Source organism: Leifsonia sp. GW821-FHT13C09 (genome assembly GCF_058806435.1).
The window spans coordinates 400,312-625,364 of the sequence record NZ_JBXAPS010000001.1; the positions used below are offsets into that span (position 1 = coordinate 400,312).

Below are 225,053 nucleotides of genomic sequence, written 5' to 3' on the forward strand. Positions count from 1 at the left end.
GTTCTCGACGGCCTCCGCGCCCGAGTTGACCAGCACGGTCTTCTTGGCGTGGTCGCCGGGCGTGTGCGCGGCGAGTAGCTCGGCCACGCGCACGTACTCCTCGTACGGGGTGATCGTGAAGAGCGTGTGGATGACGTCCTGAAGCTGCTCTGCGGCGGCCGCGACGACCGCGGTCTCGGTGTGACCGATGGTGGTCACGCCGATCCCGGCGCCGAAGTCGACGAACTGGTTGCCGTCGACGTCCACCAGGATGGCGCCGTTCGCGCGGGCGATGTACACGGGGAGCGCCGACGACACGCCCGTGGGCACCACGGCGAGGCGGCGCTGGTGCAGCTCCTGAGACTTCGGGCCGGGGACGGCGGTGACGATGCGGCGTTCTTGCTCCACGGTGAAGGTGGGCGTGCTCAGGGTCTCAGTCATGATGATGGCCAGTTTAGCCGGGGTGCGAGAATCGGACCATGAAGCTCGAGCACCGCTATGCGATCGACCTGCAGTGGACCGGCAACCGGGGGGAGGGGACCAGCTCCTACAAGGCCTACGGGCGGGACCACACCGTGAGCACCGCGGGCAAGCACCCCATCGAGGGCTCCGCCGACCGCGCGTTCTTCGGCGACACGGACCGGTGGAACCCGGAGGAGCTGCTGCTCGCCGCGCTCAGCCAGTGCCACATGCTGAGCTACCTGGCGGAGGCGGCACGCGCCGGCGTCGTCGTGGTCGGCTACACGGACGCCGCCACGGGCGTGATGGAGCAGACGGGCAACGGCGGCGGCCGCTTCACCAGCGCGACGCTCCGGCCGAAGGTGACGATCGCCGACCCGGCGCAGGCCGAGCTCGCGGCCTCCCTGCACGCCCCCGCGTCGGCCAAGTGTTTCATCGCCGCAAGCGTCAACTTCCCCGTCGCCCACGAGCCGGAGCTGCTGACCCTGGCCTGACGGCAGCCTAGAGGCGCTCGGGGCGGAGCGCGCGCTTGACGCGCTCGACGGTGTTCGCGGGCGGCGACTCGTTGTAGGTGCCGGCGAGCTCCTGGCCGGTGAGCTTGTGGATGGCCGCCATGATCTCGTCGGTCGCCTGGCGCCGCGCACGGCCGGACTCCGCCGGTCCGTAGTGGGCGACGTCGATCGGCTCGCCGAAGGCGATGGTGATGCGGCGCACACGCGGGAACTTCGCTCCGACCGGCTGCACCTCGTTCGTGCCGATCAGCCCGACCGGGACGACCTTGGCGCCGGTGGTCAGCGCCAGCCAGCCGATGCCGGTGCGGCCCTTGTAGAGCCGGCCGTCGAGCGAGCGGGTGCCCTCCGGGTACAGCGCGAACGCGGCGCCCGTGTCGATGATGCGGCGGGACTGCTCCAGGGCCTCCTGGGCGGCCTGGCCGGCCCCGCGCTTGACGCCGACCGCGCCGATCGCGGTGAAGAACGACCGCGACACCGCGCCTTTGAACCCGGTGCCCTCGAAGTAGTGCGACTTGGCGAGGAACTGCACGCGGCGCGGGGAGGTCATCGGGATGACCAGCGAGTCGATGAACGACAGATGGTTGCTGGCCAGGATGATCTTGCCGTGCCGCGGCACGTTGCGCGCCCCGATGACGCGCGGCCGGTAGATCAGCCGCAGCAGCGGGGCGACCACGCGACGGCCGATGAAGTAGGTCAGTCCCGGGCGCGGAAGGACCTCGGTCTCCGCGTCGTTCCCCTCGTCGGGTGCTGTCAGACTCACAGAACGAGGGTAATCCCGGTCGTATGCCAGGACCGGCATGCACTCGCCGGAGACTCGTTCACTGCCCGAACGGCCGCAGCGGCGCGCAGCCCCAGCCGCCCGCGTAGATCAGGCACGGCAGCTGGGGGCCGGGGTAGCGCACGCCGCGCGGGTCGCCGAACCAGGAGTCGTACAGCCGCGAGAAGTTGAGGTTGCCGTACGCGGAGCACGCGTCGCCCGGGCCGGTCGGGTGGGCGACCGTCTGCCTGTCGGGCTGGTACGGCGTGTAGTTGTACAGGTTCGCCGTCGCCTGGTTCACGACCCGCACCGTGCTCGCCCCGCACGTCGCGTCCGGGTGGTACTGGATGCGGTTCGCGCCGACCTGGTACCGCCAGTCGGTGGGGTGCGCGGTGTACTCCCGGAACTGCCAGGCCGCTCGGTAGACCTGATTGAAGAAGCCGAAGTAGCGGGTGTCGCAGGCGGCGGTGTCGGGACAGGCGTACCCGGTGGCCTTCCGGTAGCCGGCGGCGCTCGGCGTGGTGAGCAGCGACTGCTCCTTCTGCAGCAGCACGAGCAGCACGCGCGGGCTGATCGTGCACGCCCGCGCGATCCGCACGATGATGCCGCTGGCGCGTTCGTTCTTCTGCGCCGGGATGGCGGCGCAGCGCTCGGCCGAGGCCGGGGTGCGCGGCACGTCCATGCGGAAGTCCGCCAGGCACGGCGAGGCGTCCTTCGGGGTGCAGGGCCGCGCGTCGAGGAAGTGCTGCACCTGGTCGGCCGTCATCGCGTACGGGTTGTAGAAGCTGTCGTCGCTGATGATGTCGCCGGGGTCGAACGCCGGCCCGGGTTTCGTGGCGGTGCCCGCGGCCGTGGCCGCCGAGCCCGCGATCGTCGCCGCTTCCGCGTCCTCCGACGGCGCGCCGCCGATCGCCGGCAGCGCCGCGAGGACCGCCGCGGTCACGAGGACCGCGGCGGCGAGCCGTCGGCGGGGGAGGCGCATGGTCTCCGTCTCCGGGCGGTTCAGCCGAGCCGGCCGAGCGCCTCTTCGATCACGGTGGCGGCGTCGTCGATCAGCTCCTCGCTGATCACGACGGAGGGCAGGAGGCGCAGGACGCTGTCCCAGCTGCCGGCGTCGAGCGGGATGACGCCATTGGCGGTGGCGTGCGCGAGCACGGCCTTCAGCGCTTCCGGGTTGGGCTTCTTCGTGCCAGGCATGACCAGCTCCACGCCGAACATCGCGCCGAGGCCGCGGACCTCGCCGACGACGGGGAAGCGCTCGGCCCAGTCGCCGATGCGCGCCCACAGCGCCTTCTCGACGCGCTTCGCCTCGGCGAGCAGGTCCTCCTGCTCGAACGCCTCGAAGACCGCGAGCGCCGCGGCGGTGGAGACCGGGTTGCCGCCGAAGGTGCCGCCGATGCCGCCGGGCTGGACCGCGTCCATGATCTCGGCACGGCCGGTCACCGCCGCGAGCGGGAAGCCGCCCGCGATCCCCTTGGCGGACGTGATCAGGTCGGGCACGACGCCGTGGTGCTCGATCGAGTACCAGGTGCCGGTGCGGCCGATGCCGGCCTGGATCTCGTCGGCGACGAACACGATGCCGTTCTCGGTGCAGTACTCCGAGAGCCGCTTGAAGTAGCCCGGCGCCGGGATGATGATGCCGCCGTCGCCCTGCACCGGCTCGACGAACAGCGCGGCGAGTTCGGTGGCGCCGATGTGCGTCTCGATGTAGTCGATGGTGCGCTCGGCGGCCTCCTCGCCCGTCATCCCCTCGGGGTCGCGGAACGGATAGCTGATCGGGAGGCTGTAGATCTCGCCGGGGAACGGCCCCATGCCCGCGCGCTCCGGCCAGGGGCGGTAGGTCATCGCCATCGTCAGGTTGGTGCGGCCGTGGAACGCGTGGTCGAGCGTCGCGATGGCGCGGCGGCCCGTGTGCTTGCGCGCGATCTTGACCGCGTTCTCGACGGCCTCCGCGCCGGAGTTGACCAGGATGCTGTGCTTCTCGAAGTCGCCCGGCGTGATCTCGGCGAGCTTCTCGGCGACGCGCACGTAGTTCTCGTAGGGGGTCACCGTGAAGAGCGTGTGGGTCAGCTTGGCGGCCTGCTCGGCGGCGGCCGCGGCGACGCCGGGGTGGGCGTGGCCGATGGTGGTCACGCCGATGCCGCAGCCGAGGTCGATCAGGCGGTTGCCGTCGACGTCCACGAGGATCGCGCCGGAGCCGGACTCCATGTAGATGTTCGCGAGCGTCCCCGCGCCACGGCTGACCGACGCCACGCGGCGCTGCTGCAGCTCCACCGAGCGCGGGCCGGGCAGCTCGGTGACGACGTGGCGGGACTGGGGGACGGAGAAGTCGCGGGTCATGTCCTCCATCGTATGTGCGCTGTTCAGGTGTCCGTTCAGCGGGAACCTAGGTGGATGAGGCAGACTGGCTCCTCGTGCGCAGATCCCTCTCCGTCCTCACAGCCGCCCTCGTCGTCGCAGGCCTCGCCGCCTGCAGCTCCTCGTCGCCCAGCCCGTCGGCGTCGCCGACCGCGACCTCCGCCTCGTGCCAGAACACGAAGTCCGGGAGTGTCTCGGACTCCGTCAAGGTGGCCGGCGACTTCCGTCAGGAGCCGACCGTGACCTTCAGCACACCGCTGAAGGCCACCGACATCCAGCGGACGATCGTCACGAAGGGGTCCGGCAAGGCCACGAAGGCCGGCGAGACGGTGACCGTGGGTCTTGCCGCCTACAACGGCACGACAGGCAAGCCCATCGCCGCCTCCGAGGGCTTCGGCAGCCAGGCGCCGGTCACCGCGACCCTGGACGAGAAGAAGTTCCTGCCCGGGTTCGTTCGCGCGGCCGAGTGCGTGCCGGTCGGCTCGCGCGTCGTGGTGACCTCGACGGCTGAAGAGGCTTTCAGCAACGCGTACTCCGAGCTCAACCTGAAGCAGAACGATCCGGTGGCGCTCCTGGTGGATGTCGTCGCCATCGCACCGACCCCGCCGACCAAGGCCGACGGGAAGCCCGTCGCACCCACCCCCGGCTTCCCGACGGTGAAGCTCAGCAAGACGGGCGAGCCCTCCATCACCATCCCGAAGGCCGACCCGCCCACGGAGACGCGCATCGCCGAACTCAAGAAGGGCTCGGGCGAGACCGTCCTCCCCGGTGACACGGTCACGGTGCAGTACAAGGGCGTGATCTGGCGGAACGGCCAGATGTTCGACTCCAGCTGGAGCCGCGGCCAGACGGCGTCGTTCAAGACGACGGAGGTCGTGAAGGGCTTCCAGAAGGCCCTCGAGGGCCAGACGGTCGGCTCCCAGGTGATCGCGATCGTGCCGCCCGCCGATGGCTACGGTGCCGCAGGAAACCAGGCCATCAAGGGCACCGATACCATGGTGTTCGTGGTCGACATCCTCGGAACAACCCGCTGATGCCCGCGCGCCGCGTCGTCATCCTGGGCTCGACCGGCTCGATCGGCACGCAGGCGCTCGACGTCATCGCCGCGAACCCCGACCGCTTCGACGTGGTCGGGTTGACGGCCGGGCGCAACGCGGACCTGCTCGCCGAGCAGGCGGAGTCGTTCGGGGTGCGCGACACGGCGCTCGGCGCGGACGACGCGGTGCGGCTTCTGCACACGGTGCAGGCCGATGTGGTGCTCAACGGCATCACCGGCTCGGTCGGGCTCGGACCGACGCTGGCGGCGTTGGAGACCGGGGCCATGCTCGCGCTGGCCAACAAGGAGTCGCTGATCGTCGGCGGCGCACTTGTCAAGCGGGCGGCGGCGCCCGGGCAGCTCGTGCCGGTCGACTCCGAGCACTCGGCGATCGCCCAGGCCCTGCGCTCCGGCACGGCCGACGAGGTCCGGCGGCTCGTGCTGACGGCGTCGGGCGGTCCCTTCCGCGGACGGTCCCGCGACTCCCTCCGCGACGTCACGCCGACCGAGGCGCTCGCGCACCCGACCTGGGACATGGGCCTGGTCGTGACCACGAACTCCGCAACCCTGGTTAACAAGGGCCTGGAGATCATCGAGGCGCACCTGCTCTTCGACGTCCCCTACGAGCGCATCGAGGTGACCGTGCACCCGCAGTCCGTCATCCACTCGATGGTGGAGTTCGTGGACGGCTCGACCATCGCTCAGGCCTCGCCGCCCGACATGCGCCTCCCGATCTCGCTCGGCCTCGGCTGGCCCGACCGCGTCCCCGGTGTGGGCGAGCCGCTGGACTGGACACACGCGCACTCCTGGACGTTCGAGCCACTCGACGGCGAGGCGTTCCCCGCTGTGTCGCTCGCCAAGCGCGTCGGCACGGCCGGCTCGACCTACCCGGCCGTCTTCAATGCAGCGAACGAGCAGGCCGTGGCCGCCTTCCACGCAGGCGCGATCGGCTACCTCGACATCGTCGACACCGTCGAGCGCGTCGTCGACCGGCACGAGCCGGCGACCGAACTGACGCTGGAGTCGCTGGCGGAGGCGGAGCGCTGGGCGCGGGCGGCCGCGGACGCTCACCTCGCCGGCCGGTAGCCATGACCGGCCGGTAGCCATCGGACCCGCATAGCTCTCGTGCGGCTCGTTCCAAGCGACCGCCGCTAGCCTGGGCACGTGGATTCCGTGCTGCTGTTCGTCCTCGGCGTCGTCATCATCCTGGTGGGCGTGGCGCTCTCGATCGCGCTCCACGAGATCGGCCACCTGGTGCCCGCGAAGCTGTTCGGCGTCAAGGTGACCCAGTACATGATCGGCTTCGGCCGGACGCTGTTCTCGTTCCGGCGGGGCGAGACGGAGTACGGCGTCAAGGCCATCCCGCTCGGCGGCTACATCTCGATGATCGGGATGTTCCCGCCCGGCAAGGACGGCGGCAGCGGCCGCAACGCGACCACCGGCTTCATGCAGGCGATGGTTCAGGACGCCCGCACCTCCAGCGCCGAGACCGTGGGGGAGGGCGAGGAGCACCGCACCTTCTACCGCCTGCCGGTGTGGAAGCGCATCGTGATCATGTTCGGCGGGCCGTTCATGAACCTGCTGATCGCGGTGGTGCTGTTCGGGGTGCTGCTGATGGGGTTCGGAGCACCGCAGAACTCGCTCACCATCGGGACCGTCAGCCAGTGCGTGCAGCCGACGACGAGCGCCACGCAGACCTGCGGCGCCGACGCGAAGCAGGGGCCCGCAGCCGCGGCCGGCCTCAAGCCCGGCGACACCATCGTCAGCATCGGCGGCCAGAAGATGACCTCGTGGGCGCAGTCCACGGCGATCATCCGACAGTCCGAGAACACGCCGTTGACGGTCGTCCTCCGCCGTGACGGCCAGGAGCGCACGGTGGTGCTCACGCCGATGACGAACACCGTCGCCAAGCTCGACGCGAACGGGCGGGCCGTCAAGGCCGCGGACGGCAGCACGGAGACCGTGAAGGCCGGCTTCGTCGGCATCGGGCCGGTGCAGGAGCTCGTCCCGCAGCCCATCACCTCCGTGCTCCCCGCCGTGGGCGCGCAGACCTCCGCGGTCGTCGGCGTCGTCATCCAGCTGCCGCAGCGCATGGTGGACGTCTGGAACGCCGCGTTCGGCTCCGGCCAGCGCGACCCGAACGGCCCGATCAGCCTGGTCGGCGTCGGCCGCGCGGCGGGGGAGCTGACCGCGCTCGACGGCGTCCCGGTGGTGGACAAGGTGTACACGATGATCGGCATCCTCGCGTCGCTGAACATCGCGCTGTTCGTCTTCAACCTGATCCCGCTGCTGCCGCTCGACGGCGGCCATATCGCGGGCGCTCTCTGGGAGGGCTTCCGCCGCTCGATCGCCAAGCTCTTCAAGCGCCGCGATCCGGGACCGGTCGATATGGCGAAGCTGATGCCGCTGACGATGGCCGTGGTGGTGGTGCTCGGCGGGATGAGCCTCCTGCTGATGTACGCGGACATCGTGAAGCCGGTCAACCTGTTCGGCTGAGCCCGGCACACTCGCCGGCGGCCAAGTCCGTGTTCGGCCGACGCCCAGCCGCTTCCCACTCTGCCGCGTAGGATTGTCGGGTGGCAGCAATCAACCTGGGGATGCCCAAGGTCCCCGAGACCCTCGCACCCCGTCGCAAGTCCCGTCAGATCCGTGTCGGAAAGGTCCTGGTCGGCGGCGACGCCCCGGTCAGCGTCCAGTCGATGACCACGACGCCGACGACGAACATCAACGCGACGCTCCAGCAGATCGCCGAGCTGACGGCCTCCGGCTGCGACATCGTGCGCGTCGCCGTGCCGAGCCGCGACGACGCCGAGGCGCTGCCGATCATCGCCAAGAAGAGCCAGATCCCGGTCATCGCCGACATCCACTTCCAGCCGAACTACGTCTACGCGGCGATCGACGCCGGCTGTGCGGCCGTGCGCGTGAACCCGGGCAACATCCGCAAGTTCGACGACCAGGTCGGCAAGATCGCGGCGTACGCCAAGGCCGCGGGCGTCTCGCTCCGCATCGGCGTCAACGCGGGATCGCTGGAGCCCAGCCTGCTGCAGAAGTACGGCAAGCCGACCGCCGAGGCGCTGGTCGAGAGCGCCGTCTGGGAGGCCAGCCTCTTCGAGGAGCACGACTTCCACGACTTCAAGATCTCGGTCAAGCACAACGACCCGATCGTCATGGTGAAGGCCTACCGCCAGCTCGCCGAGCGGGGCGACTGGCCCCTCCACCTCGGTGTGACGGAGGCCGGCCCGGCGTTCCAGGGCACCATCAAGTCCGCGACGGCGTTCGGCATCCTGCTGTCGGAGGGCATCGGCGACACCATCCGCGTCTCGCTGTCCGCCCCGCCGGCGGAGGAGGTCAAGGTGGGCCTGCAGATCCTCCAGTCGCTGAACCTCCGCGAGCGCAAGCTGGAGATCGTCTCCTGCCCGAGCTGCGGCCGTGCCCAGGTGGACGTCTACACGCTCGCCGACAGCGTCACCGAAGGCCTCCAGGGCATGAGCGTGCCGCTGCGCGTCGCAGTCATGGGCTGCGTCGTCAACGGCCCGGGCGAGGCGCGCGAGGCCGACCTCGGCGTCGCCAGCGGCAACGGGAAGGGCCAGATCTTCGTCAAGGGCGAGGTCATCAAGACAGTGCCGGAGGCCGAGATCGTCGCAACCCTGATCGAGGAGGCGAACCGCATCGCCGCCGAGATGGAGGACGCCCAGGTCGCCTCCGGCGAGCCCACCGTCACCGTCGGCCACTAGCCCGACGGTCCCGGCGCGGCGGGCGCCGCATCACCGCACCACTAACATGGAACGGTGCCTACTCGCCTGACGAACTACTTCCTCCGCACCCTCCGTGAAGACCCCTCCGACGCGGAGGTGACCAGCCACAAGCTCCTCGTGCGCGCGGGCTACATCCGCCGCCAGGCGCCGGGCATCTTCGCCTGGTTGCCGCTGGGACTGCGGGTGAAGGCGCGGATCGAGCAGATCATCCGCGAGGAGATGACGGCCGCGGGCGCCCACGAGGTGCACTTCCCCGCTCTGCTGCCGCGCGAGCCCTACGAGGCCACCGGCCGCTGGGAGGAGTACGGCGACGGCATCTTCCGCCTCAAGGACCGCAAGGACGCCGACTACCTGCTCGCCCCCACGCACGAGGAGGTCTTCACCCTGCTGGTGAAGGACCTCTACTCCTCGTACAAGGACCTGCCGCTGTCGATCTACCAGATCCAGGACAAGTACCGCGACGAGGCCCGTCCCCGCGCCGGCCTGCTGCGCGGCCGCGAGTTCACCATGAAGGACGCCTACTCGTTCGACTACACCGACGAGGGCCTGGACACCAGTTACATGGCGCAGCGCGACGCCTACGAGCGCATCTTCACCCGTCTCGGCCTGGACTACGTGATCGTGCAGGCCGACGCCGGGGCGATGGGCGGCTCGCGCAGCGAGGAGTTCCTGCACCCCACCCCCGTCGGAGAGGACACCTTCGTCCGTTCGGCGGGCGGCTACGCGGCCAATGTCGAGGCGTTCACCACGCTCGCCCCGCCCACCCGCGGCTACGAGAAGCTGACGCCGCAGGAGGTGCTGGACACCCCGAACACCCCGACCATCCAGACGCTGGTCGACGTCGCGAACGAGAAGCACCCGCGTCCGGACGGCCGCGCCTGGACCGCCGCCGACACGCTCAAGAACGTCGTCCTGGCGCTCACGCACCTGGACGGCACCCGCGAGCTCGTCGTCGTCGGCCTGCCCGGCGACCGGGAGGTCGACCTGAAGCGCGCCGAGGTCGCCTTCGCGCCCGCAGAGGTGGACGCCGCGACCGAGGAGGACTTCCGGAAGCACCCGGGACTCGTCAAGGGCTACATCGGCCCCTGGTCGGAAGAGGGCCCCGTGCTCGGCGAGGAGGCCTTGACCGGCATCCGCTACGTCGTCGACCCGCGCGTGGTCGACGGCTCCGGCTGGATCACCGGCGCGAACGTCGAGGGCAAGCACGTCTTCGGCCTGGTCGCCGGCCGTGACTTCGCCTGGGACGGCACCGTCGAGGTCGCCGAGGTCAAGCCCGGCGACGCCGCTCCGGACGGGTCCGGCCCCGTCGAGCTGGCGCGCGGCATGGAGATCGGCCACGTCTTCCAGCTCGGCCGCAAGTACGCCGAGGCGCTGGGCCTGAAGGTCCTGGACGAGAACGGCAAGCTCGTCACCGTGACGATGGGCTCCTACGGCATCGGCGTCACGCGCATCCTGGCGATCATCGCCGAGGAGAACAACGACGAGAAGGGCCTGGTCTGGCCCGCAGCCGTCTCGCCGTTCGACGTGCACGTCGTCGCAGCGGGCCGCGAGGCGGTCGCGTTCGAGGTGGCCGAGCAGGCCGCCGCGGCGCTGGAGGCCGCGGGCCTCGAAGTGCTGCTGGACGATCGGCCCAAGGTCTCGCCCGGGGTGAAGTTCGGCGACGCCGAGCTGATCGGCATCCCGCGCGTCCTGGTCGCCGGCCGCGGGGCCGCCGACGGCGAGGTGGAGCTGTGGGACCGCCGGAACGGCGAGCGGTCCACCCTCCCGCTGGCGGAGGCCATCGCGGCGCTCACCGCCTGAGCGAACTTCACGACGCCGCCTGCCGCTCCGCGCGATTCAGGCGGCGTCGTCGTCTCCGGTGATCTCCGCGTGGATGCGGCGGAGGTCCTCCATCAGCGAGCCGATCAGCACCCAGTGCCGCGGGTTCGGCGTGCTGATGACCAGCGGCGCCGTCAGCACCGGGACGCCCGCCGTCTCGGTGCCGGGCTCCTCGACGGGAGCGTCCGGGTCCCGCGACAGCAGCCGCAGGTCGTGGGCGGAGCGCTCCAGCTCGTCCGCGATCGCGGCGATGGTCGGCTCGTCGGCGAGGCTGTCGTCGTAGTGGTCGTGGAAGGCCCGGGTCATGCCGAGCGCCCGAGTGATCAGCGGCCGCAGGCGCGCGAAGAGCCGCTGGTCGTGCTCCAGGACGGCGCGGTGCCTGGCCTGCCGGGGGTTGAGCGTGAGGCTCTCGTCGGCGGCGGTGAGCGCGGCCTCCGTCTTTTTCTCCATCGGGCGCAGCAGCCGCGCCTCGATGAGGAGCGCGTCCCGCTCGCCGGCCGTCGGCCGGCTGGTGAGGGCGACGGCGAGCCGGTCGAGCGTCGACGCGATCTCGCGGCCGAGATCGAGGACGGCGGTGCGCGCCGGCCCCGTGAGCACCGGCGGGACGATCGCGATGTTGACGATGACGCCGATGGCCGCGCCGATGATGGTCTCCACGATGCGGGCGACCGCGTACTCCGGGTTTGTCGCGCCGAGCGACAGGACGAGCATGACGCTGATCGGGATCTGGTTCGCCGTGCCCGGCGTCAGCTTGAGCGCCCACGAGATGATGAGCGACACGACGATCGCGAGCAGCACGATCCAGGTGTTCGCCCCGAACAGGAGGCCGACCACGTAGGCGATGACGACGCCGAGGATCACCCCGAGCGAGCGCTCGATCGCCCGGCCGACCGACTGGTTCACACTCGGCTGGACGACGAGCAGGGCGGCGATCGTCGCGAACACCGGCAACTCGCCGGGGAAGAGCACCGCGGCGAGGCCCCACGAGATGATCATGGCCGTCGCGGTCTTGGCGACCTGCAGGAACGGGAGCCGGGTGCTGGACCGGATCTTCGCGACCGGGATGTTCAGGGAGAGGGAGATCGGAACCCGGAACTTCGAAGCCACGGACCCAGCGTAGCCGCCGCGAGGCCGTGCCCGACTCAGCCGACGTAACGGCGGTACGCGGCGGCAGCGCGCTCGGCCGCGCGCTCCTGCGCTGCCGTGAGCGGCGCGAACGACTCGATGTCCAGCGCGGCGGCTCCCCGCCGCCAGGTGCCCACCACGCGGCCGCGGGCCACCACGATCGGCTGGAAGACGCCGTTGCCGCCCGGGACGATCCGCTGGAAGTGCGCGTCGTCGAGCACGAGGTCGCGCTGCTGATAGCCGAGCAGGTACTCGTCGAACCCGGGCAGGAGCTGGACGGCCTCGCGCTCCCGGCGTGACTCGGGCAGCCCGGCGGCCCGATCGGCCAGCTCGGCCGTCAGCAGGTACTCGACCCCGTCGACCTCCACCGCGGTGATCGCGTCCCCGAGGACGGCGCGGGCGGTCTTCGCGCCGGCGACGGTGCCTTTGGTCCACCAGACGAAGTCCTTCACCGTCGCCGGTCCGTGGCCGCGGAGGTAGCGGAGCAGGAACTCGCCCCACGCCTCGTCCGGCTCGAGCCTGCGCGACTCCGGCGCCCACTCGTCGAGCAGGACCAGCGCCTGCTGCGTGCGGAGCGTGGGCCCCCAGCAGATCACCCCGGTCTGCGCCAGGTAGTAGATGAGGTGGTAGCCGCGCTGGCCCGCCGTCGCGATGCCGTTCGCCTCCCACAGCTCCATCAGCTCGGCGCGGCCGATGCGGCCTCCTCCGGCCAGGGCCTCGGTGACCAGGTCGCGCGCACGGACGAAGTCGGGCGTGTCGAGCTCGAGCTGCTTGTGCCGGGCAGCGAGGCCCGCGATCATCCGGCCGGTGGTGATCCCGAGCATCCAGCGGAGGTCCTCCGGCGGGACGAAGTGCAGCGTGCCGCGCATCGGCCAGGAACGCACGATGCGGCCGGCGTCCAGGTCGGCCAGAACGTCCGCGCGCGTGGCTCCGGTCGTGCGGACGCCGAGCGCCCACGATCCGGCAGCGAAGTCCTGCGCCTGCACGGCGAGCATCCGCCGGGCGACGGCGGCCGGAGCGGCCTCCCGTTCGCCGTCGATCGCGTGGGCGAGGCGGCGCAACCGCAGCAGGTCGGCGCGGGAGGTCATGGGGCCAGTCTGGAGCTCATGGGGCCAGTCCGGAGGTCATGGGGCCAGTCTGGCCCAGGCGACCGACACGGGGCGCGCGCGGCTCAGGGGAGGAGCCCGTGCTCCTTCAGCTGGTCGCTCAGGCCCGCGCCGTCCGGAGCGTACATCCACGGCGCGCCGGAGGTCTCGCTGTGCTTCTCGGCCTTGGAACGGCCACCGGCCAGCACCGCCTCGCTGTTCGAGAGCTGCCGGATGGCGACGCCCGCCACGTTGCCGGGGTGCTCGGTCGCGAACTCGCGGTAGAGCGCCTCGTCGTGCTGCCCGTCGTCGCCGATGAGCAGCCATTTGAGTCCGGGGAACTCCTCGGCCAGCCGGGCGAGGCTGATCCGCTTGTGCTCCCGGCCCGACCGGAAGAACCGGTCGTGGGTCGGCCCCCAGTCGGTCAGCAGCAGCGGACCTGCGGGCAAGAGGTTGCGCGAGAGGAAGCGTGTAAGGGTCGGCGCGACGTTCCAGGCGCCCGTGGAGAGGTAGATGACCGGGGCGCCGGGGTGCGCCGAGGCGAGCCGTTCCAGCAGCACCGCCATTCCCGGGGTGGGGACGCGGGCGTGCTCGTCGAGCACGAAGGTGTTCCAGGCCGCGAGCAGGGGACGGGGGAGCGCGGTGACCATGACGGTGTCGTCCACGTCGGAGATGATTCCGAAGGTGGCCTTGGGATCGACGATGTAGACCGGCGCCTCGAACACCCGCGCGGACTCCGGCGTCGTGAGCTTCACTGTGTGCCAGCCCGGCTTGAGCTGCACCGGGATGACGGTGTCGATGACGCCGCCGCGGTCCGGCTTGACCACGTGGTGCGCGCCGTCGATCTGCACAGTGACTTCGACGTCGCCGACCGGGACGCTGATGAACGAGCGCCAGCCGCGGATGGACTCCTCGCGCTTGCGGTGCTTCCGCTCGGCACGACTGCCCGGCCGCGGCTCCTTCGCCAGCAGGACCCGGCCGAGGATGCGCACCCAGGTCGGCGAGCCGTAGCCGGTGTAGGGCACGACGGTCGCCAGGAAACCGTGCTTGCGCGCACGGCGGGCACGGAATTCGTGGAAGGCGTCCTCGATGCGCGCCGCGCGGTGCATGATCGGGTCGACACTCGTGCTGCGCTTGGCTGGGGTGGCAGTCATAGAGACACCAGTTTCTCACGGAGTGAAGGTTCGCTCAGAACCAGCCCCCAGATCTGGGGTGAGGATTCTTCGGTGTGTCGGAGGAATTTACCCAGCAAAGGTGAGATTTCCACAATATGATCCGATTAGCGCGACGGGAGGACCGTCGCCGGGCTGGGGACCCGCACGCGTATCGTGGAAGAGAGAAAGAAGGAGCCGCCCTCGTGCCCATCAACGACCTGGTCGCCGCACAGAACACCGCTGGAGCGCCGCTCGTGCGGACGGAGCCGATCCAGGAGCGCAGCGCCGCCCGGATCGACGCCCTCCTCGACGCCGCCGCGGAGGTAGTGGACGAGATCGGATTCGACCGGCTGACGACCGCGATGGTCGCCGAGCGCGCCGGCGCGTCCATCGGCACGGTCTACCGGTACTTCCCGGACCGCATCGTGCTGTTGCAGGCGCTGCGCGACCGGGCGCTGCTGCGCTACCGCCACTCGGTGGTCGCGGCCATCCACGCCGAGAGCCCCGAGCACTGGTGGAACGCGGTGGAGTGCGCGATCGACGCGTTCGTCGCGATGTTCCGCACCGAGCCGGGCTTCCGCATCATCCGCTTCACCGACGCCGAGCGCTCCGGAATGCCCGGCGAGGAGGAGCCGGAGCAGACGGTGTCCTTCGCATCGCAGTTCGCCGCGATCCTGTCCGAGGAGTACGGCCTCCCCGCGGGAGAAGACCTGGCCTTCCGGCTGGAGATCGTCGTGGAGATCATGGACGGCCTGATCAACCGGGCCTTCCGCGACGACCCGATGGGGGACGCGCACTACATCGACGAGGCGCGCGTCGTGGCCCGCGAGTACCTGGAGCGGCGGTACGACCCGAAGAGCTGAGGCTCTTCGGGGAATGTCGGCGGTATGGGACAGGGTTGTCTCATGGTGTCTGGGTTTCGTGCCACAAACCGACTCAATTCATTGCGGATTGTGCAAAACGCTGTTTGGGTAGATTCGATGGCCCCGATATCTGAGACCACCCCGTTCCGTCGACCGAGAGCTGAGGACCGATGATCGAGTTCAGCTCCGTGACGAAACGGTTCCCGGACGGGACCGTCGCCGTCGACGACTTCTCCCTGGTGATCCCGTCCCGCCAGATCACGGTGCTGGTCGGCTCGTCCGGCAGCGGCAAGACGACGATCCTGCGCATGGTCAACCGCATGGTCGACCCGACCAGCGGAACGGTCGCGATCGACGGCGAGGACGTGCAGAGCCTGAAGCCGGTTCACCTGCGCCGGCGGATCGGCTACGTCATGCAGAACTCGGGCCTGCTGCCGCACCGCAAGGTCATCGACAACATCGCCACCGTCCCCCTGCTCACCGGCGTCAAGCGCAAGGCCGCACACGAGCGGGCGCTCGAGCTGATGGACACGGTCGGGCTGGAGCGCTCGCTCGCCGACAAGTACCCCAGCCAGCTCTCGGGAGGACAGCAGCAGCGTGTGGGCGTGGCCCGCGGGCTCGCGGTCGACCCGAACATCCTGCTGATGGACGAGCCGTTCGGCGCCGTCGACCCGATCGTGCGCGACGACCTCCAGAACGAGCTGCTGCGACTGCAGCGCGAACTCGGCAAGACCGTGCTGTTCGTGACGCACGACATCGACGAGGCGTTCCGGCTGGGGGACCAGGTCGTGATCTTCCGCAAGGGCGGCATCGTGGCGCAGAAGGGCACCCCGGCCGAGATCCTCGCGCAGCCGGCCGACGAGTTCGTGGCGTCGTTCGTGGGCGCCGACCGGGGGAAGCGTGCGCTCCACATCGAGAGCACGCCGACCGGCTCCGTGCTGGTCGACAGCGAGGGGCGTACCGCCGGTGTGCTCAGCGCGGACGACTCCGCTTCCGTTGAAGCAAAGGCCGCGACCGTCTCGGTCGCGGGTGCTACGGCGCAGGGTGAGGACCCGACGTGAGCTTCTTGTGGTCGAACTTCGGCCAGGTCTGGAATCTCACGGTCTCCCACGTGTGGTTGAGCGCCATCCCGATCGTCGTCGGCTTCCTGCTATCGCTCCCGATCGGCTGGCTGGCGAACCGCTACCGCGTCAGCCGCCCCGTGCTGCTGACGCTCGGCGGCATCCTGTACGCCATTCCGTCGCTGCCGCTGTTCTTCGCCATGCCGGCGTTGATCGGCACGAAGATCCTCGACCCGGCGAACGTGGTCGTGGCGCTGAGCATCTACGCAGTCGCGCTGATGGTACGCACGACGGCCGACGCGCTCGACTCGGTGCCGGGTGACGTCGTCCAGTCGGCGACGGCGGTCGGCTTCTCGGGCTGGCGGAGGTTCTGGACTGTCGAGTTGCCGCTCGCCGGTCCCGTCCTGCTGGCCGGCCTGCGCGTCGTGTCGGTGTCGACCGTCAGCCTGGTGAGCGTCGGTGCGCTGCTCGGCGTGCCGAACCTCGGCCAGCTGTTCACGGACGGCCTCAACCGGTACTACCCCGAGGAGGTCGCGGTCGGCATCGTCCTGATCATGGTCGTGGCGCTGGTGTTCGACCTGGTGCTCGTGCTGCTGGGCCGGTTGCTGCTGCCGTGGTCGCGGCTCGACAAACGCACCGGGCGGCTGCGGCGCTCCGCGGCGATGAAGGCGGTGACCGGCGCATGACCGATTTCGTGGCGGCCTTCGGCTGGCTGTTCGACCCGGTGAACTGGGCCGGGCCGGGCGGCATCCCCGCACGCACCGGCGAGCACATCCTGTACACGCTGATGACGCTGCTGCTCGCCGGGGTGATCGCCCTGCCGATCGGGTTCGCGATCGGGCACACCGGGCGCTTCCGCGGTCTCGCGGTCGGCCTCTCCGGTGCTCTGCGCGCGCTGCCGACCCTGGGTCTGGTCGTCTACCTCGCGCTCATCATGGCGGACATCTCGATCGTGCCTCCGCTGATCGCGCTCACGATCCTGGCCATCCCGCCGCTGCTCGCGGGGGCGTACTCGGGACTGGAGTCGGTGAACAGCAGCACCGTCGACGCCGCGCGCGCTGTCGGGATGACCGAGTGGCAGATCTTCACCAAGGTGGAGCTGCCGCTGTCGCTGCCGCTCGTGATCGGCGGCATCCGCTCCGGCGCGCTCCAGGTGATCGCGACGTGGACGGTGGCGGCCATCCTGCCGGTCGGCGGTCTCGGGCGGTTCCTGTTCGACGGGCTGTCGGTGCAGAACTACCCCGAGATGCTCGGCGGCTCGATCATCGTCGTGGTGCTCGCGCTCGTCGTCGACGGCTTGTTCGCACTCACCCAGAAGCTGGTCGTCCCGCGCGGCGTCACCGCCGGGAAAGTCCGCGCCGACCGGGCGAAGGACCCGTGGCGCGCGTTCGGCACCACCGTCCCGGGGCGACAGCCCGTCCCCTGATCCTCCCCGTTCCGGGGTTCCCGAATCACAGACCCATCGCACACAGAAGAGAGAGAATCACATGTTCGGATCCAAGAAGGGCCGCATCGCGGCCGGTGTGCTCGCGGCGGGGGCGCTCATCGCCCTCAGCGCGTGCTCGTCCGGCGGCGGCGGCGCGTTCAACACCAGCAGCAGTGGCAGCGGTTCCTCCAGCGACAGCATCACCGTCGGGTCCGCCGCGTTCGGCGAGAACGAGATCCTGATGCAGATCTACGGCCAGGCCCTCGCCGCCAACGGCGTCAAGGTCAGCTACAAGCCGAGCATCGGCCAGCGCGACGTGTACCTCAAGGCGCTGCAGGACGGCTCGATCGACCTGGTCCCGGAGTACTCCGGCAACCTGCTGCAGTTCTACAACAAGACCAGCACCGCCTCCTCGAGCGCCGACGTCTACGCCGCGCTCAACGACGCGCTGCCGAAGGGCTTCGAGGTGCTCGACCAGGCCAAGGCGCAGGACGCCGACGCCTACAACGTCACCAAGGAGTTCTCCGACAAGTACAAGGTCACCAGCCTGGAGGACCTCAAGAAGGTCACCGTGCCGCTGACCGTCGGCGCGAACCCCGAGTTCGGCACCCGGCCCTACGGCATCCCGGGCCTCAAGTCGACCTACGGCGTGACGGCGACGCTCAAGCCGATCAGCGACTCGGGCGGCCCGCTGACCGTCACCGCTCTCAAGAACGGCGACGTGCAACTGGCGGACATCTACACGACCACTCCGGCCATCAAGGACAACGGGTTCGTCGTGCTGAAGGACCCGAAGAACCTGATCGCCGCGCAGAACATCGTGCCGCTGATCAACAGCAAGAAGGCCTCCGACAAGGTCAAGTCGGTGCTCAACAAGGTCTCGGCCGAGCTGACCACGGACGACCTGATCACGATGAACAGCGAGAACCAGGGCGCCAGCAAGACCCAGCCGGACGCCGTGGCGAAGAAGTGGCTGCAGGAGCACCCGATCAAGGGTTAGCCGGCTGACGGGGGAGGGCGGCCTCCCCACGGCTCCGCGTGCGGCGGCTCGGGCGACCGGGCCGCCGCATCCGTTTGCGCGGACTCAGCGGGTGGGGCGGGGCTCCTCCTCCGTGCGGATGAGCGACCAGAACGCCTCGATCGCGTCGGCCATGTCGGCGGCCGGATCGAGCATCCACTGCACCTGCATGCCGTCGGCGACAGCCACCGCCAGGCGCGCGAGCGTGCGCGCGTCGACGCCGTCTCGCACCCGGCCGGCCTCCTGCTCCGAGCGGAGGTACCCCTCCAAGCCTGCGACGATCTGCTGGTAGCGCGACACGAAGTAGTCGTGGCCGGGGTGGTCGGGGTCGGCCGCCTCCGCGGAGATGGTCGCGTAGAGCTGGACGAGTCCCGGCACTTCGGCGTTGTGCCGCACGATGCCGACCAGGCCGTCGAACGCCCCGCTCCAGTCCGCGCCGAACTCACCGCCTGCGGAGTCGACCTCGTCGCGCTTGCGGAGCACCTCCGAGAAGAGCTCCTCCTTCGAGGAGAAGTGGTGCAGGAGCCCGGCCTGACTGAGCCCGACGGACTCGGCGATCTCGCGCAGCGACGCCTTGCGGTAACCCTTCTCGGCGAACACCTCCAGGGCGCGGGCGAGGATCTCCTCGCGTTTGGCGATTCCCTTGGCGTATCCGCGCTTCTCCGGCATGGGTCCAGGCTAGTGGGCGCCGTCTGACGGGCAGCTCAGCGGCGCCGGTCAGCTCGTCAGCACGAGCACCGGCGGCACCACCACGAGCAGCGCCGCGGCGACCACGACCAGGAGCCGCAGCCCCGGCCCGACCGTGCGGTGGCCGGACGTGAGCCGCGCCTCGCGCGCCAGCAGCGCCGACCTCCGCTGCTCGGGCGTGCGCGGGTCCTTCGGTGCGCCGAGCGCGGCGCCCGCCGAGCCCGTCGAGTCCACGATCCGGATGGCGTCCGCCAGCACCGCGTCGCCTGCTGTCCGGCGGGCGGTGTCGTCGGCCAGCATCTCCACCAGCAGCGCCACCGCGTCCTGCGCGCGCGTGGCGATCGGGAACCACGGAAGGGCGCGCTTCCAGGACCGGAACGCGTCGAGCAGAAGGTGGTGCTTCTGGCGCAGGTGCGCGCGTTCGTGGGCGATCACGGCCTCCAACTGCTCGGGGGTGAGCAGCTCGATCATCCCCTCGGACAGCACGGTGACGCTACGCGCGCCGGGGAGGCAGTACGCGGCGGGGGCCGGGTGGTCGATGATCCGGGTCGCCGGCTCGTCGGGCAGTGGCGAGCTGAGCAGCCGTAGCAGTTCCATGTGGCGGTGGCGCTGGCTCCGGCTGCGCACCGAGGTGAGCGCGAGGTTCAGCACCAGGTGCGCCGTCAGCAGCACGGCGGCGCTCAGGAAGAAGGTGTGCAGGAGTGACACGCCGGCGGGAAGCGGTCCGCTGAACAGCGTCGCGGCCGCACCGGAGATCCGGCTGGGGAGGTCGTACCCGAACGGCTGCAGCCCGGCGAGCAGCAGCGAGCCGATCATCGAGATGCCGCCGGCGAGGGCGATCGACTGCCAGAGCGCGAGCGCGAGGCCGGGTGCGGCGGGCGGCCACTTGGCGCGCGCCAGCAGCAGCGGCACCGGCCAGGCGAGGGCGACCGCCAGGACGCCGAGCAGGATGGCGGTCGAGTCGACGACGGGCATCCCGGTCAGCTGCGGGCGTCGAGCAGCCGGCGGAGCATCGCCGCCTCGGACTCGTCGACCGAGCCGACGAAGTAGGCGAGGGCCTCCGTGCGGTCGGTGGAGGTCTCCAGGACTTCGCGCATCAGGTCGGCGACGTGGTTCGCGCGCGTGAGGGTGGCGAAGTACAGGTGGGGGCGCGCGTCGCGGTCGCGGTCGACGAACCCCTTCTGCTCCAGGCGGGACAGCACCGTGAGCACCGTGGTGAGCGCAGGGGTCTTGCCGCCGTCGCGGGTGGCCACTAGCTTGTCGCGCAACTCGTTGGCGGTGATCGGGGCGTCGCCCGACCAGAGGGCGTCCATCACCGCACGTTCGAGTTCTCCGAGATTGGCCACGGATCCAGGGTAGCGCGACAAGGCTGTGAATGTTCTACACTCTGTAGAAGTAGTCTTCTACACGCTGTAGAACAACGACCGGAAAGGTGGGCTGCGTGAACGAGATCCTCGATCCGCTGCTGCTGGCACGCTGGCAGTTCGGACTGACGACGATTTACCACTTCCTGTTCGTTCCGCTCACCATCGGCCTCGTCACGGTCGTCGCGATCTTCCAGACCGCGTGGTACCGCAGCGGAAAGGTCCACTACCTCCAGCTCACGCACTTCTTCGGCAAGCTCTTCCTGATCAATTTCGCGATGGGCGTCGTGACCGGGATCGTGCAGGAGTTCCAGTTCGGCATGAACTGGTCGAACTACTCGCGGTTCGTCGGTGACGTCTTCGGCGCGCCGCTCGCCTTGGAGGGCCTGCTCGCGTTCTTCCTGGAGGCCACCTTCATCGGGCTCTGGATCTTCGGCTGGGACAAGCTGCCGCGCGGCGTCCATCTCGCCTGCATCTGGATCGTGGCCGTCGGCTCCATCCTGTCGGCGTACTTCATCCTCGCCGCCAACGCGTTCATGCAGAACCCGGTCGGCTACACGCTCAACCACGCCCGCGGCCGCGCGGAGCTCACGGACCTGTGGGCGGTGCTGACCAACAAGGTCGCCCTGGCCGCGTTCCCGCACACGATCTTCGGCTGCTTCATGGTCTCCGCCGGCCTCATCATCTCGGTCGCCGCGTGGCATCTCTCGCGGACCCGCAACCTCGAGACGATGCGCCCCGCGCTGAAGTTCGGGCTCTGGATGATGGTCGTCGCCGGCATCGGCAGCGTCGTCAGCGGCGACCAGCTGGGCCTCGCCATGGTCCAGACCCAGCCGATGAAGATGGCCGCGGCCGAAGCGCTCTACAAGACCTCGACCGGCGCCGACGCGTCGTTCTCGATCTTCACCCTCGGCACGCCGGACGGCGTCCACGAGCTGTTCTCGATCCGCATCCCGTACCTGCTGTCGTTCCTCTCGACGCACACGCTCACCGGGACCGTCGAGGGGATCAACGACCTCAACGCGCACTACCAGCAGCTTTTCGGCCCCGGCGACTACACCCCGATCATCTGGGTCACCTACTGGGCGTTCCGCTGGATGATCGGCCTCGGCCTCCTGCACGTCCTGGTCGCCGTCGTCGGCCTGTGGTTCACGCGCAAGGGCCGGACGCCACCGTGGGCGTGGATGTGGAAGGTCGCGATCTGGGCGTTCCCGCTGTCCCTGGCCGCGATGATCGTCGGCTGGATCTTCACCGAGATGGGCAGGCAGCCCTGGCTCGTGTTCAGCCTGATGAAGACGCAGGACGGCGTCTCGCCCGGCACGACAGGACTCGAGGTCCTGATCTCGCTGGTGGCCTTCACCGCGATCTACGGCACGCTCGCCGTGGTCGAGTTCAGGCTCATCAAACGCGCGGCCCAGAACGGACCGGCCCCCGCCGAGGAGCACCTCGACGACGCGGGCAACCACGTCCCCGTCGCCACGGTCTACTAGGAGCAACGACATGGATCTCGCAGTCCTCTGGTTCGGCATCATCGCCTTCTTCTTCATCGGCTACTTCGTGCTCGACGGGTTCGACTTCGGCGTCGGGATGTCGTTGCCGTTCCTCGGCAGGGACGAGACCGACCGCCGGGTGCTCATCAACACCATCGGCCCGGTCTGGGACCTCAACGAGACCTGGCTGATCGTCGGCGGCGCCGCGCTCTTCGCGGCCTTCCCGGAGTGGTACGCGACGCTGTTCAGCGGCTTCTACCTGGCGCTGCTGCTGATCCTGCTGGCGCTGATCGTGCGCGGGGTGTCGTTCGAGTACCGGCACCAGCGCCCGGGTTCGCGGTGGAAGAAGTGGTTCGACGGGATGATCGTCGTCGGCTCGGCCGTGCCGGCGCTGCTCTGGGGCGTCGCCTTCGCGAATGTGGTGCAGGGCGTGGCGCTCGACCACGGCCACAACTACACCGGGACGCTGTTCGACCTCCTGAACGGGTACGCCCTCCTCGGCGGCGTGACAACGCTGCTGCTGTTCTTCACCCACGGCGTCGTCTTCGTGTCGCTCAAGACGGATGGGGAGATCCGGACGCGGGCGCGGAGGCTGGCGACACGGTCGGGGCTGCTCGCGATCGTGGCGGCCGCGGCTTTCCTGGGCTGGACCGTGATCGCGCACTTCTCGGTGGCGCTCCTCGTCCTCGCGGCGCTGGCCGCGGTCGCGCTCATCGCGTCGTGGATCCTCAACCTGCGCGGAGCGGAGGGCTGGTCGTTCGCGTTCATGGCGGTCACGATCGCGCTCGCGGTGGTGTCGCTGTTCGTCGCGCTGTTCCCCGACGTCATGCCGTCGTCGCCGAACCCGCAGAACAGCCTGACGATCGCCAACGCCTCCAGCACGGACACGACGCTGACGATCATGACCTGGGTCGCGGTGATCTTCCTGCCGCTGATCCTGGCGTACCAGGCGTTCACCTACTGGGTGTTCCGCAAGCGGGTGACGCGCGCGAGCATCCCGGGTGAGCCCGCCGGGCCCGTCGACCCCGAACCGGTGGCCGCCTGACGTGCGCCCCCTCGATCCCCGCCTCCTCCGCTACGCGGCCGCGACGCGCGTCACGCTCGCGACCGGCGCGCTCGTCACGGTGCTGCAGACCGCGGCTGTGGTCGCGTTCGCCTGGCTGGTCACCCGGCTCGTCATCCGCGCGATCGCGGGGGCGACGTTCGCGGAGCTGAGCGCGCTCTTCGCCGGGCTCGTGCTCGTCGTCATCGCGCGCGGCGTCCTGCTCTGGCTGGCGGAGGCGGTGTCGTCGCGCGGCGGGGCCCTGGTCGTCGCGCAGCTCCGGGAGCAGCTCGTCGACGCCTTCGGCCACCTCGGGCCGCGGGGACTCGCCGGGCGCAGCGGCGCCGACCTGACGCTCGTCGCCGGCCGGGGGATGGACGCGCTGGACGGCTACTTCGCGAAGTACCTCCCGCAGCTCATCGGCACCGCGGTCGCGATGCCGCTGCTCGTGCTGGTGATCGGCTGGCAGGACCTCACCAGCGGCATCATCCTCGTGCTCACCCTCCCGCTCATCCCGGTGTTCATGGTGCTGGTCGGCTGGGCGACGCAGGCGGCGCAGCAGAAGCAGTGGGCGGCGCTCTCGACGCTGTCGCGCGGTTTCCTCGACGTCGTCGCCGGCCTGCCGACGCTCACGCTGTTCGGGCGGCAGCACCGGCAGGAGGCGCGGATCCGGGCGGTCAGCGAGGAGTACCGGACCCGCACGATGAAGGTCCTGCGGCTGTCGTTCCTCTCGGGATTCGTGCTGGAGCTCGCCGCCAGTCTCTCGGTCGCGCTGATCGCCGTGGCGATCGGACTGCGCCTGCTCAGCGGCTCGCTCGAGCTGTCGGTCGGGCTGTTCGTGCTGCTGCTGGCTCCGGAGGCGTTCCTGCCGTTGCGCAACGTCGGCGCGGCCTACCACGCGGCGACCGAAGGGATGGAGGCCGCGGCGAAGGCGTTCGAGCTCCTGGACGCGGCGCAGGACGTCGTGCCGGAGGCCGTCGTCGGGTCTGCCGCGACGGGGCTGGTGTTCTCCGAGGTCGGCGTGGCCTATGACGGACGCGACGCTGTCAGCCCGTTCTCCGCCGTGGTGCGGCCAGGGACGCTGGCGGTGCTCAGTGCGCCGAGCGGAGCGGGCAAGACCAGCCTGATCGCGGCGGCGCTCGGGTTCGTCGAGCATAGCGGGACGATCGCGGCCGGGGGACGCGCCGACGCCGCGGGACGCCGGGCGGCCATCGCGTGGGCCGGCCAGAAGCCGGGACTCCGCGCGGGCACGATCGCGGAGAACGTCGCACTCGGCGACCCGGCGCCGGATCGGTCGCTCGTTCTCGCGTCGCTGCGGGCGGCTGCTGCGCCGGAACTCGACCCCGACCTCGTGGTCGGGTCCGGCGGCACGGGGCTGTCGGGCGGCCAGGCGCAGCGGGTCTCGGTCGCGCGGGCGCTCTACCGGCTCCGCAGGCGGTCCTGCCCGGTGCTGATCCTGGACGAGCCGACGTCCGCGCTCGACGCCGAGACGGAGCGGGCGCTGCTGGTGTCGCTGCGAGCGGTCGCGGATGAGGGAGCGGCCGTCCTGGTGGTAAGCCACCGGGAGCCGGTCGTGGCCGCCGCCGATGAGGTCCTCGAGCCGGGGGTGCTGTCCGATGTCCGTCACTGAGACCGTCCGGGGCGAGCGGGAGCAGAGCCGCCGGATCCTCCGCCTGGCGCTGCCCCCGGCGCGCCGGCTCTGGACGGCGATCGCCCTCGGCGCGCTGAGCGGCGGAAGCGCCGTCGCGCTTCTCGGCGTCTCGGCGTGGCTGATCACGCGCGCCTCCGAGCAGCCGGCGCTCCTGTACATCTCGGCCGCGGTCGTCGGGGTGCGGGCGTTCGCGCTCGGCCGCGCGTTCTTCCGTTACCTGGAACGGCTCGCCGGCCATGACGCCGCCTTCCGCCGGCTCGGCGACATCCGCGCCGACCTGTTCGCACGGCTGGTGCCGCTCGGCCCCGACGGGGTGGGCGCCGGGAACCGCCGGCTCCGGAAGGTGAGCGGCGGCGAACTGCTCTCCCGGCTGGCTGACGACGTGGACGAGCTGCCCGACTTCGCGCTCCGGGTCGTGCAGCCGCTGGTGTCCGGCGGTGTGGTGGTACTCGCGAGCGCGGCGGCCGCATTCGTGCTCCTCCCCGCAGCCGGGGTCGCACTCCTCCTGACACTGGCTGCGGCCTTCGTCGTCGGCACTCTCGTCAACCGCTGGGCGGCCGGTTCGGCGGAACGCCGGATCGCCCCGCTGCGCGCGGCCCTCGCCTCCGCCCTGCACGACCTGGTGACCGACCTCGACCTCCTGATCGCATTCGACGCGCTGCCCCAGGCACGCGAGCGGGTGAGGCAGGCGAGCGCGCGGCTCACCGCTGCCGTGCGGCGCCGCGCGGCCGGGCTCGGCCTGACGGCGGGCGCGGTGTCCCTGCTCGCGGGCTTCGCGACCGTGCTGGCGCTCGCGACCGGCATTCCCGCGCTGGAGGCTGGGCGCCTGGATGCGCCGACCCTCGCGGTCGTCGCCCTGCTCCCGCTGGCGGTGTTCGAGGTGTTCGGCACCCTCCCGCTGGCGTTCGGCGCCTGGCGGCGGGTGCGGGCGAGCGCCGGGCGGATCGCGGACACCGTACCCACGACCATCCCGGACGGCGTGCCAGTGGACGCGGCCGCCGCGGCATCGCTGACCGTGACGTCGGTGCCCGACGTGACGCTGAACCTCCGCTCGGCGCACTGGCCGGGGCAGGACATCCCTGTCCTCCGGTCCATCGACCTGGTGCTGCGGGCGGGGGACCGCGTGGTGCTGACCGGTCCGACCGGCGCGGGCAAGACGGCACTCGCCCATGTTCTCACCCGGTTCCTCGACCTCGACGGCTGCTACGAGATCGACGGCGTCGACGTGCGCGGCGTGCGGCAGGACGACGTGCGCCGCGTGGTCGGCCTGGCCGAACAGCAGCCCTACCTGTTCGACTCGGACCTGCGCCAGAACCTCCTCTTCGCGCGCGAGACCGCAACCGACGAGGAACTGCTCGTCGTGCTGGACCGGGTCGGCCTGGGGGAGTGGACGCACTCCCGCGGTGGCCTCGACAGCCCGGTCGGCGAGCGCGGCGCGCTCGTCTCGGGAGGCCAGGCCCAGCGGATCGCGCTCGCGCGGGCCCTGCTCGCCGACTTCCCGGTGCTGGTCGTCGACGAGCCGACCGCGAACGTCGACGCTGCGGTCGCGGACCGGATCGTGCGCGACATCCTCACGACGGCCGCGGACGACGGCCGCACGGTGCTGCTGATCTCGCACACGCCCGTCCCCGACGCCCTCGTGACGCGCCGCCTCCACCTGGAGGCCGGCACGCTCGCCGCGTGACGCGCCGCGCTTCCCGCGTTCGCGCGCCGACTCGCAACGCCGGCGATTCGTGCCGAATCGTGGCGGCGGCGCGTCAGCGGAGCAGTCGCGCCAGCGCCCCGAAGCGCGACCGCCACGACGCCGTGCGCGCCGGGTCGTGGCCGAGCGCCGGGCCGTCCACCCATACCGTCACGTCGCGGATCCCGTGCAGCGCGTTGACCGCCCACAGCGCCACTCCGTCGAGCTCCGAGGGCCGGACCGCCTCCTCCTCGACCGGCACGCTCAGTGCGGCGGCGATCCCGCGCACGGTCCGCGCGGCCACGCTGTCCACGCGCGGCAGCGAGAACGGCGGCGCGCACAGCGTGTCCCCGCGCCACCACAGCAGCGCCGTGGTCGTGCCGTCGGACACCCGGCCGTCGTCCAGGATGACGGCCTCCTGAGCGCCCACATCCTGCGCACGCTGCCGGAGGACGTTCAGCCGGTCGATGTCCGGACCCTTCAGGTGCGGCACGCGCCGCGGGTCGGTCGCCGCCGTCGCCACCACCAGGTCGGAGCCGAGCGGCGGCGCTGCGCGGAGGCGGAAGCGGAGCCGCAGAGCGTCCCACACGCGCACCAGCTCGAACCGCGGGAACGAGCGACCGTCGTCGGGCAGCAGCGCCACACCGGCCTCCCAGAACGCGGCCAGCTCGTCCGTGTCGCGGAGACCCTGCTCGCGCGCCGTCTCGGCGAAACGCTCGCGGTGCAGCCCGAGCGCCAGGACGCGCCCTTCCGCGACGAGGAAGGAGTCCGCCGCCAGGAGCTCGGTCTCCGCGACCTCGCAATCGTCGCGGGCGGTGAGCGCGCCGCCGGCCCAGTCGTAGAGGGTCGCCGAGGTGTCCATCCGCCCAGGCTAACGCCCGCCGCGGCGTACACCCCGCCTGGTGCAGACTGGTCCGGTGCTCCCGTCACCCCGAACACATCGCCTGCGCACCCGCGTCGACCCGGCTGACGCCTTCGCCGCGCTGTTCGCGACGGGCGACGCGGTCTGGCTCGACAGCGGCCCCGACGCCGAAACGGGCCGGAGCGTCATCGGATCAGGCGCGCGGCTCGCCACGGCGTCCGTGGCCGAGGGAGCCGTGACGGTCGACGGCCGGAGCTTCGACGGCAGCATCCTGGACGCGCTGCGCGAGGAGCCGGCGGCCACGGACGGCTACCCGCTCGGGTGGATCGGCTGGCTGGGCTACGAGGCCGGTGCCGCCGCGCTCGGTGTGCCGTACACCGCCGGGCCCGGGCTGGACGCCGCGTTCCTCTTCGTCGACCGCCTGGTGGTGTTCGACCATGCGGACGGCTCGGCGACGGTGGTGGATGCGACGCCGGAGGGCGACTGGCTCGGCGAGACGGTGGAGGTGCTCGCCGCGGCGGAGGGAGCTGCCGCACGCTATGCGGCGGCGCATCCGGTGCCGGCGGACGCCACGGCTGCCACCGCACCCACCGCCACCACCCCCACCTGGCGCCACACCGCCTCCGCCTACCTCGCGATGATCGCCGCCTGCCAGGAGGCCATCCGCGCCGGCGATGCCTACCAGCTCTGCCTCACCAACACCGCGACCGCCGCCACCACCGCCGACCCGCTCGCCGTGCACCTGCGCCTGCGCCGCGACAGCCCCGCCCACCACGCCGGCTTCCTCCGGATCGCTGGCGAGTCGCTGGTGAGCTCGTCGCCCGAGCAGTTCCTCCTGGTCACCGCCGACGGCCACGTGCGCACCAAGCCGATCAAGGGCACCCGCCCGCGCGGCGCGACCGTCGCCGAGGATCTCCGCCTGCGCGCCGAGCTGGAGGCCAGCGAGAAGGAGCAGGCCGAGAACGTCATGATCGTGGACCTCATGCGCAACGACCTCGGGCGCGTGTGCGAGGTCGGCAGCGTCGGCGTCCGGCACCTGCTGGAGGTGGAGAGCTACGCCCAGGTGCACCAGCTCGTCAGCACGGTCGAGGGGAGGCTGCGGCCCGGGCTGACCGCCGTGGACGCGCTGGCCGCCGCGTTCCCCGCCGGCTCGATGACCGGAGCGCCCAAGCTGTCCGCGATGCGCATCCTCGCCGGGCTGGAGGACGGTCCGCGCGGTGTCTACTCGGGCTGCTTCGGCTCGCTCGCGGCGGACGGCTCCGCGGATGTCGCGATGGTGATCCGCAGTCTCCGGTTCCGCGACGGCGTCGTCACGATCGGCGCCGGGGGCGGGATCACCGCGCTGTCCGTCCCCACCGAGGAGCTCGAGGAGGTGTCCATCAAGGCTGCCGCCCTCTTCCGCGCCGCGGGCCTTCGACCTCCCGGGAACGGACCGGACCCCTCCAACGTTTAGTAACCTGGAAGCTCGGGCCGCGCGCCCGAACGCCTTCTCGTCGCGACGCCCCTCCGGCCGCGGCGACATCCGAGAGAGAGTCCAGTGGCACACGAGCACGATGCAGCACCCGCACCGGTCCGCGAGGCCGGCGCGCACTACGACTTCACCGAGATCCAGAACGCCTGGCTCCCGGTCTGGGACGAGCTGAAGCCGTTCTCCACGGCCGACCCGGACGACAAGCGTCCGCGCAAGTACGTGCTCGACATGTTCCCGTACCCCTCCGGCGACCTGCACATGGGCCACGCCGAGGCGTACGCGCTGGGCGACGTCATCGCCCGGTACTGGCGCCAGCAGGGCTTCAACGTGCTGCACCCGATCGGCTGGGACTCCTTCGGCCTGCCGGCGGAGAACGCCGCGATCAAGCGCGGACTGGACCCGGCCGGCTGGACCAACGACAACATCGCCCAGCAGAAGGCGTCGATGCGCCGCTACGCGCCCAGCTTCGACTGGGACCGCGTGCTGCAGACCAGCGACCCCGGCTACTACCGCTGGAACCAGTGGCTGTTCCTGAAGCTGCACGAGAAGGGCCTGGCCTACCGCAAGGCCTCCCAGGTCAACTGGTGCCCCTTCGACCAGACCGTGCTGGCGAACGAGCAGGTCGTGAACGGCCGTTGCGAGCGCTGCGACAACCTGGTCACGAAGAAGAAGCTGACCCAGTGGTACTTCCGGATCACCGACTACGCGGACCGGCTGCTGGACGACCTGAACCAGCTGGAGGGCGCCTGGCCGTCCAAGGTGCTGTCGATGCAGCGCAACTGGATCGGCCGCTCCACCGGCGCCGACGTGCAGTTCGCGATCGAGGGCCGCGAGGACCCCGTGACGGTCTACACCACGCGCCCCGACACCCTGTACGGCGTGACGTTCATGGTGGTCGCGCCGGACTCCGACCTAGCCGCCGAGCTGGTCGCCGACGTGCGGCCGGAGGTGCGCGCGCGCTTCGACGAGTACCTGGAGGCCGTCCGCGGCACCACCGAGATGGACCGCCTGAGCACCGACCGCGAGAAGACCGGCGTCTTCCTGGAGCGCCACGCAGTCAACCCGCTGACCGGCGAGCGCATCCCGATCTGGGCCGCCGACTACGTCCTGAGCGACTACGGCCACGGCGCGATCATGGCCGTGCCCGCGCACGACCAGCGCGACCTGGACTTCGCGCGCGCCTTCGACCTGCCGGTGCGGGTCGTGGTCGACACGACCCAGCCGGTGACCGGCGCCATCCCGATCATCCGCACCGACCCGGCGACCGGTGAGCCGATCCTGCCGGAGGACGCTCCGCTGGAGAACCCGGCCGAGACCGGCGTCGCGCTGACCGGGGAGGGGCGCCTGATCAACTCGGGGCCGTTCGACGGGCTGAGCAAGTCGAACGCGATCCGCCGGGTCACCGAGGCGCTGCAGAGCTCCGGACTGGGCGCGCCGGCGAAGAACTTCCGCCTGCGCGACTGGCTGATCTCGCGCCAGCGCTACTGGGGCACGCCCATCCCGATCATCCACTGCGAGCAGTGCGGCGAGGTCCGCGTGCCCGAGTCGGAGCTGCCGGTGCTGCTGCCGCCCGCGGAGGGACTGGACCTGCAGCCGAAGGGCACCAGCCCGCTGGGCGGCGCGACGGACTGGGTCAACGTGGCCTGCCCGAACTGCGGCGGCCCGGCCCAGCGCGACACCGACACGATGGACACCTTCGTGGACAGCTCGTGGTACTTCCTGCGCTTCCTGAACCCGAACGACGCCACGCAGGCCTTCGACCCGCGCGAGGCGGAGAAGTGGGCGCCGGTCGACCAGTACGTGGGCGGTGTGACGCACGCGATCCTGCACCTGCTGTACGCGCGGTTCATCACCAAGGTGCTGTTCGACCTGGGCTCGATCAGCTTCACCGAGCCGTTCACGGCGCTGCTGAACCAGGGCATGGTCCTGATGGACGGCTCCGCGATGAGCAAGTCGCGCGGCAACCTGGTGAAGCTGTCGGAGCAGCTGGACGAGCACGGCGTCGACGCGGTCCGGCTGACCATGTCATTCGCCGGCCCGCCGGAGGACGACATCGACTGGGCGGATGTCTCGCCGTCCGGCAGCGCGAAGTTCCTGGCGCGCGCCTGGCGCGTGGCGCATGACGTCACGAGCGCGCCCGACGTCGTGTGGAAGACGGGCGACCCGGCGCTGCGCCGGGTGACCCACCGTTTCCTGGCCGACGCCCCGGGACTGATCGAGGCGTTCAAGTTCAACGTCGTCGTCGCGCGCCTGATGGAGCTGGTCAACGCTACCCGCAAAGCGATCGACGGCGCCGCCGGCCCGGCCGACGCGGCGGTGCGCGAGGCCGCCGAGGTCACCGCGATGGCGCTGAACCTGTTCGCGCCGTACACCGCGGAGGACATGTGGGCGATCCTGGGCTACGAGCCCTCGGTCGCGCTGGTGCCGTGGCGCAAGCCGGACCCGACGCTGCTGATCGAGGAGTCGGTGACCGCCGTGTTCCAGGTGGACGGCAAGGTGCGCGACCGCGCTGAGGTGTCCCCGAAGATCGCGTCCGACGACCTGGAGGCGCTGGCCCGCGGGTCGGAGGCCGTGGTCCGCTCGATCGGCGACCGCGAGATCGTGAACGTCATCGTGCGGGCGCCGCGACTGGTGAACATCGCGACGCGGGGCTGAATCCCTCCCTTTGCTCGGTTTGCTGCGGCGGTCCTCCACAGGAGGGCCGCCGCGGTTGTTTATCCACTGATCCGGCACTCGCCCGTCAGCGGGCCCGCTGCGTTCGTAGCGTGTGGGGATGCGACATCGGGACGAGGACACGGAGCGCGCGCCATCGCGTCGGCTGAAGGTCGGCATCGGGGCCGCGGCGGTGCTGCTGGTGGCCGCGTTCGTCGTGGCGGCGGTCGTGTCCGGGCTGAGCGGCGGGCGGGAGCTGCCGGTGACGGCGGGGACGGCGGGCGCCTTGTCGGTGACGTCGTCTGGGACGCCGTCCCCGATGCCGGCACCGGGCGATCCGACCGGCGACGAACTCTTCGTCCACGTCTCCGGCGCGGTGAACAAGCCGGGGCTGATCCGGTTGCAGGCCGGTGCGCGGGTCGTGGACGCCGTGGAGGCCGCGGGCGGCTTCGCCGATGGAGCCGACCCGGCCGGGGTGAACCTTGCGCGCCGGGTCCACGACGGCGAGCAGTTGCGGGCGCCGCTGGTCGGCGAGCCTGTGCCGGCGGGTGCGGGCGCCGACGCGGCCGGCGCGGCTCCGGCTGATGGCGCGCTGGTGGACCTCAATACGGCGTCCACCGCACAACTCGAGACCCTCCCGCGGATCGGTCCCGCGATGGCGCAGCGCATCGTCGACTGGCGGACGTCGAACGGCCGGTTCGGAGCGGTGACCGACCTCCTCAAAGTCACCGGCATCGGCCAGAAGCTCTTCGACGGCGTCAAGGACAAGGTGACGGTCTGATGCCCGACCTGCGACTGGCGATACCGGCGGCGGCGCTGTGGGTGTGCTGCGGCGTGGGTGTGGGGGTCGCCGCGGCGATGCCCGCGGTCGCGGCCGTCGCGGGCCTGGGCGCGGTGGCGGCGCTGGCGGTGGCCCTGCTGACCGGCGGGAGGCGAGCACGGACACGGCGCCGCTCTGCTCGCTGGGGCTCACGCGCACGCGTGCCCGGTCGGCCGTGGCCTGGCCTCGCCGTCTCCTTGGCGGCCGTCGCGCTCGGCGCTGCCTGCGTCGCGGCGCTGGCGCCGGGTCGGACCGATGCCGCGCTCGAGGCGGCCTCGGCCCATCACGGCACCGTGGAGGTCGCCCTGCGCGTGGAAAGCGCGCCGAAGCGGGCGGCGCCGGGGTTCGACGGCGCCGAGCGCTGGCGGTTGCGCGGCACGACCGTCGCGTCGGCGGCCCCGCTCGGCGTGGGTGAGCGCGGCTCCGTGGGGGGTGTGGCGCAGCCGGTCCACGCGGGCGTCCCTGTCTCTGTGCTCCTCCAGGGCACCGCGCACTCGGTCCGCGCCTATGCCCTCGGCACCGTCATCGCCGCACACATGAGCGTGCGCCCGAACGATCCGGGGGAGGCCACGACCTTCACCCTCCGGGCCACGGCAGCGCCGGAGGTGCGTGAGCCGCCGTCCTGGTGGCTCGCCTGGCCGTCGCCGGTCCGTGCGGCCTTCGCCGACGCGGCCTCCACCACCCCCGGCGACGGCGGCGCGCTTCTCCCCGGGTTGGCCATCGGGGACGAGACGAACGTGAGCGCCGGGCTCGACGACGCGATGAAGGTGAGCGCTCTCAGTCACCTGACTGCGGTCTCCGGGGCCAACTGCGCGCTGGTGACCGGCCTCGTCTTCCTGCTGGCGCGCCTGGCCGGCCTCGGCCGCCGGGGCCGCATCCTGGTGGCTGGCGCGTCGCTTGCGGCGTTCGTCGTGCTGGTCGGACCGGGCGCCAGCGTGATCCGCGCCGCGACGATGGCCGCCGTCGTGCTCGTCGGGCTCGCGCGCGGCCGTGTCGCCGACGGCCTTCCTGCGCTCGCCCTCGCGGTGGTCGTGCTGCTCGTCCGCGACCCGTGGCTCGCACGCGACTACGGCTTCGCGCTCTCTGTGCTCGCCACCGCCGGGCTCCTGGTCCTCGCCCGGCCTCTCGCGCACAGCCTGGGGCGGTGGTTGCCGCGCGGCGTGGCGATCGCGCTCGCGGTGCCGCTGGCTGCGCAGCTCGCGTGCCAGCCCGTGCTGATCCTGCTGACGCCGACGCTGCCGCTGTTCGGGGTCCTGGCGAACCTGGTGGCCGAGCCGGCGGCTCCCGTCGCGACGGTGCTCGGCTGCGTCGCCTGCCTGGTCCTGACGTGGGCGCCGGCGCTCGGCCAGGTCGTCGTGTGGATCGCCTGGCTGCCCTCGGCGATGATCGCCGCCGTCGCGCGGTTCAGCGCCGGCCTGCCCGGGGCCGCGCTGCCGTGGCCGGACGGGATCGTCGGCGTGGCGCTCTGCGCGCTGACCCTGCTGGCCGTGGGGCTCCTCGCCGCGCGTGCGCGGCTGCCGCGAGCCGTCGTGGCTACGGCTTCGGTCTGCCTGCTGGCCGGCGCGACGGTCTACGCAGGAGCACTCGGCGGTATCGGAGCAGGACGCTCCTGGGGACGCCCACCGGACTGGGTGTACGCCGCCTGCGACGTCGGGCAGGGCGACGCCGTTCTGCTGCGCGACGGCGACCACGTCGGACTCATCGACGTGGGCCGGCATCCCCAGCCGGTGACGGACTGCCTGGACACGCTCGGGATCGCACGGCTCGACTGGGTGCTCCTGACGCACTTCGACATCGATCACGTCGGCGGCGCCGACGGGGTGCTCGGCCGTACCGGGCGCGCGATCGTGGGGCAGGCGGACCGGCCGTCCGATCACGCCCTCGTCGACCGGCTGACGGCGGCGGGGATCTCGGTCGAGCAAGGCCGCGCGGGCATCGAGGGAGCGCTGGGCGCGCTCCGCTGGCGGATCGTCTGGCCGCCGCCGGTCGGCCCGGGGGAGACGGCGCTGAGCGGGAACCCCGGAAGCCTCGTCGTGCACACCGAAGGGACCGGCCTCCGCGGGCTGTTCCTCGGCGACCTCGGCGAGCGGGAGCAGGAGCAGCTCACCGCGACGGGCGTCCTCGGCAGGATCGACGTGGTCAAGGTCGCCCACCACGGGTCGGCCGATCAGAGCGCGGCGCTCTACGACACCATCCGCGCACGGCTCGGCCTGCTGTCCGTCGGGGCGGACAATGGTTACGGGCACCCGACGCGCCGGGCCTTCGAACTTCTCGCCCGCTCCGGCACCGCCACCGCGCGGACGGACCGGTCGGGCCTCCTCCTGGTGTCCGCCGGCGCGGACGGCCCCCGGATCTGGGGAGAGCGCGAGGACTCCGCCGCAGCGGCGGACTCTGCCGGTGGTCCCCTCTATCCTTTATACGGACGAGGAGGAACGTGGCGACACGAAGCAACAGCAGGAGCGGCTCCGGCGGCGCGCGAGGCCGGGCAGGCGGCGCTGCCGCCAAGAGCGCCATCCCGCAGCTCGCCTGGAACCAGGTCCGGCCCGCGCCCGTGGTCCTCGTCTCCGGCACGGAAGGCTTCCTCGCCGACCGGGCCACACGGCTGCTGCGCGACCGCCTCAAGCAGGAGGACCCGAGCCTGGAGGTCAGCGACATCTCGGCGGCGGACTACGCGCCGGGGGAGCTGCTCACGCTCGCGAGCCCCTCCCTGTTCGGCGAGCCGCGGCTCATCCGGGTGGACGCGGTCGAGAAGACCGGCGACGGGTTCCTGTCCGACATGCTCGACTACCTCGCCGCGCCGGCCGAAGGCGCCGTCGTCGTCCTGCGGCACGCCGGCGGGGTGCGCGGCAAGAAGCTGCTCGACGCGATCCGCGCCGGCACGGGCGGCGGCGTCGAGGTCGTCTGCGCCGAGCTCAAGAAGGACACCGAGAAGTACGACTTCGCGCAGGCCGAGTTCGCCGCAGCGGGTCGCAAGATCGCACCCGGTGCGCTCCGGTCGCTGACCTCCGCGTTCGCAGACGACCTCGCCGAGCTCGCCGCCGCGTGCCAGCAGCTCATCTCCGACGCCGCCGAGCAGATCACCGAGGCGACCGTCGACAAGTACTACGGCGGCCGCGTGGAGTCCAACGCGTTCCAGGTCGCCGATCAGGCGATCGCCGGCCGGTACGGCGAGGCCCTGGTGACGATGCGGCACGCGCTGGCGTCGGGCGCCGACCCGGTGCCGATGGTGGCGGCGTTCGCGAGCAAGATCCGCACGATGGCCAAGATCTCGGGCGCGCGCGGCGGCTCCGGGCAGCTCGCCCAGCAGTTCGGGCTCGCGCCGTGGCAGGTCGACCGCGCCCGCCGCGACCTGTCCGGCTGGACGGAGGACGGACTCGGCCGCTGCATCGAGGTCCTCGCGGAGACCGACGCCAACGTGAAGGGCGGCGGCCGGGACCCGGTGTTCGCGCTGGAGCGGATGATCCGCATCGTCAGCGCCCGCGGTCGCGCCTGAGCCGCTGCGCCTGAGCGGTCGCGCCTGAGCGGCCAAGCCAGGGCAGTCGGACGATGGCCAACGCACCTCACATGCAGCGAGCCCCCGCTCCCGTGGATACGGGGCGGGGGCTCGTCGCGGCGCGGGACAGGTCCCGCGAGCGGTCACCGTGTCAGAGCGCGGCGACCTGCTTGGCGATGGCCGACTTGCGGTTCGCCGCCTGGTTCTTGTGGATGACGCCCTTGCTGGCCGCCTTGTCGATCTTCTTGGCGGCGAGACGCAGCGCCGCGGTCGCCTTCTCCTTGTCGCCGGCGACGACAGCCTCGCGGGTGGCGCGGATGGCCGTCTTCAGCTCGCTCTTGACCGCCTTGTTGCGCTCCTGCGCCTTCTTGTTGGTCTTGTTGCGCTTGATCTGCGACTTGATGTTTGCCACGTACGGTTACTTTCGTTCGAAGTGAGTATCGGATGTGCCGCTCAGCGAGAGAGGGCGCCTTGCGGCGTTCGTGCGGGACACCCACACGCAAGCCAACAAACAACTTTACCAGCGGCCGACAGTTCCGCCAAAACGCAGCAAGTCGCGGGCCGGTCCGATGCCCGGTCCCCTCAGGAACGCGCGAACTCCGGCGCGTAGCTGCCGGTCGCGATCTCGTCGGTCAGCGCCGGGCCGTTGGGCTCCCAGCCGAGGTCGATCCGCGCCTTCGAGCCGCGGGCCTGCTGGTCCAGCAGCAGCGCCTCCGCGAGACCCGCGCCCAGCCGGGCCTCGGTCTCGGCGACGGTCTCCGGCACCACGCCCGAGGCTCCCGCGGCGGCCGCGGCGAGTTCGCCGAGCTCCCTCACCGTCGGGTTGGCGCCGCTCGCGCCGATGTACACCGAACCGGCCGTCCCGTGCTCGAGCGCGAGCACGTACAGGGCGGCGAGGTCGTCCACGTGCACGGTCGCCCAGTGCTGCGAGCCGTCGCCGATCAGCCGCAGCGGAGCGCCGTCGCCGGCGTCGCGCGGCGCGTCCACGATCACGCGGGCGAGCCCCGCGCCGTGGCCGTAGACGATCGACGGGACGACGACGGTTCCGCGCGCGCTCTCGGCGCCGAGCACCAGCGCCTCGGTCGCGCCGCGCCACGCGGTGATCGCCGGCGGCGCCGCAGGGGAGTCCTCGGCGATCTCGGCGTTCGAGCCGTAGGTCCACACGCCGCCCGTGTGCACGAAGGGCTTGCCCGACGAGCCGATCCCCTCCAGCACGGCGGGAATGAACACCGGGTCGACGTCCGAGCCGGAGGCCAGATGCACGACGCCGTCGCTCTCGCGCGCCAGCCGGGTCAGGAGCTCCACGTCGGTCGCGTCGCCCACCACGGCGGCCGCGCCGGCGGCCCGCACGGTTTCGGCCTTCGCCTCGTCGCGGACGAGCGCGGTGACGCTGTGGCCTTCTTCGAGGAGGCGGGGGAGGACGGAGGAGCCGATGTAGCCGGTCGCGCCGGTCAGGAGAATGGTCATGACAGGGGACAACGCAGCGCGCACGCGCCCATTCCCGCGAGGCGGTCCACCATGAGCGCGAGCCGGTGGATGATGCCGCGAGGCGGTCGACCCTCAGCACAAGGCGCACGGCCCGGCGCACGAGGCACGGCCACCGCGGCGAGGGGACCCGGTCGCCCCGAAGCGTAGGCTCGACCGCATGACCACTGCCAGCATCGCCATCGTCAACGCCCACGTCGTCCCGGTCGCCGGAGACCCGATCGAGGAGGGCACGGTCATCGTCGAGGACGGGAAGATCACCACCGTCGGCCCGTCGGCGGAGGTCGTCGTTCCGGACGGTGTGCGCGTGGTCGACGCGAGCGGCAAGTGGGTGCTGCCCGGCTTCGTGGAGGCCCACGGACACGTCGGCATCCACGAGGAGGCCAACGGCCCGGCCGGCGACGACACCAACGAGATGACGACGCCGAACACGGCCGCCGTGCGCGCGATCGACGCGGTCAACATCGACGACGAGGGCTTCCGCGACGCGCTCGCCGGCGGCGTGACCGCGATCGTCGTCAAGCCGGGCTCCGGCAACCCGATCGGCGGCCAGACCGTCGCGATCAAGAGCTGGGGCGGCCGCACGATCGACGAGCAGGTGATCAAGGAGGCCGTCAGCGTGAAGTCCGCCCTCGGCGAGAACCCGAAGCGTGTCTACGGCGGCAAGAACCAGACGCCGAGCACGCGCCTGGGAGTCGCCATGATCATCCGTGAGGCGTTCGTGGACGCGCAGAATTACGCCGCCTCCCGCGCCGAGGCCGAGCGCGACGGCAAAGCGTTCGCGCGCGACCTGACCAAGGAGACGCTGACGCGCGTCCTCGACGGCGAGCTGGTCTGGGACCAGCACACGCACCGCCACGACGACATCGCCACGGCCATCCGGCTCGCCGACGAGTTCGGCTACAAGCTCGTGGTCAACCACGGCACCGAAGCGCACAAGATCGCCGACGTCCTCGCCGAACGCGATATCCCGGTGATCTTCGGCCCGATGTTCACCTCGCGGTCCAAGGTCGAGCTGCGCGACCGCGCCATCGCCAACCTCGCGCACATCGCCGCCGCGGGCGTCCGCGTCGCGATCACCACCGACCACCCGGTCGTGCCGATCAACTTCCTCGTGCATCAGGCGTCGCTCGCGGTCAAGGAGGGACTGCCGCGGGAGACCGCGCTGGAGGCGCTGACGGTGAACCCGGCGTCGTTCCTCGGCCTCGACGACCGGATCGGCGCGCTGAAGCCCGGACTGGACGGCGACATCGTGGTCTGGTCGGGCGACCCGCTGGACGTGAACTCCCGCGCCGAGCTCGTCGTGATCGACGGCGCCGAGGTCTACCGCTGGGCGGACGGCGCCGGCCACGTCATCGAGCGAGCCGAGCGCTTCGCCTGACCCGCCCCGCCGAGGACCCGCCGAGCAGCCACCGAGTACGCAGATTGTCCGCGTACTCGGCGGTTTTCACCTGATTTCGGCCGTACTCGGCGGTTCGGGGCCGGGCGGCGGTCGTGGGAGAATGAGCGCACAATGTCACCACGAGCCCTGAAGCCACTCGAGCCCGCCGCGACCGACCCGGCCTCCATCCGCAACTTCTGCATCATCGCGCACATCGACCACGGCAAGTCGACGCTGGCCGACCGGATGCTGCAGATCACCGGTGTGGTCTCCGACCGCGACATGCGCGCGCAGTACCTCGACCGCATGGACATCGAGCGCGAGCGCGGCATCACGATCAAGAGCCAGGCCGTGCGGATGCCGTGGGCCGTCGACGGCGGGACCTTCGCCCTCAACATGATCGACACCCCCGGGCACGTGGACTTCACCTACGAGGTCTCCCGGTCGCTCGCCGCCTGCGAGGGCGCCATCCTGCTCGTGGACGCCGCCCAGGGCATCGAGGCCCAGACCCTCGCGAACCTCTACCTGGCGCTGGAGAACGACCTCACGATCATCCCGGTGCTGAACAAGATCGACCTCCCCGCGGCCGACCCCGAGAAGTACGCGCAGGAGCTCGCCAGCCTGATCGGCGGCCGCCCGGAGGACGTCCTGCGGGTCTCCGGCAAGACCGGGATGGGCGTGGAGGCCCTGCTCGACCGCGTCGTGCAGGAGATCCCCGCGCCCGTCGGCGTCGCCGACGCCCCCGCCCGCGCGATGATCTTCGACTCGGTCTACGACAGCTACCGCGGCGTCGTCACGTACGTGCGAATGGTGGACGGCAAGCTCAGCCCGCGCGAGCGCATCCAGATGATGTCGACCAAGGCGACGCACGAGATCCTGGAGATCGGCGTCTCCTCGCCCGAGCCGACCCCGTCGAAGGGCCTCGGCGTCGGCGAGGTCGGCTACCTGATCACAGGCGTGAAGGACGTCCGCCAGTCCAAGGTCGGCGACACCGTCACCACCGCGGCCAAGCCCGCCACCAACGCGCTCGCGGGCTACACCGAGCCGAAACCGATGGTGTTCTCCGGCCTGTACCCGATCGACGGCAGCGACTACCCGGAGCTCCGCGAGGCCCTGGACAAGCTGAAGCTGTCCGACGCCGCGCTGGTCTACGAGCCGGAGACCTCGGTCGCGCTCGGCTTCGGCTTCCGCTGCGGCTTCCTCGGCCTCCTGCACCTGGAGATCGTCACCGAGCGTCTGGAGCGCGAGTTCGGCCTCGACCTGATCACCACTGCGCCGAGCGTGATCTACGAGGTCACCACCGAGGACAAGAAGGTCGTCACGGTCACCAACCCGAGCGAGTTCCCCGGCGGCAAGATCGACAGGGTGGAGGAACCGGTCGTCAAGGCGGCCATCCTCGCGCCCAAGGACTACGTCGGCGTCATCATGGAGCTCTGCCAGGGCCGCCGCGGCACGCTGCTCGGCATGGAGTACCTCGGCGAGGACCGCGTCGAGATCCGCTACACGATGCCGCTCGGCGAGATCGTCTTCGACTTCTTCGACCAGCTCAAGAGCAAGACGGCCGGCTACGCGTCGCTCGACTACGAGCCGTTCGGCGAGCAGGAGGCCGATCTGGTGAAGGTGGACATCCTCCTCCAGGGCGAGACGGTCGACGCGTTCAGCGCGATCGTCCACCGCGACAAGGCCTACGCCTACGGCACGATGATGGCCGGCCGGCTGCGCGAGCTGATCCCGCGCCAGCAGTTCGAGGTCCCCATCCAGGCCGCGATCGGCGCGCGGATCATCGCGCGCGAGAACATCCGCGCGATGCGCAAGGACGTGCTCGCGAAGTGCTACGGCGGCGACATCACCCGCAAGCGAAAGCTGCTCGAGAAGCAGAAAGAGGGCAAGAAGCGCATGAAGATGGTCGGGCGTGTGGAGGTGCCCCAGGAGGCGTTCATCGCGGCGCTGTCGGGGGACACCGAGAAGAAGGACAAGAAGTAGCCGGGTTCGCACTCCCTCCCCATTTGACGCAGGATAGAAGCCATGCGCCGCACCAGCTTCACCGACCAGCCCGTCACGTACGGGTTCATCGGCGGCACGCAGGCCGCTGACCTGCTCTACTACCCGCCCAAGGGCTACCGACCGCTGGAGCGGAAGGTGCGGCTTGGCAGCGGCGAAGAGCGGTTCGAGACCGCAGCGGCCGCGCTCATGAGCTGGGGCGTGCAGCGCAACAGCGGCATCCGGGTGACCGAGGTGCACGAGGGCACCGGCGTCCAGTACGAGGGCATCGAGTTCGCCGAGGACGGCACGCCGAAGGGGATGCGCGAGCACAAGACGGCCGAGGACGTATTCGCCGACGACGGCACGCCCTTCATCCAGAACGGGATGACCGCCGTGCTCAAGGTGCCGTTCGGGCCGTTCAAGGTGTCGGCGCCGTGCCGGGTCGTCTACGTGGTCGACGAGCCGCACCGGCGCGGGTTCGCCTACGGCACGCTCAAGGGGCACCCGGAGAGCGGCGAGGAGGCCTTCCTGGTCGAGATGCGCGACGACGGGACCGTGTGGTTCGTGCTGCGCGCGTTCTCCCGGCCCTCCAACGCGTTCTACCGGCTCGCCTCGCCCGTGCTGCGCGTCACGCAGAACCGGTTCACCAAGCGGTACCTGCGTTCGCTGCTGCCCGCGCGGGCGGCCTGATGCCCGGCGCCCTCCCGCTCGGGGACCCGGCGCCCGCCGACGGCCTCCTCCCCGCGACCACGGCCGCCGGCGCGGAGGCGCGTGACTTCGGCGTGTACCTGCACGTGCCGTTCTGCCGGGTGCGCTGCGGCTACTGCGACTTCAACACCTACACGGCCACCGAGCTGCGCGGCGTCGCCCAGTCCGACTACGCGGGCCACGCGGTCCGCGAGGTCGGCTTCGCCCGGGAGGCGCTGGAGCGCAGCGGCGTCCCGGCCCGGCCGGTGTCCACGGTGTTCTTCGGCGGCGGCACGCCCACCCTGCTGCCGCCCGACGACCTCGGCGCCATGCTCGGCGCGGTCCGCGACGCCTGGGGGATCGCCGACGGAGCGGAGGTGACCACGGAGGCCAACCCCGACTCGGTCGACGCCGACGACCTGCGGCGGCTGGCCGACGCCGGCTTCACCCGCGTGTCGTTCGGGATGCAGTCCGCCGTCCCGAGCGTCCTCGCGACGCTGGAGCGCACCCACGACCCGGAGCGCGTGCCGCTCGTCGTCCGCTGGGCGAGGGAGGCCGGACTCCAGGTCAGCCTCGACCTCATCTACGGCACGCCCGGCGAGACGCTGGACGACTGGTCGCGATCGCTCGACGCCGCGCTGGCCTGCGAGCCCGATCACGTGTCGGCGTACGCCCTGATCGTGGAGCCCGGCACCAAGCTGGCGCGGCAGATCCACTCGGGCGCGGTGCAGGAGCCCGACGACGACCTGGAGGCCGACATGTACGAGCTCGCCGACGCCCGGCTCGGCGCGGCGGGCTACGGCTGGTACGAGGTCAGCAACTGGGCGACGGACGACGCGCACCGCTCCCGGCACAACCTGGCGTACTGGCTCGGGCACGACTGGTGGGGCGTCGGGCCCGGCGCGCACAGCCACGTCGGCGGCGTGCGCTGGTGGAACGTGAAGCATCCCGCCGCCTACGCCCAGCGGGTGCTGGCGGGGGAGTCGCCCGCCGCCGGCCGCGAGACGCTCGACGCCGAGACGCGCCGGGTGGAGCGCGTGCTGCTGCTCACCCGCATCCGCGAGGGGCTGCGCACCGACGAATTGACCGGCGACGGCCGCCGCGCCGTCGCCGGGCTGATCGCCGACGGCCTGGTGGACGCGAAAGCCGCCCTCGCCGGGTCGGTGGTTCTGACCCTGCGAGGGCGGCTGCTGGCGGACGCCGTCGTGCGACGGCTGCTCGCCGAGGGATAGCGCGACGAGGCGCTAGCTCAGGAACCGGATCGCGATCGGGTACGTGTAGAACTGGCCCTGGTTCGCCTTGATCGCGGCGATGATGCTGAAGACGATGTTCAGCACCCAGACCGCGAGGATGATGATCAGCCCGATGCCGACGATGCTGAGGATCCAGCCGATCACCGTGGCGATGGCCAGCGTGATCTGGAAGTTCAGGGCGGTCGCGGTGTGCGAGCGGATGAACGGGCCGCGGTCCTTCAGCACCAGGTAGCCGACGAGGGCGGGGATGAAGCTGAACAGGATGCCGCCGACGTGGATGAGCGTCGCCCACAGCTTCTCGTCTGCCGGGCTGAGCTGCGGCTGCTGACCTCCGTACGGCTGCTGCGGCGGCTGTTGCGGCGGCGGGGGCGGGGGCGTTGCGGACATGGTCGTGGTCTCCTCCGTGAATGGGAATTGCGGTCTCAGCCTAGGGGGCGGACGGTGTTCCTGAGAAGAAGCCGAAGTCCCTTCTCCGGACTCGCCGTCCGCCCGCGCCGAGGCGGCGCCTTACTTGATGAAGCGGAAGTTCAGCGGGTAGCGGTAGGTCCCGCCACTGTTCACGCGCACGAAGCCGAGGATCGAGAACACCAGGTTGACGATGTACAGCGCCCACGGGATCAGGAGGCTGAACAGCAGGTAGCCGATGCCGAACGTGAAGGAGCCGATGATCACGCCGAGGATCTGCGAGACGACCCAGGCCAGGATCCAGGTGATCTGCCAGTTCAGCGCCTCTTTGGCCTCCTGGTCGGTCAACCGGCCCCGGTCCTTGAACACCAGCCAGATGATGAGGGAGGGGAGGAACCAGAGGATCCCGCCGAGGTGGGCGAACGACGCCCATTGCTTGTCCTGCGCGGGGTCGAGCGGCGCGGCGGCCGTGCCCGCGTACTGCTGCGGCGGCGGGACCGCGCCCGCGGGCTGACCGGTCGGAGTGCCATAGGTCTGCTGCGGAGGGACCGTGGGCTGCTGGGGAGGGACCGCGCCGGCGGGCTGACCGGGAGCGGCGCCGTACGGCTGCTGGCCGTAGGGCTGCTGAGGAGGCTGTTCGCCCGGGCGGTCGGCGGCGGGCTGGTTCGGGTCTGTCATGCGGAGAACCCTTTCGTGGGCGGCTGCGGGGGCTTTCCTGAGCCGGTGCGCACAGGGTACTGCGCCGGAGGCGCGCGGTAAATCATCCGTGTCCGCGTCTTGACCGCCCTCTCACGCCGACGCGTTATGATTAGCACTCAGGATCACCGAGTGCCAGCGCACTCGGTGTCTTCCCGTGCTCGATCCTCGGGTGCCGAAGCGACGACAGGAGGCGGTTCGCATGGTCTCGGAACGCAGTCTGGAAGTGCTCCGCGTCATCGTGCAGGACTACGTCGCCTCGCGTGAGCCGGTCGGCTCCAAGAGCATCGTCGAGCGGCACGCGTTCGGCGTCTCGGCCGCGACGATCCGCAACGACATGGCCCTCCTCGAAGAGGAGGAGCTGATCGCGGCCCCGCACACCTCCTCCGGCCGGGTGCCGACCGACAAGGGCTACCGGCTCTTCGTCGACCACCTCGCGGAGGCACGGCCGCTGTCGGCCGCGCAGCGCACCGCGATCGAGACGTTCCTCGGCCAGTCGGTGGACCTGGACGACGTGCTCTCCCGCACAGTCCGGTTGCTGTCGCAGCTCACCAACCAGGTGGCGCTCGTGCAGTACCCGTCGGTGGCGCGCTCGCGCATCCGGCACATCGAGCTCGTCGCCCTTGGCTCCCGTCGGCTGCTGAGCGTGCTCATCACCGACTCCGGGGCGGTCGAGCAGCGGGTGATCGAGCTGCAGGAGGAGCTGGACGACGCCGAGATCGCCGAGATCCGCGGCGCGATCAACGGTGCCGCGGCCGGGCTCTCGCTCACCGACGCCGCGGTGCGCCTCCGGGAGCTGCCCAGCCACCTGACCGACCGTACGCGGGCGCTCGTCGCTCCGGTCGCGAGCGCCCTGCTCGACCAGATCGCCGCCAACCGGCAGGACAAGCTGGTCATGGCGGGCGCGGCCAACCTGGCACGCACCGAGACCGACTTCCCCGGCTCGATCACCCCGGTGCTGGAGGCGATCGAGGAGCAGGTGGTCCTGCTGCGGCTCTTCGACGAGATGGCGCTCGACCAGCACGGCGTCGCGGTCAGCATCGGCCGCGAGAACGCCGTCACCGGGCTGACTGAGACCTCGGTCATGTCGAGCGGCTACAGTTCCGGTTCCGACCTGGCCCGTGTGGGCCTGCTCGGCCCGCTCCGCATGGACTACTCCGGCAACATGGCCGCGGTTCGCGCCGTGGCACGCTACCTCTCCCGCCTCCTCGGCGACTGAACTCCGACGCAACGAACAGAAGGAACAGCCTTACGTGGCCGACCACTACGAAGTCCTCGGCGTTGACCGCAACGCCACCCCCGACGAGATCAAGAAGGCGTACCGCCGGCTCGCGCGCGAGCTGCACCCGGACGTCAACCCGAGCTCCGAGGCGCAGGAGCGCTTCAAGCTCGTGACCCACGCCTACGACGTGCTCAGCGACCCGCAGCAGCGGCAGCAGTACGACCTCGGCGGCTCGACCGGCTTCGGCGGCGGGGGAGCAGGCGACTTCGCGGGCTTCGGCGACATCTTCGAGACGTTCTTCGGCGGGGGAGGCGGCGCGACCCGCGGCCCGCGCTCCCGGCGCGAGCGCGGCCAGGACGCCCTGTTGCGCGTGGAGGTCGACCTGGAGGAGGTCGTCTTCGGCACGCACCGCGACCTGGACGTCGACACCGCGGTGATCTGCGAGACCTGCAACGGCTCCTGCTGCCAGCCCGGCACCGCCCCGGTCACCTGCGACATCTGCCACGGCACCGGCAGCATCCAGCGCTCGGTGCGCTCGCTGCTCGGGAACGTGATGACCTCCAGCCCGTGCGGCAGCTGCCGCGGCTACGGCACCGTCATCGCCACGCCGTGCGTCACCTGCCAGGGCCAGGGCCGCGTCCGGGCGCGCCGCACCGTGCCGGTCGACATCCCCGCCGGCGTCGACACCGGCCTCCGGTTGCAGATGCCGGGCTCCGGCGAGGCCGGCCCCGCCGGCGGCCCGAACGGCGACCTGTACCTGGAGATCAAGGTCAAGCACCACGAGGTGTTCAGCCGCGATGGCGACGACCTGCTCTGCACGCTGGAGCTCTCGATGGCCGACGCCATCCTCGGCACGACGGCGACCGTGAAGGCGCTGGACGGCGACATCCGCCTGGAGTTGAAGCCCGGCACCCAGAGCGCGGACATCGTCACGGTGAAGGACCGCGGCATCACCCACCTGCGCGGCAGCGGCCGCGGCGACCTGCGGGTGGGCATCCAGGTGGTCACGCCGACGAAGCTCGACCACAAGGAGAAGGAGCTGATCAAGAAGTTCGCCGCGACGCACCACAACCCGGAGCCGTCGCTCGCGCGCTTCCAGCAGGGCCTGTTCGCGAAGCTCCGCGACCGGTTCCTCAACCTCTGACGGGCGGACGATGAGCTCGCTCTACCTGCGTGAGGACCTCACCGACGTCCAGGTGGGCGCCCGGCTCACCCTGACCGGTGCCGAGGCCAAGCACGCCGCCACGGTCAACCGCACCCGCCCGGGCGAGAGCATCCTGATCGGCAACGGCCGCGGCCTGGTCGCGTCGGGCGAGGTGCTGGTCGCGACGAACACCGAGCTGACCATCGACGTCGAGGCGGTGGAACGCGTCCCGCGCGCGGAGCCGGCGATCACCCTCGTGCAGGCGCTCGCGAAGGGCGACCGCGACGAACTCGCCGTCCAGGCCGCGACCGAGCTCGGGGTGGACGCGGTGATCCCGTGGTCGGCCTCCCGCTCGGTGTCGCGCTGGGAGGGCCCCAAGGTCGCGAAAGGCCGCGACCGCTGGGCGGCGATCGTGCGCGAGGCCAGCAAGCAGTCGATCCGGGCGTGGACGCCGGAGGTCGGCGAGCTGGCGACGACCAAGCAGGTGGCGGCGCTGGCGGAGACCCACCGGGTGCTGGTGCTGGAGCCGGGGTCGACGTCAGCGCTCACGGCGGTGCGGCCGGACGGGCGACCACTGGCGCTCGTGGTCGGACCGGAGGGCGGGATCGCGCCGCAGGAGCTGGACGCGTTCCTGGCTGCGGGGGCGGAGGTCGTGCGGCTGGGGGATACGGTGCTGCGGACGTCGACGGCGGGGCCGGCGGCGCTGGCGGTGCTGAATGCGGCGCTGGGGCGGTGGTAGGGGGCGCCAGGCTGGCGGTCGCGGGCCCGAGGCTTCACCCGCATCTAGAGGTAATTCGCAGCGCCCACGAAGACATAGAAGCCAACCGCTAGAACACACACGATAAGGATCGGGCCGTACACCAGCCACACGATCGCCAGCGCGAACCGCGGGTATGGGGCGCCCCGCGTGCGCGAACTCGCGGCCGCGAGAACGGAAATGAGCAGCAACGGGAGCCACACCCCCGCACTGAATAGAGGAGCCCCGATCACTTCGAGCTCGGCGTAGGGGTTGTGATAGCTCGACTCCCTCGCGCGCCGCTGACTCTCGGTCCCGAAGTAGACGGACGTCCAGAACACCAGGGTGCCGGACGCCCAGAACGCCACGGCCAGCCAGAACAGGACGACGGGCAACACCCGCGATGCGGGACGCGCAGGAGGTTCGTCCAGGACGGTCGCGGTGTGTTGCTGTCCGGTCTCTTGGGTTTGGTCATCCAGCCTAGGGACCGGCGCGTGAGGGTCGGGCATTACCGGGTCACCGGTCGGGGTAGGGGGTGATCGTGGGGCTGTTGGTTGGATCGTACGGGTTCTGTTCGAGTGGGTCGAAGGCACGGTAGCCGGTAGGGCCGGAGAAGTCGTTCAGGGTGGGGTCGGTGGAGCACTCGGTGTAGAAGCTGAGGACGAACTGGCGGTCGCTCGCGGTGGCGCCGGCTGCGAGGCTCCCGTCGGCGCGGTCGGCGCGGTTCACAGCACGTTTCCGACCGTCGGGGTGGGTCATCGGGGTGATGACATTGCTGACGATGTAGCCCTGGCCTTCCCAGTATTCGCCCATCATCTTCACGAACTCCAGCGGGTCGCCGAGCGGTGGATGGTAGAGGTCGATGTCGAGGCGTTCGCGCCTGCTTGAGTCGCTTGCTCCCGCGGAGCAGCCTTGTCCGATGAACTCGTCGGTCTCCGGGTTCCAAGGAATATCCGCGGCATTTGACCATCCGTCAGCGATGCCGGAAGCGGCAATCCCGGCTGTGACAGCGGCGATGAGTTCACCACGGAGCTGTTGACCCGTCTTCTGCGGCCCGGGGTCGGCGGGGGTGGTCATGGCGCAACCTCCAAGGGTGAGCATGAGAGCGAGAGCGGAAGACGCAAGGGTGGCGGCGGTACGAGAGCTGTTCAACGGGGTCAGTATCTGTCTCGGCGACGCGTTCTGGCGGTCTCATCTCGGAGATCTACGGCGTCGGTTGTGGTGGTGGTGAGGCCGCCGCTGATCTGGTCGCGTTGCCCGGTGGTGGTGGCGGCGATGTTCAGCAGGGACTGCGTCCGCGGATCGAAATAGCCGTGGCCTTCGGAAGGCAAAGTGTTGAGGAACCCGCCGTGAGTGGTCCTGCCCCTCTCGCCGATGGCGTTGTGCCCGTCTACCGGTTCGAGATCCTTGCCGTCGCCGTCCGAAGGGAAGGACTCGGCGCCGCCGATCGCCCGGCCCATCGGTTCCACGACCTCGGGGTTGGGTTCGGCGCGGCCGCCTGCGTGCGCGCCGAACGGCGCGAGTTGGTCCGGTGTCGCGGCCGTCGTGTAGATGTGATCGGCGCGTAGCTTCGACAGCGATGACACGACCGAGGTGTCGATCCCGGCGGAGGCGACCATCACGAACGCGTCAATGCGGAAGTCGGTGAGCGTGAGCGCGATCGACGCCATCGTTGTGCCGTAGGAGTGTGCAGTGACGGTGATCGGTGCAGGGCCCGGACCGAACGTGGCACGGGTGGCGGCGTTTCCGTCGAGTTCGGCCGCGAACCGGGGTGCGCCCTTCTTCGCCGAGTCGCTGGAGATCACCCCATCCACATCAGGATTGTCGTACTCCAGGTACGCGACCACACCCGGGTGACGAACGTCGAGCTCCTGTTGGGCCCTCCAGAGATTCTTGGCTGCGTCCGACCACCCGTCGAGCGAGTCTTTCGCCCCCGACTTCATCCCGCTCGCGCACCAGGTGGTGTTGTCACAGGTGTCGAGGTCGCCGTAGCCGACCGCGACCCGGGGCGGAGCCATGAACACGTTGAAGGCCACCAACTGAACCGGAACCCCCTTGGCAGGTGAGGTGAGCGCCTGCCCCATTTTCCCCAGCGCGGCCTTCTGATCGTCCGTCAGCTTCGGGTTCTTCATCGCCTTCGCGAAGCTGATCCGGTTCGCGATATCCCGGTCCTTGTACGGCAGCCCCGGAAGGTTGCCGAAGAGCCCGGGCGCGGTCTTCAGCAGTGTGCTGCGGGTCTCCGGCGCCAGCCGGCTCCACCAGCCCGCGACCTCCTCCGGGTCCGGCGGGTGCTCCCAGAACTGCCGCAACAGGGGCGGGTTCTGCCCGAGCAGGACCTTCAACTCGTCCGGAGTGAGCGTACGCAGCACGGTCATGTTCCCCATCGCGACCGTGGGCTCGGACGCCTGGATCCGGCCGAGCTTGTCCACACCGGACGTGAACGCGGTCAACTGAGAGGCGGTGGAGGCGGGCAGGGCACCCCGCGCAGCCGCCTCCAGCCGGCGGATGAAGTCCGCCTCCGCCCACTCGTGATCCTCTTTGGCCCGCCGTCCCAGCGCACGGGCGTCCTCCAGCCGCTGCTGGGCGTCCCCCAGGCGGCGCCCGGCCCGGAGCAGGTCTTTGCGCACCGACTCCGCACGCTGACGGGCGGCGTACAGCTCCGCATCCGCCGAGAAGCCGGCACCGGCTGCACGCGACGCCAGCGCGGCCACTCCTTCCAGCAGTGCGGCGTGGTCACCCGTCAGCGCCCCGACCGCCGCCTCCGCGACGGCGATGTCGTGCTGCGCCTCCTCCGCCTCCCGCAACGCGCGATCGGCGTCGTACTGGGTGGCGGAAAGCGCCTCCGCCCACGACTGCGCCGCATCGCCTGCCTCACCGTGCCGGGTCGACGCGGTCTGCGCGGCGTCCCGGACCACGCGCAACCGTTCCCGGAACGCCTCCGCCGCCAGGCCCGACCAGTACCGATCCGCGACCGAAGCCAGCGCCTCGTTCGCGGCGTTGCCGAGCTCTCGGTGGTGTTCCGCCTGCGCGCGGAGTGTGGCCATCCACGCAGCCACCGCGTCCACGTTCCCCGGCGTCGGGTCGGAGTCGAACGTCAGCGGCGACCAGTCCTGATACCTAGAACGCACGGAGGCTCCCGCCGAACATCTGCGCGCTCTCCGCGTCGCGGCGCGTGTAGCCGTCGGCCGTCGAACGCAGCACCGTCACCAGTGCCTCCTCGCTCTGCGCGAGGGCCGACCGCCCTGCCGACCAATAGCGCTCGAACCCCGCGAACGCCCAGTCCATCCGGGACGAGCCGAGGTCGCCGGCGTCGAAGCTCGCGTCGCGCACCTTCGCGCCCGTCGCCGACAGTGCCGAGGCTGCCGCCCGCAGACGATCCGTGTCGACCGAGACCTTCATGTTCATCACGCCCCCTTCGTTTGCTCACAGAGGCATATCACATGGAGTACAGGCACCCGACATGTCACCGGGGACCAGGGGTGTTGCAGAGAACCTGCCGAGCACCGCCCTCATCGCGAGGCGCTGACGAATAGGATGGACACCATGGAGACAGGGGAGCGCTCGATCTTCTCGCGCATCATCGCGGGGGAGATCCCGGCCGACGTCGTGTACGACAGCGAACGCATCATCGCGTTCCGCGACATCGCGCCCAAGGCGCCGGTGCACCTGCTGGTCGTGCCGAAGACCGAGCAGTACCGCGACGTCGTGGAACTGGCCGCCGGTGACCCTGCGCTCCTCGCGGAACTGGTGGCGACCTCCAAGAAGCTCGCCGACGAGCACGCGGACGGCGACTTCCGCCTGATCTTCAACACCGGCGCCGGCGCGGGACAGACCGTGTTCCACGTCCACGCCCACATACTGGGCTCGCCCGACGGCGGGCTCGAGGAAGGAAGCCTTGGCAGCGAGTGACGCGACGACCCCGGATGGAGCCACCACCCCTGACGGGCAGGCGAACCCGGGAGGTTCGGCCGAGGCGCGCCTGAGCGTCGACGGGATCCAGATGGTGCGGCTGCTCGGCCCACAGGACCGCCTGCTCACGACGCTGGAGCGGCAGTACCCCCTGGTCGACGTGCACGTGCGCGGCAACGAGATCAGCCTGACCGGCGATCCGGCGCAGGTGGCCGCGGCCCGCGCGCTGCTGGAGGAACTGCTTCAGATGGTCCGAAACGGCCAGGACCTCGGGCCGGCCGAGGTCGCCAGCTCCGCGCGGATGATGCGCAGCGACCTGAACCTCAGCCCCTCCGACGTGCTGAGCCAGGCGATCCTCACCGCGCGCGGCAAGAGCATCCGGCCGAAGACGCTGGGCCAGAGCCAGTACGTCGACGCGATCGACCACAACACCATCGTGTTCGGCATCGGCCCCGCCGGAACCGGCAAGACCTACCTGGCGATGGCGAAGGCCGTCCAGTCGCTGCAGCGCAAGGAGGTCAGCCGGATCATCCTCACCCGTCCGGCGGTGGAGGCCGGCGAACGGCTGGGCTACCTGCCCGGCACCCTCACCGACAAGATCGACCCGTACCTGCGCCCGCTGTACGACGCGCTCAACGAGATGCTCGACCCGGAGCTCGTGCCCAAGCTGCTCGCCGCGGGCACCATCGAGGTCGCACCGCTGGCGTACATGCGCGGCCGCACGCTGAACGACTCGTTCATCATCCTGGACGAGGCGCAGAACACCACGCCGGAGCAGATGAAGATGTTCCTCACCCGGCTCGGCTTCAACTCCAAGATGGTCGTCACCGGCGACATCACGCAGATCGACCTCCCGAACGCCGCGAGCGGCCTGCGGCTGGTGACGCGCGTGCTGAACGACATCGACGACATCCACTTCGCACGGCTGACCAGCGACGACGTCGTGCGGCACAGCCTGGTCGGCCGGATCGTCGACGCCTACACCGAGTACGACGCCCGGCAGCAGGCGCGACAGTACGAGCGCGAGGAGGCCCGCGAGTTCGCGAACCGCGCCGAACGCCGCTCCGGCATGCCGCGCGACCACCTCCCGAAACGACAGGGCCCGACACGATGAGCATCGAGATCAACAACGAGTCCGGCATCGAGGTGGACGAGTCCGCCCTGCAGCGCCTGGCCGGCTACGCGCTCGACATCATGCACGTGCACCCGGACGCCGAGCTCGCGATCGTCCTGGTGGACGAAGCGGCGATGGAGCAGCTGCACGTGCAGTGGATGGACGAGCCGGGCCCCACCGACGTCCTCAGCTTCCCGATGGACGAGCTGCGCCCCGGCACCGAGGAGGAGCCGGCCCCGGCCGGGCTGCTCGGCGACGTCGTGCTCTGCCCGCAGGTCGCCCAGGTGCAGGCGGAGACCGCCGGCCACACCCTGATGGAGGAGCTGCTGCTGCTGACCACGCACGGCATCCTGCACCTGCTGGGCTTCGACCACGCCGAGCCGGCCGAGGAGCGGGAGATGTTCGGGATCCAGCGCGACATCCTCGTGGGCTTCGCCCGCTACGACCGGCAGCGCTAGGCGCCGGATGCTCCCAACCTTGTTCTTCGTCGTCGCGTTCCTCCTGGTGGCGTTCGGCGGGCTCATGGCGGCCGTGGACTCGGCGCTGGCCGTGCAGTCGCGCGGCGACATCGCCGACCTCGCCGAGACCTCCCGGGCCAAGAAGTCGCTGGCGGCGATCGCGGAGGACCCCGGCGCCTACTTCAACGCGATCAACTTCAGCCGCATCATCGCGGAGACCACCGCCGCGGTGCTCGTGACCCTCGCGTTCGAGCAGATCTTCGAGGAGTGGTGGCTCTCGCTGATCCTCTCGGCGGCGATCATGACCGGCGTCTCGTTCGTGCTGGTCGGCGCCAGCCCGCGCAGCGTGGGCCGCGCCAACTCGCGCATCCTGCTGCAGCTCACCGCGCCGGTCGTGCACGGCATCCGCGTCGTGCTCGGCCCGATCCCGGGCGGACTGGTCGCGCTCGGCAACCGGGTCACCCCGTCCCGTGCCCGTTCGGCGCCGGTGACGAGCGAGGAGCAGCTGCTCAGCATCGTCGACGAGGCGACCGAGTTCGACGTGCTGGAGGAGGACGACCGGGAGCTCATTCACTCGATCTTCGAGTTCAGCGACACCGTGGTCCGCGAGGTGATGGTGCCCCGCACCGACATGATCACCATCGACAGCTCGGCCGGCCTCGGCACGGCCATGGGGATGTTCTTCTCCACCGGCGTCTCCCGGATGCCGGTGATCGACGGCGACCCGGACGAGGTGGCCGGCATCCTCTACTTGAAGGACGTCGCCAAGCTCAGCTACGAGAGCGCGCTCGGCGCCGACACGCTCACGATGGGCGAGCTCGCCCGGCCTGCGCTGTTCGTACCCGAGTCGCAGAAGGCCGACGCGCTGCTGCGCCAGATGCAGCTGGAGTCCAACCACCTGGCAATGGTGGTGGACGAGTACGGCGGGATCGCCGGCCTGGTCACCCTGGAGGACCTCATCGAGGAGCTGATCGGCGACATCTCCGACGAGTACGACCACGAGGTCGAGTTGGTGCAGCAGCTCGGCGGCGGCCGGCTCCGGGTCGCCACCCGGCTCCCGATCGACGACCTCGGCGAGCTGTTCGACCTCGAGATCGAGGACGAGGACGTCGACAGCGTCGGCGGCCTGGTCGCCAAGGCGCTCGGGCGTCTGCCGGAGGTCGGCTCCACGGTCGCCGTGCACGGCCTGCGCTTCACCGTCGACCGGATCGACGGCCGCCACAAGCATGTGAGCACGGTGCTGGTCGAGCGCGACACCGCGCTGCTGCCGGAGCCGCACGAGGAGGCGGTGGCGGACAAACCGCAGAAGACGCACAAGCAACCCAAATCCGACCGCCAGCACAAGGAGGCCCGCGCGTGAGCGAGTACCACGCCGGATTCGTCTCGTTCGTCGGCCGCCCCAACGTGGGCAAGTCGACCCTCACCAACGCCCTCGTCGGCGAGAAGGTGGCGATCACCAGCTCCAAGCCGCAGACCACGCGCCGCGCCATCCGCGGCATCGTGCACCAGCGCGACGGCCAGCTCATCCTCGTCGACACCCCCGGCATCCACCGGCCGCGCACCCTTCTCGGCGAACGGCTGAACACGCTCGTGCAGTCCACCCTCGGCGACGTCGACGTGATCGGCTTCTGCGTGCCGGCGGACGAGAAGATCGGCCCGGGAGACCGGTTCATCAACGACCAGCTCGACGACTACCCGAACGCCAAGAAGGTCGCGATCGTCACCAAGATCGACGCCGCGGGCAAGACCCAGGTCGCGCAGCAGCTGCTGGCGGTGTCCGCGCTGCGCGAGTGGGAGGCGATCATCCCGATCTCCGCGACCAGCCGCATCCAGCTCGAGACGCTCACGTCCGAGCTGATGAAGCTGCTGCCGGAGTCGCCCGGCCCGCTCTACCCGGAGGACGCGATCACCGATGAGGGCGTGGAGGACCGGATCGCGGAGTACATCCGGGAGGCGGTGCTGGAGGGCGTAGAAGACGAACTGCCGCACTCGCTCGCGGTGACGATCGACGACATCGTGGAGCGCGACGACAAGGACCTGGTCGAGGTCTACGCCAACCTGTTCGTGGAGCGCGACAGCCAGAAGGCGATCGTGATCGGCAAGGGCGGCGCCCGCATCCGCGACGTCGGCGCGGAGGCCAGGAAACCGATCGAGGAGCTCTTGGGGAAGAAGGTCTTCCTGTCGCTGCGGGTGAAGGTGGCGAAGGACTGGCAGCGCGACCCGAAGCAGTTGGGGCGGCTGGGTTTCTAGGAGGCCGTTCTCCGGTCGTCCCGCCGTACATCCCCAGGATGATTCCGCCCCGCGGATGCGTCCGCGCGCCCCGCGGCCCTCTAACGTAGAGATATGCCAGATCGCGCCCGCGTCCTGAGCGCACTCGCGCCGCACCGTTGGGTGCTGGAGCCCGCGCTGGCCGTCGTGCTGTTCGGAGTGTGGCTGGTCATCGGCCTCCCGTTCGATCTCGCCGGCGCCCTGTCCGTGCTGCTGTACTGCGCGGCCATCGCGCTGTCGCGGGTGCTGCCGGTGGTGGCGCTGGAGATCGCCTGGCTCGCGGTCATCGCCGAGCTGAGCGAGTCGGCCTCCCTGCCGTTGCCGCACCGCCTCATCTCCGCCGTCGCCGTCGCGATCGCGCTGTTCGGCATCGCGTCGCACGGCGGGAGGGTGGTGCGCTGGTTCGGGTTCGGTTCCGCCATCCTCTGGGCGCCGGCGATGGCGTACCTCTTCACCGTGCGCGGCGACCTCAAGTTCCCGCAGTTCGGGCCGGTGATCGGCGGCTACTACACGAGCCAGGGCGTCGGCCTGCTGATGATGAGCCTGCTGCTGGCCGTCGTGTTCGTCAGTGCGTGGCTGCTCGGCTTCCTCGTCGCTCGGCAGCGGGCGACCGCGACGTCCGAGCCCGTGCCGTCGCTGCTGGTCTGGCTGGCATCGCCCGGCGGCGGTCCGGCGCCGGAGGGCGACGCGGGTGACAGCCCCCGACTCGTGCGGCGGCTGACCCGGCCCCAGCTCACCTTCGACATCGCGGGCGCGGTCGCGTACGTCTTCTTCTGCCTGGTCACGGACTTCACCTCCAGCCTGGTGCCCGACGCGATCGGGCGGTCGACCTTCCTGGTCCTGATCGTGTTCGCGGTCGCCGTGGCGCTGCGCCGGATGTCGCCCGCCGTGTCGCTCGCCATCGCGTGGCTCGCCGCCGTGGTGCAGATGACGACCGGCCACAACATCCTGGTCAGCGACATCGCCGTGCTGGTCGTGCTGTACGCGACGGCGCTCTACGGCGACAAGGTCGTCCGCTACGCCGGACTGATCTCGGCCGGAGTGGGCGCGCTGGTCGCCTCGCTCTACCTGACGCTGACGTCCGCGCTGGCGCAGGGCTACTTCGACCTGCTGTCGTCCCAGCTCACCGGAATGGCGCTCCAGTTCGCCTTCCTCTTCGTCGTGAGCGCGACCGTGCTCGGCCTGTCCTGGGTGCTCGGCCTCCTGGCCCGCACCTGGCGGAACGCCCGGGCCTCCCGGCACGCGCAGATCGCGGCGGAACTCGAGCGCAACCGCGCCGAGGAGGTCGTGGTCGTCGAGCAGGAGCGCACCCGCATCGCCCGCGACATGCACGACGTGGTCGCGCATTCGCTCGCGGTCGTCATCGCCCAGGCCGATGGCGCCCGCTACGCCCGGCACGCCGACCCGGGCGCGGTGGACACGGCGCTGGAGACCATCGCGGCGACCGCCCGCTCCGCGCTCGTCGACGTGCGGGTGCTGCTGGCCGAGCTGCGCCAGAGCCAGCCGGAAGGACCGCAGCCGTCGCTCGCCGACGTCGACCAGACGGTCGAGCAGGTGCGCGCGGCGGGCCTCCCGGTCGTCATGGAGCGCCGCGGCGAGCTCGACGGGCTCGGCTCAGCGCAGCAGATCGCCGCGTACCGCATCGTGCAGGAGGCGCTCACCAACGCCCTCCGGCACGGGGACACCACCCGCCCGGTCTCCGTCGTGCTCGCCCAGGCGGGCGGCGCCGACTCGGGTCCAGGCATCGTCATCACCGTGAGGAACAGCATGAAGACACCGACCCCGGAACCCTTGGCCGCCGGCGGCCTCCCGCGCATCGGGCACGGCCTGCCCGGGATGCGCGAGCGCGCGACCCTGGCGGGCGGCTCGCTGTCCGCGGGCCCCGCCGACGACGGCTTCGTGGTTACGGCGTTCCTGCCGGTGGTCTCCGGGGTGCGCGCGTGAGCGCCCCGATCGCGGTAGCGCTCGTCGACGACCAGGCGCTGTTCCGCGCGGGCATCCGTATGCTGATCGGCTCGCAGCCGGACCTGGAGTTCGTGGGCGAGGCGTCGGACGGACGGGAGGGCGTCGCCCTCGTGCGGGAGAAGCGCCCCGACGTCGTGCTCATGGACATCCGGATGCCGGTCATGGACGGCATCGCCGCCACCGCGCGGATCACGGAGGAGGCGGAGCGGGAGGGCCGCGCGCCGGCCCGCATCATCGTCCTCACCACCTTCGACCTGGACGAGGCCGCGGCGCGCGCGATCCGCAGCGGCGCGAGCGGCTTCGTCTTGAAGGACGCGGAGCCCGAGTTCCTGCTCGCCGCCATCCGCACGGTCCACGCCGGCAGCGCGGTCATCGCGGCCGGGGCGACCCGGGAGCTGTTCGAGTACTTCTCCGACAGCCGGCAGGCCACGCAGACGCCGCCGGAGTTCGCCTCGCTCACCAGCCGCGAACGGGAGATCTTCGTGCTCGCCTCGCGCGGGCTCAGCAACTCCGAGATCGCGGGGACGGAGTTCCTCAGCGAGGCAACGGTGAAGACGCACATCAGCCGCATCCTGGCCAAGCTCGGCCTGCGCGACCGGGTGCAGATGGTGGTCTACGCGTTCGAGCACGGGCTGACCGGGGGAGCCGCCGAGCGGGCGGAGTGAGTCGGGCAGATGAGCGGGCGGGCGATTTCACCCGCAGATCATCCTCTGGGCTGATCCTCTGTGGATCCCCAGCCCGATCCGCCGGCGCCTGCCGCTTCCTAGGTTGGAGGCATGGACACTCCCGACACGATGGTGGCGCGCGTCGACGGCGCGACGAAGACCTATGGAACCGGCCCGAACCGGGTCACCGCCCTCGACGACGTGACCGTCGGCATCCCCGCCGGACGGTTCACCGCCATCATGGGCCCGAGCGGGTCCGGCAAGTCGACGCTCATGCACGTGATGGCCGGCCTGGACTCCGTGACCGGCGGGCGCGTCTTCCTCGGTGACACCGAGATCAGCAGCATGGGCGACGCCGAGCTGACCGTGCTGCGCCGCCGCCGCGTCGGTTTCGTCTTCCAGTCGTTCAACCTCGTCCCGACTCTGGATGTGCGCGCGAACATCCTGCTGCCCTTCGAGATCGACGGGCGCCGTCCGACGCTGCCGGAACGCGAGTGGATCGACGGCCTGATCGAGCTGCTCGGCCTGACCGACCGGCTGACCCACCGCCCGCACGAGCTCTCGGGCGGCCAGCAGCAGCGCGTCGCGATCGTGCGCGCCCTGGCGACGCGCCCCGACCTCGTGTTCGCGGACGAGCCCACCGGCAACCTGGACTCCCGCACCGGTCGGGAGGTCCTCGGCGTGCTCCAGGATGCCTCCCGCAGCTACGGCCAGAGCATCGCGATGGTCACGCACGACCCCGTGGCCGCGAGCTACGCCGACCGTATCGTGTTCCTCGCCGACGGCCGGGTCGTCGCCGAGCGCGAGCGGTCGAGCGCGGAGGACATCTCCGCGTACATGCTCGGGATGGAGGCGCGCGCGTGATCCGCGCCTTTCGGGCGAACGCGCGCGACCACCGCGCCAGCGTCCTCGTCTCCGCCCTCAGCTCCGCGTTCGGCGTCGCGCTGCTGGCCTGCACCAATGTCCTCGGCGCCTACATCGGGGCGTCGCCGATGGGAGCCCACGGCTCGGCCCGGTTCGCCCTCGCGCTCGTCGCCGGCATCTTCTTCGTGATCGCCGTGTTCGTCGGCGCCATCGTCACCACGAACACGTTCGCGACCGTCATCGCCGGCCGCACCCGCACCATCGCCCTGATGCGCCTGCTCGGCTCCAGCTCGAAGGCGCAGCGCCGCGCGGTCGCGGGGGAGGGCCTCGCCGTCGGCCTGATCGGCGCGCTCACCGGCGGCGTCGTCGCCGTGGTGCTCGCGCTGGCCGCCGTTCGCGTGTTGATCTGGTGGGAGGTCCTCCCGAACGTGCTCTATCCGGTCGTCACGCCGTCGCTGCTCGCGCCTCCGGTTGTCGTCGTCCTCACCACCTGGGCAGCGTCATGGATCGGCAGCCGGCGGGTGCTGACCGTTGCCCCGGTGGAGGCGCTGGGCGCGGCGCAGGAGCGGCCGTCCGCGGCCGTGCGGAGCCGGGGGCGCATCGTGGCCGCGGCGCTGCTCATCCTGCCGGGCGCCGCGCTGCTGGGATTCGGCCTGCTGCTCGGGCTCGGCGCGTTCGTGAAGTCGGGGAACACCGGGCTCGTCGAGTTCGGCCGCTTCGGGGTGCTGATCGCGATGCTGGGCGGACTGCTCTCGTTCACCGGCGTGATCGTCGCGGCCCCGCTCTTCCTCCCCGCGGTGCTGCGCGGCGTCGGCCTGCTGTTCGGCGCGAGCGCGGCCGGGAGGCTCGCGGCGGCCAACGCCGTTCGGAACCCGGAGCGCAGCTCGCGCACCGCGATCGGCCTCGTCATCGGCGTCACGCTGATCACGATGTTCGTCGTCGCCACCCAGACCTGGCTCACGATCATCCGCGGCGCGGCCGCGAAGGACCCCGAACTCTACCAAGGCGCTGAGAGTGTGCTCACAGTCACCATGCTCGTTTTCAGCGGGCTGGTCGGCTTCTCCGCGGTGATCGCGGCGGTGGGCGTCGTCAACAGCCTGTCGCTGAGCGTGCTGCAGCGCCGGCGGGAGCTCGGCCTGCTCCGGGCGCTCGGCCTGAGCGCCGCGCAGGTGCGCCGGATGATCCTGGCCGAGAGCGCGCAGCTCACCGTCGCCGCCGTGCTCTCCGGGCTGGTCCTGGGCACGCTCTACGGCTGGATCGGCGCGCAGACTCTGCTCGGGCAGCTCCCGGGCGGCGGCCTCGTCCCGCCCGCGATCCCGTGGTTGTTCATCGGGCTGATCGTCGCGGCTGCTGCGGTGCTCACCGTCGGGGCCTCGGTCGCGCCGACCCGCCGGGCCACCCGCGTCGCGCCCGTGGAGGCCCTCGCCGTCGAGTAGCGAGACTCCAGGTTTCCTGGACGCTCATCAAGCCTCAGCTATCCGCAGGCTGGGTGTCCGATACTGGTTCACTGGCGCACCGGCGACCCGTGCCCATCAACCGTGCCGGAGCGCCTCCTGCACTTTCGAGAGGATCCACCCCTGAACTGGCTCATGACCCTGAGGATCGACAAGCCGCCGTTCCTCATCACGATCGACCTCATCATCCTGGTCCTGGCGGTGTACCTGCTCGTGCGTCCCACCTCGAAGCGCGCGCTGGCGGGGGCGCTCGCGGCTGCCGGCGGTGCGCTGATCGGCTGGTTGCTGGTGTGGCTGACGGACGACGTCTACAACCTCTTCGGTGTCGGCCTCACCCCGGTGACGACGATGTGGGTCGCCATCGGCTGCGCCGGCGTGGGGCTGGCGATCGCCAACTTCGCCCGGTCGCGCTGGTGGCGGAAGGTGATCGCGGGGATCGGCATCCCGATCTTCCTGCTGGCGGCCTTCGCCGGCGTGAACTTCGACTTCGGCGCCTTCCGCAACCTCAACGACGCCGTCGGGGTGGTGCCGTACAAGGCGCTGAACCTGCACCACGAGCGAGGCGAGGTCATCACGGGCACCGCGTGGTCGGCCTCCACCGCACAGACCGACCCGCCGGTGAAGGGCCAGATCGGGACGGTCAAGATCCCGGGGACGCTGTCGAGCTTCCCGGCGCGCGACGCCGTCGTCTACCTGCCGCCGGTGGCCCTCGGACCGAACCCGCCCGCGCTCCCGGTGCTCTACGCGCTCTCGGGCCAGCCCGGCGCTCCGGCCGACATGTTCACGGCGGGACGGATCGGGACCTACCTCGACGCCTACGCGGCCAAGCACAACGGCTACGCGCCGATCGTCGTCGCTCCGGACCAGCTCGGCGGCCCCGGCCGCAACCCGATGTGCATCGACTCCCGGGCCTTCGGCGACTCGGCCACGTACCTGCTCAAGGATGTGCGTAACTGGATCACCTCCCACCTGCGGGTGAGCAGCGACCCGGCCGCGTGGGGCGTGTTCGGCTACTCGCAGGGCGCCACCTGCGCCGCCCAGTTCGCCGCGAGCCGGCCGGAGCTGTTCGGCTCGGCGCTGTCCTCCTCGAGCGAACTCGGCCCGACGCTCGGCAACGTGCCGCTCACGATCGCCACCGGTTTCGGGGGGTCGCGCAACGCCTTTGAGGACGCCCAACTCGGGCCTACGATGAAGGCGCACGCCCCTTACAAGAACACGCTGATGGTCTTCGGCGCGGGTCAGAACGACGCCAAGTACACTGCTTTCGCGAAGACGCTGCACTCCGATGCGGTCTCCGCCGGGATCCGCAGCGAACTTCTGCTCTCGCCCGGGACGGCACACGATTGGAACACGGTGCGCTACACGCTGACGAACGGCTTCCCCGCGGTGGCCGCTCACATGGGGCTGGCCCCGTGACCGATGCCGTGACCACGGGGGACGGCGCGCCGGCGGAGGGCGGCGCACCGGGGGACGGCGCTACTCCGGCGCAGGACGGAACGCGGGTCGGGGAGGGCGCGGCCGTGCAGACGCAGGAGCCTCCCGCCCGGCCGCCTGCTCCTCCCGCTCGGGCGTCCGGCTTCGGCGGCGCGGTGCGCCGGCTCGGCCGGCTGATCGCCACCCACCCCTTCACCGCGGGGCTGACGGCGCTGATCCTCGTGCTCGCACTGGTCACCGGTCCGATCCACGGTCCGCACCGCCCGCTGCGCGTCTGGCTCGGTGTCGGGCCGGACCAGCTGATGGACGGGCACTGGTGGGCGCCGGTCACCGCCGTGCTGTTCACGAACAACCTCGCCGAGCTGATCGTGGTGCTCGCGCTCACCGTGCTGCTGGTCGGCGTCTCCGAGCGGCTGATGGGCGCGTGGCGCACGGCGCTCGCGTTCTTCGCGACGTCCGTCGTCGGCATCCTCGCGGGCGTCGGTATCGAACTGATCGGCTCGCAGACAGGGGAGATGTGGGCGCGCAACGTCCACCACCTCGTCATCCTCGATGTGCTCACCGGCATCGCCGGCACGATCATGACGGCGAGCGCGTTCGCCGGAGCGTTCTGGCGCCGGCGCATCCGCGTCATCACGCTGCTCATCGCGATCATGTACCTGCTGTACTCGGGCGACCCGTCCGACCTGTACCGGCTGCTGGCGGTGCTCGCCGGCCTCGGGCTCGGCGTCCTGCTCCGGCCGCACGAGCGCCTGCTCGGCTGGCGACGCTCCTCGCATCACGAGGTCCGGGTGCTGCTCGCCTCCGCGGTGACGATCAGCGCGCTCGGCCCGGTCATCGGCCTGCTGACCCAGTCGCGGTTCGGGATGCTGTCGCCGATCGGCCTGCTGTTCTCCAACGACGTGCCGACCACGGGCAGCGTGCTGGAACGCTGCCAGGCGTTCGCGGTCACCCGGGACTGCGTCCACGACCTCACCCTGGAGCGGATCAACGGCCTCGGACCGGTCCTCATCTCCGTGCTGCCGCTGCTGACGCTGCTGGTCGCCGCGTACGGCCTGCTGCGCGGCCGCCGCTTCGCGGTCTGGCTGGCCGTCTCGGTCAACGCGCTGCTCGCCGTGCTCTCCGGGCTGTACTTCGGCATCCTCCCGTTCGCCGACCCGCGGCCGACCGTGTCGCCGCGCTACTGGGAGGTCACCTTCAGCCTGGCGCTGTCGGCGCTCGTGCCCCTCACGATGGCGATCCTGCTGGTGGCGTACCGCCGGCACTTCACGGTGCTCGCCACCGCCAGGTCGGTGCGCCGCTACCTGATCACCGTCGCGCTGACCGGCCTCGGCCTGATCGGGCTGTACGTTCTGGTCGGCTGGCTGCAGAAGGACACCGGCTTCACCCGGCCGATCGACATCACCGACCTCCTCAACGACGTGCTGGAGCGCTTCATCCCGGTGAGCTTCCTCCGGCGCGAGCCGCTGCAATACCTGCCCACCACACCGCTGGCGACCGTGGTCTACCACAACATCGGCACGGTGTTCTGGCTGGTCGTGATCCTCGCGGCCGTGCCGTTCATGGTCGGGCGCGGAGCGTGGCGCCGCTCGGCCGGCGACGCCGGACGCATCCGCTCCCTGCTGGAACGGGGCGGCGGCGACGCCATCTCGTTCATGGCGACCTGGCCGGGTAACAGCTACTGGTTCGACTCCGCGACGGGCGGAGCCGTCGCCTATCGCGTCGTCGGGCGCGTGGCGCTCACCACCGGCGCGCCGTTCGGCGCGGACGAGTCGGTGCACGACGGCATCATCGAGCGCTTCTCGCGGTTCTGCGACGACAGCGGCTGGATCCCGGTCTTCTACAGCGTCGACGCCCAGTACCAGCCGGTCTTCGACAGGATGGGCTGGTCGACCATGACGGTCGCCGAGGAGACGGTCATCCGGCCCCAGCAGTGGGCGACCACCGGCAAGAAATGGCAGGACGTCCGCACCTCGATCAACCGCGCCCAGCGCGCGGGCATCCGCGCCGAGTGGACCACCTTCGGCGCGCTGCCGCTGAGCGCGGCGGTGCAGCTCTCGGACATCTCCGAGCAGTGGGTCGCGGAGAAGGACCTCCCCGAGATGGGCTTCACGCTCGGCGGCCTGGACGAACTGCGCGACCCGGCCGTGCGACTCATGCTCGCGGTGGACGAGTCCGGTCGCATCGAGGGCGTGACCTCCTGGCTGCCGAGCTACCGCGACGGCCACGTGGTCGGCTGGACGCTGGACTTCATGCGCCGCCGCCCCGGGAGCATCAACGGCGTCATGGAGTTCCTGATCGCCGAGGCCGCCACCCGCATGAAGGCGGACGGCGTCGAGTTCATGAGCCTCTCGGCCGCTCCGCTCGCGCACACGGCCGGCACCCCGGACGAGGAGAAGAGCGGGATGGACCGCGTCCTCGGCTACCTCAGCACCTCGCTGGAACCGGTGTACGGCTTCCGCTCGCTGCTCAAGTTCAAGCAGAAGTTCCAGCCGGAGCTGCACCCGCTGATCATGGCCTACCCGGATCCGGTCGCCCTCCCGGCGATCGGCGTGGGCCTCGTGCGCGCGTACCTGCCCGACCTGTCCATGCGGCAGGCGGCGGCGCTCGCGGTGGGACGCGGCTGATGATGCGCCGTGGTACCGTTGATTCTGTGTACGGTCTGCTCCTTCTTAGCTGCCGCGACGAGTCCTAGTTCCGGGCCTCCCTCGTCGCGGAGTTCGTCGTCGGCTCTCCACACCACACCGCGAGGAGAAAACAGACCATGAAGAACACCCAGGCGCCGAGCGCCATGCCGATCCACAAGTACCGGCCGTTCCACGAGCAGATCGCCGTCGATCTGCCCGACCGGACCTGGCCGTCGAAGCGCATCACCCAGGCGCCGCGCTGGTGCGCCGTCGACCTGCGCGACGGCAACCAGGCCCTGATCGACCCGATGAGCCCCGAGCGCAAGCGCATCATGTTCGACCTGCTGGTCCGGCTGGGCTACAAGGAGATCGAGGTCGGCTTCCCGTCGGCCAGCCAGACCGACTTCGACTTCGTCCGCAGTCTGATCGAGGAGGGCGCCATCCCCGATGACGTCACCATCCAGGTCCTGACCCAGTCGCGCGAGCACCTGATCAAGCGCACCTACGAGTCGCTGGTCGGCGCCAAGCAGGCGATCGTGCACCTCTACAACTCCACCAGCATCCTGCAGCGCGAGGTCGTGTTCCGGACCGACCAGCAGGGCATCGTCGACATCGCCCTGGCCGGCGCCCGACTGTGCAAGCAGTTCGAGTCGCTGGTACCCGGCACCGAGATCTACTACGAGTACTCGCCGGAGTCGTACACCGGCACGGAGCTGGAGTTCGCCGCCGACATCTGCAACCAGGTGCTGGAGGTCTTCGAGCCGACCCCCGAGCGCAAGGTCATCATCAACCTGCCGGCCACCGTCGAGATGGCCACGCCGAACGTCTACGCCGACTCGATCGAGTGGATGTCGCGCCACCTGAACCACCGCGAGAACGTCATCCTGTCGCTGCACCCGCACAACGACCGCGGCACCGCCGTCGCCGCGGCGGAGCTGGGCTACATGGCCGGCGCCGACCGCATCGAGGGCTGCCTGTTCGGCAACGGCGAGCGCACCGGCAACGTCGACCTGGTGACGCTGGGCGTCAACCTGTTCACGCAGGGCATCGACCCGCAGATCGACTTCAGCGACATCGACCAGATCAAGCGCACAGTGGAGCACTGCAACCAGCTGCCGGTCGGCGAGCGCAGCCCGTGGGGCGGCGACCTGGTGTTCACCGCGTTCAGCGGCTCGCACCAGGACGCGATCAAAAAGGGCTTCGAGGCCATGGCCGCGCGGGCCGAGCGCGAAGGCGTCTCGGTCGACGACCTGGTCTGGGCCGTCCCCTACCTGCCGGTCGACCCGAAGGACCTGGGCCGCAGCTACGAGGCGGTCATCCGGGTGAACTCGCAGTCCGGCAAGGGCGGCGTCGCCTACCTGCTGAAGACCGACCACGCGCTCGACCTGCCGCGGAAGCTGCAGATCGAGTTCTCCGGCGTCGTCCAGGCCAAGACCGACGCGGAGGGCGGCGAGGTCACCAGCGCCCAGATCTGGGACATCTTCCAGGACGAGTACCTGCCGGCCCCCGCGACGGACCCGGACGCCAAGTGGGGACGCTTCGAGCTGGGCAGCACGAGCACGACGAACGAGACCGGCGACCACGTCACCCTCACGGTGGCACTGCGCGACGGCGACACGGTCGCGAAGGCCACGGGGGAGGGCAACGGCCCGATCGCCGCGTTCTTCGACATCCTGAACGCGCGCGGCATCAACGTCCACCTGTACGACTATTCGCAGCACACGCTGTCGGCGAGCGAGTCGGCGCAGGCCGCGGCCTACGTGGAGGTGGACGTCGACGGCGTGCGCCTCTGGGGCGTCGGCATCGACGGCGACACCACGACCGCGTCGTTCAAGGCCGTCGTGTCGGCCGTGAATCGCGCCGTGCGCGCGTCGGCCGGCAACGCCGCCGAGAAGGGCGAGCTGGTCGGGGCCTGACCCGCGGCTCCCACGCACCCTCACCCGTAACTCCGGAGATCCCGCCCCACCGGGCCGCGATCTCCGGAGTTACGGCGTTTCCGGCGGCGTGTCGCCCGGAGTCTCCAGAGTTACGGCGCGTCGTGCGGCCGGTCGATCCGGTACCGCGGAATCGCCCCGGTGTCGGTCCGCTCGATCGTCCGCTCGTCGCTCGGCCGTCTGCCGAAGCCGAACGCCATCCAGCGGGGCGCGCGGAGGCGGCCCAGTTCGCGCTGTTCCGGCAGGCTCCAGCCGAAGCGGACGGCGAGGAGGCGGATGACGAGGGTCGCGATAACGCACACCAGCACGGCGATCGTGAACGGCACCTTCAGGTCGACCAGGATGACGAGCACGATCGTGCCTGCTCCCGCGGCGACCGCGTAGAGCGACCCCACGTGCATCAGCGCGATGGGCAGGTTCAGCAGCACGTCGCGCAGGATCGACCCGCCGACCGCCGACACGACGCCCACGAACACCGCGGGCACCTCCGGAAGGCCGAGCGCCAGCGCCTTCGTGGCCCCGATCGCGCCGAACAGCCCGATCGTGAGCGCGTCCAGGAACGTGATGATCGGGTCCAGCCTCCGGAACAGCCGCACCAGCAGCATCCCGAGCAGCGCCGCGACGACCGTCGCCGGCAGGTACCAGTTCGATTGCAGCGCCACCGGCGTCACGTTGAGCAGCAGGTCGCGCAGCAGGCCGCCGCCGAGCCCCGTCGCCACACCGATGATCGCGATGCCCAGCAGATCGAGTCGGCGGTCGCGGAACCCGGAGGCGAACATCGCGCCCTGCAGGCTGCCGACGCCGACGGCGACCAGGTCGCCCCAGAGGGGGATCGAGAACACCGCGGATGTCACCAGTCACTTGTATCACGCGGGATACTGGAGTCGTGCCTGTCTACCGTGATGAAGCCGTCGTGCTGCGCACCCACAAGCTGGGCGAAGCCGATCGCATCGTCACCATGCTCAGCCGGCAGCACGGCAAGATCCGTGCGGTGGCGAAGGGCGTGCGGCGGACGGCCTCCAAGTTCGGCTCGCGGCTGGAGCCGTTCATGGTGGCCGACGTCCAGCTCTACGAGGGACGCAGCCTCGACGTCGTGACGCAGGCCGAGACCATCGGCGCCTACGGTGCGCTGATCGCGGACGACTACGCCAGCTACACCGCCGCCAACGCGATGGTGGAGGCCGCCGACCGGCTCACGGACGCCGAGGCCTCCCTGCAGCAGTACCTCCTCCTCGTCGGCGCCCTCCGCTCGCTGTCCCGGCACGAGCACGGCCCGCAGCTCACCCTCGACTCCTACCTGCTGCGCGCGCTGTCGCTGGCGGGCTGGGCGCCGAGCTTCCTGGACTGCTCGCGCTGCGGCGCACCTGGCCCGCACGACCACGTCGTCGTCCAGCTCGGCGGCGTGGTGTGCGACGACTGCGCGCCGCAGGGTGCCCCGCGGATCGACGCCGCGACCATCGCGCTGCTCGGCGCGCTGCTCACCGGCGACTGGGCGACGGCGGACGCCTCCGACGACTCCACCCGCTCGAAGGCGAACGGCCTCGTCGCCGCGTACACCCAGTGGCATCTGGAGCGCGGCCTGCGCTCCCTGCAGCACGTCCAGCACGATCAGAAGGCGAGCGGATGACGCCCAAGCCGTACACGCACAAGGACGCGGTCGCGTACCGCCCCGTCGACTGGACGGGCGTGTACCCGCCCGTATTCCCGGCGAAGGCGGTGCCGGAGCACGTCGCGATCGTGATGGACGGCAACGGCCGCTGGGCGAACCGGCAGGGTCTCACCCGCATCGAGGGCCACCGGGCCGGGGAGGCCTCCCTGCTCGACGTCGTGGCCGGCGCGATCCAGGTCGGGGTGAAGCACCTCAGTGTGTACGCGTTCTCCACCGAGAACTGGAAGCGCTCGCCCGACGAGGTCCGCTTCCTGATGGGCTTCAACCGCGAGGTGCTGCACCGCAGGCGCGACCAGCTCAACGAATGGGGCGTGCGGGTCCGCTGGGCCGGCCGCACGCCGCGGCTCTGGTCGTCGGTCATCAAGGAGCTGCAGTTCGCCGAGCGACTGACGGCGGGCAACGACGTCCTGACGCTGACCATGTGCGTCAACTACGGCGGCCGCACCGAGATCGCGGACGCCGTGCGGTCGATCGCCGCGGAGGTCGCCGCGGGCCGGCTGAAGCCGTCAGCGGTGGGGGAGAAGACCATCCAGCGCCACCTGTACATCCCGGACATGCCCGACGTCGACCTGTTCGTGCGCAGCTCGGGCGAGCAGCGGACCAGCAACTTCCTGCTCTGGCAGAGCGCGTACGCGGAGATGGTGTTCCTTGACACTCTGTGGCCCGACTTCTCGCGCACCGACCTGTGGAACGCCATCGACATCTTCGCGCGCCGCAACCGCCGGTTCGGGGGAGCGGTGGACACGCCGGACGACGTGGCGCTGTGAGCGCCGGAATAACTGCAGCAGTGCAGCGTTGCCCTGAGGCGTGAGCGAACCCATCAAGATCGACATCTGGTCCGACATCGCGTGCCCGTGGTGCTACATCGGCAAGCGCAAGTTCGAGAACGGCAGTGCGACGTTCGCCGGCGCAGGCGAGGGCCGCGCGGTGGAGGTCGAGTACCACTCGTTCGAGCTGTCGCCCGACACCCCGGTCGACTTCGACGGCAGTGAGGTGGACTTCCTCGCCGGGCACAAGGGCATCCCTGCGGAGCAGGTGCACCAGATGCTCGACCGCGTGACCGGGATCGCCGCCTCGGTCGGCCTCGACTACGACTTCGACGCCCTGCAGCACACCAACACCGTGAAGGCGCACGAGCTCCTGCACTTCGCCAAGGCGCAGGGCAAGCAGCCGGAGCTGGCGGAACGGCTCTTCCAGGCCTACTTCATCGAGGGCGGCCACGTCGGCCGCGCCGAGTCGCTCGCGGACCTCGCCGCGTCGGTCGGGCTCGACCGCGACGCCGCGCTGGCGGCGATGGAGTCCGGCGAATATCTGGACGCGGTGCGCGACGACCAGCGCACGGCGGCCGAGTACGGCATCAACGGCGTCCCGTTCTTCGTCGTCGAAGGCAAGTACGGCGTCTCGGGCGCGCAGGACGCGGCGACGTTCGCGCAGGTTCTGGAGCAGGTCTGGACCGAGCGCGCGGCGGAGCCGGCGGAGGCGAACGCGTGAGCGCCGCCGACGGCGGCACGCCCGTCGCGCCCGCGCCCGCCGCGCCGCGCCCGCTCCTGACGCCGCTCGGCGACCCCGCTGCCGCCGCCTGCGACGGCGACACCTGCGCCCTCCCCGCCTAACCAACTGGCAGAACACGCCGTCTCGGACGTGCCCGAGACGGCGTGTTCTGTCAGGGCGATGCCAGGGCCGAGCGGATTCTGCGAAGAGCTTCATGTGCGCCTCGGGCGACCTGCGCGTTGTTGAGTCGGACGATGCGCCAGCCCAGGCGCTCGATCTCCCAGAGCCTGTCCATGTCCAGCCGATACTGATCGCGGTCTGTTCGGTGGTGGTCGCCGTCGTATTCGATCGCCACACGGCAATGCGGATACGCGAGGTCCAGGTGATATGTCCGGTTCGGCCCCGCGATCACGTAGTTCACCGCGGGCTCCGGCAGGCCGTTCTGTACGATCGCCAGCCGCAGCCGCGTCTCCATCGGAGAATCCGTGCGCGCTCTGACAAGATCGACAGCGCTCCGAAGCGTTCGGATCCCGGGTCGTCCGTCCGATCGGGCGACCGCGGCGCGGAGTTCCAACGGATCGGTGAGTGGCTTTTTCCGGCGAACGAGCGCGTCGCCGACCACGACGAGTTCATCGAGGCTGAGGCCACGGCCGAGTTGACACCAGACCTCGGCTGGATGTGGGACCGGCAGTCCTCGGACCATTCGCGAATGCGGCGCCGCGACGAGCTGGTGTCCGCGAACACCACGCATTCGCGGGGCACGGGCCGGCATTATGACCGCGACATCGATCAGCGGGTCTTCTTCGATGGTGACGGGAAGCGGGAGCTCCAGCAGAAGTGCGGCAGTTCCGTGGCTGAAGATGGCGCCAGGTGCCATCACCTGTCGGTAGGCACGGCATCGTTCGACGAGCCCAGTCGGCGAATCCGTTGCGGCGATCCGCACACCACGAAACGGCGCCGTGAGGTCGGACCTTCGGAGCCTGGGCTGAGACACTCCCGCCTGGCGCGCGGCGCGCACGCTGAACGCGTCTGACCGGAGGATCGGCGGAAGTTCTCGTGCCTGCTGCATCCGCTCACCCTCGCAGGGCCGCCAGCCCGCTCAAGAGTTATCCACAGGCCTGGGCAACGAGTTGGCAGAACACGCCGCGAGCAGCACGCCCGAGACGGCGTGTTCTGCCAGGCGGATCCGCTATTCCGGGTCGGTGATGTCGGCGAGCGTCGCGTCGAAGCCCGCGAGCAGTGCGTCCGCGTCCACGAAGAGCGAGTAGCCGTGCTCGCCGGCGCCCATCGAGACCGTGCGGCCGGCCACGGTCGCGTCGGCGATGACGGGCCACGCGGTGGTGCTGCCGAACGGTGTGATCGTCCCGCGCTCGTAGCCGGTAGCGGCGAACGCCACCGAGGCGTCCGGGAGCTGCAGCTTGTTGACGTGCAGGACGGCGCGCAGCTTCGGCCAGGAGATCTTGCGGCCTCCCGGGACCAGGGCGAACACGAAGGTGTCGTCGCTGCGCTTCACCACGAGCGACTTGACGATGTCGCCCGGCTCGATCCCGAGCAGCGACGCGGCCTCCTCGAGGCTGCGGGCGGCGGGCCGCTCGACGATCCGCACGGGGATACCGCGGGCCCGGGCATCCTCCTCCACACGTCGGCGGCCACCGCCGGTTTCCACAGTTTCGCTGCTCTCGGCCATGTATCAGCACGCTTTCTGGGAGAATCGATGCAGATGTCTACTACCGCAACCCTAGCTCCCCGCACGGAGACGAGCCCGAAGCTGGCCATCGGCCCGCTCGCCCTCGACGTGCCGGTCGTCCTCGCACCCATGGCGGGGATCACGAACACCGCCTTCCGCCGGCTGTGCCGAGAGTTCGGCGCCGGGCTCTACGTGAGCGAGATGATCACCTCCCGCGCGCTGGTCGAGCGCACCCCCGAGTCGCTGCGCCTCATCACCCACCACGAGTCGGAGACACCGCGCAGCATCCAGCTCTACGGCGTCGACCCCAAGACGGTCCGCGAGGCGGTCACGATGCTCGTCGCGGAGGACCGCGCCGACCACATCGACCTCAACTTCGGCTGCCCCGTGCCCAAGGTCACCCGCAAGGGCGGCGGGGCCGCGCTGCCGTGGAAGCTGAACCACTTCTGCGAGATCGTGGAGGGCGCGGTCGCGGCGGCGGGCGACATCCCGCTGACCGTCAAGATGCGCAAGGGCATCGACGGCGACCACCTCACCTACCTGGAGGCCGGCAAGGCCGCCGAGGGCGCCGGCGCCGCCTCGATCGCGCTGCACGCCCGCACGGCCGCCGAGTTCTACTCCGGAAACGCCGACTGGTCGGCCATCGCGAAGCTCAAGGAGACGATCACCGGCACGCCGGTGCTCGGCAACGGCGACATCTGGTCCGCCGCCGACGCGATCCGCATGGTGGAGGAGACCGGCTGCGACGGCGTCGTGGTCGGCCGCGGCTGCCTCGGCCGGCCGTGGTTGTTCGGCGACCTGGCGGCGGCCTTCCGCGCCCGCGCGGGCGAGATCAGCGCCGAGGAGGCGGCGCTCGCGCAGGCTCACCCGACGCTCGGCCAGGTGGCGGCGACGTTCCGCCGGCACGCCGAGCTTCTGGTCGAGTTCTTCGAGAGCGAGGAGCGCGGCTGCCGCGACATTCGCAAGCACGTCGCCTGGTACTTCAAGGGCTACCCGGTCGGCGGCGACCTGCGCGCGAGCCTCGCGACCGTCGACACACTCGCGCACCTGGACGACCTGCTCGCCACCCTCGACTGGAGCCAGGAGTACCCGGGCGAGGCGGCGGAAGGCCAGCGCGGGCGCGCCGGCTCGCCGAAGCGCCCCGCACTGCCCGAAGGCTGGCTCGACAGCCGCGAGCTGGCCGGCAGCGCCCGCGCGGAGGTCGCCGAGGCGGAGGTGCACAACAGTGGCGGATAGCGCGACGACGCTGGTCGACAGCGTCCCGGGTGACGACTACACGGAGCGCGACCGGGAGCGCTGGCTCCCCGAGCAGCACTCCAGCCGCCGCAGCGACTTCGCCCGGGACCGGGCGCGCCTGCTGCACTCCAGCGCACTCCGCCGGCTCGCCGCCAAGACCCAGGTGCTCAGCCCCACGGCCGGCCTCGACTTCGCGCGCAACCGGCTGACCCACTCCCTGGAGGTCGCCCAGGTCGGCCGCGAGCTCGCGGCGAGCCTCGGGCTCGACCCCGACATCGTCGACACCGCGTGCCTGGCGCACGACATCGGCCACCCGCCGTTCGGCCACAACGGTGAACGCGCTCTCAACGCCTGGGCCGAGGACATCGGCGGCTTCGAGGGCAACGCGCAGACGCTACGGCTGCTCACCCGCCTGGAACCGAAGGTCTTCGGCCGCGACGGCCGCCCCTACGGCCTCAACCTCACCCGGGCCAGCCTCGATGCGAGCTGCAAGTACCCGTGGCCGGAGACCAGTTCGGTGCCCGATCCGAGCGGTCGGGCCAAGTTCGGCTTCTACGCCGACGACCACGCCGTGTTCGAGTGGATGCGGGAGGGCTCGCCCGAGCGCCAGCGCTGCATCGAGGCGCAGGTCATGGACCTCTCCGACGACATCGCTTATTCGGTGCACGACTTCGAGGACGCGGTGGTCAACGGCTACATCGACGTGGCGGCGCTCGGCAGCCGCGTCGACCACGACGACCTGGTCCGCTCGATGTACGAGTGGGTGGGCGGCGAGTTCAGCCACGACGAGCTGATCGCGGCGTTCGACCGCCTCGACAGCCTGGAGATCTGGCTCGACCGCTGGGACGGCTCCCGGCGGGCGCAGGCACATCTGAAGAACCTCACCAGCCAGCTCATCGGTCGCTTCGCGCACGCCGCGGTGCACGAGACGAAGCACCGCGCCGGCGGTGTGGAGCTGCGGCGGTTCGGCGCCGATGTCGTGGTGCCGGCCGCCATCCGGGCGGAGATCGCCGTGCTGAAGGGCATCGTCGCGACCTTCGTGATGTCCCGCAACACGCGCCAGCCGATCTACGCGCAGCAGCGGCAGGTGCTGATGGCGCTGGCCGACGTGCTGCTCTCGCGCGGACCGGAGGAGCTAGACCCGGGATTCCAGGAGGATTGGCGCCTCGCGGACAGCGACGCCGCGCGCAAGCGCGTGGTGGTCGACCAGGTCGCGAGCTTGACGGACCAGTCCGCGCTGAGCTGGTTCGAGCGCCTCGTGCAGCACTGATCCGGCGCGCCGGGCGCGGGCTTGAATCGGCAGCCCGTGTGCAGAATGCTTGAGGGACGGCGAAGGAGGACACGCATGAGCAGCCCACAGCCCCCGGCGGACGGGGACCGGCCCACGGAGGCCGAGCCCGGCGCAGCGGAGCCGTCGACCGCAGCGAAGCCGTCGCGCGCGCCCGCGAAGCGCACGCCGTCCCCGCGCAAGCGCGCGCCGAAGAGCGCCCCGATCTCGCCGGCCGGCGAGGCGCCGGAGATCCTCGACGCGATGCTCGGCAAGGCCGCGACCGAGGACACAGTCGAAGCCACCGCTCCCGCCAAGCCGGCCACCCCGCGCCGCCGCCCGGCCGCGTCGCGCAGCAAGGCGACGCCGGCCCCGGACACCTCCACCTCGCCGGTGGAGCCTCCCGTGGAGGCCGTGGCCGAGCCTCCCGAGACGGAACCCGCGACCGTGGTCCTGCCGACAGCGGACGACTTCTACCGCGCGCCGACCGCGGAGACCGAGATCCTGAACCCGCGCCCGGCATCGTCCGCAGCGCCGACCGCGTCCGCGCCGGACACCACGGACTCTGAGACCACCGAGATTCTTCCCGCGTCGCCCGCCGCCGAGCCGGTGCCGGTCGGCGCGGTCGCCGAAGACCTCCTGGCCGGCACCGCGGCGGAGGCCACGGCCACCGCTGCCACCCCCGCGCCCGGCGCTCCGGTCGACGAGGAGGCCCCGCCGGCTCCCGCCGCCGGACCGCACGCCCCGCGCCCCGGTCGCAGCATGAACGAGCTCGCCGAACGCCTGGACGACTCGCGGTTCTTCTCGTCGCTGTTCGACTTCACCTTCACCAGCTACGTGACCCGCCGGCTCGCCGGGCCCGTCTACGTGGTCGGGCTCGTGCTGATCGGCCTCGGGATCGTCGTGGGCTTCTCCAACAGCCTCGGCATCGCGATCGCGACCCGGTCGCCGGCCGGCGCGTTCGTGTTCCTGCTGGGCGTCCTGGTGACGCTCGTGGCCGCCATCCTGAGCGTCCTCCTGCTGCGGGTGACCATCGAGGTCTTCTGCGCGATCATCGAGATCGCCCAGAACACGCGGCGGAGGCGGCCGCCGCGCGACTGAGCCGTGTGAAGTCCGCGGGGGTCGGTCGCGCTCACTAGAATCGAGTGCATGGCAGGCCGGATTCGACAGAGCGACATCGAAGAGGTCAAGGCCCGCACCAACATCGCCGACATCATCGGCGACTACGTCAGCCTGAAGCCGGGCGGCGTGGGGTCGCTCAAGGGCCTGTGCCCGTTCCACGACGAGAAGAGCCCGAGCTTCAACGTCCGGCCGGGCGTCGGCCGTTACCACTGCTTCGGCTGCGGCGAGGGCGGCGACGTCTACGCGTTCCTGGTGAAGCTCGACCATGTCTCCTTCACCGAGGCGGTCGAGCGGCTGGCCGGCCGGATCGGCTACCAGCTCCACTACGAGGAGGGCGGGGGAGGCCCGAGCGAGTCGAGCGGCAACCGCGCCCGGCTGCTGGCCGCCAACAACGCCGCCGAGGAGTTCTTCCGCGAGCGGCTGGCGGCGGCCGACGCCGACCCCGGCCGACGGTTCCTGGGCGAGCGCGGCTTCGACGCGGCCGCCGCAACGCACTTCGGCGTCGGCTTCGCCCCGAAGAGCTGGGACGAGCTCACCAAGCACCTGCGCGGCAAAGGCTTCACCCCCGACGAACTGCTGGCGGCGGGCCTCGTCTCGCAGCGCGACCGCGGCGTCTACGACCGGTTCCGAGGCCGCCTGGTCTGGCCGATCCGCGACGTGACCGGGCAGACCATCGGCTTCGGCGCCCGGCGGCTGCTGGAGGACGACAACGGCCCGAAGTACCTGAACACCCCCGAGACCGCGGTCTACAAGAAGGCGCAGGTGCTCTACGGCCTGGATCTCGCGAAGCGGGACATCTCCCGCAACGACCAGGTCGTCGTGGTGGAGGGCTACACGGACGTGATGGCCTGCCACCTCGCCGGGATCACGACCGCCGTGGCCACCTGCGGGACGGCGTTCGGCGTCGACCACATCAAGGTCATCCGCCGGATCATGGGCGACGACAACAGCAGCGGCTCGGTGATCTTCACCTTCGACCCGGACGCTGCGGGTCAGAAGGCGGCTGCGCGGGCGTTCGGGGAGGAGCAGCGCTTCTCCGCCCAGACCTACGTGGCCGTCGGCCCGGACGGGCTCGACCCGTGCGACCTGCGGCTCTCCGGCGGCGACGACGCGGTGCGCCGGATGATCGACGCCCGCAAGCCGATGTTCGAGTTCATGATCCGCCAGGTGGTCGAGCGCTTCGACCTCGACACCGTTGAGGGCCGCACCGCCGCCCTGCGTGCCGGGGCGCCGATCGTGGCGACCATCCGCGACCCCGCGTCGCAGAACGGCTATACGCGCGAGCTCGCGCGGCTGACCGGCGCCGACCTGCAGGACGCACTGCGCGCGGTGCGCTCCGCCCAACGCAGTACCGGTGGAGAACAGCGGAGCACTCGTGGCGATCAGCGCGGCGGGCGCGGCGACGACAACGCCCGGCAGGGCGGCCGACGCGATGGCGCTCCGCAGCAGTATCAGCAGCCGACCCCGGACGCCCCCGCCCCGATCCGCGAGCTCGACCCGACCGACCCCACCCAACGCACCGAGCGGGAGAGCCTCATGGTGCTGCTCCAGTTCCCGGACGAGGTCGGCGCCGAGCGCGCCGCCCGCGTCGTGCAGGTGCCGTTCGTGAACCCGACGCACGCCGTCGTCCGTGACGCCATCGCCAGCCAGCTGCCGTCCATCGCCGACCCCGGCTGGGTGGACCGCATCCTCGCCGAGGTGCCGCAGGCCTACGCCCCGACCGTGAACGCCCTCGCCGTCGCCGCGCTGCCGCAGACCGGCTCCGACGTCGGCCGCTACGCCCGGTCCATCCTGGATGGTCTCATCGACCGCGATCTGCTCCGGGAGAAGGCCGAGCTGACCTCCCGGCTGGCCCGCACCGACCCGCAGAACGCGGACCTCCGGCGGTCGCTGCAGGTGGCGCTGGCGTCGATCGATCGCGAACGGATGCGGCTGCGCGGCGAATAGCGCGGCACAATAGATCATGAACACGCTCCGGCGACGGAATCCGTAGCAGTGTGCGCAAATGCGCGCGGAATTGTTGCGCCGATGTAAAGATTGCGCCGCGATCCGCGACAAGGTGCGCACTCCGCGCGGCATTCGTGCTAGGACTGTGGCTACGCGATTCGGCGACGAAGCGCTCGCGTGCGCTCCGCCGGATCAGTGACCCCACCAAGGAAGAGGTAATCGGATATGAGATCCGTAAAGATCGGCGGACGGCGCCTGCTCGCCGTGTCGGCCGCATTCGCGGCCGCGGCGCTGGTGCTCGCGGGCTGCTCGGGGAGCAACAACGGCTCCGGTGGCGGCGGCGGCACGCTGACCATCGGCACGACCGACAAGATCACGTCGATCGACCCGGCCGGCTCCTACGACAACGGCTCGTTCGCCGTGATGAACCAGGTGTACCCGTTCCTGCTGAACTCGCCCTACGGCAGCCCGGACGTCAAGCCGGACATCGCCGCCAGCGCGACCTTCACGTCGCCGACCGAGTACACCGTGAAGCTGAAGCCGAACCTGAAGTTCGCGAACGGTCACTCGCTGACCTCCGAGGACGTCAAGTTCACCTTCGACCGCCAGCTCAAGATCAACGACCCCAACGGTCCCGCGTCGCTGCTCGGCAACCTGGACAGCGTCAGCACCCCGGACAAGACGACCGCGGTCTTCAAGCTCAAGGTGCCGAACGACCAGACCTTCGCGCAGGTGCTCTCCAGCCCCGCCGGCCCGATCGTCGACCACCAGGTCTTCTCGGCCGACAAGGTCACCCCGGACAACACCATCGTCAAGGGTCACCCGTTCGCCGGCCAGTACGACATCACGAGCTACGACTTCAACAACCTGATCGCGTACAAGGCGAACCCGAACTACCAGGGCCTGCTCGGCAAGCCGGCCACGGACAAGGTCAACGTCAAGTACTACGCGGAGTCGTCGAACCTGAAGCTCGACATCCAGAAGGGCGCGATCGACGTCGCGTTCCGCAGCCTGTCGGCGACCGATGTCCAGAGCCTCGGCACGGACAAGAACGTCAAGGTCGTCAAGGGACCGGGTGGTGAGATCCGCTACATCGTCTGGAACTTCAACACCCAGCCGTACGGTGCGACCACGCCGCAGGCCGACGCCAAGAAGGCCCTCGCCGTGCGCCAGGCCGCTGCCGACCTCGTCGACCGCGCGACCATCGCCAAGCAGGTCTACAAGGACACCTACACCCCGCTGTACTCGTACGTCCCGCAGGGCCTGACCGGCGCGACCACCGTGCTGAAGGACCTCTACGGCGACGGCAACGGCGGTCCGAGCCTCGACAAGGCGAAGGCTGCGCTCCAGGCCGCAGGCGTGACCACCCCGATCGCGCTCAACCTGCAGTACAACCCGGACCACTACGGCCCGTCCTCCGGCGACGAGTACGCGCTCGTGAAGGAGCAGCTCGAGAACGGCGGCCTGTTCAAGGTCAACCTGCAGTCGACCGAGTGGGTCCAGTACTCCAAGGACCGCGTCAAGGACCTGTACCCGGCCTACCAGCTCGGCTGGTTCCCGGACTACTCCGACGCGGACAACTACCTGTCGCCGTTCTTCGCCAAGGACAACTTCCTCGCGAACCACTACGACAACCCCGAGGTCCAGCAGCTGATCACCCAGCAGCTGGGCACGACCGACAAGGCCGCGCGCACCCAGCTGATCGAGCAGATCCAGGCCAAGGTGGGCGCCGACCTGTCCACCCTGCCCCTGCTGCAGGGTGCGCAGGTCGCCGTGGTGGGCAAGAACGTCAACGGCGCCGACAAGACGCTCGACCCGTCGTTCAAGTTCCGCTACGCAGCCCTCTCGAAGGGCTAGGCCGCACCTTCAGGCCGAACGGGGGGGGGGGGGGGGGGGGGGGGGGGGGGGGGGGGAGAGGGAGCCCCCCCCCCCCCCCCCCCCCCCCCCCCCCCCCCCCACCCACGAACCACCCACGATTGGCTCCCATGACAGCGACGGTCAGCGGACCCGCGGCGCCCACCGCGCCCGGTCCCGAACGAACCACAGCGCGTCGGCGACCTGGAGGCGGCCTCGTCCGCTACATCGTCATCCGCGCGCTCCTCATCATCCCGACGATCTTCATCCTCGTCACAGTCGTCTTCTTCCTGATGCGGTCCACGGGCGACCCCATCACGGCGGCACTCGGCGGCAAGCTCCCTCCCGCACAGCTCCAGGAGCGCATCCACCAAGCCGGTTACGACCGGCCCCTGATCGTGCAGTACTTCGACTACCTGGGGCACCTGCTCCGCGGCGACTTCGGCACGACCTTCACCGACAACCAGCCCGTGACGCAGGTGCTGCTCCACTACGGCGCCGCGACTCTGGAGCTCGCGTTCTACGCGCTCATCGTGGCGTTCATCGTCGGCATCCCGCTCGGCCTGATCGCCGCGTACTTCCGTGACAAGTCCGGCGACGCGTCGCTGCGCATCTTCGCGATCCTCTGCTACGCCACCCCGGTGTTCTTCGTCGGCATGGTGCTGAAGCTCGTGTTCTCGATCTGGCTGAACGTGCTCCCCGTCGCGGGCCGCGCCTCGACCAGCTCCGAGATCGAGATGCAGACCCTCCCGAACACGACCGGCATCTACCTGATCGACGCGTTCCGGACCGGGGACCCTGCGGTGGTCGGCGACGTGCTGCTGCACGCGGTGCTGCCCGGCCTCACGCTCGGCCTCCTCACCGCCGGCATCTTCCTGCGGCTCGTGCGGACCAACGTCATCGGCACCCTCTCCACCGACTACGTGGACGCGGCACGTTCGCGCGGCGTCAGCGAGAGCCGGCTCGTCCGCAAGCACGCCTACCGTCCTGCGCTCATCCCCATCATCACGGTCATCGGCCTGCAGATCGCCCTCCTCCTCGGGGGCGCGATCCTGACCGAGACGACCTTCGAGTGGAAGGGGCTGGGCTTCCAGCTCGAGCACTATCTGCAGTCGCGCGACTTCGTCGCCGTGCAGGGCATGGTCGTCCTGCTGGCCGTCATCGTCGCGGTCACGAACTTCATCGTCGACATCATCGCGGCGCTCATCGACCCGAGAGTGAGGTACTGACATGGCCTCGCAGAAGCGCACCATCTGGAGCCGGCTCCCCGTCGTCCACCAGCTCCGCCAGTCCGTCGGACTGCAGCGCGGGATGCTCGTGACGGGACTCGTGCTGACGGCCCTCTTCATCCTGGTCGCCATCTTCGCCCCGGCGATCGCGCCGTACGGCTTCGCGCAGCTCAAGGACGCGCACGGCCAGTTCGGCTCGCAGATGCCGCCGAGCGCCGCGCACATCTGGGGGACCACCGTCGGCGGCTACGACGTGTTCTCGCGCGTGATCTGGGGCGCGCAGACGGCGATCCTGGTCATCATCGTCGCCGTCATCCTGTCGATCTTCGCCGGCGTCGTCCTCGGGCTGGTGTCCGGGTACTTCGGCGGCTGGGTCGACCGGGTGGTCGTGGTGATCGCCGACGCGGTCTACGCGTTCCCGTCGCTGCTGCTGGCGATCGTGATGGCGATCGTCATCTCGGGCGGGCAGTCCAGCCTGTGGGGCGGTATCCTCGCCGCCGCGATCTCGATCACGGTGGTCTACATCCCGCAGTACTTCCGGGTGATCCGCTCGGAGGTCGTCCGGATCAAGGCGGAGGCCTACGTCGAGTCGGCGAAGGTGATCGGGGCCAGCAACGGCCGGATCATGTTCCGTCACGTGCTGCGCAACTCCACCCGCACGCTGCCGCTGATCTTCACGCTGAACTCCTCCGAGGCGATCCTGACGCTCGCGGCGCTGGGCTTCCTCGGGTTCGGCATCGAGCCGACCGCGGCGGCCGAGTGGGGCTACGACCTCAACAAGGCGCTGTCCGACGTCACCAGCGGCATCTGGTGGACCTCCATCTATCCGGGTCTGGCGATCGTGCTCGTCGTGCTCGGCATCACGCTCGTGGGCGAGAGCCTCAACGACCTCGCCGACCCGCGCCTGCGCGGCCGGCGCCGCGCCGCCGAGGCGTCGGGGCTGGTCGCCGAGACGTCGGTGGTCCCCGGCGGTCCGCTGGAGGCGGGCCCCGGCGGCATCGACGGCCTAGAGGGCGGAGAGTCGTTCGACGAGCACGGAATCGAGGTCAAGCCATGAGCGATGTCGTCACCATCGACAACCTGTCCGTGACGTTCTCCACCGACGCCGGCGCCGTGAAAGCGGTCGACGATGTCACCCTGCGGGTGTCGCCCGGGGAGGTCCTCGCGATCGTGGGGGAGTCCGGTTCGGGCAAGACCGTCACCGCCAAGACCATCCTCGGCCTTCTGCCGGAGACTGCGACCGCCTCGGGCGCCGTGGTGCTGCGCAGCAAGGACGGCGCCACCGAGGCGGATGTCATCTCGCTGAACAAGAAGGAGCTCAGGGAGGTGCGCGGCACCGACGTGGCGATGGTCTTCCAGGAGCCGTCCACCGCGCTGAACCCCGTCTACCAGGTGGGTTGGCAGATCGCCGAGGGCCTGCGCGCCCACAACAAGCTGTCCAAGAAGGAGGCGCAGCAGCAGGCCGTCGACATCCTGCGCCGGGTCGGCATCCCGGAGCCGGAGAAGCGGGTCAAGTACTACCCGCACCAGTTCTCCGGCGGTCAGAAGCAGCGCATCGTCATCGCGATGGCGCTGGTCCTGAACCCGGGGCTGATCGTCGCAGACGAGCCGACCACCGCGCTCGACGTGACCGTGCAGGCCGAGATCCTGGACCTGCTGCGGCGCTGCCGCGACGAGTTCGGCGCGGCGATCGTGCTGATCACGCACAACATGGGCGTGGTCGCCGACCTGGCCGACCGGGTCGCGGTCATGTACCAGGGCAAGGTCGTGGAAGAGGCCGACGCGCGCACGCTGTTCGCGGCGCCGCAGGCCGAGTACACGCGCAAGCTCCTGGGCTCCGTGCCGCGCATCGGCCAGGGCCTCATCGCCACGCAGGACCGGGCGATCGCCCGCGCCGAGCGTCCGGAAGAGGCTCCGGTGGTCGCCGCGCGCGACCTGCGCATCCAGTACCCCGGCCGCCTCGGCCGTCCCGGGTTCGTGGCGGTCGACGGCGTGAGCTTCGACATCCGTCCGGGCGAGGTGCTCGGCCTGGTGGGCGAGTCCGGCTCCGGCAAGACCACGATCGGCCGTGCCATCGCCGGTCTCGGCAAGGTCACCGACGGCTCGCTGAAGGTGCTCGGGATCGAGATGAACGGGGTCAAGGAGCGGCAGTTCCGCAAGGTGCGCAGCGACATCGGCTTCGTGTTCCAGGACCCGGCGTCGAGCTTCAACCCGCTGCTGACGATCGCGGACTGCGTGGCCGAGCCGCTCGTGGTGCACGGCCGGGCGTCCTCGCCCGCCGCCGCACGCGGACGGGTGGACGAGCTGCTGGAGGCCGTCCAGCTTCCGCGCAGCTACGGCGACCGGTTCCCGCACGAGCTCTCGGGCGGCCAGCGGCAGCGGGCGAGCCTCGCGCGCGCCCTCGCCCTCGAGCCGACGCTGCTGATCGCCGACGAGCCGACCTCCGCGCTCGACGTCTCGGTGCAGGCGCGTGTGCTGGAGCTGTTCGCCGACCTGCAGCGGGAGTTCGGGTTCGCCGCGCTGTTCATCAGCCACGACCTCGCCGTCGTCGACCTGCTCGCCGACCGGATCGCGGTGCTGCACCGCGGCAAGCTGGTCGAGGAGGGCACGGGCGCCGAGGTGCTCGGCAACCCGCGCGAGGCGTACACGCAGCGGCTGCTGGCCTCCCTGCCGGTGCCGGATCCGGTGGAACAGGCCGACCGGCGGGAGGCGCTGCGCGCTCTCCAGGCCGACAGCGCCTAGGGTCGATCATGTGAGTTCCGAACCTGCCATCCTCGTCAGCGACCTGTCCGTCGAATATCCCGCCAGGGGCGTCAGCCCCTCGTGCGTCGCCCTCCGCGGGGTGAGCTTCCAGCTGGAGGCCGGACAATCGCTCGGGGTCCTGGGCGAGACGGGTTCGGGAAAGAGCACAATGGCCGCGGTGCTCGCCGGGCGGGGGCTTCCCCTCCGCTCCGGCGAGCCCGGCCCGCGGATCAGCGGCGGCGAAGCGACGGTGCTCGGGCACTCGCTCCGGCACGCCCGCAAGCGGGACCTGGCCGAGGTGACCTTCCACGTCGGCTATCTGCCGCAGGAGGCCGCCGCGTCGCTGGAGCCGTCCCTCTCGGTGCAGGACAACGTCACGCTGCCGATCTTCGAGCGCGACGAGGACTACAACCGCCGGGCGGCGGGGGAGCGGGCCGCGCTCATGCTGGACACGGTGCACCTGCCGCTCAGCGTGCTCGGGAAGTATCCGTATCAGCTCAGCGCCGGGCAGCGTCAGCGCGTGGCGCTCGCCAGGGCGCTGGTGCTCGGCCCGCAGGTGCTGATCGTCGACGAGCCGACCGCCGGCATCGACGCCACGGTCCGTGATGCGGTCATCGACCTCCTCGCCCGGCTCCGTTCCCACGAGGGCTTCACGGCCGTTATCGTCAGCCACGACCTGTCCGTGCTGCGCCGCGCGACCGACAACTCGCTGGTGCTGCAGGGCGGCCGACCCGTCGCCTACGGGCCTATCGAGCAGGTGCTGGCAGACCCGTCGCACCCCTTCGTGCGCGGGCTCGCGGACGCGCTGAAGCCGCCGCAGCGCCGGCGCGAGCGCCGACCGCAGATCGCGGCGAACTGACCGGGCGACCCGACAGGAGGAATCATGACCGAGCCCACCCCGCAGCATCGCGCCGTCCTCGCTCCGGGCGGGGTCCCTCTCGCCCCCGGTGAGCGCCCCGAGCCGGGTCCCGTCGCCGTGCTCCCCACCGCCGAGCCGTCCTTCGTCGCCGCCGTGGAGGCCGCGGGCGGCACCGTCGAGCCGCTCTCCGACCGCACCCGCGGCGTGGTCTGGCTGTCCAACAAGGACGCGGCGGCCTTCCCGCCGATCCTGGAGGCGCACCCCGGCATCGGCTGGGTGCAGCTCCCGTTCGCGGGCGTCGACGCGTTCTCCGGCATCATCGCGTCCGAGGACCGCCCCGGCCTGATCTGGACGAGCGCGAAGGGCGCGTACGCGCAGCCGGTCGCCGAGCACGCGCTGGCGCTGACGCTCGCGCTGCTGCGCGTGCTCCCGAAGCGGGTCAGGGCGACCTCGTGGTCGACCGTCGAGGAGGGCCGCTCGCTCTACAACCGCAATGTCGTGATCGTCGGCGCCGGCGGGATCGCTCTGGAGCTGATGGTGCTGCTCGCGCCGTTCGGCGTCCGCGTGACGATCGTTCGCCGTTCCCCGGAGTCCGTCCCCGGCGCGGAGCGCACCGTCGGCTCCGACCGGCTGCTGGAGGTCCTCCCGGACGCGGACGTGGTGGTCATCGCCGCGGCGCTCACCGGCGGGACCCGCCACCTGTTCGGCGACGCGGAGTTCGCCGCGATGAAGAACACCGCCTACCTGGTCAACATCGCGCGCGGCGGACTGGTCGACACCGACGCCCTGCTGCGCGCCCTCCGCGGCGGTGAGATCGCCGGAGCGGGCATCGACGTGACCGATCCGGAGCCGTTGCCGGACGGCCACCCGCTGTGGTCGGAGGACGCCTGCCTGATCACGCCGCACCAGGCCGACACCTCCGAGATGGTGGCTCCGCTGCTCGCCGAGCGGGTCCGCGCGAACGTCCGCGCGTTCCTCGGCGACGGCGAGTTCGTGGGCCGTGTGGACCCGGTTGCGGGGTACTGACACCCGACGCGCGCGGGATGCGGCTCCGATTTCACTCGATGCTCGAAGTCTTGCTAGAGTAGCTTCGCTGATCAAGCATTCCTCGATAGCTCAATTGGCAGAGCAGCCGGCTGTTAACCGGCAGGTTCTTGGTTCGAGTCCAAGTCGGGGAGCGGAAAGACACAGGCGAAGGCCCGGAGGTGAAAGCCTCCGGGCCTTCGTCGTTGTGCTGTCGTTCACCTGGTGCACTCACATGCTCCGAATGGAATACACCCCAACGCGCTCCCGAATGGCTACTATGCGGCCATGAAACACCGCAAGCGCGAGCGCGACCCCGAGGAGCCGGACGACTCGGTCGCGGAGTACGAGAACGACGACGCCGAACGGCGGGCGTCGCTGGAGCGCGAGGCCGGCCTGACCAGCTTCGGCGGGCCAGCCTTCGGGCCGCTGTTCGGGAAGAGCGAGGGCGACGACGGGGAGATCTTCGACGCCGAGCACAATCCGTGATCGTTCGCTGCGTACTCCCGGGGGAGTAGCCGGAAGACTCCCCTCGGGGCAGGGCACGGCCGTCGTGCGCTCGTTAGCATGAAGAGATGCCCTGGAACCCGTCCGCCGACTCCCGCACCAGCGGGCACGGCTGGGGTGAGGGCCGGGCCTGGGGCGACGGCCGGCCCGGGCCGGACGGCCGCTGGCCGGGGCGGCGACCGCGCGGGACGATCTGGTTCCCGGTGGTCCTGTCGGTCCTGCTGCAGTTCCCGGGAGTTCTCATCGCCGCGCACACGGCGGCGAGCGACCCGCTGACCCTCGCCGCGGTCCTCGTCGCGTTCGCGGCGTCGTTCCTGCTGCTGCTCGCGCGGAGGTATCCCGGGCCGGTGCTGGTGGCGATCGCCGTGCTCTGCACCCCGGCCATCGCCCTCACGATGGGGCCGCCGCTGGCGGCCGTGCCGCTCGCGTTCGCCGTCGTCGGCGCGGTCGTGCGATCGGCTCGGGTGTGGGCCTGGTGGACGGTGGCGGGCGTCGCCGTCGTCGGTCCGCTCGGCGCCTACCTGCTGGTGGGGAGGCCGGAGGCCGTGATCCGGCCCCTCGCCATCGCGCTGGTGCTCACGCTGCTGGTCGGCGTCGGCGAGGCCATCCGCGGCCGGCGGGAGCGGTACCGGGAGGTGTCCAGGCAGATCGCCGCGCGCCGGGAGTCCGCCGCGGAGGCCGAACGGCTGCGCATCGCGCGCGAGCTGCACGACGTGCTGGCGCATTCGCTGTCCCAGATCAGCGTGCAGGCCGGGGTGGGCCTCCACCTGTTCGACAGCCGCCCCGACAAGGCGCGGGAGAGCCTGGAGGCGATCAAGTCGGTGAGCAGCCAGGCGCTGGAGGAGGTGCGCGGCGTGCTCGGCTTCCTGCGCGCCGAAGGCTATCCGGCCGCGCGCGCGCCGGAGCCGGACCTGGCGCGGATCCCTGTCCTGGCCGAGACCTACCGGCGCGCCGGGCTCGACGTGCGCTACGACGACGCGCTCACGACGGCGCCGTCCGCCGCCTCCCAGCTGGCGCTCTACCGGATCGTGCAGGAGTCGCTGACCAACATCGGCCGGCACGCGCAGGCGCGGACGGTCGACATCCGGCTCGCGGAGGACGGCGACGAGTACGTGCTCACCATCGCGGACGACGGCAGGGGACTTCCGGAGGGGGAGACCGACGGCAAGGGCATGATCGGGATGCGGGAGCGCGCGGAACTGCTCGGCGGCCGGTTCCAGACGCGCCGGACGGAGGGCGGCGGCCTGACGATCGAGGCGCGGATCCCGCTGCGGAAGGCGGAGGACGCATGATCCGGGTCCTGCTGGCGGACGACCAGCATCTCGTCCGCGCGGGCTTCCGCGCGCTGCTGGAGGCCGAAGCCGACCTGGAGGTGGTCGGCGAGGCGGCGACCGGCCGGGAGGCGGTCGACCTCGCCCGGAACACGCATCCCGATGTCGTGCTCATGGACATCCGGATGCCCGACGGGGACGGCCTGTGGGCGACCGGGGAGCTCACGGCCGACCCGGCGCTCGCGGGCACCCGCATCGTGATGGTGACCACGTTCGAGCTGGACGACTACGTCGCCCAGGCGATCCTGGCGGGTGCGAGCGGCTTCCTGGTCAAGGACACCGAGCCGGTCGAGCTGCTGCGCGCCGTGCGGGTGGTGGCGGCGGGGGACGCGCTGCTCTCGCCCGGTGCGACGCGGCGGCTGATCGAGCGCGTGGCCGGCGGCCTGCGGCCTGCGCCGGACGCGGAGGCGCTGCGCGACCTGACCGAGCGCGAGCGGGAGGTGCTGGCGCTGGTCGGGCACGGGCTCACCAACACCGAGATCGGGGAGCGGCTCTTCCTCAGCCCGCTGACCGCGAAGACGCACGTCTCGCGGATCATGACCAAGCTCGCGGCGCGCGACCGGGTGCACCTGGTCGTGGTCGCCTACGAGACGGGGCTCGTGCAGCCCGGGCTGCGCTGAGGGCACTGCCCTGTGCTCCTGGGGGAGTCCTGCGACCCTGCTCCCGGGGGAGTAGCGGAACTGTCTCCCGGTGGCGGATTCGCCGGCCGGCCCGCGCGGCGAGGCTGATGGTGGTTCCGCGAAAGCCGCGGACAGCTCACCGATTGGATGCACCATGTTCAGTTCGCTCGCAGCCGCCGCACCCTGCGCCGTCGTCGCTTGGGGTGGCGGCCCCTGGTTCGGCTGGTGGTGGTTCCTGATCCCGCTGTTCTGGATCGGGATCTTCTTCCTCATCTTCGGCGTCTTCGGTCGTCGCTGGCGCCGCGCCGCGGCCGCGCGCGGGGGCTATGGCTGGGGCCCGAACGGCCCGCACGGAGGCACCCGTGCCGCCGAGCAGACGCTCGCCGAGCGCTACGCCAACGGGGACATCGACGAGAAGGAGTACCGCGCCCGCTTGGAGGTGCTGCGCGCCAACCGCGGCGACGGCGCCTGACACCCGCGGTCCTCGCGTCGCGCGGCCCGGATATGATCGTCCGGGCCGCGCCCGCAGGAGGCGCCCGTTCCACCCCCCCCGGACCTTCGACCGGCGGCGCAACCGGCCGAACCACCCGGCCCGGAAGGACCAGCATGACCCCGCTCGCCACCACCCTCGCGGCCGCGTTCCTCGCGGCCGCCCTCGTGTTCGCGGTGCTCTGGCTCCTCGAGCGGAGCCGCCGGCACCGCGCCCAGAACGCACGCGAGGAGCGCGAGTGGGACCGCATCGACCGCGAGCTGGAGCTCGCCGAGCAAGCCGCACGGTTCCGCATCATCGGCGAGCTCGGCGACGTCGCGATCGGGGCGGTCTCCCGGCTCGTCTCCCAGGCGGAGGGGATGCGGTACGCGGCCGGCGCGGAGCCGGAGGCGGCCTCCCGGTCCGCCGCCGCGATCGAGACCTCCGCCCGCGACGCGCTGGCCGACCTCCGCCGCCTGCAGAACGCCGTCGCGGACGGAAGCCGCGAGGTCCTGCCGGCGCCCGGACTCCATTCCGCCCGCGACCTGTTCCGGGTGATGCGCGAGGCGGGCTTGGAGGTGACGTTCACCGAGACGGGCGACGGTTACGAGCTGCGCCAGGGCGCAGAGCTCGTGGTGTTCCGCATCCTGCAGACCGCTCTCGGCAACGCCCTCGACCACGGCGGCCCGGGGACCACCGCCGCCGTGGCGATGACCTGGACGCCCGACGGCCTCCACGTCACGGTCGACGACGACGGCATCCGCGCCGCCGCACGCCGCCGCGGGCTCGACCGCGCGGGTGTGGACGAGGCGACCGCGTACAGCGCGGATGACGACCTGCGTGCGGTGACGGCGTTCGTGGAGGGCGCCGACCTCAACGAACTGCGCGAGCGCACGGCGCTGTTCGGCGGCGTGCTGGAGGCGAAGCCGGTGCCGGGGGTCGGGTTCTCCGTGTCGGTCGCGTTCCCCGCGCTGCGGCACCACAACGGCGTGCACGGCGTGCCGCTGCGCTGAACCGGCCGCTCAGTCCGGCCGCTCAGTCCTCCAGGTGGTCGCGTCCCGGCAGCCAGCTCAGCCCTGGCACGCCCCACGAGTTCTTGCGCTGGGCCTTCAGCGCGGCCTTCCCGTACGGGTGGGCGAGCCGGTCGACGTAGAGCACGCCGTCCAGGTGGTCGTACTCGTGCTGGAAGATGCGCGCGAGCCACCCGTCGGCGCGGACCGTGAAGGGCTCGCCCTCCAGGTCCGTGGCCTCCAGGATGACGCTCTCGGCACGCCGCAGCGGGAACCGCTCGCCCGGGAAGGACAGGCAGCCCTCCGACTCGGTGTCCTCGTCCGGCTCGCCCACTGCGAGCGGACTGAGCCACAGCACCGGGTTGATCGCGACGCCGCGGTGCAGCACGTCGTCGTCGTCGGTCCAGCCGTAGACGAACAGCCGCAACGGCACTCCGACCTGCGGGCCGGCGAGGCCGACGCCGGGTGCCTGGTCCATCGTCTCGAACATGTCGGCGACGAGCGTGCGGAGGTCGTCGTCGACCTCCGTCACCTCCGCCGCGCGAGTGTGCAGGACGGGGTCTCCGGTGATCCGGATGGGAAGGACGGCCATTCGGCAAGACTATCGGGATCATGTTGGGTAGGGTCGTGGCGTGGCTACGGAACTGATGGACGCGCTCGCGCTGGCGTATCAGCCCAGCCAGCTCCTGGGCATCCCGGTCGCGCTGGTCGGTGCGGTGTTCCTGTCGATCGGCGCCCAGCTGCAGCACCACGGCGTGGCCAAGGTGGAGGCGCAGACCCAGGACGCGAAGGCCGGGCTCAGCGTCCGGCAGCTCGGACTGCTGCTCGCGCGGCCCTCCTGGGTGATCGGCACGCTGCTGCTCGGACTCGCGATCGTGTTCCAGCTCGTCAGCCTGAAGCTCTCGCCGCTCATCCTCGTGCAGCCGCTCGGCGTGGTCGGGCTCGTGATCACCAGCGTCCTCAACGCTCGGGTGAGCGGCGTGAAGCTCAACCGGCAGTCCGTCGTCGCCATCACGCTGTGCGTCGCCGGCGTCGGCGCGTTCGTCATCATCGCGGCGATCTTCGCGCGCGACGAACCGGTGACCACCAGGGCGCTCGTCGTCATCCTGATCATTCTCGCGGTCGTGCTCATCGTGTTCGCGGTGCTGTTCTGGTTCCTGCGGCACCGGTTCAAGGCGATCATCTACATCGTCGGCGCCGGTGTCCTCTACGGTTTCGTCGCCACGCTCGCCAAGGTGGTCATCGGCCGCATCTCCAGCCAGGAGTGGGACTGGCTGCTGGTGCTGTGCATCGTCGCACTGCTCGCGGCGGCCGGGCTCGGGGCGTACTTCGTGCAGAACGCTTACTCGTCCGGGCCTCCGGACCTGGTCATCGCCGGCCTGACCGTCATCGACCCGCTCGTCGCGGTGACCATCGGCATCGTCGTCCTCGACGAGGCGGCGGGGGCGCCGTGGTGGGCGATGGTCGGGTTCGCGATCACCGGCGCGGTGGCGATCTACGGCGTGTTCCAGCTCGCCAAGCACCACCCGCAGACCAACGGCGAAGCGCCACTCACCGAGCGGCTTGCGGACCCCGTACGGGAATCCGGCCTAGACTAGGGCGATGAATCGCCGGGCCGACCCGTCCGGCGCTCTCAGACCGTCGCCGGGCGAACCGACCCGGCCGAAGACCGTGAGGGACTCACCACGTGCCTGATACGAGCGGAACGAACGACATCCCGCCCGCCCCGGCCGCGCACAGGCCGATGACCATTCTCATGGGCTGCGACACCTTCCCGCCGGACGTCAACGGCGCCGCCCGGTTCGCTGAGCGCCTGGCCGCGGGCCTGGTCGAGCGCGGCCACGACCTGCACATCGTGGCGCCGTCCGCGAGCCGTCGGCACGGCACCTGGATCGAGGAGCACGAGGGCCAGACGATGACGGCCCACCGCCTGCGCAGCTGGCGCTGGTACCCGCACGACTGGCTCCGGTTCGCGCTGCCGTGGATGAGCAAGGCCAACGCCCGCCGCGTGCTCGACGAGGTCAAGCCGGACGTCGTCCACATCCAGTCGCACATCGTCGTGGGCCGCGGCCTGGCGTATGAGGCGGAGAAGCGCGGCATCCGCGTGATCGCCACCAACCACGTGATGCCCGAGAACATGATCGAGTTCACGCTGCTGCCGAAGTTCCTGCAGAAGACGTTCATCTCGATCGCCTGGCGGGACGCGCGCAAGAGCTTCGACCGCGCCGAGGCCGTCACGACGCCGACCCGCAAGGCCGCCCAGTTCCTGGAGCGCGCGACGGGTCTGCGCGGCGTGCACGCCATCTCCTGCGGCATCGACGCGCACAACTACACGCCCGACTTCACGCCGCGCACCGGCAACCGCATCCTCTTCGTCGGCCGCGTGACCGGCGAGAAGCAGATCGACGTGCTGCTCAACGCGATCAAGCTGCTGCCGGAGTCGCTGGACGCCCAGCTGGATATCGTCGGCGGCGGCGACCAGTTCCGGAACCTGCAGTCCCTCGCCGAGAGCCTGGGCATCGCGAACCGGGTGAAGTTCCTCGGTTACGTGACCGACGAGGAGCTGCGCCAGGCGTACACCCGCGCGACCGTGTTCGCGATGCCGTCGATCGCCGAGCTGCAGTCCATCGCGACGATGGAGGCGATGGCCTCGGCACTCCCGGTGGTCGCCGCCGACGCGATGGCACTGCCGCACCTGGTGCACGACGGCGAGAACGGCCACCTGTTCCGCCCCGGCGACGCGCAGGACCTCGCGGACAAGCTGGAGAGCGTCCTCACCCTGCCGCAGGATGAGCTCGACGTCCTCAAGAACGCGTCGCTGCGCATCGTGGCGACGCACGACATCCAGACCACGATCAGCACCTTCGAGAGCCTGTATCGTGGAGAGCCGGTGGCCGACCCGGTGACGGCAGCGGCCCCCAGCGTGCCCACCCCGGAGTAGACCCGGGACGCACGGGGCGGTAGCTCAGCTGGTTAGAGCATCGGACTCATAATCCGCCGGTCACGGGTTCAAGTCCCGTCCGCCCTACCGAACGCCCGCCCAATAGGAGGCTGGGCTGCGACACGCCTCCGATCTCCTGCGGAATGGCCTTCCACAGGAGATTCGGGCCAAAGCTCCTGCTGGCGCGGTAGCCCCGCACGAGCGCTCAGCACCTCCGGTCCGCTCGCGCAAGGCCCTACCGGTCCTGCGTGCCGCGCGTACCATACCCGGGCATGAACACCATCGGATGGATCGTGCTGATCGTCGTCATCGTGGTCGTCGTCGTGGGGATCGTCATCGTCGTCTCCACCGTGGGACGGCGGCGCAAGCTGGAGGCCGACCGGCAGCGGGCGACCGAGCTGCGGGAGCAGGCCTCCCGCGACGAGTTGGCTGCGCGCGACCGGGAGGCGAAGTCCGCCCGGGCCGCCGCCGACGCCAAGCAGGCCGAGGTCGAAGCCGAGCGGCTGCGTCGGGAGGCCGACGAGCGCGAACGCGCCGCCGCTGCCGCCCGGGAGGAGCAGCAGGCCAAGCTGAGCCGGGCCGACGAGGTCGACCCGGACGTGAAGGTCGACCGGCACGGCAACCGCGTGGTCGAAGACGGTTCGGTGGACGACGCTCGCCGCGGGGACGTCCCGCCGCCGCGTTCGGCCAGCGAATCCACCACGGCCGCGCCGGCGCCCGCGCATGACGCGCCGCGCATCGACGGCATCACCGGCCAGGAGCGCCGCCCGGAGGACCGGCCCTAACCGCAGGACTTCGCGCCGTCCGGCCGGTCGCTCTGCGCCAATTGAAGAGCGGCCGGCCGCCGAGCGTCAGTCGCTGAGCGACGGCAGCCGCGTCTCCCGCAGCCACGCGTCGAAGAACTCGTCCAGCGGCTCGTCGGAGTACTGCGCCGCGAACGCCTCGAAGTCCGACGTCGTGGCCGTCCCGAAGCGCCGCTCCTCCGACCAGCCGCGCAGCAGCTCGAAGAACGTCTCGTCGCCCAGCCTCCGTCGCAGCGCGTGCAGCAGGCACGCGCCGCGCTTGTAGACCCGGTCGTCGAACATGCTGTCGACACCGGGGTCAGCCAGGACCAGGTCCTTGGGCTTGAGCCGCAGGCCGGCGTGGTGCGTGCGCGCGAGAGTGTTCGCGGAGGCGCCTCCCGAGTACTCCGACCAGATCCACTCGGCGTAGCACGCGAAGCCCTCGTTCAGCCAGATGTCGGCCCAGCCGGCGACGCCGACACTGTTGCCGAACCACTGGTGCGCGAGCTCATGGGCGATCAGGCGCTCGGACCCGCCGCGCCCGTCGACGTGCGACGAGCCGAAGGTCGCCATGCCCTGCGACTCGAGCGGGATCTCCAGAGTGTCCTCGGTGACCACGACCGTGTAGGACGGGAAGGGATACGGGCCGAAGCGCTCCTGGAAGCACTCGATCATCCTCCCGACCGGCGCGAAGTCCGCCAGCACGCGGCGGGCGAGCGCGGGCGGATAGGCGATCACCCATTCGACTCCATCGGTGCGGCGGGGCTCCAGCACGTACCGGCCGATCTGCACCGCGGCCAGATAGGTCGCCGTCGGGTCGGGACAGTCGAACGTCCAGGTGCCGCGGCCTCCGCTGACGGTGTGGTCGACGAGCTCGCCGGTCGCGAGCACCGTGTAGGCCTGCTCGGTCGTGACCGTGATCCGGTACGCTGCCTTGTCGGAAGGCCGGTCGTTGCATGGGAACCAGGTCGGCGCGCCCGAGGGCTGCGAGGCGACGATCACGCCGTCGCTCAGCTCCTCCCAGCCGAGGGTGCCCCAGCGCGTCCGGCGCGGAACGGGGCAGCCGTCGTACGCAACCTCGACCGTGAACTCGGCGCCCGCCGGGATCGGCGTGGCCGGCTTCACGCGCACATGCGTCGGAGACTGCGTGAACCGGGTGCGCTTGTCGCCGTCGAGCTTGACCCGCTTGGCGCGCAGGTGCACCAGGTCGAGCGAGATCGCCGGGAGGGTCACGTTGGCACGGCCGCGGATCACGGCCGTCCCGTCGAGCCGGTTCGTGGCGACCTTGTACGACAGGTCCAGGTCGTAGGAGAGCACGGCGAAGTCGTCGGTGCCGGAGCGCGGGAGGTAGGCGTGGGACGCGGCGGGGACGGCGTCGCCGGCCGGGTCTGCGGGGGAGGGAGCCGTGGTCATCGCACCGCACGGTACTCGCGTACCACCACGTCCCGCCACGGGCCGATCGGGTTCCCGCTCCACCGGCTGCGGTCGGGCACCGTCTCGCCGCGCATCACCAAGGAGGCCGGCCCGACCGTCGCGTTGGCGCCGATCGCGGCCGCGGGCAGGATGACGCTGTGCGGCCCGAGGGTACCGCCGCGCTCGATGATCACACGGTCCATGCTCATGATTCGATCATGGAACAGGTGCGTCTGCACGACGCAGCCCCGGTTGACCGTGGACGCGTCGCCCAGCTCCACCAGGTCGGCCTCCGGGAGCCAGTAGCTGTCGATCCAGACGCCGCGTCCGATGCGAGCGCCGAGGCTGCGCAGCCACCAGACCAGAGCCGGCGTGCCGGCGGCGGCCCAGGCGAACCAGGGTGCCGCTACCATCTCGGTGAAGGTGTCCGACACTTCGCTGCGCCAGATGAACGACGACCAGAGCGGGTGCTCACCCGGCTTCAGCCTCCCGAGCAGCGCCCATTTCGCCGCGGTGCTGACGGCGGCGGAGACCGCGCCGGCGACCAACAGCACCGGACCGCTCAGCACGATCGCCCAGCCGGTGCCCAGGCTCTCGGAGAGCGCCGCGAGGACCAGCAGCACGGCGAGCCCGATCGCGCAGGTCACGAAGACCGGGACGATGCGCAGCAGCTCCCAGGCGGCGCGGGCGACCCGAAGCGCAGCCGGCGGCTCGAAGGTGCGGGAGAGGTCGGCGTCCTGTGCGCGCCGCCGGAGCTTCACCGGCGGCGACCCCAGCCACGACGACCCCGCCTTCGCCTTGCGCGGGGCGACCGAGAGTACGGCGACCAGCCCGTCGCGCGGAACGCGGTTGCCGCCGCCGGCCATGCCGGAGTTGCCGAGGAACGCACGGGCGCCGATCTCCGCCTCCGCGACGCGCACGTAGCCGCCGCCGAGCTCGTAGGAGGCGACCAGCGTGTCGTCGGCCAGGAACGCGCCGTCGCGGATCCTGGTCATGGCGGGCAGCAGCAGGACGGTCGACGCCTCCACGTCGCGCCCGACGCGCGCGCCGAGCATCCGCAGCCACACCGGCGTGAACAGGCTCGCGTAGAGCGGGAAGAGCAGCGTCCTGGCCATGTCGAGCAGGCGCTCGGTGGACCACACCTGCCAGCCGACCCGGCTGCGGACGGGAAAGACGCCCTCCGGCAGCCCCAGCCCGAGCAGGCGTACGAGGACGACGACCACGCCGGCGAGCACGACGCCCGCAGCCAGGGTGGCCGGGACGAGAGCGGCGGCAGCGCCGGGGATCGCTCCGGCGATCGTGGTCGCGCCGCGCGTGAACGCGGCCACGATGAGACCGCCGACGCCGAGGGCGACGACCGGGACCAGCGACACGACGAGGGAGGAGGCCGCGTAGGCGACCACCCATCGCGTGCGACGCCGCGGCCGCTCGGCCGGCCACCACTCCCGCGCCTTGCCGACGCGGACGGCGGGGGAGCCCGCCCAGTTCTGCCCGGCGGGCACGCGGCCGAACACGGCGGAGCCCGGGGCCACGGTCGCGTCGCGGCCGATCTTCGCGCCCGGCATCAGTGAGCTGCGGGCGCCGACCGAGCTGCCGGCGCCGATGCGGATCTCGCCGATGCGCACCAGGTCGCCATCGATCCAGTAGCCGGCGAGGTCGACCTCCGGCTCGATGGAGGCTCCCGCTCCGATCCGCAGCATCCCGGTCACCGGGGGCAGCGTGTGGAGGTCGACGCCGCGGTCGATCGTCGCGCCGAGCGCCCGCGCGTAATAGCTGATCCACGGCGCTCCGGCGAGGCTGGCCGCGCCGATCTGGTGGGCGACCTGCTCGGCGAGCCAGAGGCGCAGGTGCACGCCGCCGCCACGCGGATAGTCGCCGGCCTTCACACCGAGCAGCAGCAGCCGGGCCGCGACCACGGCGATGGCCATCCGGCCCCATGGCGTCACGAACACGATCAGGCCGACGATCAGCCAGACCACGTTCACCTCGGGCAGGAACCCGAAGCCGCCGAACGCCCGCAGGAGGGCGGCAGCGGTCAGCAGGTAGAGCAGCCAGCGGATGCCGTTGAGGATGAACAGCGGGACGCCGAGCACCGTCTGGAGCACCTGCATGCGGCGCGGCGTCGGCGGGACCACGTGCGTCGAGGCGGCGGAGGCCGACGGCGAGCTCTCCGCGAGGGCGGAGGCGAGCGAGCCGAAGCGCGGGTGCGCGTAGATGTCGGCGACCGTGATGTCGGGGTGCCGCCTGCGCACGAGCGAGACGAGCTGCGCGGCTGCGAGCGAGCCGCCGCCGAGGTCGAAGAAGTTGTCGTCCAACCCGCTCACCGGCGGGCCGAGGACGCTGCGCCAGTCTGCGGCGAGCAGCTCGGAGACCGGGTCGAGGTCCGGCGCGTCCTCGTCGACCTCCTCCAGCGGCCAGGGGAGGGCTGCGCGGTCCACTTTCCCGGACGTGCGGACCGGGAGGTCGTCCACCACCGCCAGCAGCGGCACCAGGGCCGCGGGCAGTTCGGCGCGCAACTCCTCAAGCGCCGCCCGGCGGTCGAACGACGCACGCTCCGGGACGGCGAGGTAGCCGACCAGCACATCGTTGCCCGCGGCGCTCTTCCGCACCGCGGCGGCGGCTCCGGACACGCCGGGGAGTTGCTGGAGGGCGGCCTCCACCTCGCCGAGCTCGATGCGCCGGCCGCCCACCTTGACCTGGTCGTCGGCGCGGCCGAGGTAGAACAGTCCGGCCGGGTCGAAGCGCACCAGGTCGCCGCTGCGGTAGGCGCGCTGCCAGCCGAGCGAGGGGAGTGGGCCGTACTTCTCGGCGTCCTTCGCGGGGTCCAGGTAGCGGGCGAGGCCGACGCCGCCGATGATGAGCTCGCCGGTCTCGCCGTTCCCGACCGGGGCCCCGTCCGGGCCGACCACCGCGAGGTCCCAGCCGTCGAGGGGGAGGCCGATCCGCACCGGCTCGCCGGCCGTGAGCAGGCTCGCGCAGGCGACGACGGTCGCCTCGGTCGGGCCGTAGGTGTTCCAGACCTCTCGGCCCTCCACGGCCAGCCGGTTGACCAGCTCAGGCGGGCACGACTCGCCGCCGAAGATCAGCAGCCGCACGGTGTCGAGCGCGTCCGTCGGCCAGAGCGCGGCGAGCGTCGGCACGGTGGAGACGACGGTGATCCGCCGCGCCGCCAGCCACGGGCCCAGGTCCATGCCGGTGCGCACGAGCGACCGGGGGGCCGGCACCAGGCACGCTCCGTGCCCCCAGGCGAGCCACATCTCCTCGCAGGAGGCGTCGAACGCGACCGAGAGCCCGGCGAGCACGCGGTCGCCCGGGCCGATCGGGTCGTCCTGCAGGAACAGCCGGGACTCGGCGTCCACGAGCGCCGCGGCGGAGCGGTGCCGCACAGCCACGCCCTTCGGGGTGCCGGTCGAGCCGGAGGTGAAGATGATCCAGGCGTCGTCCTCAGGCGCCGGCGGGTCGACCACCGGGAGGCCCGACGTGCTCGGGTGCGGCTCCAGACCCTGCACCACGAGCGGCACGGCCGCGGCGGCCACGGCGTCCACTGCGACGGCGTCCCGTGCGACGGCCTCCGCGTCCCCGCCCTCGGCGGGAGTGGCGAGATACCCGTCGTCGGTGATGACTCCGCGCACCTCCGCCTCGCCGAAGACCAGGTCGGCGCGCTCCTGCGGGTCGTCGGCGTCCACCGGCACGTAGGCGGCCCCGGCCGCGAGCACGCCGAGGATCGCGAGATAGAGATCCCGGCTGCCTGAGGTCATCCGCACGCCGACGCGGTCGCCGCGGCGCACCCCGGCCTCGCGCAGCCGCGCCGCCGTGGCGAGGACGCGCGCGAGCAGTTCGCGGTAGCTGAGCGCTCCGCGGGCGTCCTCGATCGCCGAGGCCTGAGGGTTGGCGGCGGCGGACTCCCGCAGGATGTCGATCAGCGTCCGTGGGGCGGGAGCGCGATCCAGCGCCGAGAGGATCGCGGGCTCGGCGGCGGTGTCAGTCACGGCGGCAACCGTAGGAGCAGCCGGTTACCGGCCGGTGAACGTCAGCCCTCGCCGAGCGCATGCAGCAGCTGCGCCTTGTTCATCCGGGAGTAGCCCTGGATGCCCTGGGCCTTCGCCCTATCGCGCAGGTCGCGGAAGGTCGGGATGCCCATGCCCGGCGCGGCGGCCGCCGCACGAGCCCGCTCGCGGGCCGCCTCTGCCTTCTCCTCGGCGGCCTTCGCCGCTTCCTCCGCTGTCTTGCGGGCGCGCTGGGCGGCCTTCTTCGCGTCCCTCACGGCCTGCTCCAGCGCGGCGGCGAGGTCGTCGGCCTCTTTGCGGGTCTTCTTGTCGAGCTTCTTCACCAGCCGCTGCGCTTCGTCGACAGCGGCCCTCGCGGCGACCAGGGCCTTCTCGGCGTCCTTCTCCGCCTTCTTGTTCGCCACTTGCTCCTCCTTCGTCCCGTCCGGCACGTGCAGCCAACCATACGACCGGAGGGGTGCCCTGCGCGCTAGTCGGATCCGGCTTCGCCGAGGGTGCGCGACAGGGCGTCCAGAATGGGCCGCTGCCCTTTCGCGAGCTTCGTGTGCGCCACCGCGATCGGATGCCAGCCGGCGTCGTCGACCTCGGGGAAGGTGCGGAGCACGCCGGAGCGCGGCGGCCACTCCAGCTCGAACTCGTTGCTGGCCAACTCGATCGGACCGAAGTCGGCCTCCGCCGCGAACACCACGAAGGTCTTGCCTGAGGCCCGGAACTCGCCGAGCGGGACGTAGACGGCGTCGGGGGAGGGCGTCCCCATCTCCTCGGCGAACTCCCGCCGGGCCGCGGCGAGCTCGTCGACGTCGTCCTCCTCGACCAGACCCTTGGGCAGCGTCCACGCGCCCTCGTCCTTGCGCGCCCAGAACGGGCCGCCCATGTGTGCGATCCAGACCTCGCGCCCTGCCGTCCCTCGACGGTGCAGCAGGATCGCCGCGCTGCGCGCCGCCATCAGGCGGACCTCTGCTCGAGCAGGGCCTTCAGCTCCTCGACCTGGCTGGACAGCTCGCGGATCTGCCCGCGGGTGGCCGCGCGCATGTCGATCTCGGTCTGGGCGACGCGCTCGACGATCCACGAGGCCAGCGTCGCCGTCACGATGCCGAGGGTGGCGATGCCGCCGATCATCAGGCCGACGGCGACCAGCTTGCCCACCTCGGTGACCGGCACGTAGTCGCCGTAGCCGACGGTCGAGATGGTCTCGAACGCCCACCAGACCGCCTGGGGGAAAGTCTGGATGTGCGCGTTCGGCATCCCGCGCTCGGCGTCCAGCGCCGCCAGCGCGGCCGTGAAGATGAGCAGGCTGCCCGCGCCGGCGACGTACACGAGAACCCGCCCACGGAACGCCGCGCCGGCGCTGCGCTGCAGGATGGCGAGGATGGTCACCAGCCGCAGCAGTCGCAGCGGCCGCAGCATCGGCAGCACGACGATGGCCAGATCGAACAGGTGCGTGTAGAACCAGCGCCAGCGCTGCGGCGCGAGGATCAGGCAGACGAAGTAGTCGAGCAGGAAGACGGCCCAGGTGATCCAGATCACGGTCTCCGCGACGACGAGCTGCGGCCCGTGGAGGTCTCCGATGACCTCCCAGGCGTAGGCGACGAGGAACACCGCGGCGGCCGCGGTGAGGGGCCACTCGGTGAGGTGGCGCCAGCGTTGGAGTGTCATGTCCACACAGTAGGACCCTCTGCGAGAACCGTCACGCGGCGTCACCGGCTTCGGCGGTGGAGCTAACGTGGAGACGTGAACTCCGGCGACGCATGGGTGGAAGGTCCGAACGGCGAGCGGTTCTGGGGCCGCTTCGGCGCCGCGGGCCTGCTCGTCCACGACCTGCGGCGCGGAGTGCTGCTCCAGCACCGCGCCGATTGGAGCCACTTCGGCGGCACCTGGGGCCTCCCGGGAGGTGCCAGGCACGAGGGCGAGACCGCCGTGGAGGGCGCGCTGCGGGAGGCCGCGGAGGAGGCGGCTGTGCCCGCCGACGCCGTGCACGTGCTCTTCGAGAGCGTGCTCGACCTGGGTTTCTGGTCGTACACCACCGTCGTCGCCCAGGCGGTGCGCGCGTTCGAGCCGCACATGGCCGACATCGAGAGCATCGAGTTGCGCTGGGTCTCGGTGGCCGAGGTCGCGGCGCTTCCCCTGCATCCCGGGTTCGGCGCGGCGTGGCCCGAGCTGCGGTCGCGGCTGGCGGCGCTCGCGGGCTGAGCGGGCTCGAGCCCGGGCCTCAGGAAGCGATGCGCGGCCAGAGCAGCGCGGGCGCCACGTCGTCGCAGCCGTCCGGCAGTCCCTTGTACGGTCCGGCCCCGGGGTACGGCACCTGCCCGGGGTAGCCGGGCGCGCCCGGGTAGCCGGGGTTCCCGCGGTAGGGGTGCTCCTCGTCCACGAACAGCCGGTCGCCGTGCACGGTGCCGAGGTAGGAGCCGCCGGGGGTCACCGCGACGTCGTCCGACCAGGGGAACCAGCCGATCCAGTCGCCCTCGGAGTTGAACAGCCAGCGCGACTGCGGATCGGTCCGGTACGCGATCCACACTCCCTGGGAGTCGTGCAGGTACTCTGTCATCATCGCTCGCCTTTCGGGTCGGCATCGCTTAAAGTGACGTTTCCTCACTATAGCGACCCTTTCCGCTCTTCGCATGCTGTGTCGCCCGTCGCATGCAGAATTGTGGGGTGCAGCTCCTCCTCGACCGCGTCGCCCCCGGTCGCGTCGTGGTGCTCCGTCCGGGTGACCGCGCCGGGCGCACCGAGCTCGCGGAGGACGACCTGCCGGAGTTCGTCCGAAGCGAGGAGGCGGCGTCCCGTCCCCGCTGGGTCTGGGACGACACCCGCAGCTGGTACCCGCGGCTGCTGCAATCCGGCGTCCGCGTCGCACGGTGCGTGGACCTGCGGCTCAGCCATGCCATCCTGCGAGCCTCCACCCTCAGCGCGGGCTCCGCGCTGGCTGCGGCTCCGTTCGGCCCGTGGGACGCCGCCCGGGCGGTGGATGACGAGCCGGAGCCCGCGGCCGACGCCGCGACGCTCTTCGACCTCGACCGCCCTGCGGAGACCGTACGCCCGTCCATCGAGGCGGAGTACGCCGCGCAGCAGGAGGCCGTCGCCGGCAGCGCCGAGCCCGGCCGGCTCCGGCTGCTGCTCGCCGCCGAGTCCGCCGGCGCACTGATCGCCGCCGAGATGCAGCATGCCGGCCTGCCGTACAGCGTGGAGCGGCACGACGAGCTGCTGCGCGCCGTCCTCGGCCCGCGTCCGCCCTACGGCCGGCCGGAGGCGCTGGAGCGCCTGGCCGCGGAGATCCGTGCCGCCCTGGAGGCGCCGGACCTGAACCCGGACAGCCCGCCGGAGCTGCTCAAGGCACTCCAGCGAGCGGGCCTGATGGTGACCTCGACGCGCTCGTGGGAGCTGCGCGAGCTCGACCACCCCGCGATCCCGGCCGTCCTGGCGTACAAGAAGCTCGCCCGGCTGCACGCGGCCAACGGCTGGAGCTGGCTCGACGCCTGGGTGCGCGACGGACGGTTCCGGCCGGACTACATCCCCGGCGGCGTCGTCACCGGTCGCTGGGCCACCCGCGGCGGCGGCGCCCTCCAACTCCCCAAGGAGGTGCGCAGCGCGGTCGTCGCCGATCCGGGCTGGAAGCTCGTGGTCGCCGACGCCGCCCAGCTCGAGCCGCGCATCCTCACCGGCCTGGCCCGCGACACCGCGATGGCCGAGGCCGGCCGCGGCCGCGACCTGTACGCGGGCATCGTGGCGAGCGGTGCGGTGGAGGAGCGCGCTCAGGCCAAGGTCGCCATGCTCGGAGCCATGTACGGCGCGACGACGGGCGATAGCGGCCGGCTGATGCCGAGGCTGGCGCGCGCCTACCCCCGGGCCGTGCGGCACGTGGAGGAGGCGGCGCGCGCAGGGGAGCGCGGCGACATCGTGACCTCCCGGCTCGGCCGCAGCTCGCCGCGGCCCGGCGGGAGCTGGCAAGCCACCCAGTCGGCGGCCTCCGGAGCGGACTCCACGCCCGCCGAGGAGCGCCGTGCGCGCAGCCAGGCCCGCGACTGGGGACGCTTCACGCGCAACTTCGTCGTGCAGGCGAGCGCCGCCGAGTGGGCGCTGTGCTGGATGGCGGAACTGCGCAACCGGCTCGCACAGCTCACCCCGGAAGGCGGCGGACTCACCGATGGCCCGCACCTGGTCTACTTCCTGCACGACGAGGTCATCGTCCATACACCGGCCGAGTCGGCGGAAGCCGTCGCCGACGAGGTGCGGGCGTCGGCCGCGGCGGCCGGGCGGTTGCTCTTCGGCGCGTTCCCGGTCGACTTCCCGGTCACCGCCGCGGTGGTCGACAGCTATGGCGAGGCCAAGTGATCCGGAGCACCTGTGTGCGCGGGGAATGGCCGTGCGGGGAATGGGCGCGCGGGGAATTGGGGAGTGTCGCGCTTGGTTGCACCCACCGACCTGACAGAGGATGGAGACCATGACCGACACCGCAGCCCCCGCCGATCCCGACGCCGTCCTCGACCGCTACCACGCCCGCCGCGCGCAAGCCGTCACGGCCCCGCAGGGCAACCTGGCGCTCGTGAACACGCAGTGGATCACCGGTGAGCCGGATTCGGAGCAGCCGGTCTGGGGCGTGCCGGGCCTCTGGTCGCCGCTACCCGCGGGCCAGTCGGGCCTGAAGGTCACCGCCGCCGCTACCGACAACGTCTTCGTCGACGAAGTGCTGGTCGACGGTTCCGCGATCGTGCGCGGCAAGGACGACCCGAACCCGGGCGCCGTGCGGTTCAGCGACACTGTCACCGGCTTCGTCATCGCCAACGAGCAGGGCGAGTACGCGCTACGGGTCTGGGACGCCCAGTCGGAGGACATCCAGAAGTTCGGCTCGATCGACGCCTTCCCGTTCAACCCCGAGTGGATCATCACGGCGACCTTCACGCCGATCGAAGGCGGTAAGACGGTCGGCTTCGAGCACCTCAAGGACGACGGCGCGACCCGGGACATGGTCATCCCGGGCGAGATCACGTTCACGAAGGACGGCGTCGACTACAACCTCGCCGCCTTCAAGGCCGGGCGCGCGCTGCAGCTCGTCTTCTCCGACACCACGAACGGCGAGAGCACCTACTCGGTCGGCCGGTTCCTGTTCGTCGTCCCGAACGACGACGGCACCGTGACGCTCGACTTCAACCTCGCCGTGCTGCCGCCGTGCGCGTTCAGCTACAACTTCAACTGCCCGCTGCCGCCCGCGCAGAACCGCTTCGCGGTCCCCATCGAGGCCGGCGAGAAGAACGTCCTCGACAAGGACGGCAACCTCCTGCACTGACCGCCCAGGTCAGTCGACGGCGGCCGCGGGCTTGCGGCCGCGGCGCGGGCGCTCGGGCGAGCGGCGCTGCACGAGCGCCCCGGGGTGCGCGGCGAGGGCCTTGGCGACTTCGTCCAGCCACTCGATCGCGGCACGGGCGCCCAGTTCAGCCGCGCGGTTGGCGGCCAGTACGGCGCGCGAGTCCGCGTCGTGGGTGAGCTCCCGGATGCGCTCGGCGAACGCCGCGCGGTAGTCGGCGACGACCGCGGCCGCGTCGGCGCCCTCGAGCGACGCCGCCACCAGCACCTGGTCCTGCATCTCGTCCCAGTCGGGGCGGGCGTCCCGCGGGCCGGAGGTGAGCCAGGAGGTCGCCTCCTCCATTCCGGCCTCCGTGAGCCGGTACAGCGGCAGGCCGTCGTCGGTCTCGCCCGCCGACTCGATCAGGCCCTGCTCGGTCATCCGGTCGAGCGTGGAGTACACCTGCCCGGCGTTGAGCTGGCGGCGGTTGGCCGCGCGCAGGAGGAACTCGTTCTGGAGCTGGGAGCCGTAGGCGGGACCCTGGGTCAGCACCGCGAGGAAACCATACTGAACCGACATACTCGGTATGCTATTCCGCTTGCCGGTAGCGCGGCACGCATGAATCGCCGAATCACAATCTTGTAACTCGGGCGCGTTGTCCGGCATAATCGCCGTAGTCAACTTCATAGGAGTCATGGCACTCGTTCGCGGTCGTAGGGGAAGACGTACCGACGAAGGAGGAAACCATGACGGCTCACGCAGCCCGAGGAGTGCTCTACGTGCACTCCTCTCCCAGCGCGCTCTGCCCTCACATCGAGTGGGCGGCGGGACGCGCACTCGGTCGCGCCGTCAACTTCACCTGGGAGACGCAGCCGGTGCTGAAGGGCGCCCAGCGCACCGAGTTCTTCTGGGACGGCCCCCAGGGCACCGGAGCGCGCCTGGCGACGGCACTGCGCGGCTGGGAGCACCTACGTTACGAGGTGACGGAGGACGCCGGCCTCGGGACCGACGGCGGACGTTGGATGCACACGCCCGACCTGGGCATCTTCTTCGTGCAGACCGACACCGCGGGCAACACGGTCGTGCCGGAGGACCGCATCCGCTACGCGATGGAGGTCGCCGGTTCCAACCCGCTCGAACTGCACCGCGAGCTGCGCCTTGCGCTCGGCCAGGCCTGGGACGACGAGCTGGAGCCGTTCCGCCGCGCCCACGACGACACCTCGGTCATCTGGCTGCACAAGGTCGGCTGAGCCGACACACCTACCCAAACGTGACTAGTCGCGGAAATCGACGATGCGATTCCCGCGACTACTCACGTTTCGCGTGGTCAGACCGAGCGGATCGCGACGACGGCGTTGTGGCCGCCGAAGCCGAACGAGTTGCTGATCGCCAGCTGCGGGCCGTCGCCGAGCGGCTGGGGCTCGCCGGAGACCTTCAGCGGGATGGCCGGGTCCATCTCGGTGATGTTGATCGTCGGCGGGGCGACGCGGTCGCGTAGCGCGAAGATCGTGAAGACGGCCTCGAGCGCGCCGGTGCCGCCGAGCAGGTGGCCGGTCGACGCCTTCGTGGCCGACACCGGGATGTCGTGCACCCGCTCGCCGAACACCTCGCGCAGCGCGACGTACTCGGACGGGTCGCCGACCGGGGTGCTGGTGGCGTGGGCGTTGATGTGGGTGACCTCGTCGGGCGAGGCGCCGGCCTGCTCAAGCGCGAGCCGGACGGCACGGCTGGCGCCGCGGCCCTCGGGGTCGTTGGCCGTGATGTGGTACGAGTCGGCCGTCACCCCGCCGCCGACGATCTCCGCGTAGATCCGGGCGCCGCGGGCGAGCGCGTGCTCCTCGGTCTCCAGCACCAGGCTGGCAGCGCCTTCGCCCATGACGAAGCCGTCGCGGTCGACGCTGTACGGGCGGGAGGCGGTCGCGGGGTCGTCGTTGCGGCGCGAGAGCGCCTGCATCGACGCGAACGAGGCCACCGTGATCGGGTGGATGGCGGACTCGGTGCCGCCGGCGATGACGACGTCGGCGAGACCGGCCTGCAGGTGCTCGTAGGCGTTGACGAGCGACTCGGTGCTCGACGCGCAGGCGGAGGCGACGGTGCGCGCGAAGGCGCGGGCCTCGAAGTGCATGGACACCGCGGCAGACGCGGCGTTGGGCATCAGCATCGGGACCGTCATCGGCAGGACGCGGCGCGGGCCACGCTCGCGCAGCGTGTCCCACGCGTCGAGGAGGGTCCACACGCCGCCGATGCCGGTGGCGAAGTCGACGCCCAGGCGCTCGGGCGCGACCTCCGGGGAACCGGCGTCGGCCCAGGCCTCCATCGCCGAGACCAGCGCGAACTGGCTGGACGGGTCGAGGCGTTTGGCGGTCGGCCGGTCGAGGATGGTGTCGGGCCGCACGAGCGCCTCGGCGGCGAACGTGACGGGCAGCTCCAGCTCGGCCACCCAGTCGTGGGTGAGGCTTCGCGCTCCGGACGTGCCGGCCAGCAGTGCGGTCCAGCTCTCGGGGGCGGTGCCACCGAGCGGGGAGGATGCGCCCACGCCGGTGACGACGATCTTCTTGGTCATAACGGCAACTCCGTGTAGTCGGAACAACGGTGCAGCGCGCAGAGCGCTGTTACCTGCGCGGGCGGCACCTCGGGGGAGGGCCGCCCGCGCGGAGGAAGTGTGTTCTTGCGGTGCTCAGGCGTCCTGCGCCTTGACGATGAACTCGACGGCGTCACCGACGGTCTTCAGGTTCTTGACCTCTTCGTCCGGGATCTTCACGTCGAACTTGTCCTCGGCGTTGACCACGATGGTCATCATCGAGATCGAGTCGATGTCGAGGTCGTCGGTGAACGACTTGTCCAGCTCAACCGTGTCGGTCGCGATGCCGGTCTCGTCGTTGATGAGCTCGGCCAGGCCGGCAAGAACTTCTTCGGTGGACAATGCCATGGTGTTTTCTCCTTGAGGGGGTGTCGTTTTGACCGTTGATCAGTCTAGGGCAGGCCCTAGGGGAGCACGACGACCTGCGCGCCGAAGACCAGACCGGCGCCGAAGCCGATCTGGAGCGCGAGACCGCCGGACAGTTCGGGGTGCTCCTGCAGGAGCCGGTGCGTGGCGAGCGGGATCGAGGCGGCAGAGGTGTTGCCCGTCGTCTCGATGTCGCGGGCGATCGCGACCGTCTCCGGCAGCTTGAGCTGCTTGGCGAACTCGTCCACGATCCGCATGTTCGCCTGGTGCGGGATGAAGGCGGCGAGCTGGTCGGGCGTGACGCCGGCGGCGTCGAGCGCCTGCTTGGCGACCTTCGCCATCTCCCAGACCGCCCAGCGGAAGACGGTCTGGCCGTCCTGGCGCAGGGTCGGCCAGGGGGCCTCGCCGTCGCGGAACTCGGTGAGCGTGTTGCCCATCCCGACCGCTCCGGCCTTGGAGCCGTCCGAGCCCCACACCGTCTTGGCGATGCCCGGGTACTCGCTCGGGCCGATGACCACGGCGCCCGCGCCGTCGCCCAGCAAGAAGGAGATGGTGCGGTCGGTCGGGTCGACGACGTCGGACAGCTTCTCGGCGCCGACGACGAGCGCGTAGTGCGCCTGGCCGGTGCGGATGAGCGCGTCGGCCTGGGCGACCGCGTAGGCGTAACCGGCGCACGCGGCGTTCATGTCGTACGCCGCGGCCGGGTTCGCGCCGACGTTGTCCGCCAGCACGGCGGCCAGCGACGGGGTCTGCTGCGGGTTGGAGATCGTCGCGACGATCACCGCGTCGATGAGTTTCGGGTCGACGCCCGACTTCGCGATGGCCTCCTTCGACGCCTCGGTGGCGAGGTCCACCGCGCCGACGTCGTGGCTGGCCCGGGTGCGGGTGATGATCCCGGTGCGCTGGCGGATCCACTCGTCGGAGGAGTCGATCGGGCCGACCAGCTCGTCGTTCGGGACCACGAGGTCGCCGCGCGCCGCGCCGATCGAGAGGATGCGGGTGTACTGCGGGCCGTGGGACTGCTGCAGGGTGGGGTGGGTCATGGCTGCGGTCCTCCTAGGCGGCCTGGTCGATGAGGTCGAACGCGGCGGGCAGATCGTCGGGGGTCTTCACCGCGACGGCGGGGATGCCCTTCAGGCCGCGCTTGGCGAGGCCGACGAGCGCACCGGCGGGGGCGACCTCGATGATGCCGGTGATGCCGGCCTCCTGGAAGGCGGCCATGTCGAGGTCCCAGCGCACCGGCGAGGAGACCTGGCCGACGAGCAGCCGCAGGAACTCGGCGCCGTCGGTGACCTCGGAGCCGTCCTTGTTGGTCCAGAGCCGCAGCGTCGGGTCGTTCGTGGTGAGCGTCGCGGCGAACGCCTCCAGCGTCGGGACGGCGGACGCCATGTAGCGGGTATGGAACGCGCCGGCGACCTGCAGCGGGATGACGCGGGCGCGGGCCGGCGGCTCCTCGGCGAGCTTCGCGAGCGCGTCGAGGTCGCCGGCGACGACGATCTGGCCGCCGCCGTTGTAGTTGGCGGGGAAGAGGCCGAGCGCGTCCAGCTTCGCGAGCAGCTCGTCCTCGTCGGCGCCGATGACGGCGCTCATGCCGGTGCGCGCCTCGGCGGCGGCGCGGGCCATCGCGGCGCCGCGCTCCCGGACGAACGCCACGGCGTCGGTCTCGGACAGCACGCCGGCGCCGGCCGCGGCGGTCAGCTCGCCCACCGAGTGCCCGGCGATGCCGCCGATCTTGTCGCGGCGCCCGTCGGCGAACAGCGCCGACAGCGTCAGGAGGCCGGCCGACACGATGAGCGGCTGGGCCACCGCGGTGTCGCGGATGGTGTCCGCGTCGCTCACCGTGCCGTGCGCGACGAGGTCGATGCCGACCGCGTCGGAGATGCGGGTGAGCTGGTCACGGAACGTCGGTTCGGTGAGCCACGGGTCGAGGAAGCCGGGGGTCTGGGAACCCTGCCCCGGGCACGCGATGACGATCACGGGTTCAAGTCTGCCAATCTTCCGCCGAGCGGATGTGTCGGATATGGATGAACTATGAGCCGAAGCTTTGTGGATGTCTACAGACGCGGGAGGTCAGTGCCGCCGCGGCGCGTCCGGCTCGTTGATCGAGCCCACGATCAGCGCGGCCTGCAGGATGAGCGCCTCGCGAGCGCCGGTGGCGTCCCAGCCGATCACCTCGGACACGCGCTTGAGCCGGTAGCGCACCGTGTTGGGGTGCACGAACAGCTCACGCGCCGTGGCCTCCAGCGATCTGCCGTTGTCCAGGTAGCACCACAGCGTGGTGAGGAGCTCGGTGGAGTACGCCTGCAAAGGCCGGTAGATGCGGCTGATCAGCGTGGCCCGCGCCAGCCCGTCGCCCGCGAGCGCCCGCTCGGGCAGCAGATCGTCGGCGTGCACCGGGCGCGGGCAGTTGCGCCACGCCTTGGCGACGGCGAAGCCGGCCAGCGCCGCCTTCGCGCTCTTGGACGCGTCCACCAGGCTCGCCACCTCATGGCCGAGCACCAGGTGGCCCGGGCCGAAGCCGGGCTCGAGCTGCTGCGCGATCTCCAGGAAGCTGACCGCCGGTGCGGCCCCGATGGCCTCCTCGTTCGCCGCGTCGGCCGGCAGTGCGCGGCCGATGACGAGCACCAGCCGGCTGCCCTGCACGCCGATCAGCACGTCCGCGGACATGTGCCGCGCGGTGCGGCGCAGCTGATCGACGTCGAGCATCTTCGGGGCGGTGCCCACCAGGACGCTCACCTCGCCGTGGCCGTGCCAGCCGAGCGCGGCGATCCGGCTGGGCAGCTCGTCGTCGTACTCGCCGGTGAGGATGCTGTCGACCACCAGGGCCTCCAGCCGCGCGTCCCAGAGCCCGCGGGCTTCGGCGGCGCGCGCGTACACGTCGGCCGCCGCGAACGCGATCTCGCGCGAGTACAGGAGGATGGCCTCCTTGAGCGCCTCGTTGCCGCCGCTCTTCACGCGCTCCTCGACCACCTCCACGGTGATCTTGATGAGCTGGAGCGTCTGCTGCAGGCTGACGCTCCGGAGCAGCTCACGCGGAGCCGCCCCGAAGACGTCGGCCGCGATCCACGGCGTCGAACGCGGGTCGTCGAACCACGAGATGAAGGACGAGATGCCCGCCTGGGCGACCAGCCCGACGGCGCTGCGGCGGCCGGGAGGCATATCCCGGTACCAGGGGAGCGTGTCCTCCAGCCGCTTCAGCGTGGTCGTGGCGAGCTCGCCCGAGATCTTGCGCAGCCACGCAAGCGTCTCGGACTTCGTCCGCTCCGGTGTCGTCGGCACGGGCCCGCGGTCTAGGACTCGCCGCCCGCGGTGCCGGTGGTGCCGGCGTTCACGTCGTGCAGCAGGTACTTCTCGATCGCCCAGGCGGGTGCGTTCGGGTCCACCTTGCCCTGGGCCGCAAGCAGCTCCAGGGTGCGGACCACGATCGACGGGCCGTCGATCTTGAAGAACCGGCGCGCGGCGGCGCGGGTGTCCGAGAAGCCGAAGTCGTCGGCGCCGAGGGTGGCGTACTCGCCGGGTACGAACTGACGGATCTGGTCCGGCACCGCGTGCATGTAGTCGGTCGCGGCGACGAACGGTCCCTCCGCGCCCTGCAGCTTGCGGGTGACGTACGGCACCTGCTTCTCCTGCTGCGGGTAGAGGAAGTTGTGCTCCTCCGCGGCCAGGCCGTCGCGGCGCAGCTCGCCCCACGAGGTGACGCTCCAGACGTCGGCGGAGACGCCCCAGTCCTGCGCGAGCAGGTGCTGGGCCTCCAGCGCCCATGGCACCGAGACGCCGGACGCGAGGAGCTGCGCCTTCGGGCCGGCCTCAGCACCCTCGCGGAGCTTGTAGATGCCACGGACGATGCCGTCCACGTCCACGCCCTCCGGCTCGGCCGGCTGCACGATCGGCTCGTTGTAGACCGTCAGGTAGTACATGACGTTCGGATTCGGGTGCGACTCGCCGTACATCCGCTCCAGGCCCGAGCGGACGATGTGCCCGATCTCGTAGCCGTAGGCGGGGTCGTACGCGACGACGGCCGGGTTGGTCGACGCGAGCAGCAGCGAGTGGCCGTCCGCGTGCTGCAGGCCCTCTCCGGTCAGCGTGGTGCGGCCGGCGGTCGCGCCGATCATGAAGCCGCGCGCCATCTGGTCGCCCGCCGCCCACATGGCGTCGCCGGTGCGCTGGAAGCCGAACATCGAGTAGAAGACGTAGACCGGGATGAGCGGCTCGCCCTGCGTCGAGTACGACGTGCCCACGTTGGTGAACGCCGCGAGGGCGCCCGCCTCGTTGATGCCGACGTGGATGATCTGGCCCTGCGGGCTCTCCTTGTAGGCCAGGAGGAGTTCGCGGTCGACCGAGGTGTAGTGCTGGCCGTTCGGGTTGTAGATCTTCGCGTTCGGGAAGAACGCGTCCATGCCGAAGGTCCGCGCCTCGTCCGGGATGATCGGGACGATGCGGTGGCCGAAGTCCTTCGCGCGCAGCAGGTCCTTCAGCAGCCGGACGAACGCCATGGTGGTGGCGATCTCCTGCGTGCCGGAGCCCTTCTTGGCGATGGCGTAGGCCGAGTCGTCCGGCAGGTTCAGCGGCGTGTACTTGACGCGGCGCTCCGGGACGTAGCCGCCGAGCGCGCGCCGGCGCTCGTGCAGGTACTGAATCGCCTCGTCGTCCGGCCCCGGGTTGTAGTACGGCGGCAGGTACGGGTTCTCCTCGAGCTGCGCGTCCGAGATCGGGATGCGCATGGCGTCGCGGAACGTCTTGAGGTTGTCCAGCGTCATCTTCTTCATCTGGTGGGTCGCGTTGCGGCCCTCGAAGGACGGACCCAGGCCGTAGCCCTTGATGGTCTTGGCGATGATGACGGTGGGCTGGCCCTTGTGCTCGACCGCAGCCTTGAAGGCCGCGTAGACCTTGCGGTAGTCGTGGCCGCCGCGCTTGAGGCCCCAGACCTCGTCGTCGGTGTAATCCTTGACCAGCTCCAGGGTGCGCGGGTCGCGGCCGAAGAAGTTCTCGCGCACGTAGGCGCCGTTCTCGGTCTTGTAGGTCTGGTAGTCGCCGTCCGGGGTCTGGTTCATGAGGTTGACCAGCGCGCCGTCGGTGTCGCGGGCGAGCAGGTCGTCCCACTCGCGGCCCCAGATCACCTTGATGACGTTCCAGCCGGCGCCGCGGAAGTAGCTCTCCAGCTCCTGGATGATCTTGCCGTTGCCGCGGACCGGGCCGTCGAGACGCTGCAGGTTCGCGTTGATGACGAAGGTCAGGTTGTCGAGCTTCTCGTTCGCCGCGACCTGGAGCTGGCCGCGCGACTCGACCTCGTCCATCTCGCCGTCGCCGAGGAACGCCCAGACGTGCTGGTCGGAGGCGTCCTTGATGCCGCGGTTGGTGAGGTACTTGTTGAGCTGCGCCTGGTAGATCGCGTTGATCGGGCCGAGACCCATCGACACGGTCGGGAACTGCCAGAAGTCGGGCATGAGCCGCGGGTGCGGATACGACGACAGGCCGCCGCCCGCGTGCGACTTCTCCTGGCGGAAGCCGTCGAGCTGGTCGGCGCTCAGCCGGCCCTCGAGGAAGGCGCGGGCGTAGGTGCCGGGGGAGGCGTGGCCCTGGACGAAGATCTGGTCGCCGCCGCCCGGGTGGTCCTGGCCGCGGAAGAAGTGGTTGAAGCCGACCTCGTACAGGGCGGCGCTCGACGCGTAGGTCGAGATGTGGCCGCCGACGGCGATGCCGGGGCGCTGCGCGCGGTGCACGAGGATCGCCGCGTTCCAGCGGATCCAGGCGCGGTAGCGGCGCTCGATCTCCTCGTCGCCGGGGAAGTCCGGCTCGTTCTCGGGGGAGATGGTGTTGATGTAGTCGGTGGTCGGCACCATCGGCACGCCGAGGTGCAGTTCCTTCGAGCGCTTCAGCAGGCTGAGCATGATCTCGCGAGCGCGCTCATGGCCGTGTGCCGCAACCAGTGCGTCGAGGGACTCACGCCATTCGGCGGTCTCCTCGGGGTCCGAGTCGATGTTATTCACCGAGTACGGGTCCTGGTCGTTTACAGTCACCCTCGACCTCTTTCTTGTGTCGGATGGATCGTGGAAGGCGCGCATCCGCTTGTCGGGTCACGACAACTCCGCGGGCACCATCGTTCAGCCTAGCCGCAACTCAGGGCCGCTGGTGACCGCCCGGAGGTTGGCGCATCCCGCCACCGGGTCTATGCTGTGTCCTCGTGCGCCGGCCGGGTGGAATCGTCCCCGGGGCGCGTGAAAGGACACGTCACATGGCTCTGGAGAACGACACCCAGGCTCCCGACTTCGAACTGCTCGACCAGCACGGCCGCTCGGTCCGGCTCAGCGACTTCCGCGGCGACAGGGCCGTCGCGCTCGTCTTCTTCCCGCTGGCGTTCTCCGGCACCTGCACCGGTGAGCTGTGCGCGCTGCGCGACAACCTGGCGATGTTCCAGGACCACCGGGTGGAGCTGCTGGCGATCTCGGTGGACTCCAAGTACACGCTGCGCGCCTGGGCCGAGCAGGAGGGCTACGACTTCAGTCTGCTGGCCGACTTCTGGCCGCACGGCGAGATCGCCAAGGAGTACGGCGTCTTCCTGCAGGAGAAGGGCTTCGCGAACCGTGCGACGTTCCTGATCGACGAGGCCGGCATCATCCGCGCGTCGTTCATCACCGCGCCGGGGGAGGCCCGCTCGATCGAGGCGTACAAAGCCGCGCTGGAGCTGCTGCCTGCTCACGTGTGAGCTTCCGGCCGCTAGGCTGGGGCGTCGAGGGCCTTTAGCTCAGCTGGTAGAGCGCCACGTTTACACCGTGGATGTCGTCGGTTCGATCCCGGCAGGGCCCACACAAATAGACTCCCCACATGCCTGAGGGCCCGTACCGCTGGTTCGTCGTCGCCGAGCTCGTGCTCGCGGCCGTGACCTTCGTCGCGTTGCTCTTCGTCGTCGCGCCCTACGGCGGCCGCCACGGTCGCCCGGGCTGGGGCCCGACTGTCCCTGCCCGCGTCGGCTGGGTCGTCATGGAGGCGCCCGCGAGCCTCGTGTTCCTCGCCTTCTACCTGCTCGGCGCGCACCGCGCGGACCTCGTTCCGCTGCTCTTCCTGCTGCTCTGGCAGGTGCACTACGTCCAGCGCGCCTTCGTCTACCCGCTGCTCATGCGCTCCGGCTCCCGGATGCCGGTCGTCGTGATGCTGCTGGCCATCCTCTTCAACCTGCTCAACGCGTGGGTCAACGCGCGCTGGATCTCGGAGTACGGCGACTACCCGGTGTCCTGGCTGGGCGATCCGCGATTCTGGATCGGGGCGGTCCTGTTCGCGGCCGGGTACGCGCTCAACGTCGGCTCCGACCGCATCCTGCGGCGCCTGCGCCGCGGCGGCGCCGGCTATCGCATCCCGTACGGCGGCGGCTTCCGCTTCGTCTCCAGCCCCAACTACCTCGGCGAGATGGTGGAGTGGACCGGCTGGGCCGTCGCCACCTGGTCCCTCGCGGGCCTCGCGTTCGCGCTCTACACGGTCGCCAACCTCTCGCCGCGGGCGATGGCGAACCACCGCTGGTACCGGGAGACCTTCCCCGACTACCCGGAGGACCGCCGGGCCCTGGTGCCGTTCGTGCTGTGACGCCTGCGCCGTGACACCTCCGCTGTCGGAGGGCCGCCGTACCGTTGGCGTGTGAAAGCGAGGGTGACGTGACCGAGAACGTCGCGCAATGGTGGGCGCGCCGGCAGTGGTCGAAAGGCGTCCCCGTCCCGTACGCCGTCGGCACCTACCGCGCCGACTGGCAGCGCTACCCGACCGTGGTACGGCAGTTCCATCCGGAGCTCAACGCCGGGATCGTTCTCAGCCAGATCCCGCCCGCGGCCGACGTGTACGTCCAGTGGGAGTGCGACGCCGGCCACCGTTTCATCGCGACGCCGGAGGAGCAGCGCTCCCGCCCGGGCGGCACCCGGCGGCGCTCGGCCTGGTGCCCGTGGTGCAGCGAGGAGGCGGTCCCGCGCCGCGTCCGGAGCCCTGAGCCCGACGCCGGGCTGCACGTCTGCGGGCACGCGCGCGACCTGCGCCGCATCGAGAACGACCCGGACGACGACCGCTGCTACCTCTGCAGGCGGCTCGACCGGACCTCGATGACGCGGGAGGAGCTGATCGCGCTGGCGGCGCCGGGCTCGCGCGTGGCCCTCTCGCACGAGAACGGCACCGCCACGCGCTACTCCTGGCAGTGCTCCAAGGGGCATCCCGTCTACTCCGCCACGGTCGAGCGCATCCTCGGCGGCCGCCGCTGCCCGGTCTGCCGGAACGCGCGCCGCGGGGCCGACCGCGTGCCCGTCGGGGAGGCCTTCGTCAGCGAGCTGGCGCCGCGCCCGGCGTCCGCGGCTGAGCCCGAGCTGAAACGCCGGCTCGCGGCCCGGCTGACCCTCGACTTGACGAAGAACGCCGTGCGGGTGGCGCGGCCCTTCTACAACCAGCTCGAGGTCTGGCCGGACATCGTGGTGCCGGAGCTGCGCGTCGCCATCGAGTACGACACCATCGGCAGGCACGGGCTGGAGCATGTCGGCCCGAGGGAGGCCTCCGACCGCCGCAAGGACCGCCTGCTGCGCGCCGCCGGCTGGGAGGTCGTTCGCGTGCGCTGCTCGCCGCTCCAGCCGATCGGGCCCCACGACATCGTCGCGTCGGGGGTGACCGACGCGGTGGTTGAGCGCATCCTCGCGGAGCTGGGCGCGATCCGCGGCGAGCTGTTCGTCGCCGCCTACCTCGCCTGACCGTCGCCGAACGCCGCCGCGGCCCTCCCGCCCAGCCGGCGCACTCACTAGCCTGAGCGTGAGCGCGCACCGTGCGCGCGCACGAAGGAGACCCTACGATGCCGTCGATCCTCAACCCGTACCTCAACTTCCGCACGCAGGCCCGCGAGGCGATGGACTTCTACCGGTCCGTCTTCGGCGGCACCCTCCAGCAGAGCACGTTCGCCGAGTTCGGGATGAGCCAGGACCCGGACGACGCGAACCTGATCATGCACTCGCAGCTCACCACCGACGCGGGCTTCACCCTCATGGCCGCCGATGTGCCCTCCCACATGGAGCTCAAGCAGGGCTCGCAGATCTCGGTGTCGCTGAGCGGCGACGACGAAGCCGAGCTCACCGGCTACTACGACAGGCTGGTGGACGGCGGCACGGTCGTCGAGCCGCTGTCGAAGGCGCCGTGGGGCGACAGCTTCGGGATGCTGGTCGACCGGTTCGGCGTGCAGTGGCTGGTCAACATCGCCGGCTCCGCGCCGACGGCGTGAACCGGGCGCGGCGGGTCCGATGAGCCAGCAGCCGGGGAGCGGCCCGGTGATCGTGGGCGTGCATCCGCGCCAGGCCGCCGCCGTGACGCTGGAGGCCGCCCGCCTCGCGGTCGCTCTGGGCCGCGAGCTGGTCTGCGCCTACGTCACCGAGGACAGTTACCTCACCGAGTGGGACCGCGCGGAGCTGCGCGACGAGGCCTCGCTCCATCCCGGCGACGTGGCGGCCGACGACGAACGGGTCGCGCTCGAATTGGCGGCGGCCATCGAGTCCGTCCTGGGCGACGTCGCGGGCGCGGCGACACCCGAGTGGCGGCTGCGCATCCTCGCGGGCGACGCCGCCAAGGCGCTCGGCCGGCTCGCCGGCGAGCTCGACGCCCGGCTCGTCGTGGTCGGCACGCGCGGACGGGGCGTCGAGCACGCCCTGGAGGAGTGGCTCGGCGGGGCCGTCGCCGCGCACCTCGCGCACGAGGGGTCCCGGCCGGTGCTCGTCGTCCCCGTGCACGGCGCGACAGGCGACGTGCTCGCGCCTCCCCGCTGAGCTCGCGGGCGGACGCCGCACAGAGCCGCGACGGGTCAGGCTGCGAGCGCGTTCAGCCAGGGCAGCGGGTCGACGGGGGACCCGCCGCCCGGCCGCACCTCGAAGTGGAGGTGCGCACCGGTCGAGACCCCGGTGCTGCCGACGGACCCGATCACGTCGCCCGCGCCGACGCGCTGGCCCGCGCGCACCGCGACCGAGCCTTCCGCGAGGTGGCAGTAGACGGTCGTCACGGTCTGGCCCCGCACGATGTGGTCGGTGACGAGATGGACGCCGCAGCCGCCACGATCCACGGTCTCCACCCGGCTCACGACGCCGGCCGCGACCGTGCGGACGGGCACGCCGGCGCGCGCGGCGAAGTCGACCCCCGGGTGCTCGGTGGACGCCCCCTCGGCTGGGGCGTCTCGGTGGCCGAAGCCGTCGGAGACGACGACGTCGCCCTGAATCGGCCAGACGAGCGTCGGGGCGACGTGGACGGCCGGGGCCTCTCGCGAGGCCCCGAACGAGTCCGAGCCGGCGAGCGCCGGCACCGCCAGGCGCTGCGCGGGCGCGTCCGCGTCGGCTCCGGTGACCGCCGTCGCGGGCGACGCTCCGCCGATGAGGGAGGAGGTGGCGGCCAGGCCGAGCGCCAAGCCGCCGGAGATCAGGGTATGGGACAGCGGTCGGGTCGGGAACAGAGGACACCTCTTTCGTCGGGGCGGGAGTGCGGGGAACGGCTCGGGTATTCCGTACCTCCAGTGTGACATATCACGATGAGTGACACCTGAGAGTCGCTCCTGGCCCATTCCCGGGGGAGGGAGTCCGGCGTTATGGTGCTCGCGGGTCGAGCCGGTCGATCCGGGAGGGGAAGACGTCATGTGCCGTTGGCTCGCATACTCGGGGGAGGCGCTCACACCCGCCGTCCTGATCCTGGACGCGCAACACTCGCTGGTCGCGCAGTCGCTGAACTCACCGCTCGGCGCCGAGACCGTGAACGGGGACGGTTTCGGCTTCGGCTGGTACCCGGAGGGCTCCGTCGCGGGGAGCAAGCCCGCGCTGTTCCACTCCACCGAGCCCGCCTGGAACGACGAGAATCTCCGCGAGCTGACCAACTCGATCGCCAGCCCGCTGTTCTTCGGGCATGTGCGCGCGGCGGGGGGACCGCCGATCCAGCAGACGAACTGCCACCCGTTCCGCTACGAGAACTGGATGTTCATGCACAACGGCTTCCTCGACGGCTTCACGGCGATGAAGCGCGACCTGACCTATTCCGTCGACCCGTCGCTCTACCCGCTGATCCACGGCACGACCGACTCCGAGGTCATGTTCTACCTGGCCCTGACCCTCGGGCTCCGGGACGACCCGATCGGCGCCATGACGAAGACCGTCCAGCGGATCGAGGAGGTGGGGGAGTCGAAGGGCATCCGCTTCCCGATGCAGGGCACGATCGCGCTGTCCGACGGCGCGACCATCTGGGCCTTCCGCTACTCCACCTCGGGTCGAAGCCGGAGCCTGTACCACTCGGTCGCCATCCCGGAGCTTCGCGAGATGTACCCGGACGCCGCGCGCCTCGAGCTGTTCGGGGACAAGGCGAAGGTCGTGGTGTCCGAACCGCTCAACGACATCCCCGGCGCGTTCGTGGAGGTCGGGGAGTCGACGGTCGCGATCCTCAACGACGACGGTTACCACCACGAGCCGTTCATGCAGCACGCCGACGCTTGAGCACGCCGCCACCTGAGCACGACGACGCCTGAGCACGACGGAAGGCGAGGACGACCACGGTCGTCCCCGCCTTCGTCTGCTCCCGATCAGGCCCGGCGTCGCCGCAGGATGCGGAACCCGATCGCGCCTCCGCCGAGGGCGATGAGGATCGCGCCCAACCAGACCGCCGTCTCCACGTCCAGTCCGGTCGAGGCGAGGCCGCCGAGCGCCGCCCGAGCCGTCGACGGCGGCGAGGAGACTCGTCCGGACCCGGCCTTACCCTCTGCGACGGCCGTGTTGGTCACGGTCGCCGCCCGGCGGTCGGCGTCGGTGATCGTGTACGTCGCCGTGCATTCGATCGACGCGCCAGGGGCGAGCGACGCCGCCCCGTCCGCGCAGTCGATGCCCGGGAAGCCGCCCGTGCCGGTGAAGTCGCCCTCCGCGATCGAGACGCCGGTGACCGTCACGTTCCCGGTGTTGGTCACCGTGAAGCGGTAGTCGATCGTCGAGGTGTTCACGGTGGCGCTCTTCACCAGGCCGAGCGCGGGTGCGCTGTCGTGGGGCAGCGCGACGGTGGACGGCGCGCTCTCCACCGGCTCGCCTCCGGCCGGCGGGACGCCGCTCGCCGTCGCCGTGTTGCTGATGCCGCCGGCGTCGGCGTCGGCCTGGGTGACCGTGTAGGTCGCCGTGCAGGTGAGCTGCGCGCCCGGGTCGAGCGCGGCAGGCGCGTCCGGGCAGTCCGGCACCGGCGCCGGGCCGCTGCCCGTGAAGCCGGAGTCGGCCACCTGGATGTCGTCCAGGGTCACGTTGCCGGTGTTGGTCACCACGAAGCTGTACGTGATCACCGCCCCGGTCACGAACGACGCTGCGTCCGATGGCGTCGCCGACTTGACGATCGAGAGCGCCGGCTGGGCCGGAGCGTCGACGCGGCTCCCGGCCGGCCCGAAGGTCATCGGGACGCCCGGAGCCGACGGGATCGAGCCCTGCACGGTCGCGGTGTTGTCGAGGGTCCCGGCATCCACGTCCGCCTGGGTCGTGGTGTAGGTCGCCGTGCAGGTCACGGTGCTCCCGGGCGCGAGGACGATCGGCGCGGCGGGGCACTGCACGACCGGCGCGATGCCGGTGCCGGTGAAGGTCCCCTCGATCACCTCGACCTCGGACATGGTCACGTTGCCGGTGTTGGTCACCACGAAGCTGTAGGTCACCGTCTCACCCGCCCGGGTCACCGTGGCCGGGTCGGCGGTCTTCGTGATGGTCAGGTCCGGCGACGCGGTGGCGCTGAAGGTCGTGGACGACGGCTGGGAGTCCACCGCCGCGCCACCGGCGATCGGCGTGCCGCTCGCGGTCGCCGTGTTGGTCACGGTTCCGGTGTCGACGTCGGCCTGGGTCGGCGTGTACGACGCCGTGCAGGTCACCGCCGCGCCCGGGGCGAGCGAAGCCGCTCCGGCCGGGCAGCTCGGCGCCGGCGTGCCGCCGGTGCCGGTGAAGTCGCCTTCGCCCACGGCGACGCCGGTCAGCGTCACGTTCCCGGTGTTGGTCACCAGGTAGGAGTAGGTGACCGGCTGGCCCGCCGCGGTGATCGTGGTCGGGTCGACGGTCTTCTCCATCGTCAGCGCGGGCGCCGGGTCGGCCGTGATGTCGACCTGCGACGGGGGAGCGGTGATCGTCGCTCCGGCCGGCGTCTGGAGCGTCGCCACGGCGCTGTTGGTGACCCCGCCTTTGTCCATGTCGGCCTGCGTGATGACGTAGTCGGCCGTACAGGTCACCGACTCGCCGGGCGCCAGCGAGGTGACGCCGGCGGGGCACACCGGGTCCAGCACGGCGTACCCGCTGAACCGGGCTTCGACGACCTGGGGGGTCTGCAGCGTGACGTTCCCGGTGTTGGTGATCACGAACGAGTAGGTGACCGTCTGGCCCGCGGCCGTCACGGTGCGGATGGAGGCCGTCTTCTGCAGGGTCACCCCCGGGTCGGCCGCGATCGGCACCACGTTCTGCGCGTCATTGGAGGTGACGGACGCCCCGCTGCCTGTCGTGCCCGTGGCCGTGGCGTCGTTGTCGATGCCGCCGGCGTTCGCGTCCGCCAGGGTGACGGTGTAGGTAGCCGTGCAGGTCACGGTCGCGCCGGGCGCCAGCGACGCCGCGCCAGCTGGGCAGTTCGGCGACGGAGCCGGTCCGGAGCCGGAGAACGAGCCCTCGGCGATCCCGATGCCGTTGACCGTCGTGTCGCCGGTGTTGGTCACCGCGAACGAGTAGGTGATCGTGTCGCCCGCGGCGGTAGCGTGCAGCGGGCTCGCGGTCTTCACCAGGGTGAGAGCCGGGTTCTCGGCGACCGCGACGGTCGCCGTGGACGGCGCGCTGGTCACCGGGGCGCCCGCCGAGGCCGGCGGGGTGCCGGTCGCGGTGGCGGTGTTGCTGAGCTGGGACTGGTCGGCGTCCGTCTGCGTCAGCGTATAGCTCGCGGTGCAGACCACCCGGGCTCCGGGGAGCATCGTCGCGGCTTCCGCGGGGCAGCTGACGACCGGGGCCCCGCCGCTGCCCGAGAACGCGGTCTCGTCGACCGTGACGTCCTTCAGGGTCACGTTGCCGCTGTTGGTCACGGCGAACCGGTAGCTCACGACGTCACCGGCGGCCGCGACCGTCGCAGGCGTTGCGGTCTTCTCGACGGTGATGGCCGGCGCCGGGTTGCCCGGGGCGCTGATGGTGTCGGGCGCCGAGCTCACGGCCGTGCCGGTCGGCGGGGTGCCGTGCGCGGTCGCAGTGTTGGTCACGTCGCCCTGGTCGATGTCGGCCTGGGTCAGCGTGTACGTCGCCGTGCAGGTCACCTGTCCGCCCGGCGGGATCGGCGCGTCAGCCGGACAGACCGGGTTGACCGCGCCGCCCGTGCCGGTGAAGCCCTGCTCGTCGATGCCGACGTTCGTGAGCGTGACGTTCCCGGTGTTGGTCGCGACGAAGGAGTAGGTCAGTTCCTGGCCGACGACGAACGACGCGGCGTCGTCCGGCGAGGCCGACTTCTCGAGCGTGATCGCGGGAGCGGCCGCCGAGGTCACCGTCGCCGAAGAGCCGGGGGAGTTCACCGTGCCGCTCTCGGGGTCGGTCGCGGTGGCGTGCGCGGTGTTCGTCACCGAGCCGCTGTCCACGTCCGCCTGCGTCACCGTGTAGGTCGCCGTGCAGACCGTGGAGGCGCCGGGTGCGAGCGAGGTCACCGGGCAGACCGGCGCCGGTCCGGTCCCGCTGCCCGAGAACGAGCTCTCCACGATCGCAAGGGCGTGGACGTCCACGTTGCCTGTGTTGGTCACGCTGTAGTCGTAGGTCACGGTGGTCCCGGCCACCGCCGCGGTCGCCGGCGAGACGGTCTTGCTGAGCGTCAGGGCGGCGTTCGCCGCCTCGAGCGTGGTCCGGGTGGCGGAGGTGTTGGAGCGGATCACGGTCGTGCTGCCCAGAGCGTTGCCCTGCGCCGTCGCGGTGTTCGTGAACGCGCCGGAGGCGACGTCCGCGGCCGTGATCGTGTAGAGCGAGTTCGCGGTGCACCGCGTGCTGTCCCCGGGGGCGAGCGTGGTGGCCGGGCAGGTCACCGCACCGACGGCGGGATCGTTCACAACGAGGTTCTCGACCGTGAGCTGCCCGGTGTTCGTCACGGTGAAGGAGTACGGGATCGTGTCGCCGGCGTCGCGGACACCGTTCCCGTTGACATCGTTCACGGGGCCGGCCTCTTTCTGGAGCAGAAGGTTCCCGTTCAGTGCGGAGTTGGTGATGGTGCAGTTCACCAGGTCGCCTATCGCGAGCGCGACATCCGCGGAGGGGCCCGCCGCCCCCGACGGCAGAGCGGGATCGGCGGAGCCGTTCCTGGTGCAGGACCAGGACTGGGCGTACGAGCCGATCGGAGACGTGCCGGTCGCAGTCTCCGCGAGCGTGAACGGGGAGGTGGTGGCGGCGCCGATCGTCTCGACCTCACCGGTGGTGGCGGTGGTCGCCGTTCCGGTGTTCGCGCTGGCGAGCTGGATGCCGCCCGGTGCGGTGACGCTGAGTCCGAACGAGTCGGACGGGCTCACCCGGCTCGCGACGTTCTTGGACAGGACGACCTTCGACAGCAGGATGCCGAAGGCGATGCCCTGACGCCGGTTCGTGTTCAGGTCGATCGAGGCGCCGAACGCGGTGTCGGCCGCGAGTATCGCCGTGCCGGTCCGGGTGACGTTCTCGTTGCTGGAGCAGGTCACCGTGTTCGTGCCGACCCCGGTGAGCCCCGCCTCGCAGGCATTGCCCAGCGGCGCGATCTGCCGCAGCGGTGCAGTGGCAGTGAACCGCAGCGATTCGTTGATATCGGTGGACTCGGCGTCCGCCATGACGAGCGAGAACGCGTTGACGGGGTTGCCGTCGGCGTCCGTGACGCTGACGCCGGCCACCGTCACGACGGAGGTCCCGCCCGAAGCGCCCGACTGGTAGAGCGCGGGCATGCCCGCGACACCACGGTAGCTGCCGTTGTTGCGGCCGAGGTAGGCGCTCGCGTACGTCGGGAACGCAGCGGGGACCACCGCACGACCGACCAATGTGATGGTGTACTCGAGCGTGTAGCCGCCCGGCAGCGCGACCTTCATCTGCTGGCCGCCGGGGGTTTCGGCCGCGGCCGGGTCGTAGCTGCTCTGGTCGAGCCAGCACAGCGTGCGCGCGTAGGTGCCGGTTCCGGCGTCGGCATAGGAGCACTGCTGGTCGGTCGGGGCGGCTGCCGCGACCTGCGTCGCGACGATGACCCCGGCAACGGCCAGGAGCGCGCTCACGAGCGCAGCCACCACCTTCGAACGTCTGCGTGTGAAGAACTGCATCGATACCCTCCGAGGCCCTGAAATGTCCGTCGAAAAGTACCGGGCCGCCTGCGACGCGCTGGAGCCTCGGCCCCGTCGTTCCGGCGCGGTAGGCGCACCCTTCCGTCTAGCGGAAGCCAGCTTTAACGACGGTCTTCACCCTGTCCTCATGCACCCATATGGGTATATGATTCGCGCATGGCACGGGCAGCGACGACCTCGGACGTCTTCAACGCGATCGCGGAGCCGCGCCGCCGCGACATCCTGATGCTGCTGCGCTCCGGCGAGCGGCCGGTGAACGAGGTGGCGACCGCGCTCGGGATGCCGCAGCCCGGCGCGTCCAAGCACCTGCGTGTGCTCAAGGAGGTCGGCCTCGTGCAGGACCGGCGAGCGGGCAAGCAGCGCGTCTACGGCCTCGACGCGAGCGGCCTGCGGACGATCCACGAGTGGACCGGCGGCTTCGAACGGTTCTGGAACGAGAGCTTCGACCGACTCGACGCGTACGTGCAGGAGCTCAAGGCGCAGAAGCCGACGACATCGACGCCGACGACACAGACGGCGACGACCCAGCGAGAGGGGGAGTAGCAGTGCGGGAACCGGAAGCAGCGGAGTCGTCGACGGCCGACCGCGAGATCGTCGTGTCGCGGCTGATCGACGCGCGGCCCGAGCTCGTGTTCGAGGCGTTCACAACGGTCAGGCACCTCTCGCGCTGGTGGGGCCCGGAGGGGTTCAGCACGACCACCCGGTCTTTCGACTTCCGCGTGGGAGGGGAGTGGGTCTTCACCATGCGCGGGCCGGACGGCACGGCGCATTCCGAGTGGATCACCTGGACGGCCATCGTCCCGCCCGAGCGCATCGAGCTGCTCCACGGCGAGCGCCGCGACGATCCCGACACCTTCGCGTCGGTGCTGACCTTCACCGCGGAGGGCGCCGCAACGCGTGTCGAGCTGCGGACGGTGTTCCCGACCGTGGAACTGCGGGACCAGGCGCTCGAACGCTCCCACGCCGCCGAGGGCGGCAGGCAGACGCTGGCCAAGCTGGCCGGCTACGTCGAGCCCACCATGAGGAATGAGAAGGGGAACTGATGGCAGGGAAGGCGTTCTTCAGCGTCTCGATGTCGCTGGACGGGTTCATGGCCCCGGACTCCCCGGACGAGCTGATGGGGAAGCAGTGGATGGAGTTGCAGCACTGGGTCTTCCCGACCCGGTTCTTCCGCCAGAACCTCGGCCTCGGCCCGGGCGGCGAGGAGGGCCTGGACGACGACGTCGCCCGCCGCACCTTCGAGCGCACCGGAGCCAGCGTGATGGGCAAGCGGATGTTCGAGGCCGGCGAGCACGCCTGGCCGGAGGACGCGCCGTTCCACACCGACGTGTTCGTCGTCACGCACGAGCGCCGCGACCCGTGGGCGCGTCTCGGCGGGACGACGTTCCACTTCGTGGACGACCTCCAGGTCGCGCTCGACCGGGCGCGTCAAGCTGCAGGGGAGCGCGACGTCCGGATCGCCGGCGGCGGCGCGACGATCGTGGAGTACCTGAACGCCGGGCTGGTCGACGAGTTCTCGATCGCCCTCTCGCCCGTGCTGTTCGGGAAGGGCATCCGGCTGTTCGAGTCCGTGGACGTCTCCCGGATCCGGCTGGAACAGCTCGGCTCGGAGGCGTCGTCCCGGGCGACGCACCTCACGTACCGGGTGCACGAGCGATGACCGGCCGCGCGAGCCCGGCCAAGGCGGCGGTCGGCGACAAGCCGGTGTTCGCCTACATCGCGAGCCTCCCCGACGCCCAGCGGGCGATCGCGGAGGCCGTGGACGCCCTGGCGGCGCGGACACTGCCCGGTCTGACCCGCTCCATCAAGTGGGGGATGTCGTACTACGGCGTCGGCGACGGCTGGTGCTTCTGCTGCGGCGCCTTCGACGACCACGTGAAGCTGATGTTCGTGAATGGGGTGACCCTCGAGCCGGTGCCGCCGGTGACGCCCGTCGCGATGGGCAAGGCCACCCGCGGGGTCGAGCTGTCGACGCTCGCGGACCTGGACGAACGGCAGGTCGCCGACTGGATGCGACAGATCACGTCGCGGCCCGGGGTCGGCGGCCGGCGCGGGTGAGCGGTCCGCCGGCCGTACGGGCCAGGGGATGGGCGACCCGGTGAAACTTCGGCCGCGCCGCCGCCGCGGTCCGGCACGGGGGAGGGGAGCGCAACGGACGCGCCGCTAGCGTGGCGAGCGCCGTGCCCTCTCCAGAGAAAGGACCGACATGGCCAACGACGCTTTCGCCGGAGCCGTGGACTACCTCGTGTTCGCGTTCCCCGACCAGGCCTCCGTCAGCGCGGGGCTCGCCGCCGTGCTTCAGCGGGTCGACGAGGGGGTCATCGAGGTGCTCGACCTCGAGTTGATCCGCGTCGACGACACCGGAGCTCCGGTGCGGCGCCCGCTCGACCAGTTCCCTGGCCGCGACGCACTCGACGGCTTCGTGGGAGCGTACTCGGGCATCCTCGACGCGGAGGACGTCCAGCGGGTCGCCGAAGCCCTGGACCCCGGCGCGTTCGCCATCGCGCTCGTCTACGAGGACCGCTCCCTCGCGTCCGCAGCCGACGCCTGGATCGCGGCGGGCGGCATGGAACTGTTCGCCGGCGGAGTCGACATCATCGACCTCGCCGACGCCGTCGAAACGAAAGGAACGGACCGATGAGCCTTCTCCGCACCGCCGCGCGCGCCTCCGTCGCCACGCGCGTGATCGGTAGCACCCACCGACGCCAGCAGCGCTGGGCGGCGCAGGACTCCGAGGCCGGAGCGCAGCCCGCGGCTCCGGCTACCGGGACGACGGCCACTGGGACGACGGCCGCTGGGACCACGGCCATCGACCCGGCACCCGCGGGCTCGGGCCCGTCGGTGCTGGACCAGCTCACGCAACTCGGTGAGTTGCGCGCTGCCGGCGTTCTCACCGACGCGGAGTTCGAGACGCAGAAGGCGAAAATCCTGGGCGGGTAGTCACCGCACCTGCTCGCGCAAGAACCGTCCGATCCGCTCGGTCGCGTCGGCTGCCTCCGCTGTGCCGAGCATGAGCTGGTACACGTGCGGCAGCCCCTCGCCGATCTCCAGGCGGACGTCGACACCGGCGGCCGTCGCCGCGCGCGTGAGGCGTTCGGCGTCGCTGAACAGCAGGTCGGCTGTCCCCACCTGCACGAGCATCGGAGGCAGCCCTGAGAGCGTCGCATACAGGGGCGAAGCGAGCGGCGTTCTCGGGTCGGCTCCGGCGAGGTAGTCGGAGGCCAGCTGGCGCAGCAGCTCGGGAGTGGAGATCGGATCCTGATCGATTCGGTCCGTCATCGACGGCCCGGAGCTCGTCAGGTCGACGGTCGGAGACATCAGCACCACAGCGGCAGGGAGGGCTCCTCCCGCGTCGCGGGTGGCGACGAGCAGGGAGACGGTGAGGCCACCGCCTGCGGAGTCGCCGGCTACGGCGATCGAGTCGGCGGCCGTTCCCTGTTCCTCGCGAAGCCACCGCCAGACGGCGAGGACGTCGTCGATCGCCGCCGGGAACGGGTGCTCCGGCGCCAGCCGGTACTCCGGAAAGAGCACCCGCATCCGGCCGGCCCGTCCCAGTCGAGCGGCCAATTCCCCGTCGCTGGCCAGCGAACCCAACCGGAAGCCCCCGCCGTGCAGGAACAGGAGGACCCGGCCCGGGTCGGACCCGGGAGGGTCCAGCCAATGCGCCTTCACCCCGGCGGCCACGACCTCGGTCACACGGACATCGTCGGGAATCGGATGCACGGGACCGGCCGGCGCGAATCCCGCTCGTTCCTCCGCCACCGTCTCAGGCGGTCGGCCGGCTGCAGCGCTCTGGCGCTGGTGGAGCGACGCGATCAGCTCATCCATGGCGGGACTCGGCATGGTGCCACCTCCTCGGCCGCGTCAGCGTCAGTCCGGGACGACTTCGCTGAGCCGACCGGTATGGACATCGAAGACGAACCCCCTGACAGGGATATCGGAGGAGATCCACGGATGGGTCTTCACCTTGGCGACCTGCTCTTTGGTGTTCTGCTCCACGTCGGTGAAGCTGTAGAAGCGGGCCGGCGCGATCGGCGTCGCTCCGGTCTCGGTTCGCAGCCGCGCCTCGAGTTCCTGGTCGCCGAACTTCGACATTCCGCAGTCGTTGTGATTGATGATCATGATCTCCCGAGTCCCGAGCAGCCGGGTGGAGACGATGAGGGACCGGACCGAGTCGTCGTCGATCACGGTGCCCACGTTTCTGATCAGGTCGACGTCGGCGTCGGCCAGGCCGAGCATCCTCACGATGCCGCTCAGCCGGGGATCGGCGCAGGTGACGATCGCGATCTTCGGCGCCGGCGGCGCCCCGTTGCTCGCATCGTATTCGTCGGCGTTCGCTGCGATGGCGCTGAGCGCCTCATCGATGATGGTCATGGCTAGTCCTTAGGTTGTCGTAGTGGAAGACGTGGCCCCTAGACGGAGGTCTGTGGCGGGGCGGAACCGTCCTATCCGAAGGTGAAGCAGTACGCCTCCACTCCGGGTCGGTCGAACTCGATCTCGAAGAGCCGGTCGCGTATGGCACCCTGCTGTCGGACCAGCTGGTAGGTGTCCTGCCGGTCGAGGGTGCCGCGGCCGTGGTCATCGACGTCGGTGCCGCTCGCTCCCACCGGCGATCTGCCGTCGAGGAAGACACGGAAGCGGCTCGGCTGGGAACCGGCGGCGCCTCCCATCACCAGGTTCACGTCCCTGGCGTGGAATGCGAACGCGATCCGACCACCGGGTCGGCTGGACACCGCTGCGTACGGGGTCTGCACCCATTCGCCGTGCAGATCCCAGTGGTTCGGTGAAAGGTCGGTGTGGATCGCGTACTCCGTTGCGCGGTCATAGGCGGCGGCGTCCTCGGAGGCGAAGCCGCTGCTCTGCCGATAGCCCAGGTATGTCTCGGGGGAGCGCAAGGTGGACCAGTCCGCGGCCACCTCCAAACCGTACGCCTGGGGCTGCGCGAGACCGGGGTCCACGTCGGACGCGCCGCCGGACGTCAGCAGCACCTGGATCGCCATCTCGGTCATCTCGTAGTCGCCTTCGCCGAAGTGGTGGTAGCGGACGCGCCCGGTCGCGTCGGCGAGGTAGACGGCCGGCCAGTAGTTGTTGGCGAAGTCGCCCCACACTCCGTAGTCGTCGTCGAAGGCGACGGGGTACTCCACCCCGAGCGACCGGACGCGTGCCTCGACATTGGCGTGGTCGTGCTCGAACCCGAACTCCGGCGTGTGGACCCCGACGATGGTCAGCCCCTGTGCCGCGTACTTCGCATGCCACGCACGGAGGTACGGCAGGGTCCGAAGCCAGTTGACGCAGGTGTAGGTCCAGAAGCTCACGAGGACCACCCGGCCGCGCAGCGCCTGCGGTGTGAGCGGCTGGGAGTTCAGCCACCCGGTGGCCCGGTCGAAGGGGGAGAGGCGCCCTTCGTCGGGAAGTGCCTCCGCAGTGTCGGAGAGCCGGTGGGCGACCGACCAGAAGCGCCGGTCGCGCGCGTCAGTCGACATCGGCTCCCTCCCTCGCGCGCCCGTTCCCCGCGGCCTCCTTCGCCATGCGGTCGGCGTCGATGACGGCCTGAGCGAACGCCTCCGGCGCCTCCTGGGGGAGGGCGTGGCCGATGCCGCCGGTCAGGGTGCGGTGCTCGTACGGCCCGGTGTACCGGTCGCGGTAAGCGGCGGGGTCGGGATGCGCTGCGCCGTTGCTGTCACCTTCGAGCGTGATCGTCGGCACGCCGATGGTCGGGCGCGCGGCAAGCAGCCGTTCGACATCGTCGAAGCGCGGTTCGCCCTCGGCGAGACCCAGTCGCCAGCGATAGTTGTGGATCACGATGCGGACATGGTCGGGATTCTCCAGCGCTGCGGCGCTGCGCAGAAACTCCTCCTCGCTGAACTCCCACTTCGGCGAGGCGGTCCGCCAGATCAGGCGGGCGAAGTCGGTGCGGTTCGCGTCGTATCCGAGCTCTCCCCGCCGAGTCGCGAAATAGAACTGATACCACCAGGCCAGCTCCGCCGCGGGAGGCAACGGCTGCGCGTTGGCCGCTTGGCTGCTGAGCAGGTAGCCGCTGACGGCGACGTGGGCGCGACAGCGCTCGGGCCACAGTGCTGCGAGCACGTTGGCTGTCCGCGCACCCCAGTCGAACCCGGCGACGACCGCGTCGGCCACGCCGAGGGCGTCGAGCAGAGCGAGGGCGTCCGCGGCCAAAGCGGCCGGCTGCCCGTTCCGCGGGGTCTCCTCCGACAGGAACCGGGTCGTTCCGTATCCGCGCAGGTGCGGGATGAGCACTCGGTAGCCCTGATCAGCCAGAATGGCCGCCGGCTCGCTGAAGCTTTCGATCGAATACGGCCAGCCATGCAGCAGCAGCACGACGGGGCCGTCGGACGGTCCGCGCTCGGCGAGGCCGATGCTCAGCACGCCGGCCTCCACCTGCGCGGTCGCCTCGAGTGGCGTGGTCACCGGAGTGGGCGGAACGTCGCACGAACCTCCTGCGAGAACAGCTCGGGCTGCTCCCAGGCGGCGAAGTGCGTCCCGCGATCGAGGCGGTTGAAGTGGATCAGGTTGGGATACGCCAGTTCGGCCCAGCTCCGTGGCGCCGCGTAGATCTCATCCGGGAAGACGCTGACTCCCGTCGGGAGCTGCACCCCCTTGGGCTGAAAGAACGCGAGCTTGCTCTCCCAGTACAACCGCGCCGAGGACACCGCGGTATTGGTGAACCAGTAGAGGTCGATGTTGTCCAGGATGTCGTCCCTGGTGAGCCCCTCCGACCCGCCCAGGAAGACCCGCGCGATCAGGTCGTAGCTGGCGGCGTCGTGATCGAGCATCCAGGCCGCCAGCCCGACCGGCGAGTCCGCCAGCGCGTACAGCGTCTGCGGCCGGCCTGCCATCTCCTGCGCGTAACCGAGACCGTGCGCGTAGAAGTAGGCGAGCTGGTCCCACGCGCCGCGCTCTTCCGCCGTGAGTTCGGCGGGCGGCTCCTCGTGCGCGTCCAGCGCGGCCTGGATGCCGTCCGGAACTGTGGCCGGCATATTCGTGTGAATGCCGATGAGCCCGGGAGGCTGGAGCAGCGCCATCTGCTCGGTGACGGCATTGCCCCAGTCGCCGCCTTGCGCGACGTAGCGGTCGTAGCCGAGACGGGTCATGAGCTCGCCCCAGGCTTTCGCGATCCGGATCGGGTCCCAGCCGGGCTTGTCCGGCTTTCCCGAGAACCCGTGCCCCGGGAGCGACGGAATGACGAGGTCGAACGCGTCCGAGGCGTCGGCGCCGTAGGCGGTCGGATCGGTCAGCGGGCCGATGATCTTCAGCTGCTCGATGATCGAGCCCGGCCAGCCGTGGGTGACGATCATCGGGAGAGCGTTCTCGTGGGGCGATTTCACGTGGATGAAGTGGATGTCCACCCCGTCGATCTCGGTGATGAACTGGGGGAGGGCGTTCAGGCGGGCTTCGACGTTGCGCCAGTCGTGATGCTCGAGCCAGTACTGCGCGAGCGCCTGCATCACCTCCAGCCGCACGCCTTGGGAGGTGTCGTCGACGGTCTCCTTCTCGGGGAATCGCGTGTTCCGGATCCGCCGCTCGAGGTCGTCGATGTCGTCTTGCGGGATCTCGACGGTGAAGGGTCGGATTGCGGTGTCGGGGCGTGGTTCAGTGACGGTCACAATGTTCGCTTTCGAACGAGGGGTTGCTGTCGGGGATGTGTGCGCGCTGGGCGTGAGGGTTCGATCCGGATGGTGGCGATTCAGCGACCGCTGAGCGGTTGCCGACCTCCATCGATCTCGAATGTCGCTCCCGTGAGGGGGAGGGGGAGCGGCGGCAGCGCACCAGGAAGGTCCTGATAGGAGGGAAACGACGGGCTATCGGGATCTCGTCAGGAGGGGATTCGTCGCTCTCCGCGGATTATCGACCCTCGATGCGTGTTGCGGCTAGACGGTGTGCTGCCGAACTGACGAGTTTGCCTGTCGTGTTCGGTGGACAGTGTCGAAACACGAGCTGCGTTCACACTTCGCACTTGACTGGAACGCAGAAGCACATTAGTGGCATCATCTTTTGTGCCTCCTCTTGAAGTCGGTTGGAGCGGCCTTGCGTCGGACATGGATTGGATCGACATGGACTTCAAAGACTTTTTTCGACTTCGCGAAAGTCGTCGCGAATTGGAGGCGCTCCGTCTCGAAATTGAACGGTCGTCCGTAGCGCAGGTTGCAGAAGCCCTCCGGCCTGAACTGACGCGCGCGCTGGCTGAGCTACGGCTGTTTCATGACGACGACGACGCATGGAATAGGGCAGCAGATGCCGTGCGAACTCCCCAAACCGCTGAATTGCGCCACGATTATTTGGCCGCGCTGCCATCCTTACTCAAGCTCTTCGGCTACGAGCCGCCGCCGAAGGCAGCTGTCGTCGTATCCGAAACGACGCGTCTCATCGCGGGGGACCATGACAGCGACCAGATACTCCGCGACCTCACTGAGGCTCGCATCGCCTTGGGCGAACTTCTGCGCAAGGGCGAACGTATTCCGCAAGATCCGCCGTGGAAGCTCGCGTATCGCGCGACCGAGGTGAATGCCTTCCTAGATCTCGGAGTTCAGGTTGGCGCCGCAACGGTCACGGCCGGGATTGGGTTCGCTTTAGGGTCAGCCGTTGGCGCTGCCGCCACGGCTGGGATTGCCCCCGCCGCGACCTTCATCGTTGTCGGAGGCATTCGACGCTTCAAGAATGCGCGAAAAATCCACCGCGCGTCGGAAGCGCTTGCCGCACAACAGGAAACGCTCGATACCACCTCCTTTCCTACTGCAGCCCACGTCGTCACTCAATATCTGAAGGAACTGGTTCGACTGTCCGGCGCGATAGCCGCCGACGACCGTGCAACGGTGGACTGGAACGCAATGCGCGGCAACCTGGAGGCGATCCAGAACATCTGTGGCCGTTTCGTATCCGGCGATCAACACGCTAGTTCTCTCGCAAATCAAGCAATCCTGAAGGGCAATCGTCGCCCCAGGGAGTTGAGGGACTGGTTTGGCAGGGTGCTGAAGCTAATAAACAAGGCGAGCGCGGAATTTGCCCTCTACGAGAGGTTTACACCGGAGACACGCAATGAACTGGAGGCCATAACTTCCGAAATGGCCGCACGGCTTGCGAGTGGGGAGTTTGGCAATCTGGAGTGAGACTCGCCGCGACGTTGCATCCTGAGGTGGGGGAGAACGGCCTTCGGTGAACCCTCCGACTCACATGTCAACGAAATATATCACTGAGGTGGCGACCGGTTTCTGGACGACGATGCCCCGCTTGGCCGAAGACTCCGGGAGTACCAGTCGAAGTGGGGGCAAGTGAATCACGAAGCGCTTGCACAGGTGAAAGCCGATCTAAGCCAAGCCCGAGACGAACTTCGGCTCGGGGCGGAAGCTCGGGGGTTCGAACTGACATAATGTGCATTATCAGCGATGTGTATCGTGACCAGAAACCATGTCGCAAGCCGAAGTTGTCCCGCCAGCGCGCACCTGGTGCGGGATGGGCGCGGCGGTGTAATACTCCGCCGTATGGAGGATCCCGTTTCAGGCGGCGCCCGCGTTACGACCGGAGTGAGCGCACGGGCCTCGGTTCAGCACTCCGGCGGCTGGTCTTGGGAGCAGCGCTGGCTGCTGGTGACAAAGTACTTGGCGCGTCTCCGAGAGATCTACGACGGTGCTCCGATCGAGTCGAACACTGACCTCTGGGCGCTCATCAATAGCCTGCTAATCGATACGTACCACCTGGGCGAGACCTTCTCCGAGCAACTCTCCTTGCATGAGCAGGTTCGGTCGACGGTGGCCAACAGCCTCGATCTTCAACTCTGTCGCGACTACGCCAACACCTGGAAACACTTCAAGCGAGACGGGAACGCGCGCGTCGCGTACGTCTGGGAGGATGGCGATTCCGAGACTGGTGGTCACTATGTGACGATCGCGTATCGTCTCCAGAGGGAGCCACTGGCCAACCACACGACCGTCGACGGACGCGTTGGCTCGGTCTGCGTGGGATACATGGCGAGCGTTCATGAGGTCCAACGAGATAGCCGAGCCAACTGGTCTGACACAGCCTTACCTCGACCGGTTGATGAGCCCGGCGCAGACTGAGTGATCCTACGGCCCCGTTGACAATGGGGCTCGTCCACCCCCCGCAGGCCGCGTTGGACTAGCGTGGGTCATGAGCCCATCCAAGGACGGATGAACTAGACCATCCGGACCGTGAACCGCGTCGTCTTCTTCGTCGGCGCGCTGCTCGCCGGACATCTCGCGACCCTCCTCGGCTACCGCCTCATCCTCGCGATCGGCGCCCTCGTCTTTCTCGCGGCGCTCGTCCCCGTCTTCTCACCCCTGTTCGTCGCGCGCCACGGCGACCGGCTGTAGCGTGACCCCCATGAGCTCCTCCGGAACCGACTTCAGCGATCTGCGTGCGCTCTTCATCAACACCACCCTCACCCGCTCCCCCGGCCGCAGCCACACTCAGTCGCTGATCGATGTGAGCGCGTCGATCATGGCCGCCCAGGGGGTGCAGGTCGACCAGTTCCGTGCCGTCGACCACCCGATCGCCACCGGCGTCTATCCCGACATGCGCGATTACGGCTGGGAGGTGGACGCGTGGCCCGAGCTCTTCTCCCGGGTGCTCGCCGCCGACATCCTCGTGATCGCAGGCCCCATCTGGCTCGGCGACAACAGCAGCGAGACGAAGAAGATCATCGAACGGTTGTACGCGCACTCGGGCGAGCTCAACGACAAAGGCCAGTGGCTCTACTACGGCCGCACCGGCGGCTGCCTCATCACCGGCAACGAGGACGGCATCAAGCACTGCGCGTCCAACGTCCTCTACAGCTTGCAGCACATCGGCTACGCGATCCCCCCGCAGGCCGACGCCGGCTGGATCGGCGAGGCGGGACCCGGCCCGAGCTACGGCGACGACCTCGGCGACGGCCGGCGCGTGGGCTTCGACAACGACTTCACCAACCGCAACACGACCTTCCTCACCTGGAACCTGCTGCACCTGGCCCGGCTGCTGAAGGACGCGGGAGGGTTCCCCGACTACGGCAACCAGCGCCGCGAGTGGGACGCCGGGACGCGCTTCGACTTCCGCAACCCGGAGTACCGGTCATAACGAGCACCGGTCATGACGGCAGCGTGAACGCGAACCGGTCCTCGGCCGAATACCTGTACTCGGCGTCGCACCGGAACCCGCGCAGCCACTGCACGCCGTCCACGACGCGCAGATAGAAGCCCTTCGGGAACTCCACGTCGTCGCTGAGCGGCGCGCTCGCGACTTTGATCGCGCCCGCGGGCGAGCGTCCCGCCGACAGCACCGAGTCGGGCGCGTTCGGCTGCGACCGCAGCGCCATCCGGAGGTACGGCCCGGTGTCGGCCGGGCACAGCGACAGGCCGTGCTGGACTGCCGCGGCGAAAACCTCCGGCAGGGTCCCTCCGTCGACCAGGCCGAGTTCGCGGACGTCGCGCTCGACGACAGTCAGCTCCACCGGTTCCCGCGCGTCGAACGCTTCGTGATCGAGCAGCGTCTCAGCGTACGCGTTCAGGAGGACGCCATGCGATTCCAGCGTCGTCCGCAGCTGCGCCCGGCTGGATCCGCCAACGATCAGACGCAGGGGCTTTTCGGCTCGTTCCATCACTGCAGACTATCCACTCGCCTCAGCGCCGGCGGCCGCAAAGCAGCTGTACATTTTAGATGTTTATGCGTGCGCAGCAGACGGAACGTTCTGTATGGTCAGACTAGTCGCCAAAGCGGCGACTATTCATCTGGTGGGAGATATCGATGACGATCGTTCTCGAGCGAATGGACGAGATTACCGAGTTGCGTATCGACGAGGTCGAACCGGCGCAGGCGAACGTGAAGTACGCGCAGTTGCGCGTCGATGAGATCGAAGCGCCGCAGGCGAACGTCAAGTACGCCCAACTCTGAAATCCGTCAGGAGGGAGCAGCACGCGCTGCTCCCTCCTGGCCTGATCGACCGATATCGAGGACTACTGTGCTGAATCTCTTCTCCCCGGCGTTCACTACCGATGTCTGGGCCTGTCGCGCCGCCGAGCTGACTGGTGATCGCCCGTTCAGCGAGGCCGACGTGCGCGACTCGCTCTTGGCATACACCACGCGCCCCGATGAGATCCGCGCCCTGAACCGCCACACCGAAGCAGTCTCAGCCATCAACGGGACGCGCACAGCGTCCCCGCGAACGGACCTGTTAGTGCATCCGAAGGACGCATCGCTCGCTGAATACGCCGAACGCGCAGATCAGCTGGTCGGTGAGGATGAATGGAGCGTGGCGTACTTCGGCCTGTATGCAGCGAGTACCGCCATGTGGGACACGGCGAAGACATTCGCCGACGAGCTGGCGCGCTCGCTCGGGTACCGTCCAGGAGGTCGTGTCGACATCGACTGCTTCGTCGGTCGGTACTCCTCGACGCACACCGGCGTACACGTTGACCACGCACACAACTTCGCGTTCACGCTCCGGGACGGCAAGACGATGTTCACGTGGCCCGGCGACCGCAACGATCTACTCGGGCTGAAATCTCCCGATTACGACGAGCACAAGACTTCCGGGATCGCTCTCGCGAACAAACGCGACAGAATCGCTTACTTTCCGCAGGACCACTTCCATGTCGCCGAGAGCAAGGATGACGTGTCGATCAACGTCAACGTCACGTTCTGGGAAGCGGGCAACGACTCGAGACCGAACGCTGACTACCTTCGCGGGCTGTTGCCGACACCGACGCGGACCCGACACGATGTTCGGTCGTCCGGACCGGTGGCGCTGGGCGCCGATGACGACATCCTTATCAATACGGTGCGGTCCCTCCTCGACGATGGAGCCCTCCGTCGGCGGATGGCGATTGCACAGCTTGTCTCCGACACCAGTTCACGGCTCTGTGTCGGCCGTCCACCGATCGATGTCGACGAGGTCGCCGAGCTCGCATCGTTGACCCCGGTGAGCACAATGCAATGGATTCCGCTCCACGGTCTCGAGGAAGTGCTCGTGGCTGCGAACGGACATGTCGCGGCCTTTCCTTACTCCCGTGACCTCGACACGTTCCTCACCCGGCTCGCTGCGGGCGAAACGATCGATATCGCCGGGTTGCGCGATCGCGACGAGTCGGCAGTCTCGAGTCAGCTCCGGCGCGTGGTCGTCGCCCTCACGAGGTGGGGTGCGCTCTGAGACCACGGGCGACGGTCGCTGCCTGGCTCGGTGCGTGCGCTGCCCTGTTCCTGGGCAGTTTCGGAGACGAAGCAGCACAGATCGCATTCGCACTCCGGCTTGCCGACGGCGGGTACACGGCACCTGCCCAGGTGTCGGCACTCCTCGCAGCGGGACTTCTTGGTGGCATATTCGCCGCCGCAATAGCGCCGCGCGCCCTCAACCGGTTCGGTGCGCGCCGACTCATCGTTGTGGTGTTCGTCGCCGAGGCAGTGCTGATCGCGTGTGCGTCATTCGCCTCCACATTCCCATGGTTTGTGGCTATCGCCGCCGTCCTGGGCTGTCTGGGGTCGCTCTTGTGGTCTGCAGTGTTGGTTGCGCTTCCGGCACTAGCACTGAGCCAGTCCGGCATCGCACGCGCCAACAGAGTGGTGCAGACCGTCCGAAACCTCGGATATGTCGTCGGGCCCCTTCTTGGTAGCGCCTTATTCGCTTGGTCGTCCGGACCTCAAGGGCTCCTCTGCCTGGCCGCCATCATGTTGCTCGCGGCGATCGGAGTGGCCGTGACCCTTCCGTCCTTGGTGGCGTCCGCCATCGGCACAGAGAGGGAGCACGAGAAGAAGAGAAGCGCCGACGTCATCGGCCTGCTTCGCACTCCGGGAGTTCTTCGTGCGATCGCTCCCCTGGTGATCACCGTGCTGGTGACGTCCGCACTCAACGTGCTCCTGATCGTTCGAATCCGGGCCGACCTGGGGCTCAGTGCCGCTACCTACGGAGTCGTCGTCGCAGCTTTGAGTGCCGGGCTCGTGATCGGACCGCTCCTTTTCGCCAAACCCATGGGAAGGCTCGGTGATGCAGCGGGAGCTTCCATCGGAGCAGCCATCATCGGGGCGGGAATCGTCGTGGTCGGTGCTGCGGACATCGCATGGGAGCTGGCCGCGGCGGCAACAGTCATCGGTGTCGCCAACGGCGTCCAGAACACGCTCATGTCGGGATTCATCATCAACCGCGTCGACGCAGCAAGGCGAACGCGTCAGATGCCGGCCTACATCCTGATTCTGCAGTGCGCAGTTTTGGCGGGATTCGTCTGCGCAGCCTTCATCCACGTCGACGCGGCCGCTCCTGCCCTGATCGCCGTCGGTGCGGTTGCAGTGGCAGTCGGCTCGGTCGGTGCGCTCGTGAACGTCACGAACAAACAAAAACCCATCGAGGAGGGTGCATCTCTGTGAGCGAGACGACTGTCGGAACAAGCCGATTCGAAGAAGACAAGCCGTTGTTGGAGGCGATCCAGCTCCAGCCACCCCTCGACAAGATCGTCAGGTCCGGACTGGCGAAGCTTCGTGTCAGCCAGTATTACTTCGACGAGCCGCTCTTCGATGAGTACGAGTCGACTACCGTACGTGCGACCTGGGATTTCGCCGCTGCGGAAAGCATCGTAGAAGACGGCCACTCGGTGCTCGACCTCGGCTGCGGCGACGGCCGACTTCTGCTGCACCTCGCCCACCAGCGTGCCCTCAGCCCGAGCGTTGGCGTCGACATCGCGCGAGTGGCGATTGATCGCTTCGACGCTGAGATCCGCACGAGCAGGTTCAGAAATGTGGAGGCACGTCTCGGCGATATCTTCGCGCTCCCCGAGGATCTCGCCACGCGCTCGTTCGATGTGGTTACGTTTGGAGACGCTACGGTGAACTTCGTACTCGATGAGAACAAGCTTGAAGACTTGCTCGTCGTGGCGCACGACCGCCTCAGAGACGACACATCGCGTGTGATGATCGCCGTGTTCGCGGACGGCACACCGCAACAACTCGCATTCATGGACAAGCGTTGCACTGTCGTCCCCTTCCGTCCTTCTTCCGGCCGTTCCGCCTTGATCTGGTGGGCCTACAAATACGATGCCGACCGGCTGATCATGCATCGCTCGGTCTACGCCCAATACGGCTGGGACTCCGACGGAGACATCGAAGGCGTTGTTTGCGATCTGCGCGACCGCATGTGGACACCATCCGCGATCGAGCCGGTTGCAGCGCGTGCCGGCCTGAGCATCGAAAGGATCCTCGATTCGAGCGTCCAGGACGGTGCCGCCCTGGGAATGGGCACGGCCATCATGGTCCTCCGCCGCGCGTCGGGGTCAGACCACTGATGCTCGGCCGCGAGCTCTGTTCGACCGCGCCGTAGGGCCTCCGGGTCACCGGCCATCGAACGACCGCTCCGAGCTGTGCACTCGCGTCACGATGACGCACCACAGGGGCTCTCCCTCACATGACCACCCTCGACGCCCGCGCCGCCGACACCACGAGCCGGTGCCCGCGCTGCCACGGCCGCACCGCCTACCCGTCCATCGTCACCGTCGACCGGAGGCCGCGATTCGCGCTGGTGTGCGCGTTGTGCGGCACGGCTCGCGAATTCCGCGGCCGATCGTAGGATGAGGCGGTGAGAGACCGCCGACCGCCCGCGAATGCCGACGGCCTGTCGCGCCGCGGCTGGCTCATCCTCGTCGGCGCGACCGCCGCCGTCGCGGTCGCGCTCCTCTCCGTCGCGGCCATCGCAAACGGTCTGCCCGCCGTTCACCCGCGAACCGACAGGACAGCAGCGGCCCCGTCCGCTTCCACGCACACGCTGGATCCGGCTCCCACACCGCTCGGGCTGCCTCCGCGCCCCACCCCCACGGCGCCGGTCGCGACCGTCCCCGAGCAACCGGTCGGCAGCATCCCAACGGGCGCGTGCCTGCAGGTCTTCCCGTCGCCGCGGGCGAACGCCTATCCCGTCGTCGACTGTGCGTCGCAGCACATCGCACAGGTGCTCGCGAAGGGCGTCCTCCCGCAGGCCGCCGACGCGGCGTTCCCCGGCGTGCAGGCCCTGAACGCCCAGGTCGGCGACCTCTGCACCGCACCCGGCCTCTTGGACTGGAACTGGGTCGCGGTCTGGAACGAGGATGTGCAGGTGGAGCTGCGCTACCCGGACACCGAGGCGCAGTGGACATCAGGCGACCGCGGCTACGAATGCTTCGTCGACACCTACTCGCGCCACGAGCTCACCGGCAACGCACTCGCTACCCACTAAAGGCCACGAAGGGCCCCGGTCGATCGGCGCCGGCGTGAAGCAGGCGACGATCGACCAGGGCCGGACGGCGCTCGCTACGGGGTCGCGTTGAGCGCCGCCGTGACGTTGATGTCGCGTGCCGTCGCAGGCGCACCCTCGACGGGCGATCCGGTCTTCGCGAGCAGATCGGCCAACCGGTCGACCGTCGGCTCTGAGCCGAACTTCTCGCGCAGCACAGCGAAGGCGCCGGCGACCTGAGGCGCGGCGAACGACGTTCCCATCGCGTAGAAGGTGCCGAAGCTCTTGTACGGGACCAGCACGCCGTCCCGGTTCAGTGCGTCGCCGGTACCGACCGGCGCGAAGAGGCGCGTGCTCGCGGCGTAGTTGGAGTAGCCGGCGCGCACGTGCTCGTGAAGCGTCTGGGTCGCGCCGACCGTGATCACGTTCTTACCGCAGTTCCAGGCGCCCACCGAGTCGAGCCCGGCGTTCCCGGCAGACATGATGACCGCGATGCCCTTGTCCTTGAGTCGGCCCGCCGCAGCATCGACGGACTGTCCGATAGCGCTGCACTTTCCGTCGGCGCCGATGGACTCCCCCGAGACCGACAGCGTCACCGCCGCGACCTTTCCGCGGTAGATCTGCTCGGATTCGATCTTGTCGATCCAATTGAGGGCGTTCGCGACCGACTCCCCCTGCCAGCCCATGGAGTCGTTCGCGCCGGTCGTCGTGCCGCCGCCGACCTTCACCTGGACCACCTTCGCGCCTACAGCAGCACCGGCCGAGGACACCTGAAGGGAGTTCCCATCCGAATCAAGCTCGTACCGCACGCCCGGCTGACCGACCACGGCACCCGCCGTCGCCGTGCCATGAAGGTCGTGGCACAGATCTCCCGACGAGCCCACGCACCGCGACGACGGAGCAGAGCTCTTCGGAAGCGTGCTGAACAGCGTGGGCCCCTTGTACAGGTACGGCGTGTTGATCACATTCGTGGTCTCACACAGACTCGACCACCCGTTCGGGTCGGCCTCGAACCCGAAGCAGTACTCCCCCGCGACCTTCGACTTGCCGTTGGCGTCCTGCATGAGCGGGTTGCCGCCGGTGAACGCCCCGTCGACGTCGAAGACGATCTGACCCGAGCCGTTGAAGGTGCCGCCGGCTGCGTCCACGTAGGATCCGGATCTGTCGGCGCCCAGATTCATGGCGATGTTGGACTTGTCCCACGACTTGTCCTCGGGTGCCGCGACGGCCGATACGCCGGCGGTACCCAGGGCCGCCGGGACGACGACCGCCGCCCCGAAGAGCACTCTGGCGATGGATTTACTCATGTGGTGGTTCCTTACTGACACATGTGGAATTCACATGTACACCACTAACATAGCGGACGTCCGCGCCGTGCCCTCCCGCGAGGGCGGGGACACCTCGGCACGGGCGTCAGGCCCCCACGTACTCCGCCAGGTGCTGCCCGGTCAGCGTCGAGCGCGCGGCGACCAGGTCCGCCGGCGTGCCCTCGAACACAATGCGGCCGCCGTCGTGACCGGCGCCGGGGCCGAGGTCCACGATCCAGTCGGCGTGGGCCATCACGGCCTGGTGGTGCTCGATCACGATGACCGACTTGCCGGAGTCGACCAGCCGGTCCAGGAGGGCGAGGAGCTGCTCGACGTCGGCCAGGTGCAGACCGGTGGTCGGCTCGTCCAGCACGTAGACGCCGCCCTCCTCGGCCATGTGCACTGCGAGTTTCAGCCGCTGGCGCTCGCCGCCGGACAGTGTCGTCAGCGGCTGGCCGATGGTCAGGTAGCCGAGGCCGACGTCGGCCAGGCGCCGCAGGATGGCGTGTGCAGCAGGGAGGCGCGACTCGCCGCTCGCGAAGAACGACTCGGCGTCCTCCACCGACAGCGCCAGCACCTCGCTGATGTCGAGACCGCCGAAGCGGTACTCCAGCACCGACGCGTCGAAGCGCTTGCCCTCGCAGACCTCGCACACCGTCGACACGCCGGCCATCACGCCGAGGTCGGTGTAGATCACGCCGGCGCCGTTGCAGTTCGGGCAAGCGCCCTCGGAGTTCGCGCTGAACAGCGCGGGCTTGACCCCGTTAGCCTTCGCGAACGCCTTGCGGATCGGCTCCAGCAGGCCGGTGTAGGTGGCCGGGTTGCTGCGCCGCGACCCGCGGATGGCGGTCTGGTCGACGGACACCACGTCCTCGCGGGGCGACACCGAACCGTGGATGAGCGAGCTCTTCCCCGAGCCGGCCACGCCGGTGACCACGACCAGCACGCCGAGCGGGAGGTCAACGTCCACGTCCTGGAGGTTGTGCGACGTCGCGCCGCGCACCTCCAGAACGCCGGACGGCCTGCGCACTGCCTTTTTCAGCGTGGCGCGGTCGTCCAGGTGTCGCCCGGTGAGCGTGCCGCTCGCCCGCAGCCCCGCGATCGTCCCCTCGTAGACGATCTCTCCCCCGGCCGTGCCCGCGCGCGGGCCGAGGTCGACCACGTGGTCCGCGATGACGATCATCTCCGGCTTGTGCTCGACCACGAGGACGGTGTTCCCCTTGTCACGGAGCTTGAGAAGCAGCTCGTTCATCCGGCGCATGTCGTGCGGGTGCAGGCCGACCGACGGCTCGTCGAAGACGTACGTGATGTCGGTGAGCGACGACCCGAGGTGCCGGATCATCTTGGTGCGCTGCGCCTCGCCGCCGGAGAGCGTGCCGGACGGGCGGTCGAGCGACAGATAACCGAGGCCGATGTCGACGAATGAGTCGAGGGTGCCCTGAAGGTTCGCCAGCAGCGGCGCAACCGACGGCTCGTCCAGCTCCCGCACCCACTGCGCGAGGTCGGTGAGCTGCATCGCGCAGACATCGGCGATGCTCACGCCGCGGATGAGCGACGACCGCGCGCCCTCGTTGAGCCGCGTCCCGCCGCACTCCGGGCACGGAGCGAACGTGACGGCACGCTCCACGAACGCGCGGATGTGCGGCTGCATCGCGTCGACGTCCTTCGACAGCATCGACTTCTGGACCCGTGGCACCAGGCCCTCGTAGGTGAGATTGATGCCGTTGATCTTGACCTTCACCGGCTCTTTGTAGAGGAAGTCGTGCAGCTCGGTCTCCGAGAAGTCCCGGATCGGCTTGGCCGCGTCGAAGAAGCCGGACTCGCTGAACATCCGCACCGACCAGCCGTCGGCCGTGTAGCCGGGCACCGTGATCGCTCCCCCGGACAGCGACTTCGACTCGTCGTACAGCTGGGTCAGGTCGATCTCGGAGGCGGTCCCCATGCCCTCGCAGCGCGGGCACATCCCGCCGGTCTGCTCGAAGCTGCGCTTCACCGTGCCCTTGCCCTCGATCGCGATCGAGCCCGCGCCGCGCACTGTCGGGATGTTGAACGAGAAGGCCTGCGGCGAGCCGATGTGCGGCTGCCCGAGGCGGCTGAACAGGATGCGCAGCAGGGCGTTGGCGTCGGTGACCGTGCCGACGGTCGACCGGGCGTTCGCGCCCATCCGCTCCTGGTCGACGAGGATCGCCGTCGTCAGTCCCTCGAGCACGTCGACGTCCGGCCGCGCGAGCGACGGCATGAACCCCTGCACGAACGCGCTGTAGGTCTCGTTGATGAGGCGCTGCGACTCGGCGGCGATGGTCCCGAAGACGAGCGAGCTCTTGCCCGAGCCCGACACCCCGGTGACCACCGTCAGCCGGCGCTTCGGCAGGTCCACGCTGACGTCCTTGAGGTTGTTCTCACGCGCGCCGCGGACCCGGATGACATCGTGGGCGTCCGCCCGCTCCGGTCCGTCCGCACGGGTGGCCGCCCCGGTGTTCGCGTTGGTCGCCGTGGTCATCGCTGCACTCCGTCCGTTCGGTGTCGTCTCCGATCTAACCAGGTGCCGGAGACCAGCTGCCCTCCCCCGCGGCTCCAGCGGCGCGAGAATGGGTCTGATATGCACAGCAGGTTTTCAGTATTCTGCGCGTAAGCGGCCACCCGACACCGTGGCCGACCGACTGAAGGGTGCGTGCGATGTCCTCCACCGATCCTCTCGACTCCGCCGTCCACGACCTCTCGCTGGACGCATCGGAGATGACCCGTTCGGCCATCAACGGCATCCGGGCCGTGCTCGGAGTCAGCGGCGCCGTCGCGGTGATCCTCGGCGTCGTCCTGCTGTTCTGGCCTGCCAAGACGATCGCCGTGCTGGCGATCTTCCTCGGCATCTACTTCCTCATCGCCGGCATCATGCGGCTCGGCGTCGGGATCTTCGCCCGCGGCATCGGCGGCGGCATCCGCACCCTGAACATCATCCTCGGCGTGCTGCTGGTCTTCCTCGCGATCGTGACGCTGAAGAACGTCTCCACCGCGGCGACCGTCCTGGTGATCTTCGCCCTCGCGTTCATCGGGGTCGGCTGGATCATCGAGGGCGTCATGGCGCTGGTGGAGGCCGGGCGCGCCCGCTCCGCCGGGTGGGCGATCGCCTACGGCATCCTGAGCATCATCGCTGGACTCGTGGTGCTCTTCCTGCCGGCGTCGTCGGCCGTATTCCTGATCCTGTTCGCCGCGATCGCGCTGATCGTGCTCGGCATCATCGGGATCGTCCGGGCGTTCACGTTCGGCCGGGAGGTGCTGAAGGCCACCGCGGCGCCCGCAGCGCCCGCCACGGCCTAGCCGACCGAGACCCGCTACCGGCGGGGCTTCACCGGCAGGTGCCGGTCCCACCAGTCCAGGATGATCTCGAAGCGCTCGCGACGGTGACGCGGGCGGCCGCTGCGGCTCAGCTCGTGGTCCTCCCCCGGGAAGACCACGAGTTCGGCCTCGACCCCGCCGCGCTTCAGCGCCGCGTAGTACCGCTCCGCCTGCCCGAGCGGGCAGCGCAGGTCGCTGGACGAGTGCAGCACGAGGGTGGGCGTGCGAACGCGGTCGACCACGGCCTGCGGGCTCTGCGACGCGATCCCGGACGGATCGGTGCCCGTGTACTCGTCGCTGAAGAAGCTGCCGATGTCGCTCGTGCCGATGAAGGCAGCCGGGTCCAGGTAGCCGCGCTCCACGATCGCCGCGGCGAAGCGGTGGTCGTGCGCGATCGTCCACGCGGTCAGGTAGCCGCCGTAGGAGCCGCCCATCACGCCGACGCGCTCGGCGTCGAGGCCGGGGGTCTCGGCGATCGCACCGTCCAGGAAATCCAGGACGTCCGCGAGGTCGACGGTGCCCATCCGCTGCCGGATGACGCGGCCGTGCTCCTGCCCGTAGCCTGCCGATCCGCGCGGGTTGCACATCACCACGGCGTAGCCGGCCGCGGCGTAGACCTGCGCCTCGTCGAACAGCGCCGCGGTGTAGGCGGCGAACGGGCCGCCGTGGATGTTCAGGAGCACGGGATGGGGCCTGGCGCCCTCCGGCGCCACCACCCAGCCGTGGATCGGGTAGCCGTCGCGGCCCGTCACCGTGAGTTCGCGGGGCGCGATCACGCCGGCCGCGCGCAAAGCGTGGGAGAAGTCGGTAAGCCGTCGGAGGCCGCCGTCGTCGATCACGGCGACATCACCGGCGGTGCCGGCATCCGAGACGCTCGCCACGATGGTCCCGCCCGCCGCGCCCACGCCGGTGACGACGGTGCGGTCGTCGGTGAGCCGGTGCGCTGCGCCGTCGGCGTGGACCTCGGTCAGGGTAAGGACGCCGCGCCGGCGGTCGCAGACCAGCACACTGTCGTCGCGGAAGGCGACGATGTCCGACTCGGTGAAGTCGACCGACTCGGGGTCGGTCAGGCGGCGCGGAGCGGCCCCGGGATGGTCGATCACGTACAGGGCCGTGTTCTTCGCCACGAAGTCACGGCCGCTGGGTCCCACGTCCTGCGCGCTGACGTAGAGCGCCCCGTTCAGCCCGTAGGCGAGGGCGACGACCGAGAAGTCGCCGTGCTCCCCCGTCACGTCGGAGGGCTCCCGGCCGCCGTCCACCGGCACCAGGAACACGTTCGAGCGGAGGTCGTCGTCCCGGCTCTCGTGCCGGGCGGAGACGAACGCGAGCGTCGACCCGTCCGGCGAGAACGCGATGGTCGAGTCGTCCCAGTCCCCGCTGGTCAGCGCGCGCGGCGTCGCGACGGACGGCGCCGGGCGGGTCGAGCCGTCGGCCTCCGGGATCGGCGACACCGGCGGCTCCGCCCAGACGTCCGGCGCCGCCACCAGGTAGACGTGCGAGCGCCGGTCGGTGATGTAGCCGAGTCCATTGGACTGATATTTCAAAGTGTCGATCCGTCGGGCCCGCTCCCCGTTCGGCTCGATGCCCTCCACCGTGCCGTAGCGTCCCTGCTCCGGGTCGCGGCTGACGAAGGCCAGCAAACGCCCGTCCGGAGACCAGGCGAACTCGGTCACGCCCAGCTTGCGGTCGGTGACGACGACCGGCTCGCCGCCGGCGGCGTCCACCACCATCAGCTGGGAGGGCGACTTCGGGCCGCCGCGCAGGAACGCGATCAGGCGGCCGTCCGGCGAGAACTTCGGGGCGCTGTCACGGAAGCCGCGCGTAAGCCGTCGCGGCGCCGCGTGCCCGGACAGCGGGATGTTCCAGAGCTGGCCGACCGTCGCGTCGGCGGCGAGCGAGGGATGCGTGACCGAGACGACCGCCCGGCCACCCGCGGGGTGGACGGTCGGACGGGAGACCCCGGTCAGGAGCTCCAGGTCGGCGGGCCTCATTCGCTGATCGGCTCGAAGCTGGAGACGTCGCCGACGAGGCGGGTGTGGTCTTCGGGGATCGGGTCGACGACCGCCGACGCGACCTCGGCGGCGAACTCGCCGACGTTGTACAGGCGGCCGGCGGCCTCCTTGCGGGCGTCGATCGCGCCCGGGTTCAGGCGGTTGAGCAGCGTCGCGGTGATGGTCCCCTCGATCATGTCGCCGGAGACCACGACGAACTCGATGCCCTGCGCGTCCAGTTCCGGGAGCAGGTTCCGCAGCGCGTCCTCGCCCGCGCGCTTGCTCAGCGCGACGGCCTCGTACTCCGGCATCGTCGGGGTGGAGCGGATGAAGTGCGCCTGGTGGCTCGTGACGAACACCACGCGCGAGCCCGGGCCCATCAGCGGGAGCGCCGACGTCAGGACGTTCACCTGCGCGTCGCGGTTCAGCTGCATGGCGTAGTCCTCTGCCATCCCGGACTCCATCCCGCCGGAGGCGTTCAGGACCAGGATGTCCAGGCCGCCCCACTCGGCGTCGACGGCCGCGAACAGCGCGGCCACCGACGCGGGGTCGGTCAGGTCGGCGCCCACGGTGATCGCGGTGCCGCCCTGCGCGCGGATCGCGTCGGCCAGCTTGAGGGCGCGCGCCTCCTTGTTGCGGTAGTTGATCGCGACCGCGGCGCCGGCGTCGGCCAGGTACTGCACGGTGTCGGCGCCGATGCCGCGCGACGAACCGGTGACGAGGGCGCGTTTGCCGGTGAGGCTGCCCGGCTCGAGCGGGCTGGCGGACGCGGAAGCGTTGGACACGGGTACTCCTAGAGCGTTGGACGAAACGGCTTTCTGAGACTACCAAGTGCGTTCCATCCGGTGGGCCGCGGGAATGCTAGCGTTCTAGCAAGTACATAGTGATGTGTAGAGAGGGGCGGCTCATGGACATCACCTCCTTCGCCTGGATCGCCTGGCTCGTCCTCATCCTCGTGTTCGTGATCATCGAGATGCTGACGCTCGACTTCGTCTTCCTGATGATCGCGATCGGCAGCCTGGGCGGCCTGATCGCCGGGCTGTTCGGGGCGCCGTGGTGGCTGCAGCTCATCATCGCGGCCGCGCTCTCGGTGGTCCTGGTGTTCTTCATCCGGCCGCCGCTGCTGCACCGGCTCAAGCGCGGCGGCGACCCCACCAAGAGCAACGTGGACGCTCTGATCGGGATGAACGGCGTCGTCGTCTCCACCGTCTCGCGCACCGCGGGACTGGTCAAGCTGTCCGTCGGGGAGACCTGGACCGCGCGGCTCTCGCCCGCCCAGTCCGGTCCCGCGGAACTGGTGCCGGGCGAGCACGTCATCGTCCTGAGCATCGAGGGCGCGACGGCCGTCGTCGCCCCGTCACCGGTGTCGGCGGGAGCCGGCGACCTCACCGAGAGGAGCCTCACGTGACCGACGTCACCCAGCTCGTCGTGACCATCGTCGTCTCGATCATCGTCCTGGTGATCGCGATCTTCGTGCTGGTCACGCTGTTCCGCTCGATCCGGATCATCCCGCAGGCACGGGCCGGCGTGGTCGAACGGCTGGGCCGGTACCACAAGACGCTCACCCCCGGCCTCAACGTCGTCGTGCCCTTCATCGACAAGGTGCGGCCGCTCATCGACCTCCGCGAGCAGGTGGTCTCCTTCCCGCCGCAGCCGGTCATCACCGAGGACAACCTCGTCGTCTCGATCGACACGGTCGTGTACTTCCAGGTCACCGACGCCCGCGCCGCGACCTACGAGATCGCCAATTACCTCGGTGCCGTCGAGCAGCTCACCACGACCACCCTGCGCAACGTGGTCGGCGGCCTGAACCTCGAGGCCGCCCTGACCAGCCGAGACAACATCAACGGCCAGCTGCGCCTGGTGCTCGACGAGGCCACCGGCAAGTGGGGCATCCGGGTGTCCCGCGTCGAGCTCAAGGCGATCGAGCCGCCGGTGTCCATCCAGGACTCGATGGAGAAGCAGATGCGCGCCGAGCGCGACCGTCGCGCGCTGATCCTGACGGCCGAGGGTACGAAGCAGTCCGAGATCCTCAACGCGGAGGGTCTGCGGCAGGCCGCGATCCTCAAGGCGGAGGGCGACGCGAAGGCCGCCGTGCTCCGCGCCGAGGGCGAGGCGAAGGCCATCACCACGGTCTTCGGCGCCATCCACGAGGGGAACCCGGACAACCTGCTGCTGGCGTACCAGTACCTGCAGACGCTGCCGAAGCTCGCCGAAGGCAGCGCGAACAAGCTCTGGGTCATCCCGAGCGAGCTCACGGAGGCGTTGAAGGGCATCGGCCAGGCGTTCGGCCCGAAGGGCGCGCCCGCGGCCGGGCTCGACGCGGTCCCGGCCGGCACGCAGCCGGCGCCGACGGTGGAGGCCGCGGCCGCCGCTCCCGCGACCGGCCCGGCTGCCCCGCCCGCTCCCTCTGCTTGACATCCTGGGCGTGACGTTCCTCGACGGACCGCGGGCGCGCATCATCGCGCACCGCGGCCTGGCGCTGGACGCGCCGGAGAACACGCTGCTCGCCTTCCTGAAGGCGCTGAGCGCGGGCGCGACGCACCTCGAGACGGACGTCCACGCCTCGGCCGACGGCGAGGCGGTGATCAGCCACGACTCCGACCTGACCCGGGTGGCCGGCCGCGACCTGCGCGTCGAGCAGCTGACCCTCGCGGAACTGCGGCGCATCCCGCTCGGTGCTGGTCAGTCGTTCTGCTCGCTGGCGGAGGCGCTGGACGCCTTCCCCGACGCCCGGTTCAACATCGACATCAAGGACGAGCGGGCCGCGGCGCCGGCAGCCGCCGCGATCGTCAGAACGCGCGCGACCGACCGGGTCCTCCTCACGAGCTTCTCCGCCGCGCGCAGGAGGGCCGCCGCCTCCGCCCTTCCGGAGGTCGCGGTCTCCCCGTCGGTCGGCGATTTCCTGCCGGCGCTGGTCGGCGCGAAGCTGGGGATCCGTCCGCTGACCCGGCGCGCCCTGAGCGGCTTCGCCGCGGTGCAGATACCGCAGCGGCGAGGTCCCCTGCGTCTGGTCACCACGCGGACGGTCCGGGCGATCCAGGCCGCCGGCGCAGAGGTGCACGTTTGGACCATCGACGACGTCGCCGACATGATCCGGCTGCTCGACCTGGGAGTCGACGGTATCGTCACCAACCGCTGCGACCTCCTGAAAAGCCTGGTCGACGCGCGAAACTGAGCCTCCGCTCCTCTTCCGTCACTGTGAGCCCACTGAGAGAAGGGGACTGCCGGAAAGAGAATCCCCAGCTTGCTGGTTTATAACTGTGAGGATTCGCGCGAAGAGGAGACCACACGATGGCAGATCGCAGTTTGCGCGGAATGAGACTTGGCGCCCAGAGCTTACAAAGCGAAGAAGGCGTCGTCTACTCTCCGCGTTCCCGTTACACCTACCTGTGCCCCGATTGCGGCAAGGAGACCGAAATGGTCTTCTCCGCCGAGGCCGAGGCTCCCAGTGCCTGGGAGTGCAAGCACTGCGGCCACGAGGCCCACTTGCTGGTCGACGACAAGCCCGTCGAGATCGACCACTCGGACGTCAAGACGCCGCGCAGCCACTGGGACATGCTCCTGGAGCGTCGCACCCGCGCCGAGCTCGAAGAGCTCCTCGAGGAGCGACTCCAGTACCTGCGCGCACGCCGCGGGACCGAGCACAAGCACACCGCCTGACGCCCGGCACCCCGTACAGCCGCTCTCACCGTTCCGGTGGGAGCGGCTTTCTCATGTCCGACGTCGGCAGCCTCCGGCAGAGCGACGCCGCCAGGAGGCCGAAGAGACCGAGGCCCGCGACCAGGAACTCGATGCCGCGGCTGAGCAGGGTCGACGGCGTGGTCGTGGTGCCGAGCGGGACGTTCGCGACCATGTGACCGGGAGCGAACGGGGCGATCTCGGTGATCGTCCTCCCGTCCGGTGCGATGATCTGGCTGCTGCCGACCGTCGAGATGTTGACCAGTGCGCGGCCGGACTCGATCGCGCGCAACCGGGCGATCGCGAGCTGCTGCTGATTCTCGTCGGTCTGGCCGAAGTCGGCGTTGTTGGTCTGGGCGAGGATGACCTGCGCGCCGTCGTTCATCATGTCGCTCAGGAGCTGGTCGTCCACGATGTCGAAGCAGATCGAGATGCCCGCCCGGACGCCGTGCACATCGAACACGTTGTCGCGGGTCCCCGGCGTGTAGTCGCGGCCGATGAGGTCGATCAGCTCAGGGGCGAACGGCCGCCAGAACGATCGGTCCGGCACGTACTCGCCGAACGGCACGGGGTGCTTCTTGTCGTAGTAGTCAACCGCGCCCTTCCCTGCCTCCCACTGCAGCGACGTGTTGAAGTACTTGCCGTCGCGGTAGGTGATCGTCCCGACGATCATCGGAGCGCCGAACCGCCGAGCCTGCTCGTCGAGAGCTGCGGCGCTCGCGGGATCGCGGGTCGGATCGGGCTGCGCCGCGCCCTCCGGCCAGACCACCATGTCGACGGCGTTCTTCCCGGTCACCTCCGCGTCGGGGATGGCGTTGGACGCGGAGATCTGGGAGTCCAGCACCGAGTACTCCGTCGCCCGCTTGTCGAAGTAGCCGGCAGGGCCGTTGCCCTGCACGGCAGCGATCCGGGTCGTGCCGTGGGTGGTCGCCGGCCAGGACGGGACGGCCAGCACCAGGGCGATCGCACCGAGGGCGACGGCGCCGCGCACGAACGCGCGCACGTCCACCGCGAAGAAGAGCTCGATCAGGAGCGCGACCAGCCAGACCATGACGAAGCTCAGGCCGGAGATGCCGAGCCAGGCGACGAGCGGCGCGTACGGGCTCAGCGACTGCGACTCGGCGACCCGGCCCCAGGAGAAGCCGCCGTACGGCCAGGTGCCGGTCACATACTCCCGCAGCACCCAGAGCCCGGCGACGATCACGGGGACCAGCCCCAGGCGCCCGGCGATGCCCGGCCAGGCCTTCGGAACCCAGCGGTAAGCGAGGGTGATCAGCACCCCACCGGCTCCCCAGAACAGCGCTTCGAGGGTGGAGAGCGCGATCCATGGCACTGGCCCCAGGTAGAGCGAGGTCCACGACACGTGCAGCAGATAGAACGCCTCGCCGGCCAGCCAGCCGACCGCGAACGCGGAGCCCGCGGTCCGGCCGCGCTGCGCGAACAGCACCATCCCGATCCCGACGAACGTCAGCGGCCAGACGTTGTAGCCGGGAAAGCCGGCCGCGAGGACCGGGCCTGCGCCGAGGGCGAGGAGGAGGGCGCCCCACAGCGGCAGTGGAGCGGGCGGCAGGGCCGCACGGCGCTGGCGGCGGGCGCGCGGCGTTCGGGTCACGAAGGGAGAGCCTAAAGCATCGCGCTCGGCGCCTCTCACAGCGACGTTCTCAGGCACGGCTGTCCCCTCAGGCGACGGCGGAATAGGCGACGATGCCGCGCCGGATCGACTCCAGCGCCTGCCGCGCCGTCCGCCCGACGTTGCCCTGCGCGACCAGCGAGAGCTGGTCGAGCAGGTCGATCGTCTGCTTCGCCCAGCGCACGAAGTCGCCCGCGGCCATGTCGGCCTCGCGCAGCACGACGTCCAGCGTCGCGCCGCGTGCCCACTGGTGCATCGCCAGCGCCAGCGCCGTCGAGACGGGCTCGCTGCCGGGCAAGCGGTTGTCCCGCTCCAGGTCGTCCAGCCGGGCCCACAGGTCGGTGGTGCGCTCCAGCGCCGGGCGGAAGGCGCCGCGCGGGAGATTGCGATCGTGCGCGAGGCCGTCGTCGCGGCGCGGCTCGAAGACGAGCGCGCACGCCATGGCGGCGAGGCTCGCAGCGTCGAGCTCCTTCCAGTACCCGCGGCGCAGACACTCGGCGACGAGGAGGTCGCGCTCGCCGTAGATGCGCTTCAGGGTGCGGCCGTGGACGGTCAGGGCGGTCTCGCCGTCCTCCTCCGTCAGGTAGCCGAGCTCCAGCAGCACGTCGGACACCCGGTCGAAGACCTTCGCGACCGCACCAGTGCGGGACTGGATCTGGGCGCTCAGCCGGTCGGTGTCGCGCTTGAGCTTCCACCAGCGCTCCGCCCAGCGGGCGTGCTGCTCCCGGTCCGGGCAGCGGTGGCACGGGTGCTCCTTCATCCGCTTCCGCAGCGCGGCGAACTGGCGCTGCCGGCGCTCGCGCTCGGCCTTCGAGGCGTTCTCGATGCGCTGGCCCTTCTTCTCCAGGTCGCTGAGCTCGCGGCGGATGCGGGAGTACTCGCGGAAGTCGCCGAGGTGGCACTCCATCGCCTTCTCGTAGCCGGCGAGCGACTCCTCCTGCTGCCGCACCTTCCTGGCGAGGTCGACCACCGCGCGGTCCGCCTGGAACTGCGCGAACGACGACTCGAGGATCTCGCGGGTGCGCGCCCGGCCGAACTGGTCGATGAGGTTGACGGCCATGTTGTAGGTGGGCCGGAAGCTGGAGTTGAGCGGATAGCTGCGCCGGGAGGCCAGCGAGGCGACCGACTGCGGGTCGAGGCCGTCCTCCCACTGGATGACGGAGTGGCCCTCGACGTCGATGCCGCGGCGACCGGCGCGCCCGGTGAGCTGGGTGTACTCCCCCGGAGTGATCGGCACGCGCGCCTCGCCGTTGAACTTCTCCAGCTTCTCCAGCACGACGGTGCGGGCGGGCATGTTGATGCCGAGCGCCAGCGTCTCGGTCGCGAAGACGACCTTGACCAGCTTGCGGCGGAAGAGCTCCTCCACGACCTCCTTGAAGGCCGGCAGCATCCCGGCGTGGTGCGCCGCGACGCCGCGCTCCAGGCCCTCCAGCCACTCCCAGTAGCCCAGCACCGCGAGGTCCTCGTCCAGCAGGGTGCGGCAGCGCTCCTCGACGATGGCGCGGATCTCGTCGCGCTCGCGCTGCTCGGTGAGCCGCACGCCCTCGCGAAGTGTCTGGCGGACGGCGGCGTCGCAGCCGTTGCGGCTGAAGATGAAGAAGATCGCCGGGAGCAGGTTGTGCTCGTTCAGCATCCGGACGAGGTCCGCGCGGTTCATCCGGAAGGTGTCCGGCCTGCCGCCGCGCGAGTGGTACCGCCCGACGTCCCGCGCCTGCCGGCCCGCGAGCACCCGGCCGCCGTAGCGCGCCATCTGCACGAGCTCCGGGTTCACCCGGTTGGTGGCCGCCAGCCCGGACGAGTCGAACAGGTCGATCAGCTTGGTGCGCATCAGGATGTGCTGCTCCAGCGGCACCGGGCGTTCCTCGGAGACGACCACGTCGGTGTCGCCGCGCACGGCCTGCAGCCAGTCGCCGAACTCCTCGGCGTTGGACACCGTGGCGCTGAGCGAGACCATCCGCACGGCCTGCGGCAGGTGGATGATGACCTCCTCCCACACGGCCCCGCGGAACCGGTCGGCGAGGTAGTGCACCTCGTCCATCACGACGTACGCGAGGTCGCCGAGCAGGTCGGAGTCCGCGTACAGCATGTTGCGGAGCACCTCGGTGGTCATCACCACGATGCGGGCGTGCGAGTTGATGTTGGTGTCGCCGGTCAGCAGTCCCACCGACTCGGGCCCGTACGCCTCGACGAACTCCTGGAACTTCTGGTTGCTCAGGGCCTTCATCGGGGTGGTGTAGAACACCTTCGAATTCGCCTCGCGCATGGCGAGGAACACCGCGAACTCGGCGACGATCGTCTTGCCCGCCCCGGTCGGCGCGGCGACCAGGACGCTGCGCCCGTTCTCCAGGGCGGCGCACGCCTCGCGCTGGAACGGGTCGAGGTCGAAGCGCAGTCCGGCCCGGAAGGTCTCCAGCAGAGGCTGCTGCGCCCGCTGCCGCGAGGCGGCGAAGCGTTCGGCCGGGGAGAGCTGCTGCTGGTCGGTCACGCGACCAGCCTATGCCGCGAGCTCGGCCTCCAGCCGCATCGCGGCCTTGGCCGCGCGGCGGTCGTGCAGCCAGGCGACGCCGTACGCGCCGAAGTAGAGGACCACCATCGGCACCGCGAGCAGGAACATCGAGAGCACGTCGGCCGCCGGCGTCGCAATGGCGGTGAAGAGGGCGATCAAGATGATCGCCCACCGCCAGGACCGGATGATCGACGCGGCGCTCAGCACGCCGACGAAGTTGAGCAGCACCAGGAACACCGGCAGCACGAAAGCGACGCCGACCGCCAGGACGAGCTTGGTCACGAAGTCGATGTATGTCTTCGCGTCGATGATCGCCGCGTCCTGCTCCGGTGCGAAGCTGGTCAGGAGGCTGACCATGTGCGGCACGAGCATCCAGCCGGCCACGCCGCCCGCGATGAACAGCGGCACCGCGGTGAAGAAGAAGCCGAAGGCGTACTTGAGCTCTTTGCGGGTGAGCGCCGGCACGAAGAACGCCCAGATCTGCCACAGCCAGACCGGGCTGGAGATGATGATGCCGATGGTGATCGCCATCTGCATCTTCAGGTCGAAGGCGCCGGTGATGCTTCCGTAGTTGAGCAGCGCCTCGCGGCCCTGCTGCTTCGCGATCTGCGTGATCGGGGCGCGTAGCGCGTCCATCACGGGTCCGGCGAGGATCCAGCCCGCGACCGCGCCGACCAGGAGACCCAGCGCAGCGCGGAACAGACGTTTACGAAGCTCGACGAAATGCTCGGCCAGCGACATCCGGCCTTCGCGGTTCTTGCCTCGCTTGGTGGAGGCCACGCGGCTACTGCTTCGGCTTGGACTCGGTCGAGTCGGTGCTGGGCGCCGCGGGAGCCGCAGGAGCCGCGGCGGAGGGCGCAGGGGTGCTCGGAGCGGCGGCCGACGCGTCGGCGCCCGGGTTCGCGGCGGTGTTCGCGTCGCCGTCCTTGCCGTCCTTCTTCATCTCGTCGACCTCGCCCTTGAAGATCCGCATGGACTGGCCGACGCTCTTCGCGAGCGCAGGGAGCTTGGGAGCACCGAACAGAAGGAGGATGACCGCGAGAATGATGAGCAGGTGCCATCCGGTGAGGCCGCCGAGCATGATTACGTCCTTCTGTTCAAGTACGAGTAGCGGAACGGATCCGCATTGACGAGTATTTTACCGCGCCGGACTCGCCGGTCTCTGCGAGCTTGCCGTGCGACCTGACGGTCGGCCACGGCCTGCTCGCGTTCGGCGCGGAGCACGTCAGCGTCGGCGAAGACCGCGCTGTGAAACTCAGCGTACCGCATGTCACCCGAGCGTTGGCTGAGGATGTCCGCTTTCGCGATGAGCGCGCTCGCCTCACGCCCGGCCGCCATCGCTTTGCGGAACAGCCACCAGGCGAAGAACGCCAGCATGCCGAGCAGCCCGAGCACGAGCACGACCCAGATCACGACCCACGACCACCACGGCATGCAGGGAGCCTAACGGTAGCGGTCCGCGCCCGCACGGGCCCAGTCCGCGACGATCCGGCGTGCCTCGGGAGGATCGAGGACGGTGAGCACCCCGGCGAGGCCGGCGACCAGGCGCTTGAGGCCGTGGAAGTGGGCCACGCGCACGCTCGTCCGGATCACGCCGTCGTGCTCCTCGCGTGCGGCGCCCTCCGGGATGTAGTCCTCGATGAGCGGGATCGCGGACGCGGACACCTCGACGGTGACGAGCTGGTCCTCCGGCGTGCCTTCGAAGAGCGTCTCCGGCAGCTTGAGATCGCCCGGCCGGTAGGTGATCGGCTCCGCGGTGGCCACGAGGCCGTCGATGCGGTCGAGGCGGAAGGTGCGGATCGCGGTGCGCAGGTGGTCCCAGCCGCGCAGGTACCAGTCCTGGTCGACGGACTCGACGCGCAGCGGGTCGACCCTCCGGCGCTCCCGCTCCCCGCGGGAGTTGAGGTAGTCGAACTCGAGCTGCGTCCCGGCGATGACGGCGTCCCGGATGGTCGCGAGGGCCTCGTCGGACTCCGACCGGGCGACCGCGACCTGGCTGGGCGCGGCCGACGCGCCGCGGGCCAGCTTCGCCATCAGCGAGCCGATCACGTCGCGGTCGGCGTTCTCCGGCAGCGCCGTCAGGTACTGGAGGCCGGCGATGAGCGCCGCGGCCTCCCGCGCCGAGAACCGCGGCGAGTCGTCGATCGCCACCTGGTGGGTCAGGACGATGCGGTCGTTCTCCTCGAAGTCGTCCCAGGAGATGTCGAACAGGTCGCCGGGCTGGTAGGCGTTCGTCTCGCCCGGGACGCCGGAGACGGCGATCAGCCGCACGGCGTCGCGCATGCTCTCCTCGTCCACCCCGAAGTGCTCGGCCGCCTCGGCGACGGTCACCCGGTCGCGGTCCATGAGGTACGGGACCAGCGCGAGCAGGAAAGCCAGCTTGTCCTGCGCCTGCATCGGGCGCCTGCGCTCAGCCACGGCCGTGCTCCTCCCCCGCGCCCCCGGCCCCCATGCCCACAGCGCCCTCGTGCGCCTCGGCGACCGTCACCAGCCGCTCGACGACCTTGTCGCGCAGCTCCTGCGGCGAAAGCACCAGCACCTCCGGGCCGAAGGCCGCGAGCTGGTCGGCGAGGATGTTGATGTCCGAGAAATTGACCGTGAGGCGGAAGGCCGCGCCGTCGTGCGCAGCAGGCACGGCGTCGCCGTAGCGCTTGCGCAGCCGGGTCGCTGCGTCGGTGCCAGCGGTCACCTCGATCTCGGCGACGTTCTCCGCCCAGATCCGCTCCAGGTCCTCCAGGGCGCGCTCGGCGAAGTCGTCGCCCTCTGGCGTGAAGGTGCGGTTCGTGACCTTGACCGGCCCGACCATGCGCGAGAGCAGGAACGTGCGCGAGCCGCCGGCCTCCTGGTCGATGCCCTGCAGGTGCCAGCGGCCCTGGTGCTGCACGAGCGCGAGCGGCGCGACCGTGCGCACGCGCGACGCGCTCTCGCCCGGCTTGAGATAGGGGAACTGGACGATCGCGTTCCGCTCCAGCGCCTGGCTGAGCGGCTCGAAGGCGCTCTCGCGGGCGCGCAGGCGCGGCGCGTAGCCGACCACCGGCTCGTCGGCCTCCACGCCGAGCGAGCGCAGCTTCATCAGCGCGCGACGCGACTCCCCCGACAGCGAGCCCTCCCGCCACACCGTGGCGGCGAGCCCGAGCAGCGTGATCTCCTCCGGGGAGAACACCACGTCGGCCGGGAGGTCGTAGGCGCCCTTCGGGATGCGGTAGCGCAGCAGCTGGTTGTTGCCAGCGGCATCCGGCGACTCCACCGTTTCCAGGGGGACGCCGAGCTCTCGGATGTCGTCCTTGTCGCGCTCGAACTGGCGCTCCAGGCTGCTGTTGTCGCCGTGCGCCTCGTAGCGCTGGCGGTAGCCCTGGACGGTCGAGAGGATCTCGTTCTTCGTCAGGCCGTTCTCGGTCGCGAGCAGCGCCAGCACGAGGCTGAAAAGACGCTCCTCGACCGGGACGCGCGCGGGCGAAGACGAGGATCGGGGCACCCGACCATCCTAGTCGGGACTCAGCGGATACCGAGGATGTCGACCACCCAGGCGGAGGCCGGCACATTGCCGTTCGCCGGCGCCTCGATGACGAGCTGCGAGCCGACCTTCTGGCCGACCAGCGGCTTCAGGACCTCCTGCGGGAGCGCCTGGTTGAGCGCGCTCTGGCCGGTGCTCATCGAGACGATGTCGGGCGACTTGCTCTGCCAGCTGCTCATCACGACGTTCTTCTGGTCCCAGCCGACCGCCGTGTAGTGCAGGACGACCTGCGAGGTGGCCTTGACCTCCTCGCCGTCGCCCTCCTTGAGGACCTCGCTGCGGACCGTCTTGGGAGCGCCGCCCGAGGACGGGATCGTGATGCCCGGCTGGCCGGTCGGAGCGAGCACCACGGTCGGGAAGCCGGACACCGAGGGACGGACCTCGCCGTTGGCCGCCGGGAGATAGGCGTGGACGATGTCGGCGACGAGGATGGTCGTGTTGCCGGAGCCGGCGCCGCCGGCGTCCTTCGGCGAGATCGCGACGGCGACCCGCGAGCCGACCGGCGCGCAGAGCAGGCCGTTGCTGATCGCGGCGTTGGAGTTGCCGATCGTGATCGGCGTGGTGTCGCTGCCGTAGCTGCTCTTCTCGCCCACCTGGCCGGACTGGCCGTCGAGCAGGGTGTACTGGATCTCCACCATCTGGCCGTTGATGACCGGGGCGCCGGTGCCCGTGGTGATGATGGTGCGCTCGGAGGTCGTGGTGTCGACCGGCTTCGGGAAGGAGATCGTGGGCTCCTTGCCGATCGGGCCCGTGGCCGTCACCAGATCCGACGCCTGCCCGCTCTTCAGGGCGGAGCCGCAGTCGGCGTTCGGGTTGGACGAACATCCGGTCAGCGCCGCGGCGGCGATGCCGAGGGCGAGGAGGGCGACGGACGATCTTCCGAGTGCGGTAGCTCTGCGCACGGGTCCTCTTTCGATGCGAGCGGTGGGGGTGTCGGGTCGGGCGGCGCGCCTCGCGACCTCCACCATGCTAGTCGACGTGCGGGTCGCGCTCGTCACCGGGCGCGTCGGCGCCTGCCGGGCCCTCCGCGCCGCCCTCGCGGGCCAGCGTCGCGCTCGCCTCGGCCTCCCGCATCCGCTTGCGCAGGCTCTTCGGGCTGGACTGGCGCTCGCCCAGGGCGCCGGGCGTCCATGCCTCCACGTCGGCATCGTCGTAGTCGCTCTTCGAGGGCCGGCGCTTGAGCTCCGGAAGGACGGTGTCCGGCGCCAGCCGGCGCGCGGTGATCAGGAAGCCGGTGTGCGCGATCATCCGGTGGTCCGGCCGCACGGCGAGGCCCTCCACGTGCCAGCCGCGGACCATCGTCTCGCTGGACTGCGGGTGCGTGTAGTCGCCGGTCGCCCGGATCGCCTCGGCGACGCGCGAGAGCTGCGTGACGGTCGCGACGTAGCAGAGCACGACACCGCCGGGCTTGAGCGCTGCGGTGACGGCGTCCAGGGTCTCCCACGGCGCGAGCATGTCGAGCACGACGCGGTCGACGCTCGCGGGCTCGACGGCGGCGGTCAGCTCCTCCTGGAGGTCGCCGACGGTGACGGTCCAGTTCGACGGGTCGGCGCCGAGGAACGTCGCGGCGTTGGCACGCGCCACGTCGGCGAACTCCTCGCGGCGCTCGAACGACAGCAGCCGGCCCTCCGGCCCGATCGCGCGGAGCAGCCACAGCGACAGGGCGCCGGAGCCGACGCCGGCCTCCACGACCGTCGCGCCGGGGAAGATGTCGGCCAGCGCGAGGATCTGCGCGGCGTCCTTCGGGTAGATGATCGCCGCGCCGCGAGGCATCGACATCACGAAGTCGTTGAGCAGCGGGCGCAGCGCCAGGTGCTCGACGCCGGCGTTGTTGACGACGACGGAGCCGTCCGGCAGGCCGATGATCGCGTCGTGCGCGAGCACTCCGCGGTGGCTGTGGAAGAGCTTGCCCGGCTCCAGGGTGATCGTGTTCATCCGGCCCTTGGGCCCGGTCAGCTGGACGCGGTCGCCCACCCTGAACGGGCCGGAGTTCCTGCGGCCTTCGCCCGACGTGTTCTCGGCGGTCATCGGGGGTCCTCCTGATCGGTAGCGGCGGCGCGCCGCCCGGCGGCGACGGCCGCGATGTCCTCGGCCGTGCGGCCCTCCAGCGTCGCCCACAGTGTGTGCTCGTCCGACTCCGGCAGCGGGACGATGTGCGGCACGCCGATCGTCGCCGCGCCGGAGGCCACGGCCGAGGACAGCCCGACCAGCGAGTCCTCGATGGCCACTGTCTCGCCGGGTGCGACGCCCAGCAGCTCGGCGGCGCGCAGGTACGGGGCCGGGTGCGGCTTGGGGTCGGTGACCTCGTCGCCGCTCACGATGACGTCGAAGGCGTCGAACGGGATCGCCGCGACGATCTGCTCGGCCATGCTGCGGACCGACATGGTGACCAGCGCGGTGCGCACGCCCCGGTCGCGCAGCGACCGGAGCAGCTCGCGCGCGCCGGGACGCCACGGCACGCCCTGGTCGGCCAGCCGCTGCCGCACGCGCTCGGTCAGCCAGTGCACGATCTCGTCGGGATGCATCGCGACGCCGCGCGAGCGCAGGATCTCGGCCGAGTTCCACAGCCCCAGGCCCACCAGCAGCAGCCCGTCGTCGTGCGTCCAGGTACCCCCGAACGAGCCGACGAGCTCCTGCTCGGAGGCCATCCAGTACGGCTCGGTGTCGACGAGGGTGCCGTCCATGTCCCAGAAGACAGCGGCCGGCAGCGGGTGCGTGGTCAGATCGGTCACGACCGGCAAGTCTATCGTGGCGGGCTCGGGGCCTATCCTGGTGGGAACGGCGGCCGACCGGCTCGCCGACGAGAGGACGAGTAGGCCACGTGACTGACGCGAAGAACATCCTCGGCGGGCGCATCCTGGTGGTGGCCTTCGAAGGATGGAACGACGCAGGCGAAGCCGCCAGCGGCGCCGTCAAGACGCTCAAGGAGCAGCTCGACGTCGTCCCGATCGCCGAGGTGGACCCCGAACTCTACTTCGACTTCCAGTTCAACCGTCCGGTCGTCACCGACGACGACGGCCGCCGCCGCCTGGTCTGGCCGTCCGCGGTCGTGATGGGCCCCGCCCGGCCCGGGCGCGTCGGCGACGCGCTCGCCGGCGACGCCGAGCTCGACGTGACCGGGGACAACTCCGGCAACATCTTCCTGCTGCTCGGCACCGAGCCCTCGCGGAGCTGGCGCAGCTTCACCGCCGAGATCATGGACGCCGCGCTCGCGGAGGACATCGGCGTGATCGTCTTCCTCGGCGCGATGCTGGCCGACGTCCCGCACACCCGGCCGATCTCGGTCTTCGCCACCAGCGAGTCGGCCGCCGTCCGCGCCGAGCTCGGGATCGAGCGCTCCACCTACGAGGGGCCCGTCGGCATCCTCAGCGCGCTCGCCGAGGGCGCGGAGGACGTCGGCATCCCGACCATCTCGATCTGGGCCTCCGTGCCGCACTACGTGCACAACGCGCCGAGCCCCAAGGCGGTGCTCGCGCTCATCGACAAGCTCGAGGAACTGGTCGACGTGACCATCCCGCGCGGATCGCTGGTCGAGGAGGCCGCCGCCTGGGAGGCCGGGATCGACGCCCTCGCCTCCGACGACGAGGAGATGGCCGCCTACATCCAGCAGCTCGAGCAGGCACGCGACACCGTGGACTCGCCCGAGGCGAGCGGAGAGGCGATCGCCCAGGAGTTCGAGCGGTACCTCCGCCGCCGCGGCGACGGGCGGGACGGACGCGACGGCCGCGACGGCAAAGCGGGCGACGACCCGCGCCGGGGCTGAATAGCGCGGGACTTCACCCGCGCGCCCGGGTGCCCGGGCGCGTCTGCCCGGTCAGGCCTCCAGCACGCCCGTCCCCAGCAGCACCATCAGCAGGCCGCCCAGCGCGATCCGGTAGATCACGAACGGCAGGAAGCTGCGCCGTGAGATGTAGCCCATGAAGAAGGCGATCACGACGAGCCCGACCACGAACGAGACGACCGTCGCGGCGGCCGTCTCGACCGGGCCGAAGAGCTCCGGGGTGCACGTGCCCGCGGCCTCGAGCGCCGCCGAGCACGGCTCCTTGAACGCCTTATAGAGCTGGTAGAGGCCGCTGCCGAAGACCGCGGGAATCGCGAGCAGGAACGAGTAGCGGGCGGCGGCGCGGCGCTGGTAGCCCATGAACAGCCCGGCCGTGATGGTGCCGCCCGAGCGCGAGACGCCGGGGATCAGGGCGAGCGCCTGGGCGAAACCGAAGATGATCCCATGCCCCCAGGTGAGCTCGCGCAGCCGCCGGGTCTTCGCCCCCACCCGGTCGGCGATCCCAAGCAGGACGCCGAAGACGATCAGCGTCGTGGCGACGATCCAGAGCGACCGGAAGGTGGTCTCGATCGCGTCCTGGAAAAGCAGCCCGAGGACGACGATCGGCACGCTGCCGACGATCACCAGCCAGCCCATCCGGGCATCGGGGTCGTTCCGCGTGATGCGGCCGAGCAGCGCCTGGAACCATCGGGTGACGATGCGGGCGATGTCGCGCCAGAAGTACAGCAGCACCGCCGCCTCGGTGCCGAGCTGGATGATCGCGGTGAAGCGGGCGCCGGGGTCTGCTCCGGTTCCCAGCAGCGTCCCGACGATGCGGATGTGGGCGCTGGAGGAGATCGGCAGGAACTCGGTGAGTCCCTGGACGACACCCAGGATGAGGGCGTTGAGGAATTCCACGAAGGCTCTTTCAGTAGCTGCGCAGGAGGTCGCGCAGGACGGACCTCCCGAACCCTAGTGCCTCCAACGGCACCCGCTCGTCGACCCCGTGGAACATCCCGGGGAAGTCGAGATCGCTCGGCAGCCGCAGCGGAGCGAAGCCGTACCCGGTGATCCCGAGCCGGCTGAGCGCCTTGTTGTCGGTGCCTCCGGAGAGCAGGTACGGCAGTACCGGAGCGCCCGGGTCGTGCCGTTCCAGCGTGCCGGTGATGGCGTCGACCAGCTCGCCTCCGAACTCCGCCTCGAGGCCGATGTCGCGGTGCATGACCTGGATCTCCACGTCGTCGCCGATCAGCTCGCGCACCTCCGCGAGCACCCGGTCCTCGTCGCCCGGCAGCGTGCGGATGTCGATGAGCGCCTCCGCCGTGTCCGGGATGACGTTGTGCTTGTAGCCGGCCTCCAGCAGCGTCGGGTTGCTGGTCGCCCGCAACGTCGCCAGGATGAAGCCCGCAGCCGTCCCCGTGCGGAGCACCACCTCGTCGGGGCCGACCCGCTCGGGATCGACGTCGAGCAGCCGGCCGAGCTCCGCGATCAGCCGGGTCGTGGTGTCGGTAAGCTGGATCGGCCACTCGCGGCGGCCGATCGCGACGACCGCCTCCGCGAGCTTCGTGATCGCGTTGTCCTTGATGAGCCGGGAACCGTGGGCGGCGCGGCCGCGGGCGATCAGCTTGATCCAGACCAGGGACTTCTCCCCCGTCTGCAGCAGGTACGCGCGCCGGCCGCCGAGGTCGATGGAGTAGCCGCCGACCTCGCTGATCGCCTCCGTGGCGCCGGCGAAGAGCTGCGGCTGGGTGTCCACCAGGAAGTGCGAGCCGCGCCGGCCGCCGTCCTCCTCGTCGGCGAAGAACGCGAGCACCAGGTCGCGCTCGGGCTGTTCCCCCGCGCCGAGGATGTCGCCGACAGCGGTCAGGATCATCGCATCCATGTTCTTCATGTCGACCGCGCCGCGGCCCCAGAGCAGGCCGTCCTTGACCACGCCGCCGAACGGATCCACCGACCAGTTGCGCGGGTCGGCGGGGACGACGTCCAGGTGGCCGTGCACGACGAGGGCGGGCTTGGCGCTGTTGCGACCCTCCACCCGGGCGACGACGCTCGCCCGGCCCGGGTCGGACTCGAAGACCTGCGGGGCGAGCCCCAGCGCGCTCAGCCGTGCCTCAACGTACTCGGCCGCCTCGGTCTCGCCGTTGGACCGGCCCTCGCCGAAGTTCGTGGTGTCGAAACGGATGAGGTCGCGCGCGATGATGGCGGTCTCGTCCAGCTCGGTCTCGTCAGGCCCGGTGTCGGTGGAGTCGGTCATCCCCCCACGCTACCGGGCGGGCCGCCCCGCCACGCCCGGGGTGTGCGACGATGTCAGAGCGGGGGTCGGTTTCGTGCTAGTGTCTTTCTTCGGCAGCCGGAAGCTTCGGCGGCCGGAAACACCCGTCCGGGTGGCGGAAATGGCAGACGCGCTAGCTTGAGGTGCTAGTGCCCGTATAGGGCGTGGGGGTTCAAGTCCCCCCTCGGACACCGGCAAGGCCCCGATCGAGAGATCGGGGCCTTCGTGTTTCCCCCGGAGTCCTTCTTCTTTTCCTCTGGCCCTTCTACTGTGGCGTGCATGGCGAACCCGAAGCGCTCTCAGCAGAGCCTGCTCACGGTCCTCCTCGCGCTCGGCGCGAACATCGTCGTCGCGCTCGCGAAGACCGTCGCGGCGGTGATCACCGGGTCCGCGTCGATGGTCGCGGAGGCGGCGCACTCCTGGGCGGACTCCGGAAACGAGGTCTTCCTGCTCCAGGCCGAGCGCCGCGCGCGCCGCCCGCAGGACGACCTCCACCCGACCGGCTACGGCCGAGAGGCCTATGTGTGGTCGTTGTTCGCGGCGGTGGGACTGTTCACGGCGGGCGCGGTCGTCTCGATCCTGCACGGCTTCTCCCAGCTCGGCACCGGAGAGCCGGACACCGACTACCTGATCAACTACATCGTGCTCGCCGTCGCCTTCGTGTTCGAGGGCTTCTCCTTCGTGCAGTCCTTCGGCCAGGCCAGGTCGACGGCGGTCGAACGCGAAACCGGCACGCTGGAGCACATCCTCAGCACCTCCAATCCGACGCTGCGGGCGGTCGTCGCGGAGGACGCGGCCGCGCTGATCGGGCTGGTCATCGCGTTCCTCGGCGTGCTCCTCCATGAGCTCACCGGGAACGCCGTGTACGACGCGGTCGGCTCCATCCTCGTCGGCGTCCTGCTCGCGGTCGTGGCGGTCGTGCTGATCGATCGCAACCGGCGCTTCCTTCTCGGGGAGCCGGCGCCGGACCGGGTGAACCAGGCGGCGCTCGTGTCGCTTCTGCAGCATCCGCAGGTCGAGCGGGTCACCTACCTCCACCTGGAGTACGTCGGGCCGGAGCGCGTCTTCCTCGTCGCGGCCGTCGACCTCATCGGCGACGACCCGGAATCCGACGTCGCGGACGATCTGTACGACGTCGAGCAGGACATCGAACGCAACGAGCACGTCGCGGAAGCGGTGCTCACCCTGTCGCGGCGGGGTGCGCCCGCCCTGCTGCCTCGCGACGCGCACGCCCTCGAACAGCGATAGCGGCCACATCCCGACCGCATTCAGCGGCACACTGGGGGCATGGCCAGCACGGGATCCCGCACCCTCCAACTCCTGTCGCTCCTGCAGACGCACCGGTACTGGCCGGGCCAGGAGCTCGCCGACCGGCTGGAGGTGTCTCCGCGAACGCTCCGCCGCGACGTGGAGCGGCTGCGCGACCTCGGCTATCCGGTCGACGCCATGCGCGGGTCGCCGGCGGCTACCAGCTGGCCCCCGGAGCGTCGCTGCCGCCGCTCGTGGTCGACGACGAGGAGGCCGTGGCGCTCGCGGTGGGCCTGCGCACCGCCGCGCAGAGCGGCGTCGCCGGGGTCGCCGACGCGTCCGTCCGGGCGCTCGCGAAGGTCGTGCAGGTGATGCCGCCACGGCTGCGCCGCCGGGTGGACGCCCTGCGCGTCGCGACGCTCGCCTCCGAGCTGGCGCCCGGTCCGGTGGTGGACGCCGAACTCCTGACCGTAGTGGCGCAGTCCTGCCGGGATGAGGAGCGACTGGTGTTCTCCTATGTGCGCCGCGACGGGGCCGCCTCCGAGCGCACCGTGGAGCCGCACCGGCTGGTCTCGGTCGGACGGCGCTGGTATCTCGTGGCGTACGACCTTGGCCGGTTCGACTGGCGGAGCTTCCGGCTGGACCGGATGACCGGGGCCCGGCCGACCGGGGCGCGCTTCCGGCCGCGGACGCTGCCCGCCGCCGACGCCGCCGAGTACGTGCGCGCATCGCTCGCCGGGGCCGTGGAGTCCCTGGTCGTGGACGCGGTGATCGCGGCTCCGCTCGCCGAGGTTGAGCGGGCGATCGGGCGCTGGGTGGAGGCCGAGCCGGAGGCCCCGGCGGAGGACGGCACGGCCCGCACCCGGGTGCGGATCACGGCGGACTCCGCCGAGTGGGCGCTGTTCGGCCTCGCCGCGGTCGCCGCGCCCTTCACGATCGACGGGCCCGCAGAGGTGCGGGAGCTGGCCGCCGTCTGGGGCGACCGTTTCGCGGCGGCCGGTAGACTCGTCACCCGATGAGCACCCCCCAGCCCGCCTCGAATCCCCCCGCCCCGACGCACGCCGACATCAAGCGCTGGCGGCAGTACCTGGCCGACGAGCGCGCCGAGGCCGCCGTCTACCGCGACCTCGCCGGACGCCGGGAGGGCGAGGAGCGGGAGATCCTGCTCGCGCTCGCCGAGGCCGAGCGCCGCCACGAGCAGCACTGGCTCGACCTCCTCGGCGACCAGGTCGGCCGCCCGCTGCGCGGCGACATCCGCACCCGGATGCTCGGCTTCCTGGCGCGCCGGTTCGGCTCGGTCTTCGTGCTCGCGCTGGCGCAGCGGGCGGAGGCACGGTCCCCGTACGCGGACGACGCGGACGCCACACCCCAGATGGCGGCGGACGAGCAGGTGCACGAGGAAGTCGTGCGCGCGCTCGCCGCCCGCGGCCGGCAGCGGCTCTCCGGCACGTTCCGCGCGGCCGTGTTCGGCGCCAACGACGGCCTGGTCAGCAACCTGGCGCTCGTGCTCGGCGTCGCGGCGAGCGGGGTGCCGAGCCACGTCGTGCTGCTCACCGGCATCTCCGGCCTCCTCGCCGGCGCACTGTCGATGGGCGCCGGCGAGTACGTCTCGGTTCGGTCGCAGCGCGAGCTGCTGGAGGCCTCCAGCCCGAACCCGGCCACCAGTTCCGCGCTCTCCCACCTGGATGTGGACGCGAACGAGCTGACCCTCGTCTACCGGGCCCGCGGTATGGACCAGACGGAGGCGCAGGCGCACGCCCATGAGGTGCTGACGACGCTCGGCGCCTACACATCGCCGGTGGCGGTGCCGGGTGCCGTGGAGGACGAGCACGAGGCCGTCGGCAACGGCTGGAGCGCCGCCGTGTCGAGCTTCTGCTTCTTCGCCTCCGGTGCGCTCATCCCGATCCTGCCGTTCCTGTTCGGGCTGACCGGCACGGCGGCGATCGTGGTCGCCGCCGTGCTCGTCGGCCTCGTGCTGCTGGGGACGGGCGCGATCGTCGGACTGCTGTCGGGCGCTTCTCCGCTCAAGCGGGCGCTGCGGCAGCTCGCGATCGGGTACGGGGCCGCGGCCGCGACGTACCTGCTGGGGCTGCTGTTCGGGGCGACGGTCGGCTGACGCCCTCGGTGGTGCGGCTCAGCGCCGCCTGCGGTCTCCCCCGTCGACGCCGTACACCAGCGCGCCGGCCAGCGGGATGAGCAGGAACCACAGCCAGCTGTAGGCGTAGCCCCACGCCATCCCGGTCAGGAAGAACAGGATGACGGCGACGAACGGCATGACCGAGACCACGAGCACCCCCCAGCGGGTGATCGGCCGGCCGTGCTCACCGGGCGCGGGCGGGTAGCCCCACGGGCTCGGGCCGGGCTGCGACGCCTGCCACGCGGCGGCCGCCGGTCCGGGCGGAGCGGAGTCCGGGCCCCCGGCGCCGTCCAGATGCAGCACTCCCGGCAGGTCGGTGAACAGCGGCTGCAGGTCGCCGCGGGTGACGGCGGACCGCGCGGACGCGATGCGCGACTGCAACTCGGCCTCGCTCAGCCTCCCCTGCGCGGCGTGCGACTGCAGCGCGGCGACGGCGCGCTCCCGTTCGTCGTTGCTGAGGCGCAGCGACGCGTTCGACGGATCCCCGAAGTCTGTCATGCGGTCAGTATGGCAGTACGACCGTATCCCTGGTGCGCTCCGTCGGTGCGCAGGTTTACACTTGCATTCGAACATACGTTCGATCGAGAGGAACCCGCGCTCATGACCGACATCGACGAGGCGGTGGCCGTGTGGACCACCGAGGACGGCATCCCGACCCGCCTGGTCTGGCGCTCCACGCGCTACCGGGTGAGCGACACCCCGACGGTGTGGGCGGAGATCTGCCCGTGGTGGAAGCCCTTCGGCGAGCACCGCTACGGGGTCGGGGCACTCCCGAGGGAGATCGGCGGCTGGCGGTTCCAGGCGACAAGCGACGGCGGGGTGGCCCACGTGTTCGACGTGCGGCACGACGCCGACGACCGGAGCTGGCGGCTGGTGCGGATCTTCGACTGACGGGCGACCGCATCCAGCCCTCGCCCGGGGAGCCTCCGCCACCCGGCCCCGCCCATCCCCTACCCTCTCTCAACGTGACGAACGACGACCGCTACGGATCCGATGTGCTGGCCACCGACTGGAGGAACACCGGACGGAAGGCCGTGCCGACCGTGGAGGCCGTGCGGGACCTGGTGGTCGAGGAGGCCGGCACCGGGTTCTGCGGCGCGATCGTGCGGCTGGAGGCGCAGACCGTCGAGCTGGAGGACTACTTCGGGGCGAAGCGCGTGTTCCCGCTGGGGGCGGCCTTCCTCATCGACGGGGAGCCCGTGAAGCTCGTCGTGCCGGGCCGCGCGCCTGCCGGCCGGGGGCGCACCGCCTCCGGCTCTTTCGCGGTCGGCGAGCAGAAGGCGCGCGTCGCCCGCGCCAGCCGCATCTTCGTGGAGGGCCGCCACGACGCCGAACTGGTGGAGCGCGTCTGGGGTGACGACCTCCGGGTGGAGGGCGTCGTCGTGGAGTACCTGGAGGGCGTCGACGACCTGGACGCGATCGTGCGCGAGTTCGCCCCCGACCGCGGCCGGCGTATCGGTGTGCTGGTCGACCACCTGGTGCCGGGCTCCAAGGAGAGCCGGATCGCCGAACAGGTCGCGCGCGGGCCGTACGGCGCGCACGTCCTCGTGGTCGGCCACCCCTACATCGACATCTGGCAGGCCGTGAAGCCGGCGCGGGTCGGGCTGGAGGCGTGGCCGTCGATCCCACGCTCCATCGAGTGGAAGCACGGCATCTGCGCCGCGCTCGGCCTCCCCCACGACACCCAGGCCGACATCGCCCGGGCGTGGAAGCGGATCCTCGGCCAGGTGCGAACCTACGCCGACCTGGAACCCGCCCTCCTCGGCCGCGTAGAGCAACTCATCGACTTCGTAACAGAACCCCTCCCCCGCGCGTAGCGCAGGAGATTCCGCCGCGACACGCGCCTGAACTCCTGCGGAACGACGCCCGGCAGGAGTTCCGGGCCGTTTCTCCTGTTGGCGCATCGGCGTATTTTCGACCCAGAATCCATTTGCGGTATTCGAACATGTGTTCGAAAATAGACGTATGTCCCTGGCAGTCGCACGCACCTTCCCCGACCCGGTCGCCGACCGGGCGCAGGTGCACGAGCTGCAGTCGCGCATCCGGCAGATGCAGGCGACCAAGCTGGACGCGCGGCGGCTGGAGACGCATCCCGCGCTGGCCGCGCTACTGCCCGGCGGCGCGCTCAAGGCCGGCGCCGCCTACACGGTGCACGGCTCCACCACGCTCCTGATGGCGATGCTCGCTGGGCCGAGCGCCGCGGGCGCCTGGTGCGGCGTGGTCGGGATGCCCGACTTCGGGGCGGAGGCCGCCGGCCGGTTCGGCATCGACCTGGAGCGGCTCGTGCTGGTGCCGCATCCCGGGCCGCAGTGGCTGACCGTCACCGCCGCGATGGCGGACGTGCTCGGCGTGATCGCCGTCGCGCCCCCGGAACGGCCGAAGAGCGGCGACGTCGCGCGACTGACCGCGCGGCTGCGGCAGCGGGAGGCCACGCTCGTCGTCGCCGGCGACTGGCCGCAGGCGGAGGCGGCGCTCTCCGTCGTCCGCAGCGGCTGGGACGGCCTGGGCGCCGGCGCCGGCTACCTCTCCTCCCGGCGGGTGACCGTGGAGGCCGCACCCCGCGGCGGGGCCGGCCCGCGGCGCCGCGCCGAGCTCTGGCTGCCGGCAGTCGACGAGACGTTCCGCGCCTCCGCCCCCACGCGCCTGGAGGCGGTGAGCTAGATGCGCCAGGTCACCCGCGCGATCGTGCTCTGGTGCCCCGACTGGCCGGTCATCGCCGCCCGGCAGCGCCTCGAGCTGCCCGCAGACGTGCCGCTGGCGCTGGTCGAGAAGGGGATGGTGTTCGCCTGCTCCGCGCACGCCCGCGCCGACGGCGTCACCCGCGGGCTCCGGGTCAGGGAGGCGCAGTCGCGCTGCCCGCAGCTGGAGATCGTCCTCTACGACCCGGTGCTGGACGCGCGCGCCTTCGAACCGGTGCTGACCGCGATCGAGGAGATCACCCCGGGCGTCCAGGCGGTGCGGCCGGGCACCTGCGTCCTGCGTGCGCGGGGGCCGGCGCGCTACTACGGCGGCGAGGAGGCAGCGGCGGCTGAGCTGCTGCGCTGCCTGGCAGGGCTGGAGGACGTGACCGGGCTCGCGCTCGACGACGTGCGGATCGGGATCGCCGACGGGCCGTTCGCCGCCGAGCAGGCGGCGCGCTCCACCGGGCCCGCGTCGCGCGTCCGCATCGTCCCGCCCGGCGGCTCCCCCGCCTTCCTCGCCCCGCTGCCGGTCGCCCAGCTCGGCCTCACCGAGCTCACCCCGCTGCTGCGCCGGCTGGGCCTGCGCACCCTCGGCGACCTGGCCCGGCTCGACCGGCTGGACGTCCGGGAGCGGTTCGGGGAGCGCGGCGAGCACGCCCACGACCTGGCCAGCGGGATGGACGGCGCCGCCGTGGTGCCGCGCACCCCGCCGAAGGTGCTCGACCGGGCGATCGAGTTCGAGCCTCCCCTCGACCGGGTCGACCAGGTGACCTTCGCGTTCCGCGGTACGGCCGAGCAGTTCGTGGCCGGGCTCACCAAGGCCGGGCTGGTGTGCACGTCGCTGCGCATCGAGGTGACCGACGAGCGCGGGAGGGTGAGCGAACGGAGCTGGCAGCACCCCCGGCTGTTCTCGGCCTCCGACGTGGTCGACCGGGTGCGCTGGCAGCTGCAGGGCGCCGGCTCCATCGACTCCGGGCTGGCCTCCCCGATCGCGAAGGTCGCCGTGGCGCCGGAGGCCGTCGACGACATCGGCCACCACGAGGACGGCCTGTGGGGCGGCGGCGCGGACGAGCGCATCCACCACGGCCTCACCCGCGTGCAGGGGATGCTCGGCCACGACGCCGTCGTCACCGCGACGATCGGCGGCGGCCGGGCGCTGTCCGACCGGCAGGTGCTCGTGCCGTGGGGCGACCGGCCGGTGGGCGTCGCCCGCTCGGACCGGCCCTGGCCGGGCTCGCTGCCGGCGCCCGCGCCCTCCACGGTGTTCGAGGTGCCGCGGCCGGTGGCGGTGCTGAACGCGGCCGGCGAGCCGGTGGAGGTCACCGACCGCGGCGACGTCACCGCGCCGATCGCGTCGTTCTCCCCCACCGGCGCCGCCCGGGACGCCCGGCCGGTCGACTCCTGGGCCGGCCCGTGGCCGGTGCGCGAGCGCTGGTGGGACGCGACGCTCGCGCGCGCCATGCACCGCTTCCAGCTGGTCGACGCCGACGGCACCGCCTGGCTGCTCGCCCTCACCGGCACCACCTGGTTCGCCGAGGCCCGCTATGACTAGCGCGCGCGTCCACCTGGCAGGACATGCCGCGTGGCCCGACCTCCAGACGGCGTGTTCTGCCACGTGGATGCGGGGAGGGGCGCGCGATGGGGTGGAATAATCCGCCGATCCCGTGGGCCGAGTTCGAGCGGCGGCTGAGCGGGCGGCGCACGAGCGAGCAGGAGCAGCCGGAGCGGCCGTCCTCCCGCAAGCGGCAGAAGTACGTCGCGCAGCCGATGCCCGAAGAGCCGGACGAAGGGCACGTCCGCTACGCCGAGCTGCACGCGCACAGCACCTTCAGCTTCCTCGACGGCGCCAGCGCGCCCGAGGAGCTGCTGGAGGAGGCCACCCGGCTGCGCCTGCACGGCCTCGCCCTCACCGACCACGACGGCCTGTACGGCGTGGTCCGCCTCGCCGAGGCCGCCGAGGCGTACGAGCGCGTCAAGACCGTGTTCGGCGCCGAACTGTCGCTTTCGCTCAGCCGGCCGCAGAACGGCGAGGCCGACCCGGAGGGCAGCCACCTCGTCCTGCTCGCCCGGCAGCAGTCCGGCTACCACCGGCTCGCCGCCGCCATCACCGCCGGCCAGCTCGCCGGTGAGGAGAAGGGCCGCCCGGTGTACGACCTCCCGACCCTCGCCGAGCAGTCCGGCGGCGAGTGGATGGTACTCACCGGCTGCCGCAAGGGCGACGTGCGCCTCGCGCTGGCCGAGCACGGCGAGCGGGCAGCCGAGCGGGAGGTCGCCCGCCTCGCCGAGCTGTTCGGCCACGACAACGTGCTGGTGGAGTTGATCGACCAGGGCGGCCCGCGCGACAGCACCGACAACGACGTGCTGGCCAGGATCGCCGGCCGGCTCGGCCTCCCGGTCGTCGCCACCAACAACGTCCACTACGCCACGCCCGCCCAGTACCCGCTCGCGACGGCGGTCTCGGCGGTGCGCGCCCGCCGCAGCCTGGACGAGATGGACGGCTGGCTGCCCGCCTCCGCCGCCGCCCACCTGCGCAGCGGCCGGGAGATGGCCGCCCGGTTCGCCCGCTACCCCGGCGCGGTCGAGCGCACCGCCGACATCGCCGACGACCTGGCGTTCCGGCTGCGCAGCGCCCGGCCGAAGCTCCCCCAGCAGGAGGTCCCGGAGGGCCACACCCCGATGAGCTGGCTGCGCGAGCTGACCTGGCGCGGCGCCGCCGAGCGCTACCCCGACCTCGACAGCAACCCGGCAAAGCGGGAGCGCATCGAGCGCGAGCTGGACGTGATCGAGGCGAAGGACTTCCCCGGCTACTTCCTCATCGTCCACGACATCGTGCGGTTCGCCCGCAGCCGCGGCATCCTCTGCCAGGGCCGCGGCTCGGCGGCGAACTCGGCGGTGGTCTACCTGCTCGGGATCACGGCGGTGGACTCGATCAAGTACGACCTGCCGTTCGAGCGCTTCCTCTCCTCCATGCGCGAGGAGGAGCCGGACATCGACGTCGACTTCGACTCCGACCGGCGCGAGGAGGTCATCCAGTACGTCTACGCGAAGTACGGCCGGCACAACGCCGCCCAGGTCGCCAACGTCATCACCTACCGGCCCAAGAACGCCGTGCGAGACATGGCGAAGGCGCTCGGCCACTCCACTGGGCAACAGGACGCCTGGAGCAAGCAGATCGACTCGTGGAGCAAGGTCACCACCACCGACGAGCACGACATCCCGGAGGCTGTCGTCGATCTCGCCCAGCAGGTGCTGAAGTTCCCGCGGCACCTCGGCATCCACTCCGGCGGGATGGTGCTCACCGACCGGCCCGTCGGCGAGGTCTGCCCGATCGAGCACGCCCGCATGGAGGGCCGCACCGTGCTGCAGTGGGACAAGGACGACTGCGCCTGGATGGGCCTGGTCAAGTTCGACCTGCTCGGGCTCGGGATGCTCTCCGCACTCGACTACTCGATGCGCACCATCGAGGCGTCGCTCGGCGAGTCGTGGACGCTGGACAGCATCCCGAAGGAGGAGCAGGGCGTCTACGACATGCTCTGCCGCGCCGACTCGATCGGGGTGTTCCAGGTGGAGAGCCGCGCCCAGATCGGCACGCTGCCACGCCTGCAGCCGCGCAGCTTCTACGACCTCGTGATCGAGATCGCGCTGATCCGGCCCGGGCCCATCCAGGGCGGCGCCGTGCACCCGTACATCCGCCGCAAGCTCGGCAAGGAACCGGTCACCTACCTGCACCCCGCGCTGGTGCCGGTGCTGGAGCGGACGATGGGCGTCCCGCTGTTCCAGGAGCAGCTCATGCAGATGGCCGTCGCCGTTGGCGACTGCACCGCGGAGGACGCCGACCTGCTGCGCCGGGCGATGGGCTCCAAGCGCGGCATCGAGAAGATCGGCGCGCTGCGGGCGAAGCTCTACGAGGGGATGGCGCACAACGGGATCGTCGGGGCCGACGCCGACGCCATCTACGAGAAGATCGAAGCGTTCGCCAACTTCGGTTTCGCCGAGAGCCACGCGATCAGCTTCGCGCTGCTGGTGTACGTCAGCTCGTGGATGAAGCTGCACTACCCCGGCGCGTTCCTCGCGGCGCTGCTGCGCGCGCAGCCGATGGGGTTCTACTCGCCGCGCACGCTCACGGCCGACGCCCGGCGGCACGGCGTGGTGGTGCGCCGGCCGGACATCCAGCTCTCCGGGGTGTTCCCGCTCCTGGAGGCCATCGACCCGACGCGGCAGGGGCCGACCGGCACCGACCCGTGCCTGGAGCACGACCAGCCTCCGGTCGGCAGCTTCGATCGCAGCGTGCCGCTCGACTTCGCCGCCCACCGCCGCGACGCCGGGCACGCCGTCCGGCTGGGCCTGGCGGGCGTGACCTCCATCGGCGAGACGCTCGCGGGGAAGATCGTGGCCGAGCGGGAGGCCTCGGGGCCGTACCGCGATCTGAGCGACCTCTCCCGCCGGGTCGGGCTGACGGTGACGCAGCTGGAGGCGCTCGCCGCGGCCGGCGCCTTCGAGGGGTTCGGGCTGTCCCCGCGCCAGGCGATCTGGGAGGCCGGGAACGCCGCCCAGGAGCGCCCGGAGTACCTGGCGGGCACCGCGATCACGGTGCAGCCGCCACTGCTGCCGATGCTCTCCCCGGCCGAGCAGCTCGCGAGCGACCTGTGGGCCACCGGGATCTCCACCGACGACCACCCGATCCGGTTTCTGCGGCCGGCCCTGGCGGCACGCGGCGTGCGCGCGGCCGACACCCTGGCGGCGGCGGAGTCCGGGCGCCGCATTGAGGTGGGCGGCGTGGTCACCCACCGGCAGCGGCCGGCGACGGCCGCGGGGGTGACCTTCCTCAACCTGGAGGATGAGACGGGCCTGGTGAACGTCATCTGCCCGGTCGGGGTGTGGAACCGCTACCGCCGGGTGGCCAGGCAGGCGCCCGCGATGATCGTGCGCGGCATCCTGGAGCGCAGCGAGGAGGGCGTGGTCAACGTGCTCGCCGACCGCCTCGAACCCCTCGACACCGCCATCCGCACCACCTCCCGCGACTTCCGCTGACCCCCACGCATCCACCCGCACACCGCCGAGTACGCGAATAATCATGCGAAAACCGCCGAGTACGCGGACTATTCGCGTACTCGGCGGTTTGCGGCGGAGGGAGGAGCGGGTCAGGCCTGGTTGAGGACGGCCTGCAGCTCGAGGGTGATGGTGACGTCGTCGCCGAGCAGCATGCCGCCGGTCTCGAGCGCCGCGTTGTAGGTGAGGCCGAAGTCCTCGCGGTTGATCTTGGTCTTGGCGGTCGCGCCGGCCTTGTAGTTGCCGTACGGGTCCTGGCCGAAGCCGCCGAAGTCGAACTCGAACGTGACCGGCTTGGTCACGCCCTTGATCGTGAGGTCGCCGTCGACGAGGAACTCGCCGTCCTCGTGGCGCACGCCGGTGGAGACGAAGTCGATGGTCGGGAACTCCTCGGCGAGGAAGAAGTCGCCGGTGCGCAGGTGCGCGTCGCGGTCGGCGTTCTTGGTGTTGATGGAGGCCACGTGGGCCTTCGCGGAGACGGTCGACTCCAGAGGGTTCTCGGCGGTGACGAACGACGCGTCGAAGTTCTCGAACACGCCCTTCACCTTGCTGATCATGAGGTGACGGATGCTGAAGCCGACCTCGCTGTGGGTGGGGTCGATGGTCCAGGTGCCGGCCTTGTATCCGGGGATGTCGATGCTCATTCGGTTCTCCTTGAGTCGGTTGGGATGCGATCGGACGCTGTCAGGTGCATGCAACCGCATAGATCACGAGCCTATTCCGGATCCGGCCAAAAAAGTTGACACGACACCAATGTTCATCCCCTCGACCGATTCGCGTCAACATTTCAGTGCATACCATTTTCTCTGGTTTTACTCATCCGTATCGAAAGCAGGAGGAACCCAACCCATGACCACCACGCTCACACGCAGGGCCATCGTCGGCGCGGCCGCCTGGTCCGCTCCGGCGATCGCGCTCGCCACGGCCTCCCCAGCCCACGCGGCTTCCGCCGTCGGCGTCATCGCCTTCATCGACCCGGAGGATCTGATCGGCAGCGGCTACACCGCGAACCTCGTCGTCCAGCTCACCGTCCCGCCGGGCGAACGGCTCCCGGACACCCTCAGCGTCCGCTACGGCACCGCTGGCATCGTCGACGGCCCCACCCTCGTGCCCACCGGAGGCACGAACCGGGTGACCATCCCGGTGACCGGGAGGGACGCCAACGGGACGACCGTCATCACCGTCGCCTCCCCCGGCTACATCCCCGCCACGACGATCCTCCGGGTGACGTTCGACGACGGTCGGTTCTTCATGGCCCGCAATGCCCCGTTCGGCGTCAGGAGCTCCGCCAACACCCTGAACCCGACCACGTCCTCCGGCATCCGCAGCACCGGCGCGAACGGCGTGATCGTCGATTCCTGGAGCGGCGAGTGGCTGTACCGCTCCACGCTGGCCTCGAACACCTTCACGCCCGCCGGCACGCTCTTCAGCGGCCACTTCGACGATCCGGGGCCGATCAGCGGCAGCATCGAGTGGAAGCTGACGGTCCAGACGACGGGAGAGGACCGCCTCGCCTGGCAGCAGCGGAACGGCTTCCCGTTCTCCGGTCTGCCCATCGGCGGCACGTATCAGGAGGGCACGACCCGGGCCGGCGGCGGACTCGGCTTGATGAACGTCGTCCCCGCCGTCCGCACGAAGCTGACGAGCGCGTCGAGCCCCGGAGGAACGGCGTACTTCGTCTGGTCGTTCCCGCGGTTCCCGAAGTATACGGCCCAGTGGAGCATCGCCTACTAGGGGTCCGCAAGAAACCGGTCAGCCGTGCACGGCGAGCGACCGCCGCAGCACCAGCAGTGCTCTGGCGTCCGCATCCACCTGCGTCGTCGGGATGCGCCCGTCGTGCACGGCGGCCACCACCGCGTCGATGAGGGCGTCCGGGTCCTCGGCGCCCTGGATCATCAACACCATCGTGTTGCCCGCCGCGATCGCTGCCACCGCGTTCGCGCCCGCGTCCTGGTACTGGGGCAGCCCGGTGTCCTGCAGCATCCGCAGGTCGTCGGTGACGCTCACGCCGTGGAAGCCGAGCTCGTCGGTCAGGATGCGATGCCAGGTCGGCGACAGGGAGGCGGGCGCGGCGTCCACCCCGCTGTACGCGAGGTGTCCGAACATCACCACCTCGGCGCCCGCGGCGACGCCGGCCCGGAACGTCGGCGCGTCCTGAGCGGCCCAGCGGGCATGGTCGACCGCGGCGGTCGGGACGGTGTGGTGCGAGTCGGCGTCCGTCTCGCCGTGGCCCGGGAAGTGCTTGAGGGTGCTCAGCACGGCGCCGCGCTCCCCCGCGACGGACGCGCCGACGCGGGCGGCGGCGGACGCGGGATCGGTCCCGAGGATCCGGTCGGCGATGAACGACCGCGGGTCGGCCGTCACGTCCGCGATGGTTCCGAAGTTGAGGTTCACGCCGGCCTGCTTCAGCAGCGCCGCGCGCTGCGCGAACGCCTGCTGGGTCGCCGCGGGCGGCATCGACCGCAGGGTCCGCGCACCGGGCTGGCGGTCCCACGGCAACCGGGTGACATCGCCGCCCTCCTCGTCGATCCCGATCAGCGGAGGAAGCCCGGGGTCGGAGGCGCGGGTCGCCGCGGTCTCCGCCGCGAGCGCCGACGGCGTCGCCGGGATGTTGTCCGGCATCAGGATGACGCCGCCCAGCCCGTAGCGGTCGACGAACGCGCGCAGCGCCGCAGGATCGGTTCCCGGCGCGTGCAGCATGAACAGGCTCGCCACCTTCTGGCGGAGCGTCAGGTTCTGCAGCCGCTCGTCCGCGTAGCCCTGAACCGGGTCCGCGGCGGGAGCAGCGGTCCGCGCAGTCGCCGACGGACTCGGTGCGGCCTGTCGAGGGTGCGCCGAACCGCTGGCCGCGCACCCGCCCAGCGTCGTCGCGAGCACCAGGAGGGCGGCGGCCGTCGTCCATCGGGCGCGGCGCATCCCCCGATGGTAGCCCTCGCCCCCTTGGCGGTCCCTCCGAGCGCCTGACATCCCCTCGGAGCGTCCGGCGGTCCCTCCGAGCGCCGTCGCCGTTCCGGGCCCCGCCGCCCTACGATGGCGGGATGGCGTCCAAGCCGATCTCGCTGCTGCTCGCCAGCCACCCGGGCCCGACCGCGGTGGTGACCGTCGTGGCGGCCGGTCTCGGGATCGGCCTCGGCTACCCACCCGGCCGGCTCGTCGTCCTGGCGCTCGCGATCCTGTTCGGCCAGCTCTCCATCGGCTGGTCCAACGACTGGCTGGACGCGGCCCGCGACCGGGAGGTCGCGCGCGCGGACAAGCCGGCGGCCCGCGGCGACGTGCCCCCCGCTCTCGTGCGCGCGTCCGCGTTCGTCGCGCTCGGCCTCGCACTGGCGGTCACGGCGTTGCTCGGCCTCGGCGCGCTGATCGCGCACGCCGTCGCCATCGCCGGCGGCTGGGCGTACAACCTCGGGCTCAAGTCGACCGCCGCCTCCTTCGTCCCGTTCGCCGTGAGCTTCGGGCTCCTCCCGGCGATCGCGACGCTCGGCCAGGAGCGCCCGGCGTGGCCGGCGCCGTGGGTCCTCGCCGCGGGCGCGCTGCTCGGCGTCGCCGCGCACGTCACCAACGTGCTGCCCGACCTCGCCGACGACGCCCGCACCGGGATCCGCGGGCTCCCGCACCGCCTCGGCGCGCGTGCCAGCGGCCTCCTCGCCTTCGGCTGTCTCGCCGTCGCGACCGTACTGATCACGTTCGGGCCCGGCCTCCCGGTGCGCCCGCTGCTCGCCGTCGGCCTGGTGATCGGGCTGGCGGCGGTGGCCGCGGGCGTCGTGCTGCTGCTGCGGCGCAGCCCGACCCGCCTGCTCATGCAGCTCATCATGACCTGCGCCCTCGTGGATGTCGCGATGCTGGCCCTGGGCGGCCAGTCCATCGTCGCGGGGTGACGGAGCCTACTCGACAGCGGTCGCGATCGGCTCGGCCGCCGGCTCGTGGTTGCGGATGCCGATGGCGGACACCACCCCGCCCACGATGAGGAGGCCGGCGGTGGCGAGCATCGCCCGGTGCATCCCGTTCACGTCCAGCTTCTGGCCGACCACGATGCCGGCCATCGCCACGGTGAGGAGTCCGGCGATGCGGGCGACGGCGTTGTTCACCGCGGAGCCGATCCCCGCCTGGCCCGGGTGGATGGAGCCCAGGATCGCGCTGGTCAGCGGCGCGACGGTCATCGAGAGGCCGACGCCGAAGAGCAGGACGGCGGGCAGCAGCTCGAGCCAGTAGCTCACGGCCGACCCGATCATCAGCAGCCACAGGAAGCCGACCGACGCGACGATCGGACCGACCGCCATGAAGAACCGGGGACCGTACTTGCCGGCCAGCCCACCGAAGAAGCTCGACAGCAGCAGCATGCACAGCGTGGAGGGGATGAACACGAAGCCTGCGACGAACGCCGAGAACCCGGCGACCTGCTGCAGGAACAGCGTCACCATGAGCGGTCCGAACGACAGGGCGCCGTAGACGAACGCCGTGGCGAGGTTGCCCACCCAGAAGTTGTGCACCGAGAACAGGCCGAGCGGCAGCATCGGCTGCTTCACGCGCGTCTCGGCGAAGAAGAAGCCGGCCAGCGAGAGGACGCCGACCACGAACGGGATCCAGACCCGCGGACTCCCCCAGCCGTAGGCGCCCTGCTCGATGAGCGCGAACACCGTGCCGGCCAGACCCACCGACCCGAGCACAGCGCCCAGGATGTCGACGCGGCCGCCCGTTCCTTTGTCGGTGGAGCCGAGCGTCCACATGAGGACGAGCGTCACTGCGATGGGGATCACGTTGATGACGAAGACCCAGCGCCAGGACAGCGCGTCCACGAAGAAGCCGCCGACCACCGGGCCCGCGATCATGGCGATGCCGGTCCACGCCGTCCAGCGTCCGATCGCCTTGGCCTGGGCCGGGCCCTCGAACCGGGAGATGATGATCGCCAGCGACGACGGCACCAGCAGCGCCCCCGCCACGCCCTGGAGGGCGCGCGACAGCACCAGGAACACCCCGCTCGGCGCGAACGCGCACAGCAGCGACGTGATCGCGAACCCGATCAGCCCGACGTACAGGATGCGCTTGCGCCCGAACACGTCCGAGAGCGACCCGGCGATCAGGATGAGCGAGCCGAGCGTCACGAGGTACGCGTCCACCACCCACTGCTGCAGCGGCAGTCCGCCGCCGAGCTCCCGGTCGATCGCGGGCAGCGCCACGTTGATGACGGCGCCGTCGAGGAACGCCACGAAGCTGGCCAGGATCGCGATCAGGAGGACGCGCAGCTGCAGGGACGTCATCTTCTCGGTGGCCATGTGCTCATTCAACGTCCGGGCGTGCGCATCGCGCAAGCACGCGCGTCGGGCGTACCGTTTCCCCCGTGTCAGAGCTGTCGCACTCCGAGCGGTCCTCCGGTCGGCGTCGCCTCACCCCGACGACCATCATGCGGGCCGGGTGGATCGGGGTGCTCGTGATCACCGCGGTCTTCCACGCAGTGCGGGGCGCGCCCGTGGACTCCGCTCTCTACGCCGCGGGGGCCGTCGTGCTCATGCTCGACGCGCTGGGCTGGCTCCGCATCCCGCTCCGGATGCCCGCCGACCGCGACACCGTCTCGCGCCGCGTCATCGCCGGGACGCTGATCGCGGTCGCCGCCCTGGCCCTCGGCTTCACGCCGCTCTACGGCTCGGCGGACGCGGCCATCGTCGTCGGGCTCGGCGTGCTGCTGCTGCCCGTGGCGTGGGCCGAGCGGTCTCGCTCGGACCCGGGGCCGCCCGGCGCGGCGGTGCGCCGGGCGGCGATCCTGTGGTCGATCGTCCTGGTCGCCGGCTGCCTGTGGGAGATCGGCGTGTTCTTCCTCGGCCGCGACCTGACGGGCAGCGAGAACGCCTACCCGGCGCTCTCCGACCTGCTCGACCCGGTGCTGGCCTGGCCGCCCGCGCGGGCGCTGCTGGTCGCCTGCTGGCTGCTCGGCGGGTACGCGCTGCTGCGCCGCGGGAGGTCGTCATGAGGTGGGTCACCATCGGCGGCTTCGTGCTGTGCGGCCTCCTGATCGTGGCGCTCGCCGTCCAGTCCCGGCGCCGTCCCGACCGGATCGCACCGCTCGGCAGCCTCCTCGACCGCGTCATGGCCGACCGCGCGGCGCGGGTCACCATCCTGCTGTTCTGGTGGTGGATCGGCTGGCACTTCCTCGTCACGCCGCCGACGGTGTGACTAGTCGTTCCCCTTGGTGCAGGTCTGCTGAGCGGCCGTCTGGCCCGTGACGGTCGAGGGCAGCTCGACCGCTCCGGACGTGTTCGTCGGCGCGGGCGTCCCTCCTGTCGGGCCGTTCGAGGTCGTCGGGCTGTTCGTGCCGTTCTGGCCGGTCGGGGCCGGGGCCGCCGTCGTGGACGCGCTCGGCGAGGGGGTCGGGGTCGCCGTCGCGTTCGGGTCCTCCGCCGCACGTCCGGTGGTGCCGGTGAGGGTCACCGGCTGATCGTTCACCAGCGCGGTGTTCACCGCCGCGGAGGCCTCCTCGTCCGGGATCACCCGGTTGACGTCGTCCGGGTCCGTCACCGCGGGGTACTGCAGGAAGACCATGTTCTGCAGCCCGGTGTCCTTGAGTGCGAGCGCGATCTCCACCAGCGTCGTCGGGTCCGTGAGGGTGTCCGACGGCGTGACGTTCTGGACGGCGGCCTTGGCGAGCGCGTAGAGCTGGACCGGGTTGCCGAGCACTCCCCCGCTGACGATCTTGCGCGCCAGCGCGGACAGGAACACCTGCTGGTTGGAGATCCGGCCGAGGTCGCTGCCGTCTCCGACGCCGTGCCGGCTGCGCAGGAAGGAGAGCGCCTCGTCCCCGACGAGCGTGTTCTGCCCCGCCGGGAGGTCGAGCGGCGGGTTGGTGTAGGCGTCCTTCACCTTCGAGGCCAGGCACACCGTCACACCGCCGACCGCCGTGGACATCGCGCTCACACCGTTGAAGTTGATGACGGCGGCGAACGGGATCGTCGCACCGGTGAGCTTCTCGACCGTGAGCACGACGCAAGCGAGGCCACCGCGAGAGAGGGCCGTGTTGAACATCGCGGACGACGACCCGCTCACCGTCCCGGTGCCGTCCGGCGCCGGGCAGGTCGGGATGCGCACCATGAGGTCGCGCGGGAAGCTGACCACCATCATGCTCTTGTGGTCCTGCGCGATGTGCAGCAGCATCGTGACGTCGTTGTTGCCCGCGCCCGAGCTGGCGTCCTGCTCGGCCGTCGAGTTGTAGACGCCGCCGAGGCCGGAGCGGCTGTCCGTCCCGGCCAGCAGCAGGTTGACGCCGCCCGGGATGGCCCCCACGTTCGGGATGCCCTGCGGAATGGCCGAGTGCCCCGGCAGCGCGACCAGGGTGACGCCGTGCTTCACCGACCGGGCGACGTCCCACACCGCGAACGCGGCCAGCGAGAAGCCGCTGACGACGACGACCGCGACGGCGGCGGCGAGCAGCGTGAGGACGGAGGAGAGCAGCGTGCGCCGGGGCAGCCTCCCGTGCCGCACCGGCGCGGGCCCGCTGGCACGCTGCTGACGGCGTGGCAGGTCGGTCATGCGGATCCCCCGGGCGGTTCGTCGAACGTGAACTGGCTGAATACTAAGCGATCCGCGCTTTCGGGTGGGGGCCGCCTCGCCGCCCGCGAGGGGCGGGTGAAACCCCAGACGACTTCCCGGCCGCGCCCCGCGAGGGTGCTGCCGCCCGCACCGAAGAATCCCGGATTTCCGCGCCGGAGCGGCCGAGAACCGCGGTGCTACCGTCACGTCCCTGACGACGGCGAGGCCGTCTCCGACCCTGAGGGAGAACAATGACGCAGGAAGCCGCCGCGCCCGAGAAGCGCGGCCTGTCCAGAAGGACCAAGGCGGTGATCGGCCTCGGCGCCGTCGTCGCGATCGCGGCCGGAGTCACCGCCGCCGCCTTCACCGATTTCGCGAACCTCAACCTCGGGGCGAACGGGATCGGCGCCGACCAGTACAACATCCAGGTGGTCGACACCGACCCCGTCACCGGCGCGCAGATCCCGGGGTCGTGGCAGGAGGCGAACACCCCGGCGGGCGCCCCGATCGAGATCGTCGGAGCGAACACGATCTTCCCGGGCAGCGCGCCGATCTCGGTCGACATCCCCGTCCGGAACGCGTCCGCCACGCTGAACTCGACGCTGACGCTGGGGCTCGCGCAGCTCCCGGACAGCGGAGCGGACGTCACCGACCCGAACTATCTGTCCAGCCTGCGGTTCGACGTCTCGATGCCGGCCACGTCGCTCGGCGCCGCGCCGATCAGCGTCACCGACCAGACCTACGCGCAGCTCAGCTCGCTGACGCTCAACGAGCTCGCGGCCGGCGAGGTGTCCGACGTGACGATCTCGGTGCGGCTGCTCACGCAGGCGGAGTCCGGGGCCTCGTTCACCGACAACAGCCTGAACGGCTCGAAGGCGTTCATCCAGGCGCAGTTCAACGGTACGTCGATCTGATCCGATGAGCTCGAGCCCCTTGCGCACGCGCCCACGGTGGCGTCGGCCCGCACTGTCCGCCGCGGGAGTCTGCGTCGCTTCGGCGATCGCCTTCACCGCCGCCAGCACAGTGAACTGGTCCGACGTCGTCGTGGCGCTGGACGGCAGCGAGAACACCTTCGACCTGCAGGTCGCGGGCAGCGATGTGCCCGGCTGGCAGCCAGCCCCCGCCGAATGGCAGCAGGGCCGTCCCGACCCGGTCGTCGTCGCGCTACCGGCCACGGTCCTGGAGCCGGGCACCTCCGTCCAGGCCCGCGTCGCCGTGCGCAACAACAGCCCGAGACTGGCCGGATCGATCAGCGTCCACCTGATCGATCCGGCCGCCCCGAACCCCCTGTTCCCCGAGCTGCGCTTCACCATCTCCGAAGGAGGCCACGTGTACGCGGCCGCAGTACCGCCCACCGGCGCGGCGGACATTCCGCTCACCGGATCCACCGCCCCCGGCGCGGACCGGGTGCTGGACGTCGAGGTCGCCCTGCCGGCCGGCGTGCCGGCGTCGGTGAACGGAACGACGACCCCGATCCAGCTCATGTTCACGGGGGTGAGCCTGTGAGCGCGCGCCGGGCCAACCGCTCGGGAAGCAACGCCCGGCGCGGCGCGCTGGCCGCGACCGGCCTGCTCGGCCTCAGCGTCGTCCTCGGCGTCTCCGCCGTCGGCACCACCTCCGCCGCGTTCACCGACCGGTCGGCGCCGGGGCTCGGGACGGACGGCGCCGTCGGCGGCAGCTACAACATCGCCTTCCTCGACGCGGGAGGAGCGGTCCAGGAGGGCGATCCCACCCCCTTCGCGCTCGACAGCTCCGGGAGCGGCGCGATCACCTTCGACGCCCCGGCGAAGGTCGACATGCAGGTCGTCACCACGACCCCGGCGACCGGCCCCGTGCGGGTCACGCTGTACAACGCGTTCCCGGGCACGCGGCCGAGCGACCCGGGGAGCACCGGGCCCGGCGCCGACCCGTACGACTACGCGCTCTACACGATCACGGTGGACGGGAACGCCGTCGTGAGCGGGTCCACCGCGGTCGCCATCGATGCCTCTCCACCGGTCATCACCGGCTGGACGCCGTCGGCGCCGAAGACCATCGAGGTGCAGGTCACCCTGCCGCACGCGCTCGGCAACCCCTATGTCTTCAACCGCACCCTCGTGCTCGGCGTCCGGTTCGACGGGAGCACGTCGTGATAAGGCCCATCATCATCGCCGCTGTCCTGCTGCTCGCGCTCGCCGGAGTCCAACCGGCCGCCGCCGCCGGGCCGGCCCAGCTCGTCACTCTGCAGATGCCGGGGCCCGGCCACCAGACGACGTGGTCGGCCACCGTGCAGAACCCGGCGTCCTCCGCCTCGACGGTCTACCTCGACGTGCTGGACGTCTCCGGCGCCGCGGCGACGATCGACGACGCGCTCCAGGTGAGCGTGCGGGTCGACGGAGCCACCGTCATCCCGCAGACTCCGCTGCGCCGGCTGATCGGCGGCGCCCCGGTGCGGCTCGGCGCCGTCGCCGGCGGCGGCGCGAAGGCGGTGTCCGGCGACGTGGTCCTCTCGGCGGCAGCCGGGAACGAGTACCAGGGCCGGAGCGCCCAGCTCACCATCCGGCTCAGCTCGCTGGCGTCCGAACCGGCGCCGCCACCGCTCGCCGACACCGGGCTGACGGTGATCGGCGTCGGCGTCCCCCTCGCGCTCATCGGCGCGGGCGTCCTGCTCCGTCTCCGACGACGAAAGCCGAGTGAACAGCTATGAACAGACGCGTACTGAAGCGGACCGGCCGGCGCGTAGGCGCGGCGCTCGCCCTCGTGGCCGTCGCCGTCGTACCGCTGGCGGCGGTGCCGGCCACCACCGCCGCCTACACGGACACGGCCCGGGCGGAGACCTCCCCGACCCAGACGCCGCTGCTTACGCGGTCGACGCGGCTGGTCCCGACGGACACCTACCTGGCCAACACCGCGACCGCGCTGCAGGACGACGGGACGTTGTGGGTCTGGGGCTTCCGTGGCAACGGGCTGGCCGGAAACGGCACGCCGACGGTCCCGTCGAACGCGCCGCCGACGCCGGTCATCCTCCCCAACGACGGATACACCGGCCCGAACCACCGCTACATCGCGAAGGTCGCCGGCACGAGCCTCGACAACTACTACCCCACCGACATCAACTACACCGGGCTGGCGGCGCTGTCCGACGACGGACGGGTCTACACCTGGGGCGGCAGCAGCTCGAACAACGTGATGGGACGACCGAGCACGCCGATCCCGTATACGCAGCCGGGAGCGGTCTCGATCCCCGGAACGGTGGTCGACCTCCGCTCGTCGTCCGGCGTCTTCATGGCGCTGACCGGCACCGGCGACCTCTACACCTGGGGCTACGCCCAGGCGCGCGGGATCACCGGCCAGGGCACACCGACCGCGTCGTCCCCGACGCCGTCGCTGATCATGTCCGGCGTGCACAGCATCGGCGCGGGGATGTGGAACGGCTGGGCCATCCGCGGGAACTTCGACGCCAACGACCAGACCACGGGCGTGTTCTGGTGGGGCTGGGCGAACGCTGGGTCGTCCTTCGCGTCCGACCCGTCCGGTGACAATCTCGGCACGAACCGGAACGCCCCGTTCCGGTCGACGTTCCTGTCGCCGTTCGCGCAATCCGGGTGCGACAGCGTGGGCGTCGTCATGGGCTCGGCCGCCGACACGTGCACGATCACCTCGCTCACCGGCCACTACTACGGCAACCAGCTCGTCTTCGACGGCGGCCACCTGGTGACCTGGGGCGACGCGACCAACTACGGCACCGGCCGCGCCTACGTCTCCGGCGTCGTCAGCGCCACGCCGATCGCGCTGACGCTGCCGAACGACGATCCTGTGAAGGCCGTCGCGCCCAGCCAGGACTACGTCGAAGTGCTCGGCGAGTCCGGCCAGGTCTATGTCTACGGCCGCTACTCGTTCGGCCGGGGGCCGGACCCCGCCCTCGGTACGCCGTCGACGACGAACCAGATCACTCCCGTCCAGCTCGCCCCGCTCGGCAGCAGCGTGACCGCCGTCGGCGCGTTCGGCTACTCCGGGACCGCGCTCAACGCGGACGGCTCGTTCGTGAACTGGGGCGGCAGCACAGGGGGCGGCAACAACAACACGTACTCCTCGATCATCAACGCGTGGGCGGGCAACACCGTCCCGACGAATGCGGTCCAGGGCCTGACGACGATGATTCCGCCGGGGTCGTGATGAAGCACCGGAAGACACCAAGCAGGCGGATCGCCCTCGCCACCGTCGCCGGCGGCACGATCGTGCTCGCGGCCGCGCTCTTCACGGTCGGCCAGACCGTGAGCGCGTTCACCGACCGGGCCGGACTGAACGTCGGGCCGCACGGCGTCGGGGGCGCGACCTTCGACATCGTCTCCGTCCTCCCGGATGGGAACATCGCCCAAGCGCAGCCCGGGCAGGGCGTCGCGGTCCCCATCGCCGGCGACGACAGCTTCGTGCCCGGCCGCTCGGTGACGGTCGAGCTCGGCGTCGCCAACAACTCCCCGCAGCTCGCCGCCGCCCTGACCGTGGCGGTCAAACCGTCGGACGCGGCCGGCACCGGCCAGGTCGGCGCCAGCCCCAACATCACGCCGTTCCTGCGCGTCACCGTCGTCGACACGACGACCGGGTCCCTCCTGGTCGGCGGCAGCGCGACGGACCCCAGCCAGGGCGCCACGGTCGCGTCGGCGACCGGTGTGATCGGGCGCCTGGCGGCTCGCGGGGCGCCGGCGCTCTCGGACGGCGCCGCCTGGGTGGCCGGCAGCGCCGGCAGCCGGCACGACCTCAGCATCACCCTGTTCTACGTGGACACCCCGGAGACCGCCGCCTACAACGGTGGCCGGAGCGCATTGGAGGTGGAGTTCGATGGCAGCTCGACGCCGTGAGAGACCGCGCCGTTCGGCGTGGCAGTGGCTCGGCTCGGCCCTGCTCACGTTCTCGGCGGCGCTCGGGGTGGTCGCGATCGTGACCGTCGCCGTCTGCGCCGTGTTCGGCCTGCGCCCCGTCGTTGTGATCTCCGGCTCGATGGAGCCAAAACTCCCGGTCGGGTCGCTGATCTTCTACCGCGCCATGCCCGCGTCGGAGGCGGTGAAGGGAGACATCGTCACGGTCCCCCGTCAGGACGGCGGCACCGGCCTGATCACCCACCGGGTCACAGAAGCCACCACGAAGGGCAGCGTGACGACGCTGCGCCTGAAGGGTGACGCCAACGCGACGGAGGACCCGCTGCCGTACGTGGTCTCCTCCGTGGGCAGCTTCGTCGGGGTCATCCCTGTCGCCGGCACCATCGCGCTCGCCGCCCGCACGCCGCTCGGAATCGCGGCGGTGGCGACCTACGTGGCGGCGCTCGTCGCGGTGATCGTGTTCGCGCGGCGCCGGCCGAAGGCCGCCTCGCGGCACGCGGGCGCCCGCCGGGAGGCGCCACCGGTCGCGGCGGAGTGAGCATCGGCGGAGCCGATCCGGAGAGCGCACCGGCCATCCACCTCGCACGGATCCGCGCGGGAAGGCTTGGCACCACCGCCCCGGGACGGCCTACGATAGCCGTGTCGTACACACGGCCGAAGTGCGTCGGGCCCGAACCGTGCTCAGTTCACCTGTCGCCTTCAGCCGCGCGGGGAAGTGGGTGACCGACATGGTGCTGGAGCTGGCCGAGCGGTTCACGGTGGATGGCAGGAGCTACAGCCTCTACGAGGGCGACCGCTGGCTGCTGTTCCGGGAGCGCACCGGGTCGGCTGAATGCGTCGGCACCATCACGAAGTCCGGCCTCGGGTTCATCGTCAACGCGTGGACGAAACGCGAGCCGATGGTCATCGTGCTGCTGCTCGAGGAGGCCGTCCTGCACCTGGTCGAGGTCGACGCGCCGGCCAGGGCGGTCTCCGAACAAGCGCCCCTGCCTCCCCCAACGGAGGTCGAGGCCGCCGACGCGACCCGGACCCGCGCCTGAGGCGGGACGGCGATCGCGTCGGCCGAGGCCCGCGTCGCACCGGGGGGATGTGCGGCGTGGGTCTCCCGTCAGCCCGGACCGCCAAACGCTGCGCGCGGACGCGTCGGCCGCTACGCTGGCGATCAGTCGACACCCGGGGGGACGATGTCACAACGGCTCACGGCGGCGGCGCTCGCCGGCGCACTCCTGCTCGCGGTGTCAGGAACGGTGTCAGGATGTGCGCAGGCCGCTCACACGCCGCTGCTGGTGCACACGGCCGGCCATCCCCCGACGCCGTCCGCCGCCGCATCGTTCGCGGCGACCCCCACGCCCACCCCGGTCACGACGGCCGCCGCGTGCGTCGGCTGGGGCTTCTGGGAGCGCGACTACTACAGCGAGGCTCAGCAGCCGGTCGATTGCGGCCCGATCCAGTACGCCACCGGAACAGTCGAAGTGAACAGCAAGGGAGTGCCGGTGGCGTACGTGGTCGCACCCGGCGACATCTGGGAGTTCATCGCCAAGCGGTTCGATGTGGGCACGGCATACCTGACCGCGATCAACGCTGTCCGCCGCGACGATGTGACAGCGGTCTACGTCGGCGACACCATCAACCTCGACCCCGCGACGATCACGAGCGTCGGCAACCAGAACGGCGTCGTCTATCACCACCTGGACCGGCTCCCGGATCCGCACGTGCCGCAACGATGAGTCACGCGTACAGCCAGCGGTCCGCTCGCGAGGACGAGTCCTCGCTCGGAGCGCACCTGACCGGGGACGGACGCCCGAGCCCAAAAAAGAACCCCGGTGGTTCGCGGATACCGCGCCCTACCGGGGTTTTCGGTGGATCTGAGGGGACTCGAACCCCTGACCCCCTGCATGCCATGCAGGTGCGCTACCAGCTGCGCCACAGACCCGTATTGAATTTATTCCGCGTTCACCGGGCTCCCCCGGGCAACTCATTCAGCGTACTACACGCGGGCGGCGCAACGTAAATCGGCCGCGCAGCCCGGGCGTGTGCGCCCGGTCGCTACTCCGCGGTGTGGACGGGCAGCTCGAGCGGGAGGACCGGGCAGTCCTTCCAGAGGCGTTCGAGGGCGTAGTACATGCGGTCCTCCTCGTGGAAGACGTGCACCACCAGGTCGCCGAAGTCGAGGAGGATCCAGCGGCCCTCCGCCTTGCCCTCGCGGCGGAGCGTGCGGACACCCGCGTCGTTCAGGCGGTCCTCCACCTCCGAGGCGATCGCGATCACGTTGCGCTCGACCGAGCCGGACACCAGGAGGAACGCGTCCGTCAGGGGCAGGGGACCGGAGACGTCGAGCGCCACCAGGTCGATGCCGCCCTTCGAGTCGGCGGCGGCTGCCGCGAGCTGGAGGATTTCCCGGGCGTGCGGGGATGCGGTCACAGAGAGTCCTTCGGAAGAGAGCGGGTCGAGAAGAGGGGCGCGCGGGTCATCAGAACACGTGCAGCACGTACGCCGCGATCAGCAGGCCGATCACGCCGACGGCGAGCACGCCCGCGGTCACCATGAGCACCACCGGCAGCGCGTTGCCGCGCTTCTTCGGCGGGGCGATCACGCCGCGCGTCGACGTGTGCGTACTGATCGCGCGGGATGCGCGCACCGGCGCGACCTCGGAGGTGTTGAACTCGTTCTCCTCGCTGTCCAGCAGCCGGTCGATGTCGGAGGAGTCGATGCGGTCGTGGGCCCCGGTCGCCCCGAGCGTGCGCGGGAGGTCGATCGAGCCGGTGACCAGGATCTCGCCGGTGCTCGTCAGCGGCCCGGTCGCGTCCACCTGCGGCAGCGACGGGAGGATGAGCGCGTTCGTGGTGGTCGCCGCCGTCGAGTGGCCCACGTTGCGGGAGGTGATCGGCTCGGAGCCGTCCTCCAACTCTGCCGCGGTCGACCAGTGACCGGTGGGCGGCGTGAATGGGCGGCGCTCCTGGCCAGAGGTGTCCTCCTCGCCCTCGGCAGCGGCGGGCGCAGCGGCCGGCGCCGGAGTGGCGGGAGCCGGCGCGCCGAACGCCGTGAAGACGGAGGTCGGCGAGGAGGTCACCCCGGTGTCGGCCTGCGGCGCCGCGGCGACAGGAGCGGGCGCCCCCTCGTCGGTGAAGGCGACGGGGACGATCGGCTCGGCGATGGCCGGCGAGTGGTTCGCCTGCTGGTTCGCCGCCTGCGCCTGCAGCATCGCCCGCAGCTCGCGACGGGTGAGCGTGCGCTCGCCGGTCGGGTCGGAGTCCTCGTCCGGCGCGGCGGACGAAGCGGGCGTGGTGGTCTGCGGGGAGGTCGCGCGGACGGGGGCCGACGCGGCGCCAGGCAGCACGGACATCGGCTGCGTCACCGGCTCCGGCTTGGACGTGTCCGGCGCCTGGCGGAACAGGTCGAACGACGTGGCGTCGGCACTGGAGTCGGCGGCCGGGCGCTTCGGAGCACTGAACAGGAGGTTGTCGAAGCTTCCACCCGAGGAGACGCCGGGCTCGGCGAACGCGGATGCGGGGATGGCGGGAGCCTGCTCCTCGTCCGAGGGACGGGCGCTCGGGGCGCCGGGCGTCGACGACGTCTTGGGGATCTCCCCCGCCGGGGTCGACTCGGAGGTGCCCGCCCGGCGCGCCGCTTGACGGGCCGCCGTACGCTCACTCTCTCTGGCCTGTCGCCGTGTCTGCGGCGGCTGGCTCGCTTCCGCTGGCTGTTCAGGCCATGACGTCATTCCACGCTCCGATACAAGTGATGTTTGGAGATGTACTGGACCACCCCGTCGGGGACGAGGTACCAGACGGGGAATCCCCTGCTCACCCGGCTCCGGCAGTCGGTGGACGAGATCGCCAGGGCCGGAACTTCCAACAAGCTTACGTCCTGTTTCGGCAATCCAGAAATATTGAGGTCGTGTCCCGGGCGACTCACAGCAACGAAGTGCGCGAGCTTCCAGAGCTCGTCGATGTCGCGCCAGCTCAGGATCTGCGCGATGGCGTCGGCGCCGGTGATGAAGAAGAGTTCCGCGTCCGGTCGCTCCTCGCGCAGGTCGCGGAGGGTGTCGATCGTGTACGTGGGCCCGACGCGGTCGACGTCGACCCGGCTGACCGTGAACCGCGGATTGGAGGCCGTGGCGATCACCGTCATCAGATAGCGGTGCTCGGCGGACGTCACCTCGCCCTTCTGCCACGGCCGGCCGGTGGGCACGAAGACGACCTCGTCCAGGTCGAACGACTGCGCGACCTCGCTCGCGGCGACCAGGTGGCCGTGATGGATCGGGTCGAACGTGCCGCCCATCACGCCGATGCGTGGACGGCTCTTCTCGGTGAGCTGCATGTGCCGGGGCGGCTCGGCGGGAGCCTCAGTGCCCCTGGGTCGGGTGGCCGGTGCCGTGGTGGGTGGCGCCCGGGGCGCCGGCGTGCGACGCGGCGTCGGCGGCCGAGCGGTGGCTGTGGCGGTTGGCCACGTCGCGGAAGCTGAACATGACACCGAGCAGGCAGAGGAAGGTGACGATCGCGATCGTGCCGTACGCCCAGGTGGGCATGGGCAGCTCGACGTGGGTCTCCGCCGCGGCCGCGGCGATGATGGTCGTCAACTGGGACATCGGTGGTGTTCCTTTCGGGGCGTTGCGGCGCGAGGCCGTTCCTCAGTCTAGCGGTCGCTCACCGGCGGATCTGGCCGGACCCGCGGACGATCCACTTGGTGCTGGTCAGCTCGGGCAGCCCCATCGGACCGCGGGCGTGCAGCTTCTGCGTCGAGATCCCGACCTCCGCGCCGAAGCCGAACTCCCCGCCGTCGGTGAAGCGGGTAGAGGCGTTGACCATGACGACGGCCGAGTCCACCTCAGCGAGGAAGCGCTCGGCGTTGCCGAGGTCGTTGGTGACGATCGCCTCGGTGTGCTGCGTGGAGTAGCGGCGGATGTGCGCGATCGCCGCGTCCAGGTCGTCGACGACCCGCACCGAGATGTCGAGGCTCATGTGCTCGGTCGCGTAGTCCTCGTCGGTGACGGGAACCCCGCCCGGCGCGTACGGCAGGGCGGTCTCGTCGGCGTGGATCGTGACGCCGGCCTCCGCGAGCGACGCGAGCACGGCGGGCAGCAGGCGCTCCGCGGCGTTCCGGTGCACGAGCAGGGTCTCGACGGCGTTGCAGACGCTGGGGCGCTGGACCTTGGCGTTGCGAACGATGTCGACCGCCCAGTCCTCGCGCGCGCTCTCATCCAGCACGATGTGGACGACGCCGGCGCCGGTCTCGATCACCGGGACGCTCGACTGCGTGACGACGGCCTGGATGAGGTCGGCGCTCCCCCGCGGGATCAGCACGTCGACCAGGCCGCGGGCGCGCATCAGCTCGTTCGCCCCGTCGCGGCCGAACTCGTCGATGGTCTGCGCGGCGTCGGCCGGGAGCCCGGCGCTCGCGAGGGCGTCGCGGACGACCTCCACCAGAACGGCGTTGGTGTTGAGGGCCGCGGTGCCGCCGCGCAGGACGACCGCGTTGCCGCTCTTGATGGCGAGCGACGCGATGTCGATGGTGACGTTCGGGCGCGCCTCGTAGATCGCACCGACGACGCCGAACGGCACCCGGGTCTCGGCGATCTTCACGCCGTTCGGGAGGTCGCTGCCGCGCACCACCTGACCGACCGGGTCGGTGAGGCCGACGACCTCCAGCACCGCGTCCGCGAGTCTCTCCAGCCGGGACGGGGTCAGGGTCAGCCGGTCGAGCAGGCCCGCGGAGAGCCCGTTCTCACGCCCGTTGGCGAGGTCGAGCTCGTTGGCGGCGAGGATGCTCCGCTCCGCCGCGAGCACGCCCTCCGCGATCGCGCGCAGCGCGGCGTTCTTCTGCTCGGTCGTCGCGGTCGCCAGCGGCAGCGACGCGGCCTTCGCGGCGGCGAGACGATCGGCCAGGCTCCGATCGGCAGACGAGGTGGGGGCGGCGACGGTCGAGGACATGCGTCAAGTCTAAGCCGTTGCGGCCTGCGCGGCCTCGGCGTCGTCCGCGCTCGGGGACGGGGCGAACCACGTCCCGACGGCCTCGCCGCGCAGCGCCTCGGCGACGAGCGTCGTCGCGGTGAGGATGACGGCGGTCCCGCGCTCAGCGGCCTGGCGGGCGGCCGACACCTTGGTCAGCGCTCCCCCGGTGCCGACGCCGGACAGCCCGGTCGAGCCGATCTCCACGCCGGCGAGCTCATCGCCCCAGCCGACGTACCCGATGCGCTCGGCGCCGGGCTCCTGCGGAGGCTTGGTGTAGAGCGCGTCGACGTCCGAAAGCAGCACGAGGAGGTCGGCCTCCACCAGCAGCGCCACCAGCGCGGCGAGCCGGTCGTTGTCACCGAACCGGATCTCGTGGGTGGCGACGGTGTCGTTCTCGTTGACGATGGGCAGGATGCGCAGGTCGAGCAGCCGCTCCATCGCGCGCTTGGCGTTGCTGCGGTGGGTCGGGTTCTCCAGGTCGCCCGCGGTCAGCAGCACCTGGCCGGCGACGATCTCGTAGCGGTCCAGGCTGTCCTGATAGCGGTAGATCAGCACGTTCTGGCCGACCGCGGCGGCGGCCTGCTGGGTGGCCAGGTCGGTGGGACGGCCGTCGAGCGCGAGATACGGGATGCCGGTGGCGATCGCGCCGGACGACACCAGGATGACCTGCGAGCCGCGGCCGTGAGCCTCGGCGAGGGCATCGACGAGCGGGCCGATCTGCCCCGCGTTCTCGCCGCTGATCGACGAGGAGCCGACCTTGACGACGATCCGCCGGGCGGTGGGGACCTGGGCGCGCTCGTCGATCGTCATTCCCTGCCCGTCTCCTCGCTCGACACGCCGGAGTCCTGGCCGTCGTAGTCGTCGTAGTCGTCGTCCTGCCAGAGGCCGGCCTCCTTCTCGCGGAGGAGCTCGGCGCGGGCCTCGGCCTTGCCGTCCATCCGGTCGAAGTAGTCCTCGCGGCGCTGCGCGCGGGTGGGACGCGCACTCTGGTCGATGCGCGCGTCCGTGCCGCGCGGCGCCGTGATCAGCTCGGCGGTGGAGGTCAGCGTGGGCTCCCAGTCGAACACCACGCCGTTGTCGCGGCCGATGACGACCGTCGAGCCCGCGACGGCGCCCGCGGTGAACAGGCGATCCTCGACGCCGAGCTTGGCGAGCCGGTCGGCGAGGTAGCCGACGGCCTCGTCGTTGGCGAAGTCGGTCTGGGCGACCCAGCGCTCGGGCTTCGCGCCCAGGATCCGGTAGACCGGGCCGTCCGAGCCGCCTTCTACCTTGACGGTGAAACCGGCGTCGTCCACGGCCTTGGGCCGGATGACGATGCGCGGCCGGATCTCCGCCTCGGCGGCCTCCGCCTTCCGTGCCTCCTCGACCAGCTCGGCCAGCGCGAACGACAGCGCGCGCAGGCCCTCGTGGCTGACCGTGGAGATCTCGAACACGCGGTAACCGCGCGCCTCCAGGTCGGGACGGACGAAGTCCGCCAGCTCGCGGGCGTCCGGGACATCGATCTTGTTGAGCGCGATGAGCTGCGGGCGCTCCAGCAGCGGGATCTGGCCGTCCGGAACGGGATAGGCCGCCAGCTCGCCGAGGATGACCTCCAGGTCGCTCAGCGGGTCGCGACCGGGCTCCAGCGTGGCGCAGTCGAGCACGTGCAGCAGCGCGGAGCAGCGTTCGACGTGGCGCAGGAACTCGAGGCCCAGCCCGCGTCCCTCGCTCGCGCCCTCGATGAGGCCGGGGACGTCGGCGACGGTGTAGCGGACATCGCCCGCCTGCACGACGCCGAGATTGGGGTGCAGCGTGGTGAACGGGTAGTCCGCGATCTTCGGCTTGGCCGCCGACAGGGCGGCGATCAGGCTCGACTTGCCGGCGGACGGGTAACCGACGAGCGCGACGTCGGCGACGGTCTTCAGCTCGAGGAGGACGTCGCCCTCCCAGCCGGGCGTGCCGAGCAGCGCGAACCCGGGTGCCTTGCGCTTCTGGGTGGCGAGGGCGGCGTTGCCGAGCCCGCCGAGACCACCGGCGGCCGCGACGAACCGCATGCCGGGCTCTGTCAGGTCGACGAGCTCCTCGCCGTCGGCCGACTTGACCACGGTGCCGACCGGGACTGGGAGTTCTAGCACTTCGCCGGTGTGGCCGCTCCGGTGGTCGCCCATCCCGAAGCCGCCGTTCTCGCTGGCGCGGTGCGGGTGGCGGTGGTAGCCGAGCAGCGTGGTGACCTGCGGGTCGGCGACGAGCACGATGTCACCGCCGTTGCCGCCGTTTCCGCCGTCGGGGCCGGCGAGCGGCTTGAACTTCTCGCGACGGACCGAGACACACCCGTTTCCGCCGTTGCCCGCGCGCAGATGCAGTGTCACGCGGTCCACGAACGTGGCCATCAGGGTGCTCCTCGGTTGTGTGTGAAACGACGGATGGGCGGGCCGAAGCCCGCCCATCCGTGAAGTGCAGTCGTGGGTGAGGCTCAGGCCTCGACGGCCACGATGTTGACGACCTTGCGGCCGCCCTTGGTGCCGAACTCGACAGAGCCCGCCGCGAGGGCGAACAACGTGTCGTCGCCACCGCGGCCGACGTTGGCGCCCGGGTGGAAGTGCGTGCCGCGCTGGCGGACCAGGATCTCGCCGGCGTTGACGGTCTGGCCGCCGAAGCGCTTCACGCCGAGGCGCTGCGCGTTCGAGTCACGACCGTTGCGAGTGGAGCTCGCGCCCTTTTTGTGTGCCATGTCTTCTTCTCCTCGAGAGGTTCTGTCGGCTACTTGATGCCGGTGATCTTGACGCGCGTGAGCTCCTGGCGGTGGCCCTGGCGCTTCTTGTAGCCGGTCTTGTTCTTGAACTTCTGGATGACGATCTTCGGGCCGCGCAGGTCGCCGAGGACCTCGGCGGTCACCTTCACCTTGGCGAGCGACTTCGCGTCGGAGGTGATCTTGTCACCGTCGACGAGCAGGACAGCGGCCAGCTCGACGTTGCCGTCCTTGTCGGCCTTGATGCGGTCCATCGTCACGATGGTGCCGACCTCGACCTTCTCCTGCCGGCCACCGGCGCGCACAACTGCGTAAACCACTTTCACGTACCTTTTCGTCGGGGATCAGCTCCCGGCGACGCCGTGGACCTGTCCTGCTCTTGTTTGTTCAGGGAGTTACTGGTGAGCTCGCGCCCGCCGATGGCGGCGGGTGGCTCTCAGAAAACCGTGCGGGTGAACCGGCAACCGGCACACACCAACGGTCAACTTTACCCGACGCCGCACGACCCGTCAATTCAGCGAGGGAGCCTCGGGACCGACCGGCACCCTGGACGGGACCGGTTCCTACAATCATTGTATGACGGTCCTGATCGATCCCCCGGCATGGCCCGCCCACGGCATGTTGTGGTCGCATCTGGTCAGCGACGCGTCGCTGGACGAGTTGCACGCCTTCGCGGCCGCGGCGGACATCCCCGAGCGCGCGTTCGACCTCGACCACTACGACGTGCCGGAGCGCCGCTACGAGGATCTCGTCGCGGCGGGCGCGAGGGCGGTCAGCGGCAAGGAGCTGGTGAACCGGTTGATCGCCAGCGGCCTGCGCGTGCGGGCGCGCGACCGCGCGCGCCGCCACTGAGCGAGTCGATGACGGCGCACGGGACGAGGTTCAGTCCTCGCGCTGGTCGCCGGCGATCTGGTCGCCGGCGATCTGGCCGCCGGTGATGACGGCCGTGCTCGCGCGGCGGCCGCGGCTGCGGCCCTGACCGGGCGCCTTCGGCTGCGGGAGCGAGTCCAGCACGGAGTCGAGCAGCAGCTCGGTCTCGACGGCGGTCGCGACCGGAGCGTGGGTCACGGGAGTGGACGGCTCCGGCAGGTCGATCACCGGGAAGTCCAGGTGCGGGTGCTCCTCGGCGGCCGGAGCAGCCTCCGGCGCCGCGGCGGGCTCGGCCGGGGACTCCGCTGCCGGGCTCTCGGCCGGACGCTGCTCGTCGCGGGGGCCCTTGCCCTTGCGGCGGCGCTTCTTGGGCGCGGTGTCGGCGGCGGGCGTCTCGGGAGCCCGCGCGGCCTCTGCGGCGGGTGCGGCCTCCCCCTCGTGGTGCGGGTGGATGGTCGAGGCGGCGATCTGGGCGAGCGCGTTCTTGGCGTCGTCGGTGAGCGCGTGGGTGCCGTTGGTGTGCGGCACGCTCGACTGCTGCTGTCCGCCGCCGTTGCCCGCGTTCCCGCCGCGTCCGCGGCGGCGCTCGCTCTGCGGCTGCTGCTGCGGCTGACGGTGCTTCACGACCGGGTCGTGGTGCACGATCACGCCGCGGCCGGCGCAGACCTCGCAGGCCTCGCTGAAGGTCTCCAGCAGGCCCAGACCGAGCTTCTTGCGGGTCATCTGGACGAGACCGAGCGAGGTGACCTCCGCCACCTGGTGCTTGGTCCGGTCGCGGCTGAGGCATTCGATCAGGCGGCGCAGCACCAGGTCGCGGTTGGACTCCAGCACCATGTCGATGAAGTCCACGACGATGATGCCGCCGATGTCGCGCAGCCGGAGCTGGCGGACGATCTCCTCCGCGGCCTCCAGGTTGTTCTTGGTGACGGTCTCCTCGAGGTTGCCGCCGGAGCCGACGAATTTGCCGGTGTTGACGTCGACCACGGTCATGGCCTCGGTGCGGTCGATGACCAGTGAGCCGCCGGAGGGCAGCCAGACCTTGCGCTCCAGCGCCTTCTCGATCTGCTCGGTGATGCGGTACTCGTCGAACGCGTCGCGGTCGCCGGTGTAGGCCTCCACGCGGTCGATCAGGTCGGGCGCCACCTGGCGCAGGTAGCTCTCGATCGTCTGGCGCGCGTCGTCGCCGGCGATGACCAGCTTCTGGAAGTCCTCGTTGAAGACGTCGCGGATGATCTTGATCAGGAGGTCCGGCTCGCTGTGCAGGAGCGCGGGCGCCTGCTGGGTCTCGACCTGGCGGCTGATGTCCGCCCACTGCGCGGTGAGGCGGGTGACATCGAGGGTGAGCTGCTCCTCCGTGGCGCCCTCGGCGGCCGTGCGCACGATGACGCCGGCGTTCTCCGGGAGGACCTCCTTGAGGATCTTCTTGAGCCGTGAGCGCTCGGTGTCGGGCAGCTTGCGGCTGATCCCGTTCATGGAGCCGTTCGGCACGTAGACGAGGTAGCGGCCGGGCAGCGAGATCTGGCTGGTCAGGCGCGCGCCCTTGTGGCCGACCGGGTCCTTGGTGACCTGGACGAGCACGCGGTCGCCGGCCTTGAGGGCCAGCTCGATGCGGCGCGGCTGGTTGCCGGTCTCGACGGCGTCCCAATCGACCTCGCCGGAGTAGAGCACGGCGTTGCGGCCGCGGCCGATGTCGACGAAGGCGGCCTCCATGCTCGGCAGCACGTTCTGCACGCGGCCGAGGTAGACGTTGCCGATGAGCGACGCCTCCTGCGATCGGGCGACGTAGTGCTCGACCAGGACCTTGTCCTCGAGGACGCCGATCTGGATGCGGCCGCCCTTCGAGCGGACGACCATCTGCCGGTCGACGGACTCGCGGCGCGCCAGGAACTCCGCCTCGGTGATGACCGGGCGGCGGCGGCCGGCGTCGCGCCCGTCGCGGCGGCGCTGCTTCTTGGCCTCCAGGCGGGTGGAGCCCTTCACCTTCTGCGGCTCGGTGATCAGCTCCGGCTCACGCGGCGTGCGGACCCTGACGACGGTGTTCGCCGGGTCGTTCGCCTCGGGGCGGCCGTTCTCGCCCGCGCGGCGGCGCGAGCGCCGGCGCACGGTGCCGGACGGCTCCTCGTCCGGGAGCGGGGGCAGCGGAACGATGTCCGGGGCCTGGAACAGCAGCGTGGTCGGCGGGAGGCCGGGGATGACGGCGCCGGCCGCCTCCTGCTCGTCGCCGTGGCGCTCGGGCAGCGCGGGCGGCTCGTGGCCGTCCGCGGCGATCGTCGCGACGTCGACCACGGACTCCGCGGTCGCGGCGGTCTCGTCGGTGACGGCGACCGTCACGTCGGTCGCGGCGTCCGCGGCGCCCTCCTGGACGTCCGCCTGCTCCGCGACGACCTCCTGCTCGGCGATCTCGCGCTCGCCGGCGAACACCGGCGTCTCCGCGGTCCCGGCGGGACGGGTCACACGCCTGCTGCCGAAGATGCCCCGGCGCCTGCGCCCTCCCGTTCCCTGCTCGTTGCTGTTCGTGCTGTCGATATTCTCGTTTTCCACCATCGCTGGTGCACTCCTCGACCGGTGGCGGCAACCCGCTCGCCGGGTACTCTCCGTCGGAGGCGCCGCTCGGCGCCTGCCGTAATCCTGGCTCGGACTGCCGGTGCTCGTGGCACCTGCGTCCGGCTCTCCCTTGTCTTGTGCCGGCCTGCGCGGCCGGCTGTTCATTCGGGCGCACCTGGCGCCCTGAAGCCTTCTGTTCGTGTCGGCCGGCATCCTGCCGGGACGACTTATCCAATGATTATCGCATGTCGGGGGCCGAGGACGGGCGCGACCCGCGTTCACAGAAGGGGCGCGCCGCGTCGTGCCATAATCCGACTGTGCCTGCCTCGAAGACCGCGACCGCCGACCAGACGACCGATCCCGCTCCAACGGGGTACCGCCGCCCGACCGCCCTCGCGATCTTCCTGATCGTCGCAGGCGTCATCGGCTTCTGGGCCGCGTTCATGCTGACCGTCGACAAGTTCCACCTGCTCGCCGACGCGCACGCCCAGCTCTCCTGCAACTTCAGCGTCCTCGTGGGGTGCAGCAAGAACCTCAACTCGTGGCAGGGCTCGCTGCTCGGCTTCCCGAACCCGCTGCTCGGCCTCGCGGGCTGGACGGCGACCATCGCGGTCGGGGTCGGCCTGTTCGCCGCCGGGCGCTTCGCGCGCTGGTACTGGATCGCGTTCAACGTCGGCGTCGTGCTCGCCCTGGTGCTGGTGATCTTCCTCATCACCCAGTCGCTGACCGTGCTGAACGTGCTCTGCCCCTGGTGCATGGTCACCTGGACCGTCACCATCCCGACGTTCTGGGCGGTGACGCTCTACAACCTCAAGGAGGGGCACATCCCTGTGCCCGAGCGCGCGCGCCGGTTCTTCGGCACGCTCTACGGCTGGGTGCCGCTGATCACGATCGTCAGCTACGCGATCGTCGCCGTCCTGGCGCAGATCCAGCTGGACTGGATCCACCGCGCGTTCGTCTGAACCGCGGCCCGAACGTGAGAACGGCTCCCGACCATCCGGTCGGGAGCCGTTCTCATTCGCCAGGAGCTCGTCGGGTCGGGGCTCAGTCGAACCAGAGCGCGAGCTCGCGCTGCGCCGACTCGGGCGAGTCGGAGCCGTGCACCAGGTTCTGCTGCACCTTGAGGCCCCAGTCCCGCGCCAGGTCGCCGCGGATCGTGCCGGGCAGCGCGGAGGTCGGGTCGGTCGCGCCGGCGAGGGAGCGGAAGCCCTCGATCACGCGGTTGCCCGCGACGCGCAGGGCGACGACGGGACCGGACTCCATGAACTCCACGAGGGGCTCGTAGAACGGCTTGCCCTCGTGCTCGGCGTAGTGCTTCGCCAGCAGGTCGCGGTCGGCCTGCAGCATGCGGATGTCGACGAGGGAGTAGCCCTTCGCCTCGATGCGGCGCAGGATCTCGCCCGTGAGGTTGCGGGCGACTCCGTCGGGCTTGACGAGGACGAGGGTCTCTTCGACGGCGGTGGTCATCTGATCTCCGTTCGGTTGTTCCGGTCGGTGTTGTTCCGGTCGATGCGGGAGGCGACGATCATGCAGTAGGTCCACATGGCCGTGAAGATCGCCCCCACGATGAAGAAGGCGGGCTGAAGGAAGCCGGCGGCGACGACGAGCACCTGGACGATCCAGCCCAGGACGACGCCCGCGCGATTGCGCATGAGCCCGATGGCGGCGATCATCAGCACGACCACCAGCGCTCCCCCGCCGAGGGCCGCCCATGCCGGTAGCGCCTTCAGCCCGAAGAGCACGAGGGCGCCCAGGAAGACGACGATCAGCTCGAAGCCCAGCACGATCGAGCCGAGGCTCTCGCGCAGGGAGCGCTGCCGGCGGGCGCGCGGCTGCTTGGCGTCGCTCACGCGGTCGCGTCCTTCCAGCCGTGCTCGTCGGCGTACGCCATCGCGGCGCCGACCAGGACGATCGAGCCCGTGACGACGACGGCTCGGCGCGGCTCCTCGCCGGCCCACTCGCGGGCCGCCTCCAGCGCGTCGAGCGCGTCGGTGTAGACGATCGCCGCCTCATCGCCGGCCTCCTCGCGCACGATGTCGCCGAGGTCCTCGGCGGCCAGGGCGCGGTCGGACGCGGGCTCGGTCACGAAGAACTGCGTCGCGATGGGGGTGAGAGCGCGGATGACGCCGCGGGCGTCCTTGTCGCCCAGGCTGCCGACCACGAAGGTGAGCTCGTCGAAGTCGAAGTACCTGCGCAGGGCGTCGGCGAGCGTCGCGGCGCCGGCCGGGTTGTGCGCGGCGTCCACCAGGACGGTCGGCTCCACGCCGACGAGCTGGAGGCGGCCCGGCGAGGTCGCGGTGGCGAAGCCCTCCTCGACCAGGTCGGACTTCAGCGGCTGGGTGCCACGGCCGAGGAAGGTCTCGACCGCCGCGACAGCGACGGCGGCGTTCTGCGCCTGGTGGTCGCCGTAGAGCGGGAGGAAGACGTCCTCGTACGTGGCGGCGCGGCCCCTGACCGTGACGAGCTGGCCGCCCACGGCGACCTGGGTGCTCACCACGTCGAACGCCTGCGGCTGGGCCGCGAGCGTCGACTCGGTGAGCCGGGCGGCCTCCTCGAGCTCGGCCATGGCCTCCGGAGCCTGGGCGGAGGTCACGACATCGGCTGACGGCTTGATGATGCCCGACTTGGTGCGCGCGATCTCCCGGACGGTGCCGCCGAGCTGCTTGGTGTGGTCCAGAGAGATGGGGGTGAAGACCGCCACCTGGCCGTCGCCGACGTTGGTGGAGTCCCACTCGCCGCCCATGCCGACCTCGATCACGGCGACGTCGACCGGGGCGTCCGCGAAGGCGGCGAACGCCAGCGCGGTCAGCGCCTCGAAGAAGGTCAACGGGGCCTTGCCCTGCTCCTCCAGCTCGGCGTCGACGATCTCCAGGTAGGGGCGGACGTCCTCCCAGTTGCTCACCAGGGCCTCGTCGGAGATCGGCTCGCCGTCGATCATGATGCGCTCGTTGAAGCGCACCAGGTGCGGGCTGGTCAGCAGGCCCGTCCGCAGCCCGTAGGCGCGCAGGATGCTCTCGGCGATCCGGCTGGTCGAGGTCTTCCCGTTCGTCCCGGTGATGTGGATGATCGGGTACGCCCGCTGCGGGTCGCCGAGCAGCTCGACGGCGCGGCGGGTCGCGTCGAGGCGGCGCTCGGGGGCGCCCTCGCCGACGCGGGCCAGGAGGGCCTGGTAGACCGCCTCTGCGTCCTCGCGCAGTTCGTCGTCGTCGGTCATCGGGTGGCCTCCACCTTCGTCACGCCGACCGTGAACCGGCCCGCGTTCGCATACAGTCCTGCGGCGAAGTCCTTGCTGAACTGGTCGCGCGTGTCGGCGGGACGCTCGGCCGCCGAGACGAACTCGAACTCCAGCGCAAGGGTCTCGGCCGCGATGTCCACGGCCTCCCCGGCCAGGGCAATGGCCGCCACGTCGTCGTCGTGCTCGAACGCGACGCTGAGCTCGATCCGGTCGCTCACGTCGAGCCCGGCCGCCTTGCGGGTGTCCTGCACGGCGCGGATGACGTCGCGGGCCAGGCCCTCCGCCTCCAGCTCCGGCGTCGTGGCCGTGTCGAGCAGGACGAAGCCGCCGCCGGGCAGCAGGGCCAGCGCCGAGGTCGCCTCGTCGTCGGCCTGAGCGGTCTCCAGGACCAGCTCGTACTCGCCCTCGACCAGCTCCACGCCGCCCACGGTGACGACTCCGTCGTGCTCGGACCAGTCGCCCGCGCGCGCGGCCTGGATGACCTGCTGCACCTGCTTGCCGAGCCGGGGACCCGCGGCACGGGCGTTCACGGTCAGCTTGCTGGTGATCCCGTAGGCCTCGGCGCTGTCGTCGGCGAGTTCGACCAGCTCGACGGCCTTGACGTTGAGCTCGTCGCGCAGGATGCCCTCGAACGGACGCAGGGCGTCGGCGTAGGCCGCGACCACGGTCAGCGACGCGAGCGGCAGGCGCACCCGGCGACCCGACTGCTTGCGCAGCGAGAGCGCCGTCGAGCTGATCGCACGGATGCGGTCCATCGCGTCCACCAGCGCGTCGTCGGCCGGGAACTCCGCCGCCTCCGGCCAGTCGGTGAGGTGCACGCTGCGGCCTCCGGTGAGGTCCTTCCAGATCCGCTCGCTGACCAGCGGGAGCAGCGGCGCGGCGACCCGGGTCAGGGTCTCCAGCACCGTGTAGAGGGTGTCGAACGCCTCGGCTCCGGAGCCGTCCTCCGCGACGCCGGTCCAGAACCGGTCGCGCGAACGGCGCACGTACCAGTTGGTGAGCACGTCGGCGAAGTCGCGCAGCTTGGCCGCGGCCAGCGTCGAGTCGAGGCTCTCCAGGTCGGCGGTCACGGCCTCCACCAGGTCGCGCGTCTTGGCGAGCAGATAGCGGTCGAGCACGTCGGTGGACGCCGTCGACCGCTTCGCGTCGTAGCCGGTCGCGTTGGCGTAGAGCGAGAAGAAGTACCACGTGCTCCAGAGCGGCAGCAGCACCTGGCGGACGCCCTCGCGGATGCCCTCCTCGGTGACGATGAGGTTGCCGCCGCGCAGCACCGGGCTCGACATCAGGAACCAGCGCATCGCGTCGGAGCCGTCACGGTCGAAGACCTCGTTGACGTCCGGGTAGTTGCGCAGCGACTTCGACATCTTCTGGCCGTCGCTGCCGAGCACGATTCCGTGCGAGATCACGTTCTTGAACGCGGCGCGGTCGAACAGCGCGGTGCCGAGCGTGTGCAGCAGGTAGAACCAGCCGCGGGTCTGCCCGATGTACTCCACGATGAAGTCGGCCGGGTTGTGGCTGTCGAACCAGTCGTGGTTCTCGAACGGGTAGTGCACCTGGGCGAACGGCATCGAGCCGGAGTCGAACCAGACGTCGAGCACGTCGGGGATGCGGCGCATGGTCGACGTCCCGGTCGGGTCGTCCGGGTTCGGCCGGGTCAGCTCGTCGATGAACGGGCGGTGGAGGTCCGGCTCGCCCGCGGCGTTCACCGGCAGCCTCCCGAAGTCGCGCTCCAGCTCCTCGAGCGAGCCGTACACGTCGACGCGCGGGAAGTTCGGGTCGTCGCTCTTCCAGACCGGGATCGGCGATCCGAAGTAGCGGTTCCGGGAGACCGACCAGTCGCGGGCGCCGGCCAACCACTTGCCGAACTGGCCGTCCTTGACGTTCTCGGGCACCCAGTTGACACCCTGGTTCAGCTCGACCATCCGGTCGCGGAAGTCGGTGACGCGGACGAACCAGCTCGACACCGCCTTGTAGATCAGCGGATTGCGGCAGCGCCAGCAGTGCGGGTACGAGTGCTCGTAGCTCGCCTGGCGCAGCAGCCGGCCGTCCTCGCGCAGCAGGGTGGTGAGCGGCTTGTTCGCCTCGAAGACCTGGAGGCCGGCGACGTCCTGCACCTCGGCGAGGAAGCGCGCGCCGTCGTCCACCGAGATGATCACCGGGATGCCTGCGGCCTCGCAGACGCGCTGGTCGTCCTCGCCGTAGGCCGGGGCCTGGTGCACGATTCCGGTGCCGTCCTCGGTGGTGACGTAGTCGTCGACGAGGATCTGCCAGGCGTTCTGCGTGCCGTACTTCTCGGTGTCGGCGTAGTAGTCCCAGAGCCTGTCGTAGGTGACGCCGGCCAGCTCGCTGCCGCGGACGGTCCGGCTGACCGCGTCGCGCGCGGCCTCCGGAGAGCCGTAGCCCAGGTCCTTCGCGTAGTTGCCGACCAGGTCGACGGCCAGCAGGTACTCGCCGCTCAGCGACTCCTCATGGAGGGCGGCGCTGTGCCGCCCGCCGTCGCGCCCGTGCACATCGGCGGCGCCGTTCGGACCGGCGGGGACGACCGCGTACTCGATGTCGGGGCCGACCACCAGCGCGAGGTTGGTCGGCAGCGTCCACGGCGTGGTCGTCCAGGCCAGGGCGCGCACACCGGTGAGGCCCAGCGCCTCCGCCTTCGCGCCCGTCAGCGGGAAGGTGACGGTGACGGTCTGGTCCTGGCGCATCTTGTAGACGTCGTCGTCCATGCGCAGCTCGTGGTTGGACAGCGGGGTCTGGTCGCGCCAGCAGTACGGCAGGACGCGGTGGCCCTCGTAGGCGAGACCCCTCTCGTGCAGCTGCTTGAACGCCCAGATCACGGACTCCATGTAGGAGGTGTCAAGCGTCTTGTAGTCGTTGTCGAAGTCGACCCAGCGCGCCTGGCGGGTGACGTACTCCCGCCACTCGCGGGTGTAGCGCAGCACCGAGTCCTTGGCTGCCTGGTTGAAGGCGGCGAGGCCCATCTCCTCGATCTGGCTCTTGTCGGTGATCCCGAGCTGCCGCTCGGCCTCCAGCTCGGCGGGCAGCCCGTGGGTGTCCCAGCCGAACCGGCGCTCGACCTTCTTGCCGCGCATGGTCTGGAAGCGCGGGAAGACGTCCTTGGCGTAGCCGGTGAGCAGGTGGCCGTAGTGCGGGAGGCCGTTGGCGAACGGCGGCCCGTCGTAGAAGACCCACTCGGGCGCGCCCTCGCGGTTCTCCACGGAGGCGCGGAAGGTGCCGTCCTCGGCCCAGAAGGCGAGGACGTCGGTCTCGATCTCCGGGAACACCGGGGACGGCGTGACGTCCTGGGGCTCGCGGCCGGCCTCGGGCGCTCCATCCGGTGCGGACTTGGGGTACGGCATCTCTCTCCTGGCAGTCGTGATCTGCACGAGGACGCCGGACGCTCGCACGTCCGTCGCGGTACCACCCCGCTTGCCCCATCCGCCTGCGGCGCCGGATGAAGCCTCTCGTTCTGCGGCTGTGACGGGCCTGCCCCGTTCGGTTCTAGTGAGCGGGCGAGAGCCCGCCGTTCTTCCGAAGACTCACCGGTGATGGCCGGGTCGACGTCGTTCGCACCATTCTATCGGGTGATCGGCGCTATTCGGACCGGAACGCGGCGGCATAGCCGGCGCAGACCGGCTCGACCGCCGCGCGGACCAGCGGCGCCAGCGGGCCGCGCCGCACCCCCGCACGCGCCCAGACGCCCGCGGCAGCCACCCCCGCGCCCACCACCGCGGTGGCGGCGGACCGCGGGAGCAGCCCGTCCGGGTCATCGCCGGCCCGGCGGGCGATCGCCGCAGCGACCAGCCGGACGACCGAGAGGAACCGCGGCAGGGCGGAGGCCTGGAGTTCGTCGTCGGTGCCCATCAGCTCGACCTGGGTCACCGCGAGCGGCAGCCGGTCGGGGCCGAAGCCCTCGGCGAGCCGGACCACGGCCCCCAGGACCGCGGTCATCGGCTCCACGTCGTCGTCGGCCTCGGCCAGCATGGCGGGGAACGCCGCGAGCGACTCGTCCACCTCCAGCCAGAGCAGATCGCTCTTGGCGGGGAAGTAGTTGAAGAACGTGGCCCGGCTGACACCCGCACGCCGGGCGATGTCGTCCACCGTCGTGCCCGCGTAGGTCTGCTCCAGGAACAGCTCGCCCGCAGCTTCCGCGAGCATGCCGCGCGACGACGCCCGCGGGCGGCCGGCCCGCGCGTCGGAGTGCGGCGCCTGGTTGGGCTGTGCCGGCTGCTTGGAATGGCGCAGTGCCACGATGCGTTTTCTCCTCACGCCTAATATTGGACCCGGTTCAAATACCCTCGTCAGAAGGACACCAGTGACCTCCACCCCCACGCTCGCGGTCAGCGAGACCGATCGCCCGGGCATAACCCCGGGCACCGCTCGCCGCGTCGCCATCGCATCGTTCGTCGGGACCTCCCTCGAATCGTACGACTTCTACCTCTACGCGTACTTCGCCGCCTTCTTCGTCGGCCCGCTGTTCTTCACGCCGCTCGGCGCGTTCGGCGGCGTCCTCGCCGGCTTCCTGGCCATCGCGGCCGGCTTCGTCATCCGCCCGGTCGGCGCCGTGGTCTTCGGCCACCTGGGCGACCGGATCGGCCGCCGCCCCGTGCTGCTCATGACGATCCTCCTGATGGGGATCAGCACCGGCCTCGTCGGCCTGCTGCCCACCTACGCCGCGGCCGGCTGGTTCGGCGGCGTGGCGCTCGTGATCCTGCGCCTGGTGCAGGGCCTGTCGCTCGGCGGCGAGTGGGGAGGCTCCATCCTGCTGGCGACCGAGTACGCCAACCCGAAGCGCCGCGGTTTCTACGCCGCGCTCCCCCAGCTCGGCTCGCCGGTCGGCTCGATCCTCAGCGCCGTCGTGTTCATCGTCCTGACGCTGACCATGTCTCCGGCCGAGATCGCGGCGTGGGGCTGGCGCATCCCGTTCCTCACGGCCTTCCCGCTCCTGCTGGTGTCGCTCTACCTCCGCTGGTCGATCGACGAGACCCCGGTGTTCCGCAAGCTCGTGGAGACCGGCCGCCGCGACCGTTTCCCGGTCCTGGACGTCTTCACCAAGGCCCCGACCGCGTTCGTGATCGCGATCGGCGCGGCCGTCCTCGGCATCGGCTCGTACTCGCTGATGAACACCTACATGGTCGACTACGGCACCAGCGTGCTGGGCTTCAAGTTCCAAGACCTGCTCGTCGCGACCACGATCGGCGGCCTCCTGCAGCTGGTCACGATCCCGCTGTTCGGGCTGTGGGCGGCGAAGATCGGCTCGGCCCGTGTCGTCGCCGTCGGCGCGATCGGGACCCTGGTCGTCGCGTTCCCGATGTACTTCCTGCTGCAGAGCGCGTCGTTCGGCGTGCTCGTCGCCAGCATGATCATCGGCGGCATCCTGCCGACGCTGGCCTGGGCCGGCCTCGGCGGGCTCATGTCGGACCTGTTCCCGAGCCCGATCCGCTACAGCGCGCTCTCGGTGGCGTACAGCGTGGCGGCGCTGCTGACGTCGTTCGTGCCGGCAGTGACGCTTGTGTTCGGGCACGCGGTGCACAACGCGTGGTGGCACCCGGGCGTGGTGCTGGCGGTCATGTCGGTGATCACGCTGGTTGCGGCGTGGGCGGCGGCGCGGCGGCGGCCGGTGCTGGATGAGGATGTGGACGCGGCCGTGGACGCCGAGGCGGTCGCACAGGCCTGACGCGGCGGCGGTCGCGGCTCTCCGGTACGCTTTAACGCGTTACCCACACTCAGGCACCCCGCTGACACGGTGCCGCACATATCGAATCGGAGAGCCATGACCGCCGCGAACCCCGTGCCCGACAAGCCAGCACTCGAAGGCCTGGAGGCCGTCTGGGGCGGTCGCTGGCAGCAGGACGGCACCTTCGAATTCGATCGGGACGGTGCCATCGCCGCCGGGCGTGCCGCGATCTACTCCATCGACACCCCGCCGCCCACGGCCTCCGGCTCGCTGCACATCGGGCACGTGTTCAGCTACACGCACACCGACATCGTCGCCCGCTTCCAGCGCATGCGCGGCAAGCGCGTCTTCTACCCGATGGGCTGGGACGACAACGGGCTGCCCACGGAGCGGCGCGTGCAGAACTACTACGGCGTGCGTTGCGACCCGTCGCTCCCCTACGAGGCGGACTTCGTCCCGCCGTTCGAGGGCGGCGACAACAAGAGCTCCAAAGCGGCCGACCAGAAGCCGATCTCCCGCCGCAACTTCATCGAGCTGTGCGAGCGGCTGACCGTGGAGGACGAGAAGCAGTTCGAGGCGCTCTGGCGCACGCTCGGGCTCTCCGTCGACTGGTCGCAGACCTACCGGACCATCGGCCGGGAGGCGCTGCACACCTCGCAGCTCGCCTTCATCCGCAACGTCGCCCGTGGCGAGGCCTACCAGGCGCTCGCGCCGACGCTGTGGGACATCACCTTCCGGACCGCCGTCGCGCAGGCCGAGCTGGAGGACCGCGAGCAGCCGAGCGCGTACCACCGCGTCGGCTTCCACGGCGCCGACGGCCCCGTCTACATCGAGACCACCCGCCCCGAGCTCCTGCCGGCGTGCGTGGCGCTCGTGGCGCACCCGGACGACGAGCGCTACCAGCCGCTCTTCGGAACGACCGTGCGCACACCGGTCTTCGGCGTCGACGTGCCCGTGGTCGCCCACCACCTCGCCCAGCCCGACAAGGGCACCGGCATCGCCATGATCTGCACCTTCGGCGACATCACCGACGTGACCTGGTGGCGCGAGCTCGACCTCCCGAACCGGGCGATCATCGGCTTCGACGGCCGCATCCAGACCGAGCCGCCCGCCGCGATCGAGAGCGCGGAGGGCCGCGAGGCGTACGCGCAGCTCGCCGGCAAGACCGTGTTCTCGGCCAAGCAGGCCGTCGTGGAGCTGCTGCGCGCCTCCGGCGACCTGGTCGGCGAGCCGAAGCCCATCCAGCACCCGGTCAAGTTCTTCGAGAAGGGCGACAAGCCGCTCGAGATCGTCTCCACGCGCCAGTGGTACGTCAAGAACGGCGCCCGCGACGAGAAGCTGCGCGAGCGGCTCATCGAGCTCGGCCGGAGCCTCGACTGGCACCCCGACTTCATGCGCGTGCGCTACGAGAACTGGGTGAACGGCCTCACCGGCGACTGGCTCATCTCGCGCCAGCGCTTCTTCGGCGTCCCGATCCCGGTCTGGTACCCGCTCGACGGCGTGGGCAACCCGCTGTTCGACCAGCCGATCCTGCCGGACGAGCACAACCTCCCGGTCGACCCGTCCTCCGACCCGGCGCCCGGCTTCCAGGAGTCGCAGCGCGGCCAGGCCGGCGGCTTCATCGGCGAGCACGACGTGATGGACACCTGGATGACCTCCTCGCTCACCCCGCAGCTCGCGGGCGGCTGGGTGGACGACCCCGAGCTGTTCCGGGCGGTGTACCCGTTCGACCTGCGCCCGCAGGGCCAGGACATCATCCGCACCTGGCTGTTCTCGACCATGCTGCGCTCGCAGCTCGAGCACGGTGTCGCGCCGTGGTCCAACGCCGCGATCTCCGGCTTCATCGTGGACCCCGACCGCAAGAAGATGTCGAAGTCCAAGGGCAACGTTGTCACGCCCGCCGACATCCTGGAGCGGCACGGCTCGGACGCCGTGCGCTACTGGGCGGCGTCGTCGCGGCTCGGCACCGACGCGTCGTTCGACCCGCAGAACCCGACCCAGATCAAGATCGGCCGGCGCCTGGCGATCAAGCTGCTCAACGCGGCGAAGTTCATCCACGGCTTCGACGCCCCGGAGTCGCTGGACCTCGCCCAGGTGACCTCACCGCTCGACCGGAGCATGCTTCAGCAGCTCGCCGACGTCGTGACCGACGCCACCGCCGCGCTGGAGGGCTACGACCACGCCCGCGCGCTGGAGACGGCCGAGACGTTCTTCTGGACGTTCTGCGACGACTACCTGGAGCTGGTCAAGGAGCGCGCCTATGGCGAGCACAACGCCGGCCAGATCTCCGCGGTGGTCGCCCTCCGCACGGCGCTGTCGGCGTTCCTGCGCCTCTTCGCGCCGGTGCTGCCGTTCGCGTCCGAGGAGGCGTGGAGCTGGTCGGAGACCGGGTCCGTCCACGTCGCCGCCTGGCCGGAGGCCGCGGACATCGCGGCCGCGGACTGGGACGACGCCCGCTCCGTCCTCACCGTGGTCGGCCGTGCCCTGACCGGCATCCGCGGCGCCAAGACCGCAGCCAAGGCCTCCCAGCGGACCCCGGTCGACTCCGCCGTCATCGGCGCCCCGGCAGACGAGCTGGCCGCCATCGAGTCGGCCTCCGCCGACCTCGCTTCGGTGGGCAGAATCGCGGAACTGCGTTTCGTAGCCGCCGACACGCTCGAAGTGACCGATATCCTCCTTGCGCAGACGCTGAGCGAGGAGGAACGATGACGGCTGACGTCCGGCGCGTGGAGGACAACGAGTTCTTCACCTGGCTCGACCTCTACGCCGGCTACGGCGAGTTCTACGAGACCCCTGTGACGGATGAGAAAGCCCTCCTCGTGTGGAGCTGGATCACCGACCCGGACAACAGCCTCGAGGCGTACTTCGCGCTCGACGCGGAGGGCACCCCGATCGGGCTCGCGCACGTGCGCGAGTTCGCCCGGCCGCTGGACGGCAGCACCGGTCTCTACCTGGACGACCTGTTCGTCCTCCCGGACGCGCGCGGCGAAGGGGCTGGCACCGCCCTGCTCGAGAAGCTGCGCACGCTGGCCCAGGAGCGCGGCCTGTCCGTCGTCCGCTGGATCACCGCGAAGGACAACCAGACGGCCCGCCGCCTCTACGATCGGGTGGCCGAGAAGACGAAGTGGGTCACCTACGACCTCGTTCCGTGAACGGGTCCGCGATAAGGTCGATACGACTCCCGGACTCCTGAGCCGGGGAGCAAGGACGGAGGGGCTGATGTCGACGGTAGTTCGGCCGGTCAAGGATGGCGACTTCTTCGCCTGGTTGGACCTGTACGCGAAGTACGCGGAGTTCTACGACACCGAGCTGACCGACCAGAGGGCGCTCGTCCTGTGGTCCTGGCTCACCGACCCCGACCACGAGGAGGAGGGCTTCGTCGCCGTCGACGGCGACCGGATCCTCGGTCTCGCCAACGTCCGTGAGTTCGCCCGGCCTCTCGAAGGCGACCGCGGGCTCTTCCTCGACGACCTGTACGTCTCAGAGGAGGAGCGCAGCAAGGGCGTCGGCCACCAACTCATCGCCGCCATCCGCGCCCTCGCCGAGGAGCGCCGACTGGGCGTCGTGCAGTGGATCACCGCGAACGACAACGCCGACGCCCAGCGCGTCTACGACTCCGTCGCGAACAAGACCGCCTGGGTCACGTACGAGATCGACCTCGCCGCCGCCCAGAACGCCGAGACCGCCTGATGCAGCTCGGAACCCGCTGGGCCGTCGGCGAGACCCCGCCCTCGAACCTCCCGGAGGTCGTGACGTACGCCGTCTCCACCGTCGAGGAGGAGCTGACGGCGACCGACATCGAAACCACAGGCTGGCGCTGGACGCTGACCTGGCTGGAGGGCAACCCGGTCGTCGAGCTCGACGACGGCACGATCGTCCGCTACAACGCGCACGAGGACTCGGCCACGATCACCCAGGTGGTCGAGACCGAACCTTCGGACTACGACGAGGCATAGCGGGCCGGCGCGTCAGCGCGGCAGTTGCGGCAGCGTGCGCGCCGCGCGGTCACGGGTCTGCTCGACGGTGGCGACGAGCTCGGCGTGACGATCCTGTCGGGCGGGCTGGCGCATTCCCCACGCGGTGAGGGCGCGACCGAGCCGGAGTGCTGCGCGGTGGCTGAGCGGCCGGTGCACGGGCACGGCGATGGCGGTCATGATGCGGTTCCTTCCGGGATGTTCTGAAGTTCTGGCGACGGACTGTCCTCTGTCTGGCCGTAGCGGCCGGCGCTGAGCAGGAGGCGCGTCGCGATCAGCGCGAGCACGACCACGATCGCGCCGCCGATCAGGAACGGCAGGCGGAGGTCGATGCGGGCGACGAACCCGCCGAGCACCGTGGCGATGGGTGTGAGGCCCCAGCCGATGGTGCGGACGATCCCCATCGCCCGGCCGAGGATGGCGCCGGGCACGATCGCCTGGCGCAGCGCGCCCCACGGGACGTTCCACACCGCGACGCCGAACGCGCCGAGGGCGTAGGCGAGGATGCCGGCCACGACGTTGCCGGTGAGCCCGACACCGAGGATTCCGGCGCCGCTGACCAGCATCGCCGTGTACATCACCCGGCCGCGGCCGAAGCGGGTCACGAACTCGCTGGCGCAGAGCGCGCCGACGAGCGCGCCCGCGCCGATCACCGCGGTGACGACGCCGACGAGGGACGGCGGCAGCGCGTAGGTCTGCAGGAGCAGCAGCACGACGCTCCCCTGTGCGAATGCGAGCGCGGAGGCGCTGATCGAGGTGAGCACGATCATCTTCCGGAGGAATCGATCGTCCCAGAGGAAGCGGACGACAGCGCCGAGCCGCGGACGCGATGCGGCCTCCTCGCCGTCGGCGCCGAGCAGGTGCGCCCGCGCCGCCGCCACCGGGATGGTCAGGACGAGCAGCACGGAGATCAGGAAGCCGGCGCCGGTCAGCCAGAGCGGCAGCGCGATCGCGGCCGCGAACAGGAAGCCGGCGATGGGAGTCGCGATGAAGTTCTGCACGACGATCTCGGCCGACTGCATCCGTCCGTTCGCGCGGTCGAGCTGACCGCGGGACACCAGGCTCGGTGTGACCGTGGTGGTGGCGTTGTCGAACACCGTCTCGCCGAGGCCGAAGGCCAGGACGCAGGCGTACAGGCTCCAGATGGTCAGCGCGTCCGTTGCGATGAGGAGGGCCACCAGGGCGGCCACCGCGAAGCGCAGGCCGTTGGCGACGGCCATCGCGACCCGCCGGTCCACGCGGTCGAGCAGCATCCCGGCGGGGATGCCGAACAGCAGCCACGGCAGGAAGGTGACCGCGGTGAGGCCGGCGATCAGCGCCGGGTCGCGCGTCAGCGTCGTGGCGATCAGCGGGACCGCGGTGCGCCCGACGCCGTCGGCGAGGTTGCTCGCGATGGCGGCGGACCACAGCCGGCCGAAGCCCGCGCCGAGGCCGGTAACCGCCTCGGCCGTCGCCGGCGCCGGCGCTCTCACGGCCGCTCCTCCGCCCGCTGCTCCTGCTCCACGAGCGGGAACGCGTTGAACTGCGCCTGGATGCGCTTGCGGTCGTCCGTCGGCTCGGTCTTCCACTTCTCCTTGAGGCGGTTGAGCAGCTTGTAGTACTCGGTGGCGAGCTCGGCCAGCTGGTCGCGGGTGACCTCCAGGTGCGAGGTCGAGAGGGCAGAGGCCTCCACCCACTCCGGCCCGAAGGTGTCGAGCCCACGGCGGAGGTAGGCGTTGAGCCGCCGCTCGTTGTTCTGCTGCCAGCTCAGCGAGATCTGCTCGGTGACCTCGCGGCCGGCCGGCGTTTCCAGCGTCTCGGGGCCGCCGATGGTGACGCCACCCGGCGCCATCTTCCACCAGCGCTCCCGGCCGCTGCCGCGCTCGGTGTCTTCCACGATGATGTCGTGCTTGGCGAGCTGGCGCAGGTGGTAGCTCGTAGCGCCGCTGGACTCCCCCAGCCGCTCGGCCAGCATTGAGGCGGTGGCGGGCCCGAAGTCGGACAGCTCGTTCATGATCTCGACGCGCAACGGGTGCGCGAGCGCCCGCAGGGCCGGCATGCCGAGGGACTCGAAGTGCGGGACGTACTCGTCGGCGCCGTTCTCGGCGGCAGCGGGACTGGTCTCATCGGACATGACACCAGAATAGCCTTGCAAAGACTTCTTTGCAAGCACTCTTTTGCAATTATCTCTTTGCAGCGAAACCTTTGCGACGGGTGCGCCTGCCTCTAGGCTGAGGGCATGGCCGACTCTCCGAACCCCTTCCTCACGCCCAGCCCGCTCCCTTATCAGCTCCCGCCGTTCGCCGAGATCCGGGACGAGCACTACCGTCCCGCCTTCGAGCACGGCTTCGCCGAGCAGCTCGCCGAGGTCGAGGCGATCGCGTCCTCCCCCGAGGAGCCGACCTTCGAGAACACCATGCTGGCGCTGGAGCGCTCCGGGCAAGTGCTGCAGCGGGTCGCCGAGGTGTTCTTCAACAAGAGTTCGTCCGACAGCAGCGACTTCACCAACGCACTGGAGGAGGAGATCGCACCCCTGCTCTCCGCCCACCAGGACGCCATCCGGCTGAACCCCGCGCTGTACGCGCGCCTCCAGACACTGCACGAGCGCCGCCACGACCTCGGGCTCACCCCGGAAGGCGTCTATCTGATCGAGCGTTACTTCACCGAGTTCACCCTCGCCGGCGCCGGGCTCGACGACGAGCAGAAGGAGCGGCTGCGTGACTACAACCAGCGGCTATCCACACTGACCACGCGCTTCGAGAAGAACCTGCTCGCCGACACCAACGATCTCGCCGTCGTGTTCGACTCCGCCGAGGAGCTGGACGGGCTGGGCGAAGGCGAGCTCTCCGCGGCGGCGGAGGCCGCCCGGGAGCGCGGGCTGGACGGCAAGTACGTCGTCACCCTGGTGCTGCCGACCGGCCACCCGTGGCTCGCGAACCTCACCGACCGCGGCTCGCGCGACCGGATCATGGCGGCCTCCCGGGCCCGCGGCATCCGCGGCGGCGAGCACGACAACCGCGAGCTGGTCCTGGAGATCACGCGCTTGCGCGCCGAGCGCGCCCGCCTTCTCGGCTTCGACACGCACGCCGCCTTCGTCACGGCGGACGAGACGGCGCGGACTCCGCAGGCCGTCGCCGACATGCTCGGCCGGCTCGCTCCCCCGTCCGCCCGCAACGCGCGCGCCGAGCAGGCCGACCTCCAGCGGCAGGCCGTCTCCACCGGGCAGCTCGGGGAGGGCGAAACCGTCCAGAGCTGGGACTGGGCGAAGCTCACCGACGCCGTGCGTCAGGCGAAGTACGACGTCGACTTCGCGGCGATGCGCCCGTATTTCGAAGCGGAGCGCGTGCTGCGCGACGGCGTGTTCTACGCGGCGACGAGGCTGTACGGCATCACCTTCGAGGAGCGCCCGGACCTGGTCGCCTACCACCCGGACGCGCGGGTCTTCGAGGTGCGCAACGAGGACGGCTCCGGCCTCGGTCTGTACCTGCTCGACCTCTACACGCGCGACTCCAAGCGCGGTGGAGCCTGGATGAACCCGCTCATCTCGCAGTCCGAGCTGCTGGGCTACCCGACGGTCGTCGTCAACAACCTCAACGTCCCGAAGCCTGCTGCCGGCGAGCCGACCCTGCTCACCTACGACGAGACCAACACGCTGTTCCACGAGTTCGGGCACGCCCTGCACGGCCTGTTCGCGCGTGTCACGTATCCGAAGTTCGCGGGCACCAACGTCTTCCGCGACTTCGTCGAGTTCCCGAGCCAGGTGAACGAGATGTGGATGCTGTGGCCGGAGATCGTCTCGAACTACGCGGTGCACCACGAGACCGGCGAGCGGATGCCGCAGGAGCTGATCGACAAACTGCACGCGTCCGAGTCGTTCAACGAGGGCTTCGCGACGAGCGAGTACCTGGCCGCGGCGCTGCTCGATCAGGCCTGGCACGCGATCACGGCCGACGACACCGTGGCCGATGTCGCCGCGTTCGAGGCCGCGGCTCTGGCGGCGGTCGGTCTCGACAACCCGGCCGTGCCGCCGCGGTACGCGAGCACGTACTTCGCCCACACCTTCTCCGGCGGCTACGACGCGGGCTACTACTCCTACATCTGGAGCGAGGTCCTCGACGCCGACACTGTGGAGTGGTTCACGGAGAACGGCGGCCTGACCCGGGAGAACGGCGACCGGTTCCGTACCCGCCTGCTCGGTGTCGGTGGGTCGAAGGACCCGCTGGAGGCCTATCGCGACTTCCGCGGCCGCGACGCGGTCATCGAGCCTCTGCTCAAGCGCCGCGGGCTCGACGGCTGAGCCCTAGCCCCCTTCCCGCGCGAAGCTCTACCCTGAGCGCATCCGCGCGGGAAGGGGCGCCATGACCAGCACCGAGCCGGAGCTCGCCGCACCGTCCGTCCGCCAGCTCGTCATGCTCGCCATCCCAGCCGTCGTCATCGGTGTCGTCAGCGCCCTGACGCTGTGGGTGGTGGACGAAGTCGCCGCCGTGATCGACGCCGGCATCTGGACCTCCCTGCCGAAAGCGCTCGGCGTCGACCCGTCGTCGGGGTGGTGGACCCTTCTTATCCTCACGGTGACGGGCTTCGCGGTCGGCCTGACGGTGTGGCTGGTACCCGGGCACGCCGGTCCCGACTCCGCGACGACCGAGCTGGTCGCCGCGCCGCTGAAGATCGGCGTAGTGCCGTCGCTCGCCTTGGCGGCGGTGCTCGGTCTGGCGGGCGGCGTGAGCCTGGGCCCGGAGAACCCGATCATCGCGATCAACGTCAGCATCCTGGTGACGCTGGTCGGGAGGCTCTGGAAGGCCGTGCCCGCGCGGCTGGTGATGCTGATGGCGGCCTCCGGCACGATCGGAGCCCTGTTCGGCACGCCGGTGGCGGCCGCGCTGGTTTTCACCGGGATCGTCGCCTCGGTGAAGGGCGGCGGCGCGCTGTGGGACAAGCTGTTCCTGCCGCTGGTCGCGGCAGCGGCAGGCTCACTGACGATGACGCTGCTGGCGCACCCGCACTTCGGCATCCCGATGCCGGCGTACACCCAGGTGACCGGCTGGGATGTGCTCGCGGCCCTGGTCATCGGCGCGGTCTCCACCGCGCTCGGCCTGATCGGCGCGGTGCTGTTCCCGCTGATCCACCGGGGGTTCCACGCGCTGCGGCATCCGCTGCTCATCACGCTCGCGGGCGGTGTCGTGCTCGGCCTGCTCGGCGCTCTCGGCGGCCCGATCACGCTGTTCAAGGGTCTCGAGCAGATGGGGACGCTCGTCGTGAACCGCGCCGACTACTCCGTCGGCCAGCTCGTCCTGATCATCCTCGTCAAGCTGGCGGCGCTGCTGGTCGCGGCCAGCGCCAGCTTCCGCGGCGGTCGCGTGTTCCCGGCCGTGTTCATCGGCGCGGCCCTCGGCACGCTCGCGAGCGCCCTCGTGCCGGCCATTCCGCTCCCGGTCGCTGTGGCCGCCGGCGTGCTCGGGATCACGCTCGCGGTCACCCGCGACGGCTGGATCGCAATCTTCGTCGGCGTCGCCGTCACACAGAACCTGCTGGTGCTGCCCATCCTGTCGCTGGCCGTGCTGCCGGCGTGGCTGATGGTGACGCGGGCGCCCGAGTTCCTGATCAAGCCGTCGGCTACGGTTACGCCGACTTCTCCTCGCGCCGCGGGCGGTGCGGGACGATAGTCGGCGCGGCGTTCTCGAGCACGGCCTCCTTGGTGACCACGACCCGGGCGACCTCGGAGCTGGACGGCACCTCGAACATGATCGGGCCGAGCACCTCCTCCATGATCGCGCGGAGACCGCGGGCGCCGGTCTTGCGGAGCACCGCGAGGTCGGCGATGGCCTCCAAGGCGGAGTGCTCGAACTCGAGCTGCACGCCGTCGAGCTCGAACATGCGCTGATACTGCCGCACGAGCGCGTTCTTCGGCACGGTCAGGATCTGCATGAGCGCGTCCTGGTCGAGCGGCGTCACCGTCGTCACGACCGGGAGACGGCCGATGAACTCAGGGATGAGGCCGAACTTGTGCAGGTCCTCCGGGAGCACCTCGCTGAAGAGGTTGATGTCGTCGCCCTTGGAGTGCAGCGGGGCGCCGAAGCCGATGCCCTTCTTGCCCGCACGCGACGAGATGATGTCCTCCAGCCCGGCGAACGCGCCGGCCACGATGAACAGCACGTTCGTCGTGTCGATCTGGATGAACTCCTGGTGCGGGTGCTTGCGGCCGCCCTGCGGCGGCACGGAGGCGACGGTGCCCTCCAGGATCTTCAGCAACGCCTGCTGCACACCCTCGCCGGAGACGTCGCGCGTGATAGACGGGTTCTCTGCCTTGCGGGCGATCTTGTCGACCTCGTCGATGTAGATGATGCCGGTCTCGGCGCGCTTGACGTCGTAGTCGGCGGCCTGGATGAGCTTGAGCAGGATGTTCTCGACGTCTTCGCCGACGTAGCCGGCCTCCGTCAGCGCGGTGGCGTCGGCGACCGCGAACGGGACGTTGAGGCGCCGCGCGAGCGTCTGGGCCAGGTAGGTCTTGCCGCAGCCGGTCGGGCCGATCAGCAGGATGTTCGACTTGGCGATCTCGACGTCGTCCATGGCGTCGGCGGAGGTGAGGGTCTGCTTGGCCCGCACCCGCTTGTAGTGGTTGTAGACGGCGACGGCCAGGGCGCGCTTCGCCTGCTCCTGGCCGATGACGTACTCCTCGAGGAAGCCGAAGATCTCCTTCGGTTTCGGGAGGTCGAACTCGCCCGACGTCTCCTCGCCCGCCTCCGCGAGCCGCTCCTCGATGATCTCGTTGCAGAGTTCGACGCACTCGTCGCAGATGTACACGCCAGGACCGGCGATCAGCTGCTGCACCTGCTTCTGGCTCTTGCCACAGAAGGAACACTTGAGCAGATCGGCGCTCTCCCCGATGCGTGCCATCCGTCTCCCCCTCCTTCTTCGGGTCTCTCCGTCGAGCCTAACCCGAGACGGCGACATTGGCGCGCACCGGACACGATTCGACACGCTGGGCCTTTATGCCCCTAGCAGACACCGCATGCACCCGAGGCAACCGCGATTCGGCGCGAATGTCGTCTCTAGCGCTCCCTTACGCGACATTCGTGCCGAATGCGCGAATCGCGATTCGTGACGAATCGCGACATTCGCGGCGGCAAACGCGACATTCGTGCCGAATGCGGCGCGAAGTGCACACACGCTCGTGGGTACGCGGAACGCCCCCGTCCGGTGCGGACGGGGGCGTTCGGCGACGGGAGCTACTTGACGAGCGCCGGCAGCGTCTTGCGGCTGGTCAGCACCTGGTCGATGAGGCCGTACTCGAGGGCCTCCTCGGCCGAGAGGATCTTGTCGCGGTCGATGTCCTTGTTGACCTGAGCGACAGAGCGGTTGGAGTGCTTGGCGAGCGTCTCCTCCAGCCAGGTGCGCATGCGCATGATCTCGTTGGCCTGGATCTCGATGTCGGACGCCTGCCCCTGCCCGGCCTCGCCGACGGCGGGCTGGTGGATGAGGATGCGCGCGTTCGGCAGCGCCAGGCGCTTGCCCGGGGTGCCGGCCGCAGTGAGCACGGCAGCGGCGGATGCCGCCTGGCCGAGCACCACGGTCTGGATCTGCGGGCGGATGTACTGCATCGTGTCGTAGATCGCCGTCATGGCCGTGAACGAGCCGCCGGGCGAGTTGATGTACATGACGATGTCGCGGTCCGGGTCCTGGCTCTCGAGCACGAGGAGCTGGGCCATGATGTCGTCCGCCGACGCGTCGTCGACCTGCACGCCGAGGAAGATGATGCGGTCCTCGAAGAGCTTCGCGTACGGGTCCTGGCGCTTGTAGCCGTAGGCCGTGCGCTCCTCGAACGACGGCAGGATGTAGCGGGAACCGGGCGCCTGCAGGCCGCCGAAGGCCGACCCGCCGAGCATGGGGGTGTTCATAGTGATGTCCTTATCCTTCCGGCGTCTGCTACTTGGCGTCCTGGTCGGTTCCGCCGCCGCCGGAGACGTCCAGTGCGGACTCCCGGATGTGGTCGACGAAACCGTAGTCGAGGGCCTCCTGGGCGCTGAACCAGCGGTCGCGGTCGCCGTCGGCGTTGATCTGCTCGACCGACTTGCCCGTCGCGGACGCTGTGATCTCGGCCAGACGCTTCTTCATGTCGAGGATCAGCTGGGCCTGCGTCTGGATGTCGCTGGCGGTGCCGCCGAAGCCGCCGTGCGGCTGGTGCAGCAGGACACGCGCGTTCGGCGTGATGTACCGCTTGCCCTTGGTGCCGGCCGTCAGCAGGAGCTGACCCATCGAGGCGGCCATGCCGATGCCGACCGTGACGATGTCGTTCGGGACGAACTGCATGGTGTCGTAGATCGCCATGCCCGCGGTGATCGAGCCGCCGGGCGAGTTGATGTAGAGGTAGATGTCCCGCTTGGGGTCTTCTGCGGCGAGGAGCAGCAGCTTCGCGGCGATCTCGTTGGCGTTCTCGTCGCGCACCTCGGAACCGAGCCAGATGATCCGGTCCTTCAGCAGTCTGTCGAAAACATTGGGCTGGATACCCATGTCGGCCATGTTCGCTCCGTTTCCTTTGTCGCTTGGCATCGAATCTATCGGAGCGCGGAACGGTTTTCGGCGCTGTTCGCCGTGGGCAGAGCGGGTGTCGCGGGGTTTGCGGACCCGGCGGGTCAGTCGTCGTCGAGCGCGGCGGCGTAGGCCTCCACTGCGCGGCGGTACCGCGGCAGATGCGGGGCGAGCGCGCGCAGCGCCTCCCGGAGCGCGTCGGCCGGGAAGCCGTCGTCGAACAGGGCCAACGCGGCGAAGGCGCGGGCGGCGTCGGCGAGCGGATGCTCCGGCTCCGCGTCGAGGAGGTCGCGCAGCAGTGCCAGCGCCTCGCCCGGCCGGCCGAGGTTGCGGAGCGTACTCGCGAGCTGGACGATCGCCTGCCCGCGCTCCGGCTCCGCGAGACCGTTCGCGAGCGCCGCCCGGTAGAACGGCTCCGCCTCGGCCTCCCGCCCGGCGAAGTCGCGGGCGCCGCCTGCTTCGAACAGCGCGACCGGGTCGTCGGAGGGCCGCTCGGCGACGAGCGCGTCGATCGCCGCGACGGTGCCGTCCTCCCCCCGCTCGTCGGCCGTCGCCCACACCGCGTCCACCCGCTGCCGCCAGTCGTCCATCACGGCCTCCTCCTCGACGTCGCCCAGGCTAGCAACGGCCTGGCAGAACACGCCGCGTCGACAGGTCGCGAGACGGCGTGTTCTGCCACGTGGATGCCCGGGAACGGGCGAAGGCCGGGTCCGTTGGGACCCGGCCTTCGTGGGAGATGGTGTTACTCCGCCTTCTTCTTGGCGGCGCGCTTCTTCGGCTTCTCCTCGGCGGCCGGCTCCTCGGCCGGGGCCTCGGCAGCGGCGTCGTCCGCGGCGGGCTCGTCCGCCTCGTCCGCGGCGTCCTCGTCCTCGGGGAGGGCGACGAATTCGGTGAGGTCGACCTTCTTGCCGTTGGTGTCGACGACCTCGGTCTTGCCGAGGATGATCGCGAGCGCCTTGTTGCGGGCGACCTCTCCGACCATCGACGGGATCTGGCCGTTCTCGCTGAGGATCTTGACGAACTCGTTCGGGTCCATGCCGTACTGGGCGGCGCCCTGCACGAGGTACTGGGTGAGCTCGTCCTGGCTGACCTTGACGTTCTCCTGCTGCGCGACCTCGTCGAGGAGGATCTGCGTGCGGAAGGTCTTCTCGCTCGACTCGGTGACCTCGGCGCGGTGCACGTCGTCCTCGAGACGGTTCTCCTGCTCCAGGTGGCGGTGCACCTCGTCCTCGACCAGCGCGGCCGGGACGGGGATCTCGACCAGCTCGAGGAGCTTGTCGACCAGCTGGTCGCGCGCCGCGGTGCCCTGACCGAACGCCTTGGCACGCTCGACCTGGCTGCGGAGGCTGGTGCGGAGCTCGCCGATGGTGTCGAACTCGCTGGCGATCTGCGCGAAGTCGTCGTCGGCCTCCGGGAGCTCGCGCTCCTTGACGGCGTTGAGGGTGACGGTGATCTGCGCGTTCTCGCCCTCGTGGTCGCCGCCCATGAGCGGGGCCTCGAAGGTGGTGGTCTCGCCGGCGGTGAGGGTGTCGAGCGCCTCGTCGATGCCGTCGATGAGCTCACCGGAGCCGATCTCGTACGAGATGTTCGCGGCGGTGTCGACCTCCTCGCCGCCGATGACGGCGACCAGGTCGATCTGCGCGAAGTCGCCGGACTTGGCCGGACGGTCCACCGTGACGAGCGTGCCGAAGCGGCTGCGCAGGCGGTCCAGCTCCTCCTCGACGTCGTCGACGGACACCTCGGCGGCGTCGACGGTGAGGGTGATGTCGCTGAAGTCGGGCAGGGTGACCTCGGGGCGGGTGTCGACCTCGATGGTGAGCAGAAGGTCACCCGAGAAGTCGCTTTCGCTGGGCCACTCGGTGATGTCCGCCTCCGGACGGCCGAGCGGACGCACGTCGTTCTCCTCGACCGCCTGGCGGTAGAAGGAGTCGAGCCCCTCGTTGACCGCGTGCTCCAGGACGGCGGCCTTGCCGACCCGCTGGTCGATGATGGGCGGCGGCACCTTGCCCTTGCGGAAGCCGGGGATGTTCACCTGCTCGGCGATGTGCTCGTAGGCGTGCTTGATGGACGGCTGCAGTTCCTCCGGCGTCACCGAGATGATGAGCTTGGTGCGCGTGGGGCTGAGCTTCTCGACCGTGGTCTTCACGATGTCTGGGTTCTCCTGAATGTTCGAACGATGGTCTACTCGCAAGGAACGAGGTCCTCGTCGGGGCGACAGGATTCGAACCTGCGACCTCCCGCTCCCAAAGCGGGCGCTCTAGCCAAGCTGAGCTACGCCCCGGCTTCAAGCGGTGCGAAAGACCGTGCGCAAGTCTACTGCACGCGGGCATCCCCCCGCGTGTACTACGATGGTCGTCGGCCGTCCGCAGAGGACGGCCTTCGGGGATGTAGCTCAATGGTAGAGCCTCAGTCTTCCAAACTGATTACGCGGGTTCGATTCCCGTCATCCCCTCCGTTTACCGCATATCTCGCGGATCTCTCTCTTGCCCACCCTGCTATTAAAGTCCGCTCGTGCCCGACGCCCCGATCATCGCGCGGACAACCCGACGGCATGCGGCGTCGAATTGTCGCGCCGAGACCCGCAGGAGGGCGTGGCGCTACGTCGACGACACGAATGTGATCCACTCGTCAGTAATGTCGACTTGTGATGTGGTCGCAGATCGTCGCCTGGATGGTCGGACTTGCCTTGCAACTCGTTGGTGTCTTCATCGCTCTCGTTGGTGTCGCGTCCAACCATCGCGATTACAAGGCCCCGAACGAACCATGGGTATTCGATTGGGTCTTCAAGGTCGGGCGTTGGATCGGACGCTATGCGTTGGCATCCTGGCGATGGGTCGGGAATCTCTTCCGCAGTAACAAGTCCGTTTTGGGCGCCGTCAACGTTCAAGCATCAGCCGCGGGTTCGATCCTGGCCATTGCTGACACGACCGTAACAGCGCAGGTCGCATACGGCCCTCTCGGCGACAAGCTGTCACTCTCAGAGAAGGTCAACACGCTGGACGACCGTTCGCGCCAGAATCGGGAAATGCTCAATCGACTGGAGACCGGTGCACTCCAAGATCGTAAGCGTCTCGACGAGTTGGAGGGCGATCTGAAGGAACGGGCCGAGGAATTGCGAAACCACACTGACGCATCGCTGCGCGAGTACGCCACACGCGGCGTGAAGGCTTCGGCGTGGGGTCTCACACTGACCGCCATCGGAATGGTCGTGAGTGCCTTCAGCCAGCCGCCTTGGAGCCACTGACCGACCTCACCGCTGCAAATACGCCAGCACCGCCAGCACCCGCCGGTGGTCATCCCCCGAGTCCTCCAGCCCCAGCTTCTGGAAGATCGACGTCACGTTCTTCTCCACCGCGCCGACACCGATGACCAGCCGGGCGCCGATCGCCGCGTTCGTGCGGCCTTCCGCCATCAGCGTCAGCACGTCGCGCTCGCGCGGCGTCAGCGCGGCCAACGGGTCCGTGCGCCGCACCAGCAGCTCGCGGACCACCTCCGGGTCGAGCACCGTGCCGCCCGCCGCGACGCGCGTGACCGCGTCGCGCAGCTCGTCCAGTGATGCGATGCGGTCTTTGAGCAGGTAGCCGGTGCCGCCGCGGCCGCTCGCCAGTAGCTCCTGGGCGTAGGTGCCCTCCACGTACTGGCTCAGGAGCAGCACGCCCACCGACGGGAACGACGACCGCAACGACAACGCCGCACGGACTCCCTCGTCGCGGAACGTCGGCGGCATGCGGACGTCCAGCACAGCGACGTCGGGCGCGACGTCCGGGAGCGCAGCAAGGAGCGATGACGCGTCGCCGAAGGCTCCCACGGTCTCGAAGCCCGCCTCGTCGAAGAGCCGGATCAAACCTTCGCGGAGGAGCACGGAGTCGTCGGCGACGACGAGGCGGAGGGGGTCGGCGGCGGACACCCCTCCACCCTATGGGCCGATACAGCTCAGGACAGCGGCAGCCGCGCCCCGATCACCGATGGGCCACCCTCCGGGCTGTCGATCACCAGCTCGCCGCGCAATCCGTGCACCCGCTCCGCCAGCCCGCTCAGCCCGTGCCCTGGCACGATCGCGGCACCGCCTCGCCCGTTGTCCGTCAGCCACACCGCCAGCCACGGGGCACCGGCCGCGTCGACGGTCCGCTCAAGCACAAGCCGGCCGGCTGTGGCTCCGGAGTGCTTCGCCAGGTTCGCCGACAGCTCCGCCAGCACGTAGTAGGCGTTCCGCTCCACCTCCGGGCTGAAGCGCTCCCCCGGCTGCAGCGTCGACTCCACCGTCAGCGGGACGGTGCTGCGCGCGGCGAGCGATTCGACGGCCGCGCCGAGGCCGCGGTCCTGGAGGATCGGCGGGGCGAAGCCGCGGGACAGGGCGCGCAGCTCCTCCAGCGTGTCGGCGGCCTGCTTGCGGGCCTCGGCGAGCAGCGACGCGGCCGCCTCCGGGTCGTCGGGCAGCTTGCGCTCGGCGGCGGCGATGTCCATCTGCAGGCGGATCAGGCGCTGCTGCGGGCCGTCGTGGAGGTCGCGCTCGAGGCGGCGCAGCGAGTGGTCCTCGGCGGCGACGGCCGCACCGCGCTGGGCGGACAGGTCCGCGACCTCGCGCTGCAGCGCCTCCGACGGCCAGGCGCCGAGCAGGCCACGCGCGACGGCGTGGTGCAGCACGGTGAGTCCGCGGGTGACGAACGGCAGCGTCGCGGCGCAGAGGATGCCGGCGATCAGGTACAGGACGCGGTCCCCCGCGACCGGGTCGAAGGTCGAGTGGATGCCGAACACGGCGTCCGCCACCACCCGGGACAGGAAGAAGTCGCGGTGCCCGGTCGGGATGAAGCCGAGCCAGATCCAGCCGGTCAGGCCGCCGAGCGCGACCGCCGTCCAGGCGATGGTGATGCTCCAGGTGATGACGCTGACGATCGGGTTGATGATCATGCCGTGCAGCAGGTAGAGCCAGTAGTGGCCGTTCGCCCAGGGGCCGAAGATGATCCGCCAGAACGTGCGCGGCTTGTCGTCCTCCCACACGGGCCGCGGGATGGCCGGCCTCCCCGCCCAGTCCAGCCGGGTCAGCTCGACCACGCCGAAGGCGCGGCCCGTATAGAAGGTCGCGACCACGATGAAGAAGCCGACGTAGATCACGATGGTGCCGAGGCCCGTCCAGAACAGCGACGACAGCACAGACAGACCGATGATCGCGATGGGCATGGTCAGCAGCAGGAAGCCGAGCTCGCGCGGGACCCCGCGCCACAGCGACCCGTACGACGTACGGTCGGTGGCGCGCGGGGCGGCGGTAGAGGCGGTCACGGTGTCCACCCTGGCAGACACGGCGGCCGGGCCGGGGATGTCGCCCGCGGGCAGCGGGACGGTGCTCTGTTCGTTCATGCCTCCAGCCTCGCGGCGCGACCGGCGCGGGCCCCATCCCGCGAGCCTCCCGAACCGTGCGGGGGTTATCCCCCGGTGGGCGGTCTCCCTCCGGTCAGGCGAGCGCGTCGTGCGTGAAGCGGCCGGCGAGCAGGGTCGCGGCGACCGGCATCCGGCGCAGCTCGTCCGGCGACGCCGCCAGCGGGTCGGCCTCCACGACGGCGAGGTCGGCAGGCTCGCCGACGGCGACCCTGGTGCGCGTCGACGCGGCCAGCGCCGCCTCCGCCGGGATGCGCTGCTCGGGATGCCACGGCTCCCGGCCGTCGCGCGTGCGGCCGACCGCGGACGCGATCGCTTCCCATGGGTCGAGCGGCGCGACAGGGGCGTCGGAGCCGAAGGCGAGCCGCACGCCGGAGGCGAGCAGCGACGCCAGCGGGAACGCGTCGGCGGTGCCGCCGCCCCAGAGCCGGTCGGCGACGTCGCGGTCGTCCATCGCGTGCTCCGGCTGCACACTGGCGACGACGCCGAGCGCGGCGAAACGCGGGATGTCGGCCGGGTCGATGAGCTGCGCGTGCTCGATGCGGCCCCCCGCGCCGACCGCAGCGAAGGCGTCCAGCGCGAGCCGGTTGGCCTCGTCCCCGATCGCGTGGACGGCCGGCTCGATCCCGTTGGCCACGGCGAAGCGGAGATCGGCCGCCAGCTCGTCCGGCGTCAGGTTCGCGACGCCGTGGCCGCCGTCCGGGTACGGGTGACGACAGAGCGCGGTACGGGTGTTCAGCGAGCCGTCCGAGATCACCTTGAACGGGCCCATCGTGAGGAGGCCGTCCGTCCCGTCCACGGGGCGCCCGGTCCGCAACCCGAGCGCGACCGCGTCGGCCATCCGGTCGCGGTAGACGCCGAACTCGACGCGCAGCCCGCGGAAGCCGGCGGCGAACCGCCGCGACCACACCTCCAGGTTCCAGCCGTACTCCAGGTCCACGATGCCGACCACGCCCCGCGTGGCGGCCTGCTGGGCCGCCTCCGCCGCCCACCGGTCCAGCGTCGACTCGTCGGACGGCGTGAGCCGGCTGGTCAGGGCGAAGCTCTCGTCCTCGCGCAGCAGCGCGCCGTCTGCACCGGGCGCTCTGGGCGCGCCGGGCGCGAACCGCTCGAACGCCGCGGTGTTCAGCCAGGAGCAGTGCAGGTCGCCCGCGATCAGCACAACGGGCCTGTCCCCCGCCGCGGCGTCGAGCAGCTCGCGGGTCGGGAGGTCGGGCCACAGCGCGTCGTGGAAGCCGAAGCCGACCAGCACGTCGGTACCGGGATGCGCCTCGGCGCGCGAGCGCACGAGGGCTGCCGCGTCGGCCGCCGACGACGCGCGCGACACATCCAGACGGCGCGCGGTCTGCGCCCACTGGGTGAAGTGCACGTGGTGGTCCCACAGCCCCGGGATGAGCCAGCGGCCGTCGAGCGGGATGCGCTCCACGCTCCCCTCGCCGGCCACCCCGGCGGGGGCGATGGCTGCGATCCGGCCGTCGCGGACCGTCACGTCCACGCGCCGATCCGAC

At 70.7% G+C, this 225,053-nt stretch carries 215 protein-coding genes, 7 tRNA genes and 1 pseudogene (2 of these 223 only partly in view); 130 read left to right on the plus strand and 93 right to left on the minus strand.

The genetic code is table 11. The features are described 5' to 3' along the window. Positions 1–420, minus strand: partial view of a 4-aminobutyrate--2-oxoglutarate transaminase gene (gabT, locus tag AC1ROW_RS01855; protein WP_493017164.1) — the 5' end (the start) only. It extends 936 nt beyond the left edge of the window; 420 of the gene's 1,356 nt are visible here — the first part of the coding sequence; it begins with the start codon at positions 418–420; the stop codon falls past the left edge of the window. A gap of 38 nt (positions 421–458) precedes the next feature. On the opposite strand from gabT, the gene AC1ROW_RS01860 reads away from it, so the two are divergent. Next, complete coding sequence (locus AC1ROW_RS01860) at positions 459–932, plus strand: OsmC family protein (protein WP_493017165.1); 474 nt, start codon at positions 459–461, stop codon at positions 930–932. Between the two features lie 7 nt (positions 933–939). Here AC1ROW_RS01860 and AC1ROW_RS01865 read toward each other — a convergent pair whose 3' ends face one another. The 3 genes from AC1ROW_RS01865 to AC1ROW_RS01875 are packed head-to-tail and all read right to left on the minus strand — an operon-like array spanning position 940 to position 4,056. Continuing rightward, entirely contained in the window at positions 940–1,749 is an 810-nt protein-coding gene (locus tag AC1ROW_RS01865) for a lysophospholipid acyltransferase family protein (RefSeq protein WP_493017166.1), read from the minus strand. A gap of 19 nt (positions 1,750–1,768) precedes the next feature. Continuing rightward, complete coding sequence (locus AC1ROW_RS01870; protein ID WP_493017167.1) at positions 1,769–2,689, minus strand: LasA N-terminal domain-containing protein; 921 nt, start codon at positions 2,687–2,689, stop codon at positions 1,769–1,771. Between the two features lie 20 nt (positions 2,690–2,709). Then, positions 2,710–4,056, minus strand: a complete 1,347-nt coding sequence (locus AC1ROW_RS01875; protein ID WP_493017168.1) for an aminotransferase class III-fold pyridoxal phosphate-dependent enzyme — start codon at positions 4,054–4,056, stop codon at positions 2,710–2,712. A 65-nt stretch (positions 4,057–4,121) separates the two neighbouring features. Here AC1ROW_RS01875 and AC1ROW_RS01880 point away from each other — a divergent pair, with 65 nt between their 5' ends. From AC1ROW_RS01880 to AC1ROW_RS01900, 5 genes are all read left to right on the plus strand, one after another. Continuing rightward, a complete protein-coding gene (locus tag AC1ROW_RS01880; protein WP_493017169.1) occupies positions 4,122–5,099 on the plus strand; it encodes an FKBP-type peptidyl-prolyl cis-trans isomerase in 978 nt (325 codons plus the stop codon). Then, positions 5,099–6,187 carry a 1-deoxy-D-xylulose-5-phosphate reductoisomerase gene (dxr, locus tag AC1ROW_RS01885; protein ID WP_493017170.1) on the plus strand — a complete coding sequence of 363 codons (1,089 nt, stop codon included), beginning with the start codon at positions 5,099–5,101 and terminating at the stop codon, positions 6,185–6,187. Before AC1ROW_RS01880 ends, dxr begins: the two co-directional genes overlap by 1 nt. Before the next feature lie 78 nt (positions 6,188–6,265). After that, a complete protein-coding gene (locus tag AC1ROW_RS01890) occupies positions 6,266–7,597 on the plus strand; it encodes a M50 family metallopeptidase (protein ID WP_493017171.1) in 1,332 nt (443 codons plus the stop codon). A gap of 101 nt (positions 7,598–7,698) precedes the next feature. Further along, a complete protein-coding gene (gene ispG / locus AC1ROW_RS01895; RefSeq protein WP_345835194.1) occupies positions 7,699–8,835 on the plus strand; it encodes a flavodoxin-dependent (E)-4-hydroxy-3-methylbut-2-enyl-diphosphate synthase in 1,137 nt (378 codons plus the stop codon). Between the two features lie 54 nt (positions 8,836–8,889). Continuing rightward, on the plus strand, positions 8,890–10,656 hold the full coding sequence (locus tag AC1ROW_RS01900; protein ID WP_493017172.1) for a proline--tRNA ligase: 1,767 nt from the start codon (positions 8,890–8,892) through the stop codon (positions 10,654–10,656). A 36-nt stretch (positions 10,657–10,692) separates the two neighbouring features. On the opposite strand, the gene AC1ROW_RS01905 is transcribed toward AC1ROW_RS01900, so the two are convergent. The 3 genes from AC1ROW_RS01905 to AC1ROW_RS01915 form a co-directional block, all read right to left on the minus strand. After that, complete coding sequence (locus AC1ROW_RS01905; protein ID WP_493017173.1) at positions 10,693–11,781, minus strand: FUSC family protein; 1,089 nt, start codon at positions 11,779–11,781, stop codon at positions 10,693–10,695. Positions 11,782–11,816: 35 nt separating this feature from the next. Then, entirely contained in the window at positions 11,817–12,887 is a 1,071-nt protein-coding gene (locus AC1ROW_RS01910) for a winged helix DNA-binding domain-containing protein (RefSeq protein ID WP_493017174.1), read from the minus strand. A gap of 83 nt (positions 12,888–12,970) precedes the next feature. Next, positions 12,971–14,038: an App1 family protein phosphatidate phosphatase gene (locus AC1ROW_RS01915; protein ID WP_493017175.1), complete on the minus strand. Its 1,068-nt coding sequence runs from the start codon at positions 14,036–14,038 to the stop codon at positions 12,971–12,973. Between the two features lie 203 nt (positions 14,039–14,241). On the opposite strand from AC1ROW_RS01915, the gene AC1ROW_RS01920 reads away from it, so the two are divergent. The 5 genes from AC1ROW_RS01920 to AC1ROW_RS01940 all read left to right on the plus strand — a co-directional run bounded on the left by AC1ROW_RS01920 (position 14,242) and on the right by AC1ROW_RS01940 (position 18,388). Further along, entirely contained in the window at positions 14,242–14,901 is a 660-nt protein-coding gene (locus AC1ROW_RS01920; RefSeq protein ID WP_493017176.1) for a TetR/AcrR family transcriptional regulator, read from the plus strand. Positions 14,902–15,071: 170 nt separating this feature from the next. Continuing rightward, complete coding sequence (locus AC1ROW_RS01925) at positions 15,072–15,962, plus strand: ABC transporter ATP-binding protein (protein ID WP_493017177.1); 891 nt, start codon at positions 15,072–15,074, stop codon at positions 15,960–15,962. Further along, positions 15,959–16,648: an ABC transporter permease gene (locus AC1ROW_RS01930; RefSeq protein ID WP_493017178.1), complete on the plus strand. Its 690-nt coding sequence runs from the start codon at positions 15,959–15,961 to the stop codon at positions 16,646–16,648. The genes AC1ROW_RS01925 and AC1ROW_RS01930 overlap by 4 nt, the downstream gene beginning before the upstream one ends. Next, a complete protein-coding gene (locus AC1ROW_RS01935; protein ID WP_493017179.1) occupies positions 16,645–17,388 on the plus strand; it encodes an ABC transporter permease in 744 nt (247 codons plus the stop codon). Before AC1ROW_RS01930 ends, AC1ROW_RS01935 begins: the two co-directional genes overlap by 4 nt. A 61-nt stretch (positions 17,389–17,449) precedes the next feature. Further along, positions 17,450–18,388, plus strand: coding sequence for an ABC transporter substrate-binding protein (locus tag AC1ROW_RS01940; protein WP_493017180.1), 939 nt, complete (start codon positions 17,450–17,452; stop codon positions 18,386–18,388). Positions 18,389–18,472: 84 nt separating this feature from the next. On the opposite strand, the gene AC1ROW_RS01945 is transcribed toward AC1ROW_RS01940, so the two are convergent. From AC1ROW_RS01945 to AC1ROW_RS01955, 3 genes are read right to left on the minus strand one after another with little or no spacing between them, the layout of a single operon-like run. Then, positions 18,473–19,075 carry a TetR/AcrR family transcriptional regulator gene (locus tag AC1ROW_RS01945; RefSeq protein ID WP_493017181.1) on the minus strand — a complete coding sequence of 201 codons (603 nt, stop codon included), beginning with the start codon at positions 19,073–19,075 and terminating at the stop codon, positions 18,473–18,475. A 48-nt stretch (positions 19,076–19,123) separates the two neighbouring features. Next, positions 19,124–20,068, minus strand: coding sequence for a M56 family metallopeptidase (locus AC1ROW_RS01950; protein ID WP_493017182.1), 945 nt, complete (start codon positions 20,066–20,068; stop codon positions 19,124–19,126). A 5-nt stretch (positions 20,069–20,073) separates the two neighbouring features. Beyond that, on the minus strand, positions 20,074–20,439 hold the full coding sequence (locus AC1ROW_RS01955) for a BlaI/MecI/CopY family transcriptional regulator (protein ID WP_493017183.1): 366 nt from the start codon (positions 20,437–20,439) through the stop codon (positions 20,074–20,076). A gap of 95 nt (positions 20,440–20,534) precedes the next feature. Here AC1ROW_RS01955 and AC1ROW_RS01960 point away from each other — a divergent pair, with 95 nt between their 5' ends. From AC1ROW_RS01960 to cydC, 4 genes are read left to right on the plus strand one after another with little or no spacing between them, the layout of a single operon-like run. Then, on the plus strand, positions 20,535–21,947 hold the full coding sequence (locus tag AC1ROW_RS01960; protein WP_493017184.1) for a cytochrome ubiquinol oxidase subunit I: 1,413 nt from the start codon (positions 20,535–20,537) through the stop codon (positions 21,945–21,947). Positions 21,948–21,957: 10 nt separating this feature from the next. Further along, complete coding sequence (gene cydB / locus AC1ROW_RS01965) at positions 21,958–22,992, plus strand: cytochrome d ubiquinol oxidase subunit II (RefSeq protein WP_493017185.1); 1,035 nt, start codon at positions 21,958–21,960, stop codon at positions 22,990–22,992. Beyond that, entirely contained in the window at positions 22,949–24,619 is a 1,671-nt protein-coding gene (gene cydD / locus AC1ROW_RS01970; RefSeq protein WP_493017186.1) for a thiol reductant ABC exporter subunit CydD, read from the plus strand. The genes cydB and cydD overlap by 44 nt, the downstream gene beginning before the upstream one ends. Further along, complete coding sequence (gene cydC, locus AC1ROW_RS01975; protein WP_493017187.1) at positions 24,606–26,324, plus strand: thiol reductant ABC exporter subunit CydC; 1,719 nt, start codon at positions 24,606–24,608, stop codon at positions 26,322–26,324. The genes cydD and cydC overlap by 14 nt, the downstream gene beginning before the upstream one ends. Positions 26,325–26,397: 73 nt before the next feature. Here cydC and AC1ROW_RS01980 read toward each other — a convergent pair whose 3' ends face one another. Next, the gene (locus tag AC1ROW_RS01980; protein WP_493017188.1) at positions 26,398–27,183 is read right to left on the minus strand and encodes an aminotransferase class IV; all 786 of its coding nucleotides are present in this window, start codon (positions 27,181–27,183) and stop codon (positions 26,398–26,400) included. A gap of 55 nt (positions 27,184–27,238) precedes the next feature. Between AC1ROW_RS01980 and AC1ROW_RS01985 the strand changes: the two genes are divergently transcribed. From AC1ROW_RS01985 to holA, 5 genes and pseudogenes are all read left to right on the plus strand, one after another. Continuing rightward, positions 27,239–28,636, plus strand: coding sequence for an anthranilate synthase component I family protein (locus tag AC1ROW_RS01985; protein WP_493017189.1), 1,398 nt, complete (start codon positions 27,239–27,241; stop codon positions 28,634–28,636). Positions 28,637–28,720: 84 nt separating this feature from the next. Next, the gene (leuS, locus tag AC1ROW_RS01990; RefSeq protein WP_493017190.1) at positions 28,721–31,309 is read left to right on the plus strand and encodes a leucine--tRNA ligase; all 2,589 of its coding nucleotides are present in this window, start codon (positions 28,721–28,723) and stop codon (positions 31,307–31,309) included. 118 nt (positions 31,310–31,427) lie between these two features. After that, positions 31,428–32,087, plus strand: coding sequence for a helix-hairpin-helix domain-containing protein (locus tag AC1ROW_RS01995; protein WP_493017191.1), 660 nt, complete (start codon positions 31,428–31,430; stop codon positions 32,085–32,087). Positions 32,088–32,662: 575 nt separating this feature from the next. Then, positions 32,663–33,952 (plus strand): annotated as a pseudogene (locus AC1ROW_RS02000) (ComEC/Rec2 family competence protein); the annotation flags it as partial. 608 nt (positions 33,953–34,560) lie between these two features. Beyond that, complete coding sequence (holA, locus tag AC1ROW_RS02005; RefSeq protein WP_493017192.1) at positions 34,561–35,619, plus strand: DNA polymerase III subunit delta; 1,059 nt, start codon at positions 34,561–34,563, stop codon at positions 35,617–35,619. 151 nt (positions 35,620–35,770) lie between these two features. On the opposite strand, the gene rpsT is transcribed toward holA, so the two are convergent. Together rpsT and AC1ROW_RS02015 are read right to left on the minus strand one after the other, a co-directional pair. Then, a complete protein-coding gene (gene rpsT / locus AC1ROW_RS02010; protein WP_179605938.1) occupies positions 35,771–36,031 on the minus strand; it encodes a 30S ribosomal protein S20 in 261 nt (86 codons plus the stop codon). A gap of 170 nt (positions 36,032–36,201) precedes the next feature. Beyond that, entirely contained in the window at positions 36,202–37,086 is an 885-nt protein-coding gene (locus AC1ROW_RS02015; protein ID WP_493017193.1) for an NAD-dependent epimerase/dehydratase family protein, read from the minus strand. Between the two features lie 178 nt (positions 37,087–37,264). On the opposite strand from AC1ROW_RS02015, the gene AC1ROW_RS02020 reads away from it, so the two are divergent. From AC1ROW_RS02020 to hemW, 4 genes are all read left to right on the plus strand, one after another. After that, positions 37,265–38,485 carry an amidohydrolase gene (locus AC1ROW_RS02020; protein ID WP_493017194.1) on the plus strand — a complete coding sequence of 407 codons (1,221 nt, stop codon included), beginning with the start codon at positions 37,265–37,267 and terminating at the stop codon, positions 38,483–38,485. 132 nt (positions 38,486–38,617) lie between these two features. Then, on the plus strand, positions 38,618–40,468 hold the full coding sequence (lepA, locus tag AC1ROW_RS02025) for a translation elongation factor 4 (protein WP_493017195.1): 1,851 nt from the start codon (positions 38,618–38,620) through the stop codon (positions 40,466–40,468). 42 nt (positions 40,469–40,510) lie between these two features. Further along, a complete protein-coding gene (locus tag AC1ROW_RS02030; protein ID WP_493017196.1) occupies positions 40,511–41,158 on the plus strand; it encodes a DUF1990 domain-containing protein in 648 nt (215 codons plus the stop codon). Continuing rightward, positions 41,158–42,387 carry a radical SAM family heme chaperone HemW gene (gene hemW / locus AC1ROW_RS02035; RefSeq protein ID WP_493017197.1) on the plus strand — a complete coding sequence of 410 codons (1,230 nt, stop codon included), beginning with the start codon at positions 41,158–41,160 and terminating at the stop codon, positions 42,385–42,387. Before AC1ROW_RS02030 ends, hemW begins: the two co-directional genes overlap by 1 nt. Before the next feature lie 12 nt (positions 42,388–42,399). On the opposite strand, the gene AC1ROW_RS02040 is transcribed toward hemW, so the two are convergent. Together AC1ROW_RS02040 and AC1ROW_RS02045 are read right to left on the minus strand one after the other, a co-directional pair. Beyond that, positions 42,400–42,795, minus strand: coding sequence for a DUF4870 domain-containing protein (locus AC1ROW_RS02040; RefSeq protein ID WP_493017198.1), 396 nt, complete (start codon positions 42,793–42,795; stop codon positions 42,400–42,402). A 120-nt stretch (positions 42,796–42,915) separates the two neighbouring features. Further along, positions 42,916–43,491 (minus strand): DUF4870 domain-containing protein, encoded by a 576-nt coding sequence (locus AC1ROW_RS02045; RefSeq protein WP_493017199.1) that lies wholly within the window; start codon positions 43,489–43,491, stop codon positions 42,916–42,918. Between the two features lie 220 nt (positions 43,492–43,711). Here AC1ROW_RS02045 and hrcA point away from each other — a divergent pair, with 220 nt between their 5' ends. From hrcA to AC1ROW_RS02060, 3 genes are read left to right on the plus strand one after another with little or no spacing between them, the layout of a single operon-like run. Then, entirely contained in the window at positions 43,712–44,728 is a 1,017-nt protein-coding gene (gene hrcA / locus AC1ROW_RS02050; protein WP_493017200.1) for a heat-inducible transcriptional repressor HrcA, read from the plus strand. A gap of 34 nt (positions 44,729–44,762) precedes the next feature. Beyond that, positions 44,763–45,875: a molecular chaperone DnaJ gene (gene dnaJ / locus AC1ROW_RS02055; RefSeq protein ID WP_493017201.1), complete on the plus strand. Its 1,113-nt coding sequence runs from the start codon at positions 44,763–44,765 to the stop codon at positions 45,873–45,875. A gap of 10 nt (positions 45,876–45,885) precedes the next feature. Next, a complete protein-coding gene (locus AC1ROW_RS02060; RefSeq protein ID WP_493017202.1) occupies positions 45,886–46,614 on the plus strand; it encodes a 16S rRNA (uracil(1498)-N(3))-methyltransferase in 729 nt (242 codons plus the stop codon). Positions 46,615–46,658: 44 nt separating this feature from the next. Here AC1ROW_RS02060 and AC1ROW_RS02065 read toward each other — a convergent pair whose 3' ends face one another. The 4 genes from AC1ROW_RS02065 to AC1ROW_RS02080 all read right to left on the minus strand — a co-directional run bounded on the left by AC1ROW_RS02065 (position 46,659) and on the right by AC1ROW_RS02080 (position 50,016). Continuing rightward, complete coding sequence (locus AC1ROW_RS02065) at positions 46,659–47,006, minus strand: hypothetical protein (protein WP_493017203.1); 348 nt, start codon at positions 47,004–47,006, stop codon at positions 46,659–46,661. A gap of 121 nt (positions 47,007–47,127) precedes the next feature. Then, a complete protein-coding gene (locus tag AC1ROW_RS02070) occupies positions 47,128–47,688 on the minus strand; it encodes a hypothetical protein (RefSeq protein ID WP_493017204.1) in 561 nt (186 codons plus the stop codon). An 80-nt stretch (positions 47,689–47,768) separates the two neighbouring features. Then, positions 47,769–49,739 carry an alpha/beta hydrolase gene (locus AC1ROW_RS02075; RefSeq protein ID WP_493017205.1) on the minus strand — a complete coding sequence of 657 codons (1,971 nt, stop codon included), beginning with the start codon at positions 49,737–49,739 and terminating at the stop codon, positions 47,769–47,771. Continuing rightward, positions 49,729–50,016, minus strand: coding sequence for a hypothetical protein (locus AC1ROW_RS02080; protein WP_493017206.1), 288 nt, complete (start codon positions 50,014–50,016; stop codon positions 49,729–49,731). The genes AC1ROW_RS02075 and AC1ROW_RS02080 overlap by 11 nt, the downstream gene beginning before the upstream one ends. Before the next feature lie 138 nt (positions 50,017–50,154). Between AC1ROW_RS02080 and AC1ROW_RS02085 the strand changes: the two genes are divergently transcribed. The 12 genes from AC1ROW_RS02085 (at position 50,155) to leuA (ending at position 65,285) form a co-directional block, all read left to right on the plus strand. Next, positions 50,155–50,520 carry a histidine triad nucleotide-binding protein gene (locus AC1ROW_RS02085; RefSeq protein WP_493017207.1) on the plus strand — a complete coding sequence of 122 codons (366 nt, stop codon included), beginning with the start codon at positions 50,155–50,157 and terminating at the stop codon, positions 50,518–50,520. 91 nt (positions 50,521–50,611) lie between these two features. Then, complete coding sequence (locus AC1ROW_RS02090) at positions 50,612–51,634, plus strand: PhoH family protein (protein WP_493018345.1); 1,023 nt, start codon at positions 50,612–50,614, stop codon at positions 51,632–51,634. Further along, positions 51,631–52,092, plus strand: coding sequence for an rRNA maturation RNase YbeY (gene ybeY, locus AC1ROW_RS02095; RefSeq protein WP_493017208.1), 462 nt, complete (start codon positions 51,631–51,633; stop codon positions 52,090–52,092). The genes AC1ROW_RS02090 and ybeY overlap by 4 nt, the downstream gene beginning before the upstream one ends. Before the next feature lie 7 nt (positions 52,093–52,099). Further along, a complete protein-coding gene (locus AC1ROW_RS02100) occupies positions 52,100–53,452 on the plus strand; it encodes a hemolysin family protein (protein ID WP_493017209.1) in 1,353 nt (450 codons plus the stop codon). Continuing rightward, complete coding sequence (gene era, locus AC1ROW_RS02105) at positions 53,449–54,342, plus strand: GTPase Era (protein WP_493017210.1); 894 nt, start codon at positions 53,449–53,451, stop codon at positions 54,340–54,342. Before AC1ROW_RS02100 ends, era begins: the two co-directional genes overlap by 4 nt. A gap of 93 nt (positions 54,343–54,435) precedes the next feature. Further along, complete coding sequence (locus AC1ROW_RS02110; protein ID WP_493017211.1) at positions 54,436–56,304, plus strand: sensor histidine kinase; 1,869 nt, start codon at positions 54,436–54,438, stop codon at positions 56,302–56,304. Then, entirely contained in the window at positions 56,301–56,990 is a 690-nt protein-coding gene (locus AC1ROW_RS02115) for a response regulator (RefSeq protein WP_493017212.1), read from the plus strand. Before AC1ROW_RS02110 ends, AC1ROW_RS02115 begins: the two co-directional genes overlap by 4 nt. 111 nt (positions 56,991–57,101) lie before the next feature. After that, a complete protein-coding gene (locus tag AC1ROW_RS02120) occupies positions 57,102–57,854 on the plus strand; it encodes an ABC transporter ATP-binding protein (RefSeq protein WP_493017213.1) in 753 nt (250 codons plus the stop codon). Continuing rightward, positions 57,851–59,290: an ABC transporter permease gene (locus AC1ROW_RS02125; RefSeq protein WP_493017214.1), complete on the plus strand. Its 1,440-nt coding sequence runs from the start codon at positions 57,851–57,853 to the stop codon at positions 59,288–59,290. The genes AC1ROW_RS02120 and AC1ROW_RS02125 overlap by 4 nt, the downstream gene beginning before the upstream one ends. 153 nt (positions 59,291–59,443) lie before the next feature. Next, on the plus strand, positions 59,444–60,724 hold the full coding sequence (locus AC1ROW_RS02130) for an alpha/beta hydrolase (RefSeq protein WP_493017215.1): 1,281 nt from the start codon (positions 59,444–59,446) through the stop codon (positions 60,722–60,724). Next, on the plus strand, positions 60,721–63,369 hold the full coding sequence (locus AC1ROW_RS02135; RefSeq protein ID WP_493017216.1) for a bifunctional lysylphosphatidylglycerol flippase/synthetase MprF: 2,649 nt from the start codon (positions 60,721–60,723) through the stop codon (positions 63,367–63,369). Before AC1ROW_RS02130 ends, AC1ROW_RS02135 begins: the two co-directional genes overlap by 4 nt. Before the next feature lie 137 nt (positions 63,370–63,506). Continuing rightward, positions 63,507–65,285: a 2-isopropylmalate synthase gene (leuA, locus tag AC1ROW_RS02140; RefSeq protein WP_493017217.1), complete on the plus strand. Its 1,779-nt coding sequence runs from the start codon at positions 63,507–63,509 to the stop codon at positions 65,283–65,285. A 110-nt stretch (positions 65,286–65,395) separates the two neighbouring features. Here leuA and AC1ROW_RS02145 read toward each other — a convergent pair whose 3' ends face one another. Next, the gene (locus AC1ROW_RS02145; protein ID WP_493017218.1) at positions 65,396–66,157 is read right to left on the minus strand and encodes a trimeric intracellular cation channel family protein; all 762 of its coding nucleotides are present in this window, start codon (positions 66,155–66,157) and stop codon (positions 65,396–65,398) included. A gap of 32 nt (positions 66,158–66,189) precedes the next feature. Between AC1ROW_RS02145 and recO the strand changes: the two genes are divergently transcribed. Genes recO through AC1ROW_RS02165 form a run of 4 tightly spaced genes read left to right on the plus strand, consistent with a single transcriptional unit; the run spans position 66,190 to position 68,585 of the window. Next, positions 66,190–66,930 carry a DNA repair protein RecO gene (recO, locus tag AC1ROW_RS02150; protein ID WP_493017219.1) on the plus strand — a complete coding sequence of 247 codons (741 nt, stop codon included), beginning with the start codon at positions 66,190–66,192 and terminating at the stop codon, positions 66,928–66,930. Next, on the plus strand, positions 66,927–67,739 hold the full coding sequence (locus AC1ROW_RS02155; protein WP_493017220.1) for an isoprenyl transferase: 813 nt from the start codon (positions 66,927–66,929) through the stop codon (positions 67,737–67,739). The genes recO and AC1ROW_RS02155 overlap by 4 nt, the downstream gene beginning before the upstream one ends. A 40-nt stretch (positions 67,740–67,779) precedes the next feature. Next, positions 67,780–68,463, plus strand: coding sequence for a DsbA family oxidoreductase (locus AC1ROW_RS02160; protein ID WP_493017221.1), 684 nt, complete (start codon positions 67,780–67,782; stop codon positions 68,461–68,463). Beyond that, complete coding sequence (locus tag AC1ROW_RS02165) at positions 68,460–68,585, plus strand: hypothetical protein (protein WP_493017222.1); 126 nt, start codon at positions 68,460–68,462, stop codon at positions 68,583–68,585. The genes AC1ROW_RS02160 and AC1ROW_RS02165 overlap by 4 nt, the downstream gene beginning before the upstream one ends. A 50-nt stretch (positions 68,586–68,635) precedes the next feature. On the opposite strand, the gene AC1ROW_RS02170 is transcribed toward AC1ROW_RS02165, so the two are convergent. After that, positions 68,636–69,340 carry an endonuclease domain-containing protein gene (locus tag AC1ROW_RS02170; RefSeq protein WP_493017223.1) on the minus strand — a complete coding sequence of 235 codons (705 nt, stop codon included), beginning with the start codon at positions 69,338–69,340 and terminating at the stop codon, positions 68,636–68,638. A 312-nt stretch (positions 69,341–69,652) separates the two neighbouring features. After that, positions 69,653–70,150, minus strand: coding sequence for an aminoacyl-tRNA deacylase (locus AC1ROW_RS02175; RefSeq protein ID WP_493017224.1), 498 nt, complete (start codon positions 70,148–70,150; stop codon positions 69,653–69,655). Positions 70,151–70,183: 33 nt separating this feature from the next. On the opposite strand from AC1ROW_RS02175, the gene dusB reads away from it, so the two are divergent. The 16 genes from dusB (at position 70,184) to AC1ROW_RS02255 (ending at position 87,369) form a co-directional block, all read left to right on the plus strand. Next, positions 70,184–71,386: a tRNA dihydrouridine synthase DusB gene (gene dusB, locus AC1ROW_RS02180; RefSeq protein WP_493017225.1), complete on the plus strand. Its 1,203-nt coding sequence runs from the start codon at positions 70,184–70,186 to the stop codon at positions 71,384–71,386. Further along, positions 71,376–72,656, plus strand: coding sequence for a deoxyguanosinetriphosphate triphosphohydrolase (locus tag AC1ROW_RS02185; protein WP_493017226.1), 1,281 nt, complete (start codon positions 71,376–71,378; stop codon positions 72,654–72,656). Before dusB ends, AC1ROW_RS02185 begins: the two co-directional genes overlap by 11 nt. A 75-nt stretch (positions 72,657–72,731) precedes the next feature. Beyond that, a complete protein-coding gene (locus AC1ROW_RS02190; protein WP_493017227.1) occupies positions 72,732–73,754 on the plus strand; it encodes a DUF4282 domain-containing protein in 1,023 nt (340 codons plus the stop codon). 48 nt (positions 73,755–73,802) lie between these two features. Continuing rightward, positions 73,803–75,722 carry a DNA primase gene (dnaG, locus tag AC1ROW_RS02195; protein WP_493017228.1) on the plus strand — a complete coding sequence of 640 codons (1,920 nt, stop codon included), beginning with the start codon at positions 73,803–73,805 and terminating at the stop codon, positions 75,720–75,722. Positions 75,723–75,947: 225 nt separating this feature from the next. Then, positions 75,948–77,579, plus strand: coding sequence for an ABC transporter substrate-binding protein (locus AC1ROW_RS02200; protein WP_493017229.1), 1,632 nt, complete (start codon positions 75,948–75,950; stop codon positions 77,577–77,579). Positions 77,580–77,707: 128 nt separating this feature from the next. After that, entirely contained in the window at positions 77,708–78,805 is a 1,098-nt protein-coding gene (locus AC1ROW_RS02205; protein ID WP_493017230.1) for an ABC transporter permease, read from the plus strand. A 1-nt stretch (position 78,806) separates the two neighbouring features. Continuing rightward, positions 78,807–79,862: an ABC transporter permease gene (locus AC1ROW_RS02210; protein ID WP_493017231.1), complete on the plus strand. Its 1,056-nt coding sequence runs from the start codon at positions 78,807–78,809 to the stop codon at positions 79,860–79,862. After that, positions 79,859–81,547 (plus strand): dipeptide ABC transporter ATP-binding protein, encoded by a 1,689-nt coding sequence (locus AC1ROW_RS02215; RefSeq protein WP_493017232.1) that lies wholly within the window; start codon positions 79,859–79,861, stop codon positions 81,545–81,547. The genes AC1ROW_RS02210 and AC1ROW_RS02215 overlap by 4 nt, the downstream gene beginning before the upstream one ends. A 10-nt stretch (positions 81,548–81,557) precedes the next feature. Then, positions 81,558–82,406, plus strand: coding sequence for an ATP-binding cassette domain-containing protein (locus AC1ROW_RS02220; protein ID WP_493017233.1), 849 nt, complete (start codon positions 81,558–81,560; stop codon positions 82,404–82,406). A gap of 24 nt (positions 82,407–82,430) precedes the next feature. Continuing rightward, positions 82,431–83,432 (plus strand): D-isomer specific 2-hydroxyacid dehydrogenase family protein, encoded by a 1,002-nt coding sequence (locus tag AC1ROW_RS02225; protein ID WP_493017234.1) that lies wholly within the window; start codon positions 82,431–82,433, stop codon positions 83,430–83,432. A gap of 79 nt (positions 83,433–83,511) precedes the next feature. Beyond that, positions 83,512–83,584: transfer RNA gene (locus AC1ROW_RS02230), tRNA-Asn, on the plus strand. A 133-nt stretch (positions 83,585–83,717) separates the two neighbouring features. Continuing rightward, positions 83,718–83,918: a hypothetical protein gene (locus AC1ROW_RS02235; protein WP_493017235.1), complete on the plus strand. Its 201-nt coding sequence runs from the start codon at positions 83,718–83,720 to the stop codon at positions 83,916–83,918. A gap of 86 nt (positions 83,919–84,004) precedes the next feature. Beyond that, positions 84,005–85,228, plus strand: a complete 1,224-nt coding sequence (locus AC1ROW_RS02240) for a sensor histidine kinase (protein ID WP_493017236.1) — start codon at positions 84,005–84,007, stop codon at positions 85,226–85,228. Beyond that, the gene (locus tag AC1ROW_RS02245) at positions 85,225–85,887 is read left to right on the plus strand and encodes a response regulator (protein ID WP_493017237.1); all 663 of its coding nucleotides are present in this window, start codon (positions 85,225–85,227) and stop codon (positions 85,885–85,887) included. The genes AC1ROW_RS02240 and AC1ROW_RS02245 overlap by 4 nt, the downstream gene beginning before the upstream one ends. Before the next feature lie 154 nt (positions 85,888–86,041). Then, positions 86,042–86,359: an SHOCT domain-containing protein gene (locus AC1ROW_RS02250; protein WP_493017238.1), complete on the plus strand. Its 318-nt coding sequence runs from the start codon at positions 86,042–86,044 to the stop codon at positions 86,357–86,359. Between the two features lie 134 nt (positions 86,360–86,493). Beyond that, complete coding sequence (locus AC1ROW_RS02255) at positions 86,494–87,369, plus strand: sensor histidine kinase (RefSeq protein WP_493017239.1); 876 nt, start codon at positions 86,494–86,496, stop codon at positions 87,367–87,369. 22 nt (positions 87,370–87,391) lie between these two features. Here the strand turns inward: AC1ROW_RS02255 and def are convergent, their stop codons facing one another. Then, complete coding sequence (def, locus tag AC1ROW_RS02260) at positions 87,392–87,958, minus strand: peptide deformylase (RefSeq protein ID WP_493017240.1); 567 nt, start codon at positions 87,956–87,958, stop codon at positions 87,392–87,394. Between the two features lie 40 nt (positions 87,959–87,998). Between def and AC1ROW_RS02265 the strand changes: the two genes are divergently transcribed. From AC1ROW_RS02265 to AC1ROW_RS02280, 4 genes are all read left to right on the plus strand, one after another. Continuing rightward, complete coding sequence (locus AC1ROW_RS02265; protein ID WP_493017241.1) at positions 87,999–88,964, plus strand: DMT family transporter; 966 nt, start codon at positions 87,999–88,001, stop codon at positions 88,962–88,964. A gap of 89 nt (positions 88,965–89,053) precedes the next feature. Next, positions 89,054–90,307 (plus strand): glycosyltransferase, encoded by a 1,254-nt coding sequence (locus tag AC1ROW_RS02270; protein WP_493017242.1) that lies wholly within the window; start codon positions 89,054–89,056, stop codon positions 90,305–90,307. Positions 90,308–90,320: 13 nt separating this feature from the next. Beyond that, positions 90,321–90,394: transfer RNA gene (locus AC1ROW_RS02275), tRNA-Ile, on the plus strand. Between the two features lie 185 nt (positions 90,395–90,579). Further along, positions 90,580–91,092, plus strand: a complete 513-nt coding sequence (locus AC1ROW_RS02280; RefSeq protein WP_493017243.1) for a hypothetical protein — start codon at positions 90,580–90,582, stop codon at positions 91,090–91,092. A 66-nt stretch (positions 91,093–91,158) separates the two neighbouring features. Here the strand turns inward: AC1ROW_RS02280 and AC1ROW_RS02285 are convergent, their stop codons facing one another. The 5 genes from AC1ROW_RS02285 to AC1ROW_RS02305 all read right to left on the minus strand — a co-directional run bounded on the left by AC1ROW_RS02285 (position 91,159) and on the right by AC1ROW_RS02305 (position 98,165). Further along, positions 91,159–92,502: a M1 family metallopeptidase gene (locus tag AC1ROW_RS02285; RefSeq protein ID WP_493017244.1), complete on the minus strand. Its 1,344-nt coding sequence runs from the start codon at positions 92,500–92,502 to the stop codon at positions 91,159–91,161. Beyond that, a complete protein-coding gene (locus tag AC1ROW_RS02290; RefSeq protein ID WP_493017245.1) occupies positions 92,499–96,491 on the minus strand; it encodes a Pls/PosA family non-ribosomal peptide synthetase in 3,993 nt (1,330 codons plus the stop codon). Before AC1ROW_RS02290 ends, AC1ROW_RS02285 begins: the two co-directional genes overlap by 4 nt. Positions 96,492–96,532: 41 nt before the next feature. Beyond that, positions 96,533–96,913 carry a hypothetical protein gene (locus AC1ROW_RS02295; RefSeq protein WP_493017246.1) on the minus strand — a complete coding sequence of 127 codons (381 nt, stop codon included), beginning with the start codon at positions 96,911–96,913 and terminating at the stop codon, positions 96,533–96,535. Positions 96,914–96,978: 65 nt separating this feature from the next. Continuing rightward, the gene (locus AC1ROW_RS02300) at positions 96,979–97,455 is read right to left on the minus strand and encodes an NUDIX hydrolase (protein WP_493017247.1); all 477 of its coding nucleotides are present in this window, start codon (positions 97,453–97,455) and stop codon (positions 96,979–96,981) included. Then, positions 97,455–98,165 carry a potassium channel family protein gene (locus tag AC1ROW_RS02305; protein WP_493017248.1) on the minus strand — a complete coding sequence of 237 codons (711 nt, stop codon included), beginning with the start codon at positions 98,163–98,165 and terminating at the stop codon, positions 97,455–97,457. The genes AC1ROW_RS02300 and AC1ROW_RS02305 overlap by 1 nt, the downstream gene beginning before the upstream one ends. Positions 98,166–98,240: 75 nt before the next feature. Between AC1ROW_RS02305 and AC1ROW_RS02310 the strand changes: the two genes are divergently transcribed. Beyond that, complete coding sequence (locus tag AC1ROW_RS02310; RefSeq protein WP_493017249.1) at positions 98,241–98,699, plus strand: NUDIX domain-containing protein; 459 nt, start codon at positions 98,241–98,243, stop codon at positions 98,697–98,699. A 19-nt stretch (positions 98,700–98,718) separates the two neighbouring features. Here the strand turns inward: AC1ROW_RS02310 and AC1ROW_RS02315 are convergent, their stop codons facing one another. Next, on the minus strand, positions 98,719–99,057 hold the full coding sequence (locus AC1ROW_RS02315; RefSeq protein WP_493017250.1) for a hypothetical protein: 339 nt from the start codon (positions 99,055–99,057) through the stop codon (positions 98,719–98,721). 104 nt (positions 99,058–99,161) lie between these two features. On the opposite strand from AC1ROW_RS02315, the gene AC1ROW_RS02320 reads away from it, so the two are divergent. Further along, positions 99,162–100,838, plus strand: a complete 1,677-nt coding sequence (locus AC1ROW_RS02320; RefSeq protein WP_493017251.1) for a bifunctional 3'-5' exonuclease/DNA polymerase — start codon at positions 99,162–99,164, stop codon at positions 100,836–100,838. Positions 100,839–100,947: 109 nt separating this feature from the next. After that, on the plus strand, positions 100,948–101,790 hold the full coding sequence (locus tag AC1ROW_RS02325) for a DUF1684 domain-containing protein (RefSeq protein ID WP_493017252.1): 843 nt from the start codon (positions 100,948–100,950) through the stop codon (positions 101,788–101,790). A gap of 9 nt (positions 101,791–101,799) precedes the next feature. Here the strand turns inward: AC1ROW_RS02325 and AC1ROW_RS02330 are convergent, their stop codons facing one another. Further along, a complete protein-coding gene (locus AC1ROW_RS02330) occupies positions 101,800–102,366 on the minus strand; it encodes a PadR family transcriptional regulator (protein WP_493017253.1) in 567 nt (188 codons plus the stop codon). Between the two features lie 167 nt (positions 102,367–102,533). Between AC1ROW_RS02330 and AC1ROW_RS02335 the strand changes: the two genes are divergently transcribed. Continuing rightward, the gene (locus AC1ROW_RS02335; RefSeq protein WP_179606052.1) at positions 102,534–103,037 is read left to right on the plus strand and encodes a DUF3145 domain-containing protein; all 504 of its coding nucleotides are present in this window, start codon (positions 102,534–102,536) and stop codon (positions 103,035–103,037) included. Positions 103,038–103,114: 77 nt separating this feature from the next. On the opposite strand, the gene AC1ROW_RS02340 is transcribed toward AC1ROW_RS02335, so the two are convergent. The 6 genes from AC1ROW_RS02340 to aceE all read right to left on the minus strand — a co-directional run bounded on the left by AC1ROW_RS02340 (position 103,115) and on the right by aceE (position 110,751). Continuing rightward, complete coding sequence (locus AC1ROW_RS02340) at positions 103,115–104,350, minus strand: beta-ketoacyl-[acyl-carrier-protein] synthase family protein (RefSeq protein WP_493017254.1); 1,236 nt, start codon at positions 104,348–104,350, stop codon at positions 103,115–103,117. Positions 104,351–104,464: 114 nt separating this feature from the next. Continuing rightward, positions 104,465–104,716 (minus strand): acyl carrier protein, encoded by a 252-nt coding sequence (locus AC1ROW_RS02345; RefSeq protein ID WP_021765217.1) that lies wholly within the window; start codon positions 104,714–104,716, stop codon positions 104,465–104,467. 56 nt (positions 104,717–104,772) lie between these two features. Then, a complete protein-coding gene (locus AC1ROW_RS02350; RefSeq protein ID WP_493017255.1) occupies positions 104,773–105,777 on the minus strand; it encodes a beta-ketoacyl-ACP synthase III in 1,005 nt (334 codons plus the stop codon). A gap of 13 nt (positions 105,778–105,790) precedes the next feature. Beyond that, positions 105,791–106,711 (minus strand): ACP S-malonyltransferase, encoded by a 921-nt coding sequence (locus tag AC1ROW_RS02355; RefSeq protein WP_493017256.1) that lies wholly within the window; start codon positions 106,709–106,711, stop codon positions 105,791–105,793. 93 nt (positions 106,712–106,804) lie between these two features. Further along, on the minus strand, positions 106,805–108,013 hold the full coding sequence (locus tag AC1ROW_RS02360; protein WP_493017257.1) for a PucR family transcriptional regulator: 1,209 nt from the start codon (positions 108,011–108,013) through the stop codon (positions 106,805–106,807). Positions 108,014–108,024: 11 nt separating this feature from the next. Then, complete coding sequence (gene aceE, locus AC1ROW_RS02365) at positions 108,025–110,751, minus strand: pyruvate dehydrogenase (acetyl-transferring), homodimeric type (RefSeq protein ID WP_493017258.1); 2,727 nt, start codon at positions 110,749–110,751, stop codon at positions 108,025–108,027. Positions 110,752–110,966: 215 nt separating this feature from the next. On the opposite strand from aceE, the gene AC1ROW_RS02370 reads away from it, so the two are divergent. From AC1ROW_RS02370 to AC1ROW_RS02395, 6 genes are all read left to right on the plus strand, one after another. After that, complete coding sequence (locus tag AC1ROW_RS02370; RefSeq protein WP_493017259.1) at positions 110,967–111,437, plus strand: peroxiredoxin; 471 nt, start codon at positions 110,967–110,969, stop codon at positions 111,435–111,437. Positions 111,438–111,465: 28 nt separating this feature from the next. Beyond that, positions 111,466–111,538: transfer RNA gene (locus AC1ROW_RS02375), tRNA-Val, on the plus strand. 18 nt (positions 111,539–111,556) lie between these two features. Next, positions 111,557–112,309 carry a phosphatidylethanolamine N-methyltransferase family domain-containing protein gene (locus AC1ROW_RS02380; protein ID WP_493017260.1) on the plus strand — a complete coding sequence of 251 codons (753 nt, stop codon included), beginning with the start codon at positions 111,557–111,559 and terminating at the stop codon, positions 112,307–112,309. A 68-nt stretch (positions 112,310–112,377) separates the two neighbouring features. Then, positions 112,378–113,445 (plus strand): hypothetical protein, encoded by a 1,068-nt coding sequence (locus AC1ROW_RS02385; protein ID WP_493017261.1) that lies wholly within the window; start codon positions 112,378–112,380, stop codon positions 113,443–113,445. A 98-nt stretch (positions 113,446–113,543) separates the two neighbouring features. Then, positions 113,544–113,966 carry a VOC family protein gene (locus AC1ROW_RS02390; RefSeq protein ID WP_493017262.1) on the plus strand — a complete coding sequence of 141 codons (423 nt, stop codon included), beginning with the start codon at positions 113,544–113,546 and terminating at the stop codon, positions 113,964–113,966. A gap of 19 nt (positions 113,967–113,985) precedes the next feature. Beyond that, complete coding sequence (locus AC1ROW_RS02395; protein WP_493017263.1) at positions 113,986–114,504, plus strand: universal stress protein; 519 nt, start codon at positions 113,986–113,988, stop codon at positions 114,502–114,504. 35 nt (positions 114,505–114,539) lie between these two features. Here AC1ROW_RS02395 and AC1ROW_RS02400 read toward each other — a convergent pair whose 3' ends face one another. Continuing rightward, positions 114,540–115,133, minus strand: a complete 594-nt coding sequence (locus AC1ROW_RS02400; protein WP_493017264.1) for a M23 family metallopeptidase — start codon at positions 115,131–115,133, stop codon at positions 114,540–114,542. A gap of 223 nt (positions 115,134–115,356) precedes the next feature. On the opposite strand from AC1ROW_RS02400, the gene AC1ROW_RS02405 reads away from it, so the two are divergent. Further along, positions 115,357–116,202 (plus strand): class II glutamine amidotransferase, encoded by an 846-nt coding sequence (locus AC1ROW_RS02405; RefSeq protein ID WP_493017265.1) that lies wholly within the window; start codon positions 115,357–115,359, stop codon positions 116,200–116,202. A gap of 86 nt (positions 116,203–116,288) precedes the next feature. On the opposite strand, the gene AC1ROW_RS02410 is transcribed toward AC1ROW_RS02405, so the two are convergent. Further along, positions 116,289–120,998 (minus strand): beta strand repeat-containing protein, encoded by a 4,710-nt coding sequence (locus AC1ROW_RS02410; RefSeq protein ID WP_493017266.1) that lies wholly within the window; start codon positions 120,996–120,998, stop codon positions 116,289–116,291. Positions 120,999–121,175: 177 nt separating this feature from the next. Here AC1ROW_RS02410 and AC1ROW_RS02415 point away from each other — a divergent pair, with 177 nt between their 5' ends. The 6 genes from AC1ROW_RS02415 (at position 121,176) to AC1ROW_RS02440 (ending at position 123,959) form a co-directional block, all read left to right on the plus strand. Next, positions 121,176–121,562 carry an ArsR/SmtB family transcription factor gene (locus AC1ROW_RS02415; protein WP_493017267.1) on the plus strand — a complete coding sequence of 129 codons (387 nt, stop codon included), beginning with the start codon at positions 121,176–121,178 and terminating at the stop codon, positions 121,560–121,562. A 2-nt stretch (positions 121,563–121,564) separates the two neighbouring features. Further along, complete coding sequence (locus tag AC1ROW_RS02420) at positions 121,565–122,062, plus strand: SRPBCC domain-containing protein (RefSeq protein ID WP_493017268.1); 498 nt, start codon at positions 121,565–121,567, stop codon at positions 122,060–122,062. Next, positions 122,062–122,679 (plus strand): dihydrofolate reductase family protein, encoded by a 618-nt coding sequence (locus AC1ROW_RS02425; RefSeq protein WP_493017269.1) that lies wholly within the window; start codon positions 122,062–122,064, stop codon positions 122,677–122,679. The genes AC1ROW_RS02420 and AC1ROW_RS02425 overlap by 1 nt, the downstream gene beginning before the upstream one ends. Continuing rightward, on the plus strand, positions 122,676–123,077 hold the full coding sequence (locus tag AC1ROW_RS02430; RefSeq protein ID WP_493017270.1) for a DUF1801 domain-containing protein: 402 nt from the start codon (positions 122,676–122,678) through the stop codon (positions 123,075–123,077). The genes AC1ROW_RS02425 and AC1ROW_RS02430 overlap by 4 nt, the downstream gene beginning before the upstream one ends. A 148-nt stretch (positions 123,078–123,225) precedes the next feature. Continuing rightward, positions 123,226–123,660 carry a hypothetical protein gene (locus tag AC1ROW_RS02435; protein ID WP_493017271.1) on the plus strand — a complete coding sequence of 145 codons (435 nt, stop codon included), beginning with the start codon at positions 123,226–123,228 and terminating at the stop codon, positions 123,658–123,660. Next, the gene (locus AC1ROW_RS02440) at positions 123,657–123,959 is read left to right on the plus strand and encodes an SHOCT domain-containing protein (protein ID WP_493017272.1); all 303 of its coding nucleotides are present in this window, start codon (positions 123,657–123,659) and stop codon (positions 123,957–123,959) included. The genes AC1ROW_RS02435 and AC1ROW_RS02440 overlap by 4 nt, the downstream gene beginning before the upstream one ends. On the opposite strand, the gene AC1ROW_RS02445 is transcribed toward AC1ROW_RS02440, so the two are convergent. The 5 genes from AC1ROW_RS02445 to AC1ROW_RS02465 form a co-directional block, all read right to left on the minus strand. Next, on the minus strand, positions 123,960–124,862 hold the full coding sequence (locus AC1ROW_RS02445) for an alpha/beta hydrolase (RefSeq protein ID WP_493017273.1): 903 nt from the start codon (positions 124,860–124,862) through the stop codon (positions 123,960–123,962). It lies immediately after the preceding gene. Between the two features lie 27 nt (positions 124,863–124,889). Continuing rightward, positions 124,890–125,393, minus strand: a complete 504-nt coding sequence (locus AC1ROW_RS02450) for a beta-class carbonic anhydrase (RefSeq protein ID WP_493017274.1) — start codon at positions 125,391–125,393, stop codon at positions 124,890–124,892. A gap of 71 nt (positions 125,394–125,464) precedes the next feature. Further along, complete coding sequence (locus AC1ROW_RS02455; RefSeq protein ID WP_493017275.1) at positions 125,465–126,502, minus strand: redoxin domain-containing protein; 1,038 nt, start codon at positions 126,500–126,502, stop codon at positions 125,465–125,467. Beyond that, positions 126,492–127,448 carry an alpha/beta fold hydrolase gene (locus AC1ROW_RS02460; protein ID WP_493017276.1) on the minus strand — a complete coding sequence of 319 codons (957 nt, stop codon included), beginning with the start codon at positions 127,446–127,448 and terminating at the stop codon, positions 126,492–126,494. Before AC1ROW_RS02460 ends, AC1ROW_RS02455 begins: the two co-directional genes overlap by 11 nt. Then, on the minus strand, positions 127,445–128,644 hold the full coding sequence (locus AC1ROW_RS02465; protein WP_493017277.1) for an epoxide hydrolase family protein: 1,200 nt from the start codon (positions 128,642–128,644) through the stop codon (positions 127,445–127,447). The genes AC1ROW_RS02460 and AC1ROW_RS02465 overlap by 4 nt, the downstream gene beginning before the upstream one ends. Before the next feature lie 432 nt (positions 128,645–129,076). On the opposite strand from AC1ROW_RS02465, the gene AC1ROW_RS02470 reads away from it, so the two are divergent. The 4 genes from AC1ROW_RS02470 to AC1ROW_RS02485 all read left to right on the plus strand — a co-directional run bounded on the left by AC1ROW_RS02470 (position 129,077) and on the right by AC1ROW_RS02485 (position 132,107). Next, a complete protein-coding gene (locus tag AC1ROW_RS02470; protein ID WP_493017278.1) occupies positions 129,077–130,144 on the plus strand; it encodes a hypothetical protein in 1,068 nt (355 codons plus the stop codon). Positions 130,145–130,516: 372 nt separating this feature from the next. Further along, positions 130,517–131,092 carry a hypothetical protein gene (locus AC1ROW_RS02475; RefSeq protein WP_493017279.1) on the plus strand — a complete coding sequence of 192 codons (576 nt, stop codon included), beginning with the start codon at positions 130,517–130,519 and terminating at the stop codon, positions 131,090–131,092. A 111-nt stretch (positions 131,093–131,203) separates the two neighbouring features. Next, positions 131,204–131,365 (plus strand): hypothetical protein, encoded by a 162-nt coding sequence (locus tag AC1ROW_RS02480; RefSeq protein ID WP_493017280.1) that lies wholly within the window; start codon positions 131,204–131,206, stop codon positions 131,363–131,365. Positions 131,366–131,375: 10 nt separating this feature from the next. Continuing rightward, complete coding sequence (locus tag AC1ROW_RS02485; RefSeq protein WP_493017281.1) at positions 131,376–132,107, plus strand: flavodoxin family protein; 732 nt, start codon at positions 131,376–131,378, stop codon at positions 132,105–132,107. 10 nt (positions 132,108–132,117) lie between these two features. Here the strand turns inward: AC1ROW_RS02485 and AC1ROW_RS02490 are convergent, their stop codons facing one another. Continuing rightward, the gene (locus AC1ROW_RS02490; protein WP_493017282.1) at positions 132,118–132,627 is read right to left on the minus strand and encodes a hypothetical protein; all 510 of its coding nucleotides are present in this window, start codon (positions 132,625–132,627) and stop codon (positions 132,118–132,120) included. 146 nt (positions 132,628–132,773) lie between these two features. Here AC1ROW_RS02490 and AC1ROW_RS02495 point away from each other — a divergent pair, with 146 nt between their 5' ends. The 6 genes from AC1ROW_RS02495 to AC1ROW_RS02520 all read left to right on the plus strand — a co-directional run bounded on the left by AC1ROW_RS02495 (position 132,774) and on the right by AC1ROW_RS02520 (position 137,214). Then, the gene (locus tag AC1ROW_RS02495) at positions 132,774–132,920 is read left to right on the plus strand and encodes a hypothetical protein (protein WP_493017283.1); all 147 of its coding nucleotides are present in this window, start codon (positions 132,774–132,776) and stop codon (positions 132,918–132,920) included. 67 nt (positions 132,921–132,987) lie between these two features. Further along, positions 132,988–134,175, plus strand: coding sequence for a hypothetical protein (locus tag AC1ROW_RS02500; protein ID WP_493017284.1), 1,188 nt, complete (start codon positions 132,988–132,990; stop codon positions 134,173–134,175). Continuing rightward, on the plus strand, positions 134,160–135,383 hold the full coding sequence (locus AC1ROW_RS02505; RefSeq protein WP_493017285.1) for an MFS transporter: 1,224 nt from the start codon (positions 134,160–134,162) through the stop codon (positions 135,381–135,383). The genes AC1ROW_RS02500 and AC1ROW_RS02505 overlap by 16 nt, the downstream gene beginning before the upstream one ends. Next, on the plus strand, positions 135,380–136,294 hold the full coding sequence (locus AC1ROW_RS02510; RefSeq protein ID WP_493017286.1) for an SAM-dependent methyltransferase: 915 nt from the start codon (positions 135,380–135,382) through the stop codon (positions 136,292–136,294). Before AC1ROW_RS02505 ends, AC1ROW_RS02510 begins: the two co-directional genes overlap by 4 nt. 119 nt (positions 136,295–136,413) lie before the next feature. After that, a complete protein-coding gene (locus AC1ROW_RS02515) occupies positions 136,414–136,575 on the plus strand; it encodes a hypothetical protein (protein ID WP_493017287.1) in 162 nt (53 codons plus the stop codon). Between the two features lie 9 nt (positions 136,576–136,584). After that, positions 136,585–137,214 carry a septum formation family protein gene (locus AC1ROW_RS02520; protein WP_493017288.1) on the plus strand — a complete coding sequence of 210 codons (630 nt, stop codon included), beginning with the start codon at positions 136,585–136,587 and terminating at the stop codon, positions 137,212–137,214. Positions 137,215–137,288: 74 nt separating this feature from the next. On the opposite strand, the gene AC1ROW_RS02525 is transcribed toward AC1ROW_RS02520, so the two are convergent. After that, the gene (locus AC1ROW_RS02525; protein ID WP_493017289.1) at positions 137,289–138,518 is read right to left on the minus strand and encodes a S8 family serine peptidase; all 1,230 of its coding nucleotides are present in this window, start codon (positions 138,516–138,518) and stop codon (positions 137,289–137,291) included. 106 nt (positions 138,519–138,624) lie between these two features. Next, positions 138,625–141,018 carry an ATP-binding cassette domain-containing protein gene (locus tag AC1ROW_RS02530; protein WP_493017290.1) on the minus strand — a complete coding sequence of 798 codons (2,394 nt, stop codon included), beginning with the start codon at positions 141,016–141,018 and terminating at the stop codon, positions 138,625–138,627. Between the two features lie 176 nt (positions 141,019–141,194). Here AC1ROW_RS02530 and AC1ROW_RS02535 point away from each other — a divergent pair, with 176 nt between their 5' ends. Next, a complete protein-coding gene (locus AC1ROW_RS02535; protein ID WP_493017291.1) occupies positions 141,195–141,833 on the plus strand; it encodes an HdeD family acid-resistance protein in 639 nt (212 codons plus the stop codon). Between the two features lie 14 nt (positions 141,834–141,847). Here AC1ROW_RS02535 and AC1ROW_RS02540 read toward each other — a convergent pair whose 3' ends face one another. Both AC1ROW_RS02540 and AC1ROW_RS02545 read right to left on the minus strand, forming a co-directional pair. Then, positions 141,848–143,842 carry a prolyl oligopeptidase family serine peptidase gene (locus AC1ROW_RS02540; RefSeq protein ID WP_493017292.1) on the minus strand — a complete coding sequence of 665 codons (1,995 nt, stop codon included), beginning with the start codon at positions 143,840–143,842 and terminating at the stop codon, positions 141,848–141,850. Then, on the minus strand, positions 143,839–144,627 hold the full coding sequence (locus AC1ROW_RS02545; protein WP_493017293.1) for an SDR family oxidoreductase: 789 nt from the start codon (positions 144,625–144,627) through the stop codon (positions 143,839–143,841). The genes AC1ROW_RS02540 and AC1ROW_RS02545 overlap by 4 nt, the downstream gene beginning before the upstream one ends. Positions 144,628–144,749: 122 nt before the next feature. Between AC1ROW_RS02545 and AC1ROW_RS02550 the strand changes: the two genes are divergently transcribed. The 4 genes from AC1ROW_RS02550 to AC1ROW_RS02565 all read left to right on the plus strand — a co-directional run bounded on the left by AC1ROW_RS02550 (position 144,750) and on the right by AC1ROW_RS02565 (position 147,505). Beyond that, the gene (locus tag AC1ROW_RS02550) at positions 144,750–145,250 is read left to right on the plus strand and encodes an NfeD family protein (RefSeq protein WP_493017294.1); all 501 of its coding nucleotides are present in this window, start codon (positions 144,750–144,752) and stop codon (positions 145,248–145,250) included. Next, a complete protein-coding gene (locus AC1ROW_RS02555; RefSeq protein WP_493017295.1) occupies positions 145,247–146,260 on the plus strand; it encodes an SPFH domain-containing protein in 1,014 nt (337 codons plus the stop codon). The genes AC1ROW_RS02550 and AC1ROW_RS02555 overlap by 4 nt, the downstream gene beginning before the upstream one ends. Before the next feature lie 10 nt (positions 146,261–146,270). Beyond that, entirely contained in the window at positions 146,271–147,020 is a 750-nt protein-coding gene (locus AC1ROW_RS02560; RefSeq protein ID WP_493017296.1) for a glycerophosphodiester phosphodiesterase family protein, read from the plus strand. A gap of 116 nt (positions 147,021–147,136) precedes the next feature. Continuing rightward, positions 147,137–147,505, plus strand: a complete 369-nt coding sequence (locus AC1ROW_RS02565) for an RNA polymerase-binding protein RbpA (RefSeq protein WP_493017297.1) — start codon at positions 147,137–147,139, stop codon at positions 147,503–147,505. Between the two features lie 25 nt (positions 147,506–147,530). Here the strand turns inward: AC1ROW_RS02565 and lnt are convergent, their stop codons facing one another. From lnt to AC1ROW_RS02615, 10 genes are all read right to left on the minus strand, one after another. After that, positions 147,531–149,135, minus strand: coding sequence for an apolipoprotein N-acyltransferase (gene lnt, locus AC1ROW_RS02570; RefSeq protein WP_493017298.1), 1,605 nt, complete (start codon positions 149,133–149,135; stop codon positions 147,531–147,533). 67 nt (positions 149,136–149,202) lie between these two features. Continuing rightward, entirely contained in the window at positions 149,203–151,638 is a 2,436-nt protein-coding gene (locus AC1ROW_RS02575) for a DEAD/DEAH box helicase (RefSeq protein ID WP_493017299.1), read from the minus strand. 9 nt (positions 151,639–151,647) lie between these two features. Continuing rightward, entirely contained in the window at positions 151,648–152,400 is a 753-nt protein-coding gene (gene tatC, locus AC1ROW_RS02580; RefSeq protein WP_493018346.1) for a twin-arginine translocase subunit TatC, read from the minus strand. Positions 152,401–152,443: 43 nt separating this feature from the next. After that, positions 152,444–152,740 carry a Sec-independent protein translocase subunit TatA gene (tatA, locus tag AC1ROW_RS02585; RefSeq protein WP_493017300.1) on the minus strand — a complete coding sequence of 99 codons (297 nt, stop codon included), beginning with the start codon at positions 152,738–152,740 and terminating at the stop codon, positions 152,444–152,446. A 2-nt stretch (positions 152,741–152,742) separates the two neighbouring features. Next, positions 152,743–153,093, minus strand: coding sequence for a hypothetical protein (locus AC1ROW_RS02590; protein WP_493017301.1), 351 nt, complete (start codon positions 153,091–153,093; stop codon positions 152,743–152,745). A 9-nt stretch (positions 153,094–153,102) separates the two neighbouring features. Continuing rightward, complete coding sequence (locus AC1ROW_RS02595) at positions 153,103–154,077, minus strand: helix-turn-helix transcriptional regulator (protein WP_493017302.1); 975 nt, start codon at positions 154,075–154,077, stop codon at positions 153,103–153,105. Then, positions 154,070–155,134, minus strand: a complete 1,065-nt coding sequence (locus AC1ROW_RS02600) for a helix-turn-helix transcriptional regulator (protein WP_493017303.1) — start codon at positions 155,132–155,134, stop codon at positions 154,070–154,072. Before AC1ROW_RS02600 ends, AC1ROW_RS02595 begins: the two co-directional genes overlap by 8 nt. Before the next feature lie 20 nt (positions 155,135–155,154). Next, positions 155,155–156,075 carry an FKBP-type peptidyl-prolyl cis-trans isomerase gene (locus tag AC1ROW_RS02605; RefSeq protein ID WP_493017304.1) on the minus strand — a complete coding sequence of 307 codons (921 nt, stop codon included), beginning with the start codon at positions 156,073–156,075 and terminating at the stop codon, positions 155,155–155,157. A 67-nt stretch (positions 156,076–156,142) separates the two neighbouring features. Further along, complete coding sequence (locus tag AC1ROW_RS02610; protein ID WP_493017305.1) at positions 156,143–157,201, minus strand: tRNA (adenine-N1)-methyltransferase; 1,059 nt, start codon at positions 157,199–157,201, stop codon at positions 156,143–156,145. After that, the gene (locus AC1ROW_RS02615) at positions 157,198–157,905 is read right to left on the minus strand and encodes an HAD family hydrolase (protein ID WP_493017306.1); all 708 of its coding nucleotides are present in this window, start codon (positions 157,903–157,905) and stop codon (positions 157,198–157,200) included. The genes AC1ROW_RS02610 and AC1ROW_RS02615 overlap by 4 nt, the downstream gene beginning before the upstream one ends. 89 nt (positions 157,906–157,994) lie before the next feature. Between AC1ROW_RS02615 and AC1ROW_RS02620 the strand changes: the two genes are divergently transcribed. Beyond that, positions 157,995–158,936, plus strand: coding sequence for a proteasome assembly chaperone family protein (locus tag AC1ROW_RS02620; RefSeq protein ID WP_493017307.1), 942 nt, complete (start codon positions 157,995–157,997; stop codon positions 158,934–158,936). A gap of 51 nt (positions 158,937–158,987) precedes the next feature. Here AC1ROW_RS02620 and AC1ROW_RS02625 read toward each other — a convergent pair whose 3' ends face one another. Both AC1ROW_RS02625 and AC1ROW_RS02630 read right to left on the minus strand, forming a co-directional pair. After that, positions 158,988–159,851 (minus strand): undecaprenyl-diphosphate phosphatase, encoded by an 864-nt coding sequence (locus AC1ROW_RS02625; protein WP_493017308.1) that lies wholly within the window; start codon positions 159,849–159,851, stop codon positions 158,988–158,990. Positions 159,852–159,861: 10 nt separating this feature from the next. After that, positions 159,862–161,187 (minus strand): M20/M25/M40 family metallo-hydrolase, encoded by a 1,326-nt coding sequence (locus tag AC1ROW_RS02630; RefSeq protein WP_493017309.1) that lies wholly within the window; start codon positions 161,185–161,187, stop codon positions 159,862–159,864. Positions 161,188–161,311: 124 nt separating this feature from the next. Between AC1ROW_RS02630 and AC1ROW_RS02635 the strand changes: the two genes are divergently transcribed. The 5 genes from AC1ROW_RS02635 to AC1ROW_RS02655 all read left to right on the plus strand — a co-directional run bounded on the left by AC1ROW_RS02635 (position 161,312) and on the right by AC1ROW_RS02655 (position 164,569). Continuing rightward, positions 161,312–161,396: transfer RNA gene (locus tag AC1ROW_RS02635), tRNA-Leu, on the plus strand. 88 nt (positions 161,397–161,484) lie between these two features. Further along, positions 161,485–162,453 carry a cation diffusion facilitator family transporter gene (locus AC1ROW_RS02640; RefSeq protein ID WP_493017310.1) on the plus strand — a complete coding sequence of 323 codons (969 nt, stop codon included), beginning with the start codon at positions 161,485–161,487 and terminating at the stop codon, positions 162,451–162,453. 39 nt (positions 162,454–162,492) lie between these two features. Beyond that, a complete protein-coding gene (locus tag AC1ROW_RS02645; protein WP_493017311.1) occupies positions 162,493–162,825 on the plus strand; it encodes a helix-turn-helix domain-containing protein in 333 nt (110 codons plus the stop codon). Beyond that, positions 162,708–163,472, plus strand: coding sequence for a helix-turn-helix transcriptional regulator (locus tag AC1ROW_RS02650; RefSeq protein ID WP_493017312.1), 765 nt, complete (start codon positions 162,708–162,710; stop codon positions 163,470–163,472). The genes AC1ROW_RS02645 and AC1ROW_RS02650 overlap by 118 nt, the downstream gene beginning before the upstream one ends. Continuing rightward, on the plus strand, positions 163,469–164,569 hold the full coding sequence (locus tag AC1ROW_RS02655) for a VIT1/CCC1 transporter family protein (protein WP_493017313.1): 1,101 nt from the start codon (positions 163,469–163,471) through the stop codon (positions 164,567–164,569). Before AC1ROW_RS02650 ends, AC1ROW_RS02655 begins: the two co-directional genes overlap by 4 nt. 18 nt (positions 164,570–164,587) lie before the next feature. On the opposite strand, the gene AC1ROW_RS02660 is transcribed toward AC1ROW_RS02655, so the two are convergent. Continuing rightward, positions 164,588–165,088 (minus strand): DUF1707 domain-containing protein, encoded by a 501-nt coding sequence (locus AC1ROW_RS02660; protein ID WP_493017314.1) that lies wholly within the window; start codon positions 165,086–165,088, stop codon positions 164,588–164,590. Between the two features lie 102 nt (positions 165,089–165,190). On the opposite strand from AC1ROW_RS02660, the gene AC1ROW_RS02665 reads away from it, so the two are divergent. The 5 genes from AC1ROW_RS02665 to AC1ROW_RS02685 all read left to right on the plus strand — a co-directional run bounded on the left by AC1ROW_RS02665 (position 165,191) and on the right by AC1ROW_RS02685 (position 172,302). Beyond that, positions 165,191–165,481: a DUF6504 family protein gene (locus tag AC1ROW_RS02665; RefSeq protein ID WP_493017315.1), complete on the plus strand. Its 291-nt coding sequence runs from the start codon at positions 165,191–165,193 to the stop codon at positions 165,479–165,481. 74 nt (positions 165,482–165,555) lie between these two features. Next, positions 165,556–166,407, plus strand: a complete 852-nt coding sequence (locus tag AC1ROW_RS02670; RefSeq protein WP_493017316.1) for a DUF3097 domain-containing protein — start codon at positions 165,556–165,558, stop codon at positions 166,405–166,407. A 148-nt stretch (positions 166,408–166,555) separates the two neighbouring features. Beyond that, positions 166,556–167,251 carry a DnaE2-dependent mutagenesis accessory factor ImuA' gene (imuA', locus tag AC1ROW_RS02675; protein WP_179606148.1) on the plus strand — a complete coding sequence of 232 codons (696 nt, stop codon included), beginning with the start codon at positions 166,556–166,558 and terminating at the stop codon, positions 167,249–167,251. Next, on the plus strand, positions 167,252–168,823 hold the full coding sequence (locus AC1ROW_RS02680) for a DNA polymerase Y family protein (RefSeq protein WP_493017317.1): 1,572 nt from the start codon (positions 167,252–167,254) through the stop codon (positions 168,821–168,823). It abuts the gene before it with no gap. Positions 168,824–168,909: 86 nt separating this feature from the next. After that, a complete protein-coding gene (locus AC1ROW_RS02685) occupies positions 168,910–172,302 on the plus strand; it encodes an error-prone DNA polymerase (protein ID WP_493017318.1) in 3,393 nt (1,130 codons plus the stop codon). A 110-nt stretch (positions 172,303–172,412) separates the two neighbouring features. Here AC1ROW_RS02685 and AC1ROW_RS02690 read toward each other — a convergent pair whose 3' ends face one another. After that, the gene (locus AC1ROW_RS02690; protein ID WP_493017319.1) at positions 172,413–172,964 is read right to left on the minus strand and encodes a YceI family protein; all 552 of its coding nucleotides are present in this window, start codon (positions 172,962–172,964) and stop codon (positions 172,413–172,415) included. Positions 172,965–173,169: 205 nt separating this feature from the next. On the opposite strand from AC1ROW_RS02690, the gene AC1ROW_RS02695 reads away from it, so the two are divergent. Next, the gene (locus AC1ROW_RS02695; RefSeq protein ID WP_493017320.1) at positions 173,170–174,054 is read left to right on the plus strand and encodes a hypothetical protein; all 885 of its coding nucleotides are present in this window, start codon (positions 173,170–173,172) and stop codon (positions 174,052–174,054) included. Positions 174,055–174,072: 18 nt separating this feature from the next. Here the strand turns inward: AC1ROW_RS02695 and AC1ROW_RS02700 are convergent, their stop codons facing one another. Beyond that, entirely contained in the window at positions 174,073–175,236 is a 1,164-nt protein-coding gene (locus tag AC1ROW_RS02700; RefSeq protein WP_493017321.1) for a glycoside hydrolase family 3 N-terminal domain-containing protein, read from the minus strand. Between the two features lie 122 nt (positions 175,237–175,358). Between AC1ROW_RS02700 and AC1ROW_RS02705 the strand changes: the two genes are divergently transcribed. Then, entirely contained in the window at positions 175,359–176,195 is an 837-nt protein-coding gene (locus tag AC1ROW_RS02705) for a UbiA family prenyltransferase (protein WP_493017322.1), read from the plus strand. Between the two features lie 6 nt (positions 176,196–176,201). Here AC1ROW_RS02705 and AC1ROW_RS02710 read toward each other — a convergent pair whose 3' ends face one another. Then, complete coding sequence (locus AC1ROW_RS02710; RefSeq protein ID WP_493017323.1) at positions 176,202–177,590, minus strand: MFS transporter; 1,389 nt, start codon at positions 177,588–177,590, stop codon at positions 176,202–176,204. 65 nt (positions 177,591–177,655) lie between these two features. Between AC1ROW_RS02710 and AC1ROW_RS02715 the strand changes: the two genes are divergently transcribed. Both AC1ROW_RS02715 and AC1ROW_RS02720 read left to right on the plus strand, forming a co-directional pair. Then, entirely contained in the window at positions 177,656–178,282 is a 627-nt protein-coding gene (locus AC1ROW_RS02715) for a hypothetical protein (protein ID WP_493017324.1), read from the plus strand. Then, positions 178,279–178,485 carry a DUF6186 family protein gene (locus AC1ROW_RS02720; RefSeq protein WP_493017325.1) on the plus strand — a complete coding sequence of 69 codons (207 nt, stop codon included), beginning with the start codon at positions 178,279–178,281 and terminating at the stop codon, positions 178,483–178,485. Before AC1ROW_RS02715 ends, AC1ROW_RS02720 begins: the two co-directional genes overlap by 4 nt. On the opposite strand, the gene AC1ROW_RS02725 is transcribed toward AC1ROW_RS02720, so the two are convergent. Continuing rightward, positions 178,486–179,835 carry an LCP family protein gene (locus tag AC1ROW_RS02725; RefSeq protein ID WP_493017326.1) on the minus strand — a complete coding sequence of 450 codons (1,350 nt, stop codon included), beginning with the start codon at positions 179,833–179,835 and terminating at the stop codon, positions 178,486–178,488. Between the two features lie 251 nt (positions 179,836–180,086). Here AC1ROW_RS02725 and AC1ROW_RS02730 point away from each other — a divergent pair, with 251 nt between their 5' ends. The 9 genes from AC1ROW_RS02730 (at position 180,087) to AC1ROW_RS02770 (ending at position 186,418) form a co-directional block, all read left to right on the plus strand. Further along, positions 180,087–180,749, plus strand: a complete 663-nt coding sequence (locus tag AC1ROW_RS02730; RefSeq protein ID WP_493017327.1) for a hypothetical protein — start codon at positions 180,087–180,089, stop codon at positions 180,747–180,749. A gap of 4 nt (positions 180,750–180,753) precedes the next feature. Next, a complete protein-coding gene (locus AC1ROW_RS02735) occupies positions 180,754–181,341 on the plus strand; it encodes a hypothetical protein (protein ID WP_493017328.1) in 588 nt (195 codons plus the stop codon). Then, a complete protein-coding gene (locus AC1ROW_RS02740) occupies positions 181,338–181,967 on the plus strand; it encodes a hypothetical protein (RefSeq protein ID WP_493017329.1) in 630 nt (209 codons plus the stop codon). Before AC1ROW_RS02735 ends, AC1ROW_RS02740 begins: the two co-directional genes overlap by 4 nt. Then, positions 181,964–182,521 carry a hypothetical protein gene (locus tag AC1ROW_RS02745; protein WP_493017330.1) on the plus strand — a complete coding sequence of 186 codons (558 nt, stop codon included), beginning with the start codon at positions 181,964–181,966 and terminating at the stop codon, positions 182,519–182,521. The genes AC1ROW_RS02740 and AC1ROW_RS02745 overlap by 4 nt, the downstream gene beginning before the upstream one ends. Then, entirely contained in the window at positions 182,518–183,990 is a 1,473-nt protein-coding gene (locus AC1ROW_RS02750; protein WP_493017331.1) for an RCC1 domain-containing protein, read from the plus strand. Before AC1ROW_RS02745 ends, AC1ROW_RS02750 begins: the two co-directional genes overlap by 4 nt. Then, entirely contained in the window at positions 183,990–184,673 is a 684-nt protein-coding gene (locus AC1ROW_RS02755) for a hypothetical protein (protein WP_493017332.1), read from the plus strand. The genes AC1ROW_RS02750 and AC1ROW_RS02755 overlap by 1 nt, the downstream gene beginning before the upstream one ends. Further along, positions 184,654–185,229, plus strand: coding sequence for a signal peptidase I (locus tag AC1ROW_RS02760; protein ID WP_493017333.1), 576 nt, complete (start codon positions 184,654–184,656; stop codon positions 185,227–185,229). Before AC1ROW_RS02755 ends, AC1ROW_RS02760 begins: the two co-directional genes overlap by 20 nt. A 181-nt stretch (positions 185,230–185,410) precedes the next feature. Continuing rightward, positions 185,411–185,731 carry a hypothetical protein gene (locus AC1ROW_RS02765; protein WP_493017334.1) on the plus strand — a complete coding sequence of 107 codons (321 nt, stop codon included), beginning with the start codon at positions 185,411–185,413 and terminating at the stop codon, positions 185,729–185,731. Positions 185,732–185,875: 144 nt separating this feature from the next. Beyond that, positions 185,876–186,418: a LysM peptidoglycan-binding domain-containing protein gene (locus AC1ROW_RS02770; RefSeq protein WP_493017335.1), complete on the plus strand. Its 543-nt coding sequence runs from the start codon at positions 185,876–185,878 to the stop codon at positions 186,416–186,418. Between the two features lie 133 nt (positions 186,419–186,551). Here AC1ROW_RS02770 and AC1ROW_RS02775 read toward each other — a convergent pair. The 10 genes from AC1ROW_RS02775 to rplU all read right to left on the minus strand — a co-directional run bounded on the left by AC1ROW_RS02775 (position 186,552) and on the right by rplU (position 193,690). Beyond that, positions 186,552–186,624, minus strand: a tRNA-Ala gene (locus tag AC1ROW_RS02775). 113 nt (positions 186,625–186,737) lie between these two features. Next, a complete protein-coding gene (gene rsfS, locus AC1ROW_RS02780) occupies positions 186,738–187,112 on the minus strand; it encodes a ribosome silencing factor (RefSeq protein WP_493017336.1) in 375 nt (124 codons plus the stop codon). A 49-nt stretch (positions 187,113–187,161) separates the two neighbouring features. Then, positions 187,162–188,412 carry a hypothetical protein gene (locus AC1ROW_RS02785; RefSeq protein WP_493017337.1) on the minus strand — a complete coding sequence of 417 codons (1,251 nt, stop codon included), beginning with the start codon at positions 188,410–188,412 and terminating at the stop codon, positions 187,162–187,164. Continuing rightward, on the minus strand, positions 188,409–189,011 hold the full coding sequence (gene nadD, locus AC1ROW_RS02790; protein WP_493017338.1) for a nicotinate-nucleotide adenylyltransferase: 603 nt from the start codon (positions 189,009–189,011) through the stop codon (positions 188,409–188,411). Before nadD ends, AC1ROW_RS02785 begins: the two co-directional genes overlap by 4 nt. 25 nt (positions 189,012–189,036) lie before the next feature. After that, positions 189,037–189,279, minus strand: coding sequence for a hypothetical protein (locus tag AC1ROW_RS02795; RefSeq protein WP_493017339.1), 243 nt, complete (start codon positions 189,277–189,279; stop codon positions 189,037–189,039). A gap of 58 nt (positions 189,280–189,337) precedes the next feature. Further along, positions 189,338–190,621: a glutamate-5-semialdehyde dehydrogenase gene (locus AC1ROW_RS02800; RefSeq protein WP_493017340.1), complete on the minus strand. Its 1,284-nt coding sequence runs from the start codon at positions 190,619–190,621 to the stop codon at positions 189,338–189,340. Between the two features lie 9 nt (positions 190,622–190,630). Then, positions 190,631–191,452, minus strand: coding sequence for a glutamate 5-kinase (proB, locus tag AC1ROW_RS02805; RefSeq protein WP_493017341.1), 822 nt, complete (start codon positions 191,450–191,452; stop codon positions 190,631–190,633). After that, positions 191,449–193,011 (minus strand): GTPase ObgE, encoded by a 1,563-nt coding sequence (gene obgE / locus AC1ROW_RS02810; protein ID WP_493017342.1) that lies wholly within the window; start codon positions 193,009–193,011, stop codon positions 191,449–191,451. The genes proB and obgE overlap by 4 nt, the downstream gene beginning before the upstream one ends. A gap of 83 nt (positions 193,012–193,094) precedes the next feature. Beyond that, a complete protein-coding gene (rpmA, locus tag AC1ROW_RS02815) occupies positions 193,095–193,352 on the minus strand; it encodes a 50S ribosomal protein L27 (protein ID WP_179606195.1) in 258 nt (85 codons plus the stop codon). 29 nt (positions 193,353–193,381) lie between these two features. Further along, the gene (rplU, locus tag AC1ROW_RS02820) at positions 193,382–193,690 is read right to left on the minus strand and encodes a 50S ribosomal protein L21 (protein ID WP_055916382.1); all 309 of its coding nucleotides are present in this window, start codon (positions 193,688–193,690) and stop codon (positions 193,382–193,384) included. Between the two features lie 256 nt (positions 193,691–193,946). Here rplU and AC1ROW_RS02825 point away from each other — a divergent pair, with 256 nt between their 5' ends. Then, positions 193,947–194,222 carry a DUF4031 domain-containing protein gene (locus AC1ROW_RS02825; protein WP_493017343.1) on the plus strand — a complete coding sequence of 92 codons (276 nt, stop codon included), beginning with the start codon at positions 193,947–193,949 and terminating at the stop codon, positions 194,220–194,222. Positions 194,223–194,252: 30 nt separating this feature from the next. Here AC1ROW_RS02825 and AC1ROW_RS02830 read toward each other — a convergent pair whose 3' ends face one another. After that, positions 194,253–196,784, minus strand: a complete 2,532-nt coding sequence (locus AC1ROW_RS02830; RefSeq protein WP_493017344.1) for an Rne/Rng family ribonuclease — start codon at positions 196,782–196,784, stop codon at positions 194,253–194,255. 317 nt (positions 196,785–197,101) lie between these two features. On the opposite strand from AC1ROW_RS02830, the gene AC1ROW_RS02835 reads away from it, so the two are divergent. Then, positions 197,102–197,746 (plus strand): vitamin K epoxide reductase family protein, encoded by a 645-nt coding sequence (locus tag AC1ROW_RS02835; protein WP_493017345.1) that lies wholly within the window; start codon positions 197,102–197,104, stop codon positions 197,744–197,746. 82 nt (positions 197,747–197,828) lie between these two features. Here AC1ROW_RS02835 and ndk read toward each other — a convergent pair whose 3' ends face one another. The 5 genes from ndk to AC1ROW_RS02860 all read right to left on the minus strand — a co-directional run bounded on the left by ndk (position 197,829) and on the right by AC1ROW_RS02860 (position 204,267). Next, positions 197,829–198,251: a nucleoside-diphosphate kinase gene (gene ndk / locus AC1ROW_RS02840; protein ID WP_179606201.1), complete on the minus strand. Its 423-nt coding sequence runs from the start codon at positions 198,249–198,251 to the stop codon at positions 197,829–197,831. Continuing rightward, the gene (locus tag AC1ROW_RS02845) at positions 198,248–198,634 is read right to left on the minus strand and encodes a DUF4233 domain-containing protein (protein WP_493017346.1); all 387 of its coding nucleotides are present in this window, start codon (positions 198,632–198,634) and stop codon (positions 198,248–198,250) included. The genes ndk and AC1ROW_RS02845 overlap by 4 nt, the downstream gene beginning before the upstream one ends. Continuing rightward, positions 198,631–199,998 (minus strand): bifunctional folylpolyglutamate synthase/dihydrofolate synthase, encoded by a 1,368-nt coding sequence (locus AC1ROW_RS02850; RefSeq protein WP_493017347.1) that lies wholly within the window; start codon positions 199,996–199,998, stop codon positions 198,631–198,633. Before AC1ROW_RS02850 ends, AC1ROW_RS02845 begins: the two co-directional genes overlap by 4 nt. Beyond that, positions 199,995–203,375 carry an isoleucine--tRNA ligase gene (gene ileS, locus AC1ROW_RS02855; RefSeq protein WP_493017348.1) on the minus strand — a complete coding sequence of 1,127 codons (3,381 nt, stop codon included), beginning with the start codon at positions 203,373–203,375 and terminating at the stop codon, positions 199,995–199,997. The genes AC1ROW_RS02850 and ileS overlap by 4 nt, the downstream gene beginning before the upstream one ends. A 235-nt stretch (positions 203,376–203,610) precedes the next feature. Beyond that, on the minus strand, positions 203,611–204,267 hold the full coding sequence (locus AC1ROW_RS02860; protein WP_493017349.1) for an acyl-CoA-like ligand-binding transcription factor: 657 nt from the start codon (positions 204,265–204,267) through the stop codon (positions 203,611–203,613). Between the two features lie 64 nt (positions 204,268–204,331). On the opposite strand from AC1ROW_RS02860, the gene AC1ROW_RS02865 reads away from it, so the two are divergent. The 5 genes from AC1ROW_RS02865 to AC1ROW_RS02885 all read left to right on the plus strand — a co-directional run bounded on the left by AC1ROW_RS02865 (position 204,332) and on the right by AC1ROW_RS02885 (position 209,649). Continuing rightward, positions 204,332–205,693 (plus strand): MFS transporter, encoded by a 1,362-nt coding sequence (locus tag AC1ROW_RS02865; protein WP_493017350.1) that lies wholly within the window; start codon positions 204,332–204,334, stop codon positions 205,691–205,693. Between the two features lie 96 nt (positions 205,694–205,789). Further along, positions 205,790–208,402, plus strand: a complete 2,613-nt coding sequence (gene valS / locus AC1ROW_RS02870) for a valine--tRNA ligase (RefSeq protein ID WP_493017351.1) — start codon at positions 205,790–205,792, stop codon at positions 208,400–208,402. After that, positions 208,399–208,845: a GNAT family N-acetyltransferase gene (locus AC1ROW_RS02875; RefSeq protein WP_493017352.1), complete on the plus strand. Its 447-nt coding sequence runs from the start codon at positions 208,399–208,401 to the stop codon at positions 208,843–208,845. The genes valS and AC1ROW_RS02875 overlap by 4 nt, the downstream gene beginning before the upstream one ends. 67 nt (positions 208,846–208,912) lie before the next feature. Further along, positions 208,913–209,383 carry a GNAT family N-acetyltransferase gene (locus tag AC1ROW_RS02880; RefSeq protein WP_493017353.1) on the plus strand — a complete coding sequence of 157 codons (471 nt, stop codon included), beginning with the start codon at positions 208,913–208,915 and terminating at the stop codon, positions 209,381–209,383. Then, entirely contained in the window at positions 209,383–209,649 is a 267-nt protein-coding gene (locus AC1ROW_RS02885) for a hypothetical protein (RefSeq protein WP_493017354.1), read from the plus strand. Before AC1ROW_RS02880 ends, AC1ROW_RS02885 begins: the two co-directional genes overlap by 1 nt. 12 nt (positions 209,650–209,661) lie before the next feature. Here the strand turns inward: AC1ROW_RS02885 and AC1ROW_RS02890 are convergent, their stop codons facing one another. Genes AC1ROW_RS02890 through AC1ROW_RS02900 form a run of 3 tightly spaced genes read right to left on the minus strand, consistent with a single transcriptional unit; the run spans position 209,662 to position 211,780 of the window. Next, positions 209,662–209,847: a hypothetical protein gene (locus AC1ROW_RS02890; protein WP_493017355.1), complete on the minus strand. Its 186-nt coding sequence runs from the start codon at positions 209,845–209,847 to the stop codon at positions 209,662–209,664. Beyond that, positions 209,844–211,139, minus strand: coding sequence for an MFS transporter (locus tag AC1ROW_RS02895; RefSeq protein ID WP_493017356.1), 1,296 nt, complete (start codon positions 211,137–211,139; stop codon positions 209,844–209,846). Before AC1ROW_RS02895 ends, AC1ROW_RS02890 begins: the two co-directional genes overlap by 4 nt. Continuing rightward, positions 211,136–211,780, minus strand: a complete 645-nt coding sequence (locus tag AC1ROW_RS02900) for a helix-turn-helix domain-containing protein (protein WP_493017357.1) — start codon at positions 211,778–211,780, stop codon at positions 211,136–211,138. The genes AC1ROW_RS02895 and AC1ROW_RS02900 overlap by 4 nt, the downstream gene beginning before the upstream one ends. 105 nt (positions 211,781–211,885) lie before the next feature. Here AC1ROW_RS02900 and AC1ROW_RS02905 point away from each other — a divergent pair, with 105 nt between their 5' ends. Continuing rightward, entirely contained in the window at positions 211,886–213,943 is a 2,058-nt protein-coding gene (locus AC1ROW_RS02905; protein ID WP_493017358.1) for a M3 family metallopeptidase, read from the plus strand. 61 nt (positions 213,944–214,004) lie between these two features. After that, the gene (locus AC1ROW_RS02910; protein WP_493017359.1) at positions 214,005–215,309 is read left to right on the plus strand and encodes an ion channel protein; all 1,305 of its coding nucleotides are present in this window, start codon (positions 214,005–214,007) and stop codon (positions 215,307–215,309) included. Here the strand turns inward: AC1ROW_RS02910 and clpX are convergent. The 6 genes from clpX to AC1ROW_RS02940 all read right to left on the minus strand — a co-directional run bounded on the left by clpX (position 215,266) and on the right by AC1ROW_RS02940 (position 220,453). Continuing rightward, positions 215,266–216,540 (minus strand): ATP-dependent Clp protease ATP-binding subunit ClpX, encoded by a 1,275-nt coding sequence (gene clpX, locus AC1ROW_RS02915; RefSeq protein ID WP_493017360.1) that lies wholly within the window; start codon positions 216,538–216,540, stop codon positions 215,266–215,268. The two genes, AC1ROW_RS02910 and clpX, sit on opposite strands and share 44 nt — an antisense overlap. A 332-nt stretch (positions 216,541–216,872) precedes the next feature. After that, complete coding sequence (locus tag AC1ROW_RS02920) at positions 216,873–217,541, minus strand: ATP-dependent Clp protease proteolytic subunit (protein WP_258046103.1); 669 nt, start codon at positions 217,539–217,541, stop codon at positions 216,873–216,875. Positions 217,542–217,569: 28 nt separating this feature from the next. Continuing rightward, the gene (locus tag AC1ROW_RS02925) at positions 217,570–218,163 is read right to left on the minus strand and encodes an ATP-dependent Clp protease proteolytic subunit (protein WP_369963546.1); all 594 of its coding nucleotides are present in this window, start codon (positions 218,161–218,163) and stop codon (positions 217,570–217,572) included. A 113-nt stretch (positions 218,164–218,276) separates the two neighbouring features. Continuing rightward, a complete protein-coding gene (locus AC1ROW_RS02930) occupies positions 218,277–218,762 on the minus strand; it encodes a tetratricopeptide repeat protein (protein WP_493017361.1) in 486 nt (161 codons plus the stop codon). A 152-nt stretch (positions 218,763–218,914) separates the two neighbouring features. Further along, a complete protein-coding gene (gene tig / locus AC1ROW_RS02935; RefSeq protein WP_493017362.1) occupies positions 218,915–220,318 on the minus strand; it encodes a trigger factor in 1,404 nt (467 codons plus the stop codon). 60 nt (positions 220,319–220,378) lie between these two features. Continuing rightward, a tRNA-Pro gene (locus tag AC1ROW_RS02940) sits at positions 220,379–220,453 on the minus strand. A 100-nt stretch (positions 220,454–220,553) separates the two neighbouring features. Between AC1ROW_RS02940 and AC1ROW_RS02945 the strand changes: the two genes are divergently transcribed. Both AC1ROW_RS02945 and AC1ROW_RS02950 read left to right on the plus strand, forming a co-directional pair. Beyond that, positions 220,554–220,624, plus strand: a tRNA-Gly gene (locus AC1ROW_RS02945). A 192-nt stretch (positions 220,625–220,816) separates the two neighbouring features. Continuing rightward, positions 220,817–221,416, plus strand: a complete 600-nt coding sequence (locus tag AC1ROW_RS02950) for a hypothetical protein (RefSeq protein WP_493017363.1) — start codon at positions 220,817–220,819, stop codon at positions 221,414–221,416. A 6-nt stretch (positions 221,417–221,422) separates the two neighbouring features. Here the strand turns inward: AC1ROW_RS02950 and AC1ROW_RS02955 are convergent, their stop codons facing one another. The 3 genes from AC1ROW_RS02955 to AC1ROW_RS02965 form a co-directional block, all read right to left on the minus strand. Further along, positions 221,423–222,079: a response regulator transcription factor gene (locus AC1ROW_RS02955; RefSeq protein WP_493017364.1), complete on the minus strand. Its 657-nt coding sequence runs from the start codon at positions 222,077–222,079 to the stop codon at positions 221,423–221,425. 26 nt (positions 222,080–222,105) lie between these two features. Continuing rightward, positions 222,106–223,527: a sensor histidine kinase gene (locus AC1ROW_RS02960; RefSeq protein WP_493017365.1), complete on the minus strand. Its 1,422-nt coding sequence runs from the start codon at positions 223,525–223,527 to the stop codon at positions 222,106–222,108. A gap of 94 nt (positions 223,528–223,621) precedes the next feature. Next, positions 223,622–225,053: the 3' portion of an amidohydrolase gene (locus tag AC1ROW_RS02965; RefSeq protein WP_493017366.1), read on the minus strand. It continues 35 nt past the right edge of the window; only the last 1,432 of its 1,467 coding nucleotides appear in the window; the start codon falls outside the window, past its right edge; the stop codon is at positions 223,622–223,624.

Excerpts from the sequence above, each read along its gene's own strand:
- AC1ROW_RS01860 (WP_493017165.1), top strand. The coding sequence starts at position 459 with ATGAAGCTCGAGCACCGCTATGCGATCGACCTGCAGTGGACCGGCAAC.
- AC1ROW_RS01865 (WP_493017166.1), bottom strand. The coding sequence starts at position 1,749 with ATGCCGGTCCTGGCATACGACCGGGATTACCCTCGTTCTGTGAGTCTG.
- AC1ROW_RS01870 (WP_493017167.1), bottom strand. The coding sequence starts at position 2,689 with ATGCGCCTCCCCCGCCGACGGCTCGCCGCCGCGGTCCTCGTGACCGCG.
- AC1ROW_RS01875 (WP_493017168.1), bottom strand. The coding sequence starts at position 4,056 with ATGGAGGACATGACCCGCGACTTCTCCGTCCCCCAGTCCCGCCACGTC.
- dxr (WP_493017170.1), top strand. The coding sequence starts at position 5,099 with ATGCCCGCGCGCCGCGTCGTCATCCTGGGCTCGACCGGCTCGATCGGC.
- ispG (WP_345835194.1), top strand. The coding sequence starts at position 7,699 with ATGCCCAAGGTCCCCGAGACCCTCGCACCCCGTCGCAAGTCCCGTCAG.
- AC1ROW_RS01910 (WP_493017174.1), bottom strand. The coding sequence starts at position 12,887 with ATGACCTCCCGCGCCGACCTGCTGCGGTTGCGCCGCCTCGCCCACGCG.
- AC1ROW_RS01915 (WP_493017175.1), bottom strand. The coding sequence starts at position 14,038 with ATGACTGCCACCCCAGCCAAGCGCAGCACGAGTGTCGACCCGATCATG.
- AC1ROW_RS01925 (WP_493017177.1), top strand. The coding sequence starts at position 15,072 with ATGATCGAGTTCAGCTCCGTGACGAAACGGTTCCCGGACGGGACCGTC.
- AC1ROW_RS01935 (WP_493017179.1), top strand. The coding sequence starts at position 16,645 with ATGACCGATTTCGTGGCGGCCTTCGGCTGGCTGTTCGACCCGGTGAAC.
- AC1ROW_RS01940 (WP_493017180.1), top strand. The coding sequence starts at position 17,450 with ATGTTCGGATCCAAGAAGGGCCGCATCGCGGCCGGTGTGCTCGCGGCG.
- AC1ROW_RS01945 (WP_493017181.1), bottom strand. The coding sequence starts at position 19,075 with ATGCCGGAGAAGCGCGGATACGCCAAGGGAATCGCCAAACGCGAGGAG.
- AC1ROW_RS01950 (WP_493017182.1), bottom strand. The coding sequence starts at position 20,068 with ATGCCCGTCGTCGACTCGACCGCCATCCTGCTCGGCGTCCTGGCGGTC.
- cydB (WP_493017185.1), top strand. The coding sequence starts at position 21,958 with ATGGATCTCGCAGTCCTCTGGTTCGGCATCATCGCCTTCTTCTTCATC.
- cydC (WP_493017187.1), top strand. The coding sequence starts at position 24,606 with ATGTCCGTCACTGAGACCGTCCGGGGCGAGCGGGAGCAGAGCCGCCGG.
- AC1ROW_RS01980 (WP_493017188.1), bottom strand. The coding sequence starts at position 27,183 with ATGGACACCTCGGCGACCCTCTACGACTGGGCCGGCGGCGCGCTCACC.
- AC1ROW_RS01995 (WP_493017191.1), top strand. The coding sequence starts at position 31,428 with ATGCGACATCGGGACGAGGACACGGAGCGCGCGCCATCGCGTCGGCTG.
- AC1ROW_RS02015 (WP_493017193.1), bottom strand. The coding sequence starts at position 37,086 with ATGACCATTCTCCTGACCGGCGCGACCGGCTACATCGGCTCCTCCGTC.
- AC1ROW_RS02020 (WP_493017194.1), top strand. The coding sequence starts at position 37,265 with ATGACCACTGCCAGCATCGCCATCGTCAACGCCCACGTCGTCCCGGTC.
- lepA (WP_493017195.1), top strand. The coding sequence starts at position 38,618 with ATGTCACCACGAGCCCTGAAGCCACTCGAGCCCGCCGCGACCGACCCG.
- AC1ROW_RS02030 (WP_493017196.1), top strand. The coding sequence starts at position 40,511 with ATGCGCCGCACCAGCTTCACCGACCAGCCCGTCACGTACGGGTTCATC.
- hemW (WP_493017197.1), top strand. The coding sequence starts at position 41,158 with ATGCCCGGCGCCCTCCCGCTCGGGGACCCGGCGCCCGCCGACGGCCTC.
- AC1ROW_RS02040 (WP_493017198.1), bottom strand. The coding sequence starts at position 42,795 with ATGTCCGCAACGCCCCCGCCCCCGCCGCCGCAACAGCCGCCGCAGCAG.
- AC1ROW_RS02045 (WP_493017199.1), bottom strand. The coding sequence starts at position 43,491 with ATGACAGACCCGAACCAGCCCGCCGCCGACCGCCCGGGCGAACAGCCT.
- hrcA (WP_493017200.1), top strand. The coding sequence starts at position 43,712 with ATGGTCTCGGAACGCAGTCTGGAAGTGCTCCGCGTCATCGTGCAGGAC.
- AC1ROW_RS02060 (WP_493017202.1), top strand. The coding sequence starts at position 45,886 with ATGAGCTCGCTCTACCTGCGTGAGGACCTCACCGACGTCCAGGTGGGC.
- AC1ROW_RS02070 (WP_493017204.1), bottom strand. The coding sequence starts at position 47,688 with ATGACCACCCCCGCCGACCCCGGGCCGCAGAAGACGGGTCAACAGCTC.
- AC1ROW_RS02080 (WP_493017206.1), bottom strand. The coding sequence starts at position 50,016 with ATGAACATGAAGGTCTCGGTCGACACGGATCGTCTGCGGGCGGCAGCC.
- AC1ROW_RS02085 (WP_493017207.1), top strand. The coding sequence starts at position 50,155 with ATGGAGACAGGGGAGCGCTCGATCTTCTCGCGCATCATCGCGGGGGAG.
- AC1ROW_RS02090 (WP_493018345.1), top strand. The coding sequence starts at position 50,612 with ATGGTGCGGCTGCTCGGCCCACAGGACCGCCTGCTCACGACGCTGGAG.
- ybeY (WP_493017208.1), top strand. The coding sequence starts at position 51,631 with ATGAGCATCGAGATCAACAACGAGTCCGGCATCGAGGTGGACGAGTCC.
- AC1ROW_RS02100 (WP_493017209.1), top strand. The coding sequence starts at position 52,100 with ATGCTCCCAACCTTGTTCTTCGTCGTCGCGTTCCTCCTGGTGGCGTTC.
- AC1ROW_RS02110 (WP_493017211.1), top strand. The coding sequence starts at position 54,436 with ATGCCAGATCGCGCCCGCGTCCTGAGCGCACTCGCGCCGCACCGTTGG.
- AC1ROW_RS02120 (WP_493017213.1), top strand. The coding sequence starts at position 57,102 with ATGGACACTCCCGACACGATGGTGGCGCGCGTCGACGGCGCGACGAAG.
- AC1ROW_RS02130 (WP_493017215.1), top strand. The coding sequence starts at position 59,444 with ATGACCCTGAGGATCGACAAGCCGCCGTTCCTCATCACGATCGACCTC.
- leuA (WP_493017217.1), top strand. The coding sequence starts at position 63,507 with ATGAAGAACACCCAGGCGCCGAGCGCCATGCCGATCCACAAGTACCGG.
- AC1ROW_RS02155 (WP_493017220.1), top strand. The coding sequence starts at position 66,927 with ATGACGCCCAAGCCGTACACGCACAAGGACGCGGTCGCGTACCGCCCC.
- AC1ROW_RS02170 (WP_493017223.1), bottom strand. The coding sequence starts at position 69,340 with ATGGCACCTGGCGCCATCTTCAGCCACGGAACTGCCGCACTTCTGCTG.
- AC1ROW_RS02175 (WP_493017224.1), bottom strand. The coding sequence starts at position 70,150 with ATGGCCGAGAGCAGCGAAACTGTGGAAACCGGCGGTGGCCGCCGACGT.
- dusB (WP_493017225.1), top strand. The coding sequence starts at position 70,184 with ATGTCTACTACCGCAACCCTAGCTCCCCGCACGGAGACGAGCCCGAAG.
- AC1ROW_RS02190 (WP_493017227.1), top strand. The coding sequence starts at position 72,732 with ATGAGCAGCCCACAGCCCCCGGCGGACGGGGACCGGCCCACGGAGGCC.
- dnaG (WP_493017228.1), top strand. The coding sequence starts at position 73,803 with ATGGCAGGCCGGATTCGACAGAGCGACATCGAAGAGGTCAAGGCCCGC.
- AC1ROW_RS02200 (WP_493017229.1), top strand. The coding sequence starts at position 75,948 with ATGAGATCCGTAAAGATCGGCGGACGGCGCCTGCTCGCCGTGTCGGCC.
- AC1ROW_RS02205 (WP_493017230.1), top strand. The coding sequence starts at position 77,708 with ATGACAGCGACGGTCAGCGGACCCGCGGCGCCCACCGCGCCCGGTCCC.
- AC1ROW_RS02210 (WP_493017231.1), top strand. The coding sequence starts at position 78,807 with ATGGCCTCGCAGAAGCGCACCATCTGGAGCCGGCTCCCCGTCGTCCAC.
- AC1ROW_RS02215 (WP_493017232.1), top strand. The coding sequence starts at position 79,859 with ATGAGCGATGTCGTCACCATCGACAACCTGTCCGTGACGTTCTCCACC.
- AC1ROW_RS02225 (WP_493017234.1), top strand. The coding sequence starts at position 82,431 with ATGACCGAGCCCACCCCGCAGCATCGCGCCGTCCTCGCTCCGGGCGGG.
- AC1ROW_RS02235 (WP_493017235.1), top strand. The coding sequence starts at position 83,718 with ATGAAACACCGCAAGCGCGAGCGCGACCCCGAGGAGCCGGACGACTCG.
- AC1ROW_RS02240 (WP_493017236.1), top strand. The coding sequence starts at position 84,005 with ATGCCCTGGAACCCGTCCGCCGACTCCCGCACCAGCGGGCACGGCTGG.
- AC1ROW_RS02245 (WP_493017237.1), top strand. The coding sequence starts at position 85,225 with ATGATCCGGGTCCTGCTGGCGGACGACCAGCATCTCGTCCGCGCGGGC.
- AC1ROW_RS02250 (WP_493017238.1), top strand. The coding sequence starts at position 86,042 with ATGTTCAGTTCGCTCGCAGCCGCCGCACCCTGCGCCGTCGTCGCTTGG.
- AC1ROW_RS02255 (WP_493017239.1), top strand. The coding sequence starts at position 86,494 with ATGACCCCGCTCGCCACCACCCTCGCGGCCGCGTTCCTCGCGGCCGCC.
- def (WP_493017240.1), bottom strand. The coding sequence starts at position 87,958 with ATGGCCGTCCTTCCCATCCGGATCACCGGAGACCCCGTCCTGCACACT.
- AC1ROW_RS02280 (WP_493017243.1), top strand. The coding sequence starts at position 90,580 with ATGAACACCATCGGATGGATCGTGCTGATCGTCGTCATCGTGGTCGTC.
- AC1ROW_RS02285 (WP_493017244.1), bottom strand. The coding sequence starts at position 92,502 with ATGACCACGGCTCCCTCCCCCGCAGACCCGGCCGGCGACGCCGTCCCC.
- AC1ROW_RS02300 (WP_493017247.1), bottom strand. The coding sequence starts at position 97,455 with ATGGCGGCGCGCAGCGCGGCGATCCTGCTGCACCGTCGAGGGACGGCA.
- AC1ROW_RS02305 (WP_493017248.1), bottom strand. The coding sequence starts at position 98,165 with ATGACACTCCAACGCTGGCGCCACCTCACCGAGTGGCCCCTCACCGCG.
- AC1ROW_RS02315 (WP_493017250.1), bottom strand. The coding sequence starts at position 99,057 with ATGATGACAGAGTACCTGCACGACTCCCAGGGAGTGTGGATCGCGTAC.
- AC1ROW_RS02325 (WP_493017252.1), top strand. The coding sequence starts at position 100,948 with ATGACCGACACCGCAGCCCCCGCCGATCCCGACGCCGTCCTCGACCGC.
- AC1ROW_RS02330 (WP_493017253.1), bottom strand. The coding sequence starts at position 102,366 with ATGTCGGTTCAGTATGGTTTCCTCGCGGTGCTGACCCAGGGTCCCGCC.
- AC1ROW_RS02335 (WP_179606052.1), top strand. The coding sequence starts at position 102,534 with ATGACGGCTCACGCAGCCCGAGGAGTGCTCTACGTGCACTCCTCTCCC.
- AC1ROW_RS02340 (WP_493017254.1), bottom strand. The coding sequence starts at position 104,350 with ATGACCAAGAAGATCGTCGTCACCGGCGTGGGCGCATCCTCCCCGCTC.
- AC1ROW_RS02345 (WP_021765217.1), bottom strand. The coding sequence starts at position 104,716 with ATGGCATTGTCCACCGAAGAAGTTCTTGCCGGCCTGGCCGAGCTCATC.
- AC1ROW_RS02350 (WP_493017255.1), bottom strand. The coding sequence starts at position 105,777 with ATGACCCACCCCACCCTGCAGCAGTCCCACGGCCCGCAGTACACCCGC.
- AC1ROW_RS02370 (WP_493017259.1), top strand. The coding sequence starts at position 110,967 with ATGGCTCTGGAGAACGACACCCAGGCTCCCGACTTCGAACTGCTCGAC.
- AC1ROW_RS02380 (WP_493017260.1), top strand. The coding sequence starts at position 111,557 with ATGCCTGAGGGCCCGTACCGCTGGTTCGTCGTCGCCGAGCTCGTGCTC.
- AC1ROW_RS02390 (WP_493017262.1), top strand. The coding sequence starts at position 113,544 with ATGCCGTCGATCCTCAACCCGTACCTCAACTTCCGCACGCAGGCCCGC.
- AC1ROW_RS02395 (WP_493017263.1), top strand. The coding sequence starts at position 113,986 with ATGAGCCAGCAGCCGGGGAGCGGCCCGGTGATCGTGGGCGTGCATCCG.
- AC1ROW_RS02405 (WP_493017265.1), top strand. The coding sequence starts at position 115,357 with ATGTGCCGTTGGCTCGCATACTCGGGGGAGGCGCTCACACCCGCCGTC.
- AC1ROW_RS02410 (WP_493017266.1), bottom strand. The coding sequence starts at position 120,998 with ATGCAGTTCTTCACACGCAGACGTTCGAAGGTGGTGGCTGCGCTCGTG.
- AC1ROW_RS02415 (WP_493017267.1), top strand. The coding sequence starts at position 121,176 with ATGGCACGGGCAGCGACGACCTCGGACGTCTTCAACGCGATCGCGGAG.
- AC1ROW_RS02425 (WP_493017269.1), top strand. The coding sequence starts at position 122,062 with ATGGCAGGGAAGGCGTTCTTCAGCGTCTCGATGTCGCTGGACGGGTTC.
- AC1ROW_RS02430 (WP_493017270.1), top strand. The coding sequence starts at position 122,676 with ATGACCGGCCGCGCGAGCCCGGCCAAGGCGGCGGTCGGCGACAAGCCG.
- AC1ROW_RS02435 (WP_493017271.1), top strand. The coding sequence starts at position 123,226 with ATGGCCAACGACGCTTTCGCCGGAGCCGTGGACTACCTCGTGTTCGCG.
- AC1ROW_RS02440 (WP_493017272.1), top strand. The coding sequence starts at position 123,657 with ATGAGCCTTCTCCGCACCGCCGCGCGCGCCTCCGTCGCCACGCGCGTG.
- AC1ROW_RS02445 (WP_493017273.1), bottom strand. The coding sequence starts at position 124,862 with ATGCCGAGTCCCGCCATGGATGAGCTGATCGCGTCGCTCCACCAGCGC.
- AC1ROW_RS02450 (WP_493017274.1), bottom strand. The coding sequence starts at position 125,393 with ATGACCATCATCGATGAGGCGCTCAGCGCCATCGCAGCGAACGCCGAC.
- AC1ROW_RS02455 (WP_493017275.1), bottom strand. The coding sequence starts at position 126,502 with ATGTCGACTGACGCGCGCGACCGGCGCTTCTGGTCGGTCGCCCACCGG.
- AC1ROW_RS02470 (WP_493017278.1), top strand. The coding sequence starts at position 129,077 with ATGGATTGGATCGACATGGACTTCAAAGACTTTTTTCGACTTCGCGAA.
- AC1ROW_RS02475 (WP_493017279.1), top strand. The coding sequence starts at position 130,517 with ATGGAGGATCCCGTTTCAGGCGGCGCCCGCGTTACGACCGGAGTGAGC.
- AC1ROW_RS02485 (WP_493017281.1), top strand. The coding sequence starts at position 131,376 with ATGAGCTCCTCCGGAACCGACTTCAGCGATCTGCGTGCGCTCTTCATC.
- AC1ROW_RS02490 (WP_493017282.1), bottom strand. The coding sequence starts at position 132,627 with ATGGAACGAGCCGAAAAGCCCCTGCGTCTGATCGTTGGCGGATCCAGC.
- AC1ROW_RS02495 (WP_493017283.1), top strand. The coding sequence starts at position 132,774 with ATGACGATCGTTCTCGAGCGAATGGACGAGATTACCGAGTTGCGTATC.
- AC1ROW_RS02515 (WP_493017287.1), top strand. The coding sequence starts at position 136,414 with ATGACCACCCTCGACGCCCGCGCCGCCGACACCACGAGCCGGTGCCCG.
- AC1ROW_RS02525 (WP_493017289.1), bottom strand. The coding sequence starts at position 138,518 with ATGAGTAAATCCATCGCCAGAGTGCTCTTCGGGGCGGCGGTCGTCGTC.
- AC1ROW_RS02530 (WP_493017290.1), bottom strand. The coding sequence starts at position 141,018 with ATGACCACGGCGACCAACGCGAACACCGGGGCGGCCACCCGTGCGGAC.
- AC1ROW_RS02535 (WP_493017291.1), top strand. The coding sequence starts at position 141,195 with ATGTCCTCCACCGATCCTCTCGACTCCGCCGTCCACGACCTCTCGCTG.
- AC1ROW_RS02540 (WP_493017292.1), bottom strand. The coding sequence starts at position 143,842 with ATGAGGCCCGCCGACCTGGAGCTCCTGACCGGGGTCTCCCGTCCGACC.
- AC1ROW_RS02550 (WP_493017294.1), top strand. The coding sequence starts at position 144,750 with ATGGACATCACCTCCTTCGCCTGGATCGCCTGGCTCGTCCTCATCCTC.
- AC1ROW_RS02565 (WP_493017297.1), top strand. The coding sequence starts at position 147,137 with ATGGCAGATCGCAGTTTGCGCGGAATGAGACTTGGCGCCCAGAGCTTA.
- tatC (WP_493018346.1), bottom strand. The coding sequence starts at position 152,400 with ATGTCGCTGGCCGAGCATTTCGTCGAGCTTCGTAAACGTCTGTTCCGC.
- tatA (WP_493017300.1), bottom strand. The coding sequence starts at position 152,740 with ATGCTCGGCGGCCTCACCGGATGGCACCTGCTCATCATTCTCGCGGTC.
- AC1ROW_RS02590 (WP_493017301.1), bottom strand. The coding sequence starts at position 153,093 with ATGCCGTGGTGGTCGTGGGTCGTGATCTGGGTCGTGCTCGTGCTCGGG.
- AC1ROW_RS02610 (WP_493017305.1), bottom strand. The coding sequence starts at position 157,201 with ATGACCGCCGAGAACACGTCGGGCGAAGGCCGCAGGAACTCCGGCCCG.
- AC1ROW_RS02630 (WP_493017309.1), bottom strand. The coding sequence starts at position 161,187 with ATGACCGACTCCACCGACACCGGGCCTGACGAGACCGAGCTGGACGAG.
- AC1ROW_RS02640 (WP_493017310.1), top strand. The coding sequence starts at position 161,485 with ATGGCGAACCCGAAGCGCTCTCAGCAGAGCCTGCTCACGGTCCTCCTC.
- AC1ROW_RS02645 (WP_493017311.1), top strand. The coding sequence starts at position 162,493 with ATGGCCAGCACGGGATCCCGCACCCTCCAACTCCTGTCGCTCCTGCAG.
- AC1ROW_RS02655 (WP_493017313.1), top strand. The coding sequence starts at position 163,469 with ATGAGCACCCCCCAGCCCGCCTCGAATCCCCCCGCCCCGACGCACGCC.
- AC1ROW_RS02660 (WP_493017314.1), bottom strand. The coding sequence starts at position 165,088 with ATGACAGACTTCGGGGATCCGTCGAACGCGTCGCTGCGCCTCAGCAAC.
- AC1ROW_RS02665 (WP_493017315.1), top strand. The coding sequence starts at position 165,191 with ATGACCGACATCGACGAGGCGGTGGCCGTGTGGACCACCGAGGACGGC.
- imuA' (WP_179606148.1), top strand. The coding sequence starts at position 166,556 with ATGTCCCTGGCAGTCGCACGCACCTTCCCCGACCCGGTCGCCGACCGG.
- AC1ROW_RS02680 (WP_493017317.1), top strand. The coding sequence starts at position 167,252 with ATGCGCCAGGTCACCCGCGCGATCGTGCTCTGGTGCCCCGACTGGCCG.
- AC1ROW_RS02685 (WP_493017318.1), top strand. The coding sequence starts at position 168,910 with ATGGGGTGGAATAATCCGCCGATCCCGTGGGCCGAGTTCGAGCGGCGG.
- AC1ROW_RS02690 (WP_493017319.1), bottom strand. The coding sequence starts at position 172,964 with ATGAGCATCGACATCCCCGGATACAAGGCCGGCACCTGGACCATCGAC.
- AC1ROW_RS02695 (WP_493017320.1), top strand. The coding sequence starts at position 173,170 with ATGACCACCACGCTCACACGCAGGGCCATCGTCGGCGCGGCCGCCTGG.
- AC1ROW_RS02700 (WP_493017321.1), bottom strand. The coding sequence starts at position 175,236 with ATGCGCCGCGCCCGATGGACGACGGCCGCCGCCCTCCTGGTGCTCGCG.
- AC1ROW_RS02705 (WP_493017322.1), top strand. The coding sequence starts at position 175,359 with ATGGCGTCCAAGCCGATCTCGCTGCTGCTCGCCAGCCACCCGGGCCCG.
- AC1ROW_RS02710 (WP_493017323.1), bottom strand. The coding sequence starts at position 177,590 with ATGGCCACCGAGAAGATGACGTCCCTGCAGCTGCGCGTCCTCCTGATC.
- AC1ROW_RS02720 (WP_493017325.1), top strand. The coding sequence starts at position 178,279 with ATGAGGTGGGTCACCATCGGCGGCTTCGTGCTGTGCGGCCTCCTGATC.
- AC1ROW_RS02725 (WP_493017326.1), bottom strand. The coding sequence starts at position 179,835 with ATGACCGACCTGCCACGCCGTCAGCAGCGTGCCAGCGGGCCCGCGCCG.
- AC1ROW_RS02730 (WP_493017327.1), top strand. The coding sequence starts at position 180,087 with ATGACGCAGGAAGCCGCCGCGCCCGAGAAGCGCGGCCTGTCCAGAAGG.
- AC1ROW_RS02735 (WP_493017328.1), top strand. The coding sequence starts at position 180,754 with ATGAGCTCGAGCCCCTTGCGCACGCGCCCACGGTGGCGTCGGCCCGCA.
- AC1ROW_RS02750 (WP_493017331.1), top strand. The coding sequence starts at position 182,518 with ATGAACAGACGCGTACTGAAGCGGACCGGCCGGCGCGTAGGCGCGGCG.
- AC1ROW_RS02755 (WP_493017332.1), top strand. The coding sequence starts at position 183,990 with ATGAAGCACCGGAAGACACCAAGCAGGCGGATCGCCCTCGCCACCGTC.
- AC1ROW_RS02760 (WP_493017333.1), top strand. The coding sequence starts at position 184,654 with ATGGCAGCTCGACGCCGTGAGAGACCGCGCCGTTCGGCGTGGCAGTGG.
- AC1ROW_RS02770 (WP_493017335.1), top strand. The coding sequence starts at position 185,876 with ATGTCACAACGGCTCACGGCGGCGGCGCTCGCCGGCGCACTCCTGCTC.
- AC1ROW_RS02785 (WP_493017337.1), bottom strand. The coding sequence starts at position 188,412 with ATGACGTCATGGCCTGAACAGCCAGCGGAAGCGAGCCAGCCGCCGCAG.
- nadD (WP_493017338.1), bottom strand. The coding sequence starts at position 189,011 with ATGCAGCTCACCGAGAAGAGCCGTCCACGCATCGGCGTGATGGGCGGC.
- AC1ROW_RS02795 (WP_493017339.1), bottom strand. The coding sequence starts at position 189,279 with ATGTCCCAGTTGACGACCATCATCGCCGCGGCCGCGGCGGAGACCCAC.
- AC1ROW_RS02800 (WP_493017340.1), bottom strand. The coding sequence starts at position 190,621 with ATGTCCTCGACCGTCGCCGCCCCCACCTCGTCTGCCGATCGGAGCCTG.
- proB (WP_493017341.1), bottom strand. The coding sequence starts at position 191,452 with ATGACGATCGACGAGCGCGCCCAGGTCCCCACCGCCCGGCGGATCGTC.
- obgE (WP_493017342.1), bottom strand. The coding sequence starts at position 193,011 with ATGGCCACGTTCGTGGACCGCGTGACACTGCATCTGCGCGCGGGCAAC.
- rpmA (WP_179606195.1), bottom strand. The coding sequence starts at position 193,352 with ATGGCACACAAAAAGGGCGCGAGCTCCACTCGCAACGGTCGTGACTCG.
- AC1ROW_RS02825 (WP_493017343.1), top strand. The coding sequence starts at position 193,947 with ATGACGGTCCTGATCGATCCCCCGGCATGGCCCGCCCACGGCATGTTG.
- AC1ROW_RS02830 (WP_493017344.1), bottom strand. The coding sequence starts at position 196,784 with ATGGTGGAAAACGAGAATATCGACAGCACGAACAGCAACGAGCAGGGA.
- ndk (WP_179606201.1), bottom strand. The coding sequence starts at position 198,251 with ATGACCACCGCCGTCGAAGAGACCCTCGTCCTCGTCAAGCCCGACGGA.
- AC1ROW_RS02850 (WP_493017347.1), bottom strand. The coding sequence starts at position 199,998 with ATGACCGACGACGACGAACTGCGCGAGGACGCAGAGGCGGTCTACCAG.
- ileS (WP_493017348.1), bottom strand. The coding sequence starts at position 203,375 with ATGCCGTACCCCAAGTCCGCACCGGATGGAGCGCCCGAGGCCGGCCGC.
- valS (WP_493017351.1), top strand. The coding sequence starts at position 205,790 with ATGACCGCCGCGAACCCCGTGCCCGACAAGCCAGCACTCGAAGGCCTG.
- AC1ROW_RS02875 (WP_493017352.1), top strand. The coding sequence starts at position 208,399 with ATGACGGCTGACGTCCGGCGCGTGGAGGACAACGAGTTCTTCACCTGG.
- AC1ROW_RS02880 (WP_493017353.1), top strand. The coding sequence starts at position 208,913 with ATGTCGACGGTAGTTCGGCCGGTCAAGGATGGCGACTTCTTCGCCTGG.
- AC1ROW_RS02885 (WP_493017354.1), top strand. The coding sequence starts at position 209,383 with ATGCAGCTCGGAACCCGCTGGGCCGTCGGCGAGACCCCGCCCTCGAAC.
- AC1ROW_RS02890 (WP_493017355.1), bottom strand. The coding sequence starts at position 209,847 with ATGACCGCCATCGCCGTGCCCGTGCACCGGCCGCTCAGCCACCGCGCA.
- AC1ROW_RS02900 (WP_493017357.1), bottom strand. The coding sequence starts at position 211,780 with ATGTCCGATGAGACCAGTCCCGCTGCCGCCGAGAACGGCGCCGACGAG.
- AC1ROW_RS02905 (WP_493017358.1), top strand. The coding sequence starts at position 211,886 with ATGGCCGACTCTCCGAACCCCTTCCTCACGCCCAGCCCGCTCCCTTAT.
- AC1ROW_RS02910 (WP_493017359.1), top strand. The coding sequence starts at position 214,005 with ATGACCAGCACCGAGCCGGAGCTCGCCGCACCGTCCGTCCGCCAGCTC.
- clpX (WP_493017360.1), bottom strand. The coding sequence starts at position 216,540 with ATGGCACGCATCGGGGAGAGCGCCGATCTGCTCAAGTGTTCCTTCTGT.
- AC1ROW_RS02920 (WP_258046103.1), bottom strand. The coding sequence starts at position 217,541 with ATGAACACCCCCATGCTCGGCGGGTCGGCCTTCGGCGGCCTGCAGGCG.
- AC1ROW_RS02925 (WP_369963546.1), bottom strand. The coding sequence starts at position 218,163 with ATGGCCGACATGGGTATCCAGCCCAATGTTTTCGACAGACTGCTGAAG.
- AC1ROW_RS02930 (WP_493017361.1), bottom strand. The coding sequence starts at position 218,762 with ATGGACGACTGGCGGCAGCGGGTGGACGCGGTGTGGGCGACGGCCGAC.
- AC1ROW_RS02960 (WP_493017365.1), bottom strand. The coding sequence starts at position 223,527 with ATGAACGAACAGAGCACCGTCCCGCTGCCCGCGGGCGACATCCCCGGC.